A 226,322-nucleotide genomic window follows, 5' to 3' on the forward strand; every position below is an offset into this window, starting at 1 on the left:
TGTTGGCCCTGTGGTGGCGGCCGTCGCCTGCTCAAAGGCCGGGCGGTCTGCCCGCGATGGCGGCATGCGGGTGCATGCAAAATCCTCAAAACGAAAAAGCTTTTCTCCTGGCGGGCCAAACGAGCAAAATCATCCGTCCCAACCGCGAAGGCCCCGAGCAACCCTGATGACCATCGACGCCACCGACCGGAAGATCCTGGCCGCCCTTCAGGCCGACGCGACCCTGTCGCTCGCCGACCTCGCAAGCAGGTCGGCCTGTCCGCCACCCCCTGCTGGCGCCGCGTGCAACGCCTTGAACAGGAAGGCTATGTCCGCCGCCGCGTGGCCTTGCTGGACCGCGCCAAGCTGAACGTCGACGTGACCGTCTTCGTGGCCGTCCGAACCAGCAAACACTCGGCGGAGTGGCTGGAGGAGTTCCGCCGCGTGGTGGCCGACATACCGGAGGTTGTTGATCTCTACCGCCTGAGCGGCGAAATCGATTATCTGCTGCGGGTGGTCATTCCGGACATCAAGGCCTACGACGCTTTCTACCGAAAGCTCATCGAGCGCATCGAGCTTCAGGATGTCTCATCGATGTTCGCCATGGAGGAAATGAAGTCGACAACGGAAGTCCCTCTTTCTTACGTAAAGACCTAGAACAACTAGGATTTTACTTGTTGGTTTTCTTTTTAGACTCACGCTTCAGCAATTTTTGCGAAGCCCCTGTAGTGATTCTCAATATCGCATGGTTCGTATGAGAATTTTTTACTTTTTTGGCTGTAGCCATGCATCATCGTAGAAAATTTTTCTACAAATTAGGCGTTTTTCACAAAATTCATCCTGGGATTGGCAGCAAACCAGATGGGTCGGGTGTTTGTAAGCCCCGTCATGGCGTCCCCTTCCGCGCAGCAATCGCCTCGGCATCAAATCCCTCTCCCGCCCCGGGAGAGGGTGCCCGCGTAGCGGGCGGGTGAGGGTAGAACCGAGGATCAGGGCGCTGATTCTCGGCAGGCCCTCACCCTTCCCACGCTTCGCGCGGGCCCCTCCCTCTCCCGGGACGGGAGAGGGGATATCACATGCGAGTGTCTCGCCTCCCTCTGGGCCGGCGCTCCGCCCCCGTTGCCTATTGCCTGCGCAAAGCGGGCGGTCTATATGCGTCACGTCTCACTCAATGAGACGCTGAAACCGCCAGGGCAGGCGAACCTTGAAACGCGCAGCACTCAGACTCCCGACGCCGCCGCCAACGTCCCAGAAGACGCGGCCAAGCCGAAGGCGGCCGCCACAGACCGGACCTTCGCGATCCTGGAACTGGTCGCGTCGGCCTCCGGCCCGCTGGCGGTGAAGACCATCGGGGCGACGCTCGGCCTGCCCAAGCCGACCGCCCACCGCCTCGTCAACGGCCTGATCGAGAAGGGCCTTCTGGCGCGGGACCTGGAAACGCGCGACGTCATCATCGGCGTCGAGGCGGCGCGGCTGGCGGTCGGCATTCTGCGCGCATCGCTGTCCCGCGCGCCGGTCCGCTCCGTGCTGCGCGCGGTCAGCGCCGAGTTGGGGGAAACCTGCAACGTCGGCGTCCTCGACGGCGGCGACGTCGTCTATCTCGACGCGTGGAGGTCGAGCACTGGCCCCTGCGCCTCCAGTTCGGCGTCGGATCGCGCGTGCCGATGCACTGCACGGCCATGGGCAAGCTGTTCCTCGCCACGCTGCCGGACGGTATGCGCAGCCGCCTGCTCGCCTCCGGTCCCTTCTCCGCGCAGACCGCCCACACCTCACCGATCCGGACGCGCTGGCCGCCGAGCTGGAGCGCATCGCCGCGCGCGGCTACTCGCTCGACGACGAGGAGTATGTGGTGGGCGTGTTCTGCGTGGCCGTGCCGATCCTCTCCTCCACGGGCCGGATGGTGGCAGCCATCGCCGTGCAGGCCCCGAAGGTCAGACTGTCGCACGACCGCGTCGAGCAGGTCCTGCCCATCCTCCGCCGCGGCGCCGAGGCCCTGTCCGCGCAGTTCGGATAGTCCCTCCTACCCCCATCGTTCTTCAAAACCGGACGTTTCATCGCCCGAGCCGCGGGATGCCGGCCGGGCATGCCCCCGTATGTTCGGATAATTGGGCACACGAACTTTTTGGGCTTGCGCGACCCAGGGTCCTGTGAGTTAATGATACAAATCGTATCGCTGAGTGAGACCAAGAGGCCGGGCGATACGCTTCCAGTCACGGGGAGGAACGATGACGCGGAAGATCGCCTTGGGCTCCGCCCCGTTGCAGGAGCCCCGCGAACCGACCACCGAAGACGTTGCCGACACCAACGCTGCCGACAACAACTCCGCCGACCGCCGGCCCCTCGCCGACCGCGTCCTGGCCTTGCTGGACGCGGTGGCCGGGGCGGGGCAGCCGATGGCCGTCAAGGACATCGCCGAGAAGCTGGCCCTGCCGAAGCCGACCGCGCACCGGCTGATCGCCATGCTGGAGGAACGCGGCTTCCTCGCCCGCCCGATCGACGGCCGGCTGGTGACCGTCGGCCCGAAACTGCGCACCCTGGCGCTCAACACGCTGCGCAGCTCCCTGGGCCAGGCGCCGTCGCACGCCCGGCTGCGGGCGCTCAGCCTGGAGCTGGGGGAGACCTGCAACATCGGCGTGCTGGAAGGCGGCGACGTCGTCTATCTCGACCGCGTCGAGGTCGAAGGCTGGCCGCTGCGGCTGGAATTCGGCGTCGGTTCGCGGGTGCCGCTGCACTGCACGGCGATGGGCAAGCTGTTCCTCGCCTTCCTGCCGGAGCTGCCGCGGCGGCGCCTGCTGGATTGCCTGCCGCTGCCCCGGATGGCGGCGGCGACGCTGTGCGACCCGGCGCTGTTCCGCGCCGAGCTGGAGCGCATCGCCGCCTGCGGTCACTCCTTCGATGACGAGGAATACATGCCGGGCGTCTTCTGCGCGGCGGTGCCGATCCGCGACGGCGCGGGACGGATGATCGCCGCCCTGGCGGTGCAGGCGCCGAAAGTCCGGCTGTCGCGGGAATCGGTGGCCGACCGCCTGCCGGTCCTGCACCGCGCCGCAAGCGACATGGCCCGCGCGCTGGGCATCGACGCCGCCCCGGCCGAGCCGGCCCTCTCACCCTAAGGAAGACGGACGCCATGGCAAGGACGCTTGAGACGACCGCCGCCGGATGCCCGGCCCGGCTGATGGCGCGCAGCGCCGCCCTGGAGCCGGTTCCAACGGCGGTGGTCGCCGCAGGGTCGCCGGTTGCGCTGGAAAGCGCGCGGCGCGCCACCGATCTCGGCCTCATCGAGCCGGTGCTGGTCGGCGATCCGGCGGCCATCGCCGACAGCGCCCGCCGGATCGGCTGGACGCTCCACGGCGCGTGCGTGGTTCCGGCACGCGACGACGCGGCGGCGGCGCGGATCGCGGTGGCGCTCGCCCGCTCCGGCGACGTCGGCGCGCTGATGAAGGGGCACATCCACACCGACACGCTGATGCTCGCGGCCCTCGACCCGAAATGCGGGCTGCGCATCGGGCGCCGCTTCACCCACGCCTTCCACATGACGCTGCCGGGGTCGAGCCGCGAGCTGGTCATCACCGACGCGGCGATCAACGTGGCGCCGTCGCTGACGACCCGGCTGGACATCATCCGCAACGCGGTGGAGCTGTGGCGGCTGGTCGGCGGCAGCGACCCGCGCGTGGCGCTGCTGTCCTGCACCGAGGAGGTGACCGAGCGCGTGCCCTCCAGCATGGACGCCGACCGGCTGACCCGCCTGTGCCGGCAGGAGGTGCCGGGCGCGACGGTGTTCGGGCCGCTGGCGCTCGACCTCGCGGTGTCCGCCGAGGCGGCGCGGATCAAGAACCTGACCCACCCCTGCGCCGGAGCCGCCGACATCCTGGTGGTGCCGAACATCGAGACCGGCAACGCCCTGTTCAAGGCGCTGGTGCATTTCCTGGACGCGGTCGCCGCGGGCATCGTGCTCGGCGCTGCGGTGCCGATCGTCCTCACCTCGCGTGCCGACCCGCCGGCGGCCCGCATCGCCGCCGCCGCCATCGCCCAGATCGTCGCCGGGCGCCGCTCCGCCACGCCGGGCCCGCCCTATCCCGCCACCGCAGCCAAGGGAGGCGCCGCACCCGGCCTGCACGCCTGACGGTCAAAAATAAATCCTGGGAGGGAATGCAAATGCTCCGCAACGCCTTGACGCTCACCGCGGCGGTGGCCGCGCTGCTGACACCCGTCCTGTCATCCGCCCCCGCGCGCGCCGACGACTACCCATCGCGCCCCATCGAGGTCATCGCGACCTTCGGGGCCGGCGGCGGCGCCGATTTGATGGCGCGCCAGTTCGCCCGCCTCGCCGAACCGCATCTCCACGTCGCCATGCCCGTCGTCAACGTATCCGGGGCGTCGGGCAACGCCGGCCTGACGCGGGTCCTGACCAACCCGGCCGACGGCTACACGGTCGGCACGCTGATCGCGCTGTCCGTCTCCTCCTGGGCGTCGGGCCTGGGCACGGCGAAGCCGGACAATTTCGTCTATGTGGCGATGATGCAGAACTCGCCGTCGATGCTCTACGTCTCGAAGAACAGCCCCTTCAAGACCTACGAGGAGTTCGCCGCCCACGCCAAGGCCAACCCCGGCAAGCTGCGCGTCGCCACCTCCGGCTACGGCACGCAGGACGACATCACGCTGAAGTATCTGGGAAGCCAGGGCGTGCCGGTGACCAACGTCCCCTTCGCCCGCCCCTCGGAGCGCTACGCCTCGCCCATCGGCGGCCACACCGACGCGATCTACGAGGAGCCGGGCGACGTCGCCCAGTTCCTGAAATCCGGCGACCTGCGCCCGATCGTCGTGTTCGACAAGCAGCGCCACCCCTCCTTCCCCGACGTGCCCGCCTCGGCGGAGCTGGGGCTGGACATCGGCGACCTGCCCAACTTCCGCACGCTGGCGGTGCCCGCCAGCACGCCGCCGGAGCGCGTGCAGAAGCTGCACGAGGCCGCCGCCAAGGTGCTGGCGAGCCCGGAATGGAAGGCCTTCTGCGCCGACACCTTCACCTGCGTCGACACGCTGGTGACGCCGGACCAGGCCAAGGAGGAGGTGAAGGCCTTCTACGAGACGGTGAGGGGCTATCTGGACCGCTTCGCCACCAAGACCGTCGGCCAGACACCGGGCTGAGTCCGGTTCCAAATCCGCCCCACCCGTTTCATCGCTCCTCAGGGAGGGAACCGTGACTCCCCTGTCCCACGGTCTTCGCCGGCTGGCGACACCCGCGGCCCTGCTCACCGGGTCGCTTCTTCTCTCGCAACACATCGTGCGCGACAGCACCATGATCGCCGGCCTGCCGGACCCGGTGGGACCGACGGGATGGCCCCGGCTGATGCTGGGCGCGGTCGGGCTGTGCGCCCTGATCTGGATCGCCAAGGAACTCCTGGCGCTGCGGCGCGCGGTCCACCAGCAGAAACCGGTCGACGAGGAATACGAAGGCTACGCCAATGGCCGGGCCATGATCGGGCTGGGGCTGGTCGTCCTCTACGGCCTCGCCCTGCCGCAGCTCGGCTTTCCGGTCGCCACCCTCGCCTTCGTCGCTTTGTGGTGCGTCATCGGCGGCATCCGGCGCCCGCTGACGCTGGCTCTGGTCACCGGCATCGGCTGCGTGGTGCTGCTCTACGTCTTCGTCCTCCTCGCCCAGATGCCGCTGAACCGCGGCCATGGCGTCTTCGACGACTTCACCGTCGCGCTTTACCGCCTGCTCGGCATCTACTGAGCCGGCCACCGGAAGGATCGTCCCATGGATATCCTCGCCAATCTGGCCGGTGGCTTCGCCGGCGCCCTCGACCCGTACAATTTCGTCCTCCTCGTCTCGGGCCTGATGCTCGGGGTGGTGGCCGGCGCGCTGCCGGGCATCTCCTTCGTCAACGCCATGGCCATCGCCCTGCCCTTCACCTACCTGCTGCCGCCGGTCACGGCGATGTCCTTCCTCGGCGGCATCTATGTGGGTGGCGTGTTCGGCGGCTCGATCTCCTCGATCCTCATCAACATCCCCGGCACGCCGGCCTCGCTGCCAAGCTGTTGGGACGGCTACCCGATGACGCGCAAGGGCCTGTCCTCGCGGGCGTTGAGCATCGCCATCACCGCGTCCGCCTTCGGCGGGCTGGCCAGCGCGTTGCTGCTGACTTTCGGCGCCCCGCCCTTCGCCAGCTTCGCGTTGAAGTTCGACCAGCCGGAATTCTTCGCCGCCACCATCCTGGGCCTCGTCAGCGTCATCGCCATCGCCAAGGACGCGCCGCTGATGAGCGCGATCTCGATGTTCCTCGGCCTGCTGATCGGGACGGTCGGCGTCGATCCGATGTACGGCATGCCCCGCCTGACGTTGGGCGTCCCCGACCTGGAGAGCGGCATCAACTTCACCGTCGTGATGATCGGCCTGTTCGCCATCGGCGAGGTCGTGGACCTCATCTGCAAGCGGGCCGGCGGCGGCCGCTCCATCACCACGAAGCCCGGCAAGCAGGTCGGCCTGTCGGACCTGTGGCGGATCAAGTCCTCGATCCTGCGCGGCACCGGCCTCGGCTGCACCATCGGCGTCATTCCCGGCGCCGGGGCCACGGTGGGGGCGGTCATCGCCTACAGCGTGGAAAAGCAGGCGTCGGGTAAGGGTGACCGCTTCGGCACCGGCGTCGAGGAGGGGCTGGCGGCCCCGGAGGCGGCCAAGAACGCCACCACCGGCACCGCCATGATCCCGCTGCTGACGCTGGGCATCCCCGGCAGCGCCGCCACGGCGATCATGCTGGCCGCCATGTTGATCCACGGGCTGAACCCCGGCCCGCTCCTCTTCACCTCGAACGCCACGCTGGTCTACACGATCTTCGCCAGCATGCTGATCGCCAACCTGCTGATGATCGTCGCGGCGATGGGCGTGGCACGGGTCTTCTCGACGCTGATGCGCGTGCCGCCGGCCATTCTCGGCGCCTTCATCATCGTGCTGAGCGTCGTCGGCGCCTACGGCGTGCGCAACAACCTGTTCGACGTCTATGTCTGCCTCGCCTTCGGCATCGCCGGCTACGTCATGAAGCGCACCGGCTTCCCGCCGGCCCCGCTGGTGGTCGGCGTGATCCTGGGGCCGCTGTGCGAGCGCTACTTCCTCACCTCGCTCGCCAACTACGACGGCAACATGACGGTCTTCTTCACCCGTCCGATCAGCGGAACGATCCTGGCTCTGGCCATCGCCTTCCTCGTCTGGTCGATGTGGCCGTCGGGCAGGCCGCTGCTCCGCCGCCCGCCCAAGGACCAGCCTCACAAGGAGCCGCCGCAACGGGTGCTCAAAGCCTGACCGTCCGAACAAACGAACGAACCTTCAGGGAGAGAGACAAGCAACCATGGACAACATCATGCTCGACCGAACGCCGGCCAGCGCCGACCAGGAGGCCGTCGCCGCCCTCGTCGCCCACGCCCGCGCCGCCCAGCGCGCCTTCGCCGACGCGACGCAGGAGCGGGTGGACGACGCCGTCGCCGCGCTCGCCTGGGCCATCTACGAACCGGGCCGCGCCCGCGCCCTGGCGGAGCTGGCGGTGGCCGACACCGGCCTCGGCAACGTCGCGGACAAGGTCATCAAGAACCAGCGCAAGACCTTCGGGACGCTGCGCGACCTGATGCGGGTGCGCACCGTCGGCGTGATCGAGGAGGACACCGCCAAGGGCATCGTCAAAATCGCCAAGCCGCTGGGCGTCGTCGGCGCCGTCACCCCCTCCACCAACCCGGCGGCCACGCCGGTCAACAAGGCGATGATGGCCGTTAAGGGCCGCAACGCCATCATCATCGCCCCCTCCCCCATGGGCTCCGCCGCCACCGGCCGCACGGTCGAGCTGATGCGGGCCGAGCTGGCGCGCATCGGCGCGCCGGAGGATCTCGTGCAGATGATCCCCACCCCGATCACCAAGGGCCTGACCCAGGCGCTGATGGAGGCGGTCGACCTTGTCGTCGTCACCGGCTCCCAGGACAACGTACGCCGCGCCTATTCCAGCGGCACCCCGGCCATCGGCGTCGGGGCCGGCAACGTTCCGGTCATCGTGGACGAGAGCGCCGATCTGGCCGAGGCGGCGCGCAAGATCGCCGCGTCGAAGACCTTCGACAACGCCACCTCCTGCTCGTCGGAGAACGCGCTCGTCGTCCTCGATTCCGTCTACGACGCGACCATCGCGGCGCTGGAAGAGGCCGGCGCCTATCTCTGCACGGCGGAGGAGCGGGAGCGCGTGCAATCCCGCCTGTGGGAGAACGGCAAGCTGAACCGCAAGCTGATCGCCAAGGACGCCGCCGTCCTGGCCGAGGCGTTCGAGCTGGCGCCCAAGGCGCGCGAGGCCCGCTTCTTCCTGGTGGAGGAATCCGGCGTCGGCAAGGCGCACCCCTTCTCCGGCGAGAAGCTGTCGCTGGTGCTGGCCGTCTACCGGGTGCCGGACTTCGACGCGGCGGTCGATCAGGTCCGCAAGATCCTCGACCACCAGGGGCGCGGCCATTCCTGCGGCATCCACACCAAGGACGAGGCCCACGCCAAACGGCTGGCCGACGAGCTTGACGTGGTGCGCGTGCTGGTCAACTTCGCCCACACCTTCGGCAACGGCGGCGGCTTCGACAGCGGGCTGAACTTCACCCTCTCCATGGGCTGCGGGAGCTGGCAGAAGAACTCCATCTCCGAGAACCTGAGCTGGAAGCACTTCGTCAACATCACCCATCTCGTCCGCCCGATCCCGGAGGACAAGCCGAGCGAAGAGGCCCTGTTCGGCCCCTTCTGGTCCCGCCACGGACGCTGACGGAGGCGACGATGAACTTCGAGGAACAGGCCGGAAAATCCGTGCTCGCCCGCGCCGGGGTGAGCGTCCCGCAGGGGCGCCTCTGCGCCAGCGCGCAGGAGGCCGAAGCCGCCGCCCGCGCCATCGGGCCGGTGGTGGTCAAGGCGCAGGTGCCGACCGGCAAGCGCGGCAAGTCGGGCGGCGTCAAGCTGGCCGCCACGCCGGAGGAGGCCGCAGCATCCGCGCAGGCCATCCTGGGCATGGAGATCGGCGGCTTCCCGGTCGCCCGCGTCCTGGTCGAGGAGCAGGCGGCCATCGCCCGCGAATTCTACGCCGCGGTGCTGAACGACCCAGCCAGCCGCAGCCCGCTCGTGCTGTTCTCCACCGAGGGCGGCATGGACATCGAGGAGGTCGCGGCGACCCGGCCCGAATCCCTGCGCCGCATGGCGGTGGACATCCGCAAGGGCTTCGGCCCGGCGGACGCGCGCCGCCTGCTGCTTGGGCTGGATCTCGGCGAGGCCGCGGTGCCGGTGGCGGCGATGCTGGTCGATCTCTACCGCGTCTACCGCCAGCACGACGCCGAGCTGCTGGAAATCAACCCGTTGGCCCTGCTCGCCGACGGCCGCGTCGTGCCGCTGGACTGCAAGCTGACGGTGGACGATGCCGCCCTCTACCGGCAGGCGGACATCGCCGAACTGGGCGCCAAGGAGCCGCTGTCGGCGCTGGAGGAGCGCGGGCGGGCGCTCGACCTCAAATTTATCGAGCTGGAGGGCAACGTCGGCGTTCTGGCGAACGGCGCCGGCCTGACCATGACGACCATGGACGTGGTCAGCCACGCCGGCGGGCGCCCCGCCAACTTCCTGGAGATCGGCGGCGAGGCCTACACCAAGGGGACGGAGGCGCTGGACCTCGTGCTGTCCAACCCCGGCGTCAAAAGCCTCGTCGTCAATTTCTGCGGCGCCTTCGCCCGCACCGACGTGATGGCCGGCGGCGTGATCCAGGCCTGGAAGACGCTGAACCCCACCATCCCCGTCTTCTTCTCCATCCACGGCACCGGCGAGGACGAGGCCGTGCGCATGGTGCGCGAGGAGCTGGGGATCGAACCCTACGACCGGATGGAAGACGCCATTTCGGCAGCCGTGGAGGCCGCGCGATGATCGTACGCAAGAGCGACCGGGTCCTGGTGCAGGGCATCACCGGCAAGCAGGGCACCTTCTGGACCGAGCAGATGCAGGCCTACGGCACCACCGTGGTCGGCGGCGTGAACCCGAAGAAGGCCGGGCAGAACCATTGCGGCGTGCCCATCTTCGCCACCGCGAAGGAGGCCATGGCGAACGGCGGCTTCGACGTGTCGGTGATGTTCATCCCGCCCGCCGCCGCCAAAGCCGCCGCCATCGACGCCATCGAGGCGGGGGCGAAGACCGTCGTCTGCCTGACCGAGCACATCCCGTCGCACGACGTGATGGAGATGCACGCCGCAGCGGCGGAGCACGGCACCCGCATCATCGGGCCGAACACCGCCGGCATCGTGACGCCGGGCGAGGGCTTCGTCGGCATCATGCCCGCCTTCAACCCGCGCGTCTTCCAGCCGGGCCGGGTCGGCGTCATCTCGCGCAGCGGCAGCCTGGGCACGCTGGTCTGCCTGAACCTCGTGCGCGGCGGCCATGGCCAGTCGGCCTTCCTCGGCATCGGCGGCGACCCGATGATCGGCACAACGACCAAGGACGCGCTGGCCGCCCTGATCGACGATCCGGGCACCGACGCCATCGCGCTCGTCGGCGAGATCGGCGGCAGCATGGAGGAGGAGGCGGCGGAGCTGGTGGCGAAGACGGACAAGCCCGTCGTCTCCTTCATCGCCGGCCGTGCCTCCCCGCCGGGCAAGAAGATGGGCCACGCCGGCGCCATCGTGACCGGCGACCGCGGCAGCTACGCCTCCAAGCGCGGCGCGCTGGAACGCGCCGGGGCCGTGGTGGTGGACGTGCCCGGCGACCTGCCGGCGGCCCTCGACGCGCTGATGGCTGAGGCCGCGAAACGGTCGGGCGCGCAACGGCTCGCGGACTGACTGCGCGGCAGCACTTTCGAAGAACGGCACGGCAGCACAGCCCCCCTCTCCTGGCCCCCTCTCCCGGCCCCCGCCGGGAGAGAACGGGGGAGGCATTCCGGAAGGGAACGGAACAGGATGGCGAAGATCGACGACGTCGGCGGCCAGCGCGCGCGCGGGTTCGCCTTTACCCAGGGCTTCCAGCGAAGGAGCGGGCCGGCGGCGCCCGAGGACGCGCGCGGCTGGCTCGACCGCTACCAGTCGCCGCGCGAGGAACTGAACCCCTCGCCGACCGTCTCCGACACGGTCAAATACACCACCTGCTACATGTGCGCCTGCCGCTGCGGCATCAAAGTGCACATCAAGGACGGCCAGCTCCGCTTCATCGAGGGGAACAAGGACCATCCGGTGAACCACGGCGTGATCTGCGCCAAGGGGTCCGCCGGCATCATGACCCAGAACTCCCCGGCCAAGCTGCGCAAGCCCCTGCTGCGCACCGGGGAGCGGGGCACCGGCGAGTTCCGTGAGATCGAGTGGGACGAGGCGCTGACCATCCTGACCGAGCGCCTGTCCAAGATCCGCGACAGCGACCCCTGCAAGCTCGCCTTCTTCACCGGACGCGACCAGAGCCAGTCGCTGACCGGCTTCTGGGCGGCGCAGTTCGGCACGCCCAACTTCGCGGCGCACGGCGGCTTCTGCTCCGTCAACATGGCGGCGGCGGGCATGTACACGCTGGGCGGCAGCTTCTGGGAGTTCGGGGAGCCGGACTGGGACCACACTCGCTACCTGCTGCTGTTCGGCGTGGCCGAGGACCATGACAGCAACCCGATCAAGATCGGCCTGTCGAAGATGAAGGCGCGCGGCGCCAAGATCGTCTCCGTCAACCCGATCAAGACCGGCTATTCCGCCATCGCCGACGAGTGGGTCGGCATCCGTCCGGGCAGCGACGGGCTGTTCGTCTTCGCCCTGATCCACGAGCTTCTGCGCGCCGACCGCATCGACGCCGAGTATCTCGTCCGCTACACCAACGCCCCCTGGCTGGTCATCCAGGACCCCGGCGCCCCCGACGACGGCCTGTTCGCCCGCGACGCCGACGGCGCCCCGCTGGCCTGGGACGCGGTGGAGCAGCGCACCGTTCCCGCCACGCAAGCCGGCATCCGCCCGGCGCTCGTCGGCGCCGTCACCCTGCCGGACGGGCGGCGGGCCGTGCCCTCCTTCCATCTGCTGGCCGAACGCTACCTCGACCCGCAGCACGCGCCGGAGGCGGTGGCCGAGCGCTGCGGCGTCCCCGCCGACACCATCCGCCGCATCGCCGCCGAGATGGCGCACCTCGCCTTCCAGGAGACGCTGACCATCGAGCAGCCCTGGACCGACTGGGCCGGGCGGCGCCACGAGCGGATGGTCGGGCGGCCCATTGCCATGCACGCCATGCGCGGCATCTCCGCCCATTCCAACGGCTTCCACACCTGCCGGGCCATCCACATCCTGCAAATCCTGCTGGGCACCATCGACGTGCCGGGCGGCTGGCGCTACAAGTCGCCCTACCCCCGCCCCGCCCCGCCGGGTCCCAAACCCGCCGGCAAGCGCGGCGAGACCGGCCCCGGCAAGGCCATCCACGGGATGCCGCTCGGCTACCCCATGGGACCGGAGGACCTGCTGGTCGGCGAGGACGGGCAGCCGCTGCGTATCGATAAGGCCTTCAGCTGGGACGCGCCGCTGTCGGTGCACGGCCTGATGCACATGGTGGTCGCCAACGCCTGGGAGGGCGACCCGTACCGCGTCGACACGCTGTTCATGTACATGGCCAACATGGCCTGGAACTCGTCGATGAACACGTCCGAGACGATGCGGATGCTGTCCGACAAGGACCCGGACAGCGGCGAGTACCGCATCCCCTTCATCGTCTATTGCGACGCCTACGCCTCGGAGATGGTGGCCTACGCCGACCTCGTGCTGGCCGACACCACCTACCTGGAGCGGTGGGACTGCATCTCGCTGCTCGACCGCCCGATCGGCAGCGCGCACGGCCCCGGCGATTCCATCCGCCAGCCGGTGCTGACCCCCGACCGTGACGTGCGGCCCTTCCAGGACGTGCTGATCGAGCTGGGCGCGCGGCTCGGCCTGCCGGCCTTCGTCCGGGAGGACGGCAGCCCGCGCTACCCCGGCGGCTATCCCGACTACATGACCAACCACGAGCGCAAGCCCGGCATCGGCCCGCTGGCCGGCTGGCGCGGCGCCGACGGGAAGGACGCCGGCAAGGGCGCGCCCAACCCGGACCAGCTCGACCGCTACGTCCGCAACGGCTGCTTCTGGCATTTCGAGCTGCCGCCGGAGCAGCACTATTTCAAGCACGCCAACCAAGCCTATCTGGAAACCGCCACCCGCATGGGCTTCCTCGACAAGCCGGAGCCGGTGATCCTCCAGCTCTATGTCGAGCCGCTCCAGAAATTCCGCCTTGCCGCGCGCGGGCACGGCGCGGTGGTGCCGCCCGCCGACAAGCGGCCGCGGGTGGAGACCTACTTCGACCCCCTGCCCTTCTGGTATCCGCCGCTGGAGGAGGAGGGGCTGGACGTGAGCGCCTTCCCGCTGCACGCGGTCACCCAGCGCCCGATGCCCATGTACCATTCCTGGGGCTCGCAGAACGCCTGGCTGCGGCAGATCCTGGCGCGCAACAGCCTCTACATCGCGCGCTCCACCGCGGAGGCGCTCGGCCTCGCCGACGGCGACTGGGCCTGGGTGACCAGCCCGACCGGGCGCATCCGGGTGCCGGTCCGTCTGATGGATGGGGTGGAGGCCGGGACGGTGTGGACCTGGAACGCCATCGGCAAGCGCTCCGGCGCCTGGAACCTGTCCACCGACGCGCCGGAGGGGACCAAGGGCTTCCTGCTCAACCACCTGATCTCGGAACTGCTGCCGGAGCGCAACGGCTACCGCCACGCCAACGCCGACCCGGTGACCGGGCAGGCCGCCTGGTACGACCTGCGCGTCCGTGTCGAGAAGGCGTCGCCGAAGGAGCGCGCCGAGACCATGCCGCGCTTCCCCGCCCAGGCCATGCCGCCGGGCGTCGAGCCGCCGCCCGCCATCCTGCGCACCGGCGCCGCCTTCCGTCCCACATCTCGGGGAGTGCGGTCATGACGAGCCTTCCCAACCGCGAGCCCGGCGCCCCCCGGCTGGGGCTGGTCATCGACCTCGACACCTGCGTCGGCTGCCACGCCTGCGCGGTGGCCTGCAAGCAGTGGAACGACGGCGGCCACATGGCGCCGCTGACCGATACCGACGCCTACGGCGCCGGCCCGGACGGGGTGTGGTTCAACCGTATCCACAGCTTCGAGGCCGGAACCGGTGACAGCGGCTGCGGGTCGCGCACCACCAACTTCCCGCGCTCCTGCCTGCATTGCGAACAGCCGGCCTGCGTGACCGTCTGCCCGACCGGCGCCTCCTACAAGCGGGCCGAGGACGGCATCGTGCTGGTCAACGAGGATTTGTGCATCGGCTGCAAGCTCTGCTCCTGGGCCTGCCCCTACGGCGCGCGGGAGTTCGACCAGGACGTCGGCGTGATGAAGAAATGCACGCTGTGCATCGACCGCATCCACAACGAGACGCTGGCGGAGACGGAGCGGGTGCCGGCCTGCGTCATGGTCTGCCCGACCTCCGCCCGGCATTTCGGCGACCTCGCCGACCCGTCCTCCGCCGTCTCGAAGCTGGTGGCGGAGCGCGGCGGCTACGACCTGATGCCGGAGCTGGGCTACGAGCCGACCAACAAGTACCTGCCGCCCCGCCCCCGCCCCACCCTGGCGCTCGACGAGCGCGTCACCAAGGACAGCGCCAACGACGATTTGCCGCTCCACGGCCTGCTGAAATGGGCCGACCGCATCCTGGCGCGCTGAGGGAGGGAATCCGATGCATCCGGCCTTCTCCATCATCTTCTTCACCAGCGCGGCGGGCGCCGGCTACGGCCTGCTCGCCCTGCTCGGCCTGCTGGCGCCCTTCGGCCTGCTGCCGGCGAGTCCGCTGTTCGGCCTCGCCGCCCTCGCCCTCGCCTTGGGGCTGGTGGTGGCCGGGCTGCTGTCCTCGCTGGCCCATCTCGGCCGGCCGGAGCGGGCATGGCGGGCGCTGTCGCAGTGGCGCAGCTCCTGGCTGTCGCGCGAAGGCGTCGCGGCGGTCGCCACCTTCCTGCCGGCGGGCGTCTTCGCCATCGCTTGGCTCTTCTTGGGGAGCGGTGTGGCGGGGGTCGCCGGCTGGATCACCGCGGCGATGGCGGCGGTCACCGTCTATTGCACGGCGATGATCTACGCTTCGCTGAAGCCCATCCGCCAGTGGGCCAACCCGTGGGTGCCGCGCACCTATCTGGCGCTGTCGCTGATGACCGGGGCGCTGCTGCTGAACGCGCTGCTGGGCGTGGCGGGGCAGGCGGCGGGCTGGTCCTCCCTGCTGGCCTTGGCGTCGGTGGGGCTGGCCTGGGCGGCCAAGGAGGGGCACTGGCGGCACTGCGCCACCGCCCACCCCGTCAGCACGGCGGAGACGGCGACCGGCCTCGGTCACAATGGATTGGGTCACATCGGGCGGGTCCGCCTGCTCGACGCCCCGCACAGCGAGGACAATTACCTGCTCAAGGAAATGGGCTTCCGCGTCGGGCGCCGCCACGCCGTCCGCCTGCGCCTCATCACCCGCGTCGCCGCCTTCGCCCTGCCGGCGGCGCTGAGCCTCAGCGCGCTGGTCGCCGGTCCCGGCGCCCTGTCCGGCACCCTGGCGCTGCTGGCCGTTGCCGCCGCCGCGCTGGGGGTGATCGCCGAGCGCTGGCTCTTCTTCGCCGAGGCGAAGCACACCGTGACCCTCTTCTACGGCGCCGGGGAAGCCTGAGCCCGCCACTCTGGCCCCGCCTCTTCACCCCTCAATCGGGAAAGGAGCAGACATGCCGCAGGACCACACCGATCACGGCTCCGCCCTGGCCCTTCTCATGACCCGCGCCAAGGCGATGGACGCCCGGAGCCTCTACATCTGCGGCTCGCCCTCCTGCCCTCGCGTCGGCTTCCGCTCCGGTCCGGGCATCGTCTACGAGCCGCTGTCCGCCGGCCTCGCGGGGCACCTTCTCGACCGCTTCGCGGTGGACGGCCACGGCCTGAGCCAAGGGCTGCTCGTCTGGAGCGGGCGCCATTACCGCTGGTTCGCCATGCCGATGCCAGAGGGGGCCGACGGCTACGCCCCCCTGATCGCCGTGCACCGACCCGCCATTTGTCCCGGCCCCGGCGAGCGGGCCATGCCGCGCGTGATCGCCGGCTGACCGCCCCGCCGCCCTACTCCCCAATCCATGCAACGAGGATGCGCACCATGAAAATGACCACCGAGGAAGCGTTCGTGAAGGTCCTTCAGATGCACGGCATCCGGCACGCCTTCGGGATCATCGGTTCGGCCATGATGCCGGTCTCCGACCTCTTCCCCAAGGCCGGCATCCGGTTCTGGGACTGCGCGCACGAGACCAACGCCGCCCTGATCTGCGACGGCTACAGCCGGGTCACCGGCGAGATGGCCATGGCCATCGCCCAGAACGGCCCCGGCGTGACCGGCTTCGTCACCTCCATCAAGACCGCCTACTGGAACCACACGCCGATGCTGCTGGTGACGCCGCAGGCCGCCAACAAGACCATCGGCCAGGGCGGTTTCCAGGAGGTCGAGCAGATGGCCATGTTCCGGGAGATGGTCTGCTATCAGGAGGAGGTGCGCGACCCCAGCCGCATGGCCGAGGTGCTGAACCGCGTCATCGAGAAGGCGTGGCGCGGCTGCGCCCCGGCGCAGATCAACGTGCCGCGCGATTTCTGGACCCAGGTCATCGACGTCGAGCTGCCGCAGATCGTCCGTCTGGAGCGCCCGGCGGGCGGGCGGCAGGCCATCGCCGAAGCGGCCCGCCTGTTGTCGGAGGCGAAGTTCCCGGTCATCCTGAACGGCGCCGGAGTGGTGATCGGCGGGGCCATTCCGGACAGCATCGCGCTGGCGGAGCGGCTGGACGCGCCGGTCTGCTGCGGCTACCAGCACAATGACGCCTTCCCCGGCAGCCACCCGCTGTCGGTCGGGCCGCTCGGCTACAACGGGTCCAAGGCGGCCATGGAGCTGATCGCCAAGGCCGACGTCGTGCTGGCGCTCGGCACCCGGCTCAACCCCTTCTCGACCCTGCCCGGCTACGGCATCGACTATTGGCCGAAGGACGCGCGGATCATTCAGGTGGACATCAACCCCGACCGCATCGGCCTGACCAAGAAGGTGTCGGTCGGCATCTGTGGCGACGCCCGCCAAGTCGCGCAGCAGATCCTGGCGCAACTCGCCCCCGGCGCCGGGGACGCGGGCCGGCTGGAACGCCGCGCGCTGATCCACCAGACCAAGTCGGCGTGGCTGCAGCTCCTGTCCTCGCTCGACCATGAGGAGGACGATCCCGGAACGAGTTGGAACGCCGAGGCGCGCGAGCGCGAGTCCGACCGCATGTCGCCGCGGCAGGCGTGGCGCGCCATCCAGGCCGCCTTGCCGGCGGACGCCATCCTCTCCACCGACATCGGCAACAACTGCGCCATCGGCAACGCCTACCCCACCTTCGAGGAGGGGCGGAAGTATCTGGCGCCGGGCATGTTCGGCCCCTGCGGCTACGGTTTCCCGTCGATCGTCGGGGCGAAGATCGGCTGCCCGAACACGCCGGTTGTGGGATTCGCCGGTGACGGCGCCTTCGGCATCTCGATGAACGAGATGTCCTCCATCGGGCGCGAGGGATGGCCGGCGGTCACCATGGTGATCTTCCGGAACTTCCAGTGGGGGGCGGAGAAGCGCAACACGACGCTGTGGTTCGACAACAACTTCGTCGGCACGGAGCTGAACCCCAAGCTCAGCTACGCCAAGGTGGCCGAGGGTTGCGGCCTGAAGGGCGTCACCGCGCGCACCCAGGACGAGGTCACGGCAGCCCTGCGCCAAGCCATCGAGGACCAGGGGCGCGGCATCACCACCTTCGTCGAGGTGATCCTGAACCAGGAGCTGGGCGAGCCCTTCCGCCGCGACGCCATGAAGAAGCCGGTCGCGGTCGCCGGCATCGACCCGTCGGACATGCGCCCGCAGCAGGCCGTGTAAGGCGAAGCACAGCACCATTCACGCGGTGCTTCTTTGAAATGAGTTGCAGGGGCCTTGCCCCCACCCTGACCCTCCCCCGCTCACGCAGGGGAGGGAATTTTTTTTGCCCCCTCCCCTGCGCAGCGGGGGAGGGTTGGGGTGGGGGCAAGACTGTCCAAAATCGACGCTTTGGGGTGTTCCGCATTTCGACTTCGAAAGCGCTCAAGGGTTGTGGGATTTCTTAACATCTGCAACCTAAAGGCGCTTTCGATTTCGAAAGTGGTTACTCCTCCAGCAGATCGTCGATGCGCATCCGCAGGTCCCGCAGCAGCTCCCGATGCTCCTTCTGCATCGCATTGCTGACCGCGTCGATGGCCTTCAGCTCCTTCTCGATGCGGTTGATCGAGCGGCCGAGCACACGCATCGGCTCCACCGAGCCCGGCGCCTTGGACGCCCGCGCCGCGCGCACCGACTGCACCGTCAGCCCGCCGGTGCGCGCCGACTGCCACAGCCGCCGCACCTCCCCTTCGTCGCCGACGAAGGCCAGCTCGACCAAGGCGGAACGGGACACCGCGTCGGGGTTCTCCCGATACTCGCGGAGGATGTCGGTGGGCAGATCCAGAACCTTCAGCCGCTTCGACACCTCGGCCTCCGAGCAGCCGAGCACCGCGGCGACCTCCGCCTGGGCGTAGCCGTGGCTGTCGATGAGCTGGGTCAGGCCGCGGGCCAGATCGATGGCGTCCAGGTCCACGCGCTGGACGTTCTCGATCAGCGCGATCTCCTCCGCCTTGCCCTTGGTGATGATGGCGGCGATGGTCGGGCGGCCGAGCATCTGGTGGGCGCGCAGGCGGCGCTCCCCGGCCACGAGGCGATAGACGCCCTTCTCCGCCGTCTCCTGCACCAGCACCGGCTGCTGCAGCCCGTGGCGCTCGATGGAGGCGGCCAGCGAGGCGAGCGCCGTTTCGTCGAAGACGGTGCGCGGCTGATTGGGGTCGGTGCGGATAGCGGCGACGTCGACCTCGATCAGCCGGGGCAGGGCACCGGTCAGCCCGAACAGCCGGTCGGTCTCCGGAGCCGGGGCGGTGTTCTTCGCTTGCAGGACCGTGGCGGCGGTCTGGCGGGTCAGCTTCTTAGGCGGCATCGGACGACTCCCGGATGCGTCCGGTGGCCTTCAGCAGGGCACCGGCGATGGCGGCGTAGCTTTCCACGCCCGGCGCGCCGATGTCGGCGTCCAGCGTGATGACGTTGGCCCCGGCGGCCTGCGCGTAGATCGTCGCGCGCGGCACCGGCGGGAAAACCCGGTAATCCTCGCCCCACAGCCGGCCGATGTCGTCCAGCGAGGAGCGGTCCTGGGTCTGGCGGGGATTGAGCATGGTCGGCAGCACGCCCAGCACCCGCAGGTTCGGGTTCAGCCGTCGCTGGATCTTCGTCACCGTGTCCAGGAAGGCGTTCACGCCGAGGATGGCGTGCGGCTCCGCCTGACAGGGGATCAGCACATAGTCCGCCGCGGTCAGCGCGTTGATGGTGACCGCCCCCAGGTTCGGCGCGCAGTCGATCAGGATGAAATCATAGTCGCCCCGCACCGCGTCCAGCATTTCCGCCATGGCGGTCTGGGCGTTGGTCAGGTTGCCGGGCAGTTCGGTGTCGGCGCTGGCGAGCGCGATGCTCGAGGGCACGACGTCCAGCCCCTCGACGTTGGTCGGGCGGATGACCTCGGCCAGCTTCGCCTTTCCCATCAGCGCGTGGTAGAGCACCCTGCCCTGCTCGGTCAGCGCCACCACGTCGGTTTGCGGCACGCCGACATGGACCGTGGCGTTGCCCTGCGGATCGGCGTCCACCAGCAGCACGCGGTTGCCGGACCGGGCCAGCATGAAGGCGACGTTGATCGAGGTCGCCGTCTTGGCCGTGCCGCCCTTTTGCAGGCCGACGGCGATGGTCGTTCCGGCGCGCGGCGCCTCGGTCGCCGGCTGCTCCAGGGAGAGCAGCAACAGCCGGCCCAGCACGTCGCGGGGCAGGGGCTCGCGCCCCGTTTCCCACTTGCTGAGCCGCTGCTTGTCGTAGCGGCGGCCGGTCAGTTCGTTCACGAACGCGGCCATCTGCGTCTGGGTGAGGCCGCGCCTTTCGCGCAGCAGCTTCAAATCGTCGCCGGTCATTGCCCCCTCGTCGCGCCATTGTGCCGGAGTCGTCCCGGAAGCTATCAAGTCGTCCCAACCCCCGCAATGGGTGTCTACCCGCGTTCCGGAGCAGCCGGCACTGGCGGAACATGGCCTCTCCAGTGCATAACTAAGGCATACGGGGCCGGCGGCGGTTCCGGGGCTATGGGGTTTGCGCGAATGGCGGCGAACTGGTCGGTGCGGCAACTGGTGTGTCAGGCGCATGGCTGCGAACTGGCCGTGTCATGGCGGACCGATGGGCGCTGGACCTGGACCGTGTCGGTGGCCGGGGAGCGCATCGCCGTCGGGATCGCCCAATCGCAGGACGGAGCCCAGGATGCCGCCGCCAACGCGGCGGAACGCCACGCCCGCGCGGATGGCATCATCCAACTGACGATGTTCTGACAGCGGAATCGTCAAAACCCCGCTCGCGGCGTCGAATTGGGCGTATTGCGCCGCAGCATTCGGGTCGATACGGGCGTAGCCCATACAATCCTCAGAAAAAGCGCTTAGCCACAGAGAATAATCCAGTGGGATTTTGCGCGAACCCATCAGGGTTTGTGTGATTTTCCCGTGCGTCTCCTATTGTTTGTGGACGATCGCAAAGACCGTAGGCCGCGCGTGATCTGCCTAGGACCTTCCGCGGAGCTTCGACCTTTGACGATCCGACGGCTCTGGCCTCCGGCCAGGGAAGCGGGACGGGCGGGGTTCCACGTCCGCACCGGTTGTGCCCATTCGACCAACCACGCGAGAGGTTCGACGTGACTTCGCTGGGGAGACGCCAGATTCACACCGACGCATTTGGGGGCGATTGCCTGGACGCTTCACCGGCTGTCGAGATCGACCGTATGGACCGCGGCGGCTGGTACGCCGTCATGAACGGCTTCGACGACGCCAACATCTTCCAGACCTGGGATTTCGGGCGCATCGCCCATCCAGGCCGCGACCTCAGCCACATCGTGCTGCGCCGGGACGGCCAGCCGATCGCCGCGGCGCAGTTGCTGGTCCGCCGGGTGCCGGGCATCGGCGGCATCGCGCTGGTCATGTGGGGACCGCTGTGGCGCCCCAAGGGCCGCCAGGCCGACCCGGAGGCGTTCCTGGCCATCATGGAGGCGATGAAGGCCGAATACAGCGTCCGGCGCGGGCTGTTCCTGCGCGTCCTGCCGCGCGTCGAGGACGGGGCGGGGGAGGGCGCCCACGCGCTGTCCGCCATGGAGTCGCTGGGGATGCGGCACAGCGACGCCAAGGCTCCCTACCGCACCTTCATCATGGACCTGACCCGCGACGAGGCGACGATCCACAAGGACCTGTCGCGCCACTGGCGCCGCGGCCTCGCCAAGGCCGAGGGGGCAGGGCTGGACGTCGTCGAGGGCTCCTCGCCGGAGATCCTCGACGCCATCGACGACCTGTTCATCCAGACGCAGCGCCGCAAGGGCTTCCGCGCCTTCGACAGCCGCACCCTGACGAAGGTCCACCGCGCCCTGCCCGACGGCATGAAGATGCACGCCGTGATGGCCTCCCACAACGGCGAGCCGGTGGCCGGCGTGGTGGTGTCGCTGCTCGGCGACACCGCGCTGATGCAGAATTCGGCCACCGCGGAGGCCGGGCTGCCGCTGAACGCCGCCTTCCTCGTGCACTGGAAGGCGATGCAGTGGGTGAAGGCCAACGGCGGAAAGCGCTACGACCTGCACGGCGTCAACGCCCAGGCCAATCCCGGCGTCCACCTGTTCAAGCGCGGCTTCGCCGGCAAGGGGGAGGAGGAGCGGGTCTTCATCGGCACCTTCGAAGCGCCCGGCCCGATGCTCAGCCGGCTTCTCGTCGAAGGCGGCCAGACGGTGCGCACGCTGGCCGCGACCTGCACCGCGCAGGCGAGCCAGATGATGGCGATGGCCATGAACAAGGGGCCGGCCGAGCGCGCCGACGCCACCACCCCATCCAACCCGGCTTAAAGCGGATTGCAATCCGCTTTGGACCGCGACGGCGCTCCCGGCCGCACATGCGGCCGAAGCCCGCCGGCAAGTGAGGCGATGTGAGTCTAAAGCGAACGGAAGTTCGCTTTAAGCGCCGGACATGCGAAACGCCCGGTCCATGGTCTGGACCGGGCGTTTCGTTCGCGTGTCACCGGGAAAGCGTCATTGGGTGCGTGCGATCACCGGCACGCCGTCCAGATCCTTGGGAAGATCGTCGGGAATGCCCGACGCGAAATTGACCGCGATGGCGTAGTCGTCGGACAGCTTCGTGACTTCGGCGCGGGTCATGCCGGGGTACCCGCTGAGGATCGCCAGATAACGGTCACGGGCGGCTTCGGCAGCCTCTTTCGGCACGGGCATACTGACCTCCCTTTCGTCATAGGATGCCCTAATCATTTATGGTTTGTTGGCCACATAAACAATACCCCGTTGCGACCATTTTCCGCGACGCCCCCGCTCAGAGGCGCTGGGCGAGCCCGTGCAGGTCGCCGACCACCGTCACGTCGGGCGGGAAGGGGTTCGGCAGCCCTTCCGACACCACACCGACGAAGCCCATGCCGGCCTTGCGGGCGGCCTCCAGCTCGGTCAGGGAATCGCCGATGGCGAGCGACCGCGCCGGGTCGTGCCCGCCCTCGGCCACGATGCGCGCGAAGACCTCCGCCTTCACGTTGGGGGAGCCGGTGATGCTGCGGAAATGCCGCTCCAGCCCCTTGGCGCGCACCGTGCCCATCAACACCTCGTGCGGCGTGCCCGAGACGAGGTGGCAGGGCGTGCCGTCCAGCCGGTCCAGCACCGTCTCCGCACCGGCGATCAGCGCGCAGTCGGGAACGCGCGGATCGACGATCTCGGCGTAGCGGCGGGCCAGATCGTCGATCTCCGCCGGGCCGGGGTCGCGCCCGAACATCTCCCGCTCCAGGATCGCCAGCATCTTGAAGCGGCTGAGGCCACCGTTGCGCCAGATCGTCCGGCGCATCCGCTCCTCCGTCTCCGCATCGTCGATGCCGTAGAGGATGGCGAAGCCGCCGTTCTTGGTGGGCACGGAGTCGATGATGACGCCGTCGAAATCGAAGATCACGACCTCCGGGTCCAGCCGGTCGGGTGTCTGAAGCATTGCGCCGTCTCGCATCGTTGTGGTGGCCCCGCGCGGAACAGGGGCGGGTGCCGGAAAAGGCGTCGGGGGATCGTACAGGAAATCCCCCGGGCCTCAACGGTTCGGGCGGAAGAAAAGGCCTTTTGGAAAAGCTGTCCCACAGTGTGGCGCAGGCCACAGCGGGGGAGGGCGGCCGGGCGTAGTGTCTGGTCATCGGACAGGCCGGGCCCCGACGCAGACGGAACCGGCAGACAAATCCCCCCAGAAGCCAACTCCCCAGACACCGGAAGGAAACCACACCATGCGCCGCACCACCCTGATCGCCGCCGCCGTCGCCGTCCTGTGCTCCGCCCCGGCCTTCGCCGGCGACCTGATGACCGGCGGCATCCCGCTCAGCAACGCCAGCAACCTGGGCGTCATCTCCAACACCGCCGCGGGCATCCAGAACAAGGCGCAGCAGCAGGTGATGGGCGTCCAGGCGGGCGGCGGGCTGGCCGGGCCGTTCGGCACCGCCTCCAACCTGGGCAACGTCTCCAACCTCGCCGCCGGCGTCGGCAACACCGCCAAGCAGCAGGTCTTCGGCATGCAGGCGGGCGGCGGGATGGGCGGCGGGGTGAAGGCGCCCTTCGCCCTGGGCGGCTTCAACAGCAACGCCGGCACCGTCAGCAACAGCGCGGTCGGCATCGGCAACACCGCCCAGCAGCAGGTCAAGGCCATGCAGTTCGGCGCGCCGGGCGCCCTGTTCAACCAGAACCTCGGCACCGTCTCCAACCTCGCCGCCGGCATCGGCAACAAGGCGCAGCAGCAGGTCACCGGCATCCAGAAGTAAGGCTCCCCCGCTTCGCGTCCGTCCCTCCCCGAACCTCGCGGCCGGCAGACCTCTGCCGGCCGTCTTTTTTGCCAGCCGTCTTTTTGCGGGACGCAGGAAACGGGTGGCCCTCCTTCGCGGCATCCGCGACGATCCCGGAAGCAGGACCTGGAGGACACCATGGACGAGGACGCGATGTGGAGCGCGGTGACGCGCCGGGACCGGGACGGTGACGGGCGCTTCGTCTACGCGGTGCGCACCACCGGCGTCTATTGCCGGCCATCCTGTCCATCGCGACGGGCCAAGCGAGAAAACGTCGCGTTCCACCCCGATGCTGCGGCGGCGGAGGCGGCGGGCTTCCGCCCCTGCAAGCGCTGCCGCCCCAACGCGCCGCCCTCCACGCTCACATGATTCCCAGCAGCCGGATCAGCCCCAGGCCAATGGCACCGAGCGCCGCCAGCGACAGCACCACCGCCGCGGTGACGCGCAGCCCCGCCCGCGACAGCATCCGCACATCCACCCCGAGCCCCAGCGCGGCCATCGACAGCACCGTCAGGACGCCCGCCGCGGTCTGGCTGGCCGCCAGGGCCGCGTCCGGGATCACTCCCGCCGCCCGCAGCCCGGCCAGCGCCAGAAAGCCCAGGATGAACCAGGGCACCAGCCGGCGCAGGGGCGGGCGAGTCTTGGCGCCCCCTTCCTGAGCCGCCCCCTCCGGCTTCGCCATCAGGGCCAGCGCCACCACCACCGGCCCCAGCATCAGCACGCGCAGCAGCTTCACCAGGGTTCCGACCTGGACGCTCAGCGCGCCGACCGGCGCCGTCGCCGCCAGGATCTGCGGCACCGCGTAGACGGTCAGCCCGGCAAAGACGCCGTACTGCATGGGGCTGAGCCCGAGCAGCGGCACCAGAAGCGGCAGGCCGAGCACCACCAGAACCCCCAGGACTGCCGTGAAGGCGATGGCCGCGGCCACGTCGTCGCCGTGCGCCCCGATCACCGGGGCCGTCGCCGCGATGGCCGAGTTGCCGCAGATGGAGTTGCCGCAGGCGACCAGCACCGCCATGCGCGGCGGCAATCCCAGCAGGCGTCCGATGCCGTAGCTGACCGCCAGGGCGAGGGCGACCACCCCGGCAATCCCCACCACCAGCCCCGGGCCGGCGGCCAGGATCGTTTCCGGGTCGATGGAGGCGCCGAGCAGCAGCACCGCGACCTCCAGCAGCGTCTTGGCGCTGAAGTCCGTTCCCGCCTTCCAGCGCCGTCCCGGCGCCCAGACGCTGCGCAGGGCCACACCGATCAGGATCGCCAGGACCAGCGCCTCCAGCCAAGCTTGTCCGAAGACCCGCAGTTCCAGGCTTTGCAGGGCCAGCGCCGCGCCGCTCACGCCGGAGCAGAGCAGAAGTCCCGGCGACAGGGTGCGCAGGGTGTCGCGGAGCGATGAAAGAGCGTGGTTCGGCATGGCGTCCTCGAATTCCGATGCCGGGACGCTGCGCCCTCTGGACCGTTCGTTCCAACGGATTATAGTGGACGAAACGTTCGATAAAACCGAACGGTTGAAAGGGCTGGGACCGGATGACTCTCGAACAGCTCCGCATCTTCGTGGCGGTCGCCACGCAGCAGCATGTGACGCGGGCCGCCGCCTCCCTGAATCTGACGCAGTCCGCGGTCAGCGCCGCCGTCTCCAGCCTGGAGGCGCGGCACGCCGTCCGCCTGTTCGACCGGGTGGGCCGACGCATCGAGCTGACGGAGGCCGGGCGCCTGTTCCTGAACGAGGCCGTCGCGGTGCTCGCCCGCGCCGAGGCGGCGGAGCGCATGCTGGCCGATCTGTCGGCGCTGAAGCGCGGGCGCATCGCCATCCACGCCAGCCAGACCATCACCGGCTATTGGCTGCCCGAACGGCTCGTGGGGTTCCACCGGCGCCATCCGGACGTCGACGTCGCGGTGAAGGCCGCCAACACCGCCCAGGTCGCCAAGGCCGTGCTGGACGGCGCCGCCGATCTGGGGTTGGTGGAAGGGGAGGTGACGGACCCGCTGCTCGACCAGGACCGGCTGCCCGGCGACCGTCTGCTGCTGGTGGTGGGCAACGGTCACCCCTGGCGCGGGCGGACCGATCTGCCGGCGGCGGACCTGCACCGTTCCCCCTGGGTCCTGCGCGAGGCCGGGTCGGGCACCCGCTCCGAGTTCGAGGAGGCGCTGCGCGGGCAGGGGAGGGCGCCGGAGGATTTGCCGGTGACGCTGGAACTGCCGTCGAACGAGGCGGTGCTGTCGGCGGTCATGGCCGGGGCGGGGGCCACCGCCCTGTCGGATCTGGTGGCGCGCGGCGCTCTGGCGGCGGGGCATCTGCACCGCGTTCCCTTCCCCTTGCCCGAACGTCCCTTCCGCCTGCTGCGCCACCGCGAGCGCGGGTTGAGCCACGCCGCCCGGACCTTTCGGGATCTTCTGCTGGATGAATAGGGGAGGGGAGAGTCAGACCACCTCGTCGAACTCGACCCTGGGAATGTCGATCCAGCTCTCCGGCTCGCCGGCGTCCTTGCGCCAGAAGATCACCGGCAGGTCGGCGTTCAGCACGCGGGCGATCGAGGCGCCGCGCGCCGTCATCAGCTCCTTGTACTCCGCGGCCTCGACGATGCGCACGCCGTAGCCGGGAATGCGGTCGGCCTGGAGCACGGGGCCGAGCGCGTTCTTGAACTTGCGCAGGTCGTTGTCGGAGCCGACCCGCTTGCGCAGCGGCTCCAGCGCCATCCAGAAGGCGTTGCCATGGCCCAGATGGGCGCGGGCGATCTCGTAGAGCCGCTTCTCGATGGGCTTCAGCGCGAAGTAGTCTTCCGAATAGGTCAGCAGGTTGTTGCCCAGCGCCGCCCGCACCACCCAGTTCGACAGCACCAGGGTCAGGCCGCGCACCTGCCGCTCGCCGTCCTTCTTGCCGCGGCGGTAGAGCAGCTTGTAGTCGGAGATCCAGGAGAAGGCGCCGCTCTCGCCCTCGCCCCCGGTCTCCAGGTTGGTCTTGATCTGCGTGCCCTGGAGCCGCTCCAGCGCCCCTTCGATCTTGTCGTAGGCGCTGCCCCCGGCGGTCTTACCGACGATGCGCTGGAGATCGCTGGTGGTGAAGTGGAGCTTCCCCACCTCCGGCCCCATCTTGCCCTCGGCCATCTTCTCGCGCAGCAGCGAGACGGCGTAGATCAGCACCGACTTGTCCCAGATCGTCGCAACGCCGACGTCGCGCGGGGCGCGCACCTCGATCTTCACCTTGCCGTCGTCGTAGGTGGGAAGGCTTTCCACCTTGTCCTTGGACAGGCCGAACAGCGAATAGGCCATCAGGGCCCGGTCGTTGTTCACGTCGCCGCGCAGCGGCGAATCCAGCCGCAGCGCCAGCTGGACCGGACGGTCCAGCAGTTCGGCGTTTTCCTTGTCGGTCTTGTGGTCGTCCATGCACCCAGTCTCCCCGGCCGCGCCGCTGGCGGTTACGGTCATGATTCCCGATACGCCCCCCATGTTCCACGACGCAGGCGCAAACGTCGCCATTCTGCCGAAAGATTCCTCACCGGGCGGAAAGGACGCTGTGACCGTACGGGTGAATGTCGCCGTTCTGCCAGTTCCCCCCGACGCCGTGCCCCGCTGGAGGACTTCCCTGCCGAAAGCGTCCGCGTTCTGACGGTCCGGACTCCCGGCACGCCGGAAGATGGCGCTGAAAGGCTTGGATTCCCTGACTCTTTCCCGACTCCCGAGGGTCCAAAGGCCGTCGCGGGAGGAGCACATTGGCAGAACGGCGACACTCGGTTGCGCGAGTCGGAGTCCGATTCTCGGCCGATTCCCGGAGTCACCGAGGGGCCACAGCCCAGATTATTCGGCAGAACGGCGACATCTGGCGGACTCCGACGCTCCGCCGCGTCCCTCCGTGCGCCGGAATCTTTCGGCAGAACGGCGACGTTTTCCGCCCGGTTTCTCGGCAGAACGGCGACACCCAACCATGGCCCGCCACCGCTCCGCAGGGCTCAACACCTTGATTCCACTGACTCCGTGCCCCCGCATCGGCGCAACCGGAGCGATTCCGACGCACGCATTTGAATCGTGGACAGCCCGTTGGGGCCACGACAACATCTTGCGTAACGGGCTCATCAAAGCCCGAACCGATAGCTTTTGGATCACGGTTTTCGGGCCAGGGTCTTGGCCTGCGGTCCTGAACAGCCGCGACACGCCGAAGGAGGCAACGATGACGTAACGGAGGACACGACCTCCGGAAACACAAAGGGCACAGGTTTGGCGACCTGTGCCCTCGTGCACACCGAAGTGTCGAAAACCGATGGAAGACCGGGAGAACCGGACCCCGCATCAGCGGTTTGGCGACTTCATGATGCCAGGGTAGGTCCGGAAAACCAAGTGGAATCGCGGATTCCACTGACGCTCCCGCTTTGTCTTCCGCCGGGATCGAAGCGCTGGATCATGGGAAGACAATGACCCCGTACACCACCTTGTACCGGCGATGGATCGCTGCGCCCGGCGTGGGAGCCGCGGAAGTCGCGGTGCTCTCCGGCCTCTACGCGCGTGCGGACGCCGCCGGTGTCTGCGCCGGTCTGGTCCAGGACGAGCTGGCCGCCGAACTCGGCAAGAGCCGTCCCTGGCTGTCCGCCGTGCTGACGAAGCTGCAGGCGCCGGACCTGTCCCTGGTGGAAGCCCGCCGCGAACGCGGCTTCCGCGGGATGGTCTATGCGTTGGTGGGCGCGCAGGACACCGACTCTTCCGGTCGGCCCGCCGACACCACCGGTCAGCCGGCTGACGGACTCCTAAGGACTGGGAATCCCCTGAATCCTGATTCTCAAAACTCCTCCTCCTTCCGGGCGGGGGGATCGGTTGGGTCTTCGGGCATCAAGAACCGGGATGCCCTGGCCGAGGACTGGCAGCCGGACGCCGCCGATCTGGCCTGGGCCGCGGAGAACCGCCCGGAGGTCGATCCCGCCACGGTGACCCGCAAGTTCGTGTCCTGGTGCCGCAAGGCCAACGCCCGCAACGGCTACAGCCCCGCCGACCCGTCCGGAGCCTGGCGCAAATGGGTGGCCCGCGAGCTGGTCGCGCCCGCCGCGGCGCCAGCCGGCGAAACGCCCGAAAGCACCGTCGTCCCCTTCGCAACCGCCTCCCGCCGCCCCTCCAACCGGAGCGACCAGAATGACCGCCAACCTTCCGAGCCTTCCCGTCAGCGCCACCCCGCCGACGCCGGACATGGCGTGGCTGCCCGCAACGCCGGCGTCCTCTCTGCCCTGCGCGATCGCCTCGCTCGCCCGGCTTGAGCGCGCCGACCTGCGCTTCGAGATCGCGGACCGCGCGCCGGAGGAGATCGCGGCGCTGGCCGAACGCGTGGAGGCCGCCCTTGAGACCGCCTGCCCGGCCATCGGCGTGGAGAATGTGCTGACCGGCATCGAGAAGCTGGCGGCCCGCTTCGGCCTGGAGCTTCCGGACGCCGATGTGCTGGAGGCCGACATTCTCGAGATGGCCGGTTGGCCCGCCGAAGACTGGATCGCCGGTTTCCGCGGCGTCTGGTCCTCCTTCCGCTCCGGCTTCCGGCGTTTTCCTACGGTGGGCGACTTCCGCGCCGCCGCCGGTCAGGCTTCCCGGAGCGATGGAACGGCGTCCCTGCGCCGGCTGGCCATGGCCCTGCGCCAGGAACAGCAGATCCGCGCCCGCGAGATCGCCCATCGCCGCCGCCAGAAGGACAGGGAGGCTGAGATGGCCGACCGCCAGCGGGCCGCCGCCCTGGTCCTCCCGGTGACGCAGGCGGTTGCGGTCTCCGACACGCCGGATGACCCCCAAGAGGACTTGGCTCCCGCGCACCCCTTGTCCCCACAAAACGTGTCCCAAAAGAATCCGGCGATGCCCAAAAGCTTCCCAAGGGATCGCTTGGTCAATTTCATTCATACCAGGGTATGTGAAGGGCAGGGATCCGCATTTTCCAATAAGAGACCGCGTATGAAAAGTTCAGCACGAGAACCCGTGCGGCTTCATGACTGTGGGGCCGGCTGGGGGAATGGAACTGAGGCTTGGCAGACCCTTCATTACTCCAAGAGGGTAATGCCTATATAAACAGGCCCATTCGATCGTTTCAGATTCCGGTGGCGAACCACGAAAGGGCGGAGCAAGATATGATAATCCGTTCGTGCCCCCAACCTTTCGGATTGTCCATCCATGCCGCTGAAGACGGTGTCCCGTCAGCAACCGATGACTCTGCGCGGGTACCTGCTGAGGCTTGTCCTTGTGACGCTGGTGCCGATGCTCCTGCTCGGCGGTATGCTCATCGGCTGGCTGGTGCACCAGCAGCGTGAGGCCGTGGACAACAATATGACCGACACGGCGGAGGCGCTGGCCCTGGTCGTGGACCGGGAGTTGGGGGCGACCATCGAGGCGCTGCGGGGGCTGTCCCGCACGGACGCTCTGGCCGACGACGATCCCGCCGGCTTCTATGAACGGGCGACGCTGGCTCTGACCCAGCATCCGTCCTGGACCAACCTCGCGCTGATCGAGCCGTCTGGGCGGCAGATCGTCAACACAGCGGTCCGGCTCGGCCAGACCCTGCCGGACGTGCCCCAGCGCGACGCCTTGCAGCGGCTGACCGTGACCCGCGAGCCGGTGGTGTCCGATCTGGTCGTCGCAACGGCGGCGGAACGGCCGACGATCGCCGTGATGGTGCCGGTGCTGCGCGACGGCCGCCTGCGCTACGTCTTGTCCGCGGTGGTCGACCCGCGGACCTGGAGCACTCTGCTGGAGGGGTTCGAGACGCGGTCCGGACTGATCGCCGCGATCATCGACGGGGAGAACCGCATCGCCGCCCGCTCGCGCGAGCATGCGGCGTATCTTGGTCGGGCGGTGCCGGGCTGGTTCCTGGCGGTGCGCGGGACGGCCGAGACCGGCAACTACCGCGGCGCCACGCTGGACGGGGTGGAGATCATCGGCGCCTTCCGCCGCACGCAGCTTGCCGATTGGACCCTGGTCGCCGCGACGCCGACAGAGGCCGTGCTCACCCCATTGAACCGCACGGTGATGCTGGCGTTGGGCCTGGGCCTGGGGCTGCTGGGCGTGTCGCTGGCCTCGGCGGCGGTCTTCGCACGGCGGCTCGCCCATCCCGTCCGCGAACTGGCCGCCCATGGCAGCGGCCTGATGGAGGGGCAGGCCATCCGCTACGACAGCGGCGTGCCGGTGCGCGAGATCGACGAACTGCACCGCGTCCTGGCCGAGGCCAGCGCCGCGCTGGTCGGCGCCAGCGAATCCGCCGCCCATGCGGAAGCGCGCTACCGCTCCATCGTCGACACGGCGGTCGACGCCATCGTGGTCATCGACCGCGCCGGCACCCTGCACAGCTTCAACCGCGCCGCCGAACGCATCTTCGGCTACGCCGCGGAGGAGGTGATCGGCCGCAACGTCAGCATGCTGATGCCCGATCCCGACCGCAGCGCCCATGACGGCTATCTGGAGCGCTATCACCGCACGGGAGAGCGGCGCATCATCGGCATCGGGCGCGAGGTGACCGGCCAGCGCAAGGACGGGTCGGTGTTCCCGCTGGAACTGTCGGTCGCCGAGTGGAAGGCCGACGGCGAGGTGCGCTTCACCGGCATCGTGCGCGACATCACCGCCCGCCGGACGGCGGCCGAAGCGTTGCTCGCCGCCAAGGAGGCGGCCGAGCAGGCGATGGAGCGCGCCCTGACCGCGGCGGACGAGGCCCGGCGGGAGAAGACCCGCGCCGAGAAGGCGGAGCGGGCGAAGACCCAGTTCCTGGCGGCGGCCAGCCACGACCTGCGCCAGCCCGTGCAGTCACTCTATTTCTTCGCGCAGGTGCTGGGCGACAAGCTGCACGGCCATCCCGGCCACGAGCTGGTGGCCAGCATGGGTCATTCGCTGGACGCGCTGAAGCTCCTGCTCGACGGCCTGCTCGACGTGTCGCGGCTCGACGCCGGGGCGGTGGAGCCCAGCGTCACCGAATGCGCGGTGGGGCCTCTGCTCGACCGGCTGGCCGCGGAGTACGGGCCGCAGGCGGAAGGGCAGGGGCTGCGGCTGCGGGTCGTGCCGACCTCGCTGTGGGCGCGCACCGACCCGATGCTGTTGGAGCGCATCCTGCGCAACCTGATCGAGAACGCGCTGCGCTACACCGAGCGGGGCGGCGTCGTTGTCGGCTGCCGGCGCCGCGCCGGCGCGCTGCGGATCGAGGTGGCCGACAGCGGCGTCGGCGTGCCGGAGGATCTGCAGCAGGCCGTCTTCGAGGAGTTCTTCCAGATCGGCAACCAGGAGCGCGACCGCGCCAAGGGCCTGGGTCTCGGCCTCGCCATCGTGAAGAGGCTGGCCGGGCTGCTCGGCCACACGGTCGTCCTGCGCTCGCGGCCCGGACGGGGCAGCGTCTTCTCGGTGGAGCTTCCCTCCGTGCGCGCCCGCGCCGTCCTGCGCCGCAACGCGCCCGACCGCGCCAACGACGACGCGCAGGGGCTGGTGGTGGTCATCGACGACGAGGCCATCGTGCTGCTCAGCCTGCGCACGCTGCTGGAGCAGTGGGGCTACGAGGTGGTGGCCGCCGTGTCGGCGGAAGAGGCGGTGGACGTCCTGCACGGGCTGGGCCGACTGCCGGACCTCATCATCGCCGATTACCGCCTGCGCGAGGGGCGGACGGGGGTGGAGGCGATCCGCGACATCCACGGCGTCTGCGGCGTGCGCATCCCCGCCGTGGTGCTGACCGGCGACACCGCGCCCGAGCGCATCACCGAAATCCGCGGCGCCGGTTTCCGCCTCGTCCACAAGCCGATCACCCCGCACATCCTGCGCGAACTGCTGAAGCCCGCGGCCTGACCGGAGGCCATTGGTTTGTGAATGGCCGGTTTGTGAAAGGCCCGGTTTTTGACCCTGGCTGCCCACCGGCCGGATCTTTAGTTTTTCCGCCTCCTTGGGGAAGAGAGAGACGGGACATGAACTGGAGCAAGGGCCTGTGGCGGGGCTGGCTGGCCGCCGCCCTGCTGTGGGGGGCGGCGGTCGCGGCCTTCGCCGCCGCCGATCTGCACGGACGCCACCCGTTCGCCGGTCTTTACGCCTATTCGGACGCGAGGGACGCCTTCCTGCCTCAGCATTACGCCGCCGACGAGGCGGTGGTGGAGGATGGGGTGAGGCGGGGCGTCGTGACGCGGACGGATTTCCCCGACGGCACCACCCTGGCCGCGCCGCCGGACCTCGGCGAGGAGCGTGTGCGGGCGGTCGCCGAGCGTTTCTGGGCGGAGCGCTGGGCGCGCCGGGCGGAGGCTCTGTGGCCCTGGGCCCTGCGCGCCGCCGTGCCGCCGCTGCTGCTTCTGCTGTCCGGCGCCTTCGCGCTGTGGGTTGCCCGGGGGTTCCGCCCCAAAGTGGTTCCGGAAGAGATGGGCGTGGAGACGGCCACCGCGGAGGACGCGCCGAAGGCGGCCTTCAACACGCGCTCCGCCGGCGGGCTGCCGCCGTTCATCCGCTCGCTCGGTCCGGACCCCAAGCGCCGCCGTGTGCTGGGGGCGGGGCGGTGAAGGCGGCGCAAGACAAGCTCCTGCGTCGTTCGGGCGTCCACCGCTCAACATCGCGGTAACCCGCGGCGATGCCCAAGCATCCCCGACGGTCGGCATCCCGAAGGCACAAAGGAACAGGAGCCCCGGCATTGGGTTGATGGTGGCGGAGCGGCGTCCACGGGGCGTGGATGTTCTCCAAGGCTGTGCGTTTGTCCGTCCGTCCAGGCGTTCGGGCCGTTCACCATCACGGCGGCGTGTGGCGCAAGGCGCTGCCAGCGGGCCAAACCAAGAGGAGACCTGGGTGTCGGAGCCGACCAAGACGGACAAGATCCTGACCGGAATTCCAGAATTCGACCTGATCCTGAGGGGCGGATTGCCCCGCGCGCGGCTTCATCTTCTGGAAGGCGCGCCGGGAACCGGCAAGACGACCATCGCGCTCCAGTTTCTTTTGAAGGGCCTGTGCGACGGCAAGCGCGGCCTGTACGTGACCCTGTCGGAAACCGAGACGGAGCTGCGCGCTTCGGCCAAGAGCCACGGCTGGTCGCTCGACGGCATCGGCATCTTCGAACTCGTCCCGCTGGAGGCGCAGCTCGACCGTCAGCAGAGCGTGCTCTACCCGTCCGAGGTCGAACTGGGCGAAACCATGCGCCTGATCACCGAGCGGATCGAGGCCGAGAAGCCCGACCTCGTGGTGATCGATTCCCTGTCCGAACTGCGCCTGCTCGCCCAGGACCAGCTCCGCTACCGGCGGCAGATCCTGGCGCTGAAGCAGTTCCTGCAAGGGCGCCAGTGCACCACGCTGGCGCTGGACGACCTGACCAGCCAGACCGGCTCCATGGAGTTGCACAGCCTGATGCACGGCGTGCTCAGCCTGGAGCAGATCGAGCGCACCTACGGTGCGGCGCGGCGGCGCCTGCGGATCGCCAAGATGCGCGGCTCCGAATACCAGAGCGGCTGGCACGATTTCGCCATCACGCCCGGCAACGTGCTGATCTTCCCGAGCCTGATCGCCGACGAGCACAAGACGGAGTTCGAGCCGAGCGTCGTGTCGAGCAGCCTGAGCGGGCTGGACGAGCTTCTGGGCGGCGGGCTGACGCGCGGCACGACGACGATGCTCGTTGGCCCCTCGGGCGTCGGCAAATCGTCCATCGCCCTGCAATATGTCGCGGCGGCGGTGCGCCGTGGCGAGCACGCCGCTTATTTCTCCTTCGACGAATCCTTCGAAACCCTGGCGCTGCGCAGCACCGCGCTCGGCATCGACATCGAGGAGGCGGTGCGCAAGGGCGAGCTGGGCTGGGAGCGCGCGAATCCCTCGCGCCTGTCGCCGGGAGAGTTCGTCTGGCAGGTCCGCCGCCAAGTGGAGGACCAGAAGGCGCGCATCGTGGTGATCGACAGCCTGAACTCCTACCTCAGCACCATGCCGGAGGAAAAGGCGCTCATCCTCCAGATGCACGAGCTGCTGTCCTATCTGAACAACCAGGGGGTCGTGACCATCCTGATCCTCGCCCAGCAGGGGATCGTCGGCGACATCCAGAACCCCGTGGACCTGTCCTTCATGAGCGACACGGTGGTCCTGCTGCGCTTCTTCGAGGCGGCAGGGGAGGTGCGCAAGGCGATCTCGGTGGTCAAGAAGCGCACCGGCGTTCACGAACTGGCGATCCGCGAATTCCGCCTGTTCCCCGACGGCATGCAGGTCGGCCCGCAGCTTCTCGACTTCCAAGGCGTGCTGACCGGCGTGCCCAGCTACGGCGGGTCGGCGGACCCGTTGTTGCGCGGGCAGAGCGAGACGGGTTGACGGCAGCGCATGGTCGCCCCGATCCTCGTGCTCGCCCCGCATGGCCGGGACGCGGAGGTCATCCGCCTCGTGCTGGACGAGGTCGGCATGACCACGCGGCTCTGCGCCGACCTGCCGGCCCTATGCGACGGCTTGGCAAGGGACGTCACGGCCCTGATCCTCTCCGAAGGCGCGTTGCTGAGGGCGGGGATGGAGCCCCTGATCGCCTGCCTGGAGGCCCAGCCGCCCTGGTCCGACCTGCCCGTTCTGGTGCTGACCGCGCGCGGCAACCGGTCGGCCAGCAAGGCGCGCTGGGTCCAGTTCCAGCGGCTCGGCAACGTCACGCTGCTGGACCCGCCCCTGCACGCCGAGGCCTTGCAGAGCGCGGCGCAGTCCGCGCTGCGGGCCCGCTTGCGCCAATACCGCATACGGACGCTTCTGGCCGACATCGAGCGGGCCAACGACGAGCTGGAAGGCCGTGTGGCGGAGCGCACCCAATCCCTGCAGACCGAGATGCGGGAGCGCCGGAAGGCCGAGGAGGCGTTGCAGCAGGCCCAGAAGATGGAGGCCGTCGGCCAACTCACCGGCGGCATCGCCCACGACTTCAACAACCTGCTGCAGGTCATGCTCGGCAACCTGCATCTGCTGCGGAGCGCGCTGTCCGCCGACGAAGCGCTGCTGCGGCACGTGACCATGGCCGTCACGGCGGGCGACCGCGCCGCGGCGCTCACCCGGCATCTTCTGGCCTTCGCCCGGCGCCAGCCGCTGACGCCCCGCAGCCTGGACCTGAACGCTCTCGTCGCCGCCATGAGTGGCCTGATCCAGCAGTCCGTCGGCGAATCGATCCGGGTGGACACGGCGTTGGCCGACGGGCTCTGGCGGACCTGGGCGGACGCCAACCAGGTCGAAAGCGCCCTGCTCAACCTCGCCATCAACGCGCGCGACGCCATGCCGGACGGCGGGCTCCTGCGCGTCGAGACGAGCAACACCGTTCTGGACGAGACCGTTTCGGACGCGCAGGGGGACATCCTTCCCGGCCGCTACGTCCTGCTCCGCATCACCGACACCGGAAGCGGCATGCCGCCGGACGTGCTGGAGCGGGCGTTCGAACCCTTCTTCACGACGAAGCCGATCGGCCAGGGCAGCGGCCTCGGGCTGAGTCAGCTCTACGGCTTCGCGCGTCAATCGGGCGGGCACGCGGCCATCCGGTCGCAGCCCGGCCAGGGCACAACCGTCAGCCTGTACCTGCCGCAGCATGATGGTGTGGACGGCGCCGACAGCTCGGTCCCCGCTGTGGACGCGCCGTCGCAGGACCCGTCCCGCAACGATGAAACCATCCTGGTGGTCGAGGACGAAGCCCTCGTCCTGATGCTGTGGGTCGAGGCGCTGGAAGGGCAGGGATACCACGTCCTGCAGGCCGCCGAACCCGAGGCGGCGATCCGCATCCTGGAGTCGGATACGGCGATCGACCTTCTGATCACGGACGTCGGGCTGCCCGGAATGACCGGGCGGGATCTGGCGGAGGTCGCGCGGGGCCTCCGTCCGGGGCTGAGGGTGCTGTTCGTGACCGGCTACGCGCATTACGCCGCCCTCGAACCGGACAGCCTGGGGGCGGGCACGCGGATGCTCAGCAAGCCAGTCGGCGTGGACACCCTGCAAAGCACCGTCCGCGCCTTGCTGGATGGGGATTCGGCCTGACGTTGCGGTTTTGAGTGGACGGCGGCAACTCGACAAGCTCCACGCAGATCGCCTACAACCGGTCATCCGTCCTGTGGGTGGAATGGGAACCGGTTTGAACGGGGCAACGTCAGCACGGCCATCGGCCTCCCCCGCCGTTGTGTGGCAGGGGGAAGGGTGAGCGGGCATCGCGAGGAAGGCGCCGCTGCACTTGCGGTGGTTGCGACCCGCTGGCGGTCCAGGCTGGCCGCGGCGCTGGCCGCCGTCCTTCTGCTGATCTTCGTCCAGGTGCCGGGGCAGGCGGTCGCCATGCTGTCCGCCGGTCTGGCGCAGTCCTTCTGGGCGGCGTCCATGTGCGGCCCGGATGGGGCGGCGGACCGGATGCCCGGCACGCCCGACCAGCCGAAGCACGATCTGGAGCATTGCCTGGGCTGCCAGCTCGGCTGCGCGCCGCCGGCGATGCTGACCCCGGCGGATGTCGCCGTTCCGCCGCCGCGCCTGTCCGGGGCGCTGCGCCACCGTCCCCATCCGAACCGCAAATGCCGCCGCCCGCGCGGCCTGCGCCCGAACGCCCGTGCCCCGCCGATGACGCGTCCTGCCACCACCAACTGATCGTTCGATTCATCTTCTCTTTGCAGGACACCGTCATCATGAAGAAGCACGCCCTGGCGTTCGCCGCGCTGATCGCCCTGACCGCCGGCACCGCTCTGGCCCATGATTTCAAGGCCGGGCCGGTCGACATCGAACATCCCTGGGCCCGCGCCACGGCGCCCTCGGCCCCGAACGGCTCGGCCTACATGGTGCTGAGCACCCACGGCCCGGACAGCGACCGCCTGCTGTCGGCCAGCACGCCCGTCGCCGACAAGGCGGAGCTGCACACCCACCTGATGGACAACGGCGTCATGAAGATGCGCCAGGTCGACGCCATCGAGGTGGCGCCCGGATCGCCGACCGCGCTGCAGCCCGGCGGCCTGCACGTCATGCTGTTCGGCCTGAAGCAGCCGCTCGCTCCGGGAAAGGCGTTCCCGCTGACCCTGACCTTCGAGAAGGCCGGGCCGGTCACCGTCCAGGTGGACGTGCAGAGCGCCGGGTCCGCCGCCCCCTCCCATGGCGGCGCCGGCGGGCCGCAGGCCGGCGGCACGCAGCACAAGCATTGATGGCGCCGCGCCGCGCCGGCCTGTCGCGAAGGGTCGGCGCGGCCGCAACCGGCGGTCGGTGCTGGGGGCGGTCGGTACTGATATACCAGCATCGCATTTGACCGTCCGGCGCCATGGGCGCAGGGTGTGGCGCGCCGGTCCGGCAGAAGGCCGGCACGCCACAGGAAGGAACGCCCCGCCCATGACTCCCCCCATGAGCGCCGCCCGATGACCGCCACCGAGAAGGCCCTGGCGGCCAGCTCCTCCGGGCGGGCGGGCATCGCCTGGATGCTGCTCACCACGCTTCTGTTCGTGACGCAGGACGCGACCCTGCGCGTCCTCGTGCAGACCTATCCCTTCGCGGAGGTCGCCTGGGCACGCTTCGCGGTGCATCTGGCCATCGCCTTCGTCGTGGTGGCGCTGCGCTCGCCCAGCCATCTGATCGCCCAACGCCCGGCGATGCAGATCCTCCGCTCCACGCTGCTGGCCGTGCTGACCCTGCTGGCGGCGGTGTCCTACAAGATCCTGCCCTTTGTCGACGTGGCGGCGATCGCCAACGTGGCCCCGGTCCTCGTCGCCGTCCTGTCGGTTCCGCTCCTCAAGGAGAAGGTCGGCTGGCGGCGTTCCCTGGGGGTGCTGGGCGGCTTCATCGGGGCGATGATCATCATCGGCCCGGCCAGCCTCGTCTTCCAATGGGCGATCCTGCTGCCGTTGGCCGCCGCGCTGTGCAACGCGCTCTACCAGATCGTCACGCGGCTGCTGCGCGGCGGCGATTCCACGCTGACGACCTTCTTCTACACCAGCATGGCCGGGACGGTGCTCTGCGGGCTGCTGCTGCCTTTCGGCTGGACGACGCCGGACCTGACGGGGGCGGCGCTGATGATCATGCTCGGCGCGCTGGGGGCGTGCAGCCATTACTGCCTGATCCGCGCCTACTCGGTGGCGGACGCGGCGACGGTGGCGCCCTTCGGCTACACGACGCTGATCTGGGCGGTGCTCTACGGCCTGCTGGTCTTCGGGGAGCCGCCCAGCGCCTCGACCCTCGCCGGTGGTCTGGTGATTGTCGCCGCCGGCATCTACATCTTCCACCGCGAGCAGGTGAGGGCGCGCGAGGCGGCCGTGAAGGAGCGGGCGAAAGAGGCGGCGAAGGAGGGCTGAGCGGCCCCTTTTCCCGAGAGTTCCTTATGCCGGAGGCACGTACACAGGACGTCCAGGTACCCGAAATATCACGGGCCGCACGCGTCGAACTGTAACATGCTCCGCGTACCGTACGCCGGTCGGTGAGGGCCGGCGTTTTTTCCCTTCCACCAGCAACGAGAACAGCAATGAACGGACTGCCCAAGCAGACGTGGCGCTGCCGCGTTGCCGAACTGTTGAACGACCCCGTGGTCCAGGCCGTGTTGCGCCGGGACCGCCTGACCCACGAGCAGGTTCTGGCACAGCTCACCCCCATTGCCGAGCACCTGCGCCGCAACACTTCCCCCGAACGACCCGCAAGGCGGCTTCCGCGCGAAGCCTTCTGACCTTCCAAAGAGAAAAGGCCGCCCGGTGGAACGGGCGGCCTTCTTCTTTCAAGCCGGTTGGATCAGCCGGCGATCTCGAACTTGATCCCCTGGGCCAGCGGCAGGGCGCGGGAGTAGTTCACCGTGGCCGTCTGGCGGCGCATGTAGCCCTTCCAGGCGTCGGACCCGGACTCGCGCCCGCCGCCCGTCTCCTTCTCGCCGCCGAAGGCGCCGCCGATTTCGGCACCCGACGGGCCGATGTTGACGTTGGCGATGCCGCAGTCGCTGCCGGCCGCCGACAGGAAGCTCTCCGCCTCGCGGATGTCGGTGGTGAAGATGCAGGAGGACAGGCCCTGCGGCACCGCGTTCTGAAGCGCGATGGCCTCCTCCAGCGTCTCGTAGGTCAGGACGTAGAGGATCGGAGCGAAGGTCTCGTGGCGGACGATGTCGGTCTGGCCCGGCATCTCGACGATGGCCGGCTGCACGTACCAAGCGTCGGGATACTGGTCGGCGAGGGCGCGGCCGCCGCCGGTCACCACGCCGCCGTCGGCCTTGGCCTGCTCCAGCGCGCGCTGCATGCCCTCATAGGCGCCCTTGTCGTTGAGCGGGCCGACCAGAACGCCGGACTCCAGCGGGTTGCCGATGGGAACGGAGGCATAGGCGGCCTTCAGGCGCGGCAGCAGCGTGTCGCGCACGTCCTTGTGGACGATCAGGCGGCGCAGCGTGGTGCAGCGCTGGCCGCAGGTGCCCACCGCCGAGAAGACGATGGCGCGCACCGCCATGTCGAGGTCGGCCGACGGCGCGACGATCATCGCGTTGTTGCCGCCCAGCTCCAGGATCGGGCGGGCGAAGCGCTCCGCCACCTTCAGCGCGACCTCGCGGCCCATGCGGGTCGAGCCGGTGGCCGACACGATGGGGACCAGCGGGCTGGCGACCAGCGCCTCGCCGACGTCGCGGCCGCCGTTGACGACCTGCAGCAGGTCCGCCGGGGCGTCGCCGAAGCGGGCCACCGCGCGCTCGAAGATGCGCTGGCAGGCCAGCGCGGTCAGCGGGGTCTTCTCCGACGGCTTCCAGATCACCGGATCGCCGCAGACCAGCGCCAGGGCGGCGTTCCAGGCCCAGACCGCGACCGGGAAGTTGAAGGCGGAGATCACCGCGCAGGGGCCCATCGGGTGCCAGGTCTCGCGCATCGCGTGGCCCGGACGCTCCGACGCGATGGTCAGGCCGTAGAGCTGGCGGGACAGGCCGACCGCGAAGTCGCAGATGTCGATCATCTCCTGGACCTCGCCCAGGCCCTCCTGGAAGATCTTGCCCATCTCCAGCGTGACGAGACGGCCCAAATCCTCCTTGGCGTCGCGCAGCTCCTCGCCCAGCAGGCGGACCAGCTCGCCGCGGCGCGGCGCCGGGACGGAGCGCCAAGCCTCGAAGGCGCGCTGGGCGCGGGCGGCCACCTCCGGGATCTCCGACGCCGGGGTGACCGGCGCCACGCCCAGCGCAGCGCCGTCGATGGGCGAGCGGACGGACAGGCCGGCCCCGTCGGCGGGAAGCTCAAGGCCGAGGCGGGAGAGAAGGTCGCGGTGCTGCATGGAAAAGGTCCTCGGTGTAAGGCAACCGGTGGAGGTTAGCGCTGGCGCCCGGCGGCGCGGATGTCGGACAGGCTGCGGTTCGGCGTCAGGGCCTCGGGGTCGAGCCTGACGTGCAGGAGGGCCGGCCGGCCGGCGGCGCGGGCGCGCTCGAAGGCCGGGGCGAACTCCTCCGTCCGCTCCACCGTTTCGCCATGGCCGCCATAAGCGCGGGCGAGGGCGGCGAAGTCCGGGTTGGTCAGGGCGGTGCCGGACACGCGGCCCGGATACTCGCGCTCCTGGTGCATGCGGATGGTGCCGTACATGCCGTTGTCGATGACCAGAACGATGAGGTTGGCGCCCTCCTGCACGGCGGTTCCGAACTCCAGACCAGTCATCTGGAAGCAGCCGTCGCCGGCGAAGCAGACCACGTCCCGCTCCGGGTGGAGCAGCTTGGCCGCGACGGCGGCGGGCAGGCCGTAGCCCATCGAGCCGCAGACCGGCGCGGCCTGCGTGGCGAAGCGGCGGAAGCGCCAGAAGCGGTGGATCCAGGTGGCGTAGTTGCCGGCGCCGTTGGTCAGGATGGCGTCGTCGGGCAGGGTGTCGCGCAGCCAGGACATGACGGCGCCCATCTGGACGTCGCCGGGGATGGTGGCCGGCGGCTCGCTCCAGGCGGTGTAGGCGGCGTGCGCGGTCTCGGCCTGACCGGCCCAGGCGGGGGAGGCCGGCGCCTCCAGCCCGGCCACGGCGTCGAGGAAGCCGCCCGGCGTGGCGTTGATGGCGAGGTCGGGGTTGTAGACGCGGCCCAGCTCCTCCGCCCCCGGATGGACGTGGATCAGCGTCTTGCCGGTCTCCGGGATGCCGAGCAGCCCGTAGCTCTGCGACGGCACCTCCGAGAAGCGGCCGCCGAGCAGCAGGATCACGTCGGCGTCCTTCACCAGGGCGACCAGCTTCGGGTTGATGCCCAGCCCGATGTCGCCCGCGTAGTTCGGGTGCGTGTGGTCGAACAGCATCTGGCGGCGGAAGGTGACGGCCACCGGCAGCGCGAAGGTCTCGGCGAAGACGTGCAGCGAGGCCACCGCGTTCTCGGTCCAACGGGAGCCGCCGGCGATGACCAGCGGACGCTTCGCCCCGGCGAGCAGCCGTCCGACCTCGGCGACCTGGGCGGGGGTCGGGGCGCTGTCCACCGGGCGGGCGGGGCGGGCGGCGGTCACGTCCGCCGTCTCCACCAGCATGTCCTCCGGCAGCACCAGCACGACCGGGCCGGGGCGGCCGGCGAGTGCCGTATGGAAGGCGCGGCTGACCATCTCCGGCACGCGGTCGGCGCTGTCGATCTCGGCCACCCACTTGGCCATGCCGCCGAACATGAGCGTGTAGTCGACCTCCTGGAAGGCGTCGCGCCCGCGCATGCCGCGCTCGATCTGGCCGATGAACAGGATCATTGGGGTGGAGTCCTGCTGCGCCACATGGACGCCCGGCGCGGCGTTGGTGGCGCCGGGGCCGCGGGTGACGAAGCAGATGCCCGGCCGGCCGGTCAGCTTGCCCTCGGCCTCCGCCATCATGGCCGCACCGCTCTCGTGGCGGGCGTTGATCGTGCGGATCGAGGAATCGTGCAGCGCGTCCAGCACGGCGAGATAGCTTTCGCCCGGCACGCAGAACACGCGCTCGACGCCCTGCGCCTCCAGCGCATCGACGATCAACTGGCCTCCGGTCTTCATAGCGCGCTCGTTCCTCGGCTGGGCGTTCAAATCCTCCTCAATCTGGCGGCAGGCCCCGCCCCGCGCAACCGACTTTCTTTCCCCCGGTCATGAGCTATAGTCATGACCCATGGGTCTGCAACGCCGCCTTCTCCCCTCCATGAGCGCGCTCTCCGCCTTCGAGGCGGCGGCGCGCACCGGCAGCTTCACCGCCGCGGCGCAGGAACTGGCGCTGACCCAGGGCGCCGTCAGCCGCCAGATCAAGGCGCTGGAGGACCAGCTCCGCGTCCCGCTGTTCGTGCGCCGCGACCAGCGCGTGACCCTGACCCCGGCCGGAGAATCCTACGCGGCGGAGGTGCGGGAGGCGCTGCACCGGGTGGGCGCGGCGACGCTGCGGGTCATGACCGCGCCGCAGGGGGGCGTGCTGAAGCTGGCCGTCCTGCCGACCTTCGGCACGCGCTGGCTGGTGCCGCGCCTGCCCGCCTTCCAGGCGGCGCACCCGCAGGTCATCATCCATTTCATGACGAAGATGGAGCCCTTCGACTTCCGGTCGGAGGATCTGGACGCCGCCATCCATTTCGGCGCCGCCGACTGGCCCGGCGCCGTCTGCGAGCGGCTGATGGAGGAGGAGGTCCTGCCGCTCTGCGCCCCGTCCTTCCTGGCCGCCCACCCGATCCAGGAGCCGGGAGACCTCGTGGCGCTGCCCCTGCTGCACACCACCAGCCGCCCGGAGGCGTGGCGGGACTGGTTCGCCGCCCAGGGCATCGAGCGGCACGAAGGCGCCGGCATGTTCTTCGAGCAGTTCTCCACCACCGCCCAGGCGGCGATCACCGGGCTGGGGGTGGCGCTGCTGCCGACCCTGCTGGTGCAGGCGGAGATGCGGGACGGGGCGCTGGTCCCGGCACTGGACCGGCCCTACCGGAACCCGGACCGCGCCTATCACCTCGTCCACCCGCCGTCACGGGCGCACCACCCGCCGCTGGCGGCATTCCGGGAATGGCTGCTGGGGCAGTCCGTCGGCCACGCCGGAAGCGCTTGAGAACACAGCAAAAACCCCCTTTTGCAAGCCGAGGGGCGGGAAAAGGGCCGGGACGGGGCGTCCTCGTCAGGGCAGACAGGCCCTGCCCGTATGACGTTTTTGCTGCAAATTCATGGCGCCCGGCGTTAAGAGGAAACGGCAGAACCGACCGAGAGAACCGTTTCCATGCTGCTGCTGCGCGCCATCCGCTCCATGATGCCCAAGGAAGAGCGGGTCATTGAGCAATTCATCGAGCAGGCCCGCCACATCGTCGACGCCGCGGCCGCCCTGGAAGCCGTCATGCAGGCCGGTCCGGAGGAGCGCGCCGACCGCACCGCGACGCTGAAGCGGATCGAGAAGGACGCCGACCGCGTCGCCAAGGACGCCGGGCGCGGGCTGCACCGTGCCTTCATCACCCCCTTCGACCGGTCGGAGATCCAGGCGCTGATCAACGCGCTCGACGACTGCATCGACCTGATGGACGAGGTGCCGCGCCTCGCCGCGCTCTACGGTATCGAGACCTTCGACGACCGGATGATGCGCATGGCGGCGATCGGCCGCCGTCAGGCCGCCCTGCTGTCGGAGGTCATGCCGCTGCTGACCAAGATCTCGGTCCACGCCGACCGCATCCTGCACATTTGCGGCCAGATCTCCGACCTGGAGGACGAGGCCGACGAGATCCTGCGCGACGCCATGAAGTCGCTGATCGCCGAGCGCCCGGAGATGATCGACTTCCTGGGCCGCCGCGAGGTCTATGAGCTGCTGGAGGCCGTCACCGACCGTTGCGACGACGTGGGCGACCTGATCGAAGGGATCACCCTGGATCAGGCGTAAGGGCGGTTCTCGCCCAAGGGCAGGGGAGCGAAAGCCGCTCCCCGCTCACATCCGGCTCAGATATCAACTCAAACCTGGGCCATGCCGCCGTCGGCGAACAGTTCCACGCCGTTGACGAAGCTGCTGTCGTCGGACGCCAGGAAAACGGCGGCCTTGGCGATTTCGTCGGGATCGCCGACGCGGCCCAGCGGCACCTGCGCCGCCAGATAATCCACCAAGCCCTGCTGCTGCGCCGCGTCCGGACCGGCCAGCTCGACCAGACCCGGCGTGCGGATCGGACCGGGGCTGAGCGTGTTGACGCGGATGCCGCGGTCCTTCAGGTCGAGGATCCAGCTGCGGGCGAAGTTGCGCACCGCCGCCTTGCTGGCGCTGTAGACGCTGAAGGCCGCCGTGCCCATGCTGCCGGCGGTGGACCCGGCGAGGATCACCGACGCGCCCCGGCCGAGCAGCGGCAGCGCCTTCTGCACGGTGAACAGCACGCCCTTCACATTGCGGTTGAAGGTGTCCTCGTACTGCTCCTCGGTGATGGCGCCCAGCGGCAGCATGCCGCCGCCGCCGGCGTTGGCGTACAGCACGTCGAGGCGGCCCGCCTCGCTCTCGATCCGGGCATAGAGCCGGTCGAGATCGGCCAGATTGGACGAGTCGGCCTGCACCCCCGTCGCTGTGCCGCCGGCGGCGCGGATCGCCGCGACCGCGGCCTCCAGTTCGGACGGGCGGCGGCCGGTGAGATAGACGGCCGCACCTTCGGCGGCAAAGCGCTTGGCCGCGGCGAGGCCGATGCCGCTGGTGGCGCCGGTGACGAGGGTGATCTTACCGTCGAGCTTGCGTGACATTGGAAGTCTCCTTGGGATTGGGGTGTTCGTTGGAGACAAAGCTATCGACGGCGGATGCGCATCGAAATAGAAACGACTGAAAACCATCGTTGCAGGATTGGCGATGTCGAAGCTGCCGGATTTCGAGGGCTTGGCGATGTTCGCCAAGGTGGTGGAAGAGCGCTCCTTCGCCGGTGCGGCCCGCGCCATGGGCGTGTCGGTCGCCACGGTGTCGAGGGCGGTCGGCCGGCTGGAGGAGCGGTTGGGCGGACGGCTGTTCAACCGCACCTCGCGCCGGCTGGCCTTGACCGATTTCGGCCATTCCCTGGCCGAGCGCGCGATGCGCCTTTACGACGAGGCGGAGGCGGCCGAGAACGCGGCGCGCGAACTGTCCAGCCGCCCGCGCGGGCTGATCCGGCTGGCGGTGCCGATGTCGTTCGGGCTGCGCTGGGTGGCGCCCCTGCTGCCGGATTTCTTCCGCCTCTATCCGGAGATTTCCATCGACCTGCATCTGAGCGACGCCACCGTCGATCTGGTGGGGGAGGGCTTCGACGCCGCGCTGCGGATCGCCGTGCTGCCGGACAGCTCGCTGGTGGCGCGGCGGCTGTGCCCCATCGCCCCCGTCGTCCTTGCCGCCCCCGGCTACATCGCCCGCCACGGCTTGCCCCGGCATCCCCGCGACCTGAAGAACCACCATTGCCTGGGCTACGCCTACCGGCGGCGGCAGGACATCTGGCACTTCAGCAACGGCGCCGGCGAGGAGGAGAGCGTGACGCCGTCCGGCCCGCTGCGCGTCACCAACGCCGACGCCCTGATCCCGATGCTGCTGGAGGGGCTGGCGATCGCCGAACTGCCGGAGTTCATGGCCGCGGAGCATCTGGCGGACGGGCGGCTGACCGCCATCCTGACCGCCTGGTCACTGCCCAAGGGCGGACTCTACTTCGTCACGCCGTCGGCCCGCACGCGCCCGGCGAAGGTCGGGGTGCTGGCCGACTTCCTGGTCGAACGCCTGTCGGAGCCGGCATGGCGGCGATCCGACAGCCCGGGCAAGGACCAACACGCCCCGGTTATGGTTAACGGTACATAAACCAATTCACGGCTAATTTCGAAGCATCGCCGCTCCGATCCCGAGAGATTGCCGCCGTGAAGCTGCGCCTCGTCACCGCCGCCGCCCTTTGCGCCTTCCTCGCGATCCCGGGGGGCATGACCACCGGACGGAGCGCGCAGGCCGCAGGCGACACCACACCCTACGGCCACAGCACCGAGGCGGAGGAGGTCGACCGCTTCGTCCGGGCGCTGCGCACCATCCGCAGCCAGTATGTCGAGCCGCTGACCGACCACGAACTGGTGGACATCGCCATCAAGGCGATGGCCGGGCGGGACCGCTATTCCGCCTATCTCGACGACGGCGAATACCGGCAGTTGCAGGCGTCGAACGACGGCGCCTTCGCCGGGCTGGGCATCCGCTACGAGGCCCACGGCACCCGCGTCCGCATCGCTGAGACCGTTCCCGAGTCCCCCGCCGAGGCCGCCGGTCTGCGCTCCGGCGACGTCATCCTGGCGGTGGACCAGCAGCCGGTGGGCGGGGCGGAGCTGGCGACCGTCAAGCAGATGCTGAGCGGGCCGGAAGGGGCGGCGGTGTCGCTGACCGTCCTGCGCGCCGGCACGCCCGACCCCTTCGAGGTCAGCGTGGTCCGCGGCAAGCTGCGCATCCCCTCGGTCCGGCTGGCCGCCGTCGGGACGGTGGGCTACATCCGCATCGCCCGTTTCGACCGCCAGACCGCCACTGGGGTCAGCACGGCCATCCGGTCGCTGCGCGAGCGGATCGGGCCGGACATCGGCGGCTTCGTCATCGACCTGCGCGACAACCCCGGCGGGCTGGTGCAGGCGAGCGTCCGCGTCGCCGACGCCTTCCTCGACAAGGGAACCATCCTGACCGCCCGCGGCCCCGGGCGCGGGGCGGACAAGACCTACACCGCCACCCCCGGCGACGAGACGGACGGTTTGCCGCTGGTGGTGCTGGTCAACGCGAAGTCGGCCTCCGCCGCGGAGATCCTGACCGGGGCGCTGAAGGACCACCGGCGCGCCACGGTGATCGGCACGACGACCTTCGGCAAGGGGATCATCCAGAGCGTCATTCCCTTCGACAGCGGGGCGCTGAAGCTGACCACGGCGCGCTACTACACCCCGTCGGGCCAGTCAATCCACCAGATCGGCATCCAGCCCGACGAGACCATCGCGGAGCCGGCCGCGGAGGACGGGCAATCCGCCCTGCCGCCCAACGGCATTCCCAACGCGGCCAACGATCAGGCCTTCGCCCGCGCACTGTCCATTCTCCGGTCCCGCTGACTGGGGTCCCGCCGCTTGGGATTCTGCTGGCGGATCAGAAGATCACCTCGCCGGCCAGCAGGGCGAGCACGAGGAACACCAGGAAGATGATCAGCGCGATCCCGAAGAGGATCTTCGCGACACCCGCGGTGGCCGACGACACGTTGGTGAAGCCGAGCGCGCCGGCGACCAGAGACACCACGAAAAAGATCAACGCCCATTTCAGCATGGACCGCTCCTGCGCGTTCTGAAACCCAGCCGGCAAGCCCGGCAGGGTAGGAACCTCGCGGACCGCCGCGGGTTCCAGAGCCCGCCGGTCCGCCCCTCCCTATTCGTCAGGGTCCGGAATTCCGCAGGATGGCCGTTCCGTAGCGGGTTACCACCCGGTGCCGGAGCGGTTCGGCAAGGATTGACGGGTCATGCCCTGGTCCATCCCGGACTCGTTGGGCGACCGCGTGCGGCTTTGCGGCTCGCTCACGCCGGAGCCGCTGTAGGGGCCGGGGCTGGAACTGGTCCCGTTCGGGTTGACGTTCGGCTCGTCCACGCCCTGGCTGCCGGACATGCCGCCGCCGGTGAGGCCGCTTCCGGAGCCGCCGCTGTTCATCCCGCTGCTGCCCGTTCCGCTGCCGTCCATGCCCGAACAGGCGGCCAGAAGCATCGCGGCCGACGCCGCGATCATCAGATTGCGCATGTCGCACTCCCTACGCTGATGTCTTGAAGGTACAGCCCTTCTCAACTGGCACCCGCCCGGGAGGGTTCCGATTCTTGGGGGTCCCTGCGGCAACGGGCGTTTCAGCGTCCGGCCGCCTGACGGCGCAGCGCCTTCAGTTCGTCGAACCGGGCGCTGACGTCGCGCATGACCGCCGCCATGCCCAGCATCGTCCCGTCCGCGTCCTTCAGCGGCACGATGGTGAACTCCACCGAGATGCGGGTTCCGTCCTTGCGCGTCGCCGGCACCGACAGCAGGTCGCCGCTGCCGTAACGGCTCTCCCCCGTCTTCATCACCTGGTCGTAGCCGTCCCAATGGCGTTGGCGCTGACGGTCCGGAATGATGATGTCCAAGGACTGGCCGAGCGCCTCGTCGGCGGTGAAGCCGAACACGCGCTCCGCCCCCGCGTTCCAGAAGCGGATGATGCCCTCGCGGTCGGCATAGGCGATGGCCTCGGCCGGGCTGTTCAGCAGCGCCAGCCCCAGCCGTTGCAGGTCGTTCTCGGTCATAGGTTCCCCCCTCGTCCCTGTGTTGCGGTCAAATGTCCAGAACCAGGCGTGCGCTGCGGGCGCGCGACACGCAGATCATCATCGTCTTCCCGGCGGCGCGCTCGGCGTCGGACAGGACGCTGTCGCGATGGTCCGGCTCCCCCTCCAGCACCGCCGTCTCGCAGGTGCCGCAGATGCCCTGCTCGCACGACGAGGCGACGGAAACGCCCGCGGCGTCGAGCGCCTCCAGCACGCTGGTCCCTTCGTTGACCGTGACGGTCACGCCGGAGCGGGCGCAGACGACCTCGAAGCGGTCGTCCGGCGCCGCGTCACGCCCCGCGTCCGAGCGCGGCGCGAACCATTCGAAGCGCACGTCCTGCGACGGCCGCGCGGCGCTTGCAACCGCGTCCATCAAGCGCTGCGGGCCGCAGCAATAAATCAGCGCATCGTCGGGCGTCGCCGTGAGCAGGTCGTCCACCGCCAGCCGCCGGCCTTCATCCGCGGCGTGGAGCACCACCTCGCCGTTGCCCAATTCGCGAAGCTCGGCGAGGAACGGTGCCTCGGCCGCGCTGCGCACGCAGTAATGCAGGACCCAGTCGGTCCCGCGCCGCGCCGCCTCGCGGATCATCGGCAGCAGGGGCGTGATGCCGATGCCCCCGGCGATGAACACATAGCGCGGGGCGGCGTCGAAGCGGAAACTGTTGCGGGGCGGCGCGATGGCGACGGCGGTGCCGAGCCGCAAGTCCCCGTGGATGAAGCGCGATCCCCGCCCGCCCGGCAAATTCAGCACGGCGATCCGGTAGGCGGAGCGGTCCGCCGGGTCGCCGCACAGCGAGTAGGAGCGCACCGCCCCGTCCGGCAGATGCACGTCGATGTGCGCGCCCGGCTCGTAGGGCGGCAAGTCCTCGCCGTCCGGATCGCGCAGTTCCACCAGCAGCACCTGCGGTGCGACCCGCTCCATATGATGGACGCGCATCGACCGCGTTGCTGCCGGCGGCCGTTGCGCATTCTCCCTGAGACCGGTTGTCGTCATTCCTTCGCCCGCCCCGGTGGTTGTTCCATCTGCACCCGGCCTGCGTCCGGACGTCCGTCGGTGCGGCGCGTCTCTGGCATGCCAGATACAATAAAGCCACTCTAAAACCTCAAGTTAACTTGAGGTCAAGGGCTAAGAACGTCTTGCCGTTCGGGGAACCGTCCCGGCTCCGCTCGGTTGCCGAGGGGGTAAAGCGACTTCATCACGACCGTTTGCGACGGAGACTCCCGCATGGCGAGCACGGCTTCCGACATTCTGGTGGATGTCCTGGTGGATTGGGGTGTGGACACGATCTTCGGCATGCCCGGCGACGGCATCAACGGTATCGTCGAGGCGCTGCGCCGCCGCCAGGACGAGATCCGCTTCATCCAGGTCCGTCACGAGGAGGCGGCGGCCTTCGCCGCCTGCGGCTACGCCAAGTTCACCGGGCGGCTGGGCGTGTGCATCGCCACCTCCGGCCCCGGCGGGCTGCATCTGCTGAACGGTCTCTACGACGCCAAGCTCGACCACCAGCCGGTGCTGGCGATCACCGGGCTGCAGTACCACGACCTCGTCGGCACCTACACCCAGCAGGACGTGGAGCTGGACAAGGTGTTCCAGGACGTCGCGCTCTACAACCAGCGCATCATGGGGGCGGCGCATGTCCGCAACATCGCCAATCTGGCCTGCCGCACCGCGCTCGCCCACCGCGGCGTGTCGCACATCACCATCCCCGTCGATCTGCAGGAGCAGGGCATCGGTGCCGACATGCGGGCGCCGCGCAACGTGAAGGGCCACAACACCGCCCTGTTCGCCCCCCAGCTTCCCGTCCCGTCGGAGGCGCAGACCCGCCGCGCCGTGGAGATCCTCGACGCCGGCAAGCGCGTCGTCATCCTGGCCGGCCAGGGCGCGCTGAAGGCGACTGACCAGCTCGAACGGCTGGCCGACAAGCTGGGGGCGGTGATCGTCAAGGCGCTGCTGGGCAAGGCCGCGGTGCCGGACGACAGCCCCTTCACCACCGGACAGGTCGGGCTGCTCGGCACCGCCCCCTCGCAGGAGGCGCTGGAGACCTGCGACACGCTGCTGATCGCCGGCTCGACCTTCCCCTACATCGAGTATTACCCGAAGCCGGGGCAGGCCCGCGCCATCCAGATCGACATCGACGCGGCGCGCATCGGCCTGCGCTATCCGGTGGAAGCCGGGCTGGTCGGCGATTGCGGGCTGGCGCTGGACATCCTGACCGAGCGGGTGCGGCGGCACGAGGACCGTTCCTTCCTGAAGACGGCGCAGGCGGGCAAGGCGGAGTGGATGAGGCTGATGGAGGAGCGCGGCACCCGCCCCGACCTGCCGATGAAGCCGCAGGTCGTCGCCTGGGAGCTGGGCAAGCGCCTGTCCGACACGGCCATCGTCGCCTGCGACAGCGGCACCATCGCCACTTGGTGGGCGCGGCAGATTCCGGCGCGGTGCGGCCAGATGCACTCCCTGTCCGGCAACCTCGCCACCATGGCGCCGGGCGTCCCCTACGCCATCGCGGCGCAGCTCGCCCATCCCGGACGGCAGGTGGTCGCCTATGTCGGGGACGGCGGTTTTTCCATGCTGATGGCCGACTTCGCCACGGCGGTGAAGTACAAGCTGCCGATCAAGGTCATCATCAACAACAACAATTCGCTCGGCCAGATCAAGTGGGAGCAGATCGCCATGCTGGGCAACCCCGAGTATGTCTGCGACCTCCAGCCCATCGACTTCGCCAAGGTGGCGGAGGCCTGCGGCGGCAAAGGCTTCACCGTCACCGACCCGAAGGAGTGCGGCGCCGTACTGGACGCCGCACTCGCCCACCCCGGACCGGTGGTGGTGGATTGCCTCGTCGATACCAACGAGCCGCCGATGCCGCCGAAGGTCCAGGCCAAGCAGGCCCTGCACTTCACCGAGGCGCTGGCCCGCGGCACCCCCGACGCCCTGAAGATCGCCGCCACCGTCTTCAAGGGCCGCGCCCGCGAGGTGATCTGAGACGCGGCCCGTTGGGCGTGGGGCGCCCGCTCAGGCGGCGCGCCCCACGCCCTGCTGCGATCCCTGCTGGGGGGCCGCGTCGGTCATCGCGTAGTTGCGCCCAAAGCGGTTGGCGATGAAGTCGGCGTAGCGCACCTCCTCCTGCTTCACGAAGCCCCGCTGCGGCAGCGTGCCGTCGGCCAGCAGGTCGAGCACGGCGCACATCCCCGACGCGGTGGTAATCTGGATGCCGTTGTAGAAGGTGCCGCCGATCTCCCGCCCGTAGATCTTGTTGGCGTAGGTCTCCTGGAGTAGCCGACCCCGCTTCGTCCCGGTCACCGTCACGAAGATCAGCACGACGTCCTGCAGGGTCGCCGGGATCGAGTGCTCCAGGATGTCCTTTAGCAACTCCCGCCGGCTGCCCAGCCGCAGGTCGTGCAGCAGCGCCTTCATCAGGTCGCGGTGCCCCGGATAGCGGACGGAGCGGTAGTTGAGCGTCCGCACCTTGCCCGCCAGCGTCTCGCACAGCGTGCCCAGCCCGCCCGAGGTGTTGAACGCCTCGTACAGCACGCCGTCGAGGGAGAACTCCTCGCGCTCCTCCAGCGGCGGGACGGAGACGAGGCGGCCTTCGACGATGGCCTCGCAGGGCTCCAGATACTCGTTGATGACGCCCTCGGTGCTCCAGGTCAGATTGTAGTTCAGGGCGTTGGACGGGTATTTCGGCAGGGCGCCGACGCGCATCCGCACCGTGTCCAGCGTGTCGAAGCGCGAGGCCACGTCGTTGGCGACGATGGAGATGAAGCCCGGCGCCAGCCCGCACTGCGGGATGAAGGCGCACGGCGCGCCGTCGGCCAGTTCCTTGACGCGCCGCGTGCTCGCCACGTCCTCCGTCAGGTCGAGGTAATGGGTGCCGGCGGCCCGCGCCGCCTCCGCCACGCCGACCGTCAGGTGATAGGGCAGCGCGCTCAGCACCGCGAACTTGCCGCGCATCGCCTCGGCGAGGTCGGCGGGGTCGGCGGCGTCCACCACGCGCGTCTTCATGCGCGGGTGGGCGGGCAGCCGCTCCAGCGCGTCCGCCGAACGGTCGGCGACGGTCACCCGGTAATCGCCTGTGGCCTTCAGGAAGTCGCCGATGGTCTCGCCGATCTTGCCGCCGCCCATCAGAAGAATGTCGCGCATCGTCCCGTACCCCCAGCTTCGTTGGTTTGCGTCGTTATGACGCAATCTTGACCGGACGGCCTGTCGATGTGCAGGGTGCAGGGTGACGAAACGCCCGAAATTGGTCGGCGGATTGACGGAAAGGCCGGCGATATGATGGACGAGCTGGATCAGCACCTTCTCGACGCGCTTCAGGACAACGCGCGGGAGCCCACCGCCGCGCTGGCCCGCCGCCTGCGCGTGTCGCGCAGCACGGTGCAGAGCCGCATCCAGCGGCTGGAGGAGCGCGGGGTGATCGCCGGCTACACGGTGCGGCTGTCGGACGAGACGGCGCGCCGGATGATCCGCGCCCACGTCTCCATCAACCTGTCGCCCAAGCTGACCGCCGCCGTGGTCCAGGCGCTGAAGCGGATTCCGGAGGTGCGGGCGCTTCACGCCATCAGCGGCGCGCACGACCTGATCGCCGTGGTGCGGACCGGAACGATGGAGGAGATGGACGCGCTGATCGACCGCATCGGCGCCATCGACGGCATCGAGCGGACGACCTCGTCGATCATCATGGCGACGAAGTTCGAGCGGTGAAAAAGAAAAGCCCCTCTCCCCGGATGGGAAGAGGGGCTGTGTTCAACGTGACGACGCTTACACCATGCCCGAGCGGGTGAAGGGCAGGTGGTGCAGGCGCTTGCCGGTGGCGGCGAAGACCGCGTTGGCGACCGCCGGGGCGGCGGTCGGCACGCCGGGCTCGCCGACGCCGGTCGGACGGGCGGTGGAGGGGAGGATGTGCACCTCGACCGGCGGCATCTCCGAATTGCGGAGCGGCTGGTAGGTGTCGAAGTTGCTCTGGTCCACCACGCCGCCGGTCAGCGTGATCTCGTCGCGCAGCGCGTGGCCGATGGCCCAGCCGGTGCCGCCGGAGATCTGCGCCTCGACGATGTTGGGGTTGACGACCTGCCCGCAATCCACCGCACAGACCACGCGGTCGATGGTCACGCGGCCCTGGTCGTCCACCGAGACCTCGGCGACGTGGGCGACGAAGCTGCTGAAGCTCTCATGCACGGCGATGCCGCGGCCCTTGCCCTTGGGCAGCGGCTGGCCCCAGCCGGCCTTCTCGGCCGCCAGCTTCAGCACGCCCTGGAGGCGCGGGTGGCCCTTCAGCATCTCCAGCCGGAAGGCCACCGGGTCCTTGCCCGCCGCCGCTGCCAGCTCGTCGATCATCACCTCCTTGGCGTAGGCGGTGTGGGTGTGGCCGACCGAGCGCCACCACAGGGTGGTGACCGGGGACTTCGGCGAGTGCAGATCGACGTACAGGTTCGGCACGGCGTAGGCCATGTCCGAGGAGCCTTCGACCGAGGTCGCGTCCACGCCGTTCTTGACCATCACGGCTTCGAACGGGGTGCCTTCCATGAAGCTCTGCCCGACGATGTTCTGCCGCCACGCCACCAGCGTGCCGGAGGCGTCCAGGCCCGCCTTCACCTTGTGCAGGAACAGCGGGCGGTAGCGGCCGCCGCGGATGTCGTCCTCGCGCGTCCACACCAGATGGACCGGCGCCTTGCCATAGGCCTTGGCGATGGACACCGCCTCGGCGATGTAGTCGGCGTCGGTCGTGGCGCGACGGCCGAAGCTGCCGCCCGCCCAGACGGTGTTGATCACCACCTGCTCCGGCTTGCAGCCCAGCATGGCGGCGGCGACCTTCTGCTCGACCCCCTGGAACTGCGAGCCGGCCCAGATGGTGCAGCCGCCGTCCGGGTTCAGCTCGACGGTCGCGTTCAGCGGCTCCATCGGGGCGTGGGCGAGGTAGGGGAAGACGAACTCCGCCTCCACCACCTTGGCGGCGCCGGCCAGCGCCTTCGCCGCGTCGCCGGTGTTGGTGGCCACGTTGCCCGGCTGGTCGGCCAGCTTGCGGTAGTCGGCGAGCATCTCCTCGCTGCCGCGCATCTCCGCCTTGGCGTCGTCCCACTCCACGGTCAGCGCCTCGCGGCCCTTCATGGCGGCCCAGGTGTTTTTGGCGACGACCGCGACGCCCCTCGGCAGGGTCAGCACCTCCAGGACGCCCGGCACCTGCTTGGCCGCGGCGGCGTCCACCGACTTCACGGTGCCGCCGAAGCGGGGGGAGCGGGCCATCACCGCCGTCACCTGGCCGGGGCGGCGGATGTCCATGGCGAAGATCGCCGTGCCGTCGGTCTTGGACACATGGTCCAGCCGGTGCAGCGACGGGTTGCCGATGAGCTTGTAGTCCTTGGCGTCCTTCAGCGCGACGTTCTGCGGGACGGGCAGCTTCGCCGCGTCCTCCGCCAGCTCGCCGAAGCGGGCGCTGCGGTTGGAGGCGGCGTGGCGGACGACGCCCTGTTCCACCGTGACGGACGAGGCCGGGACCGACCAGCGCGCCGCGGCGGTGGCGACCAGCATGGCGCGGGCGGCGGCGCCGGCCATGCGCAGCTCGTCCCAGCTGTTGGCGACGGCGGTGGAGCCGCCGGTGCCCTGGATGCCGAAGAAGTGGTTGGCGTAGAGCGCGCCGTCCGCCGGGGCGAAGGCGCCGCGCATCTGCGCCCAGTCGGCGTCAAGCTCCTCCGCGACGATGGTGGTCAGGCCGGTCATGATGCCCTGGCCCTTGTCCAGATGCTTGACCAGCACGGTGACCGTGTCGTCGGCGGCGATGCGGATGAAGGCCTGCGGGCGCGGGTCCGCCGGGCCGACCACCTTGGGGGCGGCGGCCTCGCTGGCGAAGCCGGTCCGGGGCAGCATGGCGCCGAGAACCAGAGCGCCGCCGGCCCCCTTGAGGAAGCCGCGGCGCGAGGGCGCGGCGACATCGGCCGCCGCCTGCTTGATGAGCTGGTTCAGCATGGCTCAGGCCCCCATCGCCTTGGCGGCGTCCTTGATGGCCGCGCGGATGCGCGGGTAGGTGGCACAGCGGCAGACGTTGCCGTCCATGGCCGCGTCGATGTCGTCGTCCGTGGGGTTGCGGTTGTCGGTCAGCAGGGCCACGGCGCTCATGATCTGGCCGGACTGGCAGTAGCCGCACTGCACCACGTCCAGCTTCTGCCACGCGGCCTGGACGGCCTGGGCGACCGTGCCGGACACGCCCTCGATCGTGGTGATCTTGGTGCCGGCGGCGGATTCCGCCGGGGTCTGGCAGGCGCGGATCGGCGTGCCGTCCATATGGACGGTGCAGGCGCCGCACTGGGCGATGCCGCAGCCGAACTTGGTGCCGGTCAGGTTCAATTCGTCCCGCAGGACCCACAGAAGCGGCATGTCGCCGGGCACGTCGACGTCCCGGTCCTGCCCGTTGATGTTCAAACGAATCATCGGATGATCCCTGTCTCTCGACTCTGCCTGTCGGGTATTATGATGCGGGCCTTCGGCGGGCAATTCCTGCGTGAATCCCAGCTTCGAAAAGACCGTGTGCAGTGTGGTCCCATTCGGCGGGCGTGGCAAACATCCCAGTATGGGAGTTGGTCTTCCGCGGAAGCGCCGGCCCTATCCGTTCGTTCGGCCCGCAAACGTGACCACGATCATCCTAACCGCTTCGCTGCGAGCCGAATAGCCGGTACAATCCGCTTGAGCTTATGAATTTGGTGCATGAATGAACCGGAACGACCTCAGCGATCTGGCGGCCTTCGCCGTCGTGGCGGAGGAGGGGAGCTTCACGCGGGCGGCGGCCCGGCTGGGCATGTCCCAATCCGCGCTCAGCCACGCCATGAAGGCGCTGGAGGATCGGCTGGGCCTGCGCCTGCTGGCCCGCACCACCCGCAGCGTGTCCACGACGGAGGCCGGGCAGCGGCTGCTGCGCACGCTGCGGCCGGCGCTGGACGACATCGCCGCCGGGCTGGCCGCGGTGGGGGAACTGCGCGAGAAACCCGCCGGCACGCTGCGCATCACCACCGGCAAGCACGCTGCCGTCCGGGTGCTGTGGCCCGTGCTGTCGCGCTTCCTCGCCGACTATCCGGAGGTGCAGGTGGAGCTGTCCATCGACAGCAGCCTGACCGACATCGTGGCCAGCCGCTTCGACGCCGGGGTCCGGCTGGGCGAGCAACTCGAAAAGGACATGATCGCGGTGCGCATCGGCCCGGACATCCGGGCGGCCATCGTTGGGGCGCCTTCCTACTTCGCGCAGCATCCGGTGCCCTGCGCCCCGCAGGATCTGGCCGGGCACGACTGCATCAATTACCGCTTCACCACGTCCGGCGCCGTCTATGTCTGGGAGTTCGAGGAGGACGGCCACCCGGTGAACGTCCGGGTGTCGGGATCGCTGGTCTCCAACGACATGGACGTCATCATGGCCGCCGTCCTCGACGGGCGGGGGCTGGCCTACATCTTCGAGGACGAGGTGGCGGAGCACATCGCCGCCGGGCGGCTGGTCCGCGTGCTGGACGACTGGTGCACCCCGTTTCCCGGCTATTACCTCTACTACCCCAGCCGCCGGCAGATCCCACCGGCCCTGGCCGCCCTGGTCGACGCGCTGCGCTACCGACTGTAGCAACCGTGCAACTTACACATGCCGATTCCGCGCTCCGGCCAGATCCGAAAAAGGATTATTAACGTACCAAAAGAATAAGGTAATCGGATCAAGCGGCACCGAGCCGCCGGAACGGGATGAACGCCGGATGATGCGTGTGTATGCCTGCATAACCCAGCAGCACGATCTGTGGCTCGTGCTGCTGGCGGGGGCGGTGTGTGGATTCGGTGCCTGGGTATCCTTGAACCTCGCCCGCCGCGCGGCGGCGGCGGTGGGGCGGGCGCGCCGGGGCTGGCTGGCCGGTGCCGCGACGGCGACCGGCGGCGGCGTGTGGGCGACCCATTTCATTGCCATGCTGGCCTTCCAGACGAGTCTGCCCACGGGCTACGACGTCGGTTTGACGGTCCTGTCGAGCCTGATCGCCATCGGCGGCGCCGCGGTGGGCATCCGCCACGCCATCGGCGGCGGGCGGCTGGCCGCTCCGCTGGGCGGCGCCATCGCCGGGGCGGCGGCGACCGCCATGCATTTCACCGGAATGGCGGCGCTTCAGGTGCCGGCCAACCTGCATTACGACCCGGTTTACGTCACGGTGGCGCTGGGCCTGGGCGTCCTGCTGGGCGGGGCGGGCTTCACCGCCGCCCTGCGCATCGGCTCGCTGAAGGGGCTGGCGACCGGCGCCGCCCTGCTGGCGCTGGGCATCTGCGGGCTGCATTTCACCGGCATGGCCGGCGTTACGCTGATCCCCGACCCGCTGCACGACATGTCCGACCAGATCATGGAGCCGGGCTTTCTGGCGGTCGCCATCGCGGTGACGGCCACGGTGGTGATGGCGCTGGGCCTCGTCGGGGCCATCGTCGACCAGCGGCTGGCCGCGCGGACGGCGCACGAGGCGGCCCGGCTGCGCGCCAGCGAGGAGCGGTTCCGCCAGCTCGCCGACGCCACCACCGAAGGCATCGTGATCCACCGCGACGGCGTGGTCCTCGACGTCAACCGCGCCATGGCGGAGCTGCTGGGCAGGCCGCAGGCGCAGTTCATCGGCCAGTCCATGCTGCGCTTCGTGGTGCAGAACCGCCGCTCCGACATCGAGCGCAAGCTGGCCCAGCCGACCTCCGAACGGGTCGAACTGGATCTGCTGCACGACGACGGCACGCTGGTGATGGTCGAGGCGCACGGGCAGGACATCACGCACGAGGGCCGGCCCGCCCGCGTCGTCGCCGTGCGCGACATCCGCGAGCGCAAGCGGGCGGAGGAGCGCATCCGCCACATGGCCCACCACGACCTGCTGACCGGCCTGCCGAACCGTTCCCTGTTCCTCGACCGGCTGAACGGCGCGCTGACCAGCGCGGGGCGGGCGCGCACCGGGGTGGCGGTGCTCTATCTGGATCTCGACCGCTTCAAGGCGGTGAACGACCTACTGGGCCACCCGGCGGGCGACCGGCTGCTGCAGGAGATGGCGCGCCGCATGCTGGAGGCGGTGCCCAGCCACGACACGGTGGCGCGGCTGAGCGGCGACGAGTTTGCAGTCCTGCACCGCATCGCCCAGCCGGGCGAGGCTCTGGCCCTGGCCGACCGGCTGGTCAAGACGCTGGGCCTGCCCGCCGAGCTGGACGGCCAGCGCATGGTGGTCGGGGCGAGCGTCGGCATCGCCCTGTTCCCCCAGGACGGCGGCGGGGCGGAAGCGCTGCTCCAGCACGCCGACACCGCCCTTTACCGTGCCAAATCGGAGGGGCGGAACACCTTCCGCTTCTTCGAGGCGGAAATGGACGAGCGTCTGCAGGCCCGCCGCGGCCTGGAACGTGACCTGCGCCAAGCGCTGAGCGACGGCGCGCTCAGCGTCCATTACCAGCCGCTGGAGGATTGCCGGACCCACCGCGTCCTGGGGTTCGAGGCGCTGGTGCGCTGGAAGCACCCGGAACGCGGCATGATCCCGCCGTCGGAGTTCGTGCCGCTGGCCGAGGAGAGCGGGCTGGTCATGCAACTCGGCGAGTTCGTTCTGCGCACCGCCTGCCGGGACGCCCGGAACTGGCCCGATCCGGTCAAGGTGGCGGTGAACCTGTCGCCGGTCCAGTTCCGCCATTCCGACCTCCCGGCCACCATCCTCGGCATCCTGGAGGAGGAGGGGATGGCGCCGCACCGGCTGGAGATCGAGGTGACCGAGGGGGTGATGATCGACGACACCGAGCGCGCCCTGGCGGCGCTGACCGCGCTGAAGGCCGCCGGTGTCCGCATCGCGCTCGACGATTTCGGCACCGGCTATTCCAGCCTCAGCTACCTGCAGAAATTCACCTTCGACAAGCTGAAGATCGACCGCTCCTTCGTCCAGCTGATGGCGGAGAACCGCGAATCCCTGTCGATCATCCGCACCATCCTGGCGCTCGCCAAGAGCCTGGACATCGCCGTCACCGCGGAGGGCGTGGAGACGGAGGAGCAGCGGACCCTGCTGAAGAACGAATCCTGCAACCAGCTCCAGGGCTATCTGATCGGGCGCCCGGTCCCGGCGTCGGAGCTGGCGCGCTTCTACGAGCCGGCGTGAGGCCGGGCCGGCCGCCCCCACGGCACGGGGCGATGTGACGGAACCGTTGGACAAACGGACGAAGGCCGCCGCACAGTGTCCCCCGTCATGACCGGATTGCGTGCCTTCGCCGGGCGTCTCATCGCCGCTCTTCTCCTGCTCCCGTTCCTGCCCCCGGACATCGCGGCCGGGCGGGAGGCCCGCACCGCCGTCACGGTGCTGACCTCCTTTCCCGCGGGCTTCTACGAGCCGGTGCGCGAGGCCTTCGAGGCGGCGCACCCCGACTGGCGCCTGCGCATCGTCAACACCAAGACCACCGCCGCGATCAGCCAGCTTCAGGAGCGGGCGGACGACGGGGTCGACGTCTTCTGGGCATCCGCCCCCGACGCCTTCGAGGTGCTGAAGGCGGCCAAGCGCCTGCAGCCGCTCGCCGCCCGCCCGACGGGGGCGCCGCCGACCGTCGGGAACCAGCCGATCAACGATCCGGACGGCGCCTATCTCGGCTTCGCGCTGTCGGGTTACGGACTGCTGTGGAACCAGCGCTATCTGGATCGCCACGGCCTGCCGGCGCCCAAGCGGTGGGAGGATCTCCGCCGCCCCGCCTACGCCCGGCATCTCGGCATCACCGCGCCGTCGCGCTCCGGCACCATGCATCTGATGGTAGAGACCGTGTTGCAGATGCAGGGGTGGGAGCGCGGCTGGGCGACGTGGCTGGAGATCGCCGGCAACCTCGCCACCGTGACGGCGCGCAGCTACGGCGTGGTGGACGGCGTCGCCAAGGGGCGCTTCGGCGTCGGGCTGAGCATCGACTTCCTCGGGCAGTCCGCCGGGTCGGAGGAGGAGGACCTGCGCTTCGCCTATCCCGCCGACAGCCTGTTCTTTCCCGCCAGCGTGGCGCTGCTGCGCGGCGCGCCGAACCCGGAGGGGGCCGGGGCCTTCATCGACTTCCTGCTGTCCCCGGCCGGTCAGGCGCTGCTCGTCCGCCCGGACATCCAGCGGCTGCCGGTGCGGCCCGACGCCTACGCGGCGGCCCCGGCCGGCTACCCCGACCCCTACCGGACGGAGACCGGGGACGACCTGTTCCTGTTCGACCGCGCCCTGTCCGGCGCCCGCTACGAGTTGGTGAACCTGCTGTTCGATGAGCTGGTGACCTTCCGGGTCAAGACGCTGAACCGGGTCTGGCAGCTGATCCACGAGGGGGAGGCGCGCCTCTCCGCCCTCTACGGCGCCGCCGCCCACGAGCCGGTCGCGGCGGACCTGCTGCGTGCCGCGCGGGCGGCGGCCACCGCGGTCCCGGTCTCCGCGGCGGAGGCCGCCGACCCCGCCTTCTCCATGGCGCTGCGCCGGCCGGCGCGCGGGCTTCCCGTGTCCAGCCGGCAGGCCGAACTGGAAGCCGCGTGGCGGGCCTTCTCCCAAGAGAGTCTGGACGAGGCGCTGGCCCTGGCGGAGCGCGCGCTGATCATCCTGCGCGTGGCCAGCGGCGAAGGGGTGTGGCCGTGAGCGCGGAGACGATGTCCGGGCAGTCCGCCGGCCCCGTGCGCTTCGGCATCCGGGCGCGGTTGCTGCTGGCCTTCGTCGCGGTGGCGGCTCTGTCGGTGGTCGCCTGCGGGCTGGGCTGGCTGTCCTACGACCGGCTGGGCGGCACGCTGGATGAGTTCGCGGAGAGCCATCTGCCCGCACTGGGCCTCGCCGCGCGTCTGGCGGAGGAGGGCGGAAGCATCATCGCCACCGCACCGATCCTCGCCAACGCCCAGACGGAGCCGGAGCTGGGGGCGATCCGCGACGCGCTGGGCCGCCGGCTCGCCGCGCTGCGCGCGCTGGCGGCGGAGGGGGAGCGCGGCGTCCCCGGGCTGCGGCCTCTGGTGGACGCGCTCGGCCGCAACCTGACCGACCTCGACGCCACCGTGCGGCACCGGCTGGCGCTGGCCCGCCGCAACCAGGAGGGCATCGAGCGGCTGCGCTGGCTGCACGCCGATTTCCTCGATGAGATCGAGCCGCTGGTCACCGACGCCCGCTTCAACATCCAGAGCGCGCTGGGCCTCGTCGAGGCCGGCACCCGCTCCGCCGAGGCCGTCCGCACCCTGCGCGCGGAGAGCCGGCGCAGCGAGGCGGTGCTGCAGATCGGGGCGAACGGCAACCTCGCGGTCGGGCTGATCGCGCGGGCCGCGACGCTGGCCACCACCGAGGCGCTGGACGACAACGCGGGGTTCCTGGAGGAGACCGCCGACCGGCTGCAACGCGACCTTGCGACCCTGGAGGACTGGGCGGACGGCGTGTCGCTGGCGCAGCTGGTCGCCCGCCTGCTGGATCTGGCCCGCGGCGAGGGCAGCGTCCCGGAGCTGCGCCGCGCGGAGCTGGCCGCGGCCGACCAGGGGCAGGGCCTGCTGGCCGAGAACCGGACGCTGGTGGCCCGGCTGAACGGCCTGATCGCCCAGCAGGTGCAGTCGGTGGAAACCACCTCGCGCGCCGCCGCGGCGCGGTCGGCCCAGGCCATCGCCGAGGGACGGTCGGCCCTGCTGGCGAGCGCGCTGGTCAGCCTGCTGGTGGCGGTGCTGGTGGCTTGGCTGTACGTCAACCGCAGCATCATCTCGCGCCTGACGCGGTTGGGCAGCGCGGCGCACGAGATCGCCGCCGGCAACCTCAAGGCCGACATCCCGCTGGGCGGCAACGACGAGCTGTCGCAAATGGCCGCGGCGCTTCTGGTCTTCCGCGACACCGCCATCGCGGTGGAGGAGGCCAACGCCCAGGCCATCATCGACAACGCCCAGGCCGGGCTGGCGACCACCGACGCCGACGGGGTGATCGAGTTCGTCAACCCGCTGGCTTCCGCGCTGATCGCCGCGCCGGACGGCACCGCGGACGGACGTCTGGCCGACCGGCTGGAGCCCGCCGGCGCGCGGCGCGTGGAGGACTTCTTCCGCGCGGCCGGCGAGGCCCCGGAGGAGGCGGCGCCGTCCCTGTCCATCCTGACCGCCGGGCGGCGGCCGGACGGCCGCCCGGTGCCGGTCCAGGTGGGCATCCGCCCCTTCCGGCGGCGCCAGCAGCAGCGCTTCATCGTCACCCTGACCGACATGACGGAGCGGGTGGAGGCGCAGCACATCCTGGAGCGCACGGTGGCGGAGCGCACCGCCGACCTGCGCACCACCAACGCGCGGCTGGAGCGGGCCATCGCCGAGCACCAGCGCGCCGAGCGCGACCTGCGCGATGCCCAGGCGGAGCTGGTGCAGGCCGGCAAGCTGGCGGCGCTGGGCCAGCTCGCCGCCGGGGTGGGGCACGAGCTGAACCAGCCGCTGTCGGCCATCCGCTCCTACGCCCACAACGGGCGCAAGCTGATCGCGCTCGGCCGGGTCGCGGAGGCGGAGGGCAACCTCGGCAAGATCGCCGACCTGACCGCCCGCATGGCCAACATCACCAACCATCTGAAGCGTTTCGCCCGCCGTCCCGACACCCGGCTGGGCGCGGTGGAGCTGGCGCCGGTGGTGCAGGGCGCGCTTTCGCTGTTCGGCGACCGGCTGCGCGAGGAGTCCGTGGAGCTTGCGGTGGAGCTGGCGGAAGACGGCGCGCCGCTGCGCGTCCGCGCCGAGGAGGTGCGGCTGGAGCAGGTGCTGGTCAACCTGCTGAGCAACGCGCTGGACGCCGTGGCCGGCGCGCCGCAGCGCCGCATCGCCATCACCGCGGAGGCGGCGGACGACACCGTCCGCATCACGGTGCGCGACAGCGGCCCCGGCATTCCCGACGCGGTGGCCGGGCAGGTGTTCGATCCTTTCTTCACGACCAAGCCGGTGGGCGCCGGGCTGGGCCTCGGCCTCTCGATCTCCTACAACATCGTGCGGGACTTCGGCGGTGCCCTGTCGGTGGCCGAGAGCGGCCCCGACGGAACCGCCTTCCTGCTGACCCTGACCCGTGCCTGAGCGACATCGCATGACCGTTCTCCTGATCGACGACGACCACGAGGTGCTGGACGCCAGCCGCCAGACGCTGGAGCTGGAAGGCTTCGCGGTGGAGGCGACGGCCCGGCCCGAAGACGCCCTGGACCGGCTCGGCCCGTCCTGGCCGGGCGTGGTGGTGACCGACGTGCGCATGCCCGGGCTGGACGGCTTCGCCCTGCTGGAGCGGGTGCGCGCCGCCGATCCGGAGGTGCCGGTGGTTCTGGTGACCGGGCACGGTGACATCGCCATGGCGATGCGGGCGGTGCGCGGCGGCGCCTACGACTTCATCGAGAAGCCGGCCGAGCCCGGCCATCTGGTCGAGGTGGTGCGCCGCGCGCTGGAGCACCGGCGGCTGGTGCTGGAGAACCGCAGCCTGCGCGCGCAGCTCGCCGGCGGCGGCTCGCTGGAGGCGCGCATCATCGGGCGGTCCGCCGCCATCGAACGGCTGCGCGCCGCCGTGGCCGGGCTGGCCGACGCGGAGGTGGACGTCCTGCTGTTCGGCGAGACCGGAACCGGCAAGGAACTGGTCGCCCGCAGCCTGCACGACGCCGGGCGCCGCCGGGCCGGCAACTTCGTCGCGCTGAACTGCGGCGCCCTGCCCGACACCATCATCGAGAGCGAGCTGTTCGGCCACGAGCCCGGCGCCTTCACCGGCGCGCAGGGGCGGCGCATCGGCAAGCTGGAGCACGCCGACGGCGGCACGCTGTTCCTCGACGAGATCGAGAGCATGCCGATGCACCTCCAGGTCAAGCTGCTGCGCGTGCTGCAGGAGCGGGTGATCGAGCGCGTCGGCGGCAACCGGCCGATCCCGCTGGACCTGCGCGTGGTCGCCGCCACCAAGGTCGATCTGCTGCGGCTGGCCGGGGAGGGCAAGTTCCGCGAGGATCTCTACTACCGCCTGAACGTGGTGACCGTGCCGCTTCCGCCCCTGCGCGAGCGGCGGGAGGACGTGCCGCTGCTGCTGCGCCACTTCCTCGACGCCGCCGCGGCCCGGTCCCGCCGCCCGGCGCCGCCGGTGGACGCGGCGGCGCTGGCCCGCCTCGCCGCCCATGGCTGGCCGGGCAACGTCCGCGAGTTGCGCAACGTCGCCGAGCGCATGGCCCTGGGCCTGGGTGACGGTCTGGCGGGCGGACCGGTCACCGGGGCGGGCGGCGGCGGGATCGAACCCCTGGCCGAACAGATGGACCGCATCGAGAGGCAGCTCGTCGAGGACGCGCTCGCCCGCTGCGGCGGGCGGGTTGGCGAGACGGCCGACAAGCTGGGCATCACCCGCAAGACCCTGTACCTGAAGATGCGCCACCACGGCCTCCACCGCGGCGACTTTGCCGAGGAGTGAGGGCCAAGGAAGGAGAATGGGGGACGGTCAGTTGGGCTTCGTCCCGCCGTTCGGTGCGTTCCAGCCCTGCCGTTGTCTCTTGAACTCCTCGTAGGACTGGTCGGCCATCCCGCGCAGCGAGCGCCCGATCGCCGCGTATTCGTACTCGTTCAGATTGGCCAGCGAGACGCGGGCGGCCGGCTGCAGGGTGCCGAAGCCCTTGCCCGGCAGCAGGACGATGCCGGTCTCCGCGGCGATGCGGAACAGCATGTCGTTCGGAACGAAGTTCGCCTTCACCCAGGCCGCGTAGTCCGGGCCGTAGAGCTTCAGCGCGATGTCCTCCAGATCGAGGAGCGTGTAGTAGTCCACCGCGTTCGGGTCGGACTGCGTCGGCAGGCCCAACTCGCGGTACAGGGCGGCTTCGCGCCGGCGGATGACCTTCTTCAGCTCGGCCTTGTAGCCGTCCTGCTCGTCCATCAGGGCGAACAGGGAGAACAGCACCATCTGCACCTGCTGCGGCGTGGACAGCCCGGCGGTGTGGTTCAGCGCCACGGTGCGGCTGTCGGCGACCAGCCGGTCGATGAAGCGCAGGCCGCGCACGTCCGGAACCAGCGAGCCGTAGCGGCGGTCGAGCGCCGCCTTGCGCTCCTCCGGCAGGCCGGCGATCCGCTGGTCGCAGACGTTCTGCTTGTGCGTGGCGATCACCCCCAGCCGCCATCCCGTCGCCCCGAAATACTTCGAGAAGGAATAGACCAGCATGGTGTTCTCGGGGCAGACGGCGAACAGCGACCGGAAATCGTCCGCGAAGGTCCCGTAGACATCGTCCGTCAGGATGATCAGGTCCTTCCGCTCGTTCTTCACGATGGCGGCGATGCGGTCGAGGCTGCGGTCGTCCATCTTGACCGAGGGCGGGTTGCTGGGGTTGACGCAGAAGAACACCTTGACCGCCGGGTCCTTCAGCTTGTCCAGCTCGGAGTCCGGATACTGCCAATGGCTGGCCGGGTCGGCGTTGATGGCGACCTCCGTCAGCCCGTACTCGTCGAGTTCCGGGATCTCGATGTAGGGGGTGAAGACGGGCAGGCCGATGGCCACCTTGTCGCCCCGCTCGACCAGCCCGTTCTGCTTCATCGTGTTGAAGATGTAGGTCATCGCCGCGGTGCCGCCCTCGACCGCGAACAGATCGACGTTGCCGGTCGGCAGGAAGCCGCCGACCATCTCCTTCACCAGATAGTGTCGGACGATCTCCTCGCTGATCGCCAGCATGCGCGGCGGCACCGGGTAGTTCGCCCCCAGCACCCCCTCCACCATCTCATGCAGGAAGCCGGAGCCCGGCAGGCCGAGCTGGTCGCGCACGTAGCTCAGCGCGCGGCCGAGAAACACGACGCCTTCCTGATCGCGGTGCTCCGAGACGTAGCGTTCGAACCGGCTCTCGATGCCCTCGATCCGCGGCAGGCCGCCGACGCCGTTCGGCATGTAGGAGAAGGACAGCTCGGCCTCGGCCACGGCGAACAGGCCCAGCCGGAAGAAGGCCCGGCGCGGCAGGGTCGCCAGGAAGTTCGGGTTGCCGCGCCCCGCGTTCAGCATCAGCCGGTTCTCGCGGCCGGAGGCGAGCTTGATCAATTCGTCCTTCAGTTCGAAGGGACTGAGCTTCGCGTATCGGCTGTAATCGACAGAGTCCATCAGGGGATCTCCTCGCATGGATTACACGAAGGCCACCACCAGCGGCCCCAGCAGGGTCAGGAAGACGTTCGCCAGCGCGTAGGTGATGGCGAAGGGAACGGTCGGGATGGAGTTGCCGGCCTTGTCGAGCACCTCGCCGAAGGCGGGGTTGGCGCTGCGCGACCCGGAGAGCGCGCCGGCGAAGATGGCCGCGTTGTCGTAGCGCAGCAGATAGCGGCCGACGAACAGGGTGATGATCATCGGCACCAGCGTCACGACCACGCCGACCAGGAAGATGCTCAGCCCGCTCTCGACCACGGTGCTCACGGCCTGCCGGCCCGATTGGAGTCCGACCACGGCGACGAAGCCGGCCAGACCCAGGTCGCGCAGCAGCGTGGAGGCCGGCGTCGGCATGTTCCCGATGGCGAGGTTGCGGGTGCGGTACCAGCCGAACAGCAGACCGGCCAGCAGGGCGCCGCCGCCGCTGCCCAGCGTCAGCGGGATGTCGCCGATGCGGATGACGGCCAGACCGACGAGCAGGCCGAGCGCCAGCCCCAGCCCGTGGTAGATGAAGTCGGTCTTGTCGCTCGTGATGACCTCCGTCCCCACCGACGCGGCGACGCGCTGCACATCCTCCGCGGTGCCGTAGAGCGTGGCGACGTCGCCGGCTTCGATCACCGTGTCGGGAGCGAGCGGCAGCGGCCGGTCGCTCCGCTTGATGCCGGTCACATAGACGCCGTGGTACAGATTGGCCGAGGACGCTTTGCGGATCTCGGCGACGCTGCGGTGCACGAAGGCGGGGTTGGTGATGGCCACATCGCGCACCAGCATGATGAGGTCCATGCCCTGCGAGGACTGAAGCTCCGGGCCGAGCCGGTCGGCAAGACCGACGACCCCGGCCCGTCGTCCGACCAGCAGCACGACGTCCCCGGCCTCCAGCCGCAGGTCCGGCTGCAACCCGATCAGCGCGTTGTTGCGCTTCACGCGCTCGACGCTGACCGGACCGTCGGCGGAGTCCGCCTCGATCTGCGCCACCGTCCGCCCGGCCGCCCGCTCGATGCGGTAGAGGCGCCCGACCAGGGGCGGCATGGCGTATTCCTCGCCCCGCGCCAGGAAATGGGCGCCGGCCAGCATCGCGGTTTCCGCCTTGATGGCGTCGTCGCGGATGCTGCGCTTCATGATCCAGGGCAGCAGGTTGACGCAGACCAGGATGGCGCCGAAGGACCCGAAGATGTAGGTGACGGCGTAGCCGACCGCGACGTTGCCCTGGAGGCGCTGCACCTCCTCCGCCGGCAGCCCGAGCTTGCCGATGGCCGAGCTGGCCGTGCCGATGATGGCCGACTGGGTCAGCCCGCCGGATGCGATGCCCGCCGCCAGACCTTTGTCGAGGCCGGTCAGGCGGGCCATGATCACGACGGTGACCAGACCGCTGACCGCCAGCACCGCCGCCAGGATGATTTCACGGATCGACTGCCGTCCCAGCGATTGAAAGAACTTCGGGCCGCTTTCAAAGCCGACCGCGTAAATGAACAAAGCGAAGAGAACGGCCTTGACGCCGTTGTCGATGGACACGCCGATCTGGCTGATCACCACGGCGACCAGCAATGATCCGGCGACGCCGCCGAGCTGGAACTTGCCGAATTGAAACTTACCGATCCAATAGCCGCCCGCCAGGGAAAGAAATAACGCAATTTCCGGAGCTTGATTGACGATCGAGTGAAGCCATGACATGCGGAATCCTTTGAAAGATTTCTTCCTGTGCGCATCGCCGATCGGGGGAGATGATGAAGTGAAATAGTAATGTTGCTCAACGGTCAAGGCGCGCCGTTTTGTTCAATGCAAGACAATCTTTTTTGGAATATGGTGATGTTTGCGCAGAAATATCGGCTGTTTTGTTTCTTGTCAGAGGCTTATGGAGCTGGCTTGGCTGGATGATTTTTTAAATATTTTGTGTTCATCGCCGATGTGCCGGATGAACCTATTCAAGGAGAGGTTGGATACTTGGAGTGGCGGTAACGCTTTTGGCCGCGGCGTCGCCTTCTTTGCGGCCGGGCGTGGCGGATCGCCGATCCGCCGTGGAGCGCGGCGAGGCCTGGGGGCTGGACCACCCCTGTTCCCGCCGTTACCCATCGTCCCCGGCCGATGTTACCGGTCTTACCCATCCTCCCGGCGCAACCCCAGTAAATTCGCCTGCGAACGGTCTGGCACGCGGATTGCTGAATGAGCCTGCAGAAAAAACACTGGGAGGAACCATCCTATGTCTCGCACGCTGCACGGCGTCGCGGCCGCCCTGGCCGTCCTGCTCGCTTCCAGCACCGCCGCCTTCGCCCAGGACCCGTCGGGCAAGCTGGTCGTCGTCACCTCCTTCCCGAAGGACCTGACCAGCGCCTTCCAGCAGGCCTTCCAGAAGGCCTACCCGAAGGTCACGCTGGAGGTTCTGAACCGCAACACCAACGCGGGTGTGAAGTATCTCCAGGAGACGGCGTCGAACAACGGCACCGACCTGTTCTGGGCCTCCGCCCCCGACGCCTTCGAGGTCCTGAAGGGCGCCAACCTGCTGCAGGCCTACAAGCCGAAGGTCGAGGGCATTCCGGAGAAGGTCGGCGCCTACCCGATCAACGATCCGGATGGCATGTACGCCGGCTTCGCCGCCTCGGGCTACGGCATCATGTGGAACAGCCGCTACATGAAGGCCAACGACCTGCCGGCCCCCAAGGAGTGGTCGGACCTCGCCAAGCCGGTCTATTACGACCATGTCGCCATCTCCGCCCCGTCGCGCTCCGGCACCACGCACCTGACCATCGAGACCATCCTCCAGGGCGAGGGCTGGGAGAAGGGCTGGCGGACCAACAAGGAGATCGCCGGCAACTACCGCACCATCACCGAGCGCAGCTTCGGCGTGCCGGACGGCGTGAATTCCGGCAGCTTCGGCATCGGCATCGTGATCGACTTCTTCGCGCTGTCGTCCCAGGCCTCGGGCTTCCCGGTGGAGTTCGCCTATCCGACGGTCACCACCATCGTGCCGGCCAACATCGGCATCGTGAAGAACGCTCCCAACAAGGCCGCCGCCGAGACCTTCGTCGACTTCATCCTGTCGCCGCAGGGCCAGGAGGTCCTGCTGCAGCCGGCCATCCGCCGCCTGCCGGTCAACCCGGCCACCTACGCCAAGGCGCCGGCCGACTACCCGAACCCGTTCGAGGACACCTCGCTGGGCTCGCAGGTGAACTTCGACGTCGAGGTGTCGCAGGCCCGCTACAACGTGGTGGACGCGCTGTTCGACCAGCTCATCACCTTCCAGCTCGACGGGCTGAAGGCGGCGACCCGCGCCATCCATCAGGCCGACGCCGCGCTGGCCAAGAAGCCCAACGACAAGGCCAAGGCGCTGCTGGCCGAGGCGCGCGACCTCGTCGCCGCCATGCCGGTGACCGCCCAGGAGGCCGCCGACCCGCAGCTCTCCGGCGCCTTCACGGTGGAGCGCAAGAGCGCCACCGACGCCGTGCCGGAGCGTCAGGCCCAGGTCGAGCAGAAGTGGGCCGCCTTCGCCAAGGACAACTACGCTGCCGCCCGCAAGAAGGCCGAAGAGGCCCTGGCGCTGGCCCGCTGACCCGAGCGTGACGGGAGGGGCGCCCCGCGCGGACGCCCCTCCCCGCCTTCTCCCCCGATACCATTGGGCTGAACCATGACGTCTCTTGCGCTCACGCGCGAAAGCATCGCGCGCGTGCGGCCGGGGCCGGCGGTGGCGGCTGTGCTGATCGCGCTGTTCCTGCTGCTGTTCCTCGTCGTGCCGGTCGTCCAGGTCATCTTCGTCGCCTTCCAGGACAAGACGACCGGGGCCTTCACCCTGATCAACTTCGCCGACTTCTTCCAGAACGACCTGTTCATGCGGTCCTTCTGGAACTCCTTCTACGTCTCCGCCATGTCGGTGGTGGTGGCGAGCGCGCTGGCCCTGCCGCTGGCCTATCTGACGACGCGCTTCGAGTTCCGCGGCGCCGTGCTGATCCAGAGCCTGGGCATCATCCCGCTGATCATGCCGCCCTTCATCGGCGCCGTGGCGATGCAGCTGCTGTTCGGGCGCAACGGCACGGTCAACCTGCTGCTGCGCGACCATTTCGGCATCTCCATTCCCTTCATGGAGGGGCTGAACGGCGTCATCTTCGTGCAGAGCATCCACTATTTCCCGTTCATCCTCATCAACCTGTCGGCCAGCCTGAAGAACATCGACCGGGCGATGGAGGAATCGGCGCAGAATCTCGGCTGCCACGGCTTCCGGCTGTTCCGCCGCATCGTCTTCCCGCTGGCCATGCCGGGCTACGTCGCCGGCGCGTCGCTGGTCTTCATCAAGGTGTTCGACGACCTCGGCACGCCGCTGCTGCTCAACGTCAACGACATGCTGGCGCCGCAGGCCTACCTGCGTATCTCCTCCATCGGCATCGCCGACCCGATGGGCTACGTGATCTCGGTGGTGCTGATCGTCTGCTCGCTGCTCGCCCTCTGGGTGTCGGCGCTGGCGATGAAGGGCAAGGACTACGCGACCGTCCAGCGCGGCGGCGGCGGTCTGGCGCGGCGGCGCATGAAGCCGCTGGAGCTGGTGGCGGCCTACGCCGTCGTTCTGCTGATCCTGGTGCTGGTGCTGGCGCCGCACATCGGCCTGACGCTGCTGTCCTTCGCGACGATCTGGTCCTTCAGCCCGTTCCCCGACGCCTTCACGATGAAGCATTACGGGACGGTCTTCCTGGAGAGCGGCCAGTACATCACCAACACGCTGCTCTACGCCTCGCTGGCCGCACTGCTCGACGTGGTGATCGGCACGGCCATCGCCTATCTGGTGCTGCGCAGCAAGCTGCCGGGCCGGCAATGGCTGGACTACATCGCCATGGCGGCGCTGGCGGTGCCGGGCGTGGTGCTGGGCATCGGCTATCTGCGCAGCTTCTACGACGTGCCCATGCCCTTCACCGGGCAGCCGCTGTCCGGCTTCTGGCTGATCCTGGTCTTCGCGCTGGCGATCCGCCGCCTGCCCTACGCGCTGCGCGCCTGCACGGCGGCCCTGCAGCAGGTCAGCAACTCGCTGGAGGAGGCGGCCGAGAATCTGGGCGCCACCAAGCTGCGCACCATCAGCCGCGTGGTCGTGCCGCTGATGTCCGGCGGCATCCTGGCCGGCTTCGTCACCAGCTTCGCCACCGCGGCGGTCGAGCTGTCGGCGACCATCATGCTGGTCCATTCGCAGAGCGACGCGCCGCTGGCCTACGGCCTCTACGTCTACATGCAGTCGGCGGCCGGGCGCGGTCCGGGGGCGGCGCTGGGCGTCTTCGCCGTCGTCATCGTCGGGCTGGGCACCTACCTGTCGCACGTCATCATCGAGCGGGGCCGGCGCGAGCGCGGCCAGGACCATTGAGGGGAACCGCCACCATGAACCATCAATTCTCCCCCGCCTCCCTGGCCGCCGGGATGCAGAGCGTCGGCGTCCGCATCGACGGCGTGGACCTGTCCTACGGCAGCCACCGCGTGCTGAAGGACATCCACCTCGACATCAAGCCGGGCGAGTTCTTCGCCTTCCTCGGCCCGTCGGGCTGCGGCAAGACCACGCTGCTGCGGCTGATCGCCGGCTTCAACACGGCGCAGCGCGGGGCGGTGACGATCGGCGGGCGCGACATCTCGGGCCTGCCGGCGCACAAGCGCGACGTCGGCATGGTGTTCCAGAGCTACGCGCTGTGGCCGCACATGACGGTGCGCCGCAACGTCGCCTTCGGGCTGGAGGAGCGGCGCGTGCCGCGCGCGGAGATCGAGCGGCGGGTGGACGCGGCGCTCGACCTCGTCGGGCTGAAGCATCTGGCCGACCGCCGTCCGTCGCAGCTGTCGGGCGGCCAGCAGCAGCGCGTCGCGCTCGCCCGCACCATCGTGATCGAGCCGAAGGTGCTGCTGCTGGACGAGCCGCTGTCGAACCTGGACGCCAAGCTGCGCGTGCAGATGCGCCAGGAGCTGCTGAGCCTGCAGCGCAAGCTGGGGCTGACCACCATCTTCGTCACCCACGACCAGGAGGAGGCCAACACCATCTGCGACCGCATCGCGGTGATGGAGGACGGCATCGTCCAGCAGGTGGGCACCCCGCAGGAGCTGTACGACCACCCGGCCAACCTGTTCGTCGCCGGCTTCCTCGGCACCGCCAACGTGCTGGAGGGGCAGGTGCGCGCCGTGGACGGCGGGACGGCCTTCGTCATCGGCGGCGGCGTGCCGATTCCGCTGCCGCACGGCGTGGAGCCGGGGGCCGAGGGCAAGCTGATGTTCCGGCCGCAAAATCTCTTTATCCGCCAGGACGGCGGGCCGCCGCGCGCGGGCCATGTCCGGCTGATGGGCGTGGTGCGGCACCGCGAGTTCCTGGGCGCCTCGATCCGCTACGCGGTGGACATCGGGGGACAGCAGGTTCAGGTTGACGCCCCGCACCAGGCCGGCGACGCGCTGCTGCCGACCGACACCCCGATCACCCTCGACCTCGCGGCCGACAAGGCCCGCTTCCTGCGCCGATAGGAGTCGCATTCCGGTGACCAGCCTTCCCAACCGCACGTCCTTGCGTGCCGTCGCCTTCGACCTCGACGGCACGCTGGTGGACAGCGCCGCCGACCTGATGCACGCCTCCAACGCCCTGCTCGCCGAGTTGGGCCGCCCGCCGGTCGATCTGCCGGCGGTGCGCTCCTTCATCGGCGACGGGGTGGCCAAGCTGGTGGAGCGGGTCCTGACCGCCACCGGCGGCCTGCCCGGAGCGGAGGAGACGGCGGCCCACACCCGCCGCTTCCTCGCCATCTACGAGGCCGACCCCAGCGCCCACAGCGCGCTCTATCCCGGTGTCGCGGAGACACTGACGGCGCTGTCCGCGGCCGGGCTGAAACTGGGGGTGTGCACCAACAAGCCGATGGCGGCGACCCGGCGGCTGCTCGCCGACCTGGGCATCGCCGATCGCTTCACGGCGGTGGTCGGCGGGGACAGCTTCCCCACCCGCAAGCCCTCGCCGGAGCCGGTGCTCGGCCTGCTCGCCCTGATGGATGTCCGGCCGGAGGAGACCGTCTTCGTCGGCGACAACGAGCATGACGTGGCCGCCGCCCGCGCCGCCGGGGTGGCGCGGGTGCTGGTGCTGCGCTACGGCTACGCGCGGGTGCCGCTCGACAGCCTTCCCCACGACGGCATTCTGGAGCGCTTCGGCGACCTGACGGGGGCGCTGTCGGCGGCCTCGGCATGCTGAACCGTCTCGTCTTCTGCCGGCATGGCGAGACGGAGAGCAACGTCGGCGGCTGGCTGGCCGGGTCGCGCGACGTGTCGCTGACCGAGCGCGGGCGGGCGCAGGCCCATGCCGCCGCCACGGCGCTGGCCGCCCAGGGAAGCCCGGTCGCCGCCATTCACTCCAGCCCGCAGCGGCGCGCGCTGGAAACCGCCGGCGTCATCGGCGCGGCGCTGGGCCTGACGGTGACCGTCGTCCCCGGTCTGGAAGAAAGGCGCTGGGGCGATCTGGAGGGGGGCGCCGTCCCGGCGGACCTCCTGCGCGAAGAGGTGCCGGGCGGCGAAAGCCTCACGGCCTTCCAGGCCCGCGTCGCCGCGGCCTTGGAGGGCTTGCCGGTTCCGGCGGACGGTCGTCCGCCGCTGGTGGTGGCGCACGCCGGCACGTGGCACGCGCTGTGCCGCTGGCTTGGCCTCGCCCCGGACACGCTGTGGCCGCCCAACGCGATGCCCGTGACGCTGGAGCGCGCCGGGGTTTTTGAAAGCGTCGGGACGCCGGTCAGCGGATCTCGATGAGGTCCGTCAACTCGCGCACGACCAGCTCCAGGCTGTCGGCCACCGCCTCGCAGGACACCCGTTCCTCCGGGGTGGTGAAGTCGGCGGAGCGCAGGGTGGCGATCTGCTCCTTCAACCGGCCGATGTAGGCGATCAGCTTTTCTTCCATGCCCGGACCCCGTGGCGCGAGAGGCTTCCCACTACGATAACAGGGGACCGGGGGCTTTGGCGCCCGGATTCTCCGCCGATGGGCGGATACCGGCACCAAAGCGCCATCGTCAGGGCCGTCACAAGGGCTTGATGCCCTGCCGGTAGGTGAACAGATCGGTCTTGTCATACGCCGTCTTCACCTGCCGCAGCCGGGCGTAGTTGCCGCCGTAATAGGCGCCCGACCAGTCCTTCAGGGACGGGTCGGGGAAGTTCTGGAAGGCGCCCGCCGCCTTGGTGGCCGTATTGACGGTGGCGTAGAACCGCTCCTGCCAAGCCAGATTCTCTTCCACCAGGGACTTCGGGTCCTTCCGGTTCCACCAGTTCACCTCGGAGGAGAACAGCCAGTCGTAGCCGCGGTGGACGTAGGCGGTCGCGTCCGCCGCCATGGCGTTGACCTTGCCGCCGACCTGGAAGAACTTGAAGGCGTTGGCCATGCTGGTGCCCGGCATGCGCTCGGCGAGCCGGATCATGGCGGCGACGGACTCGGGCGTGATGTCCGCCGCCCTCATGTAGGAGGATTTCTCCTGATAGAAGTAGGGATAGGTGAACTCGCTCAGCAGGTCCTGCGCCGGCCAATAGGCGATGTCGCGGTCGATCCGCGTCTTCGACGCCTTCTCCAGGACCGGGCCGATGATCGCCTCGACCGTCGTGCCGCATTTATGCAATTGGCCGAGGATGGAGACGGTGAGCCGCGGATCGGCGCTGCCGCGCGCCGGCTTGGTGACGTTGATCTTGCTGCCGAACTCCGGCGGCGCCTCCGCCAGACGGGTCAGCAGGGTGTGGAGCACCTCGCCCACATCCGTGGTCCAGGTGATGTCGAAAAAGGTGACGGTCTCAACCGGGAAGGTGCGCAGGGTGAAGGACGTGTTGATCCCGAAATTCCCGCCGGCACCGCCGCGGCAGGCCCAGAACAGGTCGCTGCCGTCGCCGCTGTCCTGGATGTCGGCATGCAGCGCGCCGTCCGCCGTGACGATGCTCGTGGCCTGGAGCAGGTCCGACCCCATGCCGAACATGCGCATGTTGAAGCCGATGCCGCCGCCCAGCAGGAAGCCCGCCGCCCCCACGGTCGTGCAGCGCCCGTGGGTGACGGTGCGGTTCAGCCGTTCGAGCGCTTGGTAGACCATGCCGTTCAGGGCGCCGCCGCCCACCTTGACCAGCCCGTCCCCACCGGGCAGGGCGGTGATGGCGCTGAGGGGCGTCATGTCGATGAGCAGGCCGGGGGTGGTGGAGAAGCCCGCGTAATTGTGCCCGCCGCTGCGCACGGCGAACCGGGCGCCGTGCTTTTTCACCCAGGCGACGCAGGCCTGCACGTCCGTCTCGCTCGCGCAACGCGCGATGGCGATCGGAAGCGTCCGGAAACGCAGATTGTTCGGTCGGGCGTAATCGTCGAAGAACGGTTCGTCGGGCAGCACCACACCGCCCTGAACCGCCCCGGCCAAGTCCCTGAGCGCCGAGGCCGCGATCCGGTGGTCGCCGGAATCCGCGAGCGCGGGGAAGGGGGCGACGCTGGTGAGCGCCGAGGCGGCGGCGAAACGGCCCGCCCCGACCAGGAACATGCGGCGGCTCGGCTGAACGGCGCTGAACATTGGATTCCCCTCCCACGGACATTTATGGGAGTATGTACAACTTTTTGGGAATTTCCGGAAGGCGTCTGCTTCTTAACAGCGATCAGCGAAAGGGAGGGCCGTCGCTGCAGGTGTGATTCGTCGGGTTTGCCCGTTTGAACCGGCGGCGTTTCGCTTGCGCAAAACACGGTCGCAGCGCGCCGTCGAGACGCCGGATCGAGTCAAAGACATGGGAGAATGGAGCGCAGCGTCCGGATTCGGCCAGTGTGGCCGGAACACCATCTCCTCGAACCAGACCTTGAGGAAAATGGTGCCCAGGGACGGAGTCGAACCGCCGACACGGGGATTTTCAGTCCCCTGCTCTACCAACTGAGCTACCTGGGCGCCGCTGCGTGCGGGGGCGTCTTATAAGAAGAAGCGGAGCGCTTGTCCAGCGCAATTCGACACCCGTTCAGAAGAGATTTTTCCAGACCGGTCAAGCGCGTTTGGGGGGCGCTAACCCGAAAGTGGTCATACCAGTTTTGACCTGAGTCATGGTCCCTCACCCATGGCCGGGGGATAGTTTCCCTGCCGCGCGGACAGGACCGAAGCGCCGCCCGGCCATGACCGATTTTCCGTGCGTGCCCCGGATGCCGGTGTCTGAAGGGCGTCAACCCGCCCGCATCCGCTGTCCAGGACCGGCCCGAAGGGGCTGGCGGCGCGCCAACCGCAGAGGCGACACGATATGCCCGTCACCACGCTTGCAGACCTCAACGACCTCGTCCTCCGCGTCCGGGAGGCGCAGAAAGTCTACGCCGGCTTCCCGCAGGAGACCGTGGACCGCATCTTCCGCAGCGCCGCCCTGGCCGCGGCCAACGCGCGCATCCCGCTGGCGAAGCTGGCGGTCGCCGAGACGCGCATGGGCGTGATGGAGGACAAGGTCGTCAAGAACCACTTCGCCTCCGAATACATCTACAACAAGTACAAGGACGAGAAGACCTGCGGCATCCTCGAGGAGGACCCGGAATACGGCATCATGACGATCGCCGAGCCGGTGGGGCTGATCTGCGCCATCGTGCCGACGACGAACCCGACCTCGACCGCCATCTTCAAGGCGCTGATCAGCCTGAAGACGCGCAACGGCATCGTCTTCTCGCCGCACCCCCGCGCCCGCAAGGCGACCTGCGAGGCCGCGCGGATCGTGCTCCAGGCGGCGGTGGAGGCCGGCGCGCCGCCGGACATCATCGGCTGGATCGACGAGCCCTCGGTGGAATTGTCGAACGCGGTGATGCACCACCCCGACATCAACCTGATCCTGGCGACCGGCGGGCCGGGCATGGTCAAGGCGGCCTATTCCTCGGGCAAGCCGGCCATCGGCGTCGGCGCCGGCAACACCCCGGCGGTGATCGACGAGTTCGCCGACATCAAGCGGGCCGTCGCCTCCATCCTGATGTCCAAGACCTTCGACAACGGCGTGGTCTGCGCGTCGGAGCAGTCGGCCATCGTCGTGGACGCCGTCTATGACGCGGTGCGCGACCGCTTCGCCCACCATGGCGGCCACATCCTGTCGGCCACCGATGCCGACGCGGTGCGCAAGGTGCTGCTGAAGAACGGCGCGCTGAACGCCGACATCGTCGGCCAGTCGGCCGGCGCCATCGCCGCCATGGCCGGGGTGAGCGTTCCCGCCCACACCAAGGTGCTGATCGCCGAGGTCGAGGCGGTGACCGAGGACGAGCCCTTCGCCCACGAGAAGCTGTCGCCGACCCTGGCGCTCTACCGCGCCCGCGACTTCATGGACGCCTGCGAGAAGGCGGCCGCGCTGGTCGCGCTGGGCGGCATCGGCCACACCTCCGCCCTCTACACCGACCAGGACCAGCAGCCGGAGCGCATCCGCCATTTCGGGCAGGCGATGAAGACGGCGCGCATCCTGATCAACACGCCCTCCTCGCAGGGCGGCATCGGCGACCTCTACAATTTCCGTCTGGCGCCGTCGCTGACGCTCGGCTGCGGTTCCTGGGGCGGCAACTCGATCTCCGAGAATGTCGGGCCGCAGCACCTCATCAACCGCAAGACCGTGGCGAAGCGGGCCGAGAACATGCTGTGGCACAAGCTGCCGAAATCCATCTACTTCCGCCGCGGCTGCCTGCCCTTCGCGCTGGAGGAGCTGCGCGGGAAGAAGCGCTGCCTGATCGTCACCGACCGCTTCCTGTTCGAGAACGGCCACGTCGACGAGACCGTGCGCATCCTCAAGGGGCTGGGCCTCGCCGTGGAGACCTTCTTCGAGGTTGCCGCCGATCCCACCCTGGCGGTGGTGCGGCGCGGGCTGGCGCTCGCCAACGCCTTCCAGCCGGACGTCATCCTGGCGCTGGGCGGCGGCTCGCCGATGGACGCGGCCAAGATCATGTGGGTGATGTACGAAGCGCCGGACGTCGCCTTCGAGGATCTGGCCCTGCGCTTCATGGACATCCGCAAGCGCATCTACACCTTCCCCAAGCTGGGGGTGAAGGCGCAGTTCGTCGCCGTCCCGACCACGTCCGGCACCGGGTCGGAGGTGACGCCCTTCGCCGTGGTGACCGACGAGCGCACCGGCATCAAGTACCCCATCGCGGATTACGAACTGACGCCGACCATGGCGATCATCGACGCCAATCTGGTGATGGACATGCCCAAGGGCCTGACCGCCGCCGGGGGCATCGACGCGGTGACCCACGCGCTGGAGGCCTACGTCTCCGTCCTGGCGAACGAATACACCGACGGGCAGGCGCTCCAGGCGCTGAAGCTGCTGAAGGAGCATCTGCCCTCCGCCTACGCCAACGGCGCCAAGGACCCCAAGGCGCGCGAGCAGGTGCACAGCGCCGCCACGCTGGCCGGCATCGCCTTCGCCAACGCCTTCCTCGGCGTCTGCCATTCGATGGCGCACAAGCTGGGGGCGGAGTTCCACCTGCCGCACGGCGTCGCCAACGCGCTGCTGATCGCCAACGTCATCCGCTACAACGCCGCCGACATCCCGACCAAGCAGACCGCCTTCAGCCAGTACGACCGACCCAAGGGCGTCGCCCGCTACGCCGAGATCGCCCGCCACCTCGGCCTCGGCGGCAGCCGCGACCATGAGCGGGTGGAAACGCTGGTGGCCTGGGTGGAGGAGCTGAAGCGCACGCTGGACATCCCGGCCTCGATCCAGGCCGCCGGGGTGCCGGAGGCGGAGTTCCTGGCCCGGCTCGACGCCATCGCCGAGGCCGCCTTCGACGACCAGTGCACCGGCGCCAACCCGCGCTTCCCGCTGGTCGCGGAAATCCGCCAGCTCCTGCTCGACAGCTACTACGGCCGCGCCTACGCCGAGGGGGCGGAGCGGGCTCCGGAGGCCGGGGCGGAGCGCAAGCCGGTGGCGCTGGTCCGTTCACGCTGACCCCGTCACACTGATTCACGCCTGACAAGGGCCGCTTGGCGCCGGGGAACCGGATGCCGGGCGGCCCTTTCTTTTGCCCGGAAAAAAAGCCGGTCTGCCGAAGACTTCACGCCCTGACGCCATGAAACGTCGATTGGCTGTGAACCCATTGTCCGAAACGGCGGCAGGTGATTCCGGTCATGATTCGATCCTATCAATCCGATTACCGCCATCGCGGCCACGCGATGCATGCATTCGTCTTCAAGGTCCGGCGCTCGCGGAATACACGGCACGGCTTTACCAGGGAGGCGGTGCGATGACTTTGCCGGCCTGTGGCTCGTTGGACGAGATCCTGCACCCGGCCTCGGCCGATTTCCGCAGCCTGCCGGACCTGATCGGCGGGCTGATGGACCGGCTGGCCGACCGCGCGCCGCTGCGCGGCGGGGCGCTGTGGCTCCAGGACATGGGCACGCTGGTGCTCGCCCAGGACCGGGCGGGCGGCCGCCTCTGCTGGACGGCGGATGGCGATCCCAACGACGCCGCGGCCGATCCGGAGGCGGTGGTGGTGCCCATCACCTACGCCGATGCGCCGGTCGGCGAGATGCGGCTCGTCCTCGACCGTGCGCCGGACGGCGCCGCGCCCGACGCCCCCATCCTGCAGGACGTCGCCCGCCAATGCGGCTATCTGGCCAAGCGCTACGAGGTGCGGCGCTGGGCGGAGCGGCGGTTCGGCCGGCCCCTGATGATGGTCGGCATGAGCCGGGCGCTGCGCGAACTGGACGTTTTCCTGGAGCAGGCCGCCCACAGCGCGCTGCCCGTCCTGCTGACCGGGGAGTTCGGAACGGAGAAGGCGCAGCTCGCCGCGGCGATCCACGGCTGCGGGCCGCGGCGCGACGGCCCCTTCGTCCAGGTCAACGGGGCGGACCCGGCGGGGACGCCCGCCGACTGGTTCGCGCGGGCCGCCGGGGGCACCCTGTTCCTCAGCGGCGTCGACGAGATGACGCCGGCCCTGCAAGGGCAGATCGTCCAGCACATGCCGTCCCAACTCGGCCAATGGCTCGACGCGCCGGACGGCTGGACGCTGTCCGCCACCGGGGCGGCCAACGGGATCGGGGGGCCGCGGGTGATCGCCTCGACCACCGCCGACCTGCGGCGGCTGGCCGATGAGGGGCGCTTTTCCCGCCCGCTGCTGGCGGAGTTGGACTTCCTGTGCGCCACCGTGCCGCCGCTGCGCGACCGGCCGGCGGACATCGAGCCGCTGGTCGTCGCCGCCCTGGAGCGCCATGGCGGGCGCGCCGACGAGACGCGGACCGACGAGCTGATCGCCCTGTGCAAGGCCCATAGCTGGCCGGAGAACCTGTTCGAGTTGGAGCGGGTGATCGCCCGGCTGGCCGTGATGACCGGCGGCCGGCCGATCCGCCACGGCGACGTGCGCCGCCACGCCCCCTGGATGGTCGGCGGCGCCATGCCGGCGGACCCCGCGTCCGCGGTTCATCCGGTTGGGCATCCGGAGCCCGCGCCGGCCGTCCCGTCGGCTTCCTCGCCCGCCGACCACTGGGTGCGCTGCGCGCTGACCCGTGACCCGGACGCCCTGGCCCGGCTGCACGGCGGTCTGCGCAAGGCGCTGGTCTTCCTGGGCGAGCGCTTCGCCGACCCGATCACGCTGGACGAGCTGTCCCGGCAGGCCCATGTCAGCCCGTCCCACCTCAGCTACCTGTTCCGGACGGAGCTTCACACCTCCTTCAAAGGCTTGCTCGGCCGCATCCGCATCCACAAGGCGCGCGAGCTTCTGGCCGCCGAGCGCCGGCTGCCCATCACCGAGGTGGCGATGAGCGTCGGCTACGGCGACCTCAGCCATTTCGAAAAGAGCTTCCGCCGCCTCGTCGGGGAAAGCCCGCGAGAATTCCGGCGCAACCTGCCGGGAGCCGGCCGGCGCCCCTGAATCGGCCCGACGGAGGGAGGGCATGGGGGCCGAGTCTCGCCTTCACGTCTCCTGCCGGCAAAACGTCCGATGCGTACGAGAACGCTCATTGCTGTGCCTCCGCTTTCTAGGCTTGGCGCTCCTCGATCCCGGTATGCCAATTCCGGGCTCCGGGACGCCGCCGGTCTCCCGGATGCGTCAACGGCCATCGGCAAGAGCTTCTACGTGGTTTTTTTCTGGTCGGCCTTCTGGCTGGTCTCACAAAACAGGTGAAGATATGGAAAACTACAATGTCGGTTTTATTGCGGTCGCGAGTCAGAAAGTTATACTGAGTCGTCTTGGAAATAAAGATATTGATTCATATTTAAAAAAATCGTTCGAAGAAGGAAAGGATAACACCGCTCTACTTAAATATTTTATAGAAAATTTAGGATACAATAAGTGTGGTGTAATTAGATTGCTTAGATATATTGTTTATAGTCCTCTTCCTAAAGCGGCGCTTCAAGCATTGGCATCCGTCTATGCTGGTCATTTCGCGATTTTTGCCGAAAAAGAAATTCCTGGTGAAGCCCCCAAGCGAACGGTTGCCGGTTTCAATCCGGCATCGCTGTTGTGCTCTATGTGGCAAGAAGGCGATCTTAAGAAGGGTGGTTCTATCTCCGGTAAATGGTACGACGACGGGGGGATGTTCGAGGACACTTCCAAGCGCGTGATTTCCATTTCTGTCTCAAAAGCGGTTTACGAAATATTCTTGCATGAAATAGAATGTCTGCAGAATAACAAATCACATTTATTTTCTAAATCAGGTGTTGGTGGAGAGATGTTGTATGGATGGTACGGGTTGGATAAGAGTATTAATAAATTTAACTGTGTTACTGCTGGAATAGAGGCAGTGTCAATAATTCTAGAAAATAAAATAAAACCAAACCTATCAAAACATGCCGGAGTAGAAATTTTGAGCGGTGTGGTTATTAGAATGAATAAGGTTGCAAATGATCTTGTAGATGGTAATGCAGGCACATTAACTTGGATTTATTTGTCTATGCAGGAAACAGGGTTTCTGATTGATGATAATGTGATTTTAGAAAGTATTGTTGATTCGGCAATGAAGAGAAAAACGAATTCCATTAGGGGGGAAACCATGCATGCGAAACCGAAATTGTAAATTGTCTGTGAGACAACGTCGCCCCGAAAGATTAATTTCTTTCGGGGCGACGTTGTCTTGATGAATGGAAAACTCGCCGACAGACGGTTTTCTGGGGTTGCGCTGTGCAGCCGGAATCTCACGCGGCCATGCCGACCAGCCGGATCGCGCCAGTCCCGCAGTCGAATACGGCGAAGCGCGCCATCCCCTGGGACAGGCCGGGATCGAGGCCCAGGATGTTGGACCATCGGCTGCTGAGGAGGTTCCAGAGGCAATCGGGCTGCGATCCGTACAGGGGCCGCCCGGCCAGCCACGCTGGGTCCAGGCCGATCCGGAATCGGTGGTCGGACAGCACGGTTTCCACCCGCTGGCGCAGCCTGTCCTGGAAGCGGCTAAGCGAATCCGCCGTTACGTCCTTGGCCGAGCCCGGGAAATCATCGAGCAGGGCCTGGTCCGCCGCCGTGAAATCGCTGCGGGGCAGCGGCGTGCCGCGCAGCGCCCGCAGCACCGCGTCGATGCGGTCCAGCGGCGTGTCGGGGTCCTGGAGAACGTCGCCGATCGGCTTCAGGCAGCGCAGGACCGACACCGCGTCCCGTCCGTCGGGATGGCTGGCGAGATGCTCGTGGATCGCCGCGTTGGACGCGGTCAGGATCTCGTCCAGATGCAGGCGGCCAACCGCGGCGGCGGTCATGGCCGCGACCTGCCTGTCGATGGCGTCGCGGACCGCCTCGGCGTCGCCTTGGCCCAGCGCCGGCCGGATGGTGTCCCACATCCCCCGGTCCATGATCGGCTCCAGGCTGTCGCCCAGCGTCATGACGATCCGGCCCTCGCCGGCGCACAGCGGGGCGAACACCTCCAGCATTTGGACCGAGAAGGGGAAATCGAGAACCACGGTCCGCGCCGTCCATCCGGACGCCATCAACGGCGCGACGACGCTCGCGGCTAGGGCGTCCGCCGTCCAGGTTCCGGGGGACAGCAGCGGCTCGCCGTCGGCGTTCCGTCCGCCGCTGCCCTGGTTCACGACGAGCAGATCCAAAGTCCGCCGCTCCTCCGCCCCGGTCGGGGACGGACCCAGCCGCTGCGCCGCATCGACCGGATTGTCGTGGAGGACGATCCGGACGGCGTCGTCGGGGTAGTAGCTCCGCGGGTAGTCGGCGGCGGAGCCCTGCGCCTGCTCCGCGCTGCTCAGCATCAGATGGCGGCAGCGCCCCTGGCGCAGCGCCGTCACCGACGGATCGGCGCCCTCCGGCGCTCCGCTGCGCAGGCTGATGGCGGTCAGGGCGTTCAGCGTGGCGGCGAGCCGGCTGCGGACGGCGCCGTCGTCGGTTTGCGCCAGGCTCTCGCGGACCGAGCGGATCGTGTCGGACAGGGCGGCGACCGGCAGCCCGCGGATCAGCGAAGGGGGCGTCCCGCCCGGCGCGGCCCCCGTCACCGCGAGCGTGGCCGCGACCGGCGCATAGCGCAGGAGGCCGAGATCCACCTCCTCGTGCCAGACGATGGCCAGCCGGCCGCCGTCGCGGACCAGCGCGAAGCCGCTGCGTTGGGCGGCGAGCCAATCCGCGATCCGCGAGGCGGCGGCGGTGAGCAGTTCGTCGGGCGGGCGCCCGGACGCGCCGTCCTGAAGCCGGATGTCGACGGGGGCGGCCGCCGCGCCGCTCCCTTGCCGTGGCAGGCCCTGCTCCAACTGCAGCGCCGCGGCCCAGGGACCCTGGATGACCGGCTGGACGTCCGGAGCGTTCCGCGCCTCCTCCGGGGAGGGCAGGGACGTCAGGCAGGTCAGCAGCGAGCCGGATTCTTCGAAGCGGTCGCGCAGGAAGGACGCGCGCTTCTCCAGATGGCTTTCCATGGCCCCCGACACCCAGAGACCGAATCCCACGGCGCTCGCGGTGGCCGTGGTCTCGTCGCTCCAGGCGCCTTTGTCCTTGGCCGCCTTGATGGCCGCCGACACCGTCACGGGCAGGTCGGCCAGATCCGCGTAGTTGGGAACCGCGGCGGCGAACCAGCCGTCGAAGGCCGTTGCCAGCGCCTTGTCGGTGGCGAGGCCGTAGCCCTGGCAAAACTGTTCCAGGATCACGACGAGGAGGCGGCGCGCCGCGGTGTCGCCCAGCCGGTCGATGGCCGTGAGGGACAGCGGGACCACGCCTTCCCGGATGCGGGCGCGGATCGCCGCGACGCCGTCCGCCGTGGCCTGGTCCTGCCCGGTCAGCAGGCCGTGCAGCCGGGAGATCAGCGCCGGAGCGGCGTTCCCGGGTGGGGGCGCGGAGCGGCACAGGGAATCGACCGCCCGCAGGGCCGAGGTGATGCGGTAGGCCGCCCCCGGCCGCGGCAGCCCGTCCTCGAGCCGGACGTCGCCGGTGAAGCGCCGCCATTGCTGTTGGAGGGCCAGGGTGCCGTGGCGCGGGATGGTCACGTCGACCAGCACGGCGGCGCAGCCGTTGCGCCCGTACTCCATGCCTCTCCGCCCGCCGCCGCGCGTCGCCGTCTCGTCGGCGCCGTCCGCCGCCGGACTGCCCGCGGGCGCCGCGCCGGCCAGCCGGTGAAGCAGCCCGTACAGCTCCAGCTTCAGCGAGAACAGGGCCATCACGAGGAGGTTGTGCAGACGCCGGAACAGCGCGAACCAGGCCGGAGCCGGCAGGCCGGGGTTGACGAGGATCCGGACGGCCCAGCCGCGGGGTCCCGCGCGCCCGTCCTCCAGGACGATGAGGCGGCTGTTTCCGGACGGATCGCTCTCCGCCACCCGCCGGGCCAGCGCCCGCAGGCGGTCGCACAGCCAGCCCGCCAGTTGCGGATAGCCGCCGTTGAGGAGGCGCGTCAGCACCCGGTCGGCGTCGGCCAGACGGTCCGCGGGAACCGGGCTGTCGGACGCGACCTTGAAGCGGATGGCGAGCTGGAGGCGGCAGGCCGCCTCGGCGTCGTAGGAGAGATGGACGCCCCCGGCGGCTAGCGCCGCGTCGCCCAGCCCATCGACGATCCGGGCGAGGCCCGCCATGATGGCTTCCACCGCGTCCCAGCTCTGCGCCGCCGCCATGTCCTGGTCGAGACCGCGAAGCTGGCGCCGCTCCTCCATGAAGGGGCCGGTTGAGAGGGACGTGCCACCCGCCTCGGCCGGTCCGGCATAAGCCTCGATCAGCGGCAGCAGGATGTCGCGGACGCCGCGCAGCCGGCGCGAAATGGCGTCGGACCCGATGGGCTGGCCGTCCTTCGCCGCGCCGACGATGCCCAGCGTCTGCTTCAGCAGGCGGCGGGCGGCGGTCAGCCGGTCGTCGGGAAGGGGAAAGCGCTCGCCCTCGTAGACCGCTCCGGGCGGCACGCCCAGCAGGGTCGGCGCCCCCTCTCCCGCCACGAACAGCCGCCCCATGGCGGCGGTCTCGACGGCGGTGCGCTCGCCGGTGGCGGCGATCCCGAAGGAGGACCCGCGCACCATCCGCAGCCAGTCGGACTGGGAGGGCTGGAGCGGGTGCACGGCGGCCGCGGTCCAGCCCTGCGCGGTATCGCGCTGGGAGGACGGGGCAACCGGCAGACCCAGCGCCAGCGTCGCGGCGGCGGCCACCGCGTCCATGCTCGCCTCCACCGGGGTGGCGGGTGGGGCGAAGGGCGGGGCTTCGGGCGCGACAACGATCAATCTCCGGCGCGTGCGGGACGGCATGCGGGATGTCCTTCGGCTCGGTTGGGGGCATGTGCGGAACGTGGCGGAAACGCTTCCGACCCGCGCGCGTCGGGGGACCGCGCAGCGTCGCGGTCACTCCGGAGCGGGCAGGTCGGTGGCGGCGGCCTCAGAGGGCCGGGTCGCCCTTGCTGTTCATCGCCCGCGCGATCTGGGCGCTGGCCGCGGCCATGGCCTGCTGCGCCGCTTCGTTGGCCGCGGTGACGGCCTTCTGCTGCTGCTCGTTGGCCTGCTGCATCGCCTGACCGCCGGCGCCGGTCCCGCTGGCGGCCTGGAGCGCCTGCGACATCGCCTCGTTCGCCTGGGACATCGCGCCCTGTTCGTCGGCGTGGCCGCCGGGATGCGCGGTGAGGCCGGGGATCGCCTCTACGGCGTGGCCGGCGAGCTTGATGGCCTGTTCGACGGCGGCCAGGGCCTGTTCGGCGGCGGCGTTCACGCTCTTCACCGCGTGGTCGAGCAGCGCGCTGGCGATTTCGGCGGGGGTTTTGGTGCCCGCCTCGAACGGCGCCGTATCGGGAGCCGCCGCAGGCTCGGGCGCCGGTGGCGGTGCATTCACCGCGGGCGCCGCAGGCGGCGTCGGAGCCGGCGTATCCGGCGCCGCCGGAGGGGACGCCGCGTCAGGGTTCGGGCTGCTGGGAGGCTGGGAAACGCCCATCCTTCGATCTCCTTCGTCCGGTTCGGTTTTGCGGCGCGCCTGCCGCCGGGGGCGCCTGCGCCTGCGCCGGTTTCGGCGCCGGTGCCGCCGCCGCGGTCGGCGTGGGCGGCGCGGTGGACGGCGCAGTGGGCGGCACAGAAGGCGGTGCGCAGGGCGGTGCAGGAGGGGCCGCCCCGGTCACCGCCTGCCGAGGCAAGTCAGGCGGCGGCGGTGGTGACGGCCGTGGGGGTGGCGGGGGGATCGGGGCGAAAGCAGCGCAGCGAGATCACCCCCCCGGACCCCATCTGGATTTCTGCCTGGTTGCCCTTGCCGAAGATGGGGAACAGGCAGGACGCGCCGTCCTGGCCCATGATGCCGCGCTGCGGCGGCGTCGCCGACAGAAGCGCCTGCGCCCCGGCCAGATAGCCGGCCACCAGCACCCGCACCGCGTCGCCGGTCTCGTCCCGGAAGGCGGTGTCGCGGACGATCTGCAGCGCCCCGTCCGACAGGCGGGCGAAGCCGATCGGCCGGCCGCGCTTCTGCCAGTCGGAGACGGCCCGCGCCACCTCCGCCGGGGCGGCCAGCGGGGCGACCTGCGGGCATTCCAGAAAGCCGAAGAGCTGCGGCAGGATGGTGTCCAGCGCGCCGCCGGCCCGCTTCTTCCGGTCGTCCGGCGTCGCGGTCAGGGAGCCCAGCCGGTTCACGTAGATCAGATAGAACTGATAATAGTCGGCGAACTCCTGCACGGTGCGCGCCTGGTCCACCGCGAAGGCGGCCGCTTCCTTCTGAAGCTCGGGATTCGCCGTCCCCTGGCTTTCCTTGCGGTAGAGCAGTTCCTGCACCGCCTGCTGCTCGTCGAAGCCCATGAACTGGAAGACCGGAGCCCCGGAGACCCCCAGGCCCGAGAGGAAGGACGCGCTGGCGGCGAAATCGTCCTGGGTCAGAAGGTTGTGGTCGGCGAGGATGCGCTTGACCTGGGCCGACACCGTGGCGCTGGTGTCGCCGGATTCGGCATCGGCCAGCGTGCGCAGGCTGTCCACCCCCAGCGTCATCAGCTTCACCGGGCTGACCATCAGCTTCAGATTGGGCAGCAGGGCCAGCCGGGTGGCGTGAAGACCCTGCTGGACCTGCTCCACGAGCGTGCTCTCGTCCGGGAAATCATAGCGCGGACCGGCGTTGCTGATGGCCCAGTCGAGCCACTCCGACCCGCCATCGATGAAGGCGAGCGCAAGCCGCCCCAGGTCGGTGAGCCCGGCGCGGTTCTGGATCATCTTGTTGGCGACAGAGACGGTCATGGTGGGGACACCTGCGTAAGGGTCAGCTCGACGGGAAGCTATTCAGGACCGTGGAGGCCGCGGTACCGATGCTGGTGAAGTCGTTGGCGGCGCTCGTCATCATTCCCTGGGCCTGGGTCAGGGCGGTGACGTATTTCGGGTCGCCCGTCGCCAGAAGCTGCGCCATCGCCACGCCGATCGCCGTGGTGGCGATGGTCGAGACGTTGCGCAGCGTGTCCGTCGCGTCCTGCACGGCCATGGCCGTGGACTGGGCGACCGCCTGATAGGCTTTCCCCGCGCCGCTGGTGGTGACGACCTGCTGGCTCATGGTCGCCGTCTGCGTCTGGTTTATGACGTCAATGATCTGGGCATTGACCTTCGTGGGCTCCGACATGAAGGCTCCTCGCTCGTTGTGGCCTGGGAGGCCGGCCGCTGGGGGATGGGCGCGGGATCAATCACGATCCGCCGGTGACGGTGCTGTTCCCGGTTCCGCCGGTGACGGTGCCGTTCCCGGTTCCGCCACTGACGGTGCTGTTTCCGGTTCCACCGCTGACGGTGCTGTTCCCGGTTCCGCCACTGACGGTGCCGTTACCGGTTCCGCCACTGACGGTGCTGTTCCCGGCGCCGCCGGTGACCGTGGAGGGCAGCGTGGTGAGCGAGGTCGTCAGCAGCGGGGTCAGCGGCTGCAGGGGCGATGCGTTGCCTCCGGAGGTGGACGAGCCCGAGGGCGGCGGCGGGGGCGTGGTGGGGAAGGGCACGGACAGCATCTTGGCGCAGGCGGCGGTGACCGCGGCGGAGTTGACCATGCCGGCGTTCTGCTGGCGGTGCACGGCGTTGTGCATCGCCATGCCGAGCGTCTCGACCATCACGGCGTCGAGCATGGCGAACGACTGCGCGGGGGACTGTCCCGTCAGAAGCGTGACGATGTCCGACGTCGAGTCGATCACCTGGGTGTTCACGGTGCCTTCGTCGCTCATGATTTTGCGGTTCCCTTGGTGATGATCAGCGTAAGGACCTGGGCGAGCGCGGCCTCGGTGATGACCTGGGCGCGCTGCTGGTTGGCGACGGCGTTCTGCATGGCCAGGCCGAGGCTGTCGGCCATGGCGACGTAGGTCATGTCCATCGCCAGGGATGGGGTCAGGCCAAGCGGTATCGCCGTGTTCGCCGCGACCGATCCGGCAAGACTGGAGGAGCCTCCGTCCGGCATTCACGCACTCCTGCCTTCAGGCTCCTGCCACTGGCTTCTGCGGACACGGGCTTATGCGCGACCGGGCGCTTCAACCTGCGGCGGAGGCCGCCCCCGGTGTCCCGAGGGCGGCCCGCCGGCTCTCCTTAGGAGAGGCCCAGGATCTGGGTGGTGACGACGCCGGTCGAGGCCGTGTCGACGGAGTACAGGGTCGACAGGCCCTGCGTGGTCGCCGCCTGCATGGTCACGTAGGACTGCTGCTGGTTGTTCGTGGCGTTGTGGGCCGCGTTCGACAGCGCCTGGCTGGTGGCGACGAACAGGTTGCCCATCGCGACGGCCGGGGCGTCGCCCAGGACCTTGGTGTTGACCTGGGAGACCGAGTCCGTGATCTGGTTGTTCAGGGCGGTCGGGAAAGCCATCGTGTTTGCTCCTTACATCAGATGTTGCGTTGGTTCGAGGCCAAAGCGCCGGCGGCGGGTGGCGGACGGCGGCGGGTGCCGCGTCCGCCGTCCGATCAGCCGAGGAGCTTCGACGTGGCGGCGCCGGTGGTCGCGGTGTCGATGGAGTAGAGCATCGCGACGCCCGTCGTCGTGGCGGCCTGCGCCGTGACGTACATCTGCTGCTGCGCCAGGGTCGCGTTGTGGGCCGCGTTGGCCAGCGCCTGGGCGGTGGCCTGGTACAGGTTGCCCATGGCGATCGCCGGCGAGCTGCCAACGACCTGGACGTTGCTCTGGGCTACGGAATCGGTGATCTGGCTGTTGACTGCCGTCGGGAAAGCCATCTGACGTTATTCCTTGGCGAATGGTTCGGGATGGATAGCCGGCGGCCCGTTCCGGATGCCCGCGGGCGCCCGGTCCCGGCCGGTCGGCTCATCAGCTCCCCAGGATCGACTTGGTCGCGACGCCGGTGGAGGCGGTGTCGATCGAGTAGAGCGTCGCGACGCCCATGGTCGTGGCGGCCTGCATGGTCACGTAGGACTGCTGCTGGTTGTTGGTGGCGTTGTGGGCCGCGTTGGCCAGCGCCTGGGCCGTGGCCTGGAACAGGTTGCCCATGGCGATCGCCGGAGCGTCGCCCAGGACCTTGGTGTTGGCCTGGGTGACGGAATCGGTGATCTGGTCGTTCACGGCGGTCGGGAAAGCCATTTGTTCGTCCTCTTCGGTTGCCTGGCGCCCGCCCGCGGTCCCTCATGGAAGGCGGGGTGGCGCAGGTGGTTTGAAACATCGATGGCGGCGCGGGGCCGGCTTACGAGCCGAGGCCCTTGACGCCGGTGCTGAGGATGCTCTTCGTCGCGACGCCGGTGGAGGCGGTGTCGATCGAGTAGAGCGTGGCCACGCCCTGGGTGGTGGCGGCCTGCGCGGTCACGTAGGACTGCTGCTGGGCGTTGGTGGCGTTGTGGGCCGCGTTGGCCAGCGCCTGGGCCGTGGCCTGGAACAGGTTGCCCATGGCGATCGCCGGAGCGTCGCCCAGGACCTTGGTGTTGGCCTGGGTGACGGAATCGGTGATCTGGTCGTTCACGGCGGTCGGAAATGCCATTGTCTTTCCTCACTGGTGGGGCCGGTTTCAAAGGCGGCCGCTGGTGGCGTCGATCATTCACGCAGCCGCATGCGACCATGGGGTGCGCGAACAGCGGACGGTGCGACTGTAGCGAGGGGGGGTGCCGCGCGATTGGTCTATCCGGCGAAAGAATCCGGCAGACCGCGTGAGTTTTGTGCGCCTGGGTTGCGCTTTGGCGATTGATGCGGGGAAAGCGTGTGATGCTGGTGCGACCGATTCTTGCGCGGCGGGCGCAACGATGGACGCAAGGCCGTGCAGTTCCGCGTCCCACCGCCCGCGCCCCCGCGCGGAAAACCGGCACCATCCGGAGGAATCGACGGCGAGGGGAGGGGCGACGGGACCGCGAAGCGGCGTCGCTCCACGGATTGCGGGAGTGGCGAACGAATCCACGCCACTCTATTCTTGGTCTGGTCTTTGATGATACAGTCGAAAAGGAATGAAGTCTGGAAGGTGCCCAGCGTGCTCAAGAAAAGTGCAGTATCCGTACCCGTCAACACTGCCGCTGCAACAAATGAAGCCAAACGGGCGTCGCACAGCGCATTTGATAATGCGCAGGGGCAGCTGTTCGGCATCATCATGACCGCGTTCGGGATTTCCATACTGCATGCCGCCGGATTGATCACCGGGCAGGCGGCGGGGCTGTCCTTCGTCATCGCCTACGCCACGGGGCTGGATTTCGGGCCGGTGTTCTTCGTGGTGAACCTGCCCTTCTACGCGCTGGCGCTGGCGCGCATCGGCTGGCGCTTCACCGCAAAGTCGCTTCTGGCGGTCACCAGCATCTCGGTGCTGACCACGCTGGCGCCCCACGCGATCCGCTATGACGCGCTGCACCCCTACGTGGCGGCGGTCCTGGCGGGCTTCTGCATCGGCATCGGGGTCATCGGCCTGTTCCGCCACGGCTCCAGCGGCGGCGGGGTGGGCATTCTCGCCTTCTACATCCAGGAGAAGACGGGCTTCCGCGCCGGCTGGCTCCAGGCCATGTTCGACGTGGTGATCTTCTCCATGGCGGTCTTCGTGATCGACGGGAAGGCGGTGCTGGCCTCCATGCTGGGGGCGGCGGTGCTCAACGCCTTCGTCGCCTTCAACCACCGGACGGACTGGTACGTGGCCCGCTGACGGCCGCTGCCGGCCTACGGCGGATGGGGCGCAAGCGGCGGGAGCCGAGGGCTTCCCGCCTTCGTCCGCTTGCGCCCTGCCGGCCGGCGGACTAGCAGGGTGCGGAAAAACGAACATATTCCGGCCTTTTTCCTCCGCTGAGGCTGAGAATGCGGGTTTCAGCGGGCGATTTGGTCGGGACGGAGCGTTTTTCCTCGCTCCGAGGCTCCCAGAACCGCCGTTCAGGCGGATTGCGGGCGTGATTATGCCGCAGCCAGCAGCTTGGGCAGGCGGATCAGGTTGTAAGCGGTGGCGGTTAGGGTGAACATCCAACCGACACGGGCTGCTCCGCAATGGCGCGTCTTGCGCAAGCCGGCTCCCTTGATCCAGCCAAAGACCTCTTCGATCCGCTTGCGGACCCGCAGGCTGACGGCGTAGCCGGGATGGCGGGTGGTCCGGCCGTCGATCGCCGAGCGGCGGTTGCTGGTATTTCGGGCAACATGCGGAGCCACGCCCAAGTCGCGCATGTCCGCCACGAAATCCTTGGTGTCGTAGGCCTTGTCAGCGCCGACCGTGATGCGGTGGCGGCCGGGGATGGCCTCGATCATGGCCACCGCCGCCGCACGTTCGGCCAGGCCGCTGGCCGCGGTGAGCCGCACGTCCACCACCAGGGCGTGGCGGTTCTCCATCAGCGCGTGGCCCATGAAGGCCAGCTTCGCCGGCTGGCCGTTGCCCTTGCGGTAGAGCCGCGCCTCGGGATCGCTGGTCGAGGCATGCGTCTCGTTGGACCGCTTCTCGCCATGGAAGTCGCGCTCGCCGTTGCGCCCCGGCCCCGGCGGCTCGCCGCTGCCGTCTTTGGGCCGGAAGCTCTTCACCGACGCCCAGGCTTCGATCAGCGTGCCGTCCACCGAGAAATGCTCGTCCGACAGCAGCGCCTTGACCTTCGGCTGACCCAGCACGGTCGCCAGGAACTTGGCCGCCACATCGCCGGCCAGAAGACGCTCGCGGTTCTTGGTGAACACGGTGACGTCCCACACCGGGGCGTCCATGGACAGGCCGACGAACCAGCGGAACAGCAGGTTGTAATCGAGCTGCTCCATCAACTGGCGTTCCGAGCGCACCGAGTAGAAGGCCTGGAGCAGCAGCGCCCGCAGCAGCTTCTCCGGCGGGATCGAGGGGCGCCCGATCTTGGAGTACAGCCCCTCGAACGCCGGCGACATCACCTCCAGCGCCTCGTCCACGATGGCCCGGATCGCTCGCAGCGGGTGGTTGGCTGGAACCCGCGCCTCGCAGCTCACGTAGCTGAACAGACCCTCGCTGCGTTCGTCCGAACCCCGCATCGTCCCCTCGTCGGTCGCGTTCTTCTCAACCGAAAAGAATCACGACCAACCGCCCGTGCACAGCCCTTTTTCCGCACCCTGCTAGAGGGATCAGGTTTTCCTGGACGATGGGATTATTTCAGCACGATCCAAATCCCGGTGAAGACATAGTTGCCGGGGACCCCTGTCATGACGCCATCGGCGTCGATGGCCCCGCCGTTGTTGATCGAAGCGTCGCCTGGATCGTAGAAGCCGTTTGCTCCGCGTGTGAGCCAATGCATGCTGCCGGCCGTGGTCCGCACGCAAAGCAGTTGCACCTCGTCATTGGCCGGGGCGGCATAAGGGACGCCGGTGGTGGGGCAGCCAGGGGCGTTAACCGTGGCATCCGCGCTGCAACGCGCAACCTCCTGCGGACAGGCGGCGAGAAGCCTGGTGGCAATGCATTGGCAATTGGTTGATTGGGCCGCGGAATTCGCAATCACATTGACGGTGACCGTCCTCCCGAACATCCTGGCCACGTAGGCCAGCGCGGACGGCGAGTTTTGGAGGCCCGGGGAATCCTTGTAAACACCGGGTGACGGCAAGTTCAACTCAAGGTCGCCGGTTATCCTGTATATTTTCCTCGCCAAGCTGTCATTGCATTCATAGCCGTCGATGTCGACTTGGCAGTTCGATGGGCCTGTATCGGTCAGTCTGTGGCGAAGCTTGATGGGATAATTGAGGTCGGCCACCGCTGGGATGGCCCTGAGCGCGGCCGCCAAGGCAAAGGCGCCGCACGCGTTGCTTCCCAGGGGCTGCGCAACGTTGAAGGTGATGTTGGGCATGGCATTGGGCCTTTTTCCGGATTGCACCTGCTTCCCAGGACGGCGGCTTGCCCATTCCGTGAACCGGGCGGAGGTTTTTCGCGACCCACCGAGGCCGTGCCCGACCGAGGGAGTCTCGGAGCGCCTGTCGGATCGTGGTGCGCCTGTTCCAGGCCAGAAGTCTCAACGCCCGGTGGGCGCGCAGGACGGCGTGGCGGCGATGGTGCAGCGCGTGGAGGAACTGGCCTTCATCGTCTCCAACCTGTCTCCCGATGGCGACATCCTGCTCTAAGGCTGCAACGTGGCGGCCGGCCGGGGCGCCGACTTCCTCATCGCGCTGGCGGAGGCGACGGCCGCCAACGTCGCAGCCTCGCGGACGCCCAAGGGCGCGGGCCAGTGGTGTCGCGCTTGCCCCGACCATCGGTCGGCGCCCTGGGTCGGAGTGATCCGGACTCCACGTCGCCCAGGCTCGGGACCCGTCATGACATCCGGGCCGCCGCGGCCTGTTGCATTTCTCCGCGGGCTTGGTACCCTGTCCGGCATCGCCAGCCACGCTGGCCGTAAGCGTTCAACGTCAACCAACGCACTCAACGATCCTCGCCGATCGGAGTGCGTTCGCGTGTTCGAACGGACGGCCATCGGCGGGGACCAGTGTGGAGAACACCATGGGTCCCCAAACAAGGCCGGTGTCGGCGCGCGATCCGGCGCAGGGCCGCCTGATCGTCCTGACCGCCGTCCTGTTCGTCTCCTACCTCTGTGTCGCCCTGTCCCTTCCCGTGGTCCCGCTGTTCGTCGCCGGGGATCTCGGGATGAGCAATGTCTGGGCCGGGCTGGGCGTGGGAAGCGCCTTCCTCGCCACCATCCTCAGCCGCGGCTTCGCCGGCACCGTCTCCGACCGCCAAGGCGCCAAGCGCGCCGTCGGGCGGGGGCTGGCCTTCTATGTGGCCGGCGGGCTGGTCTCGATGGCCGCCGCGCCCCTTTCGGCCGCGCCGTGGGCGGCCTTTTCCGTGCTGGTGGCGGGCCGCCTGCTCATCGGGGTCGGCGAAAGCCTCGTCGGGGTCGGGGTGGTCGCCTGGGGGATCGGCATCGTCGGGCCGCAGCGCTCGGGCCGCGTGCTGGCGCTGATCGGGGCGGCGCTCTACGGCGCCTTCGCCGCGGGCGGGCCGCTGGGGCTGGGGCTGCTCGACCGCTTCGGCTTTTCCGGCGTCATGGCGGTCAGCGCGCTGCTGCCCGCCCTCGGGCTTCTGGCGATCCGGCGCATGGAGGGCATCCCGGCCCATCCCGACGCCGCGCGTCCGCCCTTCCGCAGCGTGCTGGGGCGGATCTGGCGGCAGGGCGCCGTCGTCAGCCTCCAGGGCATCGGCTTCGCCGCCATCGGCGCCTTCTTCTCGCTGCACTTCGTCCATGAGGGCTGGCCCCACGCCGGACTCGGCCTGACCGCCTTCGGTCTCGGCTTCGTGCTCGTCCGCTTCGCGCTGGGCCATCTGCCCGACCGCTTCGGCGGCCTGCGCGTGGCGATGGGCTCGCTGGCGGTCGAGGCGGTCGGGCAGGCGCTGCTGTGGAGTGCGGGCGACCCGGTTACCGCGCTGGCCGGCGCCTTCCTGACCGGGCTGGGCTGCTCGCTGGTCTTTCCCGCCATGGGGCGGGAGGTCGTCCATATCGTCGAGCCGCATCTCCGCGGCACCGCGCTCGGCGCCTTCGCGGCGTTCCAGGACGTCGCCTACGGCCTGACCGGGCCGCTGGCCGGGCTGCTCGCCGACCGGGTCGGCTACGGCGGCGTCTTCCTGATGGGAAGCGCCGCCGCCGTGCTGGGCTTCCTGACCACCGTCCAGCTCCTCCGCACCCGGCCGGTGGCGCGGACCAGCCCGACCTGAAGGGCGCTATTCCCCCGCCGCGGCCTTCAGGAGCGTGATGCTGATCCGCCGGTTCTGCGGGGCCAGCGGGTTGGCGGCGTCGAGATGGTCGAGGTCGGCGCGGCCCTCGACCCGGACGATCCGGCGGGCCGGCACGCCGGCGGCGATCAGCTCGCGGCGGGCGGCGTTGGCGCGGTCGCTGGACAGTTCCCAGTTGCCGTACTTCGCCCCATCCGCATAGCCCAGCGCGTCGGTGTGGCCGGTGATGCTGAGGCGGTTGGGCGACGACGCGACGGCACCGGCGACCAGCCGCATCAGGCGCCGCCCCTGCTCGTTCATCTGGGCGGAGCCGACGTTGTACATCGACACCTTGGCCTGATCGGTGAGCTGCACGCGCAGGCCGACGGACGTCTGCTCGATGACGACGCTGCCGGCGAGCGCCCCCAGCTCCGGCATCGTCTCCAGCGCCGTGCGCAGGTCGCGCTCGGCCTTCTCCAACCCCTGCTGTTCGCTCAGCGCCGCGGTCTGGCGGTCGAGCAGGGCCTCCAGCTCCGCCCGCGCGTCGCGGTCCGTCTGGCTCCGGCCGCCGGGCGGGTGGGGCATGGGGTCCTTGCGCCCGGCGGGCTCGCGGTCGCTCTCGCCCAGCGAGGCGACGACGGGCGGGGCGGCCACCGGCACGCTGTGCTCCCCCGGCGCGTTGGGGGTGGACAGCGCCCCCGTCTTGTCCACCGCCCGCCCGGCCAGCATGCCATCGGCGCCCGAATTGGACTGCGACAGGGCCACCGGGTTGAAATAGTCGGCGATGCCCTTGCGCTGCTCCACCGTGGTGATGTTCATCAGCCACATGATCAGGAAGAAGGTCATCATCGCCGTCACGAAGTCGGCGTAGGCCAGCTTCCAGGCGCTGTTGTGCTCCTCCTCCTCCTCGCCGTAGCGGCGCTTGATGATGATCGTCGGCTCGATGCGCTTGCGGGCCATGGCGGGGCCTCAGGCGGGCTGGCTCGCCTCGCGGGCCTTCGCCTGCGAGGAGAGGGTGGTGGCGACCTCGACCTCGGCGAGGCTCGGCTGCGTGTCGGCGAACAGCACCTTGCGGGCGAACTCCGCGCAGACCTGCGGGGGGCTGCCGCGCAGATAGGCGCCGAGCGCGGCGCGCACGCAGATGAACAGCGTCAGCTCCGCCTCGCGGCGATGGCGGGCGGCGGCGGCGATCGGACCGACCAGACCGTAGGACAGTAGCACGCCCAGGAAGGTGCCGGTCAGCGCCCCGCCGATCATGTGGCCCAGCACCTCCGGCGGCTCGCTGATCGCGCTCATGGCGTTGATGACGCCCAGCACGGCGGCGACGATGCCCAGCGCCGGCAGCGCGTCGGCCAGATTCTGCAGCGCCTTCGGCACCTGGTTCAACTCGCGCCCGATGGTCTCGATCTCCTCGTTCATCAGGGCCTCCAGGTCGTGCGGGTTGTCCTGGCCCAGCGCGATCAGGCGCATGTAGTCGCACAGGAAGGTGACGCAGCGCGGTTGGCGGAAGACCGAGGGGTACTGGGCGAAGATCGGGCTGTCGTCCGGCTTGTCGATGTCGCTCTCGATGTTCGACACGCCCTTGGACTTGGCCTGCCGCAGCAGGGCGTAGAGCAGGGAGATCAGGTCGAGATACTCGTCCTTGCTGGTGTGCCGGCCGCGGGCCACCGCGCCGATGGTGCGCACGGTGGCGCGCAGCACCGCCATGGAGTTGGCGATGACGTAGCCGCCGATGCCGGCGCCGACGATGATGACGATCTCAACGGGCTGCCACAGCACGCCCATCCGCCCGCCCATGGCGGCGAAGCCGCCGAGCACGCTCAGGAAGACCGCGACGATTCCGAACAGCAAACGCATGATGTGTGTCCTCCGGCTCGGCCGAAAAGAGGGATCGGGCTCAGGGAGCCGTCGTGTGGGGCGGGGCTGTCAGGGCGCTTTCCACCGGCGCAGCACGCCGGCCAGCGCGTCGGCGGCGGCGAGCTGGCCGCCGACCGTGGCGCTGGACAGCGGCTTGCCCGGCGGGTCGGGCGGGACGGCCAGGGCGTCGAGCAGGCCGGCCCAGCGGGTCCCGGCCAGCGCCTTGCCGTGGCGCTCCGCGGCGGCGGCGACCGCCGCGTCGTCGCCCGCCCGGAAGGCGGCCAGCGCGTGGAAGGCGATATCGTCCGGCAGGGGCGCGCCGGGTCCGCTGGCCGGTCCGTCCAACAGCTCGGCGTAGGCGGCGCGGGCCGCCGGCCATTCGCCGGCCCGGAACAGGCTGTCCGCCCGGATGCGCGCCGCTTCGGGACCGGTCAGGCCGCGCAGCGCGTCGAAGGCGCGCATCGCCTCGCCCTCGGCGGCGAAGGCCTCGGCGCGCAGCAGAGCGCGGCGCTCGGCAGCCCGGGCATCCGGAGCGGGACCGGCGGTGTGGTCCAGCACGGCCAGCGCCTCCGTCCCGCGCCCGGCGTCGAGCAGCACGCGGGCCAGATCCAGCCCGACCGCCGCGCGCTCGGCGCCACGGGCGGTCTCGGCGACGGTGTGGAGCAGGCGCGCGGCCTCCAGCGTGAAGCCGCCGCGGGCCAGCAGCCGGGCGAGCCGGCGCTGCTGCGTTCCGGCGTCGTCGTCGGTCAGCGCCACCGTGCGGCCGTAGCGCACCTGGAGGGACAACGCGTCGAGCGCGCTGCCCGGGGTCGTCTCCAGATGGCCGATCACCGCGTCGAGGAGCCCGCGCCCGGTGGTCAGCGCCGCGCGACCGCGCGCCGTCGCGCCGAAGCGGCGGCCCAGCAGGCCGAAGATGTCGAGCGCCGCGTCGATCCGCCCGGCGCGGGTGTAGGCGGCGCCCAGCGCGGCCAGCGCGTCCGTCTCGACATCGCCGCCGCGCCAGGCGTAGCGCAGGCTTTCCAGCTCCGCGATGGCGCCGGGATCGTCCAGAGAACCGCTGGCCAGCCGCAGCTCGATGGAGCGGACCTGGGCGCGGTGGCCGTAGAGGTTGGGCAGGGCGGCGGCGCGCTTGTAATGGGTCAGCGCTTCGGCCGTCTCATTGTGCAGCTCCGCCAGACGCCCGCGGAAGAAGTCGAGCCGCCCGTCGGTGGAGCCGATGCCGTCCAGCGTGATCATCTCCAGGACGATCAGGTTCAGCGACGGGCCATCCGCCGCCTCGCCCGCCGATTCGGCGAGCAGGGTCAGCAGGCGGCCGCGCAGCTCGGCGGGGTAGGACAGCAGCCGCTTCAGCGCGATGGGCAGGCTCGATTTCGCCGCGGCCCAGCGGCTGGGGGCTAGGGTGGCGCTGCGCCAGACGTGATGATCGGCGGCGGCGGGGGTGGGCTGGGCGCGGACGAACTGGCTGTCGTCGGGATCGGCGGTGCCGTCCAGCGCGCGGAAGGCGTCGCGCAGCAGGCGCAGCTCGTAGCGCTGGTCCGGCCCGGGCGTCAGGCTCTCCGCGGCGTCCAGGGCGGCGCGGCCCTCCTCCGACAGGGCGCGGGCCAGCGTGAAGCGGGCCATGGCGAGCAGCGCGTCCACCCGCGCGCGGCCCTGGCTCTCGGCGATGCGCTGCTCCAGATGCTGCTTGCGCGCGGGGTAGTCGTCGCCGGCCCAGGCGTCCAGGTCGAAGGCGCGGATCGGCGGGTCGGCCGGTACGGCGGGGGATGGAACCGGCGGCACGGCTGATGGCGGCACGGCGGCCACCGTCTTGGCCGGTTCCAGCTTTGGTGGCGGGGCGGGGGGCGAAGCGGGAGGCGCGGCTTTGGCGACCGGCTGCGCCTGCACGACCGGCTGGGCCTGGGCGCTGGCGACCGGGCTCAGCCGCTCGGCGAGGCTGACGGGCGCCGCTTGGGCGGGCGCCGGTTCGTGAGCCGGCGGTGGCGCGATCACCGGAAACACCGACGCGCCGGGCGCCTCGGCCAGCAAGGGGGCGTCGGCGGGCGCCGGGACCGGGGCGCCGGGCTTGCGCGCCGGGCGGGGCGGGTCGGCCACGTCGATGAAGGTGATCCGCCGCTCCCGGCGAACGGAGACGCGGGCGCCGCAGGGCCACTCCATCGTCAGGCTGCGCCCGTCCTCCGCCGCCTGGAAGCCGGTCAGCCGCCGCGAATAGGTGCCGTTCAGCGCCGCCAGAGGCCAGGGGACCGGTTGCGAAAAGGCGATGCGCCCGCCGCAGCTTCCCACATCGACCGCCGGGGCGCCCTGCGCGTTGACCAGCGCCAGACGCGAGAAGTCGGCGTGGTCGCCCGTCTGCACGGTGATGGGGGCCGGGTCCGCGGCGTGTGCGGACGGCGTGGTCAGGGCGGTGGTGACCGACAGCAGGGCCAGGGAGATGGACAGGGTCCGGCAGGGATGCATCGCGACTGCCCCAAATTTTATCTAAATCGGAATCAAATCCCCCAAGACACCGGTCAGTTCCCGTCGCAGCGCCTCAGGTTGAAACCCGGCTTTAAACTGCATCACCTAGGTTAAGGCGGCGTTCAAACCGAAGGTGTCCGGCGATGGAGAATCCCCTTTACATTGGATTGTCGCGGCAAGTGGCGTTGCGTCGGCAGCTCGATGTCGTGGCGAACAACATCGCCAACATGAACACTGCGGGATTCCGCGGTGAACGCATGCTGTTCGAAGCGGCGATGGAGCGTGGCGGCATGAAGCCGTCCGACAAGATCGCCTTCACCATCGACCGCGCCACCTACACCGACTTCACCGCCGGCAGCCTGAAGCCGACCGACAACCCCTACGACGTGGCGCTGGACGGCGACGGCTGGCTCCAGGTGCAGACGCCGGACGGCCCGCGCTACACCCGCGACGGGCGGATGCGGCGCGACGTGGACGGGCAGCTCGTGAACGCCGGCGGCTTCCCCTATCTGGACGACAACCAGCAGCCCATCGTCATTCCGGCCGACCGCAGCCGGATGGAGATCGGCACCGACGGGCTGGTCTCCGCCGACAACGAGATGATCGCCCGGCTGCGCGTCGTCCGCTTCGAAAGCCCGCAGGCGCTCGCCCAGACCGGCGACGTGCTGTTCGACGCCGTGGACGCCCAGCCGCTGCCGGCCCCCGACACCCGGATCATCCAGGGCAAGGTCGAGCAATCCAACGTCCAGTCCATCGCCGAGATGTCGCGGATGATGGAGCTGACGCGCGACTACCAGTCGGTCACCCGCATGATGGACGACGGGCAGGACCTGCTGCGCTCCGCCATCAACCGCCTCGGCAAATCCGCTTAAAATCAGGAGATTGCGTCCATGCGCGTGCTCAGCATCGCTTCGACCGGCATGATGGCCCAGCAGTTGAACGTCGAGGTCATCTCCAACAACATCGCCAACATCAACACCACCGCCTTCAAGCGCGGGCGCGCCGAGTTCCAGGACCTGATGTACCAGTCGGAACGGCGCCAGGGCAGCCAGTCCACCGACGCCGGAACCATCATTCCGACCGGTATCGAGGTCGGCCTCGGCGTGCGTCCGGGGGCGGTCAACCGCATCAACACGACCGGCAACCTGACCTCCACCGGGAACGAGCTGGACCTCGCCATCGAGGGGCGCGGCTACTTCAACATCCGCATGCCGGCGGGCGAGACCGCCTACACCCGCGCCGGCGGCTTCAAGCTGTCGCCGGAGGGCACCATCGTGACCAGCGACGGCCACCCGGTGCTGCCGGAGGTCACCGTGCCGCAGGGCACGCGGGAAATCGCCGTGAACAGCTCCGGCGAGGTGCAGGCCTTCGTCGACGGGCAGACCCGCCCGCGCGTGCTGGGCCAGCTCGTGATGACCGTGTTCGTCAATGAATCCGGGCTGGAGGCGATGGGCGACAACCTCTACCGCGCCACCCCCGCCTCGGGCGAGCCGCAGGACGGCACCGGCGGGCAGGCGGGCTTCGGCACCATCCGGCAGAAGTATCTGGAATCCTCCAACGTCAACGTCGTCCAGGAGATCACCGAACTCATCTCCGCCCAGCGCGCCTACGAGATGAACGCGAAGGTGGTCGAGGCCGGCGACCAGATGGCCTCCACCCTCTCCAACATGCGGTGACCGCCATGCGGCGTTCCGTTCGTCATCTGGCCGGACTCGCGGTCGCCCTGCACCTGTTCGGCGCGCCCGCCCAGGCGGCCTATCTGTCCGACGGCGAAGGGGCCGTGGAGGCGCTGCTGGCGCAGGAGCTGGCCGCCTCGCTCGGAGCGGCGGTGCCGCCGGACGCGCGGGTGTCGGTGGTGCTGACCGTGCCCTTCTCCGGCCCGGTGGAGGCGGTGCGCGACCTGTCCTACGACCCGCGCGGCGGGCTGGTCCGCGCGCTGGTCAGCAGCAGCGGGCGCGTCGTCGAGGTGAAGGCCAAGGCCGAGATCATGGTCGAGGTGCCGGTGCCGACGCGCCGCATCCTGCCCGGCGAGGTGATCGCCGACAGCGACCTGACCACCATCCCGATGCCGCTGGAGCGGCTGAACGGCGCCGTCGTCACCTCGCGCGACAGCTTGGCCGGGCTGGCCAGCCGCCGCCAGTTGTCCGCCGGGCGGCTGATCCAGACCTCGGCGGTCGGCGCTCCTCTGGTGGTCCAGCGCAACAAGCCGGTCAGCCTCGTCTACGAGGACGGACCGCTGCAGCTGATGGCGCGCGGCCGCGCCCTGCAGGACGGCGGGGTGGGGGAGTTGGTGCGGGTGATGAACGTCGCCAGCAACATCGTCGTCACCGGCACCATCACCGGGCCGCAGACCGTCACCGTCAACGGGCCGCCGGACGCCATGCCGGCCAACGCGGCTCCCGCGAAATTCTGAGTCCAGTCACCCGAGTCCAGTCAAGGACACCGCCATGCGCACCCTCCCGCCCCGCACCCTGGTTCCGTTCCTCGCCCTGACGGTGGCGCTCGCCGGCTGCGGGCGGCTGGCCGACGTGGGGCAGGCGCCGCGCCTGTCGGAGATCTCCAACCCCGCCATGGCGCCGGAGGCGCGCGTCATCTCCATGCCGATGCCGCGTCCCAACACCAACGAGCAGGTGCCGAGTTCGCTGTGGCGCACCGGGTCCCGCGACTTCTTCCGCGACCCGCGGGCCAAGCAGGTTGGCGATCTGCTGACCGTCATCATCAACATCGCCGATCAGGCGCAGTTGCAGAACCAGACGCAGCGCCAGCGCTCCAACGCCGAATCGGCGGGCGTGCCGAACTTCTTCGGGCTGGAGTCGCGGCTGCCGGCGGTGCTGCCCGACGCGGTGAACCCGTCCAGCCTCGTCGACATGGACAGCTCCTCCTCCTCCTCCGGCACCGGGACCATCCAGCGCAACGAGCGCATCGCCATGCGCGCCGCGGCGGTGGTGACCGAGGTGCTGCCCAACGGCAACTTCGTGATCGCCGGGCGGCAGGAGGTGCGGGTGAACTACGAACTGCGCGAGATGCGCATCGCCGGGGTCATCCGGCCCGAGGACATCACCAACGTGAACACCATCGACTACGACAAGATCGCCGAGGCGCGGATCACTTACGGCGGGCGCGGCCAGATCACCGACGTCCAGCAGCCGCGCTACGGCCAGCAGGTCTTCGACATCATCATGCCCTTCTGAGCGGCGGGGAGACGCGACCATGGCGGACCGTCCCGGACCCAGCCGATACTCGGTCTTCGTGCTCTGCGCCGCGCTGGCGGCGGCGGTGGGCTACGGCATCGGGCGCCTGCAGTTGACGCTCGGCGCCGAGAAGGCCGTGGAGCAGACGGCCGGCGCCGGGCCGGACCTGCCCACCGACGGCCCCGGCCCCTTCTATGTGGAGGTCGGGCAACTGATGGTGCCGGTGCTGGTGGAGGGCCGCACCAACGCCTTCATCCTGACCCAGATCACCCTGCAGACGGGCAGCGTCGAGCAGTCCAATCTGCTGCGCCGCCATCTGCCCCACGCGCGCAACGCCCTGCTCCAGGCCCTGTTCGGCATGGCGGGGGCGGGCGCCTTCGACGGCCCGTCGGTCGATCCCGCCGCCGTTGCCAAATCCCTGAAGCAGGCCGCCGCCGAACAGCTCGGCCCCGACCTCGTGCGCGGCGTGCTGATCGACCGGCTGATGCGCCAGGAAAACACCCGGCTGTAACACGCCCAATCCCGGTTCGCTCCTTCAGCCCCTCCCTCGCACCCAGCGGGGGAGGGGTTTTGCGTTGACGTGCGGCAAAACGTCCGGAACGACGAAAGTACCGGTACTTAGGGACTGAGTCGGTACCGGCACTTGACCTCGGTCAAGCCACTTATGATGCGAAAGGATGAAGCTCCGCGGCGATACCGTTCGATCAATCCATGGGATCGCCATGAACGCGCCGCCCGCCCGCACCGCCGATACCGCCGCCCCGACCCGCCGCTTCGAGGGGCTGGTCTTCTTCGCCCTCTCCATCCTGATCTGGCCGTTCCTGGCGATCGGGCTGGTCGGGGCCTACGGCTTCTCCGTCTGGATGTACCAGATCCTGTCCCACTCCGGCGGGATGTGAGGCGGCCATGCCCGAACTGCACATTTCCAGCCTCGTCATCCAGCACGCGCCTGACCGCACCGCCGCCCTGAAGGAGGTCGTCCGCGCGCTCGACGGCGCCGATTGGCACGCGTCGGAGAACGGCAAGGCCATCGTCACGCTGGAAACCGCGACGGAGGCCGAGGTCCTGGACCGCATCGCCGACATCAACGCCATGGCGGGCGTCCACACCACCACGCTGGTCTACCACCACTACGAGGACGCCGAGCGCTGCGCGGAGCCGATGCCCGCCGACACCGCCCTCGTCCCCCACGCCCATTGACGTCCGTCCAAGAAAAGACGACCCGCCCCAGGAGGCACCCCCCTATGTCCCTGACCCGCCGTGATTATCTGAAGGTCCAAGCCGCCGTGACCGCGGCGGCGGCGGCCGGTGTGAGCCTGCCGTCCGTCATCCAGCCCGCCGAGGCCGGCACCCTGACGGCCGGCGCCGACGCCAAGCTCACTTGGTCGAAGGCCCCCTGCCGCTTCTGCGGCACCGGCTGCGGCGTCATGGTCGGCGTGAAGGAGGGGCGCATCGTCGCCACCCACGGCGACGTGAAGGCCGAGGTCAACCGCGGCCTGAACTGCGTGAAGGGCTATTTCCTGTCCAAGATCATGTACGGCGAGGACCGGCTGACCCAGCCGCTGCTGCGCATGAAGGACGGCCAGTTCCACAAGGAAGGCGAATTCACCCCGATCAGCTGGGACCAGGCCTTCGACATCATGGCCACCAAGTGGAAGGAGACCCTGAAGAAGAAGGGTCCGACCGCGGTGGGCATGTTCGGCTCCGGCCAGTGGACGATCATGGAAGGCTACGCCGCCTCCAAGTTCATGAAGGCGGGCCTGCGCTCCAACAACCTGGACCCCAACGCCCGCCACTGCATGGCGTCGGCGGTGGTCGGCTTCATGCGCACCTTCGGCATGGACGAGCCGATGGGCTGCTACGACGACATGGAGCAGGCCGACGCCTTCGTGCTGTGGGGCTCCAACATGGCGGAGATGCACCCCATCCTGTGGACCCGCGTCACCGACCGCCGGCTGACCCATGAGGGCTGCAAGGTCGCCGTCCTGTCCACCTACGAGCACCGCAGCTTCGACCTCGCCGACATCGGTCTGGTCTTCACGCCGCAGTCCGATCTGGCGATCCTCAACTACATCGCCAACCACATCATCAAGACGGGCCGGGTGAACCAGGAGTTCATCGCCAAGCACGTCAACTTCAAGCGCGGCCGCGACGACATCGGCTACGGCCTGCGGCCCGAGCATCCGCTGGAGCAGAAGGCGAAGAACGTCGCCAAGGCCAACGAGTCCGACCCGATCTCCTTCGAGGAGTTCGCCAAGTTCGTCGAGCCCTACACGCTGGAGAAGGCGCACGAACTGTCGGGCGTGCCGAAGAACCGGCTGGAGGCGCTGGCCGAGCTGTACGCCGACCCGAAGGTGAAGGTCATGTCCTTCTGGACCATGGGCTTCAACCAGCACACCCGCGGCGTCTGGGCCAACAACCTCGTCTACAACATCCATCTGCTGACCGGGAAGATCAGCCAGCCGGGCTGCGGCCCCTTCTCGCTGACCGGCCAGCCGTCGGCCTGCGGCACGGCGCGCGAGGTCGGCACCTTCGCTCACCGGCTGCCCGCCGACATGGTGGTCACCAACCCGGAACACCGGCACCACGCCGAGGAAATCTGGAAGCTGCCGGACGGCACGATCCCTGACAAGGTCGGCTACCACGCCGTTCAGCAGGACCGCATGCTGAAGGACGGCAAGCTCAACGCCTACTGGGTCCAGTGCAACAACAACATGCAGACGGCGCCGAACACGGCGAACGAGACCTACCAGGGCTACCGGAACCCGGAAAACTTCATCGTCGTGTCGGACGCCTACCCGACGGTGACGGCGCTCGCCGCCGACCTGATCCTGCCGACCGCCATGTGGGTGGAGAAGGAAGGCGGCTACGGCAACGCCGAACGCCGCACCCAGGTCTGGCACCAGCTTGTCGGCGCGCCCGGCGAGGCGCGCTCCGACCTCTGGCAGATCATCGAGTTCTCCAAGCGCTTCAAGATCGAGGAGGTGTGGCCGGAGGAGCTGATCGCCAAGAAGCCGGAGGTCCGCGGCAAGACCCTGTACGACGTGCTGTACTGCAACGGTCAGGTCAACGCCTTCCCGCTGACCGATTGCGACCCGGCCTATGAGAACCGCGAGTCGCAGGCCTTCGGCTTCTACGTCCAGAAGGGCCTGTTCGAGGAGTACGCCGCCTTCGGGCGCGGCCACGGCCACGACCTCGCCCCCTACGACATGTACCACCAGGAGCGTGGCCTGCGCTGGCCGGTGGTGAACGGCAAGGAGACCAAGTGGCGCTACCGCGAGGGCTTCGACCCCTACGTCCCGGCGGGCGAGGGCGTGCGCTTCTACGGCAACAAGGACGGCAAGGCGAACATCTTCGCGCTGCCCTATGAGCCGGCGGCGGAATCGCCGGACAAGGACTACCCGTTCTGGCTCTGCACCGGTCGTGTGGTCGAGCATTGGCACTCCGGCTCCATGACTCTGCGCGTCCCGGAGCTGCGCAAGGCCTTCCCCAACGCCGTCGTCTTCATCCATCCCGACGACGCCAAGGACCTGAACCTGCGGCGCGGGCAGGAGGTGCGCATCGCTTCCCGCCGCGGCGAGGTGCGGGTGCGGGTCGAGACGCGGGGCCGCAACAAGCCGCCGCGGGGCCTCGTCTTCGTGCCCTTCTTCGACCACACGGTGCTCATCAACAAGGTGACGCTGGACGCCACCGACCCGCTGAGCAAGCAGACCGACTTCAAGAAATGCGCGGTCAAGATCATTCCCGTCGCGTGAGGAGCCCGTCCATGAAGACCCGCATCACCTTTGCCGCCCTCGCGCTGGCCGCGGCCATGCCGCTCCTGGTGTCCGGCGTGTTCGCCGCGGACGGGGCCGCCCCCGCGAAGGTTCCCTCCGGCCCGCACCCGATCACCCAGGAGATCCCCGCCGACCCGATGGCGAAGGAGATCACCGACGATCACAAGCGGGCGCGGAACTACGCCGACCAGCCGCCGCTGATCCCGCACGCGATCCGCGACTACCAGATCGACCTGAACATCAACAAGTGCATGACCTGCCATGACCGCAAGAACACCGAGGGCTCGCAGGCCCCGATGATCTCGGTCACCCACTTCCAGGACCGCGACGGCCAGACGCTGGGCGCGGTCAGCCCGCGGCGCTACTTCTGCACCCAGTGCCACGTGCCGCAGACCGACGCCCAGCCGATCACCGGCAACCGCTTCCGCGACATCGACAGCATCCTGGCGGGCGGAAAGGAAGGCGCCAAATGAAGGGCCTTCTGAGCTTCGCCGGACGTTTCTGGCGCGTCTTCTCGCGGCCCAGCGTGCATTTCAGCCTGGGCTTCCTGACCCTGGGCGGCTTCCTGGCCGGCGTGATGTTCTGGGGCGGCTTCAACACCGCCCTGGAGGTCACCAATAAGGAGGCCTTCTGCATCTCCTGCCACGAGATGAAGAACAACCCCTACGAGGAGCTGAAGCAGACCATCCACTTCACCAACCGCTCCGGCGTGCGCGCCACCTGCCCGGACTGCCACGTCCCGCACGACTGGACGCACAAGATCGGCCGCAAGATGCAGGCGTCGAAGGAGGTCTGGGGCAAGATCTTCGGCACCATCGACACCCGCGAGAAGTTCCTCGACAAGCGGCTGGAACTGGCCACCCACGAATGGGACCGGCTGAAATCCAACAACTCCCTGGAATGCCGCAACTGCCACAGCGCGGAATCCATGGACATCACCCGCCAGAACCCGCGGGCGGCCAAGATGCACGAGACCTACCTGTTCACCGGCGAGCGGACCTGCATCGACTGCCACAAGGGCATCGCCCACCGGCTTCCCGACATGAAGGGCGTCGAGCCCGGCTGGACCGGAACCGTATCGGCGAAGTGAACCATCCGAGGATCGGGTCTTTTCATCGGCCTCTCCGCCCCAAGGCGGGGAGGCCGAAGTCGTTTCGGGGATTATCCATTCCGATAATCTATTAAGGAGCGCTGCTCGACTTGTGACGCAATTTTCATGCTTTGATGTACTGTCGAAGTTGTTTTTCATGATTGGTTATGTCTTATAAGAAGAAAAACTGCGGCCGTTGCGGAGGGGAGGGTCCTCATGACGTTGTGGGGATAACTCTAAGGTCTTGTTTTTACGAGAATTGTGATGCGACATGTTGCCGCATAAGATGTTTTACAAGGATTAAATGCAGTCACCGATTTTGGGAAATGCACGGGGTGTTTCTTAATCGCATGCTTTGCAGCATAGGTGACATCTCAAAAACAAACAGGATTACACGTTTTTAATTTTAAGATGATTTGCAAATCATTTGAAAAACTAGAAGTTGATATGACATTCGCACAAAGGTAGGAGGAAAGTAGAAGAAATTTCTTTCGAACGGGGTATTCGATGTCCGAGCTGACTGGCACTTCGGGAAGCGACACGCTGACGGGCGGTAACGGCGACGACACGCTGGACGGTTACGGCGGCTACGACGTCCTGACCGGCGGTGCGGGCAACGATACCTTCCGCTTCTCCAGCCTGAGCGACATCAGCAACGACTGGATCACCGATTTCGCCCCAGGCGACCGCATCGACCTGTCGGCGTTGAACGCGACCTTCATCGGCGATGGGTTCTTCACCGGCTCCCCGCAGAACAAGGGGCCGGCGCAGATTCGCACGCGCACCGACTTCACCGGTCCGGTTTTGGAGATCGACAGCGACGGCGACGGCCTCCCCAATCGTTCCATCTACGTCACCGGCTCCGTCGTCCTTCGGCAGGTCGATGGCTTGCCCGGCGTGCTGGAGGCCACGCCTGGCCAGTCGCTCACGGGCACCGCCGCGGCGGACACGTTGGAAGGCGCTGGCGGTCCGGACACCATCAGCGGCGGCGACGGCAACGACCTGCTGCGCGGTTTCGCCGGCAAGGACAGCCTGAGCGGCGGTGACGGCGACGACACGCTGGACGGCGGCACCGGAAACGACACGCTGACGGGTGGCCTGGGAAACGACACCTTCGTGATCTCCAAGCCCGCCACCATGGGCTACAACGAGGTGCGGATCACCGACCTCGCGCCGGGGGAACGCATCGATCTGTCGGCCTGGAACGCCACCTTCATCGGCGAGGGGGCCTTCACCGGGACGAACGCCGCCCATGGTCCGGCGCAGGTGCGCGTGCGCACCGACATGGCCAACACCACGCTGGAGATCGACAGCAACGGTGACGGCTTCAACGATTACTCCATCTACATCGCCGGTTCGCCCGGCTTGCAGGCGGTGGCCGGTTCCCCCGGCCTGTTCGAGCGGGTCCCGGACCAGTCGCTCACCGGCACCGCGGAGGGCGAGACGCTGGAGGGCGGCACCGGACGCGACACCATCGACGGTGGGGCCGGCAACGACCTGCTGCGTGGCAATGACGGCAACGACAGTCTGATGGGCGGTCTGGGCGAGGACACGCTGGACGGTGGCTCCGGCAGCGACACGCTGACCGGCGGGGCGGGCAACGACGTCTTCCTCATCACTCCAGTCCCCATCGGCGGAAGCTATCAGTACACCCGCATCACCGACCTCACGCACGACGACCGCATCGATCTGCGGCCCCTGGGCGCCGCCTTCATCGGCACCGGTCCCTTTACCGGAACCTCCGCGAACAAAGGGCCGGCGCAGGTCCGCCTGAACACAACCTCCGGAAACGCTCTTGAGGTGGACAGCAACGGCGACGGCTATGCCGACCGGACCATCACCATCGATGGCTCGCCCCTGCTGCGGGAAGTGGCGTCCACCCCAGGCCTGTTGGAGCGGGTGCCGGACATGCTCATCACCGGCACGGACATGGACGACGTGCTGGAAGGCGACGGCGGCGCCGACACCATCAACGGCGGGGCCGGCAACGACCGGCTGCGCGGCCTGGGCGGCAACGACGTCCTGAATGGCGGAGCGGGCGACGACACGCTGGACGGCGGGAGCGGGTCCGACACGCTGACCGGCGGCCTGGGCAACGACACCTTCCTCTTCTCCGGAACGTCCGATTACGGCTACGTCAACATCACCGACTTTGCGCAGGGCGACCGCCTCGACCTGAGAGCGCTCGGTGCCACCTTCATCGGCGAAGCCGCCTTCACCGGCACCTACCCGAACAAGGGGCCGGCGCAGATCCGCCTGAGCACCGATCCCTACAGCACGGTCCTGCTCATCGACAGCGACGGTGATGGCAACATCGACCGCAGAATCACGCTGAACGGCGGACCGGCGTTGCGGGAGGTGGCCAATTCGCCCGGCCTGTTCGAGCAGGTGCCGGGCCAGGCGCTCCTCGGCACGGCGGCGGGCGAGACGCTGACCGGCGACGCCGGGCGCGACACTATCGACGGCGGGGCCGGCAACGACCGGCTGCGCGGCCTTGGCGGCAACGACAGCCTCATGGGCGGCGACGGTGACGACACGCTGGAGGGCGGCGCCGGGACCGACACCCTGAAGGGCGGGCTTGGCAACGACACCTTCGTCTTCACCAGCCTGGGTGACGCCAACGGTGACGTCATCGAAGATTTCGCGGTTGGCGACCGGCTCGACCTGACGGCGCTGGGGGCCACCTTCATCGGGGATGCGGCCTTCAGCGGCACCCCGCAGAACAAAGGACCGGCGCAGATCCGCGTCCGCATGTACAGCGGGCAGACGTCGCTGGAGATCGACGAAGACGGCAACGGCTCCACCGACCGCATCGTCTACCTGACCGGCGCCCCTCCCCTCCAACAGGTGGATGGCTTGCCCGGCGTGTTCGAGCGGGCGGCGGACCAGACGCTCACCGGAACGGATGCCGGAGAGACCCTAAGCGGCGGGGCCGGGCGCGACACCATCAGCGGCGGGGCCGGCAACGATCTGCTGCGCGGCTTGTCCGGCAACGACAGTCTGGTGGGCGGTGAGGGCGACGACACGCTGGAAGGCGGCGCCGGGGCCGATGTGTTGACCGGTGGCCTGGGCAACGACACCTTCCGCTTCGCCATCACCGACATTGACGGCGACATCATCACCGACTTCGTTCCCGGCGACCGGTTGGAAATCACCGGATTGACCGCCGCTTTCATCGGCGAATCCGCCTTTACCGGCAGCTATGGAAGCAACGGGCCGGCGCAGATCCGCGTCCGCTACGAAGGCAGCGCGACGCTTCTGGAGATCGACACCAACGGCGACGGCCAGTCCGATCGTATCCTGTCCTTGTCCGGAGGGCCGGCGTTGCAGCCGGTGGCCGGGTCGCCGGGCGTCTTCGAGCATGTTCCCCAGCAGGTTCTGGAAGGAACGGATGCCAGCGAGACGCTGACCGGCGGCATCGGACGCGACACCATCAACGGCGGCAACGGCGACGACCTTCTGCTCGGCATGGCCGGCAACGACAGCCTGTCCGGCGGGTTCGGCAACGACACGCTGGACGGCGGGGCCGGCGGCGACAGCCTGACCGGTGGGGCCGGTAACGACGTCTTCCGCTTCTCCAGCCTGACCGACGCCGCCGGCGACATCATCACCGACTTCGCGAGCGGTGACCGCATCGACCTGACCGGTCTGGGTGCGAACTTCATCGGTGACGCCGCCTTCACCGGCACCAACGGCAACAAGGGCCCGGCGCAGGTGCGGTTCCGCCAGGACTTGACCGTCACCGTCCTGGAAATCGATAGCAACGGTGACGGGTTCTACGACCGCACCATCACGCTGAACGGCCTGCACGGGCTGCAGGCGGTGGATGGTTCGCCCGGCGTCCTTGAGCGGGCACCCGACCGTTCCCTGACCGGAACGGCGAACGCTGACACGCTGAGCGGTGGCGCCGGGCGCGACACCATCGCCGGCGGTGCCGGCAACGACCTCCTGCTCGGCTTGGCTGGCAACGACAGCCTGAGCGGCGACGAGGGCGACGACACGCTGGACGGCGGCACCGGAAACGACACGTTGACCGGAGGGGCGGGCAACGACACCTTCCGCTTCGTGGCGGAAGAGAATTCCAACAGCTTCACAATCTTCAGTTCCGACCTCATCACCGACTTCTCGGTCGGTGACCGCCTCGACCTGACCGGTCTGAACGCCACCTACCTCGGCACAGGCTTCTTTACCGGAAACATCGTCAACCGGGGGCCGGCCCAGGTCATCCTGATCCAGAGCAGCCAGACCACCATGCTGGCGATCGACTCCAACGGCGACGGCCAAGCCGACCGGTACATCCATCTGCCCACCGGGGTGGTGCTGGAGCAGCTGGCGGATGCGCCCGGCATCCTGGTGCGTGTGCCCGACCGGACGCTGAGCGGCACGGCGGGCGACGACGAGCTGAATGGCGGGGCGGGCCGCGACACCCTGTCCGGCGGCGCCGGCAACGACACGCTGCGCGGTTTCGCCGGCAACGACAGCCTGTCCGGCGGGGCGGGCGACGACCTGCTGGAGGACGGGGTCGGCTTCGACACACTGAGCGGTGGTGGCGGCAACGACACCTTCCGCATCAAAGCCATGACCGTTGGCGGAACCAACAGCGCCTATTCCATCTACTCGGACACCACCATCACCGATTTCGCCCAGGGCGACCGCATCGACCTGACGGCCTTGAACGCGACCTATGTCGGCGAAGACGGCCCCTGGGGGAGCAGCGGCGTCAAGGTGCGCCTGCGCACCGATCTCAACGGCAGCACGGTGCTGGAGATCGACAGCAACGGCGACGGCCTGTCCGACCGCACCGTCACCCTGACCGGCATCCATGTCCTGGAGGAGCTTGAGAACGCGCCGGGCATCCTGGTGCGCGTGCCCGACCGGACGCTCACCGGCACGGCGGGCGACGACGAGGTGAACGGCGGCGCCGGGCTCGACACCATCAGCGGCGGGGCGGGCAAGGATCTGCTGCGCGGCATGGGCGGTGCCGACAGCCTGAACGGCGGCGACGGCGACGACACGCTGGACGGCGGCACCGGGCGCGACATCCTGACCGGCGGGGCGGGCAACGACGTCTTCCGGTTCGACGGAATCGGCGACGTCGGCAACGACGTCATCACCGACTTCGGTCCGGGCGACCAGATCGACTTGTCCGAGATGGGCGTCCAGTTCATCGGCGACCGGGCCTTTTCCGGCAGCTATCCCAACTATGGCCCGGCGCAGGTGCGCTATCGGACCGACGTCGGCAGCACGGTGCTGGAGTTCGACAGTAACGGAGACGGCGTCGCCGACCACTGGATCACCCTGACCGGCGCCCACGCGCTGGAGGAGCTTGCGAACACGCCGGGCGTGCTGGTGCGGGTCGCCGACCGCTCCCTCGTCGGGACCGAGGCGGCGGACACGCTGACCGGCGGTCCGGGCTTCGACAGCCTGTGGGGCGGTGGCGGCAACGACCTGTTGAACGGGCTGGGCAGCGGCGACGTGCTGGACGGCGGGGCCGGCGACGACACGCTGGTGGGCGGCGACGGGGCCGATCTGCTGATCGGCGGCGAAGGCAACGACACCTTCCGCTTCACCGAGGCCAGCCAGCTTGCCGGCGACCGCATCGCCGACTTCTCCGCCGGCGACCGCATCGACCTGTCCGCCCTGAACGTCACCTACATCGGCGAACAGCCCTTCACCGGGACCTTCCAGCAGAAGGGAGCGCCGCAGGTCCGCCTGAGCATGTCGGGCGACGACACGCAGCTCGACTTCGACCTGACCGGCGACGGCATCACCGACGGCCGTATTGTCCTGTCGGGCGCGCACGCCCTGATCGTCGATCCGAACACGCCGGGCGTGCTGATCCGGGCGCCGGAGACGGTCCGGACCGGGACCGGCGGCAACGACACGCTGGAAGGCGGTGCGGGCAGCGACACGTTGTCCGGCGGGGCCGGCGACGACACGCTGTCCGGCCTCGGCGGCGCCGACAGCCTGGACGGCGGGACCGGAAGCGACCTGCTCCTCGGCGGGGCGGGGGCGGACCTGCTGCGCGGTGGTGCGGGCGACGACACGCTGGACGGCGGGGCCGGGTCCGACCAGCTCTTCGGCGGGGACGGCAACGACACCTTCCGCTTCACCAGCGGCAACGACCTTTACGGCGACCGCATCGCCGATTTCACGGATGGCGACCGCATTGACCTGTCGGCGCTGAACCCGCTCTACATCGGTTCCGCGGAGTTCACCCTGTATCCCAACGGCGGCGGTCCGGTCCAGGTGCGCTCGGTCATCTCCGGCGGCGTGACCCGTGTCGAGGTCTCCTACAGTGGCTTCGGGTGGATCAACACCTACTTCACGATCGTCGGCGAGCATGATCTCAAGGTCGATCCGAACGCGCCGGGCGTGCTCGTCCGCGTTCCGACCCAGACGCTGACCGGCACCGACGGGAACGACAGCCTGACGGGCGGTCCGAGCCGCGACACGCTGTCGGGCGGTGCGGGCAACGACACGCTGGCGGGCCTGGGCAGCAACGATCTGCTCCAGGGTGGCACCGGCGACGACGTGCTGATCGGCGGCGATGGCGCCGACACGCTGGAAGGCGGCACCGGCGGCGACGTGCTGACCGGCGGCGACGGCGCCGACATACTGGAAGGCGGCACGGGCAACGACCGCTTCGTCGTCGGCTCCGCGTCGGAGATGAACTACGACCGCATCCTCGACTTCGGCCCCGGCGACCAACTCGACCTGTCGGCGCTGAACGCGCGTTTCCTCGGCGAGGGCGCGTTCACCGGCAGCGTGTCCAATCCGGGCGGCGCCGAACTGCGCGTCTATTACAGCGCGGACACCACGACGGTCGTTCTCGACTCCAACGGCGACGGCGTGGCCGACGTCGGCATGTGGCTCAACGGCGTGGTGCCTCTGGTCGAGATGGCGGGGACGCCGGGCGTCCTCATCACCGAATACGGCAAGGCCCTGACCGGCACGCCCGGCAACGACAGCCTGACCGGCGCCTCCGGTCCGGACACGCTGATTGGCGATGACGGCAACGACACGCTGAGCGGTGACTATGGCAACGACCTGATCATCGGTGGGGCCGGCAACGACACCCTCATCGGCGGCGACGGCATCGACACGCTGGAGGGCGGCGACGGCAACGACACGCTGAACGGTGGCCCGGGCGGCGACCTGATGACCGGCGGAGCCGGGCGGGACAGTTTCCGCTTCAACCGGGCCGGCCACATCGACGGCGACCGCATCACCGATTTCGGACCCAACGACCGCATCGACCTGCGCGACGTGAACGTCACCTTCATCGGCACCGCAGCCTTCACCGGCAGCGTCGCACAGCCCGGCCCGGCCCAGGTCAACGCCGTCATCGTCGGCAGCGGCCCGTTGGCCGAAACCCGGCTGGTCTTCGACATGAACGGCGACGGCATCGGCGAGCGGATGATCATCCTGTCCGGCACGCACACGCTGATCGCGACGCCCAGTGACCCCGCCATCCTGGTCCGCGTGGACGATCTCGTCCTCAGCGGGACGGATGCGGGCGAGACGCTGGAAGGCGGCGCCGGGCGCGACAGCCTGTCCGGCGCGGGCGGCAACGACAGCCTGACCGGCGGCGTCGGCAACGACACGCTGTCCGGCGGCGACGGCGACGACACGCTGGTCGGCGGTGCGGGCACCGATCGTCTGACGGGCGGTGCCGGCAACGACACCTTCGTTTTCACCGCGGACGACATCGCGGGCGACCGCATCACCGACTTCGCGGACGGCGACCGCATCGACCTGTCGGCGTTGAACGCTGCCTTCATCGGCACCTCCGCCTTCAGCGGCACGGGGAGCGCGCAGATCCGCCTGTCGGCGGTGGGCGAGCCGGGCTTCCGGAACACGCTGCTCGACATCGATCTGAACGGCGACGGCCAGACCGACCGCAGCATCGAGATCACCGGGGAGCATGTCCTCCACGTGGATCCGCAGGCGCCGGGCGTCCTGGTCCGCGCCGCCAGCCAGCGCTTCGAGGGCACGGATGCCGCCGACACGCTGACCGGCGGGGCCGGTGACGACACGCTGGAGGGCGCCGTCGGCAACGACAGCCTGACGGGTGGGGCCGGTCGCGACCGGCTGGACGGCGGCGACGGCGACGACACGCTGCTGGGCGGCGACGGGGCCGACACGCTGACTGGCGGTGCCGGCAACGACACCTTCCGCGTGCTGACCGTGGGCGACGCCGCGGGTGACCGGATCACCGACTTCGCGGACGGCGACCGTCTCGACCTGTCGGCGCTCAACGCCACCTTCATCGGCGGCAACGCCTTCACCGGCTCGTCCGTCAATCTCGGCCCGGCTCAGATCCGCGTCGCGGTGACCGGTGCGGAAGGCCAGCAGCGCACCCGCGTGGAGATCGACGGCGACGGCGACGGCATCGCGGACTCCGTGATCGAACTGGCCGGCGCCCATGCCCTGCGGGAGGACGGCACGGGCATCCTGGCCCGCGTCTCCAACAGGACCCTGACGGGCACGGCCGCCGCCGAGACGCTGTCCGGCGGCGACGGCGCCGACAGCCTGTCCGGCCTGGGCGGCGACGACCGGCTGGAAGGGCTTGGCGGCGACGACCGGCTGGACGGTGGCGACGGCAACGACACGCTGGATGGTGGCGAGGGCAGCGACACGTTGACCGGCGGTGCCGGCAGCGACAGCCTGACCGGCGGTGCCGGCGGCGACACGCTGTCCGGCGGCGACGGCGACGACACGCTGGTTGGGTCGGAAGGCCGCGACGAGCTGACCGGCGGCGCCGGCAACGACACCTTCGTCTTCGCCCGAGCCACCGACATCGACGGCGATCTGATCACCGACTTCGCCACCGGCGACCGCATCGACATTTCCGGCCTGTCAGCCAGCTTCCTCGGCACCACACCGCTCTCCCAGCGCTTCGGTTCCGGCGTGGCGGTGAACTACGTCCAATCCGGCACGGGCGCCTTCGCGACCACCGATCTCCAGTTCGACATCGACGGCGACGGCGTGGCGGACCGCGTCATCCATCTGGCCGGCACCCACGCGCTGGCCGCCGATCCGTCGAACAGCGGCGTCCTGGTCCGCGTGACCGCCATCTCCGCCACCGGCGGTGACGGCGCGGACACGCTGACCGGCGGCGCGGCGTCCGACACGCTGACCGGCGGGGCCGGCGACGATCGTCTCGACGGCCTCGGCGGTGCGGATTTCCTCTATGGCGGCGCCGGCGACGACACGCTGGCCGGCGGGGCCGGCGAGGACGTGCTGAGCGGCGGCGAGGGCAACGACACCTTCCGCTACGCCAGCGTGGCGGAGGCGAACGGCGACCGCATCACCGACTTCGCGGCGGGTGACCGCATCGACCTGTCGGGTATTCCCTTCACCTTCGTCGGCAGCGGTCCCTTCACCGGCACCGTGGCCCAGTCGGGCGGCGCCCAGGTCGGCTTCCGCTTCGTCACCTCCGGCGGCGCCACCACCCAGCTGCTGTTCGACGCGAACGGCGACGGCGTGGCCGACGCCACCCTGACGCTGGCGGGCTTCCACGAACTGCAGGAGGCCGAGGGCAGCGCCGGCGTCCTCGTGCGGGCCAACGGCCTCGACCTGACCGGCACCGCCAACGCCGACACGCTGAGCGGCGGCGACACGCCGGACCGGCTGATGGGCCAGGCCGGCGACGACCGGCTGTCCGGCAACGGCGGCAACGACAGCCTGTCCGGCGGTCTGGGCAACGACAGCCTGGACGGCGGTCTGGGCAACGACCTGCTGTCCGGCGACGCCGGCGACGACACGCTGAACGGCGGGGCCGGCGACGACACGCTGAACGGCGGCGACGGCAACGACCTGTTCCTGGCCAGCGGCGGCACCGACGACATCAACGGCGGCGCCGGACTCGACGCGGTGGTCTTCACCGACGCGAAGGCGAACTACGACATCGTCAACAACGGCGGGACGATCACCGTCACCCACGCCCGCGGCACCAAGGCGGACGGCGTCGCCCGCATCACCGCGGTGGAGGAGCTGCGCTTCACCGACCAGACGGTCGATCTGACGCCGGCCTCCGCCGTCGGGGCGCGGCTGATCAGCGGCCTGGGCGGCACCGCCGGCTTCGGCGAGAACGAGCTGGACCGCAGCAACGACGGGTCGAGCGCCTTCATCGACATCCGGTCGGTCTTCGCCGACGGCATCAACGTCTTCGGCAAGGTCTACACCGGCTTCTACATCAACACGAACGGCAGCATCTCCTTCGACGCGCCGCTGGCCGCCGGTCCGTCGGCCGGCGCGCTGTCGGCGACGGCCCCGGCGATGATCGCGCCCTTCCTGTCCGACGTGGACACGCGGGGCGGCACCGGCGCGGCGACTCCGGGGGGCACCTCGCAGGGCACCAACCGGGTCTATTACGACCTCGACCCGGTCACCGGGACCATCGTCATCACCTGGGACGACGTGGCGGCCAACGGCGGCGCGGACGGCGCGCGCAACGCCTTCCAGCTCGTCCTGACCAACGCCGCCGGCGGCACCGGGCGCCAGACCGGGGACTTCGACGCGGAGTTCCGCTACGAGTCCGTCAACTGGGCGCAGACCGGCGGGAACGCGGTCGCGCGGGCCGGCTACACCGCCGGCAACGGCGACACGGCTGGCCTGTTCATCCTGCCGCAGTCGGGCAGCGAGGCGGGGATGCTCGCCCTCGACACCACGGCGGGCAACACGGGCGTGAACGGCCTGTGGCGCTTCGAGATGACCGGCGGCACGGCGTCGAACGTCCTGCCGGCGGTCGTCGCCATCGAGCCGGGCCAGCTGTCGAAGGCGGAAGGCAACAGCGGAACCACCCGCTTCACCTTCACGGTCACCCGCTCCGGCGACACGACCAGCGCGGTGTCGGTCGGCTACACGGTGGCCGGCACGGGCAGCAACCCGGTCGGCGCCGGCGATCTGGCGGGCGGCTTCCTGCCCTATGACGGCACGGTCACCTTCGCGGCGGGCGAGACCAGCAAGACCATCTCGGTGGATGTGCTGGGCGACACCGTGGCGGAGGCGAACGAGACCTTCGCGGTGACGCTGGCCAACCCGGCGGACGGCTCCAACATCAAGCTGGGCAACCGCCAGGCGACCGGCACCGTCCTCAACGACGACAACCAGGCGCCGCCGCTGCCGCCGGGCTTCCGTCCGGGCGCCAACTGGGGCGACCCGCATCTGGTGACCTTCGACGGCTTCTATTACAGCTTCCAGGCGGTCGGCGAGTTCACCTACGTCAACGCGAAGTCGGGTGACGAGCGGATCGTGCAGCTCCGCACCGCGGCGCTGGGCGACGCGGTGTCGATCAACACGGCGGTGGCGACGAAGATCGGCGCGGCGCGGGTGTCCATCAACGCGAAGGACTCCGCCCACCCGCTGCGCATCGACGGGGTGGCGACGGACATTCCGGACGCCACCGGGTCGCTCGCCGTCGGCGACGGGCACATCTTCCGCTCCGGCAACGTCTACACCATCGTCTATTCGAACCAGGAGCAGCTCATCGTCACGGTCGAGGCCGACCGCGTCGACCTTCAGCTCTACCTGTCGCCGAGCCGTGCGGCGGGGTCGATCGAGGGCCTGATGGGCAACCTCGACGGCGACGCCTCCAACGATCTGGCGCTGGCCGACGGCACGGTGCTGTCGCAGCCCATCGACTATGCGGTGCTGTACGGCAGCTACGCCGACGGCTGGCGGGTGACGCAGCAGACCTCGCTGTTCGACTATGGCCAGGGCGAGACGACGGCGACCTACACCGACCGCAGCTTCCCGCGGCAGGTGCTGTCGGTGGACGCCCTGCCCGAGGCGCTGCGCCAGCGGGCGGAGGCCCTGCTGGACGCCGCCGGCATCACCGATCCGGCGTTGCGGCAGGCGGCCCTGCTCGACGTGGCGCTGACCGGCGACGCCAGCTTCCTGAAGGGGGCCACGCAGACCAACGCCCCGACGCAGCAGTCCAACACGTCGAACGCGCCGCCCGCCGCCCCGGTCATCACCATCGCGGCCCGCACCGCCACGGTGACGGAGCGCAACAGCGGCAGCACGAACGTCGTCTTCGACGTCTACCGCACGGGCGACTCCAGCGCCGATCTCGTGCTCGACTTCGCCGTGACGGGCTTCGGCACCTGGGCGGCGGACGCCGCGGACTTCGGTGGTCAGCTCCCCAGCGGGACGGTGACCCTGGCCGCCGGGCAGACCTCCGCGACGATCACCGTCGCGGTGGCCGGCGACGCGGTGGCGGAGACCGACGAGACCTTCGCCGTCACCCTGTCGCAACAGGCCGGAGCCGCCACCCAGGCGGTGATCGCGGCGCCGCGGGCGACCGTGACGATCGAGAACGACGACGGCGCGCTCACTCCCCGCCTGGACATCGCGGCGGCCTCGGCCATCGTGCAGGAGGGGGCGAACGCCAAGGCGACCTTCACCATCACCCGCAGCGACAACGCCCTCGACCCGGTCAGCGTCACCTACACGGTGGCGGGCAGCGGGCCGAACGCGGCGTCCGCGGCGGATTTCCTGGGCAACGCCTTCCCGACCGGCACCATTAGCCTCGCGGCCGGCGAGACGACGAAGACCGTCGAGATCGCCATCGCGACGGATGCGCTGAACGAGGCGGACGAGACCTTCACGGTCACGCTCTCCAACCCGAACGGCGCCACCCTCGGCACCGCGGTGGCGACGGGGGTCATCAAGAACACGGCACCGCCGCCGTCCGATCCGTCCGGCCTGTACATCTCGAGTGCTAGCAGCGGCATCGTTGCAGAAGGAAACGACGGCACGACGGAGCTGTCCTTCGTGATCGCCCGCTCGGGCGACTTCCTCAGCGCCCCGGTCACCGTGTCTTACACGGTTACGGGCAGCGGCGCCGCTCCGGCCAATGCCGCGGACTTCGTCGGGAATGTCCTGCCGCGGGGCACGATCACCCTCATGCCGGGGCAACCGATCGCGGGGGTCTCCGTCTACATCCAGGGCGACCGGGATGTGGAGTCCGACGAGACCTTCACGGTCACGCTGTACGACGCCATCGGCGCCGTGATTGGCGTGGGTGCGGCAACCGGCACCATCCGCAACGACGACGTGGCGACCGGCAACAACGCGGGTGGCGGTTCCAAGCCCGTGGGCGACGAGACGGTGAATGGCGTCGTGGTCCAGACCCGGACGGGCAGCGCCCCGACCGGCGTCAATGTCGCCTTCGTCGAGACCGGCCTCGCCCAGGCGGTGCCGGAGGGCAACCGGGACGGGGTGACCGTCGCGCTGATGCAGGACTCGGGCAACGCCCCGCTCCTTCAGGCCAACGTGGCGGCGGGCGGGCGCCTTACCGCCTATGGCCCGCAGTCCACGGTGGAGAGCGGCCAGATGGCCGGCGTCTTCGCCGGCATGCTCGCCGCCCTGTTGCCGGACAGCCGCACCACGGCGATCCGGAGCGAGCTGGCGACCTTCGCCGCCAGCGCCACCGGGGCGATGACGCTGCGCACGCTGACCCCGACGGGCCCGGGGCCGGTCACCATCACCGGCACCGCCACCGCCGGTGCGCCGCGCGAAGCGCTCATCATCAACATGGGCGGCAACCCCGGCGGTTCGGTCGTCCTCAACCAGGTGGACTTCGCGGTGCTGGTCGGCCAGGGCACCTTCACCGGCGGGGAGGGCAACAGCCTGACCATCGGTGACGACAGCGCCCAGGTGATCAACCTCGGCCCGGGCGACGACATCACCCGCGGCGGCGGCGGCAACGACGTGGTGGCCAGCACCACCGGGCGCGACCTGCTGGCCGGCGACGCGGGCAACGATACCCTCCACGGCGGCGACGACGACGACACGCTTCTGGGCGGTGACGACGACGATGTGGTCGGCGGCGGCAATGGCAACGACCTGCTCAGCGGCGACGCCGGCAACGACTGGCTGATGGGCGAGGACGGCAACGACACCGCCATCGGCGGTGACGGCAACGACGTTGTGTTCGGTATGAACGGCAACGACCTGCTGACCGGCGACGCGGGCAACGACACCATCGTGGGCGGGGACGGCAACGACTCCATCCTCGGCGGCACGGGCAACGACCTGATCGGCGGCGGTGCGGGCAACGACCTGATCGACGGTGGCGACGGCAACGACGCCCTGGTCGGCGAGGACGGCAACGACACGCTGTTCGGCGGGGCCGGTGACGACGTGCTCTGGGGCTTCGGCGGTGACGACTGGCTGATCGGCGGTGCGGGGAAGGACATCTTCGCCTTCACGCTCGGCGGCGGGAACGACTATGTGTTCGAGTTCAACCCGGACGAGGACATCCTTGGCTTCGCGATCGCCGGCATCAGCATCGCGGACATCAAGGCGAGCGCCCAGACCGTCGGCAAGAACACCGTCTTCACCCTGTCCGACAAGAGCACCATCACCGTGGTCGGCCTGACCGGCGTCACCGACTCCTGGTTCTCGTAAAACGGCCGCGGGCCGGCGGGGAGCAATCATCCCCCGCCGGCCCGCGCGTCGCTTCCACCGTTGAGGCCATCAGGACGCGGACAGGATGTCCGTGCCCTTCACGACGGCGCCGCCCTTCAGGACGAACTGCGTCTCGCCGTTGACGCTGCGCACCTCTTTCACCGTGTCGGTCGTCACGGTGGCGGTGGTCAGCGACGTGCCGGCCTTGTCCTTCGCCGTCACGCGCACGAGGTAGGTGCCGTCCGCGGCGGTCGTGCCGTCGCTGCGCTTGCCGTCCCAGGTGAAGGTCTGACGACCCGTCTTCGGGCTGCCCGGTGCGCTGTAGATCACCTGCCCGGCGTCGTTCACCACTTCGATCTTCACCGACGCGGCGGCCCCGTCGATGGCGTAGGCCATCTCCGCCTTGCCCTCCGACAGGCTGATGCGGTCCGAGGCAGCCTCCACCTTGCGGCCCAGATAGGCCATGTCCAGCCGCATGCCGCTGTTCTTCAGCGTGTCCAGAACCTGCCCCAGCGTCTCGTTCGTCCGCACGCCCTGCTCCACGGTGGAGAGCTGGGCGAGCTGCGTCATGAACTGGGTGGCGTCCATGGGCGAGAGCGGGTCCTGGTTGCGCAGCTGCGCGGTCAGCAGCTTCAGGAACGCCTCGTAATCCACCGTCTGCTTCTTCGCGGCGGCGGAGGGGGGTGTGGTGGCCGTGTTGGTGGCCGCGGTCGTGGTCATGGCGGGTCCTTGCGGCTAGACGGAGATGTCGACGAGGCCGTCGATGGGGCGGGCGGCGCGTTCGAGAGGCAGGGCGGCGGCGGAGTCGGCGGCTCGGAAGGCCCGGCCGGGGCCGTCCTGGCGCCCTCCCGCCCCGTCGCCCTGGCCGGAGAAGGCGAAGCCGCGCGGCTCGCCGTCGCCGCGCAGCGAGAAGTTCAGGGTGCCGCCGTCCAGCTCGAACCCGGCGTCGGACAGGGCGCGCTCCAGGTGATGGATGTCCCGGCGCAGCAGGGCCAGCGTCTCCGGGCTTTCGGCCTGGACATGCAGGGCGACGCGGGCGCCGCTCAGTTCGGCGACGACGCGGACGGGGCCAAGCTCCTCCGGCTTCAGGTCGATGTGGAACTCGCCGCCGCCCGCCTCGACGACGCGCACCAGCTGGCCGGCCACCTGAGCGGCGGGCAGCCGCGCCGCGGCGTTCTCACCGGGATGCGCCGCGTAGTGGGCCGCCGCGTGGGCCGCCGGCGGGGTGAGGGCGGAGGGCAGCGGCGCCGTGCCGACGGGGTCCGCCGGGGAGGACGGCGCCGACAAGGCTTCCGGTCCGGCCGGATTGCCGCGGCCTTGTCCCTGTCCCTGTCCCTGGCCCGGATTCTGGCCGGTGCCGCCGTTGGACGCGGCGTTGCCGCCCGCCTGGGCCATCGCCTGCTGAAGCTGCGCGGAGGGAGCCTGCGTCGCGTCGCCTTTGGCCGGCGTCGCGGAGTCCTTGGCTTGGAACAGCGGGGCCGAGTCCGGTTTGGCGCCGGAAGCCGGCAGAGGAACGGACGGGGTGGCGGGTGCCGCGGAGTCGGTCGCGGCCTGCGGCGTCGTCCCGTCCGGTCTGGCGTCCGGGATCGCCGCGGCGGTGGGCGCCATGGGCAGCGACGGGGCCGGCGGCGGCGGGCTGGATTGGGCCGGAACCGGCGGCTGAGGCGCCGCACCGGTTTCCGCCGGGGGCGCCGGGACGGGTGGCGCTGTGGGCAGGCCAGCGGTCGACGGCACCGGCTCCGGCAAGCTCCCGGCCGCCGCGAGGCCCGGCGCCGTTGTCGGCGGTGGAGGGGTCAGCAGCGGCAGGAGCGCCGCCAGGGCGGCCTCGGCGCCGGCCGGCGCGCCACCGGTCTGGGCGGAGGAGTCCGCTTGGTCACCGCCCGCATCGGCGCCGCCTTGCCCCGCCGCGTCGTCCAGCAGGTCGGCGAAGGGTGTGCCGGACGCCTCGTGCTCGCCCGGTCCTCCGGGAGACGGGGCCGCCGTCGCCTCCGTGGAACGGGCGGGGCGGGGCGGCGGGGCGGCGATGACGTCGGGAAGGCTGGGCATGATGTCTCTTGGTGAGAGAACCGCGACCGGGCTCAGTTCGTCGGTGTCTGCGTCAGGCGGACGGGCAGCGGGGCGGGCGGCGGCGGGCGGTCGCCGGGCAGGGCGCGGCGTTGCAGGACGAGGCGGGTGACCTCGCGCGCCTTGCCGTCCTCCAACTCCGCGATGATGGGGGCGGAGCGGCGCTCGGCCATGCGGTCCAGCACGTCGATGATGATGTCGGTTTCCAGGTCGTTGAAGATGCGCGCGGCGTCGCGCGGCTTCATCGTCTCGTAGATCGTCACCATGCGCTTCAGATCCTCCGCCTGGAGGTTGGAGCGCTGCTGCATCAGCGCCTCCACATCGCGCTTGATGGCGCTCAGCTTCTGGATCTGTGCGGTGGCGCGGGTCTCGGCGGCGGCCAGCACCGCTTCCGCCTCGCCGAGATGGCGGGTGCGGGCGGTCACGTCGGCCTTCTGCTCCGCGATGGCGGCGCGCAGGGCCGGGTCGGTGCAACTCGCCGCGGGCAGGGCGGCGTCCGCGGGCGGGGCCGCCGGGGTCATCGGCAGCGCCGCCATGGCGGGGCTTGCCACGGTGGACGCCGGCTCCGGCACGGCGTCCGGAGACGTCTCCGCGCCGGCCTTCAGGTCCTTGGCCCAGGGGCGCTCATGCTTGCCGAACTCGCGGTCGAACTGCTGGGCGACCACCGGCAGCCCTTCCATCAGCGAGCCGAGCTTGAGCGGCAGCACCATCAGGATCGCCACCAGCGTGATGGGAAGTACGCGCAGCATGGCTCAGCGCTCCGGTCCGATGGCCCGCAGCCGGGCGTAGAAGGCGTTGGCGGCCTGCTGCCGCGCGCCGCCGGTGTCCACGGTGGTTTCGGCGGTCTCAATGGCGGCCTCCTCCGGGGCCGGCGCCATCCCCTCCGCCGGGCGTGCGGCGGCCCCGGCCAGCGCGGCGACGCGCATCGGGCGGAAACCGTCCTCGTCTTCCGGCGCGTCGCTGTCCGGCGCGGGCACCGGTTCCGTGACGGTGGCAGGGGCGGCGGCGGGCGGCGGGACCGGGCGGGGCCGCGGGCGCGGTGCCGGGCCGTCCTCAAGCCGGCGGACCAGGGCGCGGGCCTCCTGCACGGACGCCTCGATGCGCTTGGACGCCCGCTCGCAGGAGCCGAGAACCAGCGCCGCCTCCTCGGTCACGCCCTTGGCGCGGTCGAGCCCGTCGGACAGCTTGGCCGAGGCCTCCGTCGCGGCGGCGACCAGACGCTGCACCGAGGCCTCGGTCTCGTCGATGGTCTTGGAGAAGGTGCCGATCAGCGCGCCGATCTCGGCCTGGCTGGAGCGCATCACCTTCAGCCGCTTGTTGACGATCACCAGGAACACCGTGGCGGTGACGAGCATGACCGCCAGGACGGCGTCAATGAGGAATGAGACCATCGATCAGCTCCTGCTTGGTCTCCAGGTCGGTGTCGATCTTGACGGAGATGTTGCCGTTGCGCTGGCCCATGTGGCCGGCGAAGAGGGGGGTGGTCTTGCTCTGCAGCACCACCGGCGCGTCGGGGTCGATGCGCAGCTTCAGCGAGGTGCCCTTCTCCCAGTTCAGCACCTCGCCCAGCGAGACCTGCGTCTGCTGCAGCACGGCGACGAGGTCCAGCTTGGCGCGCATCAGCTCGGCCTTCAGGTGGCTTTCCCACACCGTGTCATGGCCGAACTTCTCGCCCATGAAGGTCTGCACCAGCTTGCCGCGCACCGGCTCCAGCGTGGCGTAGGGGATGACCACCTCGGCGTGGCCGGTTCGGCGCTCCACCTCCACCGCGATGCGCACGCGGATCACCGCGTTGGTGGCGCGGGTGATGGTGGCGAACTGCGGGTTCGTCTCCAGCCGGTCGAAGGTGAAGTCGATGGGCGTGATCGGGTCGAAGGACTGGCTGAGGTCCTGGAGGATGACCCGGATCAGCCGCTCGGTGATCTTGCGCTCGATGGAGGTGTAGGTGCGCCCGTCGATGCGCCGGGCGCGGCTGCGCCGCCCGCCCAGCAGCACGTCCATCATGCAGTAGATCAGCGCGCTGTCGACCGACACGACGATGTGGTTGTCCCACTGCTCCGCCCGCGCGACGCCGACCAGGGCCGGAAGCTCGATGGTGTCGAGGAACTCGTTGTAGCGCAGCCAGTCGATGCGCAGCAGGCTGGCCTCCACGCTGGTCGAGGAGAACTGGCGCAGCGACGTGTTCAGCAGCCGGACCATGCGGTCGAAGACCACGTCCAGCATCGGCAGCCGGTCCTTGTTGACCGTCGTCGTGCTGATCAGCCGCTCGATGGCGCGGGTCTGCCCGGCGGATTCCGTCTGCGGCCCGACGGCGAAGTTCAGCAGGCGGTCGATCTCCTCCTGGCTCAGCTCCTTGGTGTCGGCCATCAGGGCGGCGGCCTCGGACTCACCGGAGCCGGCGTCCAGGCCCCAGTCGAGATCGTCCCCGGAGCCGTCGCCATGCTCGCCGCCGTCGTCCGTGTCGATGGGAGTGCTCATCCGTTCCTCTGGGTCGGCTATTGGGTGAGAAGGCTGCGCAGCAGGACGTCGGACACCGTGTCCGGGCCGAGGATCAGGTTGAAGCGGCGGCGCAGCTCCCCGCGCAGCCGCAGCAGGCCGGCGGAACCGCGCAGGTCGTGCTGGTCGATGTTGCGCAGGAACTCCTGCTGGGCGTTGACGAGGTGGGGCATCGCCTGCTCCACCCGGCCGCGGTCCTTGGGCGCCAGGGCCAGCGTCACCCCGATCTTCATGAAGCGCGACGGCGTGTCGGGGCGCAGGTTCACCAGCAGCTCCGGCATGTCGAGCGTCGCCTGGACTGGTTCGGCGATGGGCGTGCCCTCGAACAGCCGCGCCACCCCGTCCGGCCCGACGGCCATCCAGTAGCCGCCGAACCCGGCCGCGGCGACGCCGCACAGGGCGGCCGCGCCCAGCGCCAGCCGGGCCAGCGGCAGCACGATGACGTACATCCGCTGCCGGCCCGGCGTTCCCGTCCTTGCCTTTCCAGCATCTGTATTCATCGCGACCGGCGCCTCCAAAATACCGAAAATTTGAGAGACTGTTTTAAACGATCAAGTTTTAGCGACTTCCTTCCGGTCTATCTTCGCGGCTTTTACTCCGCTTAAAAGTCATCCCGGTAGGTTGTGAAGGCTCACGGGGTGAACATTACGGTCCCCGCTTTTCGGAAACTTTAAAGGTGCGGGTGTCGTGACGGGACTGATCGACAATCTGCGGACGCTTGGGCGCACGCGCCTTCTGGTGCTGGCCGGCACGGGCGTCGGCATCGTCCTGGCGGTCGCCACCATGGCGGTGCTGCTGTCGCGGCCGCACATGACGCCGCTCTACACCGGGCTGGAACCGGCGGAGGCCGGGCGCATCGTCAAGGCGGTGGAGGCCATGGGCGTGCCGGTGTCCGCCGCCTTCGACGGCACCGCCGTCCAGGTGCCGGAGGCCGAGGTGCCGCGGCTGCGCATGCTGCTGGCCGAGAAGGGCCTGCCGTCGCGCGGCGGCATCGGCTACGAGCTGTTCGACACCGACAAGCCGCTGGGCATCACCAGCTTCATGCAGCGGATGAACCGGCTGCGCGCCATGGAAGGCGAACTGGCCCGCACCATCGAGACGCTGTCCGGCATCGAGGCGGCGCGCGTCCACATCGTGCTTCCCGACCGGGAGGAGTTCTCGCGCGCCGCCCCCACCCCGACCGCCTCCATCGTGGTGCGCATGCGGGGCCGGGCACCGCTGGAGCGGCGGCAGGCGCTGTCGATCCGCCACCTCGTCTCCGCCGCCGTGCCCAACCTGAAGCCGAGCGCCGTCACCGTGCTCGACGCCTCCGGCGAGGTGCTGCTGACCGAGGAGGACGGCGACGCCCGCTCCTCGGCGAAGGTGGACGGGCTGCGCGCCGGGCATGAGACGCGCATCTCCCGCGCCATCGAGCAGATGCTGGTGGCGCGGCTGGGACAGGGCAATGTTCGCGTTCAGGTTGCTGTCGACGTCGAAACCAAGCGCGAGGTCGTGCGCAGCCAGAGCTTCGACCCGAACAGCCAGGTCGTCCGCTCCACCCAGACGGTGCAGGAGCAGGACCGCAGCCTGGACAGCACGGGCGAGCCGCCGGTCACCGCCGAGCAGAACCTGCCGCAGCGCGAGGTCCGCGCCCAGGCCCAGAACAACCGCTCCTCCTCCGACTCCAAGCGCCAGGAGGAGACGGTCAATTACGAGATTTCCAACGTCGCCCGCGAAACGGTGATCGAGCCGGGCGACATCCGCCGGGTCAGCGTCGCCGTGCTGGTCAACGGCACCTGGGCGACGGCGCAGGACGGCACCCGCAGCTACGAGGCCCGTTCGCCCGAGGAACTGCAGCGCATCACCGAGCTGGTGCGCTCCGCCATGGGCTTCAGCGAGGCGCGCGGCGACCGGGTCACCGTCGACAACCTGGAGTTCGTCAATCTCGCCCCCGAGCTGGGCGCCCGCGAGCCGATGGCGGAGATCGTCGACACGCTCAGCCGCAACGTGATGACGCTGATCCAGTGGGTGATCCTGCTGGTGCTCTGCGGGTTGCTGATCGTGCTGGGGCTGCGCCCGCTGATCCGCCGCGTCTTTCCGGCGCCGGAGCCGGTGGCGGCCGAAGCCCCGACCCCGGCGCTGGCCGCGGGAGCCGCGATGCCGCAGCTCGCCGGCCCGGCCATGGGCGGCGATCCCGCCATGCAGGCGGCCCAGCTCACCGACGCGGGCGAGATGGCAACCGCGGCTCTGCCGGGCATCGAGGAGACGATGGACCAGCTCATCGAGCTGCGCACGGTGGAGGGCCGGGTGCGCGCCTCCTCCATCCGCCGGCTGGGCGACATCGTCGACCAGTATCCCGATGAGGCGATCGACATCCTGCGCTCCTGGCTCTACGAGGAGGCGGTCTGATGGGGTACCCGCGCTACCGCTTCGACCTGCGCTTCGACAGCACGGCCCAGGCTGCGGCGCAGGCGGCGGCGGAGTTCGGTTCCCCTCCCGAGCCGGACCCCGTCGATCCGCTCGACGACATCGTCCATTCCGAACGCCACCTTCAGGCCGCCGTCTACGGCGCCGAGGTCCGCGCCTTTGCCGAGGGGGTGGAGCAGGGCCGGCGCGAGGGGGCGGCGGAGGCCGCGGCCCGCACCGACGCCGCCCTGGCGCAGGCGCTCTCCCACCTCGACGAGCAGCTGGCCGCCTTGGACGACCGCTTCGCCGACGCCCTGCGCGGGGTGGAGGCGCAAGGGTCGGCGGTGATGCTGGCGCTCGTCCGCCGCCTCGCCCCGGCGCTGCTGGAGCGGATCGGCGCGGCCGAGACCGAACGGCTCGCCGTGGACGCCCTGCGGCTGGCCGGCGGGTCGCCGCGGCTGAGGCTGCGCGTCCATCCCGATCTCGCGGAGCCCGTCCGCGCCCGGCTGGCCGACCCGGAGTCCCTTGGCTTCAAGGGCGCGCTGGAGGTCGTCGCCGACCCGTCCCTACCGCCCGGTGGGCTCGACGCCGCCTGGGAAGCCGGGGGCCTGCGCTACGACCCCGCCGCGGTGGAGCGCGCCGTCGACGGCCTGTGCGACCGCGCGCTGGCCGCCCTGTCCACCGAACATGACCTCTTCACCGACACGGAAAGCACCGCATCATGGCCCCACTGAACCTCGACGTCCTGGAAGACGACGCCAAGCCCGCCGAGAAGGACGCCGCGGGCATCCCCGCCGCCGCCGTGGCCGGCGGCTCGATGAACGCCATCTACAACGTCCCGGTGGACGTTCAGGTCGTGCTGGGCCGCACCAGCATGCTGGTGGCGCAGCTCCTGAAGCTCGGCCGCGGCGCCGTGGTGGAGCTGGAGCGCAAGGTCGACGAGCCGGTGGAGGTCCTGGTGAACCACCGTCTGGTCGCCCGCGGCGAGGTGGTGATCGTCGAGGACCAGCGGCTGGGCGTCACGCTGACCGAGATCGTGCGCACCGATCTGGCGATCGATTGACCCGGTGTTGACCCCTCGGCACCGCATCCACGGGTTCCCGCCATGATCCGACGCCTGTTCCTGTACGGCCTTCCCGCCGCGCTCGCCGTGCTGCTTCCCGCGGCGGCCTGGGCGCAGGGCAGCGGGCTGGACCTGTCCTCCATCGGCAGCGCGCTCGGCAGCGCCACGGGGGAGAGCGGGTCGCTGTCCGGGCGCGTCATCCAGGGCATCGTCCTGCTGACGGTGCTCAGCGTGGCGCCGGGCCTGCTGGTCATGGCGACCTCCTTCACCCGGATCATCGTCGTGCTGTCGCTGCTGCGCTCCGCGCTGGGGCTTCAGCAGTCGCCGCCGAACATGGTGCTGATCAGCCTCGCCATGTTCCTGACCTTCCACATCATGGGGCCGGTCTTCGACGCGGCGTGGCAGGACGGGCTGCGCCCCATGCTGAACGAGCAGGTGACCCAGGAGCAGGGGCTGGAGCGGATGGTCGAGCCCTTCCGCAACTTCATGGCCTCCCAGGTGCGGGACAAGGACCTGTCGGCCTTCGCCGGCTTTTCCGGCAAGCCGGAGGCGGAGCAGCCGAAGACGGCGGCCACCGCCGACCTGCGCGTTCTGGTCCCGGCCTTCCTGCTGTCGGAACTGCGCCGTGCCTTCGAGATCGGCTTCCTGATCTTCCTGCCCTTCCTGGTGATCGACATGGTGGTGGCGGCGGTGCTGATGGCGATGGGCATGATGATGCTGCCGCCGGTGATGATCGCGCTGCCCTTCAAGATCATCTTCTTCGTCCTGACCGACGGCTGGTTCCTGATCGCCAACAGCCTGATCCGCTCCTATGGGGGAACCTGACGCGATGACCGAGCCCCGGCTGCTGCCCGCCGTTCCCTCCGCCGGCCTGTCGGCGCCGCCCGCCGCACCCCCCGCCGGGGCGTCGGGGATGGCCGACAGCGTGACCGCCTTCGCCAAGCGGCGCGGCGTCACGGTGGACGACGAGACGGCCGTCGTCACCCTCCTGAACGCGCTCGACCCCAACCCGCTGGTGCCGCACCGCATGGTGCTGGTCGCCGGCAGCGTCCTGGCGAACGCCTTCCGTCACGACCGTCTGCAGGGCGACCGCCCCGTGGAGCGGGATGACGAGTCCGACCACTCCACCCTGACCGCCGACCGCTTCTTCTGAGGTGCCAGCATGGGCATGCCGATCAAGATCCGAGACAATTTCAAGAGCCTGAGCGGGTCGGAGAGGACCGCGGTGATCTTCCTGGCGCTGGGCGAGGAACGCGGCTCCCGCCTGATGGAGAAGCTGGACGACGACGAGATCCGCATGGTCAGCCGCGCCATGGCCAGCCTGGGCAACGTCACTTCCAACCTCGTCGAGGCGCTGCTGCGCAGCTTCACGGAGCGCTTCGCCAACACCGGCTCCGTCGTCGGCTCCTACGACAGCACGGAGCGCATGCTCTCCCGCTTCCTGCCCGACGACCGCGTGTCGGAGATCATGGGCGAGATCCGCGGCCCGGCGGGCCGCACCATGTGGGAGAAGATGTCCAACGTGAACGAGGGCGTGCTCGCCACCTATCTGGCGGGCGAGTACCCACAGACGGCGGCGGTCATCCTGTCGCGCATGCGCAGCGACCACGCCGCGAAGGTGCTGCCGCTGCTGGCCCCGGCGCTGCGGCTGGAGGTGATCGAGCGGATGATCCAGATCGAATCCGTGCAGCGCGAGGTGCTGCTGGACATCGAATCCATCCTGCACAACGAGTTCATGGCCAATTACGCCCGCACCCACGGCGCCGACACGCACGAGCGGATGGCCGACATCTTCAACCGCATCGACCGCGACACCATGGCGGAGATCTTCACCGACCTGGACGCGGTGATGCCGGATTCGACCCACCGCATCCGCCAGCTCATGTTCACCTTCGAGGACTTGCTGCGGCTCGACCGGGTGTCGCTGCAGGCGGTGATCCGGCGTTGCGACACCGGCCAGCTCGCCATCGCGCTCAAGGGGGCGGAGGCGCTGCAGCGCGACCATTTCCTGTCCGTCCTGTCCGAGCGCGCCCGCATGATCCTGCAGGACGAGATCGAGAACATGGGGCCGGTGCGCATGCGCGACGTCAACGAGGCGCAGGCGGAGATCGTGCAGGTCGCCAAGGCGATGGCCGACGACGGGGCGATCGTCCTTCCGCAATCGGACGAATCGGACGCCGTCGTCTACTGAGTCGTCCACTGATGGGTGTGTTCATGCCGGATGCGGTCGCCGAGGTCGGCCATCTGCTGGCGGTGGTGGAGGCGCTGGACCCGCGGGCGGCGCAGGAGCTGCGCGGCGGGTTGCCGCGCTGCGATTCCACCTTCGGCCTGGGGCTGGCCTTCTTCCTGGCGGCGACCGCCAACGGCGCGCGGGCGTGGCTGGGGCCGAAGCGCTGCCGGCTGCTGGAGCAGCTCGACGGCGGCGCGCTGCTGGACGATCTCGACCTGGCGCTGGCGCCGCGCCACCGCCGCACCGCCGACGGGCGGGAGTGGCGGGTGATGAGCATCCCGGTGATGGACGGCACGGCGGCTGGCGGCTGCCGCGGTCTGCTCTGCGCCATTTCCGACGGGGCGGACCTCCAGACGGGAAGCGCGCTGGTCCTGCAGATGAGGCTGCCGGCGCTGGGGGCGGTGCAGCTCGTCGCGGCGGGGGAGGGGCGGCGGTTCGACGTGACGCTGCAGACCGGCGGCGGCCTGTCCGCCGCGGCGCTGGCCGACATGCAGGACGGTTTCGCCGGGGCGATGGGCGACGCGGGCCTGGGCGGTGACCTGACGGTGGGGCCGCTCGCCGGGGCCTGGCTGGATCTGGAAGAGGAAGCTCTCAGCGCGGACTGGTTGGGGTAGGGGCGCGCCGGGCCCCCACCCTTCCCATGCTGCGCATGGGCCCCAACCCTCCCCCGCTTCGCAGGAGAGGGACTTTAATCCCCTCCCCTGCGAAGCGGGGGAGGGTTGGGGAGGGGGCTCAACGCGACAGCATCCTCACCCCGCCAGCCGCGCTTCGCCAACCCCCCGCCCGAATCCCACATACCCCGGCAGCACCCGGCGCGCCGGCAGGGCCGGGGCAGGGTCCTCATGCTCGGGTGGGGCCTCGAACTTGTAGCCGCGCCCATAGACGGTCTCGATGTAGCGGGCGCCGCCGGTGGCCTCGGCGATCTTCTTGCGGAGCTTGCAGATGTAGACGTCGATGACCTTGTCGAGCGGGTCGGCGCCGGACAGGCCGTAGACCTCGTCGTAGATGTGCTCCTTGGAGACGACGCGGCGGTGATGGGCGGCCAGCACGCCGAGGATGGCGTGCTCGCGCTGGCTCAGCCGCAGCCGCTCGCCGCCGACCTCCGGGTCGCGCCCGTCGAGGAAGACCGTGAGCTGCCCCACCCGCACCGCGTTGCTCAGCAGGCCGCGCGAGCGCCGCCGCGCCACCTCGATGCGCGCCCGCACCTCGGCGCTGACCACCGGCTTGACCAGCACGTCGTCGGCCCCGGCGTGCAGCAGCTCCACCGTCGTCGCCACGCAGCGCCGGTCGAGCAGGCAGAGGATCGCCGCCCCGACCTGATGGGCCCGTAAGGCCGCCACGCAGCGCGCCGGATCGTCGACGCTGCCCAGGACGATGGCGTCGTAGCCCAGCCCGTCCGCACCTTGCTGTTGCAGAAGCTCCTCCAACCCGGCCCAGTCCTGGCGGTCGTAGCGGATCTTCCCCATGCCGAGCTGACGGCCGAGCGCGTCGGCGATCAGGGGGTTCGGTTCAACCAGGACAGCACGCATGGGGTTCTCCGCAGCATCGGATCGGCCAGGGCGATTGATTTGCTTTTTAGAAAAAGTCTTTTTCGCGCCTGCAAACATCATTCAAAAAACCAATCGAAATCCGTACTGTCAATCGTTGGTGTTAATACCTTGGCGGGAGCTGGGAGTCGGTGTTAAAGCGGTTTTAAAACCCGTTAACAGACTTCATTTTGCAAAATTTGCTGACGAAATCCGTGAAAATACGAGGCGAATTCTCGGCAGTGCTTCTGTCGGAGCGCCTCCCGGCCCCGGCCTATGGAAAAAAGGTTCCTGTGCGCAGGGCGCGGGACGCGCTACTGTGGCGCTGCAGGCCCGACTGTCAGGATAAGCCGCGATGACCGAGATGATGCCGCTCTCCAACGCCGAGGATGCGCCGCCTCCGCCCGCGGCACCGGCCAAGCGGGCCACCCGTCCGCGCGCGGCGAAGGCGCCGTCGGAGGAAACCACGCAACTCCTGCGCGTCTACGGGGATCAGGTCGCCACGCTCGGTGAACAGATCGCCAAGGCGGAGGCGGCGGCGGACAGCGAACGGGCGGAGCGGCTGCGGGTCATCGCCGAGCACGCCTCCGAACGCGAGCGCTGGCGCGAGGCCATCGGGCAGGTCGAGCGGGCGCGCTTCGGGGAGGTCGGGACCCTCCAGGGCGACCGCGAGGCGGAGCGCGACCGTATCAACCAGCTCGTCGAGACTCTGATCGCCGAGACCTCGGCGCGCGAGCAGGGCATGGCCCGCGCGCTTCAGGACGCGGAGGACCGGCTGTCCGCAGTGAACGCGGAGATCGCCGCCCTGCGCCTGTCCCACGCGGTCGCGCTGGACCGGCTCCAGGCCGACCGCGAGGCGGAACGCAAGCGCATCGGCGATCTCGTGGAGCGGCTGATCGCCGACACGGAGGCGCGGGAACGCGGCTTCCGCCAGCGCATCGAAGCGGCGGAGCGCCGCAGCGAGGAGGCGCAGGCGGCGTTGGAGCAGGAGCGCCGGACCGGCGCGGAGCTGGAGAAGCGGCTGGAGCGGCTGACCGGCACGCTGGACGGCCTGCGCCGCGACCGCGAGGCCGAGGTCGCCGCCTATGAGGCGATGCGCGACCAGTGCCGCATTCTGGTGACCGAACTGGCGCGGCGGCAGCGCCCGTGGTGGCGCCGCCTGTTCCGGCGCTGAGCGTTACTCGTCCTTTTCCTCGTCGCCGCCGCGGAAGGGCGCGGTCGCCACATGGGCCGTGGCCGACACCACGTCGCCGGCGACGCTGACCGCGGACCCGGCGACGCTGGCCGCCGTGTCCACCGTGGCGACCACCACGCCGCAACCGGTCAGAAGCAAGGCCGCCGGGATGAGCAGGACGGCGGCGGACAAGGCAGGACGGGGCATGGTCTTTGACCTATGAGACGGTGGTGCCGCTCCACTATGCCCGGACGCACGGCGGCGCGCCTGTGACCAAACGGCGGCGCTCAAGCTGGCGCGCCACCGCCCAGCGGAGTGTGCTTACGGCAGCTTCTTGAAGACCATGCGCCGCATCGGCTGGTCGAAGGCGGTCATCCCCTCCGCGTCGATCCGCCCGTTGGCGGCGAAGCGGCGGCGGACCTCGGCCTCCACCGGCGGAAGGCGCTCGCGCCGCACCGGGTCCACGGCGGTGACGTGGGTCAGGTAATGATCGGCGTCGCGGTAGCGTACCACCGTGCCATAGACCGTCTCGTCCACCGCCTGCAGCGGCAGCGGCGGGTGCTTCAGCGTGTCGTAGGCGGCGGCCCGCACCTCCGTCTCGTCCTCGATGGGCAGGATGACCTCGAAATAGGCGCCCTCGGCGATCGGCTCGACCACCACCAGCGTGCCGCCGGGCTTCAGAACCCGCGCCGCCTCGGCCATCGCGTCGGCCATCACCGCCAGCGGCAGGTGGTGGAAGCTGTTGGAGTAGACGATGGCGTCCACCGACGCGTCCTCCAGGGGCAGAGCCTCCCCCTTGCCGACGCGGTAGTCGGCGCCGGCCACCGGCTCCGCCTTGCGGGCGCGGGCAAGCTGGCCCTCGCTGATCTCGATGCCGATGGCCCGGGCGCCGAGCCCCGCGAAGTGGCGGGTCAGCGACCCGTCGCCGCAGCCGACATCCACCACGGTCCGGTCCCGCGGGTCCAGAATCTCGGCCAGGGCGTCCTTCAGGGTCATCGTCGTCATGGTGCGTTTCCGTTTTTCTTGATGGTTGGCAGGTGTTGGGCGGCGTTCCGGCCCCGGTGGGTCAGGGCGCTGCGTTCAGCGTCCGCCGGAAATAGTCGAGGACCTCGTCGTTCAGCCGCGCGTGGAAGGCGGCGCGGTCGAAGCCCGGCGGGTCCTGCACCGTCGCGCCGAAGCGGGCGGCGGCGCTGGCCGGGACCGGCGTCAGGAAGGCGTAGTGGCCGGCGCCGGGGACGAGGTCGTATTCCGGCGGCCGGGGCAGCAGGCCGCGCACCCGCGCCACCTGGAGGGCGCCGCTTTCGTCGCCCTTCTCCGCCTCGTAGAGCCGGACCGGGACGGTGACGCGGGACAGCGCGCCGTCCGCGAACAGCGCGCCGACCGGGTCCATCAGCAGCAGCGAGCGGATACGGGGGTCGCTGGCGGCCTCCAGCCGCTTCGGCGAGGCGGCGATGGTTGTCTTGGCGCCGGCCGGGCAGAGGGTGCGGTCGTCGGGATGGGCGGCGCAGATCGGGGCGAGGCGGCCCGGATCGGCGACTCCGCCCGCCGCCGCCAGCGCCGCATGGCCGCCGGCCGCGTAGCCGAGCACGCCGATGCGCTGCCGGTCCACCCGGAAACCCATGGGCGAGGAGTCCAGCACGGCGTCCAGCGCCGCGCGGAGCTGCAGCGGCAATTCCGGCCACAGCGGCACGGTGCCGATCCGGTCGCCTTTGCCCGCCCCCGGCTCCGTGCCCGGTTCCATGCCGCCGAGATGGGTCACGATGGCGGTCATCATCCCGCGGCGCGCCAGGAACAGGGCGACGCTGACCATCGCCAGCCCGTTGCGCGCCGGCCCCTGGGTCATCATCACCAGCGGCACGGAATCCAGCGCCGGACCGCCTTCCGGGGCGACGTTCAGGTGATAGGGTCCCCGGCGGATCGGCTGGACGTGATCGCGCGTCGGGTAGAGCAGCAGGATCGGCACCGTCTTGCCTGTGCCCGGATCGGCGTAGCCGATCTGCGACACCGCCGCCCGGAACTGGGCCGGTGTTTCCGCCCGCGCGGGCAGGACCGGAAGCAGCCCGGTCATCAGAAGAGCCAGAACCCACCGCCGTGTTCGCCGACCCATCGCAACCCCTCCGGCATCACGTCACGAAGCTTTCCCCGCTGGGGGGAGTGTGGCCGTCTTGCCGGTCGAACGGCAAGCACGGTGTTTCCTGCCTGAACAATGGGGTCCGCAAATCATGCCGTCTTGCCAAGGAGCGGGCCGGCCTGTACCACGGCGGTGCGCCCCGCCAACCGCCAAGGCACAGGTCGGCCCGTTCCATGTTCGACAGCTTCCTCCTCGCCTTCACGGCGCTGTTCTCGATCGTCAACCCCATCGCCATGGCGCTGATCTTCAGCCAGGTGACGGCGGAGCGCAGCCCGAAGGAGCGGGCGCAGGTCGCAACGCTGGTCGCCGTCTATTCGGCCATCGTCATGCTGGCGGCCCTGTGGGCGGGGTCCTACGTGCTGAACTTCTTCGGCATCTCGCTGGCGGCGCTGCGGATCGCCGGTGGCTTCGTGGTGGCGGAGCGCGCCTGGGCGCTGCTGAACGCGCCGGAAGCGCACGAGGCCCGCAAGCAGGAGCAGGCGGCCCCGGCGGAGGAGGCCGGGGACTCCGATGTCGGGGAGTCGGCCTTCTTCCCGCTGACCATCCCCTTCACCACCGGCCCCGGCACCATTTCCGTCGCCATCGCGCTGGGCGCCACCCGCCCCCGGGGCAGCGAGGGGCTCACCGAATTTTTCATCGGCGTGTCGGCGGCGGCGCTGGCCATCGCGCTGCTGATCTGGCTGTCCTACCGTTCCGCCGACCGGCTGGTGGAATTGCTCGGCCACAACCGCGCCCGCGTGCTGACGCGGCTGTTCGCCTTCCTGCTGTTCTGCGTCGGCGTCCAGATCCTGCTGACCGGCCTGCTGGACGCCTTCCCCGTGCTGGCCTCGGGGCGTTAAGTCCGATTCAGCGTGCGCGCCCCACGCGCTGGCGGGCCATGCGGTCGGCGACGGCGGCGGTCGGTTTGCGCTCCATGTCGGCGCGGGCGAAGATCTCCGTCAGCGTGTCGGCGATCCGCTCGATGTGGCTCATCACGCGGGCGAGGTCGTAGCCGGCGCGCTCGTGATACACGTCGATCACCCCGCCGGCGTTGATGACGTAATCGGGGGCGTAGAGGATGCCGCGGTCGGCCAGCGCCTGCCCGTGCCGGGCTTCGGCGAGTTGGTTGTTGGCCGCCCCGGCGACGACCGGGCAGGTCAGCCGCGGGATCGTCCCGTCGTTCAGGACGGCGCCCAGCGCGCAGGGGGCGAAGACGTCCACCTCCAGATCGAAGATGGCGTCGGCGGACACCGGCGTGGCGCCGACGCGGTCGGCCACGCGCCGGGCCTGCGCCTCGTCGATGTCGGCGACCCACAGCCGCGCCCCGGCCTCGGCCAGATAGCGGGCGAGATGCCCGCCGACGCTGCCCACGCCCTGGATGGCGACGGTCAGCCCCTCCAGGTCGGTGCGGTGCAGGCGGTGGCGCACCGCCGCCTGAAGCCCGACGAAGACGCCGTAGGCGGTGGAGGGGGAGGGATCGCCGCTGCGCGTGCCGCCGCTTGCGGTCGCCTTCTCCACCACGCCGGAGACGTGGGCGGTTTCCAGCGCCATGGTCTTGATGTCGGGAACCCCGGTGCCGGAATCCTCGGCGACGATGTAGCGTCCGCCCAGCCGTTCGACGTGGCGCCCCATGGCGCGGAGCAGCGCCTCGCTCTTGTCGGTACGCGGGTTGCCGATGATGACCGACTTGCCGCCGCCCAGCGGCAGCCCGGCGAGGGCCGACTTGTAGGTCATGCCGCGCGACAGGCGCAGCGCGTCGCGCAGGGCCTCTTCGTCGCTGGCGTAGGGCCACATGCGGCAGCCGCCCAGCGCCGGGCCGAGCGCGGTGTCGTGGACGGCGACGATGGCGCGCAGGCCGGACGCGGCGTCGGCGCAGAAGACCACCTGCTCATGGTCGTCGAAATCGGGATGTTCGAACAGCGGCACGGTTTCCTCCTGATCTTTTTCTTTTTGAAAAAGCGGAAATCACCATGATGCAAAGCTCGGGCGTTGCGCGCGGCAGGGTTCCGCGCGCCGTGCAATGGTACGGCGTGTCCGCTTTTCCTTTCCCTGTGCTTCACCCGTTCTTGATCGGGCAAGGAAGCGACGGGACGTTCTCTTGAAGGAAACTAGAGGCGCATGAAATTGCTGGCAAGGCGGACGGTTGACCGGCCTGCAAAAAGCAAGGAGATGAGCGTCGGGGCAGTCCGGAATCGGGAAAGTGTCGCGGACGGGGCCGCGACCGATAATTTCCGGTCCGCTCGGGAAACGGGGAAAGAGGCCGGGGACCGGCCGGGCGGTGGGAGGAGGCCGCCCGGCGGGTCCCCGCGGGGATCAGAATTCCTCTTCGTCCCCGCCGAAGCCGCCCCAGGAATCCTCTTGGCTGGGGAGTTCCTCGGCGACCTGATCGACGGCGCCCTGAGCCTCCTGGGCGATGGCCTCGCCGCCGCCGGAGAAGGCGCTGGACAGCGCGCTGCCGATCAGCATGCCGCCGGCCACGCCCATGGCGGTCTGCATGGCGCCGGCCATGAAGCCGCCGCCGGCGCGCTGCGGCTGCTGGGCATAGGCCGCCACGCGCGGGTCGCCGTAGGCCGGGGCGGCGCCGGGCGCCTGACCCCAGGGCGAGCCGCCGGGGCGCTGCTGCGGGGCCGGGGCGGGCTTGGCGCCGCCGCCGAACAGGCCGCCGAAGATGCCGCCGCCGGCCGCCGCGGCCGGGCGCTCCTGAAGCTGGCGCTCCAGCTCCTGGTTCTGGTTCTGCGAGGCGGCCAGCGCCTGCTCCAGCATGACGATGGCCTGCGCCATCAGGTAGGGCGCGCCCGGCTGGCGGGCGATGGTGTCGCGGATGTGGGCTTCGGCCTGCGGGTCGCGCGGGCCGGACTGGGCCTCGGCCTGACGCAGCTTGGCGAAGAGGTCGTCAATGATCTGGCGTTCGGTCTGGTCCATGGCGGTGCTCGTGCTCTCGGTGGTTTGAGGGATGGTCCGGGCGTGCCCCGGCGCGTCGTCCATTGGGTGGGCGGCGGCGTTCGGAGAGAGCCGGACAGGTGTGGAGAGTGTGGGAGAGGTCTGGGGATCGCGGGTCCATGGGAGCATTCAGTCCCTCCAAGTGCGGTCACGCCCGTCGGCGCAAGAGCAGGTGAAGAGATCCGACATCGCGACCACGTCTAAGTCGCCAGAGGGGCCCGGATCACAGGTCCCGGAGACGTGGGGAGGGTCGGGAACCCTGTCAAGAGAGGGGGGCGCCGGAAAAACAGCGGAAAAAACAGCGCTGCGTTACTCGGGCCGGGTGCGCGCCTCGAAACGACGGCGGTCGCTTTTGTCGCTGAGCACGAAGGCGAAGGGGCGCAGCGCGTCGATGTGGCTGAGCGCGATGGCGATCAGGACGGTCATCGGCACCGCCAGGACGGTCCCGGCGGCCCCCCACAGCCAGCTCCACAGCAGCAGCGAACTGACGATCACCAGGGGCGAGATGGCGAGCTGCTTGCCCTCCAGCCGCGGGCCGATGAAATTGCCCATCACCTGCTCGATCACCAGCAGGCCGCCCGCGACCATCAGGGCGGTGGTCGAGCCGCCCTGGGCCAGCGCCATCAGAACGGGCAGCGCGGCCGCTCCCACCGACCCGATCACCGGGATGTAGTTCAGCAGGAAGGCCAGGAAGCCCCACAGGAACAGGAAGTCGATCCCGAACAGCGACAGCCAGCCGATGTAGAGCGCCCCGGTGATCAGCCCCAGCGTCGTGCTGACCAGCAGGAAGCGGCGGAACTGCTGGGCGATGGCGGTGACCGCGGTGACGGTGGTGGCGCAGCGCTCCGGTCCCAGCGTCTTCACGATCTTCTCGCGCCAGACCGGCGCCTCGACCAGCATCAGCAGGGCGAGGAACAGGACGATGACCAGCGTCGAGACGGCCTCCCGCGCCGCCGTGAGCACCGACGCGACGAGGCCGGACAGCGCCTCCGCCCCGCCGCCTCCGGAGTCGCTGCCGCCGCCCGAATCGCCGCCGCCCGAATCGCCGAGGAATTGCCCGCGCAGCCCGTCGATCCAGCCGTTTGCCTGCTGCCAGAGGCGCTGCAGCTCCTCGGCGTGGCGCGGCACCTCGCCGGCCACGCGCTGGCCGATGAACCACAGGCCTCCGGCGAAGACGGCCAGTACCAGCAGAACCGTCAGCATGGCGGCGAGCGGGCCGAGCAGGGCCAGCCGCGGCGGCACCCGGTCGCGCACCCAGCGCCCGATCGGCGCCACGGCGACCGCCACGAAGAAGGCGCCGGCCAGCGGGATGAGCACCGGCGAGGCCGCGCCGAGGCCCCACAGGGCGGCGAGGGCGGCCAGCAGGCCGACCAGCCAGAGGCCGAGCGTCATCCGGTCGATGGACCAGCCGCGCTCGATGTCCGCGTCCTCCCGCTGTGCCAAGGTCGTCTGCTCCCCGCCGTTGCGCCGCGCTGCCGGTCGGGCAGCATGAGCTTGACGCGAAACCGGCCGTGAAGTTCCGCAACGCCCCGGTCCCGGCCAGAGCGCAGAATTGCCACCGGGGGGGACGTTGCGGCGCAGCGGGGCTGCCACCAACTCACTGGGGCCGGCTCCGCCGGAGCGGGATTCAGCCTTGGGGGCACACGCCATGGACCGCATCAACACGGCTTTCCTGTTCGACCTCGACGGCACGCTGATCGACAGCGTCTACCAGCATGTGCTGGCTTGGCAGGAGGCGTTGGACCACGAGGGGATCGAGCTGTCGGTCTGGCGCATCCACCGCAAGATCGGCATGAGCGGCGGCCTGTTCGCCAACATGCTGCTGCGCGAGACCGGCCTCGCCATCAGCCCGGAACTTCTGGAGCGGCTTCGCCGCCGCCACGCCGAGGCGTTCCGCGGGCTGGCCGGGCGCGTCCGCCCGCTGCCCGGCGCGCAGGAGCTGCTGTCCCATTTGACGGCGGCGGGCATCCCCTGGGCCATCGCGACCAGCGGGCGGATCGAGACGGCGCGTTCCGGGCTGGAGGCTCTGGGCGTCGACCCGGACGAGGTGCCGGTGGTGACGCGCGACCAGGTGAAATACGCCAAGCCCGACCCCGACCTGTTCCTGGCCGCGGCGGAGCGTCTCGGCGTCCCCATCGAAACCGCCATCGTGGTCGGCGACAGCGTGTGGGACATCCTGGCCGCGCGGCGCGCCCGCGCGCTGAGCATCGGGCTGCTGTCCGGCGGCTACGGGCAGGACGAGCTGGAGCGGGCCGGCGCCTTCCGCGTCTACGAGGACCCCGCCAGCCTGCTGGAGCATCTGGACGAGGTGGGAGGCCGACGCTGAGCGCCGATCGACGCCGCGCGCTGCTGATCGTCAATGGCAAGGCCCGGCAGGGGCAGCGGGCGCTCGACGACATCCGGGAGGAGGCCGCGACGGCGGGCGTCTCCCTGATCCGCGCCGAGTGCCGCGAGCGCGAGGACATCGCCGAGGCGATCCGCGCCCATGCCGCCTCCGTGGACATGGTCATCATCGGCGGCGGCGACGGCACGCTGAACGCCGCCGCTCCGGCTCTGGCCGACACCGGCCTGCCGCTCGCCATCCTGCCGATGGGCACGGCCAACGATCTGGCGCGCACGCTGGGCATTCCCCTGGACCTGCGGGGGGCGGCGAAGCTGGCGGTCAGCGGTCCGATCCGCCGGATCGACCTGGGCGAGGTCAACGGCGTGGCCTTCTTCAACGTCGCCAGCATCGGCCTCAGCGTCGAGCTGGCCCGTGAGCTGACGCGCGAGATGAAGCGGCGCTGGGGCGTGTTCGGCTACGCCGTGGCGGCCTTCCGCGTGGCGCGGCGCATGGCGCCCTTCCGCGCCGAGATCCGCATCAACGGGACGCGGCACCGCGTCAAGTCGGTGCAGATCGGCGTCGGCAACGGGCGCCATTACGGCGGCGGCATGACCGTGCAGGAGAACGCCGCCCCCGACGACGGGCAACTGGACGTCTACAGCATCGACCTGCGCGGCTGGTGGGAGTGGCCCCTGCTGTACCCGGACTTCCGCCGCGGGCGGCATGGCCATTGGAAGAACGTCCACGCCTGGTACGGGCAGGAGGTGGAGATCACCACCCGCCACCGCCGCCCGGTGAACACGGACGGCGACATCACCACCCACACCCCGGCGCGCTTCCGCGTGCGGCCGGGAGCCGTCGCGGTGATCGCGCCGCCGCGGTGAGGCAAGGGAGGCTCCTCCCGGATGGCCGCAAAAAAAGCCGGGCGCCCCTGCGGACGCCCGGCCATCGTCACCGAACCGGCAACCCCCGCCTCAGCGGGCGAGCCAGCCGCCGTCCACCGGCAGGATCGTGCCGTGGACATAGTCCGACGCGTCGGAGGCCAGGAACACCGCCGGGCCGCCCATGTCGGCGGGAACGCTCCAGCGGCCCGCCGGGATGCGGCCCAGGATCTCCGCGCTGCGCTGCTCGTCGGCGCGGATCGCCGCCGTGTTGTTGGTGGCGACGTAGCCCGGCGCGATGGCGTTCACGTTGATGCCCTTGCCCGCCCATTCGTTGGCGAGCAGGCGGGTGATGCCGGCCACGCCGCTCTTGGAGGCGGTGTAGGAGGGCACGCGGATGCCGCCCTGGAAGGACAGCATGGAGGCGATGTTGATGATCTTGCCCTTGCGGCCCTGGCCGATGGCGTAGCGCCCGAAGGCCTGGCAGAGGAAGAAGACCGTCTTGATGTTGATGTTCATCACGAGGTCCCAGTCGGCCTCGGTGAAGTCCACGGCGTCGGCGCGGCGGATCATGCCGGCGTTGTTGACCAGGATGTCCAGCCCGCCGAGCGTGCCCACCGCCTCCTCCACCAGACCCTGCACCGGGGCGATGCTGGTCAGGTCGGCGGTCATGGCGTGGAAGCGGCGGCCCGCGGCCTCGACGAGAGCCTTGGTCTCGTCCAGGGGAATGACGTCCACCGCGGCGATGTCGGCGCCGGCCTGGGCCAGCGCCAGGGCGATGCCCTGGCCGATGCCGGTGTGGGCGCCGGTCACCAGGGCGACCTTGCCGGTGAGATCGAAGGGATGTGCCTGAGCCATTGTCCTGCTCCTTATTCTTGGGCTCTTATTCTTGGCGCGCGGGGATCAGCGCAGGTCTTCCATGGGGATGAAGTCCATGTCGGTGAAGTCCTGGTTGTCGCCGGCCATGGCCCAGATGAAGGTGTAGTTGCGGGTGCCGACGCCGGAGTGGATCGACCAGCTCGGCGAGATCACCGCCTGCTCGTTGGCGACGACGATGTGGCGCGTCTCGGTGGGCTCGCCCATGAAGTGGAAGACGCGGGCCGGCTCCGGCAGGTCGAAGTAGAAATAGACCTCGCAGCGCCGGTCGTGCGTGTGGCACGGCATGGTGTTCCACATGTTGTTCGGCTTCAGCACGGTCATGCCGAGCACGAGCTGCGCGGTGCGGCAGACGTCCGGGTGGATCATCTGGTAGATGGTGCGCTCGTTCGACTGGGCCGGATCGCCCATGTGCACGGCCTTGGCCTGCGCGATGGAGATCTTCATCGTCTCGAAGCGGGCGTGGGCCGGGGCGCTGTTCAGGTAGAACTTCGCCGGGTTGGCCGGGTCCAGGCTCTCGAAACGGACGTCCAGGCTGCCCATGGTGATGTAGAGGCAGTCGCGCGGGGCCAGCTCGAACACCGCGCCGTCCACCGTGATGCGGCCCGGGCCGCCGACGTTGACGGCGCCCAGCTCGCGCCGGTCGAGGAAGTTGGCCGAGCCGATGGCCTTGGCCGACTCCAGCTTCAGCGGGCCGGACACCGGCATGGCGCCGCCGACCACGAAGCGGTCGATGTGGCTGTAGGTCAGGACGATGTCGTCCGCCTCGAAGATGGACGGGACGAGGAAATGGTCGCGCAGCTTGGTGGTGTCGTAGTTGCGGACGTCATCCTGGTGTGACGCGTGGCGGACGGTGATCTTCATGGCGGTATCCTCGTTTGCGTTTTTCGGGGCCGGTCGGCGGCCAATTCAGGGTCCAGTGAAGAAGAACGGGTTCGCCCCCTGGGCCTGGGGGATCGAGGTCAGCAGGCCGTCGAGGTGGACGGCCATGCGGTCGGCGGCCAGCGCCGGGTCGGCGTCGGCGATGGCGTCCACGATCGCCGCATGCTCGGCCAGCACATGGGTGAGGCGCCCCGGCTCCGGCAGGGTCAGGCGGCGGTAGCGGTCGACCTGCACCTTCACCTGCTGCGCCATGCTCCACAGGCCGGGATAGCCGGCGATCTCGGCGATCAGGGCGTGGAAGCGCTCGTCGGCCTCGTGGAAGGCGTTGAGGTCGCCGTCCTCCACCGTCTCCTGCTGGAGCAGCAGGTTGGCGCGCAGGCCGGCGATCTGGCTGCCGGTGGCGCGCTGCGCCGCGTAGCGGACGGCGGTGCCCTCCAGCGAGGTGCGGATGACGATGGCCTCGGGCAGGGCGTTCACCGGGATGCGGGCGACGAAGGTGCCGACCTGCGGGAAGATCTCGATCAGCCCCTCGTCGGCCAGCCGCTGCAGCGCCTCGCGCACCGGGGTGCGGCTGACGCCGAAGGCTTCGGCGATGTGCTTCTCGATGATGGGCTCGCCCGGATTGCGGCGCATCTCCACGATCTCGGCGCGCAGCGACCGGTGGATCGCCGCCATGGTTGAGGCGCCCCGCGCCGGCCCGCGGGCCGGCTTCACCGCGCTCCGCTGGGGGGCGGGACGATCGCTGCTGGCGTCGGGCGTCGGGGTGGTCGGCATGTCCATGGCTGCACCTGTTGCGCCGGCTCGGCCGGTCCTGGGAGCATATTAGTATATCAGTGCCGGGGTGCAAGCCGGAAATCGCGGGGTCCGCAATCTCCGGCTTTTGCCTTGGGATGGGGCGGCGCCCAGCCGGGCGCCGTCACTCGGCGGGGGCGGGCTGGACCGGCAGGGGCTGGGCTTCGGCGTTTTTCTGGGCTTCCAGATAGCGCGGGGAGAGGACGCCGAACCGGCGGGCCCACCAGGCGGTCAGGATCGGCGTGAGCAGCGAGGTGACGACGACGCTGGTGGCGACCAGGGCGGTGGCGGCCGGGGCGCTCGGCGCGAAGCTCGGCTCGATGGAGGCGATGATCGGCGGGACCGTCACGGCCGCACCGGCGGTGGAAGCGGCGCCGATTCCGGCGGTGCCGTTGCCCTTGGCGAGCAGGACGTCGGCGACGACCAGCGTGAAGCCGGTGATGGCGATGACCGAGAGGCCAAGGACGATGCCGAGCAGGCCGGTGTTCAGGATGACCGCGAAGTTCAGGTTGTTGCCGAGCGCGAAGGCGAAGAAGGGCACCATCACCGGCACGGCCTGGCCGAAGAACTTGCGGAACTCCTGGTCCAGGTTGCCGAGGGCGAAGCCGATCAGGAAGGGCAGCAGGGCGCCGACCATGGTTTGCCAGGGGAAGGCGGCCAGACCGGCCAGACCCAGCGTCGCCATCGTCATGAAGGGGCCGGATTCCAGGCACATCAGGCAGAAGGCGCCGGATTCCTCCTTGGTGCCGTACTGCTGCATCAGCGCCATGTACATGCCGCCGTTGGTGTCGTTCATGGCGGCGATGATCGCCAGCACCGACAGGCCGGTGAAGAAGCCCGAGCTGACGCCCTCGTGCGGGATGAACCAGGAGGCGATGATGCCCATGGTGGCGGCGGTGAGGATCTTCACGGAGACGAGCACGCCGCTCTTGCGCAGGACCAGCGGGGTGGCCTTCAGGCTGATGCTGGCGCCGATGCAGAAGAACCAGACGGAGAGGATCGGCAGGGTGCCGGTGATCAGGCCGTTGGTGAAGGACCCGAAGAACTTGCCCGTGTTCGGCGCGAAGGTGTTCAGGCAGGCGCCGAGGAACAGGGGCAGGATCATCATGCCGCCGGGAATGCGGTCGATCCGGGATTTGATGTTCATAGTCGGTACTCCTGGGGCGGTCCGACTGGGCCGTCGATGGAAAGTCCGGGGTGGTGGCTGCCGGTTGCGGCGCATGGAGGGGGAGCGTGCCGCGCATCCCCTGCGGGAGCGGCGCCGGTCCGGTGGCCGTCGGGCCTGTCCAGGGATCGCGCCGTCGATGTCGTGGATACTAGTATATCAGCGCTGCGACGCAAGTCAGGAGAACTGCGTATCCCGCCGGCTGACATTCTGTCGCACGTCCTGGGGTGGTGGCTCGGCGCTGCCGCTCGCGTGCGTCGGGGCGACCCTTCCCGTGTCGGAAAGCGCAAGCGTGGCAACGGCTTGCAGCGCCTCGTGGACGCGGTGATAGGCGGCCTCGATGCGCTGGATGGCCTCCTCGGCGGCGGCCAGCCGGGCGGTTTCCCGGAACAGGGCGAGGGCGGTGCGGCCGAAATCCTCGAAGCGCGCGTGCAAGCCGTGGTCGTCCAGGGCGAAGACCGGCGTGGTCAGGAAGGCCCGCCGCAGGGCGTCGGCGTCGCGCTCCAGGGCGGCGATGCGCGCGGTCGGCAGGTCGGAGGTCCGGGGCATGCCGCGGCTCCTTCAGAGGGTGTTTTCAAAAAACGGGGTTTGAAAACTGGTATTTTAGTTTTTGTGGGGGCCGCGTTGCCCCCACCCTAACCCTCCCCCGCTGTCGCAGGGGAGGGGACTGCCGCCGCTTCGCGGAAGGCACCCTCTCCCGCGTCAGCGGGGGAGGGCCGGGGTGGGGGCAAAACCGGAACCGTCACGTTACTTCGCGTTGGCCATGGCGACGGCGGTGTCGCTCATGCGGTTGGAGAAGCCCCACTCGTTGTCGTACCAGGTCATGATGCGGACGAAGTTGCCGTCGATGACCTTGGTCTCGTTCAGCGCGAAGATCGAGCTGTGCGGGTCGTGGTTGAAGTCGGTGGAGACCAGATCCTCGGTGTAGGCGCCCAGGATGCCCTTGAGCGGGCCGTTGGCGGCCTCGCTGATCGCCTTGGTGATCTCCTCCACCGAGGTGGCGCGCTTGGCGGTGAACTTGAAGTCGACGACCGAGACGTTCGGCGTCGGCACGCGCATGGCGGTGCCGTCCAGCTTGCCCTTCAGCTCGGGCAGCACCTTGCCCACCGCCTTGGCGGCGCCGGTCGAGGTCGGGATCATGTTCAGCGCCGCGGCGCGGGCGCGGTGCAGGTCCTTGTGGTTGGTGTCGACGATGCGCTGATCCCCCGTGTAGGAGTGGATCGTCGTCATGAAGCCCTTCTCGATGCCGATCAGCTTGTTCAGCACGAAGGCCACCGGGGCCAGGCAGTTCGTCGTGCACGACGCGTTGGAGACGATGCGGTGCTCGGCCTTGAGCTGGTCGTGGTTGACGCCGTAGACCACCGTGATGTCCTCGTCGGTGGCCGGAGCGGAGATCAGCACCTTCTCGGCACCCGCCTCCAGATGCTTGGCGGCGTCGGCGCGCTTGGTGAAGATGCCCGAGCATTCCATGGCGATCTGGATGCCCAGATCCTTCCACGGCAGCTTGGCCGGGTCACGCTCCTGCACGACCTTGATCGAGTGGCCGTTGACGATCAGCTCGCCGTCGCGGGTCTCGATGGTGCCGGGGAAACGGCCGTGGACGCTGTCGTACTTCAGCAGGTGGGTGTTGGCCTTGAGGTCGGCCAGGTCGTTGATCGCCACGACCTCCACGTCATTGCGGCCGCTCTCGTAGATGGCCCGCAGAACCAGACGGCCGATGCGGCCAAAACCGTTGATCGCTACCTTCACGGACATGCTGTTCTCCGCTGGTGTTCGCGGCCCCGGACGGGATCTGGGGCGGCGCCGGCCAGGGCCGGTGGGAAAGGGGCGCCGGATCGGGCCGCCCGCCGCGGCAGGACGCGGGCGCTTCCGGTGTTCGGTAAGATATATACTAGTATATTAGATGAGGACGCAAGGGCGGCCGGCCAACTGGGCGGCCGTCCGGACAAAATGTCGCGGTTGCTGCGTTGCAAGACAAACCGCGTCCGGCGCTGTTGGCCTGGGTTGGACCCGTGAACCGGACCGCTCCAAAGGTCTTTCCCGAAAACCGGAACCGCCAGAGGACGATGACTTCCGACGACCGTGCCCCACGGCTTTCCGCCGCCCGCCTCCGCGCCCTGCGCGGCCTTCTCGCCCTTCTTCTCCTGATGACCGCCGCGCTTGGGGGCATTGCGACCCCGGCGTCGGCGCAGATCACGACTCCCGCTCCGCCGGCCCAGGCCGAAACGGCCCCCAATCCGGAGGAGATCGCCCGCCTGCGGCAGACGCTGGAGGATCCGGACCGCCGCGCCGCCCTGCTCGGCCAGCTCCGCGCCCTGGAGCAGGCGGAGGCCGCCGCCGCGCCGGCGGAGCCGGAGGGGATCGGCACCCGCCTGCTCACCCTGCTGTCGAACCGGCTCGACGGGCTGGGGCAGGAGGCCGCGCTGGCCGGCGACGCCCTGCTGAACGCGCCGCAGGGGCTGCATTGGCTGGATCGGCAGGTGTCCGACCCGGCGCAGCGCGCCGCCTGGGGCTGGCTGCTCGCCGAGCTGGTCCTGGTGGTGATGGTCGGGCAGGGCGCCCGGCTGATCGCCATCCGCACGCTGCGGCGCCCGCGCGCCATGCTGGCGGCCCGGCCCATCCATTCGACGCTCGCCAAGGTGCCGCTGCTGCTGGTGCGGTCGCTGTTCGATCTGGCGCCCATCGTCGCCTTCGCCGCCGCCGGCTTCGGTGTGCTGGCGCTGTTCGACACGCCGCCGGTGGTGCGGGTTCTGGGCGTCACCTTCCTCAACGCCAGCATCTTCGTGCAAATCGTGCTTCTGGTCGTCCGGGCGCTGCTCGCCCCGGCCTCGCCCAACCTGCGGCTGATCCCGATGAGCGACGGATCGGCCCTGCGGCTGCTGCGCTGGTGCCGGACCATCGCCATCACCACGCTTTACGGCCTGTTCCTGGCCGAGGCGGCTCGGCGGCTCGGCCTGCCGGCGCAGAGCTACAGCGCGCTGGTCACGCTGGTCGGTCTGGTCGTTGCCGTCATGCTGGCGGTGCTTGTGCTGCAGAGCCGGGAGGCGGTGGCGGCGCGCCTGCGCGGCGGGATCGCCGCGGCGCAGCCGCTGTCCGACGTGGTGTCGCCGGTTCCGCCCGGACGGCGGGCCGCCGGGGCGGGGCGGATGCTGCGCGCCGCCGGCCGCCGTGTGGCCGACGTCTGGCACGCCATCGCCATCCTCTACATCATTGTTCTGTTCGGCATCTGGGCGCTGGAGATCAGCGGCGGGCTGCTGTTCGTGGTCCAGGCGACGGCGGTGACCTTGGTCGTCGCCGGCATCGCGCGGCTGATCGGGCGGGGGATCACCCGCGCCGCCGCGGCGATCCTGGAGCGCATGGACCGCCGTCGGGGACAGTCGGCCTGGGCGGCGGGGCGGCTGCGCCGCTACGTCGCCCCCACGGCGCGGCTGCTGCACGCGGCGGTGGCCGTGCTGGGCGGGCTGGTGGTTCTGAACGCCTGGGGGCTGGACGTCTGGGGCTGGCTGCAGACCGCCATCGGCCTGCGCATCGTGGCGTCGGGCCTGTCGCTCCTGCTGGTCGGCGCCATCGCGCTCGCCGTGTGGGAGGTGACCAACGGGCTGATCGAACGCCATCTGGCGACGACGGACCGCAACGGCCGGGCCGTCCAGCGCAGCGCGCGGGTGCGCACCCTGCTGCCGCTGCTGCGCAGCGCCCTGCTGGTGGTTCTGCTGACCCTGGTCACGCTGATCACCCTGTCGGAGCTGGGGCTGAACATCGGGCCGCTGCTGGCCGGTGCCGGCGTGGTCGGCCTGGCCGTCGGCTTCGGCGCGCAAACCCTGGTCAAGGACGTCATCACCGGCCTGTTCATCCTGTTCGAGGACACCATCTCGGTCGGCGACGTCGTCAATGTCGGCGGCAAGGGCGGTCTGGTGGAGGGGATGAACATCCGCACCATCCGCCTGCGCGACTTCGACGGGACGGTGCACACCATCCCCTTCAGCGCGGTCACCAGCGTGTCGAACATGACGAAGGACTTCAGCTACTACGTGTTCGACGTGGCGATTCCGTATCATGAGAACGCCGACCGCGTGGTTTCCGTGCTGCACGGCATCGGCGACGAACTGCGCAAGGACCCGCGCTTCGCGCCGCTGATCCTGGAGCCACTGGAGGTGCTGGGGGTCGATTCCTTCCAGGAATCCGCGGCGGTCATCAAGGCGCGGATCAAGACGCTGCCCATCCAGCAGTGGAACGTCGGGCGGGAGTTCAATGGCCGCATGAAGGCGCGCTTCATCGAACTGGGGATCGACTTCCCGCTGCCGCAGCGCACGCTGCACATCGCCCGCGGCGCCGCGGAGATGCTGGCCGGGATGGGCGGCGAGGCGGGTGCCGCCAACGCCGACCGGATGCGCCACGCCGGGGCGGCGGAATAGGGGCTCGGCGCTCCCTCTCGCGGTCTTGCAAAAAAGTGACCGGGCCATGTCGATTTCGCTTGAGCCCCGCCGGCGGCACGGCTATATCAGCGCTCCCGCGTCACCCCAAGAGACGCGGGATGCAAGAGTAGACGACGCGCTTGTGGCGGAATTGGTAGACGCGCTAGGTTCAGGTCCTAGTGGCTGAAAGGCCGTGGGGGTTCGAGTCCCTCCAAGCGCACCAACACCTCTTGTGTTGGTCTGAGAGTATAGTGGGGCCATAGCTCAGCTGGGAGAGCGCTACAATGGCATTGTAGAGGTCAGGAGTTCGATCCTCCTTGGCTCCACCAACTCTCCCCTTACCGGCAGGCTGCCGGTTCTTCCCGGATTATAGAATTTCCGACCCAGCCTCGGGTTGCTCCGAATGGAGACGGCGGGGCTAATCCATAGGGGTCTTTGCTGCCGCGGTGTTATCGGTTGGATGATGGCTCACCCGATCGAACGAATCCCCGGAGCCCCTCCGCCATGCCGACACCGCCGCACGGAACGCCCGACCGCGGGCTGAAGCCGTTCATCCTCGCCATTCATCGCGAAGCGCTGGACACCGCCGCGGCCAAGGGGCTGACCGGCACGCTGGCGCAGGTCGCCGCCCTTCAGGACACGGCCAGCCTCGCCTCAGCCAAGGCCGGACGTCCCGTCACGGAGGAGGAGGTGATGCGCCTGCTGCTGCGGGAGCGCCGCGCCCGCGGGCTCCGTGAGGCGGCGGGAACGGTTCCGGTCGCGCCGGTGAGGAAACCGGCGGCCGCCCCCTCCCGATTCCGGCTGGGACGCTGGCGGAGCGTGGCGATGGGCTTGGCCCGCTCGGCGTCCGCCGGTTCGGCGGGAAAGGCCCGCTTGTAGGAAACGGGCGGCGCTCCCCACGCCGGTAACCGAGTGAGTACGCCCATTGCCCTGTTGAGTGAGTTGGGAGGCGCACAGAGGCTGTCGCTGCCCCGCTGTTCGGCACGAAACACAACATTGGGAGGTCTCATGTCCGTTCGCCTGGATCGCCGCCAACTGCTGTCCGCCGGAGCCGCCGCGCTGGTGCTGGCCGTGGCGCCGCGTTTCGTTCTGGCCCAAACACCGGGTGGCAAGGGCTTCACTCTGCCGCCGCTGCCCTACGCGCCCGCCGCGCTGGAACCGCACATCGACGCGACGACCATGAGCGTGCACCACGGCAAGCACCATCAGGCCTACGTCGACAACCTCAACAAGGCGCTCGCCAACCATGGCGACCTGCAGGCGATGCCGCTGGCCGACCTGCTGAAGCGGGTTCCGGAGCTGCCGGAAAGCATCCGCACCGCGGTGCGCAACAACGGCGGCGGTCACGCGAATCACAGCATGTTCTGGAGCATCATGGGGCCGAACGCCGGCGGCGCCCCGGACGGCGAGGTGGGGACGGCCATCACGCGCGACTTCGGCGGCTTCGACGAGTTCAAGACGCGCTTCAACACGGCGGGCGCCGGGCAGTTCGGCAGCGGCTGGGTCTTCGTCACCGCCGATCCCTCGTCGGGCAAGCTCGCCATCGCCGCCCGCCCGAACCAGGATTCGCCGGCCATGGAGGGCGTGCCCGTGCTGATGGGCAACGACGTGTGGGAGCACGCCTATTACCTGAAGTATCAGAACCGGCGCGCCGACTATCTGGCGGCCTGGTGGAACGTGGTCGACTGGGGGGCGGTGAACCGCCGCTACGCGGCGATCCGCAAGGGCGAACTGGTGATCTGAACGGAAAAGGGCGGCGGGGATGTCCCCGCCGCCCTTCCTGCGAACCGTCCGGTCCAGGGGGCCGGTCAGGCGCCCTGATGCAGGCGGATGTTGAACAGCGGGCCCTGGCTCTGGCGGCGCAGCGCCTTGGCGATGGCCAGCACGGCGAGGTCGGCCAGCGGCTCGACGATGATGACGGTCATGTAGGCGGCGCCGAAGGAGGCGACCTCCGTCATGGTCTCGGCGGTGAAGCCGTGGCCGTAGAAGGCCCAGAAGGCCACCCAGGCGACGATGCCGCCCTGGTAGGCGGTGGAAAGGGCCAGCGCCTGCGAATACTTCAGGTCGACATAGGGCGTGGCGTCGGGAACGATCCGCTTCGCCAGCAGGCTGATGCCCCACAGCGGGACCAGCAGCGTGGTGACGTTCATGCCGTACTGCGGCAGGTCGAAGGGCGCGAAGAACAGGCCCTGGATCAGCAGGCCGGCGGCGAGGCCGATGGAGGCCGCACCGGCGCCGAACAGCAGGAGCAGCGTCGAACCGAGGATCAGGTGAACCTCCGACACGCCCACGGGGTGGTGCGGGAACACCTCGAAGAAGCTGAAGACCAGCGCGGTGGCGATCAGGCTGCGCAGCACCAGCGGTGCGATCCCGCCGTTGTTGCGGACGTCGTCGCGCGCCAGCTTGCCGGCCATCGCGAAGCCGCCGGCGGCCGTCGCGTAGCTGAGAGCGATCTTGGCGCCGTCCACGACGCCGGGTTCGATGTGCATGCTCTATGCCCTTTCCGAGTCTGCCATGCGTTGGGAGGGGCGTCGTTGCTGGCAGGCACCGGCATCGCAACCCCCTTGGTCCCCTTGGCTGGGCGCACCGGGGGGACGGCTTGCGGAGGACGGGCGGCCGTCGGGCCGGACATCGGCAAGCGACCACCGGGGCACCCCGCCCGAGGACGTACGTTCGGTCACGGCAGGTCTCCTGGCTTGCGGGTCAAGGCGGCATCGTCCGGCCTTCCCGGCGCCCGTTCCCGCAGGCGGCGCCAGTGACACGGAAAGGACGAGGCCGCTCACCGCTCACAGTTGCGGGGGCAGCGCCGGATTTGCCGTGTCTCCCCCTTCGGGGCGGCTCACCGGCTTCCCTCTTAGCCCCGCGACCGGAGGGCGCGGGGAACCATAACCGGCGCCAGGGTAGGGGCGGGGTCCCCCGCCGTCAAGAGGGGGATGGCGACCCGAGGGGGGAGCCGCACGGCTTCCTTGACACCGCTCCCGTGGAACCGACAAGGTCCGGCGGACTGCGCGAGGCCGGATCAACGGGCGAAGGACGGGGTTGCGGGCATGCTACCGGTTCACTTCCTGACCATCGTGCTGAACGGCGATCCCTTCATCCGCTATCACCTGGAGGTGTTCCGCCAACTGCCCTTCCCCTGGCACTGGCACGTCGTGGAGGGGGTGGCGGAGCAGGTCCGCGACTCCTCCTGGTGCGCGCAGCGGGGCGGGCGCGTCCCGCAGGACCGTCACCGCGACGGGCGCAGCAGCGACGGCACCTCGGAATATCTCGACCGCATCGCCGCGGAGGAGCCCGGGCGGGTGTCGGTCTACCGCAAGCCGCCCGGCATGTTCTGGCAGGGCAAGGTGGAGATGGTCACCGCGCCGCTGGCCGCCATGACCGAGGACTGCCTGCTCTGGCAGGTCGATGCCGACGAGCTGTGGACAGCGGAGCAGATCATCCGGGCGCGCCGGATGTTCCTCGACTCGCCGTCGCGCACGGCGGCGCTGTACCTTTGTCATTTCTTCGTCGGCCCGTCCCTGGTCCTCGACCGGCTGGACCAGTACGGCAATTACCGCGCCTACGAATGGCTGCGCACCTGGCGCTATCGGCCGGGCGATTATTGGCAGTCGCACGTCCCGCCCCGGCTGATGCGCCCGCAACCCGATGGGTCCGAGGTCGAGCTTGGCGCGGCCAACCCCTTCCTGCATGAGGAAACGGCGGTGGGCGGGCTGGTCTTCCAGCATTTCGCCTACGCGACACGGGAGCAGGTCGCGTTCAAGGAAATCTATTACGGCTACGACGGCGCGGTCGAGCGGTGGGACGCCCTGCAGACGGCGGGTCGAGCGATCGGCCGCGGCACCCTTCCGCTGCGCGATTTCTTCCCCTGGGTGACCGACGCGGCGACCGTCGCCCGCGCCGAGCATGCCCTGGTGGAGCCGCTGGCGCGCCCGGACGCCGACGGAGCCTGGGGCTTCGTCCCGCCGGCGCGGGGCGCCTCCACCGCCCCGGCGGTGGCGCTGCTGCGGGACTCCGGTCCCGCCGCCCGCCGCCGCCCGCTCGTGCCCGGCGAGCCGCCGCCTTTCCCGGTCGATCTGATCCGCAGCGTCGGCGTGTTCCTTCTGGATGGCGCCGGCGCCGTGCTGCGGGCGTCGGGTGTCCTGCGGGAGCTGCGGCGGGCCTTGCCGCTGGCCCGCATCACCGTCTTCGCGACGCCGGACGCGGAGGCGGCGCTCGCCCTCTGCCCCTACGTCAACCAGCGGGTCACCCTGCCGCCGCTGACGGGGCGGGCGCCCGATGACGCGCTGGTGAGCGCCGTGCGCCAGGAGATCGGCGAGCAGTTCGGCGGCGCCTTCGACCTGACGATCAACCCGGTCCAGGGGGAGGATGCCGGTTTCGCCAACCGCCTGATGCAGGATACGGGGGCGCCGCTCCGCCTTGGTTGCCGGGTCGGCCGGCCGGTGCGCGGCTATTACGCCGACGCCTTCCTGACCCACGTCGCGCCGGCTCCCGCCGGTCTGCTGGGGGCGCTGACCGCCGGGGAGCCGGACCCCGCCACGGAAGTCTGGACCTCTCCCGCCGGGGAGCGGGCCGCCGCCGCGCTTCTGGCCGAGGGCGTTCCGGCGCGCTGGCGCTGCGCCGTCGGCCTGTCCGCGTCCGCCGGCGCCGGCAGCCTGTTGGACCTGGGCCGCCGCCTCGCCGGGCGGGGCGACACCGCTCTGATCCTGGTCGGCGGGGAGGCCGCCAAGGGGGCCGCGGCGCGCATCGCCGGGGAAACGGGGGACGCCTGCCTGAACGCCGTCGGACGGCTGGGATTCGACGGGCTGTGCGCCCTGCTGCGGCGCTGCGACCTGTTCGTCGGGACCGGCGCGCCCGCGGAAGAGATCGCCGTGGCGGCCCGGCTTCCCATGGTGGGAACCGGCCCGGCTCACGGCGATCCGACCGCCGAGGCGATGGAGAACGCCATCGCGGCTTGGCTGGCCGACCGCGTCTATTGACGGGCCTCCCCGCCCGGCCTGTGAGATCCGCGAGGGGAAGCGTGGAAAAACGGAGGGGCAGGCGCGCAAGGCGCTTGTGTTGGCGCGTTTGCGCCGCAATGATCCGCCCCCACCGAATCCCGGACGGCCGCAAGCGGCGCGCCGCAGCGGGGCAAAACCATGGATTGAATCCGGCGGCCCGGTAAGCACACGATGCGCAGAGCAGTCATGAAACCCCGTGCGGATTGGCGCCCGGGGCTCCGCAAATACCCCTTCGGCGTCCGCGCCATGAGCGCCGGCGCCTTCTGGCGCGAGGATGTGCGGTACGAGTTCTCCGCCCATCAGATCGACCTCATCGAGAGCGTCGCCGACGAGCTGCACACCATGCTGCGCGAGGCGCTGCGCGCGACGGTGGACGGGCGGGCGCTGGCCCGGCTGGGGGTCCGCGGCGGCGTGGCGCGGCTGCTCGAAGCCTCCTGGAACGATTATTGGGCCGCGGGGCGCCTGAACGAGCGGGCCGGCGCGCTGATGGGGCGGCTGACGCTGGCCTATGACGGGCGCGATTCGGTCAAGCTGCTGGCCTGCAACTACGACACGCCGGAGGGGCTGTTCGCCGCCTCGATCATCCAGCGCAACTGGCGCGAGGCCCTGATGGGCGACGCCAACCAGTTCAACGGGCTGCACGAGGGGCTGGTGGAACGCTGGGAGGAACTGGCGGCGGGGATGCCGGGCCGCGGACTCGTCCATCTCGCCTGCGCCACCCCCGACCCGATGCGCGAGAGCGAGCTGGTCTATCTGGCCGCCACCGCGGCCGAGGCCGGGATCGCCACGCATCTGCTGCCGCTGCAAAGCCTGGGCTGGGACGGCCAGCGCTTCATCGACGACGAGGGGCGGGCGGCCTCCTGGCTGGCGAAGATCTACCCCTGGCAGGGGCTGGCCGACGACGCCTTCCTGCAGAAGCTGCGGATGGGCGGCATGAGCATGCTGTCGCCGCTGTGGTGCTGGCCGATGTCGAACCACGGGCTGCTGGCGACGCTGTGGTCGCTCTACCCGCGCCACCCGAACCTGTGCCGCGCCGCGCTCGACCCCGAGGAGCTGGCCGGCTGCGACGCGGTGACCGAGCGCAGCCTGTTCGGGCTGGACGACGCGGCCCAGCGCATGACGGCGCACGGCCGCACCATCTCGGACACCGGCAGCGCCGAGCATCCGGGAGGGCGGGTCTGGTTGGAAACCCCGCCGATCTTCGAGGAGGAGGGCGTCCACGCGCTCCTGCACTGCTGGATCATCGGGGACAAGTGTCTGGGCATGTCGGTCCGCGAGTCGGCGGACCCGCGGGTCGGCTCCGACGCCGCGATGGTGCCGCACATCTTCCGCGGCTGACACGCTTTCACGGCGTGGAAGGAACCCGCCCTGTCCCAATGGAGCGCAGGGCGGGCGCTTCGGCGGCGATCAACCGGCAGGCCTCAGCGGCCGCGGCCCGGCGCGAAGGGGTTGGGCAACGGCGAGCCGAACGCCGCCCGGCGGGCGTCCCGCCACGCGACGTCGTTGCCGACGCCGCTGTGGGTGGCCGATACCGACACCACCTGACTCTGGTGGCGCAGCCAGCCGCGCAGCTTTTCTTCGAACCGGTGCGCGTCCTGGGCGTCCGCGACCTCCAGTTCCATCGTCATCTGCAGCTCGGTCTTCATGGCGTTCCTCCTCTGGACCGTTCCGTTGGACAAACAGCCGGGCGTGCCACTGGTGCCGAAAAAAACAGAAAAGGGCGGGGAACTTTCCCCGCCCTGTGCTGCAACGCCGTGAATGCGATGGCCGTCGATGCGGTTGCCGCCGCCGCGGTTGCCGCCGCCGCTCACTTCCCTTCGGGCTTCGCCGGACGGGCCGGCTTGGCGATGCTGGCGATCTGCTTCTGCAGGTCGTCGATCTGCTTCTGAAGCTCCTCGTAGGTGTGGGCGGCCGAGGCCGGGCCGTTGGCCGGAGCGGCGGCCGGGCCGGGGGCCTGGGGACGGGGCGGGACGGCCGGGTGTTCGCCGGGCTGCCCGTCCTCGGCACCGCCGAAGGGCGAGAACATGCGCATCGCGCGTTCGAACATCGCCATGTTCTGCTTGCCGACCTCCTCCAGCCGGCCGAAGGGGAACATGCCGCCCAGCGTGTTCTGGAAATAGTCGCGCATCTGCTCCTGGTTGCGCGAGAAGGACTGCATCGAATATTCGAGGTAGCGCGGCACCATCCACTGCATGTTGTCGCCGTAGAAGCCGATGAGCTGGCGCAGGAAGCTGATCGGCAGCAGGTTCTGGCCCTTGCTCTCCTCCTCCACGATGATCTGCGTCAGCACCGAGCGGGTAATGTCCTCTCCGGTCTTCGCGTCATAGACCACAAAGTCGAGGCCGTCCTTGACCATCTGACAGAGATGGTCGAGCGTCACGTAGCTGCTGGTCGCCGTGTTGTAGAGCCGCCGGTTGGCGTACTTCTTGATCGTGATCGTCGCGGACTTCTGGTCTTCCTTGTCGGCCATCGCTGTTTCTTTCAAGAAGGGTCGTGCGGCGGGAATGTTCCAGATATAAGGACTACTCGAAGGAATGCACCCTGTCCAGTGCTGTGCCGCAGCGCTGCGACCGCAGGTGGACATCGCCCCGATAATTCAGGATTTGCGACATTTTCGATCGGTCCTTCGCGGCTCTGGTCAAGGGCACCGCCTCCCCCATATACTCCCGGCCATGGCCGAATCGTCCGAATCCGACAGCCCGTCCCTGGAAACGCTCGCGCAACGGTACCTCGACCTGTGGCAGGAACAATGGGCGGCCTGCGCCGCCGATCCCGAGATGGCCGATGCCGCCGCCCGCCTGTTCCAGATGATGGCGCAGGGCGCCGCGGCGATGGCGCCCTTCGTGCTGGGGCCGGGCGGTTTCGCCTACACCAGCCCGCCGGGCACCGGCTGGAACCCGACCCCAGCTCCATTCCAGGCGGCTCCATTCCAGGCGCCTCCATTCCAGGCAGCCCCATCCCAGCCATCCTCCCGAGGAGAGCCGCGTGACCGGGGACAACGCCACGATCCCCCCGCACCCCACCCCACGGCTGGGGCCGCGGCCCCTGGCGCTGCATCTGGCGACGGTGTCGGCGACACTGCTCAGCTCCTCCGCCGCATTGCCGCACTTGAGGAACGGCTCGCTGCCATGGAAGCCGCATCTGCGGGAGCGGGCGGAGGACCTGCGCCGGCGGATCGTCGCCGCCGACGCGGACGCGCTCGCCCGGGCGGTTGACCGGGAGGTCCGCCGCCAGCTCGACCTCGCCTTGACGGGGATCGAGCGCTACCGCCACCACCCCTACCGCCGCGACCTTCCCGACCCGCCCGTGCTGTGGACGGAAGGGGCGTCCCGCCTGCTCGACTACGGCGCCCTCGGGTCGGCGACCGGCACGCCGGTGCTGTTCGTGCCGTCGCTGGTCAACCGCCATTACATCCTCGACCTGTCGGCGCGCAAAAGCCTGATGCGCTGGCTGGCCGCGCAGGGGCTGCGCCCCTTCCTGATCGACTGGGGCACGCCCGGCCCGCTGGAGCGGCGCTACAGCCTGACCGACTACATCGCCGGGCGGCTGGAGCGCGCGCTGGCCGCGGTGGTGGAGGCGGTGGGCCGCCCGGTTCCGGTGGTCGGCTACTGCATGGGCGGGCTGCTCGCCACCGCGCTGGCGCAGCGCCGCCCCAAGGAGGTCGCGGCGCTCGGCCTGCTCGCTACCCCCTGGGACTTCCACGCGGAGGACGCGGGCATGGCCCGCCGCGCCGCCGCCGTCTTCCAGCCCTTCGGCCCGCTGCTGGACGCCTGGGGGGAATTGCCGGTGGACGTGCTGCAGGGGCTGTTCGCCCAGCTCGACCCGCTGCTGGCGCTGAAGAAATTCGCGCAGTTCGCCCGCATGGATCCGGACAGCCGCGCCGCGCTCGCCTTCGTGTCGCTGGAGGACTGGCTGAACGACGGGGTGCCGCTGGTCGCCGGGGTGGCGCGCGACACGCTGGCCGGCTGGTACGGGCGCAACGACACGGCGCGCGGCGAATGGCTGGTCGCCGGCCAGCCGGTGGAGCCGGCTCGGCTGCGGATGCCGGTCCTGGCGCTGATCCCGGAGCGCGACCGCATCGTTCCGCCGTCCTCCGCGGTGGCCTTGGCAAGATCAATCGACCGCGCGCAAATGATCAGGCCGCCGCTCGGCCATATTGGCATGGTGGTCAGCGCCGGAGCCGAAACAGGCGTTTGGCGCCCCTTGGCCGAATGGCTTAGTGCGGCAGGATAACCGCAGCCAGTCAGGTGTCTTGCATTGCGGGAAATCCGCGCATAAGGTTTTTCCCACTCCGTGCGGCCCACTGACACGATAATAAAACTGACAAAATCTGAGGAGCGTCAACATGACCGAGGTTGTGATCGCCAGCGCAGCGCGTACTCCCATCGGAAGCTTCAACGGGGCGCTCAGCAGCGTGCCGGCCCATTACCTGGGTGAGATCGCCATCCGCGAAGCGCTGAGCCGCGCCAAGACCGACGCCGCGGAGGTGACCGAGGTTATCCTGGGCCAGATCCTGACCGCCGGTCAGGGCCAGAACCCGGCCCGCCAGGCCGCCGTCAACGCCGGCATCCCGGCCTCCGCCACCGCTTTCGGCATCAACCAGCTCTGCGGCTCGGGCCTGCGCTCGGTGGCGCTCGGCTATCAGGCGATCCGCAACGGCGACGCCGAGGTCATGGTCGTCGGCGGGCAGGAGAGCATGAGCCAGGCCCCGCACGTCATGCATCTGCGCAACGGCGTGAAGATGGGCGCCGCCGAGATGCTCGACACCATGCTGAAGGACGGCCTGATGGACGCCTTCAAGGGCTATCACATGGGCACGACGGCCGAGAACGTCGCCCAGAAGTGGCAGCTGACCCGCGAGGAGCAGGACGTCTTCGCCGCCGCCTCGCAGCAGAAGGCCGAGGCCGCCCAGAAGTCCGGCCGCTTCAAGGACGAGATCATTCCGGTCACCATCAAGGGCCGCAAGGGCGACATCATTGTCGCCGACGACGAATATCCGAAGCACGGCACCACCGCGGAATCGCTGGCCAAGCTGCGCCCGGCCTTCTCCAAGGAAGGCACGGTGACCGCGGGCAACGCGTCGGGCATCAACGACGGCGCCGCCGCGCTGGTCCTGATGACCGCCGAGAACGCCGCCCGCCGCGGCCTGACCCCGCTGGCCCGCATCGTCTCCTGGGCGACCGCCGGCGTCGATCCGGCGATCATGGGCACCGGCCCGATCCCGGCCTCCCGCCTCGCGCTGGAGAAGGCCGGCTGGAAGCATGAGGACCTCGACCTGATCGAGGCGAACGAGGCCTTCGCCGCCCAGGCCCTGGCGGTGAACAAGGACCTTGGCTGGGACACCTCCAAGGTCAACGTCAACGGCGGCGCCATCGCGCTCGGCCATCCGGTCGGCGCTTCCGGCGCCCGCGTCCTGACCACCCTGCTCTATGAGATGCAGAAGCGCGACGCCAAGAAGGGCCTCGCCACCTTGTGCATCGGCGGCGGCATGGGCATCGCCCTCACCGTCGAGCGGGGCTGACGAAAAGCGGGCCGTTCCCTCCGGGGTGCGGCCCGTTTCGTATGTGCGCCTACAGAAACCGATAAAGAATCCAACATCAAGCTTTGGGGGAGGAGCCAATGGCTCGAGTTGCAGTCGTCACGGGCGGAACGCGCGGTATCGGCGAAGCCATCTCCGTCGCGTTGAAGAACGCCGGCTATGTCGTCGCCGCCAACTACGCCGGCAACGATGAGAAGGCGAAGGAATTCTCGGCCCGCACGGGCATCGCGGTCTACAAGTTCGACGTGTCGGACTTCGACGCCGTGAAGGATGGCATCGCGAAGATCTCGGCCGAACTCGGGCCGGTGGACGTGGTGGTGAACAACGCGGGCATCACCCGCGACGGCGTGATCCACCGCATGACCCCGCAGCAGTGGAACGACGTCATCGCGACGAACCTCACCTCCTGCTTCAACCTCTGCCGCAACGTCATCGACGGCATGCGCGAGCGCGGCTTCGGCCGCATCGTCAACATCGGCTCGGTGAACGGCCAGGCCGGCCAGTACGGCCAGGTGAACTACGCCGCCGCCAAGTCGGGCATCCACGGCTTCACCAAGGCGCTGGCCCAGGAGGGCGCGGCCAAGGGCGTCACCGTCAACGCCATCGCGCCGGGCTACATCGACACCGACATGGTGCGCGCGGTGCCGCCCAACGTGCTGGAGAAGATCGTCGCCCGCATCCCGGTCGGCCGCCTCGGCAAGGCCGAGGAGATCGCACGCGGCGTGCTGTTCCTGGTCGGCGACGACGCCGGCTTCATCACCGGCTCGACCCTGTCGATCAACGGCGGCCAGCACATGTACTGATTGGCCGGTGCAGTGACTCCCGGGTCCTCGGGCCCGTTTGAAGCGACACGAAGCCTTCGCCCCTCCTCCGCACCCGCGGGGGAGGGGTTTTCTTTTCCCAATACTCAAACGTCTGATTGGTTTGACGCGGGGGGCGGATGATGCGATTCATTTTAAGTTGCGTTGCAAAAATAGGAAACACTCATAAAACAAAAACATACTCCGATATGCATGTTTTGGATGTGGACATAAACGGACAAAAAAATTAAAACTGAATTCGAGAAATCTTCGCGCTTATATAGGCTAAGAAATGAAAAAACAAACTGCGGGAATTGCGTTCCTTCGTGTTGCTTTCTTGACGCTGGCGCTGGCGGGTTGCGCGACGGCGGAGCAGCATAGGGCGGCGGTGGCGAACAATGCGAATGATCGGGTGACGGTTGGTACGGTCCAGCGTGAAATCCGCGTTGGCATGTCTTCCGCCGATGTCGTCCAGGTTCTGGGGTCTCCGAACATGGTGACCACGGACGAACAGCGGCGTGAAAGCTGGGTCTACGACAAGATTTCGACGGAAACGGCCTACTCCACGTCACAGGGCGGCGTTTCCGCTCTGGTCCTCGGGGGCGTGTTGGGGCCGGCCGGTCTCCTGGGGGGAGGCGTTTCACCGGGCTACGGTGAGGCCAGCGGCGCAAAATCCGTAACGCAGCGGACTTTGACGATCATCATAAAGTTCGACAACGCCCAGCGCGTCCGGGACTTTGCCTATCGCACGTCGAGCTTCTGAGCGGGACCACAGCAATGAAGAAGACAATTGCCGCCGCTCTGGCGGCCGCCTTTCTGATGACCGGCTGTCAGCAGACCATTCCCAAGGAAGCTCTTCAGCTATCCCATGAGAGCCTGCAGCAGCGGCAGATGCAAACGCGCCGCTTCGACACCAGTGAAGAAGCCAAACTGCTTCAGGCGAGCGCTGCGGTCATCCAGGACCTTGGCTTCACCATCGACGAGAGCACGGTTCCCGCAGGCCTGATCGTCGGTTCCAAAGACCGCGATGCGACCGAGGCCGGGCAGGTTGCCGGTGCGGTCGTCATGGCCGTCCTGTTCGGTGCAAACGCGATGCAGTTCGACACCAAGCAGAAAATCCGTGTCAGCCTCGTGACCCGGCCGATTGACGACCAGAAAACGGCGGTCCGCGTTACCTTCCAGCGAATTGTCTGGAACAACCACAATGTCGTGTCGAAGATCGAAGGGTTGACGGACCCGACGATGTACCAGCAGTTCTTCGACAAGCTCTCCCAATCCGTGTTCCTGACGGCCAACGAGATTTGATGATCATGAAGAAGTTTCTCACTTTTCCGATGATCGCCCTGGCGATGACCGTCAGCGCTTGCCAGACGGACTCGCGCAGCCAAGTCCTCGAGACGTCCAAATCGCAGGTTCAGGTTCGGTCCTATCAGACGCGGGCCTACGACACCACCGACCAGCAGAAGATGCTGCGCACCATCATCGCGACGCTTCAGGACTTGGGCTTCGTGGTGGACAAGGCGGACGCGACGCTCGGTACGGTCAGCGCCACGAAGCTGGACGGCTATCTCCTGCGGATCACGGTGACCACCCGTGCTCGCGGCAACACGCAGACTTTGGTTCGCGCCAACGCCCAGTACAACATCACTCCCGTCGAAGATCCGGCGCCCTACCAGAGCTTTTTTGACGCTCTGTCCAAGGCGATGTTCCTGGAGGGGCATCAGGTCGACGCCTGAATGCCTTCCTCGGCAGCCTCCATCACGGTGGAGGCTGCCGCTCTAGCAGGGTGCGGAAAAAGGGCTGTGCACGGGCGGTTGGTCGTGATTCTTTTCGGTTGAGAAGAACGCGACCGACGAGGGGACGATGCGGGGTTCGGACGAACGCAGCGAGGGTCTGTTCAGCTACGTGAGCTGCGAGGCGCGGGTTCCAGCCAACCACCCGCTGCGAGCGATCCGGGCCATCGTGGACGAGGCGCTGGAGGTGATGTCGCCGGCGTTCGAGGGGCTGTACTCCAAGATCGGGCGCCCCTCGATCCCGCCGGAGAAGCTGCTGCGGGCGCTGCTGCTCCAGGCCTTCTACTCGGTGCGCTCGGAACGCCAGTTGATGGAGCAGCTCGATTACAACCTGCTGTTCCGCTGGTTCGTCGGCCTGTCCATGGACGCCCCGGTGTGGGACGTCACCGTGTTCACCAAGAACCGCGAGCGTCTTCTGGCCGGCGATGTGGCGGCCAAGTTCCTGGCGACCGTGCTGGGTCAGCCGAAGGTCAAGGCGCTGCTGTCGGACGAGCATTTCTCGGTGGACGGCACGCTGATCGAAGCCTGGGCGTCGGTGAAGAGCTTCCGGCCCAAAGACGGCAGCGGCGAGCCGCCGGGGCCGGGGCGCAACGGCGAGCGCGACTTCCATGGCGAGAAGCGGTCCAACGAGACGCATGCCTCGACCAGCGATCCCGAGGCGCGGCTCTACCGCAAGGGCAACGGCCAGCCGGCGAAGCTGGCCTTCATGGGCCACGCGCTGATGGAGAACCGCCACGCCCTGGTGGTGGACGTGCGGCTCACCGCGGCCAGCGGCCTGGCCGAACGTGCGGCGGCGGTGGCCATGATCGAGGCCATCCCCGGCCGCCACCGCATCACGGTCGGCGCTGACAAGGCCTACGACACCAAGGATTTCGTGGCGGACATGCGCGACTTGGGCGTGGCTCCGCATGTTGCCCGAAATACCAGCAACCGCCGCTCGGCGATCGACGGCCGGACCACCCGCCATCCCGGCTACGCCGTCAGCCTGCGGGTCCGCAAGCGGATCGAAGAGGTCTTTGGCTGGATCAAGGGAGCCGGCTTGCGCAAGACGCGCCATTGCGGAGCAGCCCGTGTCGGTTGGATGTTCACCCTAACCGCCACCGCTTACAACCTGATCCGCCTGCCCAAGCTGCTGGCTGCGGCATAATCACGCCCGCAATCCGCCTGAACGGCGGTTCTGGGAGCCTCGGAGCGAGGAAAAACGCTCCGTCCCGACCAAATCGCCCGCTGAAACCCGCATTCTCAGCCTCAGCGGAGGAAAAAGGCCGGAATATGTTCGTTTTTCCGCACCCTGCTAGAGGACGATTGCCCAAAAGCGAAACCCCCGCGCGGGGGGCGGGGGTTTCAGCGGCTGTGCCAGGACATCCGCAATGGTTGAGCCGTCTCAATGGCAATGTTCAGAAATGTGTGGCCGAACAGGTCGGCTTCCTCAAGTAAGCGCAGGTGGACTCATGATGATCACACCCTCCTGGCTACGGGAACATTTGCTGTGATGAGAAGCTGGCTTTTGGGCCAACTTGATGCGGTGTCCACCGCGTCTTCACCTCAACCAGTGTTGCTCTGAGGAATAGCCTGCTCCTCCTTGCGGGGGTTGTCAATACCCGAACTGCGGTCCCGTTACCGCTTGAAGACGGGTTTGTGACGTCACTTGAACTGGAAGCCGACCGGGCGCTTGTCGTCCAGCGAGACCACCGCGCAGCCGCCCAGCGCCGGGCCGACCGACAGCTCGCCGTAGGCGGTGACCGCACCCTCCTCCTTCAGGCGCCCGACGAAGCCGCTGCCGTCGCTTCGCGCGACCCAGGCGAAGGGGATCCAGGTCTGGCGCACCGGCTGGCCGCCGGCGCGGACCACCGCGGTGAAGGCCTCGGCGGTCGGGGTGCCCGGCGGGAAGACGGCCAGCACCGTGCCGCCGTCCTCCTCGTTGAGCGCCGCCTGATTCAGCGCCACACCCGTCACCACCGCCCAGACGGCCAGCGCCAGCGCGCCGAGCGCCAGCGCGAAGCCGTGGCCGAAGCCGGGGCTGGACGAGGAGGAGGGCGCCGGGTCCGTCATGGCCTCAGGCCTTCGCTTCCGCCGCCAGGGCGGGGGCGGGCTTCTCGGCGATCGGCCAGTTGACGATGGCGGCGGCCAGGGCCAGGGCGACGCTGGCCCACCACACCACGTCGTAGGAGCCGACGCGCTCGTACAGCACGCCGCCCAGCCACACGCCGAGGAAGCCGCCAACCTGATGGCTGAGGAAGGCGAAGCCGTAGAGCATGCCGAGATAGCGCGTGCCGAACATCAGCGCGACGAGGCCGGAGGTCGGCGGCACCGTGGACAGCCAGAGCAGGCCCATCGCCGCCGCGTAAAGGATCACCGAGAGCGGGGTGACCGGCAGCAGGATGAAGATCGCCGTGCACAGGCCGCGCAGCGTGTAGTTGGCGCAGAGCAGCAGGCGCTTGCTCATCTTGCCGCCCAGCACGCCCGACATGTAGGAGCCGGCCACGTTGAACAGCCCGATCAGCGCCATCGCCCAGGAGGCGAGGCCGGGGCTGATCCCGGCGGCGGTCAGGTAGGGCGGCAGGTGCGTGGTGATGAAGGCGAGCTGGAAGCCGCAGACGAAGAAGCCGGTGACCAGCAGGACGTAGCTGCGGTGCTTGAAGGCCTGCCGGATCGTCGCGGCGAAGCCGATGTCGGCCCCGGTGACGGCCTGCGCGCTCTTCGACCCGCCCGCCCCGGCGAAGGAGGAGGCGAGCACCGGGATCATCAGCATCGAGGCGCCGAACAGGATCAGCGCCGTCTGCCAGCCATAGGCGGCGATGAAGGCCTGGCCGGTGGGGGCGAACAGGAACTGGCCCATCGAGCCGGCGGCGGTGGCGACACCCATCGACCAGCTCCGCTTCTCCGGCGGAACGATGCGGCTGAAGCCGGCGATCACGATGCCGAAGGACGCCCCGGCCAGACCCAGCCCGATCAGCAGGCCGGAGCTGAGATGCAGCATCAGCGGCGTGTCGGCGTAGGGCATCAGCACCAGCCCCAGCGCGTAGAGAATCCCGCTGATTCCCAGCACCAGCGCCGGGCCGTAGCGGTCGCACAGCGCGCCGGCGAAGGGGGTGCCGATGCCCCAGACCAGATTCTGGATGGCGATCGACAGGGCGAAGACGTCGCGGCCCCAGCCGTGCGCCTCCGACAGGGGGGCTGTGAACAGGCCCATGCTGGACCGCGGGCCGAACGCCAGCATGGCGATCAGGCAGCCGCAGGCGATGACGAATCCCGGCGTCCGCCAGGAGCGGGGCGAAGGCGCCCCGCCCACCCGGTTGCTGGTCTCCAAGTTATCCTCCCTCAGCGCGGGCTGTGGCCGGTGCGGCAACGCTGGCCCGCGTCTCATCAGGGTCACACGATAAGCGTGCGCCGGGCGTGCAGCAAATTCACAATGGGAAAGAAGGTTATTCGGCCGCGGAATGGCAGGGCAGCGGCAAGGGCGCCTCTTCCGCCGGAGGCAGCAGGTCCAGCAGGCTGTCCTCCAGCACGTCGAAGACAGGGCCGATGCGCCCGGTGAAGCGGCCGCGCAGCAGCCACACCGCGACGGTCAGCGCGAAGTCCGGGCACTCCAGCGGCCGCACCTGGGCGGCGTGCAGGGTCGGGGCGATCAGCCGCAGCGGGGCCAGCCCGAAACCGACGCCGCGGGCGACCAGCGACAGCAGGAGCGACTGGTCGAACCCCTCCACCGTGACGTTCAGCGCCGGCCCGTGCTGCGCCATTGCCCGGCCCATAGCGGTCCGGTACTGGCAACCCTCGGGCTGAAGCACCCAGCCCACGGCGTTCATTGCCGGCAGGGTCCAGTCGCGCTGCCCGGCCAGCTCGGCCGACGCGACGACCCGCACGGGCTCGCGCGAGATGCAGACGGCGTCCAGGTCGTCCGGCGGCGTCTGGGCGTCGTGGGTCAGCACCAGCGCGCCGTCCAGTGTCCCGTTGCGCACCTGCTCGACCAGCGGCGTGCTCCAGTCCGAATGCAGGCGGACGGTCAGGCCGGGAAAGGCGGCGCGCAGCCGGTCCAGCGGATGGTGCGCGGCGATGGCGCTCAGCACATGGGCCACCCCCAGCCGCAGCAGCCCCTGGGGCTGGGCGGCCCCGGCGAAGGCGTCCGACAGCTCGTCCGTCGCCTTCAGAACCCGGTGCGCGTGGGCCAGCGCCGTCTCGCCGTCGCGGGTCAGGGCCAGCGGCTTGGTCTGGCGGTCGAACAGCGGCACGCCAAGCTCCGCCTCCAGCCGCTGGATCAGGCGCGAGACGGCGGACTGGGTCAGCCCCAGCCGGTGCGCGGCCTCCTGCACCGATTGGGCTTCGGCCACGGCGACGAAGGTGCGGATCTCGTTGAGCTTCATGGCGGCGTCCGGGGCTCGCTGTCCAGGGTGGCGGGGGGCGGTCGGCCTCTTGGCCGCTGGTATCCGACTGTCCCCCTGGGTTAGCGTCGGGTCAAGCGCAACGAGGAGCAACCATGTCCGCCACTCCCCCCGCAGACCGTTCCGGCCGTGAATACCCCGACCGTCCCTGGGTGGGGGTGGGTGCCGTGGTGTGGCGCGGCGACCGGGTGCTGCTGATCCGCCGGGGCCGCCCGCCGCGGATGGGGCAGTGGAGCCTGCCCGGCGGCGCCCAGTCGGTGGGCGAGACGGTGTTCGAGACGGCGGTGCGCGAGGTGCTGGAGGAAACCGGCCTGCACGTCGTGCCGACGGAGGTGGTCACGGTGGTGGACGCCATGACGCTCGACGACGCCGGGGCCGTCCAGTACCACTACACCATCGTCGAGGTGGCGGCGGAGAGCCCGGAGGGCGAGGCGGTGTGCGCCGACGACGCCCTGGAGGCGCGCTGGGCCACCGTCGACGAGGCCGCGGAACTGACCGAATGGGACGAGACGGAGCGGGTCATCCGCCTGTCGGCGTCGCGGCGAGCCGCTGGATGAAGTCCGGCACCTGCCCCTCGTCCAGGGGCTTGGCCAGCAAATAGCCCTGGATGCGGTCGCAGCGGTAGGCGCGCAGGTAGAGAAGCTCGTCGTTGGTCTCCACCCCCTCGGCGATCGCCTGCATCCCCAGCGCGTGGGCGAGGTCGATGATGGCGCGCACGATGGCGGCGGCGTCGCGGTCCTGCACCATCGCCTGGGTGAAATGCTTGTCGATCTTCAGCGCCTCGACCGGCACGCGGCGCAGCAGGGACAGCGAGGAATAGCCCGTCCCGAAATCGTCGAGCACCAGCCGCACCCCGGCGCCGCGCAGCTGCGTCAGCACTTCGCGCGAGGACTCGCTGTGCTCGAAGAGGGCGGTTTCGGTGAGTTCCAGCTTCAGGTTGGCGGCGGGCAGGCCGGTTTCGGCGAGGATGCCCAGCACCGTGCGGGCGAAGCCGGGGTCTTCCAACTGCCGCGCCGACAGGTTCACCGCCACCGGCACGTCGGCGATGCCGTCCTGCATCCAGCCCGCGGCGGTCTCGCAGGCGCGGCGCACCGTCCATTCGCCGAGGATGTGGATGGCGTCGCTGGTTTCCGCCATGGGGATGAAGACGTCGGGCGGAATCACCGTGCCGTCGTCGAGGCGCCAGCGCGACAGCGCCTCGAACCCGGTCAGCCGCCCGCTGTGGGTGTCGGCCTGAGGCTGGAAGGCGAGGCGCAACTCGCCGTGCCGGATGGCGTCGCGCACGCGGTCGGAGAAGGTGCCGGCACCCGGCGCGATGGTCGCGTTCTGGTTCACCGCCATATCCCCTCCGGTCCAGCCCTCGGTTGTCGCCCATCCAAGGGGACTTAACAGCCGAAGCGAGGCTTGTTAACCATATCTCAGGGGTATTTAAGCGGTTTTTCCAGTTTTACGAAAGAGTTAACGGATTTCTCGACGGTGATAAGATTGGGAGGCGTTAACCCCTTCCCCCTTGGACAGGAGAAGGGGTTAACGGAATTCCAATCAGACGTTGAAGCGGAAATGGAAGATGTCGCCGTCGTTGACGACGTATTCCTTGCCTTCCTGGCGCATCTTGCCGTTGTCCTTGGCACCCTGCTCGCCGCCCAGCGTGACGTAGCTGTCGAAGTCGATGGTCTCGGCCCGGATGAAGCCGCGCTCGAAATCGGTGTGGATGACGCCCGCCGCTTCCGGGGCCTTGGCGCCGCGGCGCACGGTCCAGGCGCGGGCCTCCTTCGGTCCGACGGTGAAGAAGGTGATGAGGTCGAGAAGCTGGAAGCCGGCGCGGATCAGCTTGTTGAGGCCGGTCTCCTCCAGGCCGAGGGATTCCAGGAACTCCTGCTTCTCGGCGGCGTCGGAGAGCTGGGCGACCTCCGCCTCGATGGCGGCGGAGATGACGACCATGCCGGCGTTCTCGGCCTTGGCCTTCTCGGCGACCTTGGCGGTCAGGCTGTTGCCGGTGGCCGCCGAGGCCTCCTCGACGTTGCAGACGTAGAGGACCGGCTTGGCGGTCAGCAGCATGAACTGCTTGAAGACCGGCTTCTCCTCCTCGCTGACCTCGACGACGCGGGCCGGCTTGCCGTCCTGGAGGACCTTCAGCGCGCGCTCCATCAGATCGGCCTTGATCTTGGAGTCCTTGTCGCCGCCCTTGGCCTTCTTCTGGAGGCTGGTGAGCTGGCGCTCCAGGCTCTCCATGTCGGCGAGCATCAGCTCCGTCTCGACCACCTCGGCGTCGCGCAGGGGATCGACGTTGCCTTCCACATGGGTGACGTCGTCGTCCTCGAAGCAGCGCAGGACGTGGACGATGGCGTCCACCTCGCGGATGTTGGCGAGGAACTGGTTGCCCAGCCCTTCACCCTTCGAGGCGCCGCGGATCAGGCCGGCGATGTCGACGAATTCGAGCTGGGTCGGGATGATCTTCTGCGACTTGGCGATGGCCGCCAGCTTGTCCAGCCGCGGGTCGGGCACGCCGACGCGGCCGACGTTCGGCTCCTTGGTGCAGAAGGGGAAGTTCGCCGCCTCGGCCGCCTGGGTGGCGGTCAGCGCGTTGAACAGGGTCGACTTGCCGACGTTCGGCAGGCCGACGATGCCGCAATTGAAGCCCATGGGGGTGCTCGCCGTCGGAAATCTCGGGAATTGGGGCGCTTTATCCTACGTGGAGCCGCAAAGCGCAAACGGGAAGTGGGGGTGGGCAGGGTTGACCGCCGCTCCCGGCGCGCCGGAGTCACCGCGGACGGAACAGGAAGGGCACCGAGAAGACGCGGTCCTCCGCCGTCAGACCGGGCGGCGGGGCGGGGAAGGGAGACGCCCTGCGCACCGCGGCCAGGGCGGCGCGGTCCAGCGCCTCGTCGCCGCTCGACGTCAGGATGGCGGCGTCGAGCACCTCGCCCGCCGTGCCGAGGGTGAGCTTGACGGTGGCCTGCCCGCCGCCGACCACCTTCTCCGGCTTGTGCCGCCCGATCCAGGCCCAGACCTGCGCCCCGTAATCCACCACCGCGCCCCGGCTGGCCGAAACCGGCTCGGACGCGGCGGTGGAGGCGTGGCCGGTTCCGGTTTCGGCGGACGGCGTCGGGGAGGGCGTCGCAGTGGGTGCGGCCGGCGGTTTCGGTGCCGTCTTGACGGGCGGCTTCGGCGGTGGTTTCGGCAACGGCTTGGGTGGTGGAGGAGGCGGCTCCGGCGCGGGTTCCGTGGCCGGTTCCGGCACAGGCTCCTGCTGCGGCTCGCTCTCCGGTTCGGGCGCTGCTGCCGGCGGCGGGCCGCTGTCCGCCTCTGACGCCAGCAGCATCACCTCGATCACCGAGGTGATGGTTTCGTTGAGGCTGACGGCGCCGGTCTCCTCCGTGACGGTGCCGGGGGCCGCTCCGGCGGCGGACAGGAGGATAGCCAGGATGCCGGCGTGCAGCGTCCCGGACAGGGCGAGCGCCCCCAGCGGCCGGCGGGCCGGCGGGGGATGCCCGTGCAGGCGGATCGCGCGCAAGGCAGGGGCCTCGTCAACCGGCCTCCACCATCAGAAGGCCATGGTCAGGCCGAGGTTGAAGGACCGCCCCATGCCGGCCAGCGCGCCGATCGGCTGACGGTTGCCGCTGGCGCGGAAATCGCCGTAATCGACGCCGCCCAGCGGCAGGTAATAGTGTGCGTCGAACAGGTTCTCGATACCGACGTCGGCACGCAGGTTGCCCCAAACGTAGCTGGTGCGCAGGTTGACCAGGGCGTAGCTGGGGGTTTCCGGCTCGTTCCGGCTGGAATCGACCAGGACCTTGCGCCCGACCATCTGGAACTCCAGGACGCTGCTCCAGTCGCCCAGCCGGTGGCCCAGGTCGATCGTCCCGGTCAGCGGCATGATGTGGTAGAGGTCGCGCCCGGTGTCGAGGTTGCGGCCGCGGACGTAGCTGACCACGGCGCCCACCGTGAACTCGCCCAGCCGCTCGTCTTGGTGGACGATGCTGCGGCCCTCGGCGTTGATGCCGTACAGCTCGGCGGCATGGTTGGCGAAGCGCAGCTGGACGAAGCCGTTCGACAGGGTGCCGATGCGGTCGGCGTCGATGAAATTCTCGACGTGCGAATAATAGGGCGTGACCTTGACCGACCAGCGCTTGGCCTCGGCGTCCTGCCAAGCGGCGGTGGCGCCGACCGTGTACGCGGTTTCCGGCTTCAGGCCCGGGTTGCCGATATAGCCGTTGGCGTCGCCGTACCAGCCGATCATGGTGGAGGACATGCCCCCGGTCCCCCAGGCGAACCGCTCGTACAGGTTGGGGGAGCGGGTCTTGCGGGCGAAGCCCAGCTCGTAGCGTTCCGACGCGGACGGCGCGAAGCGGAGCAGCGCCGTGGCGTCGACGTTCACGTCCGTCTTGGAGCGGTCACCCCGGTTGAAGGCGGTGGCCGCCGCCGCGTCGGGATTCGCCATGCCCATCATGCCCATGCCGATCGTGTTGGCCCAGGAGTAGGGCTGGACCGGCCCGTTCTCCATCCACACCACGTCGTTGCGCAGGCCGAGCAGCGAGGTCCAGGCCGGGGTCCAGCGCTTCTCCCATTCGGCGAAGGTGCCCAGCCGGTCGCGCCGGGCGTCGTTCAGGTTCACGAAGGTCAGCGGCGACATCATCGCCGCCCCGGCGACCGGCGGCCACCAGTCGTCGATGCGGTAGCGGACCAGCTCGTTGCCGACGCGCAGCGTGTCCTGCGCCGACAGCGGAACCTCCGCCGAGACGGCGTAGCCCATCTCGTGCGAGTCCGTGTTCATCGCCATACCGCCGCGGTCGGCGCCGCCCTTGTCGTGCAGGAAGTTCATGGCGTGGACGGTGCGCTGCCAGAAGACCCGGCCGTCCAGCGTGCCCCAGTCGAATTCGCCCTTGTAACGGCCGTTCAGGGTGGTGCCGCGGTTCAGCGTCATGTCCATGCGCTGGTTCGCGAAGCCGGAATAGGGCGAATGCTGGTAGCCGCCGGACAGGGTGATCTCGTGCCCGTCCCTGCGCGCGCTGGCCGACAGCGCGTGGTTCTGCACGTTGTAGAGGGTGGAGCGGACCTTGTCCCCGTTGCCGTCCTCGTAGTCGTCGGCGCGGCTCCAGGCGCCGCTGTAGCGCAGGCTGAACCGCTCCGTCGCCGCGGTGGCGGTGCCGGACAGGGTGGTGCCGTTGCCGTTCGAGCGGTAGACAGTGGACAGGCTGCCTTCGCCGTGGATCGGCTCGCCGGGCTGGGCGTAGACGGCGGGCTTGCTGGTCACCGTGACGGTGCCGGCGATGCTGTCGCCGCCCTTGCTGACCGGGGTGACGCCGGCGATGGCCTCGATCGCGCCGATGATGGATGGGTCGGCGTAGGACAGCGGCGCGTTCATGTGGTTGGCGCAGGCGGCGGTCATCGGCATGCCGTCGACCTGGACACGCACGCGGTCGTCGGCCAGACCGTTCAGCGCCGGCAGGCTGGAGAAGCCGCCCGCGCTGTAGAGCGACACGCCCGGCAGGCTGCGCAGCAGCGCCGCGGCGTCCGCGCTGGCAAGGCGGCGGCTGGCGATCTCGGCCGCGTCGAGCGTGCCGGCGCCGAGCGGCCGGGACAGGCCCGTCTCCGGTACCGTGGCCGCGGGTGCCGTCTCCGTCTCGACCGGGACGGCGGGCAGGGCTTGCGGTGTCTGTGCCTGGGCCGGCAGCGCGCTCAGCGCGGCGAGGACCGCCATCAGAAGGGCGGTGGAGGCGAGAAGGCGGTTGGACAAGCGGGGGGCGTTCGCCGCGGACGCGGCGGTGGGCAGGCGAATCATCGGGCGCTCGTTCTCGAATCGGACGAGGGAAGATCGGCGCAGCCTTGCCGTCCCGCCCGGCCGTCGATCCGCGCGACAATCGGCGCAAAGGATCGGAACCGGCGGGTTGCGGTGCGGAGGCTGGCGCGAGGGATGGGGTGGGCACAGCCGGGAGGGCCGCGCCGCCGGGCTCAACAGCCGGGCGCGGCGATCACAGGGCGCGTGCCGAGGGTGGTCAGGCGATAGTCGGGGGTGCTCGGGCCTTCAGCCGCGACAGGAACCAGCCGGCGGCGATGTGCTGGCCGGGCAGCCCGATGGAGCTGTGGGCGACGACGGAGACCGGAAGCACCACGGTCAGCGGCGGCGGCGGTGCGGTGAGACCGGCGACCAGCCCGCAGACCGGGCAGTCCTCGCCCATGGACAGGGTGGGCTTGCCGTCCGGAAGCAGGGAGTCGGGGGGCGGGCCGTCGGGGAGGGCGATGGAGGCCATGCCCTGCGGCGTGCAGATCATGACCGTTTCGCCGGTCGCGGCGTTGACCACCGGTACCAGGAAGGCCCAGCCGAGAAGCTGCAGAAGCAAGGCCATCCCGCCCGCCATCACGGCGGCGCGGCCCAGCCTGCGTCCGATGCTCCGAAATCCGGCCGGCATATCCCGGTTTTCCCCATTTTGGATAGGGGATTAAGCTAGACGGGCTGGACCGAATGCACAAGCGTGCAATGGCCGCAGCCCCGTCCCGGTGCCCGTTCGCCCGGCGCCCTTCAGGGATGGACGCCTCTCAATGCGCCTCGTCCCAATTGCCGCCGATGCCGGCCTCCGCCACCAGCGGCACGCCGAGCGTGGCGGCGCCTTCCATGACCGAGCGCACCAGGGCGGCGGCGCGTTCGGCCTGATCCTCCGGCGCCTCGAACAGCAGTTCGTCGTGCACCTGGAGCAGCATCCGCACATCGTCGAACCCGGCGTCCTTCAGGGCGCCGGGCACGCGGGCCATGGCGCGCTTCATGATGTCGGCGGCGGTGCCCTGGATCGGGGCGTTGATCGCCTGCCGTTCCGCGAAGGCGCGGCGGGCGGCGTTCTTGTCGTGGATGCCGGGGATGTAGCAGCGCCGCCCGAACAGAGTCACCACATGGCCGTTCTGGCGGGCGAAGGCCTTGGTCGCCTCCATCCAGACCTTCAGCTCGTGGAAGCGCTCGAAATAGGCCTTGATGAAGGCGTTGGCCTCGCCCGGCGCGATGCCGAGCTGGCGGCCCAGCCCGAAGCCGGAGATGCCGTAGATGATGCCGAAGTTGATCGCCTTGGCCTTGCGCCGGATCTCCGAGGTCATCTGGTCCAGCGGCACGCCGAAGACCTGGCTGGCGGTGGCCGCGTGAATGTCGATGCCGTCCTGGAAGGCCTGTTTCAGCGCCGCGATGTCAGCCATCTCGGCGACCAGCCGCAGCTCGATCTGCGAATAGTCGACGGAGATCAGCTTGTGGCCCGGTGCCGCCACGAAGGCGCGGCGGATCTTGCGGCCCTCCTCGGTGCGTACGGGGATGTTCTGCAGGTTCGGGTCGGTCGAGGACAGGCGGCCGGTGTTGGTCGCCGCCATGGCGAAGGCGGTGTGCACACGCTCCGTCCCCTCGACGATCTGGGCCTGGAGCGCGTCGGTGTAGGTGTTCTTCAGCTTGGCGAGCTGCCGCCAGTCGAGCACGCGCTGGGCGATGACGTGGCCCTGCTCCGCCAGCTCCTCCAGCACGCTGGAATCGGTGGAGTAGGCGCCGGTCTTGCCCTTCTTGCCGGTGCCGAGCTTCATTTCGTCAAACAGGATCTCGCCGAGCTGCTTGGGCGAGCCGATGTTGAAGCTGCGCCCGGCGTGCCCGTGGACCTCCTTCTCGATCTCCGCCATGCGGACGGCGAGGTCCTGGGAGAGGCGGGCGAGTGCCGCCCGGTCCACCCGGATGCCGCAGGATTCCATGTCGGCGATCACCGGGACCAGCGGGCGTTCGAGCGTCTCGTAGACGGTGACCATCCGCTCGTCGCCCAGCCGCGGCTTCAGCACCCGCCACAGCCGCAGCGTGATGTCGGCGTCCTCCGCGGCGTAGGCCAGCGCCTTGTCGAGCGGCACGCGGTCGAAGGTGATCTGATTCTTCCCGGTGCCGCAGACCTCCTTGTAGGGGATGGTCGTGTGGCCGAGGTGCAACTCCGCCAGCTCATCCATGCCATGGCCGTGGGCGCCGCCCTCCAGCACGTAGGAGATCAGCATGCTGTCGTCGACCGGCGACACGCGCACGCCGTGGCGGGCGAAGAGCTGGTGGTCGAACTTGAAATTGTGCCCGATCTTCAGGATCGCCGGGTCCTCCAGAACCTCCTTCAGGGCTTTCAGCGCATCCTCCGCCGGGATCTGCTTCGGCGCCTCCGGAGTCTCGAAGGACAGCTCCCCGCTGGCCGCCGCGTTGGGGGCCTGATGCGCCAGGGGGATGTAGCAGGCCAGCCCCGGTTCCGTCGCCAGCGAGATGCCGACCAAAGTCGCCGTGGCGGGGGTCAGCGAGTTGGTTTCGGTGTCCACGGCCAGGACGCCGGTGGTCCGGGCGCGCTCCACCCAGACGGCTAGCGTGTCGAGGTCCTGCACCAGCTCGTAGCGCTGCTCGACACCGGTCGGCGGGGCGGGGCGGCTGCGCGGCGCGGCGGCCTCCGCCGTTGGGGCGGAGAAGGTCGTGGTGGTCTTGGCCGGAGCCACGGACGGCGTGGCGGAGGGGACCGCGCCATCGGCGATGGTGCCGTCCTTGCGCATCTCCGCCTCGACGCGGCTGACGATGGTGCGGAAGCCCTGGGCGCGTAGGAAGTCGATCAGCTTCTGGTGGTCGGGTTCGCGGACGCGCAGCTCCTCCAGCGGCTTCGGCGGCGGGGCGTGGTCGTCCAGCAGGACGAGGCGGCGGGAGATCCGCGCCTGCTCCGCGAAGTCGATCAGCTTCTGGCGGCGGGCCGGCTGCTTGATCTCGCCGGCGCGGGCCAGCAGCGATTCCAGGTCGCCGTATTCGGTGATGAGCTGGGCGGCGGTCTTCACGCCGATGCCCGGCACGCCCGGCACATTGTCCACGCTGTCGCCGGCCAGCGCCTGCACGTCCACCACCCGGTCGGGGGCGACGCCGAACTTCTCGAACACCTCGTCGGGGCCGATGGGCTTGTTCTTCAGCGGGTCGAGCATCCGCACGCCGGGGCGGACGAGCTGCATCATGTCCTTGTCGGACGACACGATGGTGACCTCGCGCCCGGCCTCGTTGGCCAGCCGCGCGTAGGTGGCGATCAGGTCGTCGGCCTCGTAGCCCTCCAGCTCCAGGCAGGGCAGGCAGAAGGCCTCCGTCGCCTCACGGATCAGGGCGAACTGGGGCTTCAGCTCCTCCGGCGGCTCGGGGCGGTGGGCCTTGTATTCGGGATAGAACTCGTTGCGGAAATTCAGCCGCTTCGAATCGAAGACCACCGCCACGGCGGAGGCTTTCAGGTCGGCCAGCAGCTTCAGCAGCATGTTGGAGAAGCCCAGCACCGCGTTCACCGGCGTGCCGTCCGGGCGGTTCAGCATCGGCAGGGCGTGGAAGGCCCGGAAGATGAAGCCCGACCCGTCGACCAGATACAGGCCGCTGCCGTCCCCGGCGGTTGCGGGGGCGTCGGTGGCGGTCTGGAGCGTGTCGGTGGTCTTTTCGTCGGACATGATGCGGCCTCTTCCCTTCGGGGCGATACCATGGCCGAAGGCGGCCCGAGAGTCGAGCGCGCCCGACGCCGCCGAAGGCCGGCCGTGGAGGGCCGGACTCTCAGTCGCCGGTTTCGCTGTTCGGGGCGGCGACCGGCTTGGATTCGGGGGAGCCGCGCTCGCGCAGATAGATGCCGAGCACGACCAGCACCCCCATGGACAGGAACTCGCTCTGCCAGTTCTGGAAGCTCTCGTACCAGAATTCCGGATCGCCGAGGGTTTCGCCCATGGTCTTGGTGGGCTGGTGATGCCACGCCGCCTCTTCGTTCGAACGCCGCGTGCTGCCCGCCAGATGCAGGGCGAAGGACATCACGAACAGGCTGACCAGCGCGATGCTGAGCGAATGGGAGTAGAGCCGCAGCAGCAGGCCACCCCGGTGCACCGGCCAGGGGGCGTCGGGATCGCCGCGCCGCCGCTCGGGCGCCTCGTCCTCCGGGTTGGCCTCTCCCGGCTTCTTGGATTCCGAGGAGCCCTTCTGGACCAGGATGGCGGTCAGCAGCACATAGACCGACATCTGGAGGAACTCGCTCTCCCAGTTTTCGAAGGTCGCCGACAGGAAATGGCCGGTGGTCAGATAGTCGAGGAAGCCGACGGGCGGCTGGGCATGCAGGCGAAGCTCCTCCGCCAGGGCGCGCCATCCCGCCAGGACCTGTCCGACGATCGAGACGAGGAACAGCCCGAACAAGGCGACCGACAGCCCGTTGTCCCGCAGGAAGCGACGCATGTGCTGCACCTTTTTTTGATGCCACGGATTCTGATGCCACGCCCTGGTCCGTCAACGCTTGGCCAAGCAAGAGGTTTCCCAGCCGCCCCCGAAGCCTCACCAGGAACCTTGAAAGGTGGGGTCCTGTTGATTGGAGGCTCCACACAACAACCTCTGGTCCATTTCCCATGAACCACCCTGTCGCCGGAGCCATCGCCGGGCTGGTCGGCACCGTCGCCATGACGGCGGCCATGCGCGCGATGTTCCGCGCCTTGCCGGAGAAGGACCGTTACCCCTTGCCGCCGCGCCTGATCACGGACCGGGTTGTCGGCCCGACCGGGCTGATGGACGCGCTGGACGAACCGGAGCGCCGCGACCTGACGCTCGCCCTGCATTACGGCTACGGTGCCGCCGCCGGAGCGCTGTATCCGGCGGTCGCGCAGCGGGTTGGCGGGCCGGCGGCGGTGACGGGAATCGGCTACGGCCTCGCGGTCTGGGGTGCCAGTTATCTCGGTTGGATCCCGGCGATGCGCATCCTCACCCCCGCGACCCGCCATCCGCGTGCCCGCAACAGCCTGATGCTGGCCGCCCATGTGGTGTGGGGAGGGGTTACGGGCGTCACGGCTGCGTATTTGATGAGCGGGAAAAGCCAGAGCCGAGCCGGCGAGGAGCCGATGGCGGACGCTGGTGAACGTACCACTGCTGTCCGAGAGCTGGCGTAACCGGCGCGCTCACAGAGAAATGCAGGGATCAAAACGAAAAAGGCCTAGCCCGCATTGCGGCTAAGCCTTTGAAATCGCTGGCGGACCCGAATGGATTCGAACCATCGGCCTCTGCCTTCGGAGGGCTAAGTCCCGGTCAGAATTCGCTTTATGTTCGTTGAACATCCTCGACTTGTTCCCGTTTAGCAAGGCTTCAGATCGGTTCGGATGACGGGGATACGGGGATGTTAACGGGGATGCAAAGGGCAAAGGGGGGGGAGGGCCTTCCCCTGCCCATCTTTCTGTGAGATCAGGGCTTCGGTGTTTCCAGCGACGAGTTCGGGCGCTTCATCTCGGCCTCAATGGCCCCTATGCGCTTGCGGTTCTCCCGCACCACCTCGAAGATGCCGGCAACCGCAAACAGCACCATTGCCACTACCACGCCCTCAGCTAAGGCGCTGTTAGCGCTTGAGTTCTGCACCGAAGTCTGCCGGATGCGCTCGGGTGCGTGTGGGTCGTCAATACAGCGTGCCAGACGCTCGCAGACGCCGAGACGCCGATCGATCTCCGCCAGCAAACGGACGCCCACGTCGGAGGTGAGGCGGCCGCCATCGAAGGCGGCGGGCACCGGCTTGCCGGCAACCGGTAACAAGCCGGGCAAAACCCCGGTACTCTCGACAATGGTGGGTGCGAATTCCGTTGATCCGTGGTGAAACTGTTTCAGCACCAAAATCATACACGAATTCAGCGGTTTAAGCTTACACTCGCCGCCTTCCGCCCCATCCCTGATGAATTATTCAGTTTAATCGATTGACGTGGACAACTTCAGAAGACCAGTGTTACCGCCCTCCCGGACATAAGATTGCAACTCTTGGTTTGCGAAAAAGCCTGACGAGGCGTCGATCAAGCCATACCCTTTCAGGTGCGCGCTAATGCTCCCTTGCCGGTATGTTCCATTGAGGTCAATAACGATAACTTCGCGGCCTTGGTAGCTCGATTTCCCTCTCACTGTGCCTTCATATGAATAGGTAAACGGCTTTCCGCCAGCCCCACTTACAGTCTTGTTGTTCGCCATGATCAATTTGTCGCCGACGCGCAAACCGGCTACCGGGTATTCGATGAACATACGGTCATGCATGGACTGCATCGCATCATTCATCTTTTCCAGAGCGTCTCTCTTGATATGCGGATTATCGACAATCCGTGCGGCGCGTGAGCGCCCATATCGGTCCATGATCACTTCCGAAGCAAGCCTTCCGGCGAGGTCGAGCGACTGGTACTCCCCGTTCTCAGTGCCGAAAATCCTCGCGACGTTAACGCGGCACAGCAAATCGTTGCCATAATTATTGCAGCCGAAATCACCTTCGAAGGTGAGTTCTTGGTTAAGGGTTTCCCGCCCTGACGTTGCATCCATTGTCATTGCGGAAGCGAACCGAATGGATTTGACCGGCTTATAGGAAAGCTGAACAGCGTCAGGATACCAGTTGACGGCTCCGCTATAACGAAGGGGAGGCGGTTCAGCGATGGGCGCCGTTGTCTGACACGCGGCGAGCAACAACGGGCTCGCCGCGACGGTCACGAACGCGCCGGAACGCACGACAGCCTTCAAATTACGGAACATTCCCAGTGTCATCCTGCGCGAAGGTCAAGCTCAGGGCACCATAGGCTGATAATCGATGCCGGGCCAGTGAGCCATGCCGGAAGGGTTCCGTTGCAAAATCTGGCCGAGGGTGATCGCGCCTCCGGTCCAGCAACCTTTGGCAGCAGCTCCTAACAGAGCGCAGGATGGTGAGGAAGCGCGCCCAGCTGTCAGAAGATGCGGCCGCTTCGCAGGCATTGAAGGACGGCGCGTGCGATAGGTAGGCATCGCATGACTTCGTGGCCGGCATGGCCATGAACGCTAGGCCAATGGCTCCTATCGGTTCCAGTGCGCCGGCGAGGCGAAGAAGGGCGGGCAGCATGGTTCGATCCAGGGCGTCGGCGGTCTACAGTCTGCACATTTTGGCTGCGCAGGCCGGCGCCAAACAACCGCAATCTGCGTCCACCAGTTTGAGCGGCGCCGATCCGGGCATCAGCAAGCGGCCCCCTCCTGAGAGACGTAATGGCTTCAGGGTGGAGGTCCGGGGAAGTCGCGGTGCGGGTTCGCAGGGTAGGGGCGTCCCGAACGTCTGCGTCTACTTTTTTCCTTCTGGTGAGCTTGTACCGTGCTCGGCCGCACTTTCCTGGTTATCATCCTTCCGAGGGTTCTGGGATTCAACTTGGTCCATAGCGTCATAAAGCTGGCCGAGCTGAATGCCTTTTACCGGTCCGTCAAGATAGGCATTCCGTATATACCGATCTTGGTGGGAGAGATTGTCTCCCGTTTCAACGCAAAGCTGCACGTGCTTTACTGTCAAGATACCAATCTCGATCAACTGCCGGAGCGCGTCCGATTCGGTCTTCAACCTTCTAGAAAATCGATAGTCTTCTACCTCCTGAGCTAGTTTCTCAGGCAGTGAGACGATTTTCCGCGTCGCCATAGTTTTCGGTCTAGCCATGTCGGATACGATACCAAGATTAAGTGAGTTTGTGTATCACAAACTCGTTGACGACAGTTTCTGAGTATGTGAGTATCTGTATCAGAAACAGCGGGGCCGCGTGCCGGCAAGCTGTGAACGCCACCGACACGTACCTAGCTGGAGCTGCGGGCCATGACCGGTTCGGAGGACGTCACCCCTTTAACTGCAACTAGCGGACCTAGCCATCTTTATGTACTTGGCACAGCCCTCGGCACGATCATTGCCGAAGGTCGCCGGATGGATGCCGAGCGCGAGGCCGCTTCAGAGCAGATAGCTATACGCCTTGACGCTAAAGAGCGGGCTAATGGCGCCGCCCAGGCGGCAATTGAGCGCATGATCCTAGCAACCAAGGCTGTGAGCCTCGCCGACGCAGCTGTGCACACCCTGCATCTTCGGCACCTTGCCGACGATGTAGAGGCAGCGGTACGGGACGGTAATGATGAATCGGCGCAACGCGCCCTGTTCCTGATTGAACGATTGGCGCGGTCGATCTTTGATGTGCTGATTCGCGAAACGGGCGCCGATCCTGCGGAGTTGGCAGCCGACTACTTCCTCGCCTCCGCTGACCGCCTCTGGCCGCGCTTGGCCGCACAGAACCTTTTCGCCGCTGCTGTCGCAGCCTTTGAGGACCAAGCACGTGACACGCTCTCCGTTCCGGCAGAGCCAACGGGGGCGATGATTGATGCCGCCGTTCAAGCGACTGGTTGCGCCCCGGCCCAGGTTCGGCAGGGTTTCGCTGCTATGGTCCGCGCCTACCAGCAGGAGCGTGCAGCGTGAGTGTTGTCGCCTTTCCATCCTACCGGGCTGATGATCTCCGCTTCGCCCCGTGCACCGAGGTACATCGGCTCTCCCTGCCTGATGCTGCCGACTGGCAGCAGCAAATCATCGCGGAGTGTCGGCGGCAGCGTAGCCTTTCCCCGGCAGTATTTGCCTTCCTGAAGAGCGAGCGTCTGCTGAACCGGTGCACTTTCCTGGCATCAGAGCGGCCGGCAGCGCCGCTCCTGTTTAAGTACATCGGCGCTCCGACGCTGAGTGTGCTGGGCAGGGCGTGGGGCCGGTCCATGCTCAACCAGCCGGAGGAAGTTGATCCGCACGCCGAGTTCGCACATAGCATTGGCCTGCAATACGTCGAAGCCATCTGTGGAGGTGAAGCCCTGTTCAACAAGATCACCGTTACGGGCCTTGGACGCCCCTTTGTCTATACGCACGCGGTTTATGGCTGGGCGGAAGGCGGACGCCGTGCCGTGCTGTCGGCCGTCGATGTCCAGACGCTGCATTGAATCGTGATCGACCTGCTCGTCAAGGGGCGCTCGGCAGACGGGCGCCTCCACGGGCATAGATCTGCTGTGGCGCACAGTATTCATCGAGCTGCACGACGACTGCTCCAGGCTGGCTGTTCATCCCCACCCAGGCATCATAGCCGACGATTTCCCCTCTATTGATATCGCGATAAAGCCCGTAGGTCAGATAGCGGACATCGGATACCGGTATTCGTGCTCCGGCGAGGGACGACGCGACAACCTCATTGCAAGCGTTTGAGCTTAGCTGATCCAGAGCGCTCACCGCGCCGGGTTCTGGAGCAGCCTGCGGCGGCGGGCTAAGGTTGGCGCAGGCCGCTATGAGCAATGCCGACGCAACGCTCCCACACCGAACCGCCGCTTTGAAGGATATCAGTTTTCCAACCCCCTGCTTCCTCACGGCTCTGCCCTCCAGCTCACCAGCCTCATTCCTCAGGGGTAACAGGAATGAGGCTTCCATGTGCCAGGCGCGTCAGGTCGTGGCCATGTGGGGGATGATCTCCAGGTCCAGCGCGACAGCCGCCCGGCTCCACCGCATGAGGTGCAGCGGGAGCCGGCCGACGCCGTTCTGGTGATAGAGGATGCCCGGCCGCTCCTCCAGCCGGCGGCGACCACCGCCCCGGCCGCTCCACACCGGCACCGTCTCCGGATCGACCAGCCCAACCACCCACTTCGGGTTCCAGCGGGATAGAGCAACAAGCCGCACCAGCTCGCCGAGCCGATGGAACAGGCCGGCACCGCGCCAGTCCGGACGGGTCCAGCCGGCGACGATCCAGGCCACCGACCCGCGGGTGTCGTGCGCGGCCTCGCTGGCGACGAAGGCCCATTCATCCGCCGGCGCCGAGCCAGGATCGTGCAGCGCCGACAGATCCGCCAGCCGGGCGCCGAAGCTGGATGCGGAGCAGTCGAGCAGCACCACGGCGTGCGTGGCAACCACCTCCCCTTCCCCGTCGACCAGCCCGAGCCAGAAGGACGGGGCACTGGCGGGCTTGGGCAGGAGCGGGAACCAGCTATTGCGGTGCCGGGCGTTCAGTTGCTCCAGGTCCGGCCAGGACTCGCACAGGATCGATGTCACGCCGCGGGCGACCAGTTCGCCGCAGAGACGGTCACGCGCGGCGCCCAGCGCTGGGGCGAGCGGGCTGGTGCCCAGCGACAGGGTCTCGACGAGCCGAAAGTCAGGCGCGACAGTGCGCGCCGGGAACATGGCGTTCATGGTGGTTTCCTTTATGGTCGTGGCGAAAGGGATGGAAGCCAGCTAAGTCGGTACGGCTCTGGTTCAGCAACGAAACCGAGTATCTGTTTCAGAACAGATCTCTGTAGGTGTCAAACAGGGCTTTCCTGCCGGGAGGAGAGCTAAGGAGTTGTCGCCTGCGCGCAAAACAGCGAGCAGGCGACAACGCAGGTTTTAAATTAACACGGCACCCATTCACGTCAGCAATGCGCAAATCGTCAAGTATTATCTGCGCTTTTTGGCGGCGCAAGACAATCTTAACACCTAACCATCGAAAGGATGCAGAAAATGATCGTCGTCAAAATCGGCCGCTTTATGCACAGCAGCTTTAGAAGCATGGTAATTGAGGCAGCAATTAAGGAAATTAAGGGGTTTGGGGACGAATGTACGGCGGAAATACTTAAAGATGGGTACTCTGAAGAAGAAAGTAATTTGCAATCTTTAATCAGGATTCTATCATATGGATTAAGTGAAATCATCAATCACTGTCGTGAGAATGAAAATAACGTCAGTATATCAACAATTTTTAACTGCACCAAGAATTCGAACAGAATTCACGATAAAATTATCAAAGTGGAAAGCGATGCAGAAATGTTAATTGCTCACGCCAAGAAAAGGATAATAAGAGAACTCGATGAATACATTATATTGAATAAACCTGATTTGATGTTTATTGAATACAACTTGTATCATCCCAGCTCTGATAATGTGAACCATCTTATATCTGCGGATTTTTTTAAAAGGCAGAGCAAAATTGAGTTTGTTCTTATAACCGGCACTGTAATTGACAAGTCTATAACAAGTAAGCTGCCAAAGAATGTTCACACAACGTGCGTAGGAGTCGATGGGCCACGCCAAGAAGCGCAAGATATATATATAAATTATGTAAAAAAAGTTATTAGCAGAGCGGCAAACATGATTAAACAATCAAATCGTGCCAGCTGGGCCAAAGACGAAACAGGAAAAATCATGATACGCCCTCCTCTTACTGAAGAGGATTTACCTCAATCGGTAGAAGAAATACCAGATTTCATTGAAGGAGAAAACATGGAATAATCGTTTACGGAAGAAAAGTTCCGTATGAAGGCCGGTGAAACGACGCAATAACCGGATATCTTTTAGATGAAGTAGTGGCGCCACAAAAAAGTGGCGCCACTATCTCTAGTCCAGAAATAAAATAATCCTATGATATCGGGCAGTCGTGGCTCCAGCCTCACTGCCCACCTCTCAACACCGGGCAGACCTTGGCCAGCAGTGCCGGCAGGAGATCGGTTCCGGCGAAGTAGTCCACGGCGCCGACGACGGCGAGGGCGCCCAGGACGAGCAGCTTCTTGGACTTGAGGACGTTCATGGTCATGCCCCTCCTCTGGGCACGAAAAAGCCGCCGGGCGGGATGCCGGGCGGCGGGGATGGATCAGCAGTGGGGGTGTTCGTCGGCGGCTACAGCTGCTCTCTGGCCTCCGTCAGGAAGGCTTGGCAGCGGTTCATCTCGTCACGCAGCCATTCCCGGTAACCAGGCGTTCCCGGCGCCGGCGGCTCGGCCGGCTGGATGTGGCAGCCCCGGCGACCGCAGCCACCACAGCGCGCCCGGCAGGCCAGGGTGACGAGATCGGTGGCCGGGTCGAATTTCGCGAGCAGCAGCTTCATGTCCCGGCAGCTCTGGCGGCGACAGGCCGGGCACCAGAACTCAAGCCGCGTGACGCCTCGCTTCGCCAGGGTGCCCAGGGCGTTGAGCCTGTACGACGGTTCGTGTTTCGGCGGGTGGTTCGGTGCCGGCATACGGGAACGTTACGAGAACATTCCTAGGCGGTCAACGGGGTGAATGGCGGGTCGGCGGCGATCCCGTTGTGACCTTGCCGGCCGCGGCGCGAGAGCCCCGTTTTATGTGAGATCCATCACATGTTTTTCGGCTCCAACTCCACGACTGTGCATACGGAAGAATGCAACGTGTCGCGTGGTGGATGCCATGTCATCGAAGAAGCTCAGGAACGTTTGCGTCGCCGGGAAGCGCACCAGCATGCGGCTGGAGCCGGCCTTCTGGGACGCCCTGGCGGAGATCGCGCAGAGGGAGGGCCTGACGGTCGGCGCGCTGTGCACCCGCCTCGCCGAGCGGATGGATGCCCAGGACGCAGACAGCCTGTCCAGCACCGTGCGGGTCTACGTGATGGAGTATTTCAGGGCGGCCACGCCGGGGCGGGAAGAGGTCCGATACGAGATGGCCGTAGCGGCGGAGTGACGGAGCCGGCGCCGGAGCGCGGCGTGGGAATGAGAGGGCGCCCGTAGGCGCCCAGGTGACGTGTCACTTCTTTTTACTGGGGCTAGGAAGCTGAGCGGGCACCACCGCCTCTATTGCCAAGCTAGCGACAGAAGGACAAAGCCCTCCCCCTTTTACCTTCCCGTCGAGGTACTTTTTGAACTTCCCGCCTTCCAGGTAGTCGTTCTGCAGCCATTGACGGTATTCGCCTAGCGCTGAGACTGGATAGCACCATGCTTCCTGCGGGTTCGACTTGGCTTGGGGGTGGTCATCTGGGTATCGATGCGGCCATTTTTTCCGTGCCCCGTAGGTTTGGTCCATTTGCCGTTCCGACCAAAACTTTCCCCAGTGAATTCCAATCGATATATCAACAATAAGGTTTTCGTCTATTTCCGCCCCAGCCAAGATCAACTCGTATATGATCGTGCTCGCTTCGTTGAAAACGCAAAAATAATTCTTTGGCGCCGATTGATGATTTAAGGCGATACGCTCATGCCATTTCTTAAATTTATCCTGATGCCTGCCAGTGGGATCATAGCCAACGTTCTGATAAATTAGCTCCTTTAACTTTGACCCAGCAAGTTTGCGGAAATTCTCTCGGGCGTTTGGCTGACAGTTAACGCCAGCATCGAACGCGTAATATTCGAGAACTGCTTGGCAAACATCCGCTGGGTAGCAGTAATACGTGCGCCCTTTATGGGTGATTTCTACATGCGCATCGGGGTACGTAACCCCCATGTTTGCCAGAATAGTCTTAATGGCTTTTATGCGAGGTTTTTCTTCACCATCATTCCACTGACTGCTGATCGTGCCGATGTGGGCATTCATGACTCCGCAAATCAGTGCCAATCCGCGCTGGTGAAGGTAAGGGGTCCCATCTGATAGCACCCCCATGCCGATACCGCCGACCGTGGTGTCCGCCCCGATGGACAGACCCAAGCTGCCTTGATCGGGTGAGATTTCCTTGCTCGGCTGTTTAGGGGCTAAGTATTTGATTGTAGTGGCAGAAATGCTGATTTCCTTGGTGTATTTCGCTGTCATTCTCGCAAGCTCCCGAGGGGTCGCTTTCATCAGGCGGCGACCCGGAACGCCCCTTCACCCCTCCCTCACCTCAACCACGCGGGCTTAGCGGCTGAGCGATAGCCCAGCCGCGCCGCGGTCACATCTTCGCCAGGATCACCTGCGAGCGCTCACGGTAGTCGGCTTCAGTGATGAGTTTCTTGGCCTTCAGGTCGGCCAGATCCCGCAGCATGCGTTCCGCATCGTCTTTGGCGAGTCGGGCTGGCTGGAGGGCAACCGGATCGGGAGTTGGCGCGACAGGCTGCTCCGGCGGGGTCATAGCCACGCTGACGGATGACGGGTAAACGTAAGCTGCTCCAGATCCCATATCGACCGCTGCTCCGATTATGCCACCGGCAAGGATGTTGCCGAATGCCGCGCCCGCCGTGGAGGATTGAACAGCAGACGAGCCCTTCGATCCGTCTGGATGCTGGCACGACACGGTAAGGTCACCGTAAGCCTTGGTGACGGTGGTGGAGCCGGGCGTCTTCGGCACCGTCCACGACCCCTTCTCGTTCGCCAGCTTGCATTCGGCCCCACCCTTCGGAGGCGTATTGACCTCCACGGATTGGGTTGTACCTGCAGTAATCGAGGCGCAGGCAGATGTTCCCAGAAGCGCGATGAGCGCGGCGAGAGGACGGATCATTAATTTCCCCCGGTGAGTACGTATGCGCATTTTCAGAGAGCGCTCGCCACAGAGCGCCATCGGCGCGAGTGTGCGGAGGAAATCTAAATAGTTTGTGACCAACGGCGGCCCGGTCCGCACTCGCTTCAGTGCGGACCGGCAGGGATCAACTCGACCAACAGCCTCCGGAGGAGGGCGCACGGCGCCGGTATTTGCCGGCAAAAGCCTCTCCTCGATCATCCGGCCTCGAACAGCGCCTTCTCCGCAGCCCGGCGCTTCTTCAGACCCGGAAGCCGCGTCTTGACGCCGTCGACCGTGGCGTAGACCCACTTCGGAAACTCGGCCGCCGCCCCGGCGTAGTCGCCCTGGTTCAGCACGCGGAGCAGCGTCGAGCTGCCCAGCGCACCGGCCCCCAGGTTGAACACGAAGGAGGCCAGGGCGCCGCGCTGCCGATCGGTCAGCGGCACCTTGACCAGCTTGTCGACGTCCAGAGCGGCCTCGGCCATGTCGGCGCGCAGGAAGACCTCGGCCTGTAGGGACGTGATGGTCTGGCCCATCCGAACCCCAGCGGTGTGGCCGTAGCCGATGGTGGGGACGCCAGCCGGGCACAGGTAGGCTTTCAGGTACAGCCCCTCGAAATGGCGGACGAGGGCCAAGGCATCGTCGTGGATCTCGCGCGGGATCGCCGCGCCGGCGGGCGTGGTGGTCATGAGTTACTTCCTCATTGGAATTGTTTTAAAGAGCCGCCCCGTTTAGCGTTGCTCCATCTGCCTTCCAGGGCAGGGGATTAGCTGAACCTCGGCGGCTCTCTGGGGCCGCCATTCTTTTTGCCAGCGCGCCGAGCCCCGACAGAGGGGAGGTTCAGCGGGTCGTGGCGTTCGCACCCAGCCGCAGGAAGCCGGGACACGTGCCCCGGCGCGCGTTGATGAGGAGGTGCGCCAGCAGCAGGCGCGCGGCGGCCTCGTTGCCACCGCAATCGGCCAGGGCCTGGGCGGCGACCTGCTGGGCGTCGGGTTGCAGGGGCGGTTCCGGCATGGTCACGCCGCCCGGCGGTCGTGCTGATCGATGTGGGTGTCGAGGCGTTGCGTCAGGCCGTCGACCCGCTCCGACACGCTGTTCAACAGCGCGTACATCTCGTCCATGGAGTGGGCGCCGATCTCCGGCTGCGGGCGCTGTAGCCACATCCGCCAGCCCAGCAGGCCGGCGGCGGACAGGATCGCGGCGGCCTGGACGGACGGATGGGCGCCGGTCAGGGCCTGGATGGTGGAGCCGATGAGACCGTTGACGGTGGGGTCATCGGCCAGGGCGACCGCGGCGGGAAGGCCGGTGCCGACAGCGGCCAGAGCGACGACGTGGGGCAGCTTCATGGTGGTCTCCTGCAGCCCGGGGCGCGGGCATGAAAAAGGCGCCTTGTCGGCGCCGGGTCGGTGGGATTGGGCTGGAGTGTTGTCGCAGGTTAGGGGATCAGGCCGGCCAGCCCGCGGCGATGTCGATGGTTTCCGGGTCATCGCTGGCCACCACCGCATCCTTGATGGTGCGCGCCGCCTGGACCAGCGCGGCGTAGCGGGCGGCGACCGCGGCGGCCAGGGCGATGCCGTCTTGCGGCGTCGGCAGCGGCAGCCGGCTGTTGTCCAGCGCGATCCACCCCGTGGCGTAGTCCGCCGGCCACTCCAGCGCGCCCAGCTGCACAAGCGCCGCCGTGGTCGCCATGCCCGCCAAATCGGTGCGGCTGGTGCCGTCCAGGGCGAAGCGCTTCCCACCGTGTTCGGCGCCCTCATCCATGTGCCGGTCGCGCAGGGCGTCCACCGCGGCGGCCACCGTCGCCCGCCGCTCGGCCAGCGTCGGCGGCGGCGGGAAGGCCAGGACCGGGCGCCCGGATTCGTCCGGCACGATTTCGGCCCCCGCGGCCTGCCCGGCGAACAGGGCCTCGTAGTCGTCGCGCGCGACTTCCACCAGATCAGCGGGCAGGTTCTGATAGTCGCGGTCGGGCCGGTAGAACCCCCGCGACGACGCGGAATAGAGCATGTGCATGGTGCCCTCCATCATTTTCCGATCGCCATCCACTTGACGTTGACGGCGACGGGTGCGCCGGACGTGGTGGTGGCGGTCACCGTCAGTTGCGTTTGACTGCCCCCGTCCGACCCAATGATGAAGGCGGACGGCACTGCGGTCAGCGTGAAGAGGGTTGCCCCGTTGTGCAGCTGTTCCACCGGGAAAGCCTCCTGGAAGGTGACCGTGGCGTAGCCGCTGCTGTTGGTTTGCGCGGTGCCCCACTTCACAATTTGCCCGGTGGGGTCGCGGTGCATTCCGGGGTTCAGGCCCACAAACGCCCAGGACGACGCGGGCAGGCCCGGCGCGCTGACCAGCAGGAACCGGCTGTTGGCGGGGTCGGCCAGCACCTCCACGATGCCTTGCGCCAGCTGCCCGGCCACCAGGGCGGCGCCGTCCGCCCGCCGGATCGGCCACGCCGGCAAGCCGTTGACCGCCAGGGTGCAGGCGCCGGCGTTGGCGGCGTGGGCGTAGAAGCGGATCAGACTGTTGGTCACCAGGGCCAGCGGCGCCGGCGTCAGCGCGATCGCGTACGCCCACGCGCTGCCGGTGGACACCGGGCATTGGCACTGCAGCGCCAGCAGGTCGGCGCAGTCCCCGACGAAGATCGTCTTGGCGTTGGTGGTGCTCCAGGTCAGGTTGTTGGCGTTGCCCTGGCTGTTGCGGATCGTCCTCGTCACGGTGAAGGTGTCGCCACTGCCAGCGGTCGCGTAGCCCTCCACCACCGCCCATTGCGCTGCGGCCTGATCGATGATGGTGAAGATGCCGGCGCGGGTTGGTCCGGACCCGTAGGCCGTGACGATGGTACGGCTCTGCGTCGCCGACGCATCGTCGACCAGCGCAAAGGAGGTGGGGCCGGCGCCCTGGATGGACTGCCGGACACGGCTGCCGAGCGACATGTCTGAGGTCTCCGTGAGGTATCAGGCGCCGAGCGCCGGGTCTTCTTCGATGGTCATGCTGTGCGACCATTGTGCGAACTGCGCCCAGGTCAGCGGCGTGGACTCCGCCTGCCGGCCGAGGATGGCTTCGGTGGACTGGTAGGCGCCGCCCGGCTCCGGGATGAAGACGATCTGCTCGCGGACGCCGATGCGACGCAGGAACTCCTTGAAGGGGCCCCGCGCATCCTCCTGCCCAAGCGCCTCATAGCCGAAGCTGATCTCCCGGTAGGTTGCGCCGGGGTCCACCGACACGGCGCCGGAGCGTTTCCCGCGCTGCTTGGTGTCCATCGGCACGGGGCGCTCCTTGATCGGGTAACTGATGTTTCGCATGGGCTGGATGACGCCAGAGGCCCACAAGCGGCCAGTGATCAGGTCCCCCGGCGCCTGGCCGTTAACCGTCTGCGTGGCCCTGGCCGGGTCGCTGATGTCCACCCGCGCATACCGTCCGACCACCGGCGCGTCGAGTAGGCGCAGCGTTGCCCAGTATCCCGGAGCGACGCCGGCCGCCACCCACCCGCTGTCGTAGACGTCGCCCACCGCCGTGGTGCGGTCGGGGCCGGTCCGCGCCACCGCCTGCGCGTTGGTCAGGCGCTGCGCGTACAGCGTGACACGGGCGATGGTGCCGCTGTAGTCCTCAGACCCCAGCCACAGGCGGTTGAGACCCGACAGGACCGGCGCGGCGACCGTGCCCCAGAGCGTCCCGGCGGCGGCCAGGGCGGCGTCTCCGTTGGCGACCGCCAAGGCCGCCACGACGCGCTCCCCAGCGGTGAAGGCGTAGCTTCCCGCCCAATAGGTGTCGCCGTCCATCTGCACCAGGCCGCGCAGCCCCACGCCGTCAGACAGGCGCAGCTGCAGCCGGCGCCCGTTGTCGCCGCGATCGATCTGCACCGGGCCGCCGTTGCTCGCCGGGTTGGCGGGCCGCCCCGGCGGATTGAACTCGCAGACCAGCGTGCAGGCGGCCGGGTTCCAGCCGGGCACGCTGGCCAGGGCCAGGGTGGCGACATCGGCGGCGCGGGTGGCGGCGGTCCCGTTTGTCGGCACCGCCGATCCGGGAACCGTCCCGGGCTCGTACTGCACGCCCCAGACCAGCACCGCACCGGCCGCCTGACCTGCGTTCGGGTGATTGAACGGGCGCAGGTCGAGCGTCGCAACGGTGTTGCCCGTACCGTTGTTGGCCAGCGGCACCCAGACGCGGTACCAGCCGCCCGGCCAGGGCTCGATCCCGATCCCCTCGTTGACCCCCTGCGACAGGACGACGGTCCCGGTCTGGAAATCGGCGGTGGCCAGGGACAGCTTGGATGTGCCGCCGGTGTTGTAGGCGATCCCGACGTTCAAATAGCGCCCGGCATCGACATGGCCCCAGACCGACAGCACACGGGACAGAGTGTCGTTGGGGATGGCGACGTTCCAGCGGCGCAGGCGATCGGCGCCGGTGACCGCGGACGCCAGCCGGTCGGCGGTCAGCGTGCCGTCCGGCGCGGTTGCGACGTTGACGGTCACCGTGGTGTTGCCGAGCGGATCGCCCCACTTGTCGAGATCCTGCGACCACGGCACCAGATTGGCGCCCACCGGCTCCAGCTGCAGACCGAGCGCGACCATGGCGCTGGTCGCCGCGTCGTAGCGGTAGGCGAAGCGCGGCACGTTGACGGCCGCGGTCTTCAGCAGGCCGTCGGCCGCCAGATAGGTTGCCGTGCCGGCGCGGCTGAAGCTGATGCGCGGGTCCAGCCCCCCGGCGGTGAAATCGCAATCCAGGATCGGCACCGCCTCCGCAAGCGGCGTGCTGTTGCCGACGCGCCACCGCACCAGCGCGGAGCTGGTCAGCAGCGCGCCGAACAGGCCCAGCAGACGGATCGGCTGCGCCGTGCCGAAATCGGCCGCCGCCCAATCCCGCGTGGTGCCGGCGGTTACCCAAGGTCGCTGCGGATCGGGGTCTGCAAGGTTGCTGACCGGCAGGTTGGACCGCTGCGATCCACACGAGAGGACGGTGGTCGGCAGATCGATCAGATTGCCGAACCCGAAGAGTGCGTTGGCCATGGGTCATCCCCAGACGATGATGGTTGCGATGCGGTCGCCGACGTCTTCCGGGAGGGCGACGACGCGGACATCGCGGCCCTGCGCCAAGCCGTGACGCGGCCACGTCACGCGGAGCGACCGACCGAGCCAGAGGGAGGCAGCCACGACCAGCGGCACCTTGAGTGCCCAGGCGCCGCGCGACCGGGCGTAGAGGGCTTGCAGGTAGCTGGCGAGGTCGGAGGCTGGGCCGGGATTGTCGAAACCGCTGTTGAGCGTCAGCTCCGGCGCCGTGGGATAGCGGGACAGGATCAGGCTGTTTGCCGACGGCGGCGCCTCCCGATATTCCCGCTCTGCGAAAGCCTTGGTCGCTTCATCAGCGGTGACCAGGATCGCGTCCCGGCTGATGACCGAGTAGCACCGCCGGTAGTTGACGGCAGAGCGCCAGACAGCCGGGGCGATGCTGGCCGGCAAGGTGCTGGGCGTCACGTCTAGCAGCCCGGCGCCGGGCACCAGCTCCAGATCCGGCACGCCCGATTCCTCCAATCGACCGAGCCTGATCATCCCGGTCCGGTCATCGCCCCACCAGCTCGCGCAGGACTGCATGACCGTCGAGACGGACTCGCCTACAGTGGTCTGCGATGTCCATGCAAAGCCGCAGGCCCCCGGCAGGTAAGCGGCGTGGCTGGTCACCGTCCCGCCGGCAACGACGCCGCCCAGGCCGCCGATCTCCAGCAAGCGCGCCGCGATCTCGGCATGCGTCTCGACATACCCGCCCTCGGCGTCGCCCTCGATGTCGGCGGTGACGGTGCCTTGATAGGGTTGGCTGCCGCCGGTCGACGGCACGGCTCGCACCAGCCCCTCTGCGCAGCACGTCGCGTACTGGCCACCGATCATGCTGGCCGCCTTCAGCGCGGCCTCGGTCGGGTAGTCGCCGACGTAGGAATAGGCGCCACCCTTATCCCACAGCCCTGTCACGCCTTTGATGCGGCGGAAGTGGCAGCGGAACAGGCCGTAGGCGGTGTCGTAGCACTCCAGCGGCACCCAACGGGCGATGCCGAAGACGCCGGGCACGGCCTTTCCCTTCCAGGCCGCAGGGCCGTCCTTCCCCCCGGTGCCGCCATAGGTCGGCAGCAACGAGAGGTCGGCCAGTGCCGTCCGGTCGCGGACGGTCAGCCCCATCACGTCGTCATCCGGCGCCCACGCCACACCGACGCCGTCGAAGACCGGCACGGCCTCGGACAGGTCTTGGCCACGGATGAGGCGCTTGACCACAACGCGCCGGCCCTGGACGGCGAAGCTGTCCGGCAGACTGTCCAGCACGCCGTCATCGTTGCGCAGGGCCAGCAGGCCGAATGTGCCGGCGACGCGTCGGCTGTCGGTCGGCGACAGCGGCAGCCGCCGCTCAACCGAGAACCCCTGCACCCGCCCCTCGTACAGCCGGCGCGGCGCCACGCTGTCGGTGGGCGCCGTCAGGTAGCTGCGGTCGGCGAAGTAGAGCGGGACGATGGAGCCCGGCGGCTGCTCCTCCTGACCGGGCAGCGCGTCGAGCATCCCCGCATCAAGCACCAACGGCGCCCCATAGGAGACGCCGTTGGTGCCCTGCCACGGATACAGATCCACGATGTAGACATAGTCGATGGCGCGCCCGGTGCCGACCGAGGTCAGCACCCACGGCACCAGCTCGACACCCAGGCTGTCGAGCGGCTGGGTGTCGAGACTGTAGGCGTCGAGCATCAGGCGGCCTCCGACTTCTGGTCAGCGAGCAAGGCGGCGAGCTTGGCTTGCAGGGCCGCCTTGGCCTGCGCATCGGTGCTGGCCTCGATGGCCTGTTGGATGAGCGCCAGGGCACCCACCATGACGTGTTGCATGCGGGTGTTGGTCTGCCGCGACGCGACCAGTTCGCGACGGACCTCCTCCAGCTTGGCGGTGACGTCCCCACCGAGCATGGCCCGGGTCTGCGGAGCGGTGAAGACACGCTCCCCACCCCGGAAGCGGACCAGCTCCGGCCCCTCCTCACCGACCATCGCCCAACCAGCCAAGGCGCTGTCGGTGCCGACTGCGTAGCCGGGCAGGCCTCGCCGCCTGCCGTACTCCGTCACGCTGCCGGTCGTCCAGGAGGACAGGGCCGCATAGTCGGCGGTCGTGCCGTACATCGTCCGACCTACGCTCAGCAGCGCGCTTGCTGCCGCCGTTACGGCGGATGCGTCCGACCCCGAGAGGGCCGCCCCGAACTGCCTCTGCGCCTCGCTCAACTGCTCCGGGGCAGACAGAGCGGACAGGTTGCCGAGCTTCTGGTCGTTGAGCCAAGCCGTCAGGCTGCCTGCCTGCGCCGTCAGCTTGACCATGGCTGCCCCCTGTCGTTCCAGCGCCTGGACCTCGGCCAGCCGGGATCGGACACCGGCATCGGTGACCTCCGCCAGCTCGCGGGTCTGTTTGATGCGCAGGGCCTCCGCGTCGTAGGCATCCTGGGACACCTGACCAAGCTGCACCTTGGCCGCCATCTCCCGTAGCGTCAGGTCTTCCAAAGCCGACGCCATCTCCTTGGACCGCTCCTTGGCCGCCGTGGTTGTGCCGCGCAGGCTGTCCGCCAGCTTGGACATCACGGGGTCGAGATCCTTGAAGTAGGCCACGACATCATCGATCTGGCTGTCGCTCAGCCCGTCGATGATCGCCTTGGCCTGCGCCTCGTAGAGCGCATTCGGGTCCCGACCGGCGGCGACCATGTCCAAAGCGTTGGCGTTCCAGTAGTCCCGGACACCCTGGAGGCTGTTCCGGTAGCTCAGCCCTTGCGCCTCGTTCATGTTCGCGGCGTAGGTGGTCCGGACGCCCGCGTAGATGCGCTCCAAGCCCTTTTCTTGGATCGTGTCGATGGTCTTGGCGAGTTCCGGGTTGACCTGCTCCAGCACCGATTTCCAGGCCGCAAGCTGGCCGGTCAGGGTTGCCACCGCGGTCTGCGTCTCGGTGTAGGTCCGCGGGTTGGCGATGTCGTCCAGCAGGTTCGTGACCTGACCGGACACCAGCGCTTTGTACTCCGCCGATGCCCCGATTTCGCCGGCCTTCTTCATCTCCTCCAGCATCGGAGCCAGACCATCCGCAGCCGCCTTGAAGGCCGCCTTCTGGACAGCGCCGATAGACTTGTCCATCTCGGACAGGGCCGTCGTTGCCGTTTCGATACGCTTGGCAAGCCCGAGGTAGGAGTTGATCTGCTCCAGGTCGGACGCGCCTTTCACCACGTCCGATCCCAGAGCGCGACCGACCAGCCCATCAGCCGAGAGGGAGCCGACAAGTTGCTTGATCAGCTCCTCGGGTGTCCTGACGCCATTGCCCTTGACCTTTGGCCCGCCGGTAAAGAGGCCGTAGGTGCCGTCCGGCGCCTTCAGCCCGTAGGCGTCCGCCATCGCGTTGAAGGCCGCGGCGATCTGCGCCGTGGCCTGCCGGACCCCGGTGGCGTCGCCACCATTGTCCGCGGCGCTGGGGCCCTCGCTGAAGCGACCGCCAGAGACGACGACGTTGCCCTGTGCATTGGGTCCGACAGACGCCTTTTGTGTGCCGACCAGCCCCATAATGCCGCCGACCACAGCCCCGATGCCGAGGCCGATGGGGCCGCCAAGGGCGCTGAGTCCGAGCAGATTAGCCCCATAGGCCGCAACGGCGCCCAGCGCCGCGCCGGACAAGCCGCCCACCGCCTTGCTGTTCGCCGACGTGCCAATCATGCCGCCGACGGCTCCGCCAAGGGCGCCAGCACCAGCCGCGCCTAGGACGCCCCCTAGCGTGGCCCCGCCGCCCGTCGCCGCGGCGGTGTTGGTGATGGCTTCCGCACCAACGACGTCCACGAAACCCGGAGCTACACCCGACGTGCCGGTCCACAGAGGCGTGGACATCGCCGCCTCGAACCCACCCGTCAGACCCAGCTTGTCGCCTGCCCAAGATAGCGCCTTACCCGCCCCCCAATTGGTCGCCATGTCGGTCGCCTGACCGGTCAGGCCGGCACCGTTCTGGTTGGCGGCGTTCTGGTTGGCCGGGGAGCCGAAGAGGTCAAGCAGGCTTCCCTGCGTGTTCCCACCAAGCCCGACCATCCGACGCAGGTCGACCGACGCCAGACGGGTGAGGTCCGACAGAATGGACGCCGTGATGCCCTTCCACAGGTTCCCGAAGTCAATGGAGGCGTCCTTGCCCTGGACGATGGCATCGACCAGGGAGTCCCCGAGCCGTTCGAAGGACTTGTCCAGGCTGCTGTTCACCGTGTCCCAGGCATCACGGTAGTTGTAGACCTCCTGCTGTTGACGGGCGATGGCCGCCGCGCCTTCGAGCTGGATGTCCACATTCCGCCGGGTGGCGGCGTCAAGCTCCCCATACTTCTCGATGGTCAGGCCCATCGCCTTGAGGGCATCGTACCGAGCCCGCAAGTCGAGGGCGGCAAGGTCGCTCAATCCCGCCGTTGCCCGATCAATCGCAAGGTCTTCCTTTGCCCGACGCAACGCGTCGGCATAGGCCGAGATGTCCTTGTTCAGCCGGGAAAGGTCACGCTCCTTCAGCTTGTTGATGTTGCGATCCAGCGCCTTCGTCCACAGATCTTCGCCCTCGGCGGTGTTCCGAATGCTCTCGGGATACTCGCGCAAGGTCTGAAGGTAGGCCTCGTTGTAGCGGTTGGCCTCGCTGACGGCCTGTCCGGAAACCCCATAGGCGGCGATCAGGCGGCTGTTGGCTGCGATCTGCTGGTCGATGCCACGGACGAACTCGTTGTGGATCTGCGCGCGGGCTGACTTCTCCTGCTCCTCCCGCGCAGCCCGCACAGCGGCCGCAGTCCCGTCCATCCGGTGAGCATAGACTTCCGCCTCGATGGCGGCACGGCGCATCGCTGCTTCGCCCAGCCCCGCCGCTTCGGCGTTCAGACGGGCAGCGTTGGCGCCTGCGCTGAGGCTCAAGCTCAGCTCCGCAACCGCCCGGGCCTGCCCCGCTGTCACCTGAGTCACGGCGGTGCCGACGGCCAGCCGACGCTCCTCCTTTGTCGTGGCGGTGCCGAGCAGATTGATACTCTCGACCTCCGCCGCCTTCCGGGCCTCGGCTGCCGGGCCAACGAGTCCGGCATACTTCTGCTCCACCGCCGCGAGCCGCTGCCGCTTGTCGGTCTCGATATCGATGCCCTTGGCCGCCGCCGCCTCGTAATCGGCCCGCTTGTTCTTCAGTCCCTCCAAGGCCCGGCCGGCGTCATCGGCGAACGCCATCAGCCCAGGGTTCTTCAGGCCGCTTTCGAGCTTGGTGATCGAATCCGTGAGAGACGTGATCTCCGTCGCCATCGGACGCGCCGAACGGGCGACCTCATCGGCGGCCGCGCTGTTCTTGACCTGGCCCTGCCAGTCGCCCACCCGGGCCGCCATCTCGCGATCACGGCCGCGCTGCGCGTACCGTTGGGCAAGTTCGGCGTCGGTCGTCGCCAGCTCCCCACGGGATGCGCCCATGCCGGGCGCGCTGTATCGAGAGTCCACCGGTACGGCGCCCTCCGGCACTGCCACTCCGCCGGTTTCGCCGTCGAGCCGACTGGCATCAAGGCCGCGCGCCGCGATCAATTGCCGGCGCCGCTCCTCCAGCCGCGCAATGGCCTGGGCATTCGTCTCGGGGGCCGTGGCGTCGCCGATGGCATTGATGGCGTTCGATGCCGCCCGTTCTACCCTCTCCCACGCTGCCGCAAGCGTCCCGACCTGATCGCCGAGGCCGCGGGTCCGCGTCGCCAAGCTGTCCGCAAGCACAAGCCTCGCCTGCTCCGCCTGCCCGGTGGCGGTCAGGACGCGGATGCGCTCCAGTTCTTTGCCGGTAAGCAGACCATAGGCTGCCGTCAGCTTCTCGGCTCCCGCGACCGGGTCGGCGAAGAGCTGCGCGAGATCCTCGGTCGCCGCGTCGACGTCCTGCTTGGTCGCCACCGCATAGTCGCGCGACAGACCGATCAGGCGCTCCATGCTCTCGGCACCGAGCTTTCCAGCCCGGACGTACGCCACTTCCTGCTCGCGCGCCGACGCGACCGAGATCTTCCCGGCCTCAGCTGCCCGGATCGCAAGGGCCTCCATTCCGTCGGCGGAGCGGCCAATGGCACCGCCCATCAAGGTGACGGATGTCTCGACCTCGCGCAGCGCGGCCGCGTGACGTTCTACGAGGGCAAACGCAGCAACCAACCCGCCGATAGCGGCGATGGCGAGACCGGTCGGACTCGCCAGGAGAGAGATTGCCCGCCCGACGCCACCGACCGCGCCTGTCGCCTGCGGCCCCTGCTGCATCAGGATCAGGAACGGGTTCTGTCCGCCGGCCAGCTGCACGGCGGCGTCCTGGATCTGGTAGCTGAGATTGGTCACCTCGTGGGCGGCCAGCTTGGTCGAACGGGCGGCGTTTTCGTTGGCTGCCGCGTACCGGGTGGTCTGCTGGCGGAGCCGATCCAAGACTTGGATCTTCTCGGCCTCAGTGCTGATCCCTTGAGCTATCGCCCGATCGAGATCGCGCGTCGCAGACTCCAGCGTCTTGTTCGCGCGGTAGGCATCATCGGTCCGCGACTTCCAGCGGTCCAGAGCCCGCCATGCGCTTTCTTGACCGCGGGTGAACTTGGCGGTCGCATCATCGAGCTGGAGCAGGCCGGTGCGGGTACGCTGCGCGGCGCCGGCAGCATTATCGGAGGCGTCGGCAACACGATCCAGCGCGCGAGCGGCGGAATCGGCTCCCCTCTGCGCCTGCCGGTCATCAATGACGACCTCATGCACCAGCGCGTGCGCGAGTTCGACAGCCATGGCGAGCCCCATAGAAAAGGCGCCGCGGACTGGCCGGGCACCGAGTTGATTTGCTTGCGAAGATTCGACTTATGCGCGCAGTGCGGGCATCATCCCCAAACGATTGGGGAGGGGACCATGAACGACATGCTCAAGATCGCTGGCGGCATCATCATCGCCGCCGTCGTGCTGTTTTTCGGCTCCGCGATTTTCTCTGGCGCCAGCGAACAGATGGCTCGCAACAGCGCCGTCAAAGCCGCGGAGGACGCCTGTTTCAAGGAGATCGGGAGCAACCTTGCCCTTGAATACAAGGCCTGCGTTGAGCGCCGCCTGCGCTGGTGAGCGCGGCAGGAGGGGCATCTCGGCGCCAGCCCTCCTGCCTCACCCCTCCGGCCGCTCCTTACCGCCTTTGGTCGCCTCGACCTTGAGGAACTCATCATCAATCGCCCGCACGAACCGGACGAAGCGCCGGAGGTCTTGCGGGTCGGTGTCGCCGTCGATGTCCTTGGCGTAGGCCAGCATGGCGGTCATGGGGATGGCGCCGACGCCCACCCCCACCGGACGATCCCCAGACAGGTCCGAGAAGGCCCGCCAGAACCGCCGCAGGCCGGGGTTCAGGTCCGGCGCATCGAGAAGGACAGGAGGGAACTCCTCGTCGTCCTCCATGCAGGCCCGGCCGATCTCCTCCGCCCGCCGGCCCCAGGTGAAGGTCCAGCGGGCGAACTCCCTTAGTTTCCCTCCGCGGCCTGATCGGCGGCGGCCTGGAAGTTGCCCTCGTCCAGGGCGATAACCAGCACCTTCGTGCGGAACGCCTTGTACTTCGGCTGGGCCAGCAGATCGCCGAGGCGCTTCTGATCCTCCGGCTTGGACAGGTCGACCTTGAAGGGCTCGCCGTCCACCGTGAAGCCGACGAACTCGGTCAGCAGTCCCTGAGCCAGCCAGTTCGCGTTGATCTTGGCCTGGATCTCCGCCGGGACCTCCTTCCAGGAGGCGTAGGGCTTCCACAGCCGCTCGCGCACCTTCTGCGCGCGGTCGGCGCCGGCGCTGCGGACGCAGATATGCGTGCCGCCGCCGAACTCGATCTTCTTGCCGTTCTCGTAGGTGGCGGGGTCCACGGCGAAATCGTTCAGATCCATGATGATGGTCCTTCTGTCGGAAAGGAATGAGGGGTGGGCGGGGTCCGACACCCCCGCCCATGCGCGCATGCGCTCCCCATCCCCGAAGGGATCGGGTCCTGTGTCGGCAGGGATAGGCAACCGCCCGGCTTACGGCCCGGCGAAACGATCGATCTGCATCGTGCAGCCGGTGACCGGATCGGGGTCGGCGCCCCACTCGAACCGCGCCATGATGTCCGAGTTCGCGCCGCCGGCCGTGATGGTGGACTTGCCCAGCACCACCACCGGATAGGTGACGATGTAGGTGTTGCCGGCGCCGTCGGTGACGCGGTAGCTGACGTTGACCTCAGCCTCGGCCTTGTACTTGTCGTAGAGGGCGTAATCGCTGAAGTAGGCCTCCAGCGTGCCGTTCGCGGTCAGGGTGCCCTTGCGCATGCCCTGCGCCTTGGTGCCATCCACGGTCGAGGTGGAGACGGCGTACTGCGCCGCGGCGCCCTCCTTCTGGAAGGTCGAGTTCACAGACATGATCTTCGCCGCCAGGGCACCGCCATCCAGGGCCACGGACTTGAGGTGGGTCACCACGCTCATGACCTTGTTCGTCGGCGCCGCGGTGAAGCCGGAGCCCAGCGCGGCGACCTGCTTTTCCTCGCTCCGGCAGAGAGCATCGAGCGTGCCGGAGAAGAAGTCGCCACGGGCCGCGTTGATCTGCCCGCCCGTAAAGTAGGTTCCGGGATAGGCGAAGCCCAGCGAAGCGCCTAGACGCTTCTGGATGGTGAAGCTGTTGAACGTCGTGCCGTTGCGCAGCATCGTGCCGGTGATGGTGACCGTGGCGCCGGCCGCCGCTGTGGTGGCGCCACCCTCCAGCGTCACCGTCGTCCCGGTCGCGGCGGTGACCCGCTTGAAGCCGTTGTTGGCCGGAGCCGTGGCGCCTGCGATCTTGATCCACTGCCCGACGGCGATGGTGGAGAACTTGCCGGCGGTGGCGCTCGACAGGCCGGTGGAGGTGAACGCGATGTCGGTGCCGGTGATGTTCAGCGCCGTCGACCAAGCACCATTGACCGCGCCGGCCCAGAGGTCATCGACGTTGCCGTAGCTGATGCCGAACTGGATGTTGCCGGAAGCGGACACGTCCTGCGTCACGGCGGCGGCGGCCTGCCCGTCGGACCGGATTTCCGGCGGGCGGGTGCGGTTCTTGCTCTCGGAGAAGCCCTCCGAATTCACGCGAAATTTCTGATACGCACCCGTCGGCGACGTGCCCCAGGTCGTTTCCGCGGCGTAGGACAGCTCCAGATCGTTGCTGTCGGCGCCGGCCTGATAGCCGGTGGTCGGCATGGCCTTCTCTCCTCAAAGAAAAAGGCCCGCCGAAGCGAGCCCGTTGGGATTGATGCGCGGCAGCCGTCTACGGACTGCCGATGGACTGGTACCGGTAGCCGATGCCGAAGCTGACGCCCCACCAGGCGCTCTGCATGCCCTCCGGGGCGCGCTCTCCGGACTGGCCGGCCAGTCGGTTGCGGCACTCGACGCCGTCGAACTCCTGCCCCTGGAAGATCGCTGCCGCCGCTTCGGCCAGGGCGTCCGCCAGATCCGGACCGTCGCCAGCCGGGATGTAGACGTCGACCATGAAGGCGCCGACCTCATCCCACAGCGAGTTCTCGGCATCGCCGATATCCGCGCGATCGATAGCCGCCCCGGGGAAACGGATGTCAATCCAGGGCCGCCCCTGCGGGTCGAAGCTCCGGTTCGGTTCCCGGATCGTGGCGTCGACCGGGTCCCACAGGGCGGTGAGCCGGCCGCGCACGGCGGTCTTCACGGCCAAGCTGCTCATCGGCGGCTCCTCGTGCCCTTGGGCGACAGCTCGATGTAGGGAAAGCTGGAAGCGCGCTGCTTACCGGCTTCGGTCGGGCGGTGCTTGCCGGCCTCGTGTCCGACGAAATGCCGGTAGCCGAACCGGACATTGACGATGTTGCCGAAGCGGGCGCGCACGATCTCCGACGTGACCTCATAGATCCCATCGGGCGCCTGATTGGACCATCCCTGCTCCAGCCGCCGCGAGTAGGGCAGCAGGTTCACGAAGGTCGCCACATCATCGACACCGACGGTCACGCCCCATTCGACCTGCTCGCCGTTGATGAGCAGCCGATGGCTGTCCGCATACTGGCCGGTGTCGATCGGGGAATGCCGGGCCAGGGTGTCCGCCGTGAACTCCACGGCCGCCTGATGGACGGCGAACAGGTGGACCACGACGCCGCCGGCCTTCACGCTCTCCACCGGCGCGCCGCGGCGCCCGTCCACGATGGTGACGCTCTCGACGGGATGGCCCAGCGCGCGGGTGTTGATGGCTGAGGCCTCGGCATGCGCTTCACGGGCCGCCTGCACCAGCATCTGACGACGGGTCTCGCCGAGGAGGCGGGATTTGGCGAGATCAACCTGGGCTCGGAAGGACTGGAGACGCGCCATGGGCTACCCCCTAACCTGAAGCTCCCAGGCCGCCACAGCCGATCCGGCATAGTGGGCCTTGGTTTGGATGACGTTGTAGGTCCGCCCTTCGGCCTCGATGGCGGCCCCCGGCTTCGGCCCGGTGGGCAATCCGACGGCGGCGAAGGCGGCTTGCAGGATGACCATGCGGCGGTCGCCGACCAGCACGGCGTCCTTGATATCGGACGCCTCATAATCGGCCATGGCGCCGGTCAGCGTGTAGCCGGCGGCAGACGGCTGGGTGATCGTAACCGAGGCGCCGGCCGCCACCGGAGCGGCGAGCGGCGGGCTGATCGGGATGTTGTTGAAGGACTTCGCCGCGCTCGGGGCGATCACGGTGCCGACCGTGTAGGCGGCACCCCCGATGGTGAGGACATCGCCCGGCTGGAGCTTGCCGGTGACGTTGATGTGCTGACTCTGGATGCTGATGGAGGCAGCGCCTGCCGCAGCCGCCGTGACGGTGCTCCACGGCCCGCCCTGGACGCCTCCGGAAGCCGCAGCAGATCGGTAGACCACCGGCAGCCCCCAGGCCACATCCAGGCCCCACATCAGTCCGTCGGCGTCGCGCTGGACCGGCTGCACCGCCTGCACAGTGAAGGTGTCGGCACCAACGGTCAGGACGGCGCCGATCTCCGGGGCCGGCACCTCTGCGCGACGGACATGGAACTGGACCCGCTCCAGCATGACCATCACCGGACCGACGGCGACGGCCTGCCCGCCACCTTGCCGGATCGCCCGGCACGGGGCCGGGGCGCCGGCGGTGGGCGCGTAGGTGGCCGGCTTGCCGCGGAGCTGGAACAGCGTGCGGATGTGGGGGGTGAAGTCCATCACATGCCCTTCAGGTAAGAGGCGCCGTTGGGCGTCATTTCGTTCCCCCGCCTGTTACCCACGGCGACAATCTCGGAGGAAGCCATGCCCAACGCGAATGTGGATTCGACGGTCAACGAAGTTCTCCGGGACGGGAAACCGCGCTCGTTCACGCTCCCGGCCGACAGCTTCAACGCGGACCGGTCCGGCGGGCTGGCACCGTTCCTCCGCTCGCTCACCGACCGAGGCCTCAGCGTCGAAATCCACGGCTCCACGGCAGCCCTGGCGGACGCCAACATCTACCCCGGCACCGCGGTCGAAGGCTGCTCGATCTACGAAGGTGACAGCGGCGAAGCTGGTCGCATGCTGCGGTTCAAGCTCGAGCCCGCCAAGTAGGCCCCAGACGCGCGAAAGGCCGCCCGGAAGCGGCCCCTCGCGATTTCGGTCAGGCGGTCAGGATCAGGTGCGCTTGCCCTGGCGGAGCACCTTCGGACGGGTGCAGACGAACATCGGGTTCGCTTCCATCTCGATGGTCACGAACTCGTTGCGCTTGGTGTCCGGGATGACCCGATAATAGGTCTCCAGGCCCGGCGTATTCACCAGATCGAAGGTGTCCGGCGGGGAGCCGTACTGCTCGAACAGGCCGTCGATGCCCATCGGGTAGAGGTGGCACTTGTCGGTGTTCACGCCGACGCCGGAACCGCCACGGTAGCGGCGCCAGCGGATGCCGCCCCAGTCGAACACATCCATCGGGCGACCGGCCAGCTCGTTGGCCTTGGCGGCGTACAGATAGGTTTCGATCACGTCCGGGTGGTTGGTCAGGTCGCGGAAAAAGGCCGATCCGCAAACCGCCTCGATGACCACCGAGCCGGGGACGAGACCGCCGACGTCGTCCTCGATGCTCTCGATCACCGCCATGCACTTCTTGCGGAGCGCGCCCTTGGCCGGGGTGGCGTTGTCGAGATCGAAGTCGATCTCGGCGGCGGCGGTGATGCCGAACTCCTGATACCAGTCGTAGATGAGGGTCGTGCCGTCGGTGTCCAGCACCTTGCCCTGAAGGGCGTTCAGCATGTGGTACTCGAAGGTCAGCTCGGCATCGTTGCGGAGCTTCAGAGCCCGGCGAGCCACCTCGCCCTGAACCTGCATCAGCTCCGTCTCGGAGCCGAAGGCGCGGATGCCGGCGACCTCGGACGCCCAGATGGTGTCCTCCTTCTTCAGGTGGCAGGTGCGGAAGTCGCGGATGGTGCGGGCATCGCCCTTGCCCTGCGTGCCCGGCGCTCCACGCTCGGAAAACGGGATCAGCGACAGCACGCCTGCGCGGCTTTCGATGGCGAACTGACGGGTGCGGATGCCGCGGAAGGTGAACAGGCCCAGCGAGCGGATGAGGCCCGGCTTGTAGGGGATGTCCTCCAGGCCGCGCGTCAGCTCCAGCATGCTGAAGGCGTTGCCGCTGAAAACGTCCATGGTTGCCATGGCGACGATACTCCTTGGTCAGCCCAACGGTCAGCGGGCGATGATGGAAAGGGCGGCGAGATCGGCGAGACCGGCCGCGATGCCGGTGGCGTCCACGCCCGCGGCCCAGACCAGCTCGGCCTTGTTCACGGTGGCGTGGCGGGCCGTGACGACGGCCTTCACGTCACCGTCGGTGGTGTCGCGCTCCTCCCAGAGGATGGCGGCGGCCGTTTCGGAGCCATCGGTCCCAGCATTGTCGTAGGGGACGTACTTGCCGTTCGCCGTCAGCTTGGCGAGCACGGTGCCGGTGCGGACCACGCCATTGCCAGAGGCGAGGGTCGCGACCTCGCGGCTGATGTCGCCGTTGCCCTCGCAGATGAGGTAGCCGCCGGCGTGGGGCAGGTTTTCGGTAAGCGTTGCCATTGGCTGGCTCTCCTGGTGCGAGGGTTACTTCTTGAGCTTGGCGACCGCGGCGCTCCAGCCGGAGGAGACCGGCGCGAGCGGCTGGCGCGTCGTGTCGGTCACGATGGCCTCGTCCCGCGCCGCCGCCGCGTCGGTCGCCATGTTGCGGGCGACCTGCATGTCGCCGCCGGTCGCCACGAACTGCACGAGGCTGTTCTTCATGTTCGGCACCCGCAGCGTGTCGCAGGCGGCGGCGATGTCCTTGGCGTGGGACAGGGCGGCGTTCACCGCCTTCATCGTCGCCTTGGACTTCAGGAAGCCAGCGGTCAGCGTGGCGAAGCCGGCGGTGGCGCAGGCCTCGGCGATGGCGACCGGATCGGCCGGCGCGTCGGCTTCGGCGGGGGGTGTCACGACGGTCTTGTCGTCGGTCGGCGTGTTCTCTTCCGGCAAGGGGGCCTCCATGGTTGGGCGGGTGGGAGCGGCGGCGGTCGCCGCCAGGGAGGCGCGGGCTCCCCAGCCGCGCGATTTCGCGAGAGCCACAATGTGTTCCGGCGCGCGGGCGTAGGCGCGGACATGGGCGAAGGCGACCGGCTCCGGGGTGTCGACGCCGTCGGCCTCGGCCGCGTCGGCGAACCCCTGGGCGACGGCCTCGGCCGGACCAAGCCACGTCTCGGCGCGCATCATCTCGCGCACCTCCTCGGGGCTCTTGCCGCAGCGGTCGGCGTAGACCTGGGCGTAGGTGCCGCCCATGGTATCCAGCGCGCTCGCCACGCGGCGGTGGTCGTCGCAGGTCCCCCAACTGCCGGCGGACGGGTCATGGATCATCAGCAGGGCGCCGGGGCGCATGGTGACGGTGTCGCCGGACATGACGAAGAGGCTCGCGGCACTGGCGGCCCAGCCCTCAACCACCATGTTCACCTTGCCCTTGTGGGCGGCGAACACCGCATGGATCGCAGCACCCTCGGTGGCGACACCGCCGCCGCTGTTGACGCGCACCGTCACGTCGGTGTTGCGTCCGACCTGGGCCAGGGCGTTGATGACGTCGGCCTGGGAAAAGACGTCGTCATCCCACCACGGATCGCCGCCGACCGTGCCGGTCAGCACGATCTCGTTGCCTCGTACGATCGTGCTCACGATCCGGTCTCCTCGTCTTCGGGGTTGGCCTGCGGGGTGGCTGGTGGAGGCGCCGCCGCAGCAGGGACGATCCCCTTCGCCCGCTCCCGCTCGGCGTCGGCGGCCCGCTGATCGTCGATCACCTCGGCGTCGTCACCTCGGCGGGCGATGGTGCTGGAGCGGGAGTCCAGGCCGCCGGCAATCGCCTTCAGCTTGGCCTCCACGTCCTGCACCGGCTGGAGGTATTCCCAATCCTGCGGCTGCCATTCGACGCGCTTCAGGTCGGCCTCGGTGACCGACTTCGGTACCCGGAGCGCACCGCTCGCCACAGCGGCTTCAATCCAGCGGTTCCAGATCGGCCGGCAGAACTGGAAGGCGACCATCTGGTGTTGGAGCTGGGCCACCGTCCGCTTCATGGTGTTGAAGGCGGCCCGGAAGGTGCGGTCGTTGGTCTTCTCCCAATCGCCCGACAGCTCCTCATAGACCAGATCCAGGCCGGCAGCGGTGGTGCGAAGCGCGGTGCGTTCGAACACCTCGTCCTGCCCGGCCGTTTCCTGCCACTGCGTGAAGGTGACGTCCTCGCCGGGATTCAGATACTGCATGGTGCCGGGCTCCAGTCCGACCGCCGGCAGTTCGCCGAACTCTTCGGCCACCTGCCCCCACATCTCGGCGATCTTCTTGGCGTCCATCTCCTCGGTGACGGCGCGCTTCACGAAGCCGACCAGCGAGGCCAGCATCTGCTTTCGGAGCAGCGCCGCATCCCGCCACTGCCCGAGTTGGTGCAGCGTCGTGATGGCCGACGCCAGCCAGGGCAGACCACGGAGCTGGTTCGGCGGAGCGAAACGCATGTGGCAGACATCGGCGGCATCCACCCGCGTCTTTTCCCAGCCGTTCACATCCATGACCACACCGGCATCGCCGGGGTTCGCCCGGTACATCCAGTAGGCAACCCGGCGGCTGAGTCCATCGCGCTCGATGCCCTGAACGACCTGCCGCCCCTCGTTCGGGACGGAGTAGTCCAGCGGCACCTGCTCGGCCGGGATCAGCTGCACCTGGAGCGGCACCGGGAGCCCATCGGTGGAGCGGCGGGCGCGGATCCGGGCGAATTCTTCACCGGTTGTCGCCGTCTCCAGCACCGCCTGCGTCTGGAGACCGTAGATGTCGAAGGCGCCGTCGGCATCGGCATAGTCCGACCACTCGGCCCACAGCCGGTGGATCGCATCCCGGACCCGCTTGTTCGTGCACAGCGACCGCGGCTTGATGCCGGTGCCGATGATGTGCGTGCCGTAGAGGCTGACGCCGCGCTTGGCGTGTGGGTTGTTCCGCCGCATGTCGCGCGCCCGGCGGATCAGCTCCGGCCCCTCGGCCGCGACGATGGCGTTGGGGCCGGAGCTGGACGGGCGCCAGCCGCCCATGCGGCGACCGGTGGACGCGCCCTGGTAGGCGGTGGTTGCCGGCGGCGACAGCGGCCCGGCGTCCATGCGGACATCCGGGAGGTATTCCCCGGTCGCTTTGTTCCGGAGACGGATCTTGGCGGTTCGCATGGTCAGTATCCCGAGCGGGGCGTGACGCGGACGGCGCGGTAAGTCCGGCGGCTGGGCTGGGCCGCGGCGGCCACCTCGCTCTCCATCATCGCCAGCGTGTCGCGCATGTCCTTCAGTGACCGGTAGGTCGTGCGGGAGCCGTCGCTGTACTGGACATCCTGCGCCCCGGTGGCGATGGCCGCCTTCAAGGTGTCGACATCGTCTTGCGTCCAGGCCATGTCAGCGCCCCAGGCGGTTCAGGTAGGAGGAGCGACCGACCTTGCGGACCGGTGCCTTTTTCGGTGCGGGCTTCGGCTGCTCGACGGGTGCCGGCAGGGCCTGGGGAGCACCGGCGGCGGCCGACGCCTCGTCCGTCACTGCGGGCTTCTCCCGCGGCGTCTTGTCGGCTTCCGTCGCCATGGCCCACCCCTTGTGCAGCGTTTCGAGACCGCATTTCGCGGCGTAGGCGTAGACGAGACAGACACCGGCCTCGTGGGGTTTGCCCTTCGGCTTGTCCCACTCCGTGAAGCCACCCCTACGGGCAACCAGCTTTTCGGCGGTGAGCTGCTCGAAGTAGGCGTCGGTCAGCGGCTCGGCCCCGGCCGGGACCTGCGCCGGGAAGTGGACGAAGCGCGGGCCGGGCTTCTCGACCGCCAGCGAGCGGTACACGAAGTCGCGCGCCGCGTTGCCGCCGATCAGGTAAACGGTCCCGCCGTTCTGCCCCTTGGAGGGTCGGCGAGGCCAGACCTTGGCCCGCTGGCCGTTCTTCTCCGACCGCCCCTTGATGGCCCAGACGCGCCGCAGCGCCCGGGCGGCACAGAACGCATACGTCTCGGCGGTGTGGTGGCCGCCGGAGTCGATCGATGCCGCCTGAATGGCAAACCGCTTCCCATCCGGCCCGAGGAAGGTGGTCAGCAGCAGGCCGTCAAGCTGGTCCCAGACCTCCTGTTGCGCGGGATCGCCGCGGAACACCCAATGTCCGATCAGCCAGCACTCGTTGCCCGCACCCCAGCCGTAGACCGAGGCCTCGATGCGGGGATCGACGCCTTGATGGGACTGCACGTCGCCGCCCAGCGTCAGGAACCGCACGCCAGGAGGGATCTCCGTCGGGTATGGCTCCGTCCGCTCCGCGAAGGCGGAGACCTTCAATTCCTGCCCGTAGGTCGCCTTGTAGGGGCGGCCGAGGACGAGGTTGACGAAGGGCTGGACGAGCGTGGCGGTGTCCTTCTGCGCCTCCAGCCATTCCCGCACCAGCACCGTCCATGCGGCGTTGGGGTTCAGGCTCATCCCGGTCCAGACATGGAACCCGACATGGCCGGGCTGGGACGGTTTGGCCGTCGGCCGCCATTCGCCATGGGCATCCATCCAGGCCTTGCGGCCCTCGTCGATGATGCAGCCGCAGGTTCCGACGTACCAAACCGACAGGTCGCCGTCCTCGCTGACCGACCACTTGATCCCGTGCGGGACATCGGGACCGCCCCACTCCAGCGCCTGCATTTCCCGGCACTGCGGGCAGGGCACGAAGTACCGGCGCTGGTCGGACTGGAGCCAGAGCTTGTAGGTGCGGCTGGTCTCCTCCAGCAGCGGGGTTCCGCCCCGGACCTGCTGGCGATTCCAGAACGTTTCACCGCGGGTCCAGAACAGCTTGAGCTTGTCGCCCTGCGTCTTGGCCTTCGGGGACCATCCCTCCGCATCCAGCTCGTCGGCGAACAGCCAGCGGGCCGAGTAGCGGCGGAAGGCGTCGTCCGAGGCGGCGCCGACGACGCGCACCGATGCGCCGTTCGACAGCAGGTACTTCGTCGCCTTGTCCTGCTTCTCCCCCTTCCGCACCGGCCGGATCATCGAGGCCAGAACCGGCGTCTGCTGCAGCATCGGCGCGATTTCCGAGCCACCGAAGTCCTCGGCGTCCTCCAGCACCGGTTGGGCCACGGCGCAGAGCGTCGGGTCCTGGTGGAGGTGATAGCCGATGGCCAGAGTGGCGCAGCGGGTGAAGCCGACGCGCGCCGCCTTCATGACGGTGATCAGCGGGATCGTCGGATCGCACATGGCATCCAGCAACCCGCGCTGGTAGCCGTAGAGCGTCACCTTGCCGTGTTCGGCCCCGGTGCCCTTCGGGATGCGGCCGTAGGTCTCCGCCCACTCCGAACCCGTCAGCCGGCGCGGGAACTTCAGCGTGTTGTCGATCAGCCCGAGGAGGCTGGCGCGGAAGGCGGCACGGCCGCGGCGGTAATCACCCGCCCGGTGGAGGGCGATCCTCTCCGTCGCCTCCGCTGCCCGCTGGTTCAGCATCCGCCCACCTCTCCGCAAGCTCTTCCTGCGCGGCGCTGAAGGCCTTGTTCGTCTCGGCTTCCAGGAACTCCTGGATCTCGGCGGCGGACGTCATCGTCGCCGCCCGGCCGGCGACCTTGGCGCAGACATTCGCCATGCCGGTCCGCAGTGCCACCGCGAAGGCCGCCACGTCCGCCGCGGCCTCATGCCGGTTCACGACGTCGTCCAGCAGCTCGGCCGTGCTGACCTCCTCGGCGATGGCCTGGGCCACGGCCTTGCGGCGGTCGGCCTCGTCCTTCGTGATCCGATCGGCCTCACCGCCGGCGTCCTGGACGGCGTCACCAACCGCCCGGTCGATCAGCCAGCCCACGATGTCGGGGATGGACAGTGCCCACTCGACGCCGCGCGACCGATCGGCTTTCGTCACTGCCGGGCAGCCCTGCCCGAGCCACTTCGAGACCGTGTTTCGGTCCCTGCCGAGGATCGACGCCGCCTCGCTGAGGCTGTAGGTCCGTCCCGCCATGTTTCAGCACCCCACGAGAGCCGGAAAGCGTTGAAAATCCTCACTTTTCAGCGGAGGGGTGCTGATGCTGAACTGAAACGGAAATTTTCTTAGCCGGTGGGTTTGCGCGGCAGGGAGCGACCCCCCGGCCTCCGACCCCCTCCAGGGTCCCCGCCTCACAGCGGCAGGCGCCGCCCCGTCAGCCCGGCGCCACGCTCGAACTCCGCCCGCCGGGCCTCCATCCGCTCCGAGATGCGGGCGATGTTGCGCGAGACACCGCGCCACGTCAGCACGCCCAGGACACCGATGCCGATCAGCACCGACACCAGGACGGCCGAGACGATGTAGGCGACGGTCAGGGGATCGGTCATGGTGCCCTCCGGAGCCCAGAGACGACAAAACCCGCCGCGGCGAACCGGGCGGGCGGGCGAAAAACTCGATGGGCGGTACGGCTACCGCAGTGCCGGGTGACTGGAAGGTCACGGCACTGCGTGACGGGGAACCTACTGCAGCCCGAGCACCCTGTCAAGCAGCATGTTGTGTCATGACTGGGTCAACGGGCACAACATTTTGTGCATCAAGGGCTAGCGGGGTCTCGCGCCCGAAGAGATCCAGGACCACGCGCACCACGTCCTTCGAGGCCCCGGCGAACAGCCCGACGAAGTCCGTAAACGGCCCTGCGACGATGCGGACGGGCTGGTCTTTCTGCCACTGGACGTCACGGGTCTTGCGCTTGGCGGGCGTGAAGTCGACCACGCCGCCATCGGCATCGCATCGGTCTTGGATGCACCGCAGGGCGGCCAGCGGGACGCGGCACGGGGCGCCGCTGAGCCCGCGCACCACGAACGCCACGCCGCGGGTGTTGACGATCGGGCGGAAGGACTGGCCGGGGTGGACCCCCGCAAACAGGTACCGGTCGAACAGCGGCTTGGTGACCGTCTCGGTCTTGCCGGCGTGACGGCGCTCCTTCCGGCACAGCGGAGCGAGCACCCGGTACCGCTGGCGCTCCAGTTCCTTAGCCGCAAGCTCGTACTGCGCCAAACCGACATGCGAGACCACGGCAAACCAATCGCACCCCGTGAACCGGTCGTCCATGTCCGCCTCCGCCTTCCAGACCCAGCGCAAGGGTACCGAAAGTCCAGACCGACGCAACATGTTGTTAAAACCATATGGTCTATATGCGAGATGTTGATTTGGCCTTTGTCCGGCGCCTGTGAATGCGCTGCGTTCCGCTGTGTCCGTTCAGACCTTCGTGGCCGCGTAGTTCATCGCGGCCACTTCGGTTCCGGTGGTTTGGGGCAGACCTAAAGACCCAGGGCACGGAGCGTTCCGGTCCAGCGGAGTGCCCCTTTAGGGGCGGAACGACCGGAACGACCGGAACTATTGATTTCATTGAGTTTTTTCGGCCCGTTTCGAGCGTTCCGGACCGGAACGCACCGGAATGCACCGCAGCATGACACTTTGTCCTTACGCATCAAGCGTTTAGCGTTCCGATCGGAACGCACCGGAACGACCGGAACGCTCCATTCCGGCCATCCCGACCGGAACGCTCCGGAACGCCCGGAATGCTCAAACAGGCAAAGATGTGCACAAAGAAAAACGCACTGAGTGCGTCATGATCTCCTTGTCATGACGCACTCAGTGCGTTATACCTATTCTCGTGGTCGGGAGGGGACGGATGGGCCGTCCCCGCCACACAGAAGGGAGAAAAGGGAATGCTCGGAAAGCTTCTCACCCTTCTGATCCTCGTTCTGGAGGTCATTGAGCGGTTGCTCAACCTCCTGAACTAAGGATTGGACCGGAGGGCGGCGGGTGCCTCCGCCGCCCGAAGGCCACACAGGAAAGATAGGGCCGATTCGATGACCGCTCAAGAATTGATCGCATGGCGCGAGCGTCTGGGGCTCACCCAGCCGCAGGCTGCCTTTGCCCTTGGGGTCTCCCTGCGCGGGTACCAGAAGCGGGAGGCAGACGAGGCCCCTATCGACCGCGAGGCCCAACTCGCCACGCGGTACCTGGAGGAGCATCCTGACGAACTGCCCTGGGTGCTGCGTTTCAACACTGGCCGGGCCATGCACCGCGCAGATACCGAGGGGCCGCGTGCGACCGCAGGCGTCGAGTTGTTCAACGCCAAGGAGGAAGCGCTGTCCCGTGCGTTTGAACTGCTCGACGCCGATATCCAGGCTGCTCCGCATCTGCGGCAAGTAGGGCCGGCAGGGACCGAGCTGGACCATTCGGAAATCCGGACACTCCTGGCGCAACTGTCTTGATATATGCGAGGTTTGGACACTGACACTGCGCCAGTTGCGCAGTGTGGTCGACGTGTCAAGACAACAAAGCCCGTCATGACGCCGCGTATGCAAATCGTCCGTGGCGATTTTGAAGCCGCGAAGGACAAAAGAGCATTCCCGTTGTCGCCGCGGCGCGCCATCGACCGATGGAGGCAACCGCTGCGGTTGGAGCAAGCAGGCCGTCCCCTTGGACCGGACGCTGGTTGAGGGGTTTGCAGCATGGCCTTGCAGAATGCGCCAAGCTGATCATCATGTATGTAGAACGGCGTCATCCGTCTGGTTTGGGATACAAAAAAGGACGAATTAGTGGCGAGCTTATGCTCTTCTGTTGCGTTTCTGGCCCCATTTTGCCAAAAAATGGACTTAACGCTTCGCTGGCCCCAACCGATGATGGTTTAAATGGAAGTTAATAGCCTTGCTATAACCAAATTAGGGCTGAAGAACATCGGCTGCTATAAATCTTTGCTTTTGCAGCTTGATAAGAAAGTCAATATTATTTGTGGTGCAAACGGCGTCGGAAAGACTACGATATTGGAAGTTATTGCAGCTTCGTTCTCAGGCGGGCTTCAAAACAGAGTTAGACGAAACGCTAAGACTAAAGAGGATGCGGGCTGGACAATAGAAATCAATAAAAATGGTACGTTGAATACGGGCGAATTTCTTTGCAAAAACTTTTTGCCAACCGACTCGCTGTACCCAGCAGCGCGTGATATTTATAGTGCGGCGCAACATTTTATATATATCAGAGCTGATAGGCAGATCGAATACAAGGCCTTGCCCGCGCTCACCCCCGATATTATTCATGATATTTCGCAATGCTATTCTTTTGCCGTCGGAATTAATAACTATGATTTGAAAAATTGGATTATTGGTAGATACCTTTTTAGCGCACAAGAAAACGGGCTTGATAAAGTGAGCCGTGAGAACTGGGAATTTGCTAAGAGCTGCTTTTCTATCGTCGACTCGGCTGTCTCATTTAGCCGATCGTCGGTCGATTACGATATATATGTCAATACGCGAAGCGGTGAAATCATTATGGAGTATCTATCTTCAGGATTTAAGTCAATTTATTACGTTTTGCTTGGTATTATTAAAGAAATTGAGCTGAGAAGGATTGGTCTCGCACGCAATTTCTCTGGTGTCATATGCATCGATGAGGTGGATCTCCATTTACATCCGACTTGGCAGCAGTCAGCAATGAGCATTCTAACCAGCGCATTTCCAAAAGCGCAGTTCATTGTTACGACGCACAGCCCTCACGTTATCCAGAGAGCTGGTCCAGAGCAAATTATTGCATTGGCTCCTGACCCAGAAGGTTGGCCAAAGCGGCGTGATTTTACTGTTTCGGAATACGGCTTTCAGGGATGGACTGTCGAAGAAATATTGACAGACGTCATGGGTCTCCCAAGCGCGAATGGGCCAGATTATCAGAAAGCTCTGGACGATTTCTACGAAGGAATAGAGAGTGAAAATGGAGAGCTCGTTAGGAGTTCTCTTGATGTTCTATCAAGAATGCTGAAGCCGACGAGTGAACTTTTGCAAGTTCTAAAGATTCAAGCATCATCATTTCGGGACTAACCATGATTAAAGTGAATAGAGTTTCGCCTCCCTCTAGGCTTACCGGCTGCAAGACTATCGAGTTGACGCATCAATATGCTGTTGATAAGTCAAAGTCGGTGTGGAATAAACCATATATCAGGGAACGTCTTCTGGAGATGTCTCACGATAAATGCATTTACTGCGAGAGCAAATTGGAGGAAGATAGCTATCTTCGTGTTGATCATTTTTATTGTCGAGAGCATTACGAAGAAAAGGTGGCTTTATGGCATAATCTTCTGCCTGCTTGTGAAAAATGCAATGGCAAGAAGTCATCCCTAAACGTTGCTATTGAACCCATCATCGACCCTACTAATCAAAACCCGAGTGACCATCTGTCGCTCGTTAACTGCGTCCTTTTTGGCAAAGACTCTTTGGGTCGAAACACCCAAAAGGTCCTTCAACTCAGTCGTCGATTTGGAGAAACTTGGTGGAAAATTTCGAAGGCAATACATGATAAGGTGGATGTGTTAGAGTCTAAGGCACATCGAGTATCTAAATCGAAGCTAGTCAGTGACCAGGAGGATTTCTCGAGTTCAGTGCTCGGCCTCTTCGAAATGACGAGCCCTAAAGAGCCGTTTTCTGCTGTTGCTGCAACAGCGATTGTTCAGGACCGGAGGACTATTTTTATTGTGGATGCATTGAAGGGAATGGGGTGCTGGACTGATGATCATCAAGCTCTATATAATAATATTAAGGCTGTAGCATTGGTTTGATGCGGGGATTTTGTTATAGAAAAGAAACATAACGCTTTGGGTTTATTGGCCCGTTGGCTGCCAGCGTGCTAATTCGTTCAGAAGGTGCAGACAGCCGAATAAGCTTGGTGAGAATGGCATCGGCGGGCCTGGTCCAGACGTAGGACTCGGGCGCCTTGTTGTCCTCGCGGATGTAGTGAGCGATTGCATCTTGGAAGGTCGTCCACGGACTTGGGGACGCTGCGCGGGATGCCCCCTCGCTTGATTAGCGAAAACAAACCCTGACGGCATTGATCCACGAGGCCGACTTGGGCGTGAAATAGAAAACCCAGCGCGGGTGATCGGCCACCCAGGCCAGGGTGTTATCCGGACCGCGCCTTTCGCCGCAGCTCGATCGGCGCGCGCTCGTCCCGTCGCGTCCGGTCCGCCTTGAATAGGTAGGTCCCGACGGTCACCTCCACCCCGATCGGCAGGGCTGAGGCGATGCGCTCGCGGGCCTGGCTGTCCTTCACGCCCCACCGGTCGCGCAAGGTGGCCAGCACGTCCATCAGGAGGCACCCGTCGGACGGCATGGCGTCCACGATGGCCTCCAGGTCGGCGGCGGCCCGCTCGTTGGCCTTCTCGGTCTGCCGGTCGTCCGCGTCGCGCCGGGCCGCCACCATGTCGAACTGGACGTGCACGCCCACCGTGTCCGCCGGGCCTTCGCCATCTTCGTCCAGCAGCGGGTCGTCGATGCCGCCCTCGGTGCCGTTCCGCAGGGACACGCTCTCCAACTGGAACCAGCGCGGTTCCCAGGACTTGGGCGCGTAGTTGCCCTTGGCGCCGTCCAGGCGCACGAGGCGCGCGGCCACCTCGGCCTCGATGTGGAGGGCTTCCGCCGTGTCCTCGGACATGGAGGACAGGGTGTAGGCCACGCGCACCGCGCCAATAAATGCTCCGGCTCCCCGAGCAGCATTCATGTCGCCGGCGCGGGCCTCGCTGTTGCCCGAGTGGTTCTTGACCGTGTGGTGCACGAGATCGACGGTGCAATCCGTAGCCTGGGCGATCTCCCGGAACACGCCGATGACCTTCTCGACCTCTTCGTTCGCGTTTTCCGCCACGCCGTCGTGGGTGGAGACGAACGGGTCGCAGGCCCAGAACACGATTCCGTTGTCGCGGATGAACGCCTCGATCTCGGCCACCATCTTGTGGCGCCGGATGGTGCCTTGGGCGTCTTTCCCCGCGACCACGAGCCGTTGGTCGGCGCCCGACGAATAGAACAGGTGCGGGCGCACGGCGTCGAAGTCGATGCCGTAGCGCATGCAGACGCCGGCGATGCGGCGTTCCAGCTCGTCCAGCGGGTCCTCGTTGTTGTGGACCCAGGCGTTGCCCCGGACGTGGACCTTCTCGCCCGTCAGGTCGTCCCGGCCCGTGATGACGGCCAGCGCGGAGAGGATGGAGAAGGTGGACTTCGACACGCCGGGGGCGCCGATGCCGCCCGTCACCGCGCTGCGCAGGAACCGGGCGCCCAGCACCCAGCGCCGCCGCTCGATTCGGCTGGGGTCGAAGGCGCCGGGAAGCTGGCGGGGCACCGGGGCGTACCGCTTGACCGGCTCGTCTTCCTCCAGCACCTCGCCGAACTCCTCCGCCGCGACGGGGAAACCGTGCTCTTGCGCCACGTCCCGGATGTAGCCCCAGCCCACCTCGAAGGGCGGCTTCATGCGCTCCCAGTCGCTCATGACCTCGATGGGGTCGTTGCCCGCGATGGTCTCGTTGCCCTCCCAGCGCGCGGCCCATTCCTCCCACACCTCCATGGCACGGTCCGGATCGTCGGCGCCGGCCGCCTTGATGGCGCAGCCCATGCGCAGGTAGTCGGTCCGGCTGGGGAACTGGGTGTTGTCGTTGGGGATGCGGGACACGGCGTCGGTCAGGGCATCGAGGCTCGGGGCCTTCAACTCGTCCTGCACGATGGCCTCGCGGTCCTTCACCTCGTCGCCTGATCCCTCCCAATGCAGGTCCGTGCAGCCGATGCAGTCGAGGAGGTCTTCCATGTCCTGCGCGAACGTGTCGAGCTGGGCATGGGTGATGGGCGTCAGGGCGTCCGCCCCGCGCTCCGCAGGATGCGTGTCCCAGGTGTAGGGCTTGCGCGTGACGGGGTGGATGCCCTCCACGACAAATTGTTGGCCGTGGCCCAGCAGCTCCACCAGATGATCGCGCCCGTCCGGCCCTTTGAACCGCAGCCGGCGGCGGACCATGGGAGACTGGCCTTCAGCCAGACGGTAGACCAGGAGCAGCTTGGGAGCGCGCCCGGTGCGCGCAGGCGCAGGGCCGAGGTGCCGATCGGCCAGCCCCTGGATGAAGTCGCGGATCTCCAGGTCCGTCACGTCGATGTCCACCGCCGGGAAGCGCGTGGCGCGGAGGCCCAGGTTGGCCTTGTGGCGCTCCCAGGCTGCCACGTCCTCGGCCGTCGTCTCGTGCTTCATCCAGTCGAAGCCATACCAGCCGTGGTGTCCGTGAAGGCCGGGGACTTTCCCCCGGTCCTCGGGCGGAGCTTCGTGCGCTCCGACAGCGGGGCGCCCGGCGGCACGACGGAAATCAGGTCGCGGAAACCGGCGGCGAACCAAGCGCTATAGGTGGTCATGCGGGCGGGCATCTCCGATGTAGGCTCCTTAGCGCACTTCATGCTTGCAACCCCTTGGAAAAATTTGTCAACTTTTGTCCATGAAGACTATCGTTTGCAGCTTTTTAGCTGTTTCCGTCGTTGCCGCGGTTATCGTGGTGGTTGCGGTTCTTTTCATACCCGCCAACGTTCCTGCATGGGAGCCTTCCTATTCAGCCACGGGAGATGCCGTAAAAGAAGTGGCTAAGGCGTTGTCCACGGCTCCAGATTACTTGGCGCAGCCAACAAAGTTTGCTCTCTACCATTGGCAAACACTTATCGCGGGCGTGCTCGCCTTTATCGCGGGACTTAGTGCGTTTGCCGCAGCGGCAGTTGGAGCAACGGCACTTCGTGATCAGACGAATGTAATGGCTAGAGCTACCACCGAGGCTGCTGAAACCCAAGCAAATGCCCTTGTCCGGCAGGCAGAAGAGGCGACGGCTTCTGTCAAGATGCAGATCGACGATGAAGCACAACGCTATGCGCGTGAAGTATCTATACGACGGAGAGCGCTTTTTCGTGCGCTTTTGGCGAATGCGAACATTATTAAAAGGCATAACAAAGGCTGTGTTATTGCGCTTGATAGTGATGAAATATACGATTTTGAAGCGAGTAGGTTTCGTAACTATATTGTTCCTACAATTCCGCCAAGCTATCCAGTAAATTGGGAGGATTATTCCTTCTCTGAAGAGTCCGTTACTGAGAAATCGTTCGACGTGATACTTGAAATTGATACTGCAAAGCGAACGCTTGATGGGTACTTTTCGAGTGTTTCTAGCGATGCGAAAATCAGTAGAAGCTTTGGCGGCGCAATTAAAAAGGTATTCAATAGTATTGATGAAAAATGCGACGCGCTTATATCTGAAATTTGTGAAAAAATGGATAAGAACCCGATTGGGAGTTAACTTTTTGGTGCGCGTAGTGTCGGATGATTGTGTAACATTCATTTCCGGTACCTCTTGCCCCGCCAGCCAGCCGCAGCGACGGGCAGCCCCGCGGCCCAGGCCAGCAGGTTGCACATGATGGCCTCGAACTCCTGCACGGACCCGTGGCCCTCGGGCGGCTCGGTCACGACCTCGTCGTGGACGGTCAGGACGACGGGATACCCGGCGTCCTCCGCATGCCGCATGCCGTTGGTCATGACGTCGCGGGCGGTGGCCTGGACGGCGTTCTCGGTCCAGAGGCCGCCATAGCCCTTCTGCTTCGACCATTTCCGCGTCTTGCTGTCCTGGCCCCAGAAGGTCACCGCCTCCTTCATGGCGGGCTGTTCGACCAGGGCGCGGCGCCGCTCGGCGTCGTATTCGATGAGCGCGGCGCCAAAGCGCTCTTTGGCCTCGTCCTCGCTGGGGCAGGGGTGCCAAACCTCGTCCGTCCAGGGCATCTCGGTCCATTCGACCTTGGGCGACGCGTAGGCCAGCGGGCGCCCGGACGGCAGGACCATCCACAGGAAGCCGCCTTTCACGCGGAAGGCGATGCGGCCGCGCAGGCACCGGACCACGGCACCCGGGTTGCGCACGGCTTCCAGCGCCGCGGCCTCCAGGTCGCGCCACATCTGGACGACGGCAGGGTGCGCGTCGCGCCACGCGCGCTTGAGGCGGTCCGCCTCTTCGTCCGGCACCTTCACCCCGTAGTTGGCCGCCATGTTCTGGAAGGCCCCGACGCCGCCCTGGAAGCCCATGGACAGTTCCATGACCTTGCCGACTTGGCGCTTCTGGTCGTCCACCTCGGAAGGATCGAGCGAGAAGGAGCGGGCGTAGGCGAGGACGTAGAGGTCAAGCCCCTTGCGCTCCGCCTTGCCGTCGGGTGTGTAGCCCGTGACGGTGTCGTAATCGCGGAAAGCCTGGAGCTTCCAGGTCTCGCCGGCCAGCCACGCCGTCACCCGGCCCTCGATGTTCGAATAGTCGGCGGCCACGAGGTCGTGCCCCTCCGCCGCGATCAGGCAAGGGCGGAGCAGGGAGGCCACAATGGCGAGCGGGGCGCCCAGCATCATCGAGACCAGCGCCGCGTCCGCGCACTGGAGGATGAACTGGATGACGTCCTCCTTCGCGCTCGCCCGCGGGAAGTTCTGCGGCTGCACCAGCTTCCCGGCCCATCGGCCCGTGCCGGCGCCGTGATAGAGCAGCAGGCCGCGCACCCGCTCGTCGGCGCAGACGGCGTGCAGCATGGCGGACAGCTTGGCGGTCGAGGACTTGGCGGCTTCCTGCCGAATCTCCAAGGCGCGGCGCACGATGTCGGGGGTGTCCGGGTCGGCGAGCATGGAGCGCACGGCGGCCTTCGCCACGCTGTCCGCCTCGATCCCCTCGGCAGCCAGCCACGCGGTCAGGTTCTTTGCCCTCGTCGCGGCAGCCACCCATCCGGAGGTGGCTTCCTCCAACTCCCTGTTCAGCATGGCCTGGGCGTTCACCGTCAGCTCACGGGCGGCGTGCACCAGCCCGAGGTCCAGCTTGATTCCGCGGTCGTTGATGAGTTGGTCGTGCAAATAGACGGCGCGCTCGTCCGGGGAGAGGCGACGGAGCCGGAGGCCTAGGGCGCGCTCGCCCTCGACGTCCACCTTGCAGTAGGCAATCAGCCGCTCAACGTTGGCCGGATCGCTCCACCAGCGCAGGCCCGGATGGTCTTTCGTCGGCTTGCGCGGGCGGGCCATCTTCATCATCAGCCGGGCGCCCTCCATGTCCTTCTGGACCGGCACGCCCATGACGCGCAGGGCTTCCTCCAGGGAACGCGGGATCGCCATCGCGGCGGCCATCGCGGCGGTGCAGTGCCACTGCTCCAAGCGCGGCACGGGCCAGCCGTAGCGTGGGGCCAACAGGCGGGTGACGACCACGCGCTCGAACTGGGCGTTATGGGCGTGGATCTCCCAGCCCTCGGCGCACGCGCGCACCCAGGCTTCGGGGACCGGCTGGCCGGGCGTCCACACCTCCACCGGCTCCTCGTCCACGGCGAAGCAGGCGCACCAGACATCCGTCGTTGCGTCTTCGGCGTAGCGGTAGACGCCCGACTTGCGCAGGTCGACGGTGCTGCGCGTCTCAAAGTCGAGGTGGAGGATGTGGGTCATGCTGCCCCCGCAGAGGTCGGCACGAACACAAGCGTATCCGCGCCGCGCCGCGTGCGGATCTGGCGCAGGGCTCCGGCCTCGCAAAGCTGACGGCACTTCACGCGCATAGCGTCGGCGCGCCACAGATACCGGGGAACCTCGAAGCGCCCCTTCCGGCGAGCGATCGCCAGGATTTCGTCCTTGGGCAAGCGCCACGGCGCCATGTTGACGGGAGGTTTCCGCATCGGATCAGCCCTCCCGTGGCGAGGCGCCGACCGGCTCTTTGGGCGCCAGTTCGCGGAACCGGGCCAGGAACAGGGCCTTGGCCGCCTCGGGCGGCAGCGGGTCGATCCGCACGCCGAGCGGCGGATAGCGCAGCGCCCATGGAACCACGGAGGGCGCCATGAGCTGGTGCTTCTCATCGGCCAGCGCGCGCTCGTCCGCCACCTTGACCGTCTTGGGCATCTCCAGCGTCAGGCCGAAGCGGACGCAGACCGCGCGCATCACGGCGGCCTCGGCGTCCTTGTAGCCGGGCAGGAACGGCTTCACCGGGCGCGGCACGTCCACGAGGTAGGCCTCGCTGGCATCGTGCAGGAGGCCCCACAGCGCGAACTCCGGCGGCAGGGCGTCAGAGACGATCACGCTGTGCTGGGCGGCGCTGTAGAAGCTGAGGCAGTGGCCGGCATAGCGGCACTGGTGGGCCAGCGAGTGTGCGATGTCCTCGATGTAGACCTCGCTGGGGCGCGGGTCGAGCGGCCAGAACTGCCGGCCGGTCGCCGTCTGCATCCAGTCTCCACGGCGGGCGCTCATAGATCGGCCTCCCGGAAGCAGATCGCGACGTCACCGGCGACGTGCACTGTGAACTTGCCGGAGATGGTGGCGCGCTCGGCGTGGCGGCGAACCAGCCACAACCAGATGCAGGCGGGCAGAAGCCGCAGGATCGGGCGCATCAGGCGGCACCCTGCGGAAAGCGCCGGCGGGGCATGCCGCGGAAGAGATCGGAGCGGACAACAAAGTAGCCGCCGGGCACACCGTCCAAGCCGATGCCACGCTCGACGGACGTCTTGACATCGTAGCCGACCTTCGCCCAGGCCGCCTTGATCTGGGTGGCGAGGCGGCGGGCCCCCTCTTCGGTCAGGGTGTCAAAGCGACGGAGCGGCGGCGAGGAGCAGAAAGGCGGGTGAGTGCGCTTGGACACGGCGTGCCTCCTTCGTTGGGTTCGAAGGAGACGTTATGCCGTTTTGGATTTTTCAGTCCACAGGAACTCGATACCGTTTTGGTATGTATGTTAGGGCTCTTGCAGGCCGACCACTGTGTGCATGGTGTCTAACTCCTCGTTCGACACCAGAAATTCGCGGTCTTCCGGCCGGTACTCACGAAGCACGACGCCTTCAGGCGTGCGCCGGACAAACTCCTTGATCAGGACAGTCTTGTTGCGCTTCACGACAACAACACCGGCGCCGGGCGCGGGTGGCTTGAACGGATTGACGTGCAGGAGCTGGGCGGGCCGGAACCGGGGCATCATTGATTCGCCCACAACGTACATAGCGTACGGATCACGAACCGCTTGGAGATAGACGGGCTTCGGAATCCAATCGATAGGCCCATCCTCCAGGAACATTTCCTGATCGACGCCGCCGCGCGCTGCCGCCCGCACGGGCATGCTGCGGTAGGGATCGGGCGCGCCGAGTGGTACCGGTTGCATCGGGTCGCGGCGCGGCGACTGCCCAGGATGCAGCGTGACCGTCTGGCGCCCAACCTCTGCCATTTGTCCCGAAGAACCGATTAGGCCGAGCAGAGCCGCGGGGTCGACGTTCATCACTCTTCCGAGCTTTATCGCCCAGTCGAGCGTCATCTTGCGGGTGCCGGCTTCCAGCTTGTTGATCTGCGGCTGCGAGGTTCCCGCCAGCTCGGCCAGCTTCTCTTGGCTCAGTCCAGCGGCCTGCCGCAATTCTCGCAAAGTGCTCATGCTGGGCAACATACCAATACGGTATTGGAAAGTCCAGACCGAATTCGACATACCACTTGCGCGCAAAATCCGATCTGGTGTATTCCAGTTTGGCATGACGCTTGACGAATGGCTGACAAGCTCCGGCACCCCGGAGGAGGCTTTCGCGGCATCGATCCTGACCAGCCAAGCCGCGGTCAATCGCTACCGCAGAAAGCTGCGCACCCCACGCCCCGAGATCATGGCGCGCATCGTCGCCGCGACCAAGGGAAGCGTGACCCCCAACGACTTTTACACCAACCCGGCCCGGTAAGCGGGCCGCGAAGGAACCCGCATGTCCGTGATCTTCGCCATCGATCCGGGTCTGACCGGCGCCATCGCCAAGGCCCGCTATCTGGACGGCACGTTGCGCAGCATGACGATCTACGACCTGCCCGTGGTCGAGAAGGTCGTGGGCAAGGGCAGATCGGCCAAGGTGCGCCGGGAGGTGGATCTGGCCCGCCTACGCGATCTGCTGGATGGCCACACCTCCGAAGCCTGTGATGCCATCCTGGAAGAAGTCGGCGCGATGCCCGCCGATGGCGCCGTCGCGGCCTTCAAGTTCGGCGCGACATGGGGTGGCATTCGGGGCGTGCTGACCGCCATGCACATCCCGCTCACGCTGGTTCGTCCGGCGGAGTGGAAGCGCACTCTGCGCGTCCCCGCCGACAAGACCGCCGCCCGCGCCCGCGCTTCCGAGCTGCTGCCGGCCTACGCCTCCAACTGGCCCCTGAAGAAGCACGACGGCCGCGCCGAGGCCGCCCTCCTGGCCCTGTGGGGCGTGCGGCACCTCGATACCGACATGGCGGCGATGCTGTCGTGAACAAGGAACGCCTCGACAAACAGCGCCGTCAGGCGCGGGCGCTTG

The 226,322-nt window shown here is 68.5% G+C and carries 202 protein-coding genes, 4 tRNA genes, 6 pseudogenes and 1 riboswitch (1 of these 213 running past the window's edge); of the genes and pseudogenes, 104 read left to right on the forward strand and 108 right to left on the reverse strand.

Features of this window, described 5'->3' with window-relative positions:
- The first annotated feature begins 172 nt into the window (after window positions 1-172).
- From D3869_RS25905 to xsc, 16 genes and pseudogenes are all read left to right on the forward strand, one after another.
- Window positions 173-636, forward strand: a pseudogene (locus D3869_RS25905) (Lrp/AsnC family transcriptional regulator).
- A gap of 495 nt (window positions 637-1,131) precedes the next feature.
- Window positions 1,132-1,350 (forward strand): annotated as a pseudogene (locus D3869_RS34150) (hypothetical protein); the annotation flags it as partial.
- A 293-nt stretch (window positions 1,351-1,643) separates the two neighbouring features.
- Window positions 1,644-1,993: pseudogene (locus D3869_RS34155) on the forward strand (IclR family transcriptional regulator).
- Window positions 1,994-2,204: 211 nt separating this feature from the next.
- Window positions 2,205-3,092 (forward strand): IclR family transcriptional regulator, encoded by an 888-nt coding sequence (locus tag D3869_RS25915; RefSeq protein WP_137142656.1) that lies wholly within the window; start codon window positions 2,205-2,207, stop codon window positions 3,090-3,092.
- Between the two features lie 14 nt (window positions 3,093-3,106).
- On the forward strand, window positions 3,107-4,102 hold the full coding sequence (locus D3869_RS25920; RefSeq protein ID WP_137142657.1) for a bifunctional enoyl-CoA hydratase/phosphate acetyltransferase: 996 nt from the start codon (window positions 3,107-3,109) through the stop codon (window positions 4,100-4,102).
- A gap of 32 nt (window positions 4,103-4,134) precedes the next feature.
- Window positions 4,135-5,124 (forward strand): Bug family tripartite tricarboxylate transporter substrate binding protein, encoded by a 990-nt coding sequence (locus D3869_RS25925; RefSeq protein WP_137142658.1) that lies wholly within the window; start codon window positions 4,135-4,137, stop codon window positions 5,122-5,124.
- 52 nt (window positions 5,125-5,176) lie between these two features.
- Window positions 5,177-5,713, forward strand: coding sequence for a tripartite tricarboxylate transporter TctB family protein (locus D3869_RS25930; RefSeq protein ID WP_137107419.1), 537 nt, complete (start codon window positions 5,177-5,179; stop codon window positions 5,711-5,713).
- A gap of 24 nt (window positions 5,714-5,737) precedes the next feature.
- Window positions 5,738-7,276 carry a tripartite tricarboxylate transporter permease gene (locus D3869_RS25935; RefSeq protein WP_137142659.1) on the forward strand — a complete coding sequence of 513 codons (1,539 nt, stop codon included), beginning with the start codon at window positions 5,738-5,740 and terminating at the stop codon, window positions 7,274-7,276.
- Window positions 7,277-7,322: 46 nt separating this feature from the next.
- On the forward strand, window positions 7,323-8,750 hold the full coding sequence (sauS, locus tag D3869_RS25940; RefSeq protein ID WP_137142660.1) for an acylating sulfoacetaldehyde dehydrogenase: 1,428 nt from the start codon (window positions 7,323-7,325) through the stop codon (window positions 8,748-8,750).
- 11 nt (window positions 8,751-8,761) lie between these two features.
- Window positions 8,762-9,886: an ADP-forming succinate--CoA ligase subunit beta gene (gene sucC / locus D3869_RS25945; RefSeq protein ID WP_137142661.1), complete on the forward strand. Its 1,125-nt coding sequence runs from the start codon at window positions 8,762-8,764 to the stop codon at window positions 9,884-9,886.
- The gene (locus D3869_RS25950; protein ID WP_137142662.1) at window positions 9,883-10,791 is read left to right on the forward strand and encodes a succinate--CoA ligase subunit alpha; all 909 of its coding nucleotides are present in this window, start codon (window positions 9,883-9,885) and stop codon (window positions 10,789-10,791) included. Before sucC ends, D3869_RS25950 begins: the two co-directional genes overlap by 4 nt.
- A 117-nt stretch (window positions 10,792-10,908) precedes the next feature.
- On the forward strand, window positions 10,909-13,905 hold the full coding sequence (locus tag D3869_RS25955) for a molybdopterin oxidoreductase family protein (protein WP_137142663.1): 2,997 nt from the start codon (window positions 10,909-10,911) through the stop codon (window positions 13,903-13,905).
- The gene (locus tag D3869_RS25960) at window positions 13,902-14,657 is read left to right on the forward strand and encodes a 4Fe-4S dicluster domain-containing protein (protein ID WP_137142664.1); all 756 of its coding nucleotides are present in this window, start codon (window positions 13,902-13,904) and stop codon (window positions 14,655-14,657) included. Before D3869_RS25955 ends, D3869_RS25960 begins: the two co-directional genes overlap by 4 nt.
- A gap of 13 nt (window positions 14,658-14,670) precedes the next feature.
- Complete coding sequence (locus tag D3869_RS25965) at window positions 14,671-15,630, forward strand: dimethyl sulfoxide reductase anchor subunit family protein (RefSeq protein ID WP_137142665.1); 960 nt, start codon at window positions 14,671-14,673, stop codon at window positions 15,628-15,630.
- Window positions 15,631-15,682: 52 nt separating this feature from the next.
- Complete coding sequence (locus tag D3869_RS25970) at window positions 15,683-16,051, forward strand: hypothetical protein (RefSeq protein WP_137142666.1); 369 nt, start codon at window positions 15,683-15,685, stop codon at window positions 16,049-16,051.
- Window positions 16,052-16,098: 47 nt separating this feature from the next.
- Entirely contained in the window at window positions 16,099-17,874 is a 1,776-nt protein-coding gene (gene xsc / locus D3869_RS25975) for a sulfoacetaldehyde acetyltransferase (protein WP_137142667.1), read from the forward strand.
- Window positions 17,875-18,136: 262 nt separating this feature from the next.
- Here the strand turns inward: xsc and D3869_RS25980 are convergent, their stop codons facing one another.
- Together D3869_RS25980 and D3869_RS25985 are read right to left on the reverse strand one after the other, a co-directional pair.
- On the reverse strand, window positions 18,137-18,994 hold the full coding sequence (locus D3869_RS25980; RefSeq protein ID WP_137142668.1) for a ParB/RepB/Spo0J family partition protein: 858 nt from the start codon (window positions 18,992-18,994) through the stop codon (window positions 18,137-18,139).
- Entirely contained in the window at window positions 18,984-20,006 is a 1,023-nt protein-coding gene (locus tag D3869_RS25985) for an AAA family ATPase (protein ID WP_137142669.1), read from the reverse strand. Before D3869_RS25985 ends, D3869_RS25980 begins: the two co-directional genes overlap by 11 nt.
- 180 nt (window positions 20,007-20,186) lie before the next feature.
- Between D3869_RS25985 and D3869_RS25990 the strand changes: the two genes are divergently transcribed.
- Together D3869_RS25990 and D3869_RS25995 are read left to right on the forward strand one after the other, a co-directional pair.
- The gene (locus D3869_RS25990) at window positions 20,187-20,411 is read left to right on the forward strand and encodes a hypothetical protein (RefSeq protein ID WP_137142670.1); all 225 of its coding nucleotides are present in this window, start codon (window positions 20,187-20,189) and stop codon (window positions 20,409-20,411) included.
- A 443-nt stretch (window positions 20,412-20,854) separates the two neighbouring features.
- Complete coding sequence (locus D3869_RS25995; RefSeq protein ID WP_247896038.1) at window positions 20,855-21,955, forward strand: lipid II:glycine glycyltransferase FemX; 1,101 nt, start codon at window positions 20,855-20,857, stop codon at window positions 21,953-21,955.
- Window positions 21,956-22,138: 183 nt separating this feature from the next.
- Here the strand turns inward: D3869_RS25995 and D3869_RS26000 are convergent, their stop codons facing one another.
- Together D3869_RS26000 and D3869_RS26005 are read right to left on the reverse strand one after the other, a co-directional pair.
- Window positions 22,139-22,336 carry a hypothetical protein gene (locus D3869_RS26000; protein WP_035683083.1) on the reverse strand — a complete coding sequence of 66 codons (198 nt, stop codon included), beginning with the start codon at window positions 22,334-22,336 and terminating at the stop codon, window positions 22,139-22,141.
- 97 nt (window positions 22,337-22,433) lie between these two features.
- Window positions 22,434-23,087: an HAD family hydrolase gene (locus D3869_RS26005; protein ID WP_137142672.1), complete on the reverse strand. Its 654-nt coding sequence runs from the start codon at window positions 23,085-23,087 to the stop codon at window positions 22,434-22,436.
- 280 nt (window positions 23,088-23,367) lie between these two features.
- Here D3869_RS26005 and D3869_RS26010 point away from each other — a divergent pair, with 280 nt between their 5' ends.
- Window positions 23,368-23,895, forward strand: a complete 528-nt coding sequence (locus tag D3869_RS26010) for a hypothetical protein (RefSeq protein ID WP_137142673.1) — start codon at window positions 23,368-23,370, stop codon at window positions 23,893-23,895.
- A gap of 159 nt (window positions 23,896-24,054) precedes the next feature.
- Window positions 24,055-24,261 (forward strand): annotated as a pseudogene (locus D3869_RS26015) (Ada metal-binding domain-containing protein); the annotation flags it as partial.
- 16 nt (window positions 24,262-24,277) lie between these two features.
- Here the strand turns inward: D3869_RS26015 and D3869_RS26020 are convergent.
- Window positions 24,278-25,327: a YeiH family protein gene (locus D3869_RS26020; RefSeq protein WP_137142674.1), complete on the reverse strand. Its 1,050-nt coding sequence runs from the start codon at window positions 25,325-25,327 to the stop codon at window positions 24,278-24,280.
- 113 nt (window positions 25,328-25,440) lie between these two features.
- Between D3869_RS26020 and D3869_RS26025 the strand changes: the two genes are divergently transcribed.
- Entirely contained in the window at window positions 25,441-26,322 is an 882-nt protein-coding gene (locus D3869_RS26025) for a LysR family transcriptional regulator (RefSeq protein WP_137142675.1), read from the forward strand.
- Window positions 26,323-26,334: 12 nt separating this feature from the next.
- Here D3869_RS26025 and D3869_RS26030 read toward each other — a convergent pair whose 3' ends face one another.
- Window positions 26,335-27,297 (reverse strand): replication initiator protein A, encoded by a 963-nt coding sequence (locus tag D3869_RS26030; protein ID WP_137142676.1) that lies wholly within the window; start codon window positions 27,295-27,297, stop codon window positions 26,335-26,337.
- 1,070 nt (window positions 27,298-28,367) lie between these two features.
- Between D3869_RS26030 and D3869_RS26040 the strand changes: the two genes are divergently transcribed.
- From D3869_RS26040 to D3869_RS26080, 10 genes are all read left to right on the forward strand, one after another.
- Window positions 28,368-29,150 carry a hypothetical protein gene (locus D3869_RS26040; RefSeq protein ID WP_247896039.1) on the forward strand — a complete coding sequence of 261 codons (783 nt, stop codon included), beginning with the start codon at window positions 28,368-28,370 and terminating at the stop codon, window positions 29,148-29,150.
- A complete protein-coding gene (locus D3869_RS34160; protein ID WP_247896068.1) occupies window positions 29,083-29,940 on the forward strand; it encodes a hypothetical protein in 858 nt (285 codons plus the stop codon). Before D3869_RS26040 ends, D3869_RS34160 begins: the two co-directional genes overlap by 68 nt.
- 102 nt (window positions 29,941-30,042) lie before the next feature.
- Window positions 30,043-32,685, forward strand: a complete 2,643-nt coding sequence (locus D3869_RS26045) for a PAS domain S-box protein (RefSeq protein ID WP_137142679.1) — start codon at window positions 30,043-30,045, stop codon at window positions 32,683-32,685.
- 116 nt (window positions 32,686-32,801) lie between these two features.
- Window positions 32,802-33,380, forward strand: coding sequence for a hypothetical protein (locus D3869_RS26050; protein ID WP_137142680.1), 579 nt, complete (start codon window positions 32,802-32,804; stop codon window positions 33,378-33,380).
- A gap of 280 nt (window positions 33,381-33,660) precedes the next feature.
- A complete protein-coding gene (locus D3869_RS26055) occupies window positions 33,661-35,154 on the forward strand; it encodes an ATPase domain-containing protein (protein WP_137142681.1) in 1,494 nt (497 codons plus the stop codon).
- 9 nt (window positions 35,155-35,163) lie between these two features.
- Window positions 35,164-36,831 (forward strand): ATP-binding protein, encoded by a 1,668-nt coding sequence (locus tag D3869_RS26060; protein WP_137142682.1) that lies wholly within the window; start codon window positions 35,164-35,166, stop codon window positions 36,829-36,831.
- Window positions 36,832-36,987: 156 nt separating this feature from the next.
- On the forward strand, window positions 36,988-37,422 hold the full coding sequence (locus D3869_RS26065) for a DUF2946 family protein (protein WP_175426620.1): 435 nt from the start codon (window positions 36,988-36,990) through the stop codon (window positions 37,420-37,422).
- Window positions 37,423-37,460: 38 nt separating this feature from the next.
- Window positions 37,461-37,967: a copper chaperone PCu(A)C gene (locus tag D3869_RS26070; RefSeq protein ID WP_175426621.1), complete on the forward strand. Its 507-nt coding sequence runs from the start codon at window positions 37,461-37,463 to the stop codon at window positions 37,965-37,967.
- Window positions 37,968-38,174: 207 nt separating this feature from the next.
- Window positions 38,175-39,104, forward strand: a complete 930-nt coding sequence (locus D3869_RS26075) for a DMT family transporter (RefSeq protein ID WP_137142685.1) — start codon at window positions 38,175-38,177, stop codon at window positions 39,102-39,104.
- A 167-nt stretch (window positions 39,105-39,271) separates the two neighbouring features.
- Window positions 39,272-39,469: a hypothetical protein gene (locus D3869_RS26080; protein WP_014200253.1), complete on the forward strand. Its 198-nt coding sequence runs from the start codon at window positions 39,272-39,274 to the stop codon at window positions 39,467-39,469.
- A gap of 62 nt (window positions 39,470-39,531) precedes the next feature.
- On the opposite strand, the gene amaB is transcribed toward D3869_RS26080, so the two are convergent.
- Window positions 39,532-41,034 carry an L-piperidine-6-carboxylate dehydrogenase gene (amaB, locus tag D3869_RS26085; protein WP_137142686.1) on the reverse strand — a complete coding sequence of 501 codons (1,503 nt, stop codon included), beginning with the start codon at window positions 41,032-41,034 and terminating at the stop codon, window positions 39,532-39,534.
- A 35-nt stretch (window positions 41,035-41,069) separates the two neighbouring features.
- Window positions 41,070-42,728, reverse strand: a complete 1,659-nt coding sequence (locus D3869_RS26090) for a thiamine pyrophosphate-binding protein (protein WP_137142687.1) — start codon at window positions 42,726-42,728, stop codon at window positions 41,070-41,072.
- A 109-nt stretch (window positions 42,729-42,837) separates the two neighbouring features.
- Here D3869_RS26090 and gcvA point away from each other — a divergent pair, with 109 nt between their 5' ends.
- Both gcvA and D3869_RS26100 read left to right on the forward strand, forming a co-directional pair.
- Window positions 42,838-43,746 (forward strand): transcriptional regulator GcvA, encoded by a 909-nt coding sequence (gcvA, locus tag D3869_RS26095; protein WP_137142688.1) that lies wholly within the window; start codon window positions 42,838-42,840, stop codon window positions 43,744-43,746.
- A 165-nt stretch (window positions 43,747-43,911) separates the two neighbouring features.
- Complete coding sequence (locus D3869_RS26100) at window positions 43,912-44,559, forward strand: DUF47 domain-containing protein (protein WP_035682258.1); 648 nt, start codon at window positions 43,912-43,914, stop codon at window positions 44,557-44,559.
- Window positions 44,560-44,627: 68 nt separating this feature from the next.
- Here the strand turns inward: D3869_RS26100 and D3869_RS26105 are convergent, their stop codons facing one another.
- A complete protein-coding gene (locus D3869_RS26105) occupies window positions 44,628-45,392 on the reverse strand; it encodes an SDR family NAD(P)-dependent oxidoreductase (RefSeq protein WP_137142689.1) in 765 nt (254 codons plus the stop codon).
- Window positions 45,393-45,495: 103 nt separating this feature from the next.
- Between D3869_RS26105 and D3869_RS26110 the strand changes: the two genes are divergently transcribed.
- Complete coding sequence (locus D3869_RS26110; RefSeq protein ID WP_137142690.1) at window positions 45,496-46,458, forward strand: LysR family transcriptional regulator; 963 nt, start codon at window positions 45,496-45,498, stop codon at window positions 46,456-46,458.
- A 56-nt stretch (window positions 46,459-46,514) separates the two neighbouring features.
- Complete coding sequence (locus tag D3869_RS26115) at window positions 46,515-47,720, forward strand: S41 family peptidase (protein WP_137142691.1); 1,206 nt, start codon at window positions 46,515-46,517, stop codon at window positions 47,718-47,720.
- Between the two features lie 34 nt (window positions 47,721-47,754).
- Here D3869_RS26115 and D3869_RS26120 read toward each other — a convergent pair whose 3' ends face one another.
- The 4 genes from D3869_RS26120 to D3869_RS26135 form a co-directional block, all read right to left on the reverse strand.
- On the reverse strand, window positions 47,755-47,928 hold the full coding sequence (locus D3869_RS26120; protein ID WP_014199667.1) for a DUF1328 domain-containing protein: 174 nt from the start codon (window positions 47,926-47,928) through the stop codon (window positions 47,755-47,757).
- 147 nt (window positions 47,929-48,075) lie between these two features.
- A complete protein-coding gene (locus tag D3869_RS26125) occupies window positions 48,076-48,390 on the reverse strand; it encodes a hypothetical protein (RefSeq protein WP_137142692.1) in 315 nt (104 codons plus the stop codon).
- A 101-nt stretch (window positions 48,391-48,491) separates the two neighbouring features.
- A complete protein-coding gene (locus tag D3869_RS26130; protein WP_137142693.1) occupies window positions 48,492-48,917 on the reverse strand; it encodes a PAS domain-containing protein in 426 nt (141 codons plus the stop codon).
- 28 nt (window positions 48,918-48,945) lie between these two features.
- A complete protein-coding gene (locus D3869_RS26135) occupies window positions 48,946-49,872 on the reverse strand; it encodes a PDR/VanB family oxidoreductase (RefSeq protein ID WP_137142694.1) in 927 nt (308 codons plus the stop codon).
- Window positions 49,873-50,160: 288 nt separating this feature from the next.
- On the opposite strand from D3869_RS26135, the gene D3869_RS26140 reads away from it, so the two are divergent.
- Window positions 50,161-51,915: a thiamine pyrophosphate-dependent enzyme gene (locus tag D3869_RS26140; RefSeq protein WP_137142695.1), complete on the forward strand. Its 1,755-nt coding sequence runs from the start codon at window positions 50,161-50,163 to the stop codon at window positions 51,913-51,915.
- A gap of 30 nt (window positions 51,916-51,945) precedes the next feature.
- Here D3869_RS26140 and D3869_RS26145 read toward each other — a convergent pair whose 3' ends face one another.
- Window positions 51,946-53,073 carry a saccharopine dehydrogenase family protein gene (locus tag D3869_RS26145; RefSeq protein ID WP_137142696.1) on the reverse strand — a complete coding sequence of 376 codons (1,128 nt, stop codon included), beginning with the start codon at window positions 53,071-53,073 and terminating at the stop codon, window positions 51,946-51,948.
- A 132-nt stretch (window positions 53,074-53,205) separates the two neighbouring features.
- Between D3869_RS26145 and D3869_RS26150 the strand changes: the two genes are divergently transcribed.
- Complete coding sequence (locus tag D3869_RS26150) at window positions 53,206-53,634, forward strand: Lrp/AsnC family transcriptional regulator (RefSeq protein ID WP_040138311.1); 429 nt, start codon at window positions 53,206-53,208, stop codon at window positions 53,632-53,634.
- 57 nt (window positions 53,635-53,691) lie between these two features.
- Here the strand turns inward: D3869_RS26150 and D3869_RS26155 are convergent, their stop codons facing one another.
- Both D3869_RS26155 and D3869_RS26160 read right to left on the reverse strand, forming a co-directional pair.
- A complete protein-coding gene (locus D3869_RS26155; protein ID WP_137142697.1) occupies window positions 53,692-55,893 on the reverse strand; it encodes a xanthine dehydrogenase family protein molybdopterin-binding subunit in 2,202 nt (733 codons plus the stop codon).
- A gap of 3 nt (window positions 55,894-55,896) precedes the next feature.
- Window positions 55,897-56,355 (reverse strand): (2Fe-2S)-binding protein, encoded by a 459-nt coding sequence (locus D3869_RS26160; RefSeq protein WP_014199673.1) that lies wholly within the window; start codon window positions 56,353-56,355, stop codon window positions 55,897-55,899.
- Window positions 56,356-56,632: 277 nt separating this feature from the next.
- Between D3869_RS26160 and D3869_RS26165 the strand changes: the two genes are divergently transcribed.
- The 5 genes from D3869_RS26165 to D3869_RS26185 all read left to right on the forward strand — a co-directional run bounded on the left by D3869_RS26165 (window position 56,633) and on the right by D3869_RS26185 (window position 65,282).
- Window positions 56,633-57,526 carry a LysR family transcriptional regulator gene (locus tag D3869_RS26165; protein WP_137142698.1) on the forward strand — a complete coding sequence of 298 codons (894 nt, stop codon included), beginning with the start codon at window positions 56,633-56,635 and terminating at the stop codon, window positions 57,524-57,526.
- Window positions 57,527-57,653: 127 nt separating this feature from the next.
- Window positions 57,654-60,038, forward strand: a complete 2,385-nt coding sequence (locus D3869_RS26170) for an EAL domain-containing protein (RefSeq protein ID WP_137142699.1) — start codon at window positions 57,654-57,656, stop codon at window positions 60,036-60,038.
- Between the two features lie 87 nt (window positions 60,039-60,125).
- Window positions 60,126-61,517, forward strand: a complete 1,392-nt coding sequence (locus D3869_RS26175) for an ABC transporter substrate-binding protein (protein WP_094305761.1) — start codon at window positions 60,126-60,128, stop codon at window positions 61,515-61,517.
- Entirely contained in the window at window positions 61,514-63,928 is a 2,415-nt protein-coding gene (locus D3869_RS26180; protein ID WP_137142700.1) for an ATP-binding protein, read from the forward strand. The genes D3869_RS26175 and D3869_RS26180 overlap by 4 nt, the downstream gene beginning before the upstream one ends.
- 10 nt (window positions 63,929-63,938) lie before the next feature.
- Window positions 63,939-65,282, forward strand: a complete 1,344-nt coding sequence (locus D3869_RS26185; RefSeq protein ID WP_137142701.1) for a sigma-54-dependent transcriptional regulator — start codon at window positions 63,939-63,941, stop codon at window positions 65,280-65,282.
- A gap of 27 nt (window positions 65,283-65,309) precedes the next feature.
- On the opposite strand, the gene D3869_RS26190 is transcribed toward D3869_RS26185, so the two are convergent.
- Together D3869_RS26190 and aspT are read right to left on the reverse strand one after the other, a co-directional pair.
- The gene (locus D3869_RS26190; RefSeq protein WP_137142702.1) at window positions 65,310-66,941 is read right to left on the reverse strand and encodes a bifunctional aspartate transaminase/aspartate 4-decarboxylase; all 1,632 of its coding nucleotides are present in this window, start codon (window positions 66,939-66,941) and stop codon (window positions 65,310-65,312) included.
- Between the two features lie 21 nt (window positions 66,942-66,962).
- Window positions 66,963-68,651: an aspartate-alanine antiporter gene (gene aspT, locus D3869_RS26195; protein ID WP_137142703.1), complete on the reverse strand. Its 1,689-nt coding sequence runs from the start codon at window positions 68,649-68,651 to the stop codon at window positions 66,963-66,965.
- A gap of 526 nt (window positions 68,652-69,177) precedes the next feature.
- Here aspT and D3869_RS26200 point away from each other — a divergent pair.
- The 5 genes from D3869_RS26200 to D3869_RS26220 all read left to right on the forward strand — a co-directional run bounded on the left by D3869_RS26200 (window position 69,178) and on the right by D3869_RS26220 (window position 74,699).
- The gene (locus D3869_RS26200; protein ID WP_137142704.1) at window positions 69,178-70,524 is read left to right on the forward strand and encodes an ABC transporter substrate-binding protein; all 1,347 of its coding nucleotides are present in this window, start codon (window positions 69,178-69,180) and stop codon (window positions 70,522-70,524) included.
- A gap of 75 nt (window positions 70,525-70,599) precedes the next feature.
- Window positions 70,600-72,312, forward strand: a complete 1,713-nt coding sequence (locus D3869_RS26205) for an ABC transporter permease (RefSeq protein ID WP_114858614.1) — start codon at window positions 70,600-70,602, stop codon at window positions 72,310-72,312.
- 14 nt (window positions 72,313-72,326) lie between these two features.
- Window positions 72,327-73,442, forward strand: a complete 1,116-nt coding sequence (locus D3869_RS26210; RefSeq protein WP_247896040.1) for an ABC transporter ATP-binding protein — start codon at window positions 72,327-72,329, stop codon at window positions 73,440-73,442.
- A 13-nt stretch (window positions 73,443-73,455) separates the two neighbouring features.
- Complete coding sequence (gene gph / locus D3869_RS26215) at window positions 73,456-74,151, forward strand: phosphoglycolate phosphatase (RefSeq protein WP_137142706.1); 696 nt, start codon at window positions 73,456-73,458, stop codon at window positions 74,149-74,151.
- Complete coding sequence (locus D3869_RS26220) at window positions 74,145-74,699, forward strand: histidine phosphatase family protein (protein ID WP_137142707.1); 555 nt, start codon at window positions 74,145-74,147, stop codon at window positions 74,697-74,699. Before gph ends, D3869_RS26220 begins: the two co-directional genes overlap by 7 nt.
- Here D3869_RS26220 and D3869_RS33245 read toward each other — a convergent pair.
- From D3869_RS33245 to D3869_RS26230, 3 genes are all read right to left on the reverse strand, one after another.
- On the reverse strand, window positions 74,683-74,847 hold the full coding sequence (locus D3869_RS33245; protein WP_014199676.1) for a hypothetical protein: 165 nt from the start codon (window positions 74,845-74,847) through the stop codon (window positions 74,683-74,685). The genes D3869_RS26220 and D3869_RS33245 overlap by 17 nt on opposite strands.
- A gap of 118 nt (window positions 74,848-74,965) precedes the next feature.
- Window positions 74,966-76,474, reverse strand: a complete 1,509-nt coding sequence (locus D3869_RS26225) for an FAD-binding oxidoreductase (RefSeq protein ID WP_137142708.1) — start codon at window positions 76,472-76,474, stop codon at window positions 74,966-74,968.
- A 287-nt stretch (window positions 76,475-76,761) separates the two neighbouring features.
- Window positions 76,762-76,837: transfer RNA gene (locus tag D3869_RS26230), tRNA-Phe, on the reverse strand.
- A gap of 340 nt (window positions 76,838-77,177) precedes the next feature.
- On the opposite strand from D3869_RS26230, the gene adhE reads away from it, so the two are divergent.
- The 3 genes from adhE (at window position 77,178) to D3869_RS26250 (ending at window position 82,903) form a co-directional block, all read left to right on the forward strand.
- Window positions 77,178-79,838, forward strand: a complete 2,661-nt coding sequence (gene adhE / locus D3869_RS26235; RefSeq protein ID WP_137142709.1) for a bifunctional acetaldehyde-CoA/alcohol dehydrogenase — start codon at window positions 77,178-77,180, stop codon at window positions 79,836-79,838.
- Between the two features lie 295 nt (window positions 79,839-80,133).
- On the forward strand, window positions 80,134-81,759 hold the full coding sequence (locus D3869_RS26240; protein WP_247896041.1) for a helix-turn-helix domain-containing protein: 1,626 nt from the start codon (window positions 80,134-80,136) through the stop codon (window positions 81,757-81,759).
- A 256-nt stretch (window positions 81,760-82,015) separates the two neighbouring features.
- Window positions 82,016-82,903, forward strand: a complete 888-nt coding sequence (locus D3869_RS26250; RefSeq protein ID WP_137142711.1) for a hypothetical protein — start codon at window positions 82,016-82,018, stop codon at window positions 82,901-82,903.
- Between the two features lie 118 nt (window positions 82,904-83,021).
- Here the strand turns inward: D3869_RS26250 and D3869_RS26255 are convergent, their stop codons facing one another.
- From D3869_RS26255 to D3869_RS26300, 10 genes are all read right to left on the reverse strand, one after another.
- Window positions 83,022-86,528, reverse strand: a complete 3,507-nt coding sequence (locus D3869_RS26255; RefSeq protein ID WP_137142712.1) for a hypothetical protein — start codon at window positions 86,526-86,528, stop codon at window positions 83,022-83,024.
- A 127-nt stretch (window positions 86,529-86,655) separates the two neighbouring features.
- Window positions 86,656-87,201, reverse strand: coding sequence for a hypothetical protein (locus D3869_RS26260; RefSeq protein ID WP_247896042.1), 546 nt, complete (start codon window positions 87,199-87,201; stop codon window positions 86,656-86,658).
- A gap of 197 nt (window positions 87,202-87,398) precedes the next feature.
- Window positions 87,399-88,475: a hypothetical protein gene (locus D3869_RS26265; protein WP_137142713.1), complete on the reverse strand. Its 1,077-nt coding sequence runs from the start codon at window positions 88,473-88,475 to the stop codon at window positions 87,399-87,401.
- Between the two features lie 22 nt (window positions 88,476-88,497).
- Window positions 88,498-88,848 (reverse strand): hypothetical protein, encoded by a 351-nt coding sequence (locus D3869_RS26270; RefSeq protein ID WP_014200165.1) that lies wholly within the window; start codon window positions 88,846-88,848, stop codon window positions 88,498-88,500.
- Window positions 88,849-88,909: 61 nt separating this feature from the next.
- Window positions 88,910-89,431, reverse strand: a complete 522-nt coding sequence (locus D3869_RS26275) for a RebB family R body protein (RefSeq protein WP_137142714.1) — start codon at window positions 89,429-89,431, stop codon at window positions 88,910-88,912.
- Window positions 89,428-89,661, reverse strand: a complete 234-nt coding sequence (locus D3869_RS26280) for a RebB family R body protein (protein ID WP_014200163.1) — start codon at window positions 89,659-89,661, stop codon at window positions 89,428-89,430. The genes D3869_RS26275 and D3869_RS26280 overlap by 4 nt, the downstream gene beginning before the upstream one ends.
- Before the next feature lie 125 nt (window positions 89,662-89,786).
- Window positions 89,787-90,059 (reverse strand): RebB family R body protein, encoded by a 273-nt coding sequence (locus tag D3869_RS26285; protein ID WP_137142715.1) that lies wholly within the window; start codon window positions 90,057-90,059, stop codon window positions 89,787-89,789.
- Window positions 90,060-90,154: 95 nt separating this feature from the next.
- Window positions 90,155-90,421: a RebB family R body protein gene (locus tag D3869_RS26290; RefSeq protein ID WP_014200161.1), complete on the reverse strand. Its 267-nt coding sequence runs from the start codon at window positions 90,419-90,421 to the stop codon at window positions 90,155-90,157.
- Between the two features lie 91 nt (window positions 90,422-90,512).
- Complete coding sequence (locus tag D3869_RS26295; RefSeq protein WP_014200160.1) at window positions 90,513-90,782, reverse strand: RebB family R body protein; 270 nt, start codon at window positions 90,780-90,782, stop codon at window positions 90,513-90,515.
- A gap of 100 nt (window positions 90,783-90,882) precedes the next feature.
- Entirely contained in the window at window positions 90,883-91,173 is a 291-nt protein-coding gene (locus tag D3869_RS26300) for a RebB family R body protein (protein ID WP_014200159.1), read from the reverse strand.
- A gap of 438 nt (window positions 91,174-91,611) precedes the next feature.
- Between D3869_RS26300 and D3869_RS26305 the strand changes: the two genes are divergently transcribed.
- Complete coding sequence (locus D3869_RS26305) at window positions 91,612-92,310, forward strand: YitT family protein (RefSeq protein WP_282190194.1); 699 nt, start codon at window positions 91,612-91,614, stop codon at window positions 92,308-92,310.
- A 242-nt stretch (window positions 92,311-92,552) separates the two neighbouring features.
- On the opposite strand, the gene D3869_RS26310 is transcribed toward D3869_RS26305, so the two are convergent.
- Entirely contained in the window at window positions 92,553-93,629 is a 1,077-nt protein-coding gene (locus D3869_RS26310) for an IS5 family transposase (RefSeq protein ID WP_137141134.1), read from the reverse strand.
- Window positions 93,630-93,742: 113 nt separating this feature from the next.
- Window positions 93,743-94,432: a hypothetical protein gene (locus tag D3869_RS26315; RefSeq protein WP_137142717.1), complete on the reverse strand. Its 690-nt coding sequence runs from the start codon at window positions 94,430-94,432 to the stop codon at window positions 93,743-93,745.
- 644 nt (window positions 94,433-95,076) lie between these two features.
- Here D3869_RS26315 and D3869_RS26320 point away from each other — a divergent pair.
- Window positions 95,077-96,285: an arabinose transporter gene (locus tag D3869_RS26320; protein WP_137142718.1), complete on the forward strand. Its 1,209-nt coding sequence runs from the start codon at window positions 95,077-95,079 to the stop codon at window positions 96,283-96,285.
- Window positions 96,286-96,291: 6 nt separating this feature from the next.
- Here D3869_RS26320 and D3869_RS26325 read toward each other — a convergent pair whose 3' ends face one another.
- The 3 genes from D3869_RS26325 to D3869_RS26335 form a co-directional block, all read right to left on the reverse strand.
- Window positions 96,292-97,242 (reverse strand): flagellar motor protein MotB, encoded by a 951-nt coding sequence (locus D3869_RS26325; RefSeq protein ID WP_137142719.1) that lies wholly within the window; start codon window positions 97,240-97,242, stop codon window positions 96,292-96,294.
- A 9-nt stretch (window positions 97,243-97,251) separates the two neighbouring features.
- Window positions 97,252-98,139 (reverse strand): flagellar motor stator protein MotA, encoded by an 888-nt coding sequence (motA, locus tag D3869_RS26330; RefSeq protein ID WP_109070357.1) that lies wholly within the window; start codon window positions 98,137-98,139, stop codon window positions 97,252-97,254.
- 69 nt (window positions 98,140-98,208) lie between these two features.
- Window positions 98,209-100,593: a hypothetical protein gene (locus D3869_RS26335; protein ID WP_247896043.1), complete on the reverse strand. Its 2,385-nt coding sequence runs from the start codon at window positions 100,591-100,593 to the stop codon at window positions 98,209-98,211.
- 143 nt (window positions 100,594-100,736) lie between these two features.
- Here D3869_RS26335 and flgF point away from each other — a divergent pair, with 143 nt between their 5' ends.
- From flgF to D3869_RS34165, 11 genes are all read left to right on the forward strand, one after another.
- Window positions 100,737-101,465, forward strand: a complete 729-nt coding sequence (flgF, locus tag D3869_RS26340; RefSeq protein WP_014200151.1) for a flagellar basal-body rod protein FlgF — start codon at window positions 100,737-100,739, stop codon at window positions 101,463-101,465.
- A gap of 18 nt (window positions 101,466-101,483) precedes the next feature.
- Complete coding sequence (gene flgG / locus D3869_RS26345; RefSeq protein WP_137142720.1) at window positions 101,484-102,269, forward strand: flagellar basal-body rod protein FlgG; 786 nt, start codon at window positions 101,484-101,486, stop codon at window positions 102,267-102,269.
- A gap of 5 nt (window positions 102,270-102,274) precedes the next feature.
- On the forward strand, window positions 102,275-103,006 hold the full coding sequence (flgA, locus tag D3869_RS26350) for a flagellar basal body P-ring formation chaperone FlgA (RefSeq protein WP_247896044.1): 732 nt from the start codon (window positions 102,275-102,277) through the stop codon (window positions 103,004-103,006).
- A 34-nt stretch (window positions 103,007-103,040) separates the two neighbouring features.
- Window positions 103,041-103,784, forward strand: coding sequence for a flagellar basal body L-ring protein FlgH (gene flgH, locus D3869_RS26355; RefSeq protein ID WP_035682963.1), 744 nt, complete (start codon window positions 103,041-103,043; stop codon window positions 103,782-103,784).
- Between the two features lie 19 nt (window positions 103,785-103,803).
- Window positions 103,804-104,295 carry a hypothetical protein gene (locus D3869_RS26360; protein WP_137142722.1) on the forward strand — a complete coding sequence of 164 codons (492 nt, stop codon included), beginning with the start codon at window positions 103,804-103,806 and terminating at the stop codon, window positions 104,293-104,295.
- A gap of 211 nt (window positions 104,296-104,506) precedes the next feature.
- A complete protein-coding gene (locus tag D3869_RS26365) occupies window positions 104,507-104,683 on the forward strand; it encodes a periplasmic nitrate reductase, NapE protein (protein ID WP_094305783.1) in 177 nt (58 codons plus the stop codon).
- Between the two features lie 7 nt (window positions 104,684-104,690).
- Entirely contained in the window at window positions 104,691-104,984 is a 294-nt protein-coding gene (locus D3869_RS26370; RefSeq protein ID WP_040138283.1) for a chaperone NapD, read from the forward strand.
- Between the two features lie 44 nt (window positions 104,985-105,028).
- Window positions 105,029-107,539 carry a nitrate reductase catalytic subunit NapA gene (gene napA / locus D3869_RS26375; RefSeq protein ID WP_137142723.1) on the forward strand — a complete coding sequence of 837 codons (2,511 nt, stop codon included), beginning with the start codon at window positions 105,029-105,031 and terminating at the stop codon, window positions 107,537-107,539.
- A gap of 11 nt (window positions 107,540-107,550) precedes the next feature.
- On the forward strand, window positions 107,551-108,033 hold the full coding sequence (locus D3869_RS26380) for a nitrate reductase cytochrome c-type subunit (protein WP_035682930.1): 483 nt from the start codon (window positions 107,551-107,553) through the stop codon (window positions 108,031-108,033).
- Window positions 108,030-108,650, forward strand: coding sequence for a NapC/NirT family cytochrome c (locus D3869_RS26385; protein WP_014200142.1), 621 nt, complete (start codon window positions 108,030-108,032; stop codon window positions 108,648-108,650). Before D3869_RS26380 ends, D3869_RS26385 begins: the two co-directional genes overlap by 4 nt.
- 507 nt (window positions 108,651-109,157) lie before the next feature.
- A complete protein-coding gene (locus D3869_RS34165) occupies window positions 109,158-123,071 on the forward strand; it encodes a Calx-beta domain-containing protein (protein ID WP_247896045.1) in 13,914 nt (4,637 codons plus the stop codon).
- A 69-nt stretch (window positions 123,072-123,140) separates the two neighbouring features.
- Here D3869_RS34165 and D3869_RS26430 read toward each other — a convergent pair whose 3' ends face one another.
- Genes D3869_RS26430 through D3869_RS26455 form a run of 6 tightly spaced genes read right to left on the reverse strand, consistent with a single transcriptional unit; the run spans window position 123,141 to window position 128,080 of the window.
- Window positions 123,141-123,791: a flagellar hook assembly protein FlgD gene (locus D3869_RS26430; RefSeq protein ID WP_035682919.1), complete on the reverse strand. Its 651-nt coding sequence runs from the start codon at window positions 123,789-123,791 to the stop codon at window positions 123,141-123,143.
- 15 nt (window positions 123,792-123,806) lie between these two features.
- On the reverse strand, window positions 123,807-125,117 hold the full coding sequence (locus D3869_RS34550) for a flagellar hook-length control protein FliK (RefSeq protein WP_137142724.1): 1,311 nt from the start codon (window positions 125,115-125,117) through the stop codon (window positions 123,807-123,809).
- Between the two features lie 32 nt (window positions 125,118-125,149).
- Window positions 125,150-125,884, reverse strand: a complete 735-nt coding sequence (locus tag D3869_RS26440; RefSeq protein ID WP_137142725.1) for a MotE family protein — start codon at window positions 125,882-125,884, stop codon at window positions 125,150-125,152.
- Window positions 125,885-125,887: 3 nt separating this feature from the next.
- Window positions 125,888-126,526: a DUF6468 domain-containing protein gene (locus D3869_RS26445; protein ID WP_137142726.1), complete on the reverse strand. Its 639-nt coding sequence runs from the start codon at window positions 126,524-126,526 to the stop codon at window positions 125,888-125,890.
- Window positions 126,507-127,613: a flagellar motor switch protein FliM gene (gene fliM / locus D3869_RS26450; RefSeq protein WP_137142727.1), complete on the reverse strand. Its 1,107-nt coding sequence runs from the start codon at window positions 127,611-127,613 to the stop codon at window positions 126,507-126,509. The genes D3869_RS26445 and fliM overlap by 20 nt, the downstream gene beginning before the upstream one ends.
- Window positions 127,614-127,630: 17 nt before the next feature.
- Window positions 127,631-128,080, reverse strand: coding sequence for a flagellar basal body-associated FliL family protein (locus tag D3869_RS26455; protein WP_247896046.1), 450 nt, complete (start codon window positions 128,078-128,080; stop codon window positions 127,631-127,633).
- 238 nt (window positions 128,081-128,318) lie between these two features.
- Between D3869_RS26455 and fliF the strand changes: the two genes are divergently transcribed.
- From fliF to D3869_RS26490, 7 genes are read left to right on the forward strand one after another with little or no spacing between them, the layout of a single operon-like run.
- Complete coding sequence (fliF, locus tag D3869_RS26460) at window positions 128,319-130,019, forward strand: flagellar basal-body MS-ring/collar protein FliF (RefSeq protein ID WP_137142729.1); 1,701 nt, start codon at window positions 128,319-128,321, stop codon at window positions 130,017-130,019.
- Window positions 130,019-130,750, forward strand: a complete 732-nt coding sequence (locus D3869_RS26465) for a FliH/SctL family protein (protein WP_137142730.1) — start codon at window positions 130,019-130,021, stop codon at window positions 130,748-130,750. Before fliF ends, D3869_RS26465 begins: the two co-directional genes overlap by 1 nt.
- The gene (fliN, locus tag D3869_RS26470) at window positions 130,738-131,079 is read left to right on the forward strand and encodes a flagellar motor switch protein FliN (RefSeq protein ID WP_094305794.1); all 342 of its coding nucleotides are present in this window, start codon (window positions 130,738-130,740) and stop codon (window positions 131,077-131,079) included. The genes D3869_RS26465 and fliN overlap by 13 nt, the downstream gene beginning before the upstream one ends.
- A gap of 42 nt (window positions 131,080-131,121) precedes the next feature.
- Window positions 131,122-131,904: a flagellar type III secretion system pore protein FliP gene (gene fliP, locus D3869_RS26475; RefSeq protein ID WP_137142731.1), complete on the forward strand. Its 783-nt coding sequence runs from the start codon at window positions 131,122-131,124 to the stop codon at window positions 131,902-131,904.
- Window positions 131,905-131,908: 4 nt separating this feature from the next.
- Complete coding sequence (locus tag D3869_RS26480; protein ID WP_247896047.1) at window positions 131,909-132,232, forward strand: hypothetical protein; 324 nt, start codon at window positions 131,909-131,911, stop codon at window positions 132,230-132,232.
- A gap of 15 nt (window positions 132,233-132,247) precedes the next feature.
- Window positions 132,248-133,270 carry a flagellar motor switch protein FliG gene (locus D3869_RS26485; RefSeq protein ID WP_432613444.1) on the forward strand — a complete coding sequence of 341 codons (1,023 nt, stop codon included), beginning with the start codon at window positions 132,248-132,250 and terminating at the stop codon, window positions 133,268-133,270.
- 11 nt (window positions 133,271-133,281) lie between these two features.
- Window positions 133,282-133,923 carry a hypothetical protein gene (locus D3869_RS26490; RefSeq protein WP_137142733.1) on the forward strand — a complete coding sequence of 214 codons (642 nt, stop codon included), beginning with the start codon at window positions 133,282-133,284 and terminating at the stop codon, window positions 133,921-133,923.
- A 135-nt stretch (window positions 133,924-134,058) separates the two neighbouring features.
- Here D3869_RS26490 and D3869_RS26495 read toward each other — a convergent pair whose 3' ends face one another.
- Window positions 134,059-134,838 (reverse strand): response regulator transcription factor, encoded by a 780-nt coding sequence (locus D3869_RS26495; protein WP_137142734.1) that lies wholly within the window; start codon window positions 134,836-134,838, stop codon window positions 134,059-134,061.
- On the opposite strand from D3869_RS26495, the gene D3869_RS33260 reads away from it, so the two are divergent.
- Both D3869_RS33260 and D3869_RS26500 read left to right on the forward strand, forming a co-directional pair.
- The gene (locus D3869_RS33260) at window positions 134,837-135,184 is read left to right on the forward strand and encodes a hypothetical protein (RefSeq protein ID WP_175426623.1); all 348 of its coding nucleotides are present in this window, start codon (window positions 134,837-134,839) and stop codon (window positions 135,182-135,184) included. The two genes, D3869_RS26495 and D3869_RS33260, sit on opposite strands and share 2 nt — an antisense overlap.
- 6 nt (window positions 135,185-135,190) lie before the next feature.
- Window positions 135,191-136,009 carry a hypothetical protein gene (locus D3869_RS26500; protein WP_137142735.1) on the forward strand — a complete coding sequence of 273 codons (819 nt, stop codon included), beginning with the start codon at window positions 135,191-135,193 and terminating at the stop codon, window positions 136,007-136,009.
- Window positions 136,010-136,012: 3 nt separating this feature from the next.
- On the opposite strand, the gene D3869_RS33265 is transcribed toward D3869_RS26500, so the two are convergent.
- The 3 genes from D3869_RS33265 to D3869_RS26510 all read right to left on the reverse strand — a co-directional run bounded on the left by D3869_RS33265 (window position 136,013) and on the right by D3869_RS26510 (window position 138,077).
- Window positions 136,013-136,216 carry a hypothetical protein gene (locus tag D3869_RS33265; protein WP_175426624.1) on the reverse strand — a complete coding sequence of 68 codons (204 nt, stop codon included), beginning with the start codon at window positions 136,214-136,216 and terminating at the stop codon, window positions 136,013-136,015.
- Between the two features lie 114 nt (window positions 136,217-136,330).
- Entirely contained in the window at window positions 136,331-137,014 is a 684-nt protein-coding gene (locus tag D3869_RS26505) for a class I SAM-dependent methyltransferase (protein WP_137142736.1), read from the reverse strand.
- 61 nt (window positions 137,015-137,075) lie between these two features.
- A complete protein-coding gene (locus tag D3869_RS26510) occupies window positions 137,076-138,077 on the reverse strand; it encodes an alpha/beta hydrolase family protein (RefSeq protein WP_137142737.1) in 1,002 nt (333 codons plus the stop codon).
- Window positions 138,078-138,313: 236 nt separating this feature from the next.
- Here D3869_RS26510 and D3869_RS26515 point away from each other — a divergent pair, with 236 nt between their 5' ends.
- Complete coding sequence (locus D3869_RS26515; RefSeq protein WP_137142738.1) at window positions 138,314-138,979, forward strand: MarC family protein; 666 nt, start codon at window positions 138,314-138,316, stop codon at window positions 138,977-138,979.
- 7 nt (window positions 138,980-138,986) lie between these two features.
- On the opposite strand, the gene D3869_RS26520 is transcribed toward D3869_RS26515, so the two are convergent.
- The 3 genes from D3869_RS26520 to D3869_RS26530 all read right to left on the reverse strand — a co-directional run bounded on the left by D3869_RS26520 (window position 138,987) and on the right by D3869_RS26530 (window position 142,502).
- On the reverse strand, window positions 138,987-140,045 hold the full coding sequence (locus D3869_RS26520; protein ID WP_137142739.1) for a Glu/Leu/Phe/Val dehydrogenase dimerization domain-containing protein: 1,059 nt from the start codon (window positions 140,043-140,045) through the stop codon (window positions 138,987-138,989).
- 387 nt (window positions 140,046-140,432) lie between these two features.
- Entirely contained in the window at window positions 140,433-141,041 is a 609-nt protein-coding gene (locus D3869_RS26525) for a DUF2076 domain-containing protein (protein WP_175426626.1), read from the reverse strand.
- A 327-nt stretch (window positions 141,042-141,368) separates the two neighbouring features.
- A complete protein-coding gene (locus tag D3869_RS26530; protein WP_137142741.1) occupies window positions 141,369-142,502 on the reverse strand; it encodes an AI-2E family transporter in 1,134 nt (377 codons plus the stop codon).
- A gap of 205 nt (window positions 142,503-142,707) precedes the next feature.
- Here D3869_RS26530 and D3869_RS26535 point away from each other — a divergent pair, with 205 nt between their 5' ends.
- Window positions 142,708-143,385 (forward strand): HAD family hydrolase, encoded by a 678-nt coding sequence (locus D3869_RS26535; RefSeq protein ID WP_114862026.1) that lies wholly within the window; start codon window positions 142,708-142,710, stop codon window positions 143,383-143,385.
- Window positions 143,382-144,266, forward strand: coding sequence for a lipid kinase (locus D3869_RS26540; RefSeq protein WP_137143130.1), 885 nt, complete (start codon window positions 143,382-143,384; stop codon window positions 144,264-144,266). The genes D3869_RS26535 and D3869_RS26540 overlap by 4 nt, the downstream gene beginning before the upstream one ends.
- Before the next feature lie 90 nt (window positions 144,267-144,356).
- Here D3869_RS26540 and kduD read toward each other — a convergent pair whose 3' ends face one another.
- The 6 genes from kduD to gap all read right to left on the reverse strand — a co-directional run bounded on the left by kduD (window position 144,357) and on the right by gap (window position 149,733).
- Window positions 144,357-145,121: a 2-dehydro-3-deoxy-D-gluconate 5-dehydrogenase KduD gene (gene kduD / locus D3869_RS26545; protein WP_137142742.1), complete on the reverse strand. Its 765-nt coding sequence runs from the start codon at window positions 145,119-145,121 to the stop codon at window positions 144,357-144,359.
- Between the two features lie 45 nt (window positions 145,122-145,166).
- On the reverse strand, window positions 145,167-146,003 hold the full coding sequence (gene kduI / locus D3869_RS26550; protein ID WP_137117881.1) for a 5-dehydro-4-deoxy-D-glucuronate isomerase: 837 nt from the start codon (window positions 146,001-146,003) through the stop codon (window positions 145,167-145,169).
- Window positions 146,004-146,048: 45 nt separating this feature from the next.
- Window positions 146,049-146,801, reverse strand: a complete 753-nt coding sequence (locus D3869_RS26555) for a GntR family transcriptional regulator (protein WP_137142743.1) — start codon at window positions 146,799-146,801, stop codon at window positions 146,049-146,051.
- A gap of 136 nt (window positions 146,802-146,937) precedes the next feature.
- Window positions 146,938-147,960 (reverse strand): 2-keto-3-deoxygluconate transporter, encoded by a 1,023-nt coding sequence (gene kdgT / locus D3869_RS26560; RefSeq protein WP_137142744.1) that lies wholly within the window; start codon window positions 147,958-147,960, stop codon window positions 146,938-146,940.
- Between the two features lie 195 nt (window positions 147,961-148,155).
- A complete protein-coding gene (locus D3869_RS26565) occupies window positions 148,156-148,527 on the reverse strand; it encodes a hypothetical protein (RefSeq protein ID WP_137142745.1) in 372 nt (123 codons plus the stop codon).
- A gap of 198 nt (window positions 148,528-148,725) precedes the next feature.
- Entirely contained in the window at window positions 148,726-149,733 is a 1,008-nt protein-coding gene (gene gap / locus D3869_RS26570) for a type I glyceraldehyde-3-phosphate dehydrogenase (protein ID WP_137142746.1), read from the reverse strand.
- Window positions 149,734-150,044: 311 nt separating this feature from the next.
- Here gap and D3869_RS26575 point away from each other — a divergent pair, with 311 nt between their 5' ends.
- The 5 genes from D3869_RS26575 (at window position 150,045) to D3869_RS26595 (ending at window position 154,133) form a co-directional block, all read left to right on the forward strand.
- Window positions 150,045-152,390: a mechanosensitive ion channel domain-containing protein gene (locus D3869_RS26575; RefSeq protein ID WP_137142747.1), complete on the forward strand. Its 2,346-nt coding sequence runs from the start codon at window positions 150,045-150,047 to the stop codon at window positions 152,388-152,390.
- 136 nt (window positions 152,391-152,526) lie between these two features.
- Window positions 152,527-152,613, forward strand: a tRNA-Leu gene (locus D3869_RS26580).
- 30 nt (window positions 152,614-152,643) lie between these two features.
- Window positions 152,644-152,719 (forward strand) — tRNA-Ala (locus D3869_RS26585).
- A gap of 175 nt (window positions 152,720-152,894) precedes the next feature.
- Complete coding sequence (locus D3869_RS26590) at window positions 152,895-153,269, forward strand: hypothetical protein (protein ID WP_137142748.1); 375 nt, start codon at window positions 152,895-152,897, stop codon at window positions 153,267-153,269.
- 129 nt (window positions 153,270-153,398) lie between these two features.
- Window positions 153,399-154,133 carry a superoxide dismutase gene (locus D3869_RS26595; RefSeq protein ID WP_137142749.1) on the forward strand — a complete coding sequence of 245 codons (735 nt, stop codon included), beginning with the start codon at window positions 153,399-153,401 and terminating at the stop codon, window positions 154,131-154,133.
- 65 nt (window positions 154,134-154,198) lie between these two features.
- Here the strand turns inward: D3869_RS26595 and D3869_RS26600 are convergent, their stop codons facing one another.
- Complete coding sequence (locus D3869_RS26600; RefSeq protein WP_137142750.1) at window positions 154,199-154,879, reverse strand: energy-coupling factor ABC transporter permease; 681 nt, start codon at window positions 154,877-154,879, stop codon at window positions 154,199-154,201.
- A 175-nt stretch (window positions 154,880-155,054) separates the two neighbouring features.
- A riboswitch (cobalamin riboswitch) is annotated at window positions 155,055-155,293 on the reverse strand.
- Between the two features lie 144 nt (window positions 155,294-155,437).
- On the opposite strand from D3869_RS26600, the gene D3869_RS26605 reads away from it, so the two are divergent.
- Window positions 155,438-157,366: a glycosyltransferase family 9 protein gene (locus tag D3869_RS26605; RefSeq protein ID WP_137142751.1), complete on the forward strand. Its 1,929-nt coding sequence runs from the start codon at window positions 155,438-155,440 to the stop codon at window positions 157,364-157,366.
- Window positions 157,367-157,573: 207 nt separating this feature from the next.
- Entirely contained in the window at window positions 157,574-158,725 is a 1,152-nt protein-coding gene (locus tag D3869_RS26615) for a glutathionylspermidine synthase family protein (protein WP_137142752.1), read from the forward strand.
- An 83-nt stretch (window positions 158,726-158,808) separates the two neighbouring features.
- Here the strand turns inward: D3869_RS26615 and D3869_RS26620 are convergent, their stop codons facing one another.
- The gene (locus D3869_RS26620) at window positions 158,809-159,033 is read right to left on the reverse strand and encodes a hypothetical protein (RefSeq protein ID WP_137142753.1); all 225 of its coding nucleotides are present in this window, start codon (window positions 159,031-159,033) and stop codon (window positions 158,809-158,811) included.
- A gap of 161 nt (window positions 159,034-159,194) precedes the next feature.
- Window positions 159,195-159,857 (reverse strand): polyhydroxyalkanoate synthesis repressor PhaR, encoded by a 663-nt coding sequence (gene phaR / locus D3869_RS26625; protein ID WP_137142754.1) that lies wholly within the window; start codon window positions 159,855-159,857, stop codon window positions 159,195-159,197.
- Between the two features lie 515 nt (window positions 159,858-160,372).
- Here phaR and D3869_RS26630 point away from each other — a divergent pair.
- The 7 genes from D3869_RS26630 (at window position 160,373) to D3869_RS26660 (ending at window position 166,666) form a co-directional block, all read left to right on the forward strand.
- Window positions 160,373-161,620 (forward strand): alpha/beta fold hydrolase, encoded by a 1,248-nt coding sequence (locus tag D3869_RS26630; RefSeq protein WP_137142755.1) that lies wholly within the window; start codon window positions 160,373-160,375, stop codon window positions 161,618-161,620.
- A gap of 112 nt (window positions 161,621-161,732) precedes the next feature.
- Window positions 161,733-162,908 (forward strand): acetyl-CoA C-acetyltransferase, encoded by a 1,176-nt coding sequence (locus tag D3869_RS26635; protein ID WP_040138003.1) that lies wholly within the window; start codon window positions 161,733-161,735, stop codon window positions 162,906-162,908.
- 98 nt (window positions 162,909-163,006) lie between these two features.
- The gene (phbB, locus tag D3869_RS26640; RefSeq protein WP_014199808.1) at window positions 163,007-163,729 is read left to right on the forward strand and encodes an acetoacetyl-CoA reductase; all 723 of its coding nucleotides are present in this window, start codon (window positions 163,007-163,009) and stop codon (window positions 163,727-163,729) included.
- A gap of 289 nt (window positions 163,730-164,018) precedes the next feature.
- Complete coding sequence (locus D3869_RS26645) at window positions 164,019-164,489, forward strand: hypothetical protein (RefSeq protein ID WP_137142756.1); 471 nt, start codon at window positions 164,019-164,021, stop codon at window positions 164,487-164,489.
- 14 nt (window positions 164,490-164,503) lie between these two features.
- Entirely contained in the window at window positions 164,504-165,031 is a 528-nt protein-coding gene (locus D3869_RS26650) for a hypothetical protein (protein ID WP_137142757.1), read from the forward strand.
- The gene (locus tag D3869_RS26655; protein ID WP_247896048.1) at window positions 165,031-165,462 is read left to right on the forward strand and encodes a hypothetical protein; all 432 of its coding nucleotides are present in this window, start codon (window positions 165,031-165,033) and stop codon (window positions 165,460-165,462) included. Before D3869_RS26650 ends, D3869_RS26655 begins: the two co-directional genes overlap by 1 nt.
- Window positions 165,463-165,589: 127 nt before the next feature.
- A complete protein-coding gene (locus D3869_RS26660) occupies window positions 165,590-166,666 on the forward strand; it encodes an IS5 family transposase (protein ID WP_137141134.1) in 1,077 nt (358 codons plus the stop codon).
- A gap of 497 nt (window positions 166,667-167,163) precedes the next feature.
- On the opposite strand, the gene D3869_RS26665 is transcribed toward D3869_RS26660, so the two are convergent.
- The 3 genes from D3869_RS26665 to D3869_RS26675 all read right to left on the reverse strand — a co-directional run bounded on the left by D3869_RS26665 (window position 167,164) and on the right by D3869_RS26675 (window position 169,880).
- Window positions 167,164-167,571, reverse strand: a complete 408-nt coding sequence (locus D3869_RS26665) for a hypothetical protein (protein WP_119510467.1) — start codon at window positions 167,569-167,571, stop codon at window positions 167,164-167,166.
- 4 nt (window positions 167,572-167,575) lie between these two features.
- Entirely contained in the window at window positions 167,576-168,829 is a 1,254-nt protein-coding gene (locus D3869_RS26670; RefSeq protein WP_175426628.1) for an MFS transporter, read from the reverse strand.
- Between the two features lie 115 nt (window positions 168,830-168,944).
- Window positions 168,945-169,880, reverse strand: coding sequence for a LysR family transcriptional regulator (locus D3869_RS26675; RefSeq protein ID WP_119510466.1), 936 nt, complete (start codon window positions 169,878-169,880; stop codon window positions 168,945-168,947).
- A gap of 113 nt (window positions 169,881-169,993) precedes the next feature.
- On the opposite strand from D3869_RS26675, the gene D3869_RS26680 reads away from it, so the two are divergent.
- Window positions 169,994-170,455 carry an NUDIX hydrolase gene (locus D3869_RS26680; RefSeq protein ID WP_137142758.1) on the forward strand — a complete coding sequence of 154 codons (462 nt, stop codon included), beginning with the start codon at window positions 169,994-169,996 and terminating at the stop codon, window positions 170,453-170,455.
- Here the strand turns inward: D3869_RS26680 and D3869_RS26685 are convergent.
- The 7 genes from D3869_RS26685 to D3869_RS26715 form a co-directional block, all read right to left on the reverse strand.
- Window positions 170,418-171,239, reverse strand: a complete 822-nt coding sequence (locus D3869_RS26685) for a putative bifunctional diguanylate cyclase/phosphodiesterase (RefSeq protein ID WP_137142759.1) — start codon at window positions 171,237-171,239, stop codon at window positions 170,418-170,420. The two genes, D3869_RS26680 and D3869_RS26685, sit on opposite strands and share 38 nt — an antisense overlap.
- 201 nt (window positions 171,240-171,440) lie before the next feature.
- Window positions 171,441-172,541 (reverse strand): redox-regulated ATPase YchF, encoded by a 1,101-nt coding sequence (ychF, locus tag D3869_RS26690; protein ID WP_014199815.1) that lies wholly within the window; start codon window positions 172,539-172,541, stop codon window positions 171,441-171,443.
- Between the two features lie 118 nt (window positions 172,542-172,659).
- Window positions 172,660-173,412 carry an energy transducer TonB family protein gene (locus D3869_RS26695; protein WP_137142760.1) on the reverse strand — a complete coding sequence of 251 codons (753 nt, stop codon included), beginning with the start codon at window positions 173,410-173,412 and terminating at the stop codon, window positions 172,660-172,662.
- A gap of 30 nt (window positions 173,413-173,442) precedes the next feature.
- On the reverse strand, window positions 173,443-175,680 hold the full coding sequence (locus D3869_RS26700; RefSeq protein WP_137142761.1) for a TonB-dependent receptor: 2,238 nt from the start codon (window positions 175,678-175,680) through the stop codon (window positions 173,443-173,445).
- 214 nt (window positions 175,681-175,894) lie between these two features.
- A complete protein-coding gene (locus D3869_RS26705) occupies window positions 175,895-176,308 on the reverse strand; it encodes a DUF2946 family protein (protein WP_247896049.1) in 414 nt (137 codons plus the stop codon).
- Between the two features lie 127 nt (window positions 176,309-176,435).
- Entirely contained in the window at window positions 176,436-179,342 is a 2,907-nt protein-coding gene (gene polA, locus D3869_RS26710; protein WP_137142762.1) for a DNA polymerase I, read from the reverse strand.
- A gap of 100 nt (window positions 179,343-179,442) precedes the next feature.
- Complete coding sequence (locus D3869_RS26715; protein WP_137142763.1) at window positions 179,443-180,105, reverse strand: DUF6766 family protein; 663 nt, start codon at window positions 180,103-180,105, stop codon at window positions 179,443-179,445.
- A gap of 167 nt (window positions 180,106-180,272) precedes the next feature.
- On the opposite strand from D3869_RS26715, the gene D3869_RS26720 reads away from it, so the two are divergent.
- Window positions 180,273-180,806 (forward strand): hypothetical protein, encoded by a 534-nt coding sequence (locus D3869_RS26720; RefSeq protein ID WP_175426629.1) that lies wholly within the window; start codon window positions 180,273-180,275, stop codon window positions 180,804-180,806.
- A 78-nt stretch (window positions 180,807-180,884) separates the two neighbouring features.
- Here D3869_RS26720 and D3869_RS33270 read toward each other — a convergent pair.
- From D3869_RS33270 to D3869_RS26730, 3 genes and pseudogenes are all read right to left on the reverse strand, one after another.
- Window positions 180,885-180,973, reverse strand: a tRNA-Arg gene (locus tag D3869_RS33270).
- A 305-nt stretch (window positions 180,974-181,278) separates the two neighbouring features.
- A pseudogene (locus D3869_RS26725) lies at window positions 181,279-181,467 on the reverse strand (transposase); the annotation flags it as partial.
- A gap of 120 nt (window positions 181,468-181,587) precedes the next feature.
- Window positions 181,588-182,406, reverse strand: coding sequence for a hypothetical protein (locus tag D3869_RS26730; RefSeq protein WP_137142764.1), 819 nt, complete (start codon window positions 182,404-182,406; stop codon window positions 181,588-181,590).
- A 1,069-nt stretch (window positions 182,407-183,475) separates the two neighbouring features.
- On the opposite strand from D3869_RS26730, the gene D3869_RS26735 reads away from it, so the two are divergent.
- Complete coding sequence (locus D3869_RS26735) at window positions 183,476-184,120, forward strand: hypothetical protein (RefSeq protein WP_137142765.1); 645 nt, start codon at window positions 183,476-183,478, stop codon at window positions 184,118-184,120.
- Window positions 184,117-184,623, forward strand: coding sequence for a hypothetical protein (locus D3869_RS26740; protein WP_175426630.1), 507 nt, complete (start codon window positions 184,117-184,119; stop codon window positions 184,621-184,623). The genes D3869_RS26735 and D3869_RS26740 overlap by 4 nt, the downstream gene beginning before the upstream one ends.
- Before the next feature lie 490 nt (window positions 184,624-185,113).
- Here D3869_RS26740 and D3869_RS26750 read toward each other — a convergent pair whose 3' ends face one another.
- Window positions 185,114-185,854: a hypothetical protein gene (locus D3869_RS26750; RefSeq protein WP_175426631.1), complete on the reverse strand. Its 741-nt coding sequence runs from the start codon at window positions 185,852-185,854 to the stop codon at window positions 185,114-185,116.
- Window positions 185,855-186,160: 306 nt separating this feature from the next.
- Here D3869_RS26750 and D3869_RS26755 point away from each other — a divergent pair, with 306 nt between their 5' ends.
- The gene (locus D3869_RS26755; RefSeq protein WP_137142766.1) at window positions 186,161-186,928 is read left to right on the forward strand and encodes a hypothetical protein; all 768 of its coding nucleotides are present in this window, start codon (window positions 186,161-186,163) and stop codon (window positions 186,926-186,928) included.
- Window positions 186,929-187,085: 157 nt separating this feature from the next.
- Here the strand turns inward: D3869_RS26755 and D3869_RS33275 are convergent, their stop codons facing one another.
- Window positions 187,086-187,229, reverse strand: a complete 144-nt coding sequence (locus D3869_RS33275) for a hypothetical protein (RefSeq protein WP_175426632.1) — start codon at window positions 187,227-187,229, stop codon at window positions 187,086-187,088.
- Window positions 187,230-187,312: 83 nt separating this feature from the next.
- Window positions 187,313-187,519 (reverse strand): hypothetical protein, encoded by a 207-nt coding sequence (locus tag D3869_RS26760; RefSeq protein ID WP_137142767.1) that lies wholly within the window; start codon window positions 187,517-187,519, stop codon window positions 187,313-187,315.
- Between the two features lie 319 nt (window positions 187,520-187,838).
- Here D3869_RS26760 and D3869_RS26765 point away from each other — a divergent pair, with 319 nt between their 5' ends.
- Window positions 187,839-188,108 (forward strand): ribbon-helix-helix domain-containing protein, encoded by a 270-nt coding sequence (locus tag D3869_RS26765; RefSeq protein ID WP_137142768.1) that lies wholly within the window; start codon window positions 187,839-187,841, stop codon window positions 188,106-188,108.
- Window positions 188,109-188,171: 63 nt separating this feature from the next.
- Here the strand turns inward: D3869_RS26765 and D3869_RS26770 are convergent, their stop codons facing one another.
- The 10 genes from D3869_RS26770 to D3869_RS26805 all read right to left on the reverse strand — a co-directional run bounded on the left by D3869_RS26770 (window position 188,172) and on the right by D3869_RS26805 (window position 201,580).
- Complete coding sequence (locus D3869_RS26770) at window positions 188,172-189,167, reverse strand: hypothetical protein (protein WP_137142769.1); 996 nt, start codon at window positions 189,165-189,167, stop codon at window positions 188,172-188,174.
- A 118-nt stretch (window positions 189,168-189,285) separates the two neighbouring features.
- Window positions 189,286-189,831 carry a hypothetical protein gene (locus tag D3869_RS26775; protein WP_137142770.1) on the reverse strand — a complete coding sequence of 182 codons (546 nt, stop codon included), beginning with the start codon at window positions 189,829-189,831 and terminating at the stop codon, window positions 189,286-189,288.
- A 215-nt stretch (window positions 189,832-190,046) separates the two neighbouring features.
- Window positions 190,047-190,520 carry a lysozyme gene (locus D3869_RS26780; protein ID WP_137142771.1) on the reverse strand — a complete coding sequence of 158 codons (474 nt, stop codon included), beginning with the start codon at window positions 190,518-190,520 and terminating at the stop codon, window positions 190,047-190,049.
- A gap of 151 nt (window positions 190,521-190,671) precedes the next feature.
- On the reverse strand, window positions 190,672-190,845 hold the full coding sequence (locus D3869_RS33280) for a hypothetical protein (RefSeq protein ID WP_175426633.1): 174 nt from the start codon (window positions 190,843-190,845) through the stop codon (window positions 190,672-190,674).
- Between the two features lie 2 nt (window positions 190,846-190,847).
- Entirely contained in the window at window positions 190,848-191,177 is a 330-nt protein-coding gene (locus tag D3869_RS26785; RefSeq protein ID WP_137142772.1) for a hypothetical protein, read from the reverse strand.
- A gap of 97 nt (window positions 191,178-191,274) precedes the next feature.
- Window positions 191,275-191,841, reverse strand: a complete 567-nt coding sequence (locus D3869_RS33285) for a DUF4376 domain-containing protein (RefSeq protein ID WP_175426634.1) — start codon at window positions 191,839-191,841, stop codon at window positions 191,275-191,277.
- Window positions 191,842-191,852: 11 nt separating this feature from the next.
- Entirely contained in the window at window positions 191,853-192,758 is a 906-nt protein-coding gene (locus tag D3869_RS33290; protein WP_175426635.1) for a gp53-like domain-containing protein, read from the reverse strand.
- A gap of 21 nt (window positions 192,759-192,779) precedes the next feature.
- Window positions 192,780-194,831, reverse strand: coding sequence for a phage head spike fiber domain-containing protein (locus D3869_RS26795; RefSeq protein ID WP_137142773.1), 2,052 nt, complete (start codon window positions 194,829-194,831; stop codon window positions 192,780-192,782).
- 3 nt (window positions 194,832-194,834) lie between these two features.
- The gene (locus D3869_RS26800) at window positions 194,835-196,544 is read right to left on the reverse strand and encodes a hypothetical protein (protein WP_137142774.1); all 1,710 of its coding nucleotides are present in this window, start codon (window positions 196,542-196,544) and stop codon (window positions 194,835-194,837) included.
- Complete coding sequence (locus D3869_RS26805; RefSeq protein WP_175426636.1) at window positions 196,544-201,580, reverse strand: phage tail length tape measure family protein; 5,037 nt, start codon at window positions 201,578-201,580, stop codon at window positions 196,544-196,546. The genes D3869_RS26800 and D3869_RS26805 overlap by 1 nt, the downstream gene beginning before the upstream one ends.
- Before the next feature lie 117 nt (window positions 201,581-201,697).
- On the opposite strand from D3869_RS26805, the gene D3869_RS26810 reads away from it, so the two are divergent.
- Entirely contained in the window at window positions 201,698-201,901 is a 204-nt protein-coding gene (locus D3869_RS26810) for a hypothetical protein (protein ID WP_137142776.1), read from the forward strand.
- Between the two features lie 39 nt (window positions 201,902-201,940).
- On the opposite strand, the gene D3869_RS26815 is transcribed toward D3869_RS26810, so the two are convergent.
- From D3869_RS26815 to D3869_RS26840, 6 genes are all read right to left on the reverse strand, one after another.
- On the reverse strand, window positions 201,941-202,225 hold the full coding sequence (locus D3869_RS26815; RefSeq protein ID WP_137142777.1) for a phage tail assembly chaperone: 285 nt from the start codon (window positions 202,223-202,225) through the stop codon (window positions 201,941-201,943).
- Between the two features lie 62 nt (window positions 202,226-202,287).
- Window positions 202,288-202,695 carry a hypothetical protein gene (locus D3869_RS26820; RefSeq protein WP_137142778.1) on the reverse strand — a complete coding sequence of 136 codons (408 nt, stop codon included), beginning with the start codon at window positions 202,693-202,695 and terminating at the stop codon, window positions 202,288-202,290.
- A 129-nt stretch (window positions 202,696-202,824) separates the two neighbouring features.
- Window positions 202,825-204,006 carry a phage tail tube protein gene (locus D3869_RS26825; protein WP_137142779.1) on the reverse strand — a complete coding sequence of 394 codons (1,182 nt, stop codon included), beginning with the start codon at window positions 204,004-204,006 and terminating at the stop codon, window positions 202,825-202,827.
- Window positions 204,007-204,073: 67 nt separating this feature from the next.
- Window positions 204,074-204,499, reverse strand: coding sequence for a phage tail terminator-like protein (locus D3869_RS26830; protein ID WP_137142780.1), 426 nt, complete (start codon window positions 204,497-204,499; stop codon window positions 204,074-204,076).
- On the reverse strand, window positions 204,496-205,131 hold the full coding sequence (locus D3869_RS26835; protein ID WP_137142781.1) for a hypothetical protein: 636 nt from the start codon (window positions 205,129-205,131) through the stop codon (window positions 204,496-204,498). Before D3869_RS26835 ends, D3869_RS26830 begins: the two co-directional genes overlap by 4 nt.
- Window positions 205,132-205,134: 3 nt before the next feature.
- Complete coding sequence (locus D3869_RS26840; protein WP_137142782.1) at window positions 205,135-205,977, reverse strand: head-tail joining protein; 843 nt, start codon at window positions 205,975-205,977, stop codon at window positions 205,135-205,137.
- 84 nt (window positions 205,978-206,061) lie between these two features.
- On the opposite strand from D3869_RS26840, the gene D3869_RS26845 reads away from it, so the two are divergent.
- Window positions 206,062-206,352 (forward strand): hypothetical protein, encoded by a 291-nt coding sequence (locus D3869_RS26845; RefSeq protein WP_137142783.1) that lies wholly within the window; start codon window positions 206,062-206,064, stop codon window positions 206,350-206,352.
- A 63-nt stretch (window positions 206,353-206,415) separates the two neighbouring features.
- On the opposite strand, the gene D3869_RS26850 is transcribed toward D3869_RS26845, so the two are convergent.
- The 9 genes from D3869_RS26850 to nusG all read right to left on the reverse strand — a co-directional run bounded on the left by D3869_RS26850 (window position 206,416) and on the right by nusG (window position 214,311).
- Complete coding sequence (locus D3869_RS26850; RefSeq protein WP_137142784.1) at window positions 206,416-207,429, reverse strand: major capsid protein; 1,014 nt, start codon at window positions 207,427-207,429, stop codon at window positions 206,416-206,418.
- Between the two features lie 30 nt (window positions 207,430-207,459).
- Complete coding sequence (locus D3869_RS26855) at window positions 207,460-207,831, reverse strand: head decoration protein (protein ID WP_137142785.1); 372 nt, start codon at window positions 207,829-207,831, stop codon at window positions 207,460-207,462.
- A 24-nt stretch (window positions 207,832-207,855) separates the two neighbouring features.
- A complete protein-coding gene (locus D3869_RS26860) occupies window positions 207,856-208,944 on the reverse strand; it encodes a head maturation protease, ClpP-related (RefSeq protein ID WP_175426637.1) in 1,089 nt (362 codons plus the stop codon).
- Window positions 208,941-210,404 carry a phage portal protein gene (locus D3869_RS26865; RefSeq protein ID WP_175426638.1) on the reverse strand — a complete coding sequence of 488 codons (1,464 nt, stop codon included), beginning with the start codon at window positions 210,402-210,404 and terminating at the stop codon, window positions 208,941-208,943. The genes D3869_RS26860 and D3869_RS26865 overlap by 4 nt, the downstream gene beginning before the upstream one ends.
- 65 nt (window positions 210,405-210,469) lie before the next feature.
- A complete protein-coding gene (locus tag D3869_RS26870) occupies window positions 210,470-210,685 on the reverse strand; it encodes a phage head-tail joining protein (protein ID WP_137142788.1) in 216 nt (71 codons plus the stop codon).
- A 1-nt stretch (window position 210,686) separates the two neighbouring features.
- On the reverse strand, window positions 210,687-212,735 hold the full coding sequence (locus tag D3869_RS26875; RefSeq protein WP_137142789.1) for a phage terminase large subunit family protein: 2,049 nt from the start codon (window positions 212,733-212,735) through the stop codon (window positions 210,687-210,689).
- Window positions 212,677-213,237 (reverse strand): terminase small subunit, encoded by a 561-nt coding sequence (locus D3869_RS26880; protein ID WP_137142790.1) that lies wholly within the window; start codon window positions 213,235-213,237, stop codon window positions 212,677-212,679. The genes D3869_RS26875 and D3869_RS26880 overlap by 59 nt, the downstream gene beginning before the upstream one ends.
- Window positions 213,238-213,392: 155 nt before the next feature.
- Window positions 213,393-213,587: a hypothetical protein gene (locus tag D3869_RS26885; RefSeq protein ID WP_137142791.1), complete on the reverse strand. Its 195-nt coding sequence runs from the start codon at window positions 213,585-213,587 to the stop codon at window positions 213,393-213,395.
- Window positions 213,588-213,741: 154 nt separating this feature from the next.
- Window positions 213,742-214,311: a transcription termination/antitermination protein NusG gene (gene nusG, locus D3869_RS26890; protein WP_175426639.1), complete on the reverse strand. Its 570-nt coding sequence runs from the start codon at window positions 214,309-214,311 to the stop codon at window positions 213,742-213,744.
- A 764-nt stretch (window positions 214,312-215,075) separates the two neighbouring features.
- Between nusG and D3869_RS26895 the strand changes: the two genes are divergently transcribed.
- From D3869_RS26895 to D3869_RS26905, 3 genes are all read left to right on the forward strand, one after another.
- Window positions 215,076-215,483, forward strand: coding sequence for a helix-turn-helix domain-containing protein (locus tag D3869_RS26895; protein WP_137142793.1), 408 nt, complete (start codon window positions 215,076-215,078; stop codon window positions 215,481-215,483).
- A 420-nt stretch (window positions 215,484-215,903) separates the two neighbouring features.
- Entirely contained in the window at window positions 215,904-217,082 is a 1,179-nt protein-coding gene (locus D3869_RS26900) for an AAA family ATPase (RefSeq protein WP_137142794.1), read from the forward strand.
- Window positions 217,083-217,084: 2 nt separating this feature from the next.
- Window positions 217,085-217,816, forward strand: a complete 732-nt coding sequence (locus tag D3869_RS26905) for an HNH endonuclease (protein ID WP_137142795.1) — start codon at window positions 217,085-217,087, stop codon at window positions 217,814-217,816.
- Window positions 217,817-217,892: 76 nt separating this feature from the next.
- Here D3869_RS26905 and D3869_RS34175 read toward each other — a convergent pair.
- From D3869_RS34175 to D3869_RS34180, 3 genes and pseudogenes are all read right to left on the reverse strand, one after another.
- A pseudogene (locus D3869_RS34175) lies at window positions 217,893-218,153 on the reverse strand (IS630 family transposase); the annotation flags it as partial.
- Window positions 218,154-218,157: 4 nt separating this feature from the next.
- Window positions 218,158-220,257, reverse strand: coding sequence for an AAA family ATPase (locus D3869_RS26910; protein WP_247896050.1), 2,100 nt, complete (start codon window positions 220,255-220,257; stop codon window positions 218,158-218,160).
- Entirely contained in the window at window positions 220,254-220,415 is a 162-nt protein-coding gene (locus D3869_RS34180) for a hypothetical protein (RefSeq protein ID WP_247896051.1), read from the reverse strand. Before D3869_RS34180 ends, D3869_RS26910 begins: the two co-directional genes overlap by 4 nt.
- Before the next feature lie 80 nt (window positions 220,416-220,495).
- On the opposite strand from D3869_RS34180, the gene D3869_RS26915 reads away from it, so the two are divergent.
- On the forward strand, window positions 220,496-221,338 hold the full coding sequence (locus D3869_RS26915; protein WP_137142797.1) for a hypothetical protein: 843 nt from the start codon (window positions 220,496-220,498) through the stop codon (window positions 221,336-221,338).
- 38 nt (window positions 221,339-221,376) lie between these two features.
- Here the strand turns inward: D3869_RS26915 and D3869_RS26920 are convergent, their stop codons facing one another.
- From D3869_RS26920 to D3869_RS26940, 6 genes are all read right to left on the reverse strand, one after another.
- Window positions 221,377-223,488, reverse strand: a complete 2,112-nt coding sequence (locus tag D3869_RS26920) for a DNA polymerase (RefSeq protein ID WP_137142798.1) — start codon at window positions 223,486-223,488, stop codon at window positions 221,377-221,379.
- On the reverse strand, window positions 223,485-223,712 hold the full coding sequence (locus D3869_RS26925; protein ID WP_137142799.1) for a hypothetical protein: 228 nt from the start codon (window positions 223,710-223,712) through the stop codon (window positions 223,485-223,487). Before D3869_RS26925 ends, D3869_RS26920 begins: the two co-directional genes overlap by 4 nt.
- Before the next feature lie 4 nt (window positions 223,713-223,716).
- Entirely contained in the window at window positions 223,717-224,277 is a 561-nt protein-coding gene (locus D3869_RS26930) for a phosphohydrolase (protein WP_137142800.1), read from the reverse strand.
- Window positions 224,274-224,417, reverse strand: coding sequence for a hypothetical protein (locus D3869_RS33295; protein ID WP_175426640.1), 144 nt, complete (start codon window positions 224,415-224,417; stop codon window positions 224,274-224,276). Before D3869_RS33295 ends, D3869_RS26930 begins: the two co-directional genes overlap by 4 nt.
- Window positions 224,417-224,665 (reverse strand): hypothetical protein, encoded by a 249-nt coding sequence (locus tag D3869_RS26935; RefSeq protein WP_137104101.1) that lies wholly within the window; start codon window positions 224,663-224,665, stop codon window positions 224,417-224,419. Before D3869_RS26935 ends, D3869_RS33295 begins: the two co-directional genes overlap by 1 nt.
- A gap of 90 nt (window positions 224,666-224,755) precedes the next feature.
- Entirely contained in the window at window positions 224,756-225,487 is a 732-nt protein-coding gene (locus tag D3869_RS26940) for a LexA family transcriptional regulator (RefSeq protein WP_247896052.1), read from the reverse strand.
- A 43-nt stretch (window positions 225,488-225,530) separates the two neighbouring features.
- Here D3869_RS26940 and D3869_RS26945 point away from each other — a divergent pair, with 43 nt between their 5' ends.
- The 3 genes in view from D3869_RS26945 to D3869_RS26955 are tightly spaced (at most 21 nt apart) and all read left to right on the forward strand, a layout consistent with a single transcriptional unit that may run on beyond the window.
- On the forward strand, window positions 225,531-225,728 hold the full coding sequence (locus D3869_RS26945) for a transcriptional regulator (protein WP_094306774.1): 198 nt from the start codon (window positions 225,531-225,533) through the stop codon (window positions 225,726-225,728).
- A gap of 21 nt (window positions 225,729-225,749) precedes the next feature.
- Window positions 225,750-226,277 (forward strand): hypothetical protein, encoded by a 528-nt coding sequence (locus D3869_RS26950; RefSeq protein WP_137142801.1) that lies wholly within the window; start codon window positions 225,750-225,752, stop codon window positions 226,275-226,277.
- Window positions 226,274-226,322 carry the 5' end (the start) of a hypothetical protein gene (locus tag D3869_RS26955; RefSeq protein WP_137142802.1) on the forward strand. The gene runs 863 nt beyond the window's last position, so 49 of the gene's 912 nt are visible here — the first part of the coding sequence; the start codon lies at window positions 226,274-226,276; its stop codon lies beyond the right edge, outside the window. The genes D3869_RS26950 and D3869_RS26955 overlap by 4 nt, the downstream gene beginning before the upstream one ends.

This window comes from Azospirillum brasilense, from assembly GCF_005222205.1.
Taxonomy (GTDB): Bacteria; Pseudomonadota; Alphaproteobacteria; order Azospirillales; family Azospirillaceae; genus Azospirillum; species Azospirillum brasilense_G.

Coding starts and splice junctions, on each gene's coding strand:
- D3869_RS25915 (WP_137142656.1), top strand. CDS start 2,205: ATGACGCGGAAGATCGCCTTGGGCTCCGCCCCGTTGCAGGAGCCCCGC.
- D3869_RS25920 (WP_137142657.1), top strand. CDS start 3,107: ATGGCAAGGACGCTTGAGACGACCGCCGCCGGATGCCCGGCCCGGCTG.
- D3869_RS25925 (WP_137142658.1), top strand. CDS start 4,135: ATGCTCCGCAACGCCTTGACGCTCACCGCGGCGGTGGCCGCGCTGCTG.
- D3869_RS25935 (WP_137142659.1), top strand. CDS start 5,738: ATGGATATCCTCGCCAATCTGGCCGGTGGCTTCGCCGGCGCCCTCGAC.
- sauS (WP_137142660.1), top strand. CDS start 7,323: ATGGACAACATCATGCTCGACCGAACGCCGGCCAGCGCCGACCAGGAG.
- sucC (WP_137142661.1), top strand. CDS start 8,762: ATGAACTTCGAGGAACAGGCCGGAAAATCCGTGCTCGCCCGCGCCGGG.
- D3869_RS25950 (WP_137142662.1), top strand. CDS start 9,883: ATGATCGTACGCAAGAGCGACCGGGTCCTGGTGCAGGGCATCACCGGC.
- D3869_RS25955 (WP_137142663.1), top strand. CDS start 10,909: ATGGCGAAGATCGACGACGTCGGCGGCCAGCGCGCGCGCGGGTTCGCC.
- D3869_RS25960 (WP_137142664.1), top strand. CDS start 13,902: ATGACGAGCCTTCCCAACCGCGAGCCCGGCGCCCCCCGGCTGGGGCTG.
- D3869_RS25965 (WP_137142665.1), top strand. CDS start 14,671: ATGCATCCGGCCTTCTCCATCATCTTCTTCACCAGCGCGGCGGGCGCC.
- D3869_RS25970 (WP_137142666.1), top strand. CDS start 15,683: ATGCCGCAGGACCACACCGATCACGGCTCCGCCCTGGCCCTTCTCATG.
- xsc (WP_137142667.1), top strand. CDS start 16,099: ATGAAAATGACCACCGAGGAAGCGTTCGTGAAGGTCCTTCAGATGCAC.
- D3869_RS25980 (WP_137142668.1), bottom strand. CDS start 18,994: ATGCCGCCTAAGAAGCTGACCCGCCAGACCGCCGCCACGGTCCTGCAA.
- D3869_RS25985 (WP_137142669.1), bottom strand. CDS start 20,006: ATGACCGGCGACGATTTGAAGCTGCTGCGCGAAAGGCGCGGCCTCACC.
- D3869_RS25990 (WP_137142670.1), top strand. CDS start 20,187: ATGGCGGCGAACTGGTCGGTGCGGCAACTGGTGTGTCAGGCGCATGGC.
- D3869_RS25995 (WP_247896038.1), top strand. CDS start 20,855: ATGGACCGCGGCGGCTGGTACGCCGTCATGAACGGCTTCGACGACGCC.
- D3869_RS26000 (WP_035683083.1), bottom strand. CDS start 22,336: ATGCCCGTGCCGAAAGAGGCTGCCGAAGCCGCCCGTGACCGTTATCTG.
- D3869_RS26005 (WP_137142672.1), bottom strand. CDS start 23,087: ATGCTTCAGACACCCGACCGGCTGGACCCGGAGGTCGTGATCTTCGAT.
- D3869_RS26010 (WP_137142673.1), top strand. CDS start 23,368: ATGCGCCGCACCACCCTGATCGCCGCCGCCGTCGCCGTCCTGTGCTCC.
- D3869_RS26020 (WP_137142674.1), bottom strand. CDS start 25,327: ATGCCGAACCACGCTCTTTCATCGCTCCGCGACACCCTGCGCACCCTG.
- D3869_RS26025 (WP_137142675.1), top strand. CDS start 25,441: ATGACTCTCGAACAGCTCCGCATCTTCGTGGCGGTCGCCACGCAGCAG.
- D3869_RS26030 (WP_137142676.1), bottom strand. CDS start 27,297: ATGGACGACCACAAGACCGACAAGGAAAACGCCGAACTGCTGGACCGT.
- D3869_RS34160 (WP_247896068.1), top strand. CDS start 29,083: ATGGCGTGGCTGCCCGCAACGCCGGCGTCCTCTCTGCCCTGCGCGATC.
- D3869_RS26045 (WP_137142679.1), top strand. CDS start 30,043: ATGCCGCTGAAGACGGTGTCCCGTCAGCAACCGATGACTCTGCGCGGG.
- D3869_RS26050 (WP_137142680.1), top strand. CDS start 32,802: ATGAACTGGAGCAAGGGCCTGTGGCGGGGCTGGCTGGCCGCCGCCCTG.
- D3869_RS26060 (WP_137142682.1), top strand. CDS start 35,164: ATGGTCGCCCCGATCCTCGTGCTCGCCCCGCATGGCCGGGACGCGGAG.
- D3869_RS26070 (WP_175426621.1), top strand. CDS start 37,461: ATGAAGAAGCACGCCCTGGCGTTCGCCGCGCTGATCGCCCTGACCGCC.
- D3869_RS26075 (WP_137142685.1), top strand. CDS start 38,175: ATGACCGCCACCGAGAAGGCCCTGGCGGCCAGCTCCTCCGGGCGGGCG.
- D3869_RS26080 (WP_014200253.1), top strand. CDS start 39,272: ATGAACGGACTGCCCAAGCAGACGTGGCGCTGCCGCGTTGCCGAACTG.
- amaB (WP_137142686.1), bottom strand. CDS start 41,034: ATGCAGCACCGCGACCTTCTCTCCCGCCTCGGCCTTGAGCTTCCCGCC.
- D3869_RS26090 (WP_137142687.1), bottom strand. CDS start 42,728: ATGAAGACCGGAGGCCAGTTGATCGTCGATGCGCTGGAGGCGCAGGGC.
- gcvA (WP_137142688.1), top strand. CDS start 42,838: ATGGGTCTGCAACGCCGCCTTCTCCCCTCCATGAGCGCGCTCTCCGCC.
- D3869_RS26100 (WP_035682258.1), top strand. CDS start 43,912: ATGCTGCTGCTGCGCGCCATCCGCTCCATGATGCCCAAGGAAGAGCGG.
- D3869_RS26105 (WP_137142689.1), bottom strand. CDS start 45,392: ATGTCACGCAAGCTCGACGGTAAGATCACCCTCGTCACCGGCGCCACC.
- D3869_RS26110 (WP_137142690.1), top strand. CDS start 45,496: ATGTCGAAGCTGCCGGATTTCGAGGGCTTGGCGATGTTCGCCAAGGTG.
- D3869_RS26120 (WP_014199667.1), bottom strand. CDS start 47,928: ATGCTGAAATGGGCGTTGATCTTTTTCGTGGTGTCTCTGGTCGCCGGC.
- D3869_RS26125 (WP_137142692.1), bottom strand. CDS start 48,390: ATGCGCAATCTGATGATCGCGGCGTCGGCCGCGATGCTTCTGGCCGCC.
- D3869_RS26130 (WP_137142693.1), bottom strand. CDS start 48,917: ATGACCGAGAACGACCTGCAACGGCTGGGGCTGGCGCTGCTGAACAGC.
- D3869_RS26135 (WP_137142694.1), bottom strand. CDS start 49,872: ATGCGCGTCCATCATATGGAGCGGGTCGCACCGCAGGTGCTGCTGGTG.
- D3869_RS26140 (WP_137142695.1), top strand. CDS start 50,161: ATGGCGAGCACGGCTTCCGACATTCTGGTGGATGTCCTGGTGGATTGG.
- D3869_RS26145 (WP_137142696.1), bottom strand. CDS start 53,073: ATGCGCGACATTCTTCTGATGGGCGGCGGCAAGATCGGCGAGACCATC.
- D3869_RS26150 (WP_040138311.1), top strand. CDS start 53,206: ATGATGGACGAGCTGGATCAGCACCTTCTCGACGCGCTTCAGGACAAC.
- D3869_RS26155 (WP_137142697.1), bottom strand. CDS start 55,893: ATGCTGAACCAGCTCATCAAGCAGGCGGCGGCCGATGTCGCCGCGCCC.
- D3869_RS26160 (WP_014199673.1), bottom strand. CDS start 56,355: ATGATTCGTTTGAACATCAACGGGCAGGACCGGGACGTCGACGTGCCC.
- D3869_RS26165 (WP_137142698.1), top strand. CDS start 56,633: ATGAACCGGAACGACCTCAGCGATCTGGCGGCCTTCGCCGTCGTGGCG.
- D3869_RS26170 (WP_137142699.1), top strand. CDS start 57,654: ATGATGCGTGTGTATGCCTGCATAACCCAGCAGCACGATCTGTGGCTC.
- D3869_RS26175 (WP_094305761.1), top strand. CDS start 60,126: ATGACCGGATTGCGTGCCTTCGCCGGGCGTCTCATCGCCGCTCTTCTC.
- D3869_RS26185 (WP_137142701.1), top strand. CDS start 63,939: ATGACCGTTCTCCTGATCGACGACGACCACGAGGTGCTGGACGCCAGC.
- D3869_RS26190 (WP_137142702.1), bottom strand. CDS start 66,941: ATGGACTCTGTCGATTACAGCCGATACGCGAAGCTCAGTCCCTTCGAA.
- aspT (WP_137142703.1), bottom strand. CDS start 68,651: ATGTCATGGCTTCACTCGATCGTCAATCAAGCTCCGGAAATTGCGTTA.
- D3869_RS26200 (WP_137142704.1), top strand. CDS start 69,178: ATGTCTCGCACGCTGCACGGCGTCGCGGCCGCCCTGGCCGTCCTGCTC.
- D3869_RS26205 (WP_114858614.1), top strand. CDS start 70,600: ATGACGTCTCTTGCGCTCACGCGCGAAAGCATCGCGCGCGTGCGGCCG.
- D3869_RS26210 (WP_247896040.1), top strand. CDS start 72,327: ATGAACCATCAATTCTCCCCCGCCTCCCTGGCCGCCGGGATGCAGAGC.
- D3869_RS26220 (WP_137142707.1), top strand. CDS start 74,145: ATGCTGAACCGTCTCGTCTTCTGCCGGCATGGCGAGACGGAGAGCAAC.
- D3869_RS33245 (WP_014199676.1), bottom strand. CDS start 74,847: ATGGAAGAAAAGCTGATCGCCTACATCGGCCGGTTGAAGGAGCAGATC.
- D3869_RS26225 (WP_137142708.1), bottom strand. CDS start 76,474: ATGTTCAGCGCCGTTCAGCCGAGCCGCCGCATGTTCCTGGTCGGGGCG.
- adhE (WP_137142709.1), top strand. CDS start 77,178: ATGCCCGTCACCACGCTTGCAGACCTCAACGACCTCGTCCTCCGCGTC.
- D3869_RS26240 (WP_247896041.1), top strand. CDS start 80,134: ATGACTTTGCCGGCCTGTGGCTCGTTGGACGAGATCCTGCACCCGGCC.
- D3869_RS26250 (WP_137142711.1), top strand. CDS start 82,016: ATGGAAAACTACAATGTCGGTTTTATTGCGGTCGCGAGTCAGAAAGTT.
- D3869_RS26255 (WP_137142712.1), bottom strand. CDS start 86,528: ATGCCGTCCCGCACGCGCCGGAGATTGATCGTTGTCGCGCCCGAAGCC.
- D3869_RS26260 (WP_247896042.1), bottom strand. CDS start 87,201: ATGGGCGTTTCCCAGCCTCCCAGCAGCCCGAACCCTGACGCGGCGTCC.
- D3869_RS26265 (WP_137142713.1), bottom strand. CDS start 88,475: ATGACCGTCTCTGTCGCCAACAAGATGATCCAGAACCGCGCCGGGCTC.
- D3869_RS26270 (WP_014200165.1), bottom strand. CDS start 88,848: ATGTCGGAGCCCACGAAGGTCAATGCCCAGATCATTGACGTCATAAAC.
- D3869_RS26275 (WP_137142714.1), bottom strand. CDS start 89,431: ATGAGCGACGAAGGCACCGTGAACACCCAGGTGATCGACTCGACGTCG.
- D3869_RS26280 (WP_014200163.1), bottom strand. CDS start 89,661: ATGCCGGACGGAGGCTCCTCCAGTCTTGCCGGATCGGTCGCGGCGAAC.
- D3869_RS26285 (WP_137142715.1), bottom strand. CDS start 90,059: ATGGCTTTCCCGACCGCCCTGAACAACCAGATCACGGACTCGGTCTCC.
- D3869_RS26290 (WP_014200161.1), bottom strand. CDS start 90,421: ATGGCTTTCCCGACGGCAGTCAACAGCCAGATCACCGATTCCGTAGCC.
- D3869_RS26295 (WP_014200160.1), bottom strand. CDS start 90,782: ATGGCTTTCCCGACCGCCGTGAACGACCAGATCACCGATTCCGTCACC.
- D3869_RS26300 (WP_014200159.1), bottom strand. CDS start 91,173: ATGGCATTTCCGACCGCCGTGAACGACCAGATCACCGATTCCGTCACC.
- D3869_RS26305 (WP_282190194.1), top strand. CDS start 91,612: ATGATACAGTCGAAAAGGAATGAAGTCTGGAAGGTGCCCAGCGTGCTC.
- D3869_RS26310 (WP_137141134.1), bottom strand. CDS start 93,629: ATGCGGGGTTCGGACGAACGCAGCGAGGGTCTGTTCAGCTACGTGAGC.
- D3869_RS26315 (WP_137142717.1), bottom strand. CDS start 94,432: ATGCCCAACATCACCTTCAACGTTGCGCAGCCCCTGGGAAGCAACGCG.
- D3869_RS26320 (WP_137142718.1), top strand. CDS start 95,077: ATGGGTCCCCAAACAAGGCCGGTGTCGGCGCGCGATCCGGCGCAGGGC.
- D3869_RS26325 (WP_137142719.1), bottom strand. CDS start 97,242: ATGGCCCGCAAGCGCATCGAGCCGACGATCATCATCAAGCGCCGCTAC.
- motA (WP_109070357.1), bottom strand. CDS start 98,139: ATGCGTTTGCTGTTCGGAATCGTCGCGGTCTTCCTGAGCGTGCTCGGC.
- D3869_RS26335 (WP_247896043.1), bottom strand. CDS start 100,593: ATGCATCCCTGCCGGACCCTGTCCATCTCCCTGGCCCTGCTGTCGGTC.
- flgF (WP_014200151.1), top strand. CDS start 100,737: ATGGAGAATCCCCTTTACATTGGATTGTCGCGGCAAGTGGCGTTGCGT.
- flgG (WP_137142720.1), top strand. CDS start 101,484: ATGCGCGTGCTCAGCATCGCTTCGACCGGCATGATGGCCCAGCAGTTG.
- flgA (WP_247896044.1), top strand. CDS start 102,275: ATGCGGCGTTCCGTTCGTCATCTGGCCGGACTCGCGGTCGCCCTGCAC.
- flgH (WP_035682963.1), top strand. CDS start 103,041: ATGCGCACCCTCCCGCCCCGCACCCTGGTTCCGTTCCTCGCCCTGACG.
- D3869_RS26360 (WP_137142722.1), top strand. CDS start 103,804: ATGGCGGACCGTCCCGGACCCAGCCGATACTCGGTCTTCGTGCTCTGC.
- D3869_RS26365 (WP_094305783.1), top strand. CDS start 104,507: ATGAACGCGCCGCCCGCCCGCACCGCCGATACCGCCGCCCCGACCCGC.
- D3869_RS26370 (WP_040138283.1), top strand. CDS start 104,691: ATGCCCGAACTGCACATTTCCAGCCTCGTCATCCAGCACGCGCCTGAC.
- napA (WP_137142723.1), top strand. CDS start 105,029: ATGTCCCTGACCCGCCGTGATTATCTGAAGGTCCAAGCCGCCGTGACC.
- D3869_RS26380 (WP_035682930.1), top strand. CDS start 107,551: ATGAAGACCCGCATCACCTTTGCCGCCCTCGCGCTGGCCGCGGCCATG.
- D3869_RS26385 (WP_014200142.1), top strand. CDS start 108,030: ATGAAGGGCCTTCTGAGCTTCGCCGGACGTTTCTGGCGCGTCTTCTCG.
- D3869_RS34165 (WP_247896045.1), top strand. CDS start 109,158: ATGTCCGAGCTGACTGGCACTTCGGGAAGCGACACGCTGACGGGCGGT.
- D3869_RS26430 (WP_035682919.1), bottom strand. CDS start 123,791: ATGACCACGACCGCGGCCACCAACACGGCCACCACACCCCCCTCCGCC.
- D3869_RS34550 (WP_137142724.1), bottom strand. CDS start 125,117: ATGCCCAGCCTTCCCGACGTCATCGCCGCCCCGCCGCCCCGCCCCGCC.
- D3869_RS26440 (WP_137142725.1), bottom strand. CDS start 125,884: ATGCTGCGCGTACTTCCCATCACGCTGGTGGCGATCCTGATGGTGCTG.
- D3869_RS26445 (WP_137142726.1), bottom strand. CDS start 126,526: ATGGTCTCATTCCTCATTGACGCCGTCCTGGCGGTCATGCTCGTCACC.
- fliM (WP_137142727.1), bottom strand. CDS start 127,613: ATGAGCACTCCCATCGACACGGACGACGGCGGCGAGCATGGCGACGGC.
- D3869_RS26455 (WP_247896046.1), bottom strand. CDS start 128,080: ATGTACGTCATCGTGCTGCCGCTGGCCCGGCTGGCGCTGGGCGCGGCC.
- D3869_RS26465 (WP_137142730.1), top strand. CDS start 130,019: ATGGGGTACCCGCGCTACCGCTTCGACCTGCGCTTCGACAGCACGGCC.
- fliN (WP_094305794.1), top strand. CDS start 130,738: ATGGCCCCACTGAACCTCGACGTCCTGGAAGACGACGCCAAGCCCGCC.
- fliP (WP_137142731.1), top strand. CDS start 131,122: ATGATCCGACGCCTGTTCCTGTACGGCCTTCCCGCCGCGCTCGCCGTG.
- D3869_RS26480 (WP_247896047.1), top strand. CDS start 131,909: ATGACCGAGCCCCGGCTGCTGCCCGCCGTTCCCTCCGCCGGCCTGTCG.
- D3869_RS26485 (WP_432613444.1), top strand. CDS start 132,248: ATGCCGATCAAGATCCGAGACAATTTCAAGAGCCTGAGCGGGTCGGAG.
- D3869_RS26490 (WP_137142733.1), top strand. CDS start 133,282: ATGGGTGTGTTCATGCCGGATGCGGTCGCCGAGGTCGGCCATCTGCTG.
- D3869_RS33260 (WP_175426623.1), top strand. CDS start 134,837: ATGGGGTTCTCCGCAGCATCGGATCGGCCAGGGCGATTGATTTGCTTT.
- D3869_RS26495 (WP_137142734.1), bottom strand. CDS start 134,838: ATGCGTGCTGTCCTGGTTGAACCGAACCCCCTGATCGCCGACGCGCTC.
- D3869_RS26500 (WP_137142735.1), top strand. CDS start 135,191: ATGACCGAGATGATGCCGCTCTCCAACGCCGAGGATGCGCCGCCTCCG.
- D3869_RS33265 (WP_175426624.1), bottom strand. CDS start 136,216: ATGCCCCGTCCTGCCTTGTCCGCCGCCGTCCTGCTCATCCCGGCGGCC.
- D3869_RS26505 (WP_137142736.1), bottom strand. CDS start 137,014: ATGACGACGATGACCCTGAAGGACGCCCTGGCCGAGATTCTGGACCCG.
- D3869_RS26510 (WP_137142737.1), bottom strand. CDS start 138,077: ATGACCGGGCTGCTTCCGGTCCTGCCCGCGCGGGCGGAAACACCGGCC.
- D3869_RS26515 (WP_137142738.1), top strand. CDS start 138,314: ATGTTCGACAGCTTCCTCCTCGCCTTCACGGCGCTGTTCTCGATCGTC.
- D3869_RS26525 (WP_175426626.1), bottom strand. CDS start 141,041: ATGGACCAGACCGAACGCCAGATCATTGACGACCTCTTCGCCAAGCTG.
- D3869_RS26535 (WP_114862026.1), top strand. CDS start 142,708: ATGGACCGCATCAACACGGCTTTCCTGTTCGACCTCGACGGCACGCTG.
- kduD (WP_137142742.1), bottom strand. CDS start 145,121: ATGGCTCAGGCACATCCCTTCGATCTCACCGGCAAGGTCGCCCTGGTG.
- kduI (WP_137117881.1), bottom strand. CDS start 146,003: ATGAAGATCACCGTCCGCCACGCGTCACACCAGGATGACGTCCGCAAC.
- D3869_RS26555 (WP_137142743.1), bottom strand. CDS start 146,801: ATGGACATGCCGACCACCCCGACGCCCGACGCCAGCAGCGATCGTCCC.
- kdgT (WP_137142744.1), bottom strand. CDS start 147,960: ATGAACATCAAATCCCGGATCGACCGCATTCCCGGCGGCATGATGATC.
- D3869_RS26565 (WP_137142745.1), bottom strand. CDS start 148,527: ATGCCCCGGACCTCCGACCTGCCGACCGCGCGCATCGCCGCCCTGGAG.
- gap (WP_137142746.1), bottom strand. CDS start 149,733: ATGTCCGTGAAGGTAGCGATCAACGGTTTTGGCCGCATCGGCCGTCTG.
- D3869_RS26575 (WP_137142747.1), top strand. CDS start 150,045: ATGACTTCCGACGACCGTGCCCCACGGCTTTCCGCCGCCCGCCTCCGC.
- D3869_RS26590 (WP_137142748.1), top strand. CDS start 152,895: ATGCCGACACCGCCGCACGGAACGCCCGACCGCGGGCTGAAGCCGTTC.
- D3869_RS26595 (WP_137142749.1), top strand. CDS start 153,399: ATGTCCGTTCGCCTGGATCGCCGCCAACTGCTGTCCGCCGGAGCCGCC.
- D3869_RS26600 (WP_137142750.1), bottom strand. CDS start 154,879: ATGCACATCGAACCCGGCGTCGTGGACGGCGCCAAGATCGCTCTCAGC.
- D3869_RS26605 (WP_137142751.1), top strand. CDS start 155,438: ATGCTACCGGTTCACTTCCTGACCATCGTGCTGAACGGCGATCCCTTC.
- D3869_RS26615 (WP_137142752.1), top strand. CDS start 157,574: ATGAAACCCCGTGCGGATTGGCGCCCGGGGCTCCGCAAATACCCCTTC.
- D3869_RS26620 (WP_137142753.1), bottom strand. CDS start 159,033: ATGAAGACCGAGCTGCAGATGACGATGGAACTGGAGGTCGCGGACGCC.
- phaR (WP_137142754.1), bottom strand. CDS start 159,857: ATGGCCGACAAGGAAGACCAGAAGTCCGCGACGATCACGATCAAGAAG.
- D3869_RS26635 (WP_040138003.1), top strand. CDS start 161,733: ATGACCGAGGTTGTGATCGCCAGCGCAGCGCGTACTCCCATCGGAAGC.
- phbB (WP_014199808.1), top strand. CDS start 163,007: ATGGCTCGAGTTGCAGTCGTCACGGGCGGAACGCGCGGTATCGGCGAA.
- D3869_RS26645 (WP_137142756.1), top strand. CDS start 164,019: ATGAAAAAACAAACTGCGGGAATTGCGTTCCTTCGTGTTGCTTTCTTG.
- D3869_RS26650 (WP_137142757.1), top strand. CDS start 164,504: ATGAAGAAGACAATTGCCGCCGCTCTGGCGGCCGCCTTTCTGATGACC.
- D3869_RS26655 (WP_247896048.1), top strand. CDS start 165,031: ATGATCATGAAGAAGTTTCTCACTTTTCCGATGATCGCCCTGGCGATG.
- D3869_RS26660 (WP_137141134.1), top strand. CDS start 165,590: ATGCGGGGTTCGGACGAACGCAGCGAGGGTCTGTTCAGCTACGTGAGC.
- D3869_RS26665 (WP_119510467.1), bottom strand. CDS start 167,571: ATGACGGACCCGGCGCCCTCCTCCTCGTCCAGCCCCGGCTTCGGCCAC.
- D3869_RS26675 (WP_119510466.1), bottom strand. CDS start 169,880: ATGAAGCTCAACGAGATCCGCACCTTCGTCGCCGTGGCCGAAGCCCAA.
- D3869_RS26680 (WP_137142758.1), top strand. CDS start 169,994: ATGTCCGCCACTCCCCCCGCAGACCGTTCCGGCCGTGAATACCCCGAC.
- D3869_RS26685 (WP_137142759.1), bottom strand. CDS start 171,239: ATGGCGGTGAACCAGAACGCGACCATCGCGCCGGGTGCCGGCACCTTC.
- ychF (WP_014199815.1), bottom strand. CDS start 172,541: ATGGGCTTCAATTGCGGCATCGTCGGCCTGCCGAACGTCGGCAAGTCG.
- D3869_RS26700 (WP_137142761.1), bottom strand. CDS start 175,680: ATGATTCGCCTGCCCACCGCCGCGTCCGCGGCGAACGCCCCCCGCTTG.
- D3869_RS26705 (WP_247896049.1), bottom strand. CDS start 176,308: ATGCCGGCCGGATTTCGGAGCATCGGACGCAGGCTGGGCCGCGCCGCC.
- polA (WP_137142762.1), bottom strand. CDS start 179,342: ATGTCCGACGAAAAGACCACCGACACGCTCCAGACCGCCACCGACGCC.
- D3869_RS26715 (WP_137142763.1), bottom strand. CDS start 180,105: ATGCGTCGCTTCCTGCGGGACAACGGGCTGTCGGTCGCCTTGTTCGGG.
- D3869_RS26720 (WP_175426629.1), top strand. CDS start 180,273: ATGAACCACCCTGTCGCCGGAGCCATCGCCGGGCTGGTCGGCACCGTC.
- D3869_RS26730 (WP_137142764.1), bottom strand. CDS start 182,406: ATGTTCCGTAATTTGAAGGCTGTCGTGCGTTCCGGCGCGTTCGTGACC.
- D3869_RS26735 (WP_137142765.1), top strand. CDS start 183,476: ATGACCGGTTCGGAGGACGTCACCCCTTTAACTGCAACTAGCGGACCT.
- D3869_RS26750 (WP_175426631.1), bottom strand. CDS start 185,854: ATGAACGCCATGTTCCCGGCGCGCACTGTCGCGCCTGACTTTCGGCTC.
- D3869_RS26755 (WP_137142766.1), top strand. CDS start 186,161: ATGATCGTCGTCAAAATCGGCCGCTTTATGCACAGCAGCTTTAGAAGC.
- D3869_RS33275 (WP_175426632.1), bottom strand. CDS start 187,229: ATGACCATGAACGTCCTCAAGTCCAAGAAGCTGCTCGTCCTGGGCGCC.
- D3869_RS26760 (WP_137142767.1), bottom strand. CDS start 187,519: ATGAAGCTGCTGCTCGCGAAATTCGACCCGGCCACCGATCTCGTCACC.
- D3869_RS26765 (WP_137142768.1), top strand. CDS start 187,839: ATGTCATCGAAGAAGCTCAGGAACGTTTGCGTCGCCGGGAAGCGCACC.
- D3869_RS26770 (WP_137142769.1), bottom strand. CDS start 189,167: ATGACAGCGAAATACACCAAGGAAATCAGCATTTCTGCCACTACAATC.
- D3869_RS26775 (WP_137142770.1), bottom strand. CDS start 189,831: ATGATCCGTCCTCTCGCCGCGCTCATCGCGCTTCTGGGAACATCTGCC.
- D3869_RS26780 (WP_137142771.1), bottom strand. CDS start 190,520: ATGACCACCACGCCCGCCGGCGCGGCGATCCCGCGCGAGATCCACGAC.
- D3869_RS33280 (WP_175426633.1), bottom strand. CDS start 190,845: ATGCCGGAACCGCCCCTGCAACCCGACGCCCAGCAGGTCGCCGCCCAG.
- D3869_RS26785 (WP_137142772.1), bottom strand. CDS start 191,177: ATGAAGCTGCCCCACGTCGTCGCTCTGGCCGCTGTCGGCACCGGCCTT.
- D3869_RS33285 (WP_175426634.1), bottom strand. CDS start 191,841: ATGCACATGCTCTATTCCGCGTCGTCGCGGGGGTTCTACCGGCCCGAC.
- D3869_RS33290 (WP_175426635.1), bottom strand. CDS start 192,758: ATGTCGCTCGGCAGCCGTGTCCGGCAGTCCATCCAGGGCGCCGGCCCC.
- D3869_RS26795 (WP_137142773.1), bottom strand. CDS start 194,831: ATGGCCAACGCACTCTTCGGGTTCGGCAATCTGATCGATCTGCCGACC.
- D3869_RS26800 (WP_137142774.1), bottom strand. CDS start 196,544: ATGCTCGACGCCTACAGTCTCGACACCCAGCCGCTCGACAGCCTGGGT.
- D3869_RS26805 (WP_175426636.1), bottom strand. CDS start 201,580: ATGGCTGTCGAACTCGCGCACGCGCTGGTGCATGAGGTCGTCATTGAT.
- D3869_RS26810 (WP_137142776.1), top strand. CDS start 201,698: ATGAACGACATGCTCAAGATCGCTGGCGGCATCATCATCGCCGCCGTC.
- D3869_RS26815 (WP_137142777.1), bottom strand. CDS start 202,225: ATGGAGGACGACGAGGAGTTCCCTCCTGTCCTTCTCGATGCGCCGGAC.
- D3869_RS26820 (WP_137142778.1), bottom strand. CDS start 202,695: ATGGATCTGAACGATTTCGCCGTGGACCCCGCCACCTACGAGAACGGC.
- D3869_RS26825 (WP_137142779.1), bottom strand. CDS start 204,006: ATGCCGACCACCGGCTATCAGGCCGGCGCCGACAGCAACGATCTGGAG.
- D3869_RS26830 (WP_137142780.1), bottom strand. CDS start 204,499: ATGAGCAGCTTGGCCGTGAAGACCGCCGTGCGCGGCCGGCTCACCGCC.
- D3869_RS26835 (WP_137142781.1), bottom strand. CDS start 205,131: ATGGCGCGTCTCCAGTCCTTCCGAGCCCAGGTTGATCTCGCCAAATCC.
- D3869_RS26840 (WP_137142782.1), bottom strand. CDS start 205,977: ATGGACTTCACCCCCCACATCCGCACGCTGTTCCAGCTCCGCGGCAAG.
- D3869_RS26845 (WP_137142783.1), top strand. CDS start 206,062: ATGCCCAACGCGAATGTGGATTCGACGGTCAACGAAGTTCTCCGGGAC.
- D3869_RS26850 (WP_137142784.1), bottom strand. CDS start 207,429: ATGGCAACCATGGACGTTTTCAGCGGCAACGCCTTCAGCATGCTGGAG.
- D3869_RS26855 (WP_137142785.1), bottom strand. CDS start 207,831: ATGGCAACGCTTACCGAAAACCTGCCCCACGCCGGCGGCTACCTCATC.
- D3869_RS26865 (WP_175426638.1), bottom strand. CDS start 210,404: ATGGACGCCGGGCCGCTGTCGCCGCCGGCAACCACCGCCTACCAGGGC.
- D3869_RS26870 (WP_137142788.1), bottom strand. CDS start 210,685: ATGGCCTGGACGCAAGACGATGTCGACACCTTGAAGGCGGCCATCGCC.
- D3869_RS26875 (WP_137142789.1), bottom strand. CDS start 212,735: ATGCTGAACCAGCGGGCAGCGGAGGCGACGGAGAGGATCGCCCTCCAC.
- D3869_RS26880 (WP_137142790.1), bottom strand. CDS start 213,237: ATGGCGGGACGGACCTACAGCCTCAGCGAGGCGGCGTCGATCCTCGGC.
- D3869_RS26885 (WP_137142791.1), bottom strand. CDS start 213,587: ATGACCGATCCCCTGACCGTCGCCTACATCGTCTCGGCCGTCCTGGTG.
- nusG (WP_175426639.1), bottom strand. CDS start 214,311: ATGGACGACCGGTTCACGGGGTGCGATTGGTTTGCCGTGGTCTCGCAT.
- D3869_RS26895 (WP_137142793.1), top strand. CDS start 215,076: ATGACCGCTCAAGAATTGATCGCATGGCGCGAGCGTCTGGGGCTCACC.
- D3869_RS26900 (WP_137142794.1), top strand. CDS start 215,904: ATGGAAGTTAATAGCCTTGCTATAACCAAATTAGGGCTGAAGAACATC.
- D3869_RS26905 (WP_137142795.1), top strand. CDS start 217,085: ATGATTAAAGTGAATAGAGTTTCGCCTCCCTCTAGGCTTACCGGCTGC.
- D3869_RS26910 (WP_247896050.1), bottom strand. CDS start 220,257: ATGAAGCACGAGACGACGGCCGAGGACGTGGCAGCCTGGGAGCGCCAC.
- D3869_RS34180 (WP_247896051.1), bottom strand. CDS start 220,415: ATGACCACCTATAGCGCTTGGTTCGCCGCCGGTTTCCGCGACCTGATT.
- D3869_RS26915 (WP_137142797.1), top strand. CDS start 220,496: ATGAAGACTATCGTTTGCAGCTTTTTAGCTGTTTCCGTCGTTGCCGCG.
- D3869_RS26920 (WP_137142798.1), bottom strand. CDS start 223,488: ATGACCCACATCCTCCACCTCGACTTTGAGACGCGCAGCACCGTCGAC.
- D3869_RS26925 (WP_137142799.1), bottom strand. CDS start 223,712: ATGCGGAAACCTCCCGTCAACATGGCGCCGTGGCGCTTGCCCAAGGAC.
- D3869_RS26930 (WP_137142800.1), bottom strand. CDS start 224,277: ATGAGCGCCCGCCGTGGAGACTGGATGCAGACGGCGACCGGCCGGCAG.
- D3869_RS33295 (WP_175426640.1), bottom strand. CDS start 224,417: ATGCGCCCGATCCTGCGGCTTCTGCCCGCCTGCATCTGGTTGTGGCTG.
- D3869_RS26940 (WP_247896052.1), bottom strand. CDS start 225,487: ATGTCGAATTCGGTCTGGACTTTCCAATACCGTATTGGTATGTTGCCC.
- D3869_RS26945 (WP_094306774.1), top strand. CDS start 225,531: ATGACGCTTGACGAATGGCTGACAAGCTCCGGCACCCCGGAGGAGGCT.
- D3869_RS26950 (WP_137142801.1), top strand. CDS start 225,750: ATGTCCGTGATCTTCGCCATCGATCCGGGTCTGACCGGCGCCATCGCC.